Origin of the sequence: Colwellia psychrerythraea 34H (genome assembly GCF_000012325.1) — a bacterium.
Lineage (GTDB): Bacteria > Pseudomonadota > Gammaproteobacteria > Enterobacterales > Alteromonadaceae > Colwellia > Colwellia psychrerythraea_A.
The window spans coordinates 3,171,932-3,402,617 of the sequence record NC_003910.7 but is presented as its reverse complement, the minus strand read 5'-3'; the positions used below and the strand labels follow the sequence as shown (position 1 = coordinate 3,402,617).

193 protein-coding genes, 14 tRNA genes and 1 pseudogene (2 of these 208 cut by a window edge) are annotated in these 230,686 nt (G+C 37.6%); 97 read left to right on the top strand and 111 right to left on the bottom strand.

Features of this window, described 5'->3' with window-relative positions:
- From CPS_RS14640 to CPS_RS14575, 14 genes are all read left to right on the top strand, one after another.
- On the top strand, positions 1–151 hold the 3' portion of the coding sequence (locus CPS_RS14640) for a hypothetical protein (protein WP_011044042.1). The gene continues 131 nt to the left of window position 1, outside the view; 151 of the gene's 282 nt are visible here — the last part of the coding sequence; its start codon lies off the left edge, out of view; its stop codon occupies positions 149–151.
- A 157-nt stretch (positions 152–308) separates the two neighbouring features.
- Positions 309–953 (top strand): UvrY/SirA/GacA family response regulator transcription factor, encoded by a 645-nt coding sequence (uvrY, locus tag CPS_RS14635; RefSeq protein ID WP_011044040.1) that lies wholly within the window; start codon positions 309–311, stop codon positions 951–953.
- A 25-nt stretch (positions 954–978) separates the two neighbouring features.
- A complete protein-coding gene (gene uvrC, locus CPS_RS14630; protein ID WP_011044039.1) occupies positions 979–2,898 on the top strand; it encodes an excinuclease ABC subunit UvrC in 1,920 nt (639 codons plus the stop codon).
- Positions 2,899–3,057: 159 nt separating this feature from the next.
- The gene (gene pgsA / locus CPS_RS14625) at positions 3,058–3,639 is read left to right on the top strand and encodes a CDP-diacylglycerol--glycerol-3-phosphate 3-phosphatidyltransferase (protein WP_011044038.1); all 582 of its coding nucleotides are present in this window, start codon (positions 3,058–3,060) and stop codon (positions 3,637–3,639) included.
- A gap of 251 nt (positions 3,640–3,890) precedes the next feature.
- Positions 3,891–3,966, top strand: a tRNA-Gly gene (locus CPS_RS14620).
- Positions 3,967–4,030: 64 nt separating this feature from the next.
- Positions 4,031–4,104, top strand: a tRNA-Cys gene (locus CPS_RS14615).
- Between the two features lie 6 nt (positions 4,105–4,110).
- Positions 4,111–4,195 (top strand) — tRNA-Leu (locus CPS_RS14610).
- Between the two features lie 43 nt (positions 4,196–4,238).
- Positions 4,239–4,314 (top strand) — tRNA-Gly (locus tag CPS_RS14605).
- Positions 4,315–4,383: 69 nt separating this feature from the next.
- Positions 4,384–4,459: transfer RNA gene (locus CPS_RS14600), tRNA-Gly, on the top strand.
- A 73-nt stretch (positions 4,460–4,532) separates the two neighbouring features.
- A tRNA-Leu gene (locus CPS_RS14595) sits at positions 4,533–4,617 on the top strand.
- A gap of 39 nt (positions 4,618–4,656) precedes the next feature.
- A tRNA-Gly gene (locus CPS_RS14590) sits at positions 4,657–4,732 on the top strand.
- A gap of 133 nt (positions 4,733–4,865) precedes the next feature.
- Positions 4,866–4,950: transfer RNA gene (locus CPS_RS14585), tRNA-Leu, on the top strand.
- Positions 4,951–5,308: 358 nt separating this feature from the next.
- The gene (locus CPS_RS14580) at positions 5,309–6,583 is read left to right on the top strand and encodes an ABC transporter substrate-binding protein (protein ID WP_011044037.1); all 1,275 of its coding nucleotides are present in this window, start codon (positions 5,309–5,311) and stop codon (positions 6,581–6,583) included.
- 5 nt (positions 6,584–6,588) lie between these two features.
- Complete coding sequence (locus tag CPS_RS14575; RefSeq protein ID WP_011044036.1) at positions 6,589–8,385, top strand: sensor histidine kinase; 1,797 nt, start codon at positions 6,589–6,591, stop codon at positions 8,383–8,385.
- A 147-nt stretch (positions 8,386–8,532) separates the two neighbouring features.
- Here CPS_RS14575 and CPS_RS24155 read toward each other — a convergent pair whose 3' ends face one another.
- The 11 genes from CPS_RS24155 to CPS_RS14520 form a co-directional block, all read right to left on the bottom strand.
- A complete protein-coding gene (locus tag CPS_RS24155; RefSeq protein WP_238383549.1) occupies positions 8,533–12,144 on the bottom strand; it encodes an EAL domain-containing protein in 3,612 nt (1,203 codons plus the stop codon).
- Between the two features lie 410 nt (positions 12,145–12,554).
- Complete coding sequence (locus tag CPS_RS14565; RefSeq protein WP_011044034.1) at positions 12,555–13,952, bottom strand: FAD-dependent monooxygenase; 1,398 nt, start codon at positions 13,950–13,952, stop codon at positions 12,555–12,557.
- Positions 13,953–14,216: 264 nt separating this feature from the next.
- Positions 14,217–15,311 (bottom strand): acyltransferase family protein, encoded by a 1,095-nt coding sequence (locus tag CPS_RS14560; RefSeq protein WP_011044032.1) that lies wholly within the window; start codon positions 15,309–15,311, stop codon positions 14,217–14,219.
- Positions 15,312–15,362: 51 nt separating this feature from the next.
- Positions 15,363–16,307 carry a glycosyltransferase family 2 protein gene (locus CPS_RS14555; protein ID WP_011044031.1) on the bottom strand — a complete coding sequence of 315 codons (945 nt, stop codon included), beginning with the start codon at positions 16,305–16,307 and terminating at the stop codon, positions 15,363–15,365.
- Positions 16,267–17,412, bottom strand: coding sequence for a polysaccharide pyruvyl transferase family protein (locus tag CPS_RS14550; protein ID WP_011044030.1), 1,146 nt, complete (start codon positions 17,410–17,412; stop codon positions 16,267–16,269). The genes CPS_RS14555 and CPS_RS14550 overlap by 41 nt, the downstream gene beginning before the upstream one ends.
- The gene (locus tag CPS_RS14545; protein ID WP_011044029.1) at positions 17,405–18,673 is read right to left on the bottom strand and encodes an O-antigen ligase family protein; all 1,269 of its coding nucleotides are present in this window, start codon (positions 18,671–18,673) and stop codon (positions 17,405–17,407) included. The genes CPS_RS14550 and CPS_RS14545 overlap by 8 nt, the downstream gene beginning before the upstream one ends.
- Positions 18,674–18,937: 264 nt before the next feature.
- Positions 18,938–20,350 carry a GumC family protein gene (locus CPS_RS14540; RefSeq protein ID WP_011044027.1) on the bottom strand — a complete coding sequence of 471 codons (1,413 nt, stop codon included), beginning with the start codon at positions 20,348–20,350 and terminating at the stop codon, positions 18,938–18,940.
- A 7-nt stretch (positions 20,351–20,357) separates the two neighbouring features.
- Positions 20,358–21,635 (bottom strand): polysaccharide biosynthesis/export family protein, encoded by a 1,278-nt coding sequence (locus CPS_RS14535; protein ID WP_011044026.1) that lies wholly within the window; start codon positions 21,633–21,635, stop codon positions 20,358–20,360.
- A gap of 301 nt (positions 21,636–21,936) precedes the next feature.
- A complete protein-coding gene (locus CPS_RS14530; RefSeq protein WP_011044025.1) occupies positions 21,937–22,617 on the bottom strand; it encodes a sugar transferase in 681 nt (226 codons plus the stop codon).
- Positions 22,617–23,720, bottom strand: a complete 1,104-nt coding sequence (locus CPS_RS14525) for a WecB/TagA/CpsF family glycosyltransferase (RefSeq protein ID WP_049757890.1) — start codon at positions 23,718–23,720, stop codon at positions 22,617–22,619. Before CPS_RS14525 ends, CPS_RS14530 begins: the two co-directional genes overlap by 1 nt.
- A 371-nt stretch (positions 23,721–24,091) precedes the next feature.
- The gene (locus CPS_RS14520; RefSeq protein ID WP_011044023.1) at positions 24,092–24,823 is read right to left on the bottom strand and encodes a putative nucleotide-diphospho-sugar transferase; all 732 of its coding nucleotides are present in this window, start codon (positions 24,821–24,823) and stop codon (positions 24,092–24,094) included.
- Positions 24,824–25,224: 401 nt separating this feature from the next.
- Here CPS_RS14520 and CPS_RS14515 point away from each other — a divergent pair, with 401 nt between their 5' ends.
- The 8 genes from CPS_RS14515 to CPS_RS14480 all read left to right on the top strand — a co-directional run bounded on the left by CPS_RS14515 (position 25,225) and on the right by CPS_RS14480 (position 36,297).
- Entirely contained in the window at positions 25,225–26,691 is a 1,467-nt protein-coding gene (locus tag CPS_RS14515; protein WP_011044022.1) for a sigma-54-dependent transcriptional regulator, read from the top strand.
- A gap of 173 nt (positions 26,692–26,864) precedes the next feature.
- Positions 26,865–28,130, top strand: coding sequence for an oligosaccharide flippase family protein (locus CPS_RS14510; protein WP_011044021.1), 1,266 nt, complete (start codon positions 26,865–26,867; stop codon positions 28,128–28,130).
- A 13-nt stretch (positions 28,131–28,143) separates the two neighbouring features.
- Positions 28,144–29,157 carry a glycosyltransferase family 2 protein gene (locus CPS_RS14505; RefSeq protein ID WP_011044020.1) on the top strand — a complete coding sequence of 338 codons (1,014 nt, stop codon included), beginning with the start codon at positions 28,144–28,146 and terminating at the stop codon, positions 29,155–29,157.
- A 92-nt stretch (positions 29,158–29,249) separates the two neighbouring features.
- Positions 29,250–29,660 (top strand): hypothetical protein, encoded by a 411-nt coding sequence (locus tag CPS_RS14500; protein ID WP_011044019.1) that lies wholly within the window; start codon positions 29,250–29,252, stop codon positions 29,658–29,660.
- Between the two features lie 195 nt (positions 29,661–29,855).
- Positions 29,856–31,142, top strand: a complete 1,287-nt coding sequence (locus tag CPS_RS14495; protein ID WP_011044018.1) for an HD domain-containing phosphohydrolase — start codon at positions 29,856–29,858, stop codon at positions 31,140–31,142.
- 264 nt (positions 31,143–31,406) lie between these two features.
- Positions 31,407–33,077: a glutamine--tRNA ligase gene (gene glnS / locus CPS_RS14490; protein ID WP_011044017.1), complete on the top strand. Its 1,671-nt coding sequence runs from the start codon at positions 31,407–31,409 to the stop codon at positions 33,075–33,077.
- 165 nt (positions 33,078–33,242) lie between these two features.
- Positions 33,243–35,387: a transporter substrate-binding domain-containing protein gene (locus CPS_RS14485; RefSeq protein WP_011044016.1), complete on the top strand. Its 2,145-nt coding sequence runs from the start codon at positions 33,243–33,245 to the stop codon at positions 35,385–35,387.
- A 79-nt stretch (positions 35,388–35,466) separates the two neighbouring features.
- On the top strand, positions 35,467–36,297 hold the full coding sequence (locus CPS_RS14480; protein WP_011044015.1) for a hypothetical protein: 831 nt from the start codon (positions 35,467–35,469) through the stop codon (positions 36,295–36,297).
- Positions 36,298–36,391: 94 nt separating this feature from the next.
- Here CPS_RS14480 and ilvN read toward each other — a convergent pair whose 3' ends face one another.
- Positions 36,392–36,889: an acetolactate synthase small subunit gene (gene ilvN, locus CPS_RS14475; protein ID WP_011044014.1), complete on the bottom strand. Its 498-nt coding sequence runs from the start codon at positions 36,887–36,889 to the stop codon at positions 36,392–36,394.
- The gene (locus tag CPS_RS14470) at positions 36,889–38,616 is read right to left on the bottom strand and encodes an acetolactate synthase 3 large subunit (RefSeq protein ID WP_011044013.1); all 1,728 of its coding nucleotides are present in this window, start codon (positions 38,614–38,616) and stop codon (positions 36,889–36,891) included. The genes ilvN and CPS_RS14470 overlap by 1 nt, the downstream gene beginning before the upstream one ends.
- A 521-nt stretch (positions 38,617–39,137) precedes the next feature.
- Here CPS_RS14470 and CPS_RS14465 point away from each other — a divergent pair.
- Positions 39,138–39,716: a DUF4136 domain-containing protein gene (locus CPS_RS14465; RefSeq protein ID WP_011044011.1), complete on the top strand. Its 579-nt coding sequence runs from the start codon at positions 39,138–39,140 to the stop codon at positions 39,714–39,716.
- A 307-nt stretch (positions 39,717–40,023) separates the two neighbouring features.
- Here CPS_RS14465 and yfbR read toward each other — a convergent pair whose 3' ends face one another.
- The 3 genes from yfbR to CPS_RS14450 form a co-directional block, all read right to left on the bottom strand.
- Complete coding sequence (yfbR, locus tag CPS_RS14460; protein ID WP_011044010.1) at positions 40,024–40,617, bottom strand: 5'-deoxynucleotidase; 594 nt, start codon at positions 40,615–40,617, stop codon at positions 40,024–40,026.
- A gap of 22 nt (positions 40,618–40,639) precedes the next feature.
- Entirely contained in the window at positions 40,640–41,875 is a 1,236-nt protein-coding gene (locus CPS_RS14455; protein WP_011044009.1) for a pyridoxal phosphate-dependent aminotransferase, read from the bottom strand.
- 412 nt (positions 41,876–42,287) lie between these two features.
- Positions 42,288–43,997 carry a proline--tRNA ligase gene (locus CPS_RS14450; RefSeq protein WP_011044007.1) on the bottom strand — a complete coding sequence of 570 codons (1,710 nt, stop codon included), beginning with the start codon at positions 43,995–43,997 and terminating at the stop codon, positions 42,288–42,290.
- A gap of 657 nt (positions 43,998–44,654) precedes the next feature.
- Between CPS_RS14450 and CPS_RS14445 the strand changes: the two genes are divergently transcribed.
- Complete coding sequence (locus CPS_RS14445; RefSeq protein WP_011044006.1) at positions 44,655–45,137, top strand: GNAT family N-acetyltransferase; 483 nt, start codon at positions 44,655–44,657, stop codon at positions 45,135–45,137.
- An 85-nt stretch (positions 45,138–45,222) separates the two neighbouring features.
- Here CPS_RS14445 and CPS_RS14440 read toward each other — a convergent pair whose 3' ends face one another.
- The gene (locus CPS_RS14440) at positions 45,223–45,693 is read right to left on the bottom strand and encodes an RNA-binding S4 domain-containing protein (RefSeq protein ID WP_011044005.1); all 471 of its coding nucleotides are present in this window, start codon (positions 45,691–45,693) and stop codon (positions 45,223–45,225) included.
- A gap of 25 nt (positions 45,694–45,718) precedes the next feature.
- Positions 45,719–46,138 carry a hypothetical protein gene (locus CPS_RS14435; protein WP_011044004.1) on the bottom strand — a complete coding sequence of 140 codons (420 nt, stop codon included), beginning with the start codon at positions 46,136–46,138 and terminating at the stop codon, positions 45,719–45,721.
- Positions 46,139–46,269: 131 nt separating this feature from the next.
- On the opposite strand from CPS_RS14435, the gene CPS_RS14430 reads away from it, so the two are divergent.
- The 11 genes from CPS_RS14430 (at position 46,270) to CPS_RS14380 (ending at position 54,839) form a co-directional block, all read left to right on the top strand.
- Complete coding sequence (locus CPS_RS14430; RefSeq protein WP_187148275.1) at positions 46,270–48,468, top strand: carbohydrate-binding family V/XII; 2,199 nt, start codon at positions 46,270–46,272, stop codon at positions 48,466–48,468.
- 113 nt (positions 48,469–48,581) lie between these two features.
- Entirely contained in the window at positions 48,582–49,274 is a 693-nt protein-coding gene (locus CPS_RS14425; protein ID WP_011044002.1) for a DUF3313 family protein, read from the top strand.
- Positions 49,275–49,294: 20 nt separating this feature from the next.
- Positions 49,295–50,629, top strand: a complete 1,335-nt coding sequence (locus CPS_RS14420) for a BamA/TamA family outer membrane protein (RefSeq protein WP_011044001.1) — start codon at positions 49,295–49,297, stop codon at positions 50,627–50,629.
- A 164-nt stretch (positions 50,630–50,793) separates the two neighbouring features.
- Positions 50,794–50,869: transfer RNA gene (locus CPS_RS14415), tRNA-Val, on the top strand.
- A 104-nt stretch (positions 50,870–50,973) separates the two neighbouring features.
- Positions 50,974–51,049 (top strand) — tRNA-Val (locus CPS_RS14410).
- 108 nt (positions 51,050–51,157) lie between these two features.
- A tRNA-Val gene (locus tag CPS_RS14405) sits at positions 51,158–51,233 on the top strand.
- Between the two features lie 107 nt (positions 51,234–51,340).
- Positions 51,341–51,416, top strand: a tRNA-Val gene (locus tag CPS_RS14400).
- Positions 51,417–51,523: 107 nt separating this feature from the next.
- Positions 51,524–51,599: transfer RNA gene (locus tag CPS_RS14395), tRNA-Val, on the top strand.
- Between the two features lie 31 nt (positions 51,600–51,630).
- Positions 51,631–51,706: transfer RNA gene (locus CPS_RS14390), tRNA-Val, on the top strand.
- Positions 51,707–52,025: 319 nt separating this feature from the next.
- On the top strand, positions 52,026–53,438 hold the full coding sequence (gene gltX / locus CPS_RS14385) for a glutamate--tRNA ligase (RefSeq protein WP_011043999.1): 1,413 nt from the start codon (positions 52,026–52,028) through the stop codon (positions 53,436–53,438).
- 54 nt (positions 53,439–53,492) lie between these two features.
- Positions 53,493–54,839: a DEAD/DEAH box helicase gene (locus tag CPS_RS14380; RefSeq protein ID WP_011043998.1), complete on the top strand. Its 1,347-nt coding sequence runs from the start codon at positions 53,493–53,495 to the stop codon at positions 54,837–54,839.
- Positions 54,840–55,110: 271 nt separating this feature from the next.
- Here CPS_RS14380 and CPS_RS14375 read toward each other — a convergent pair whose 3' ends face one another.
- Positions 55,111–55,893, bottom strand: coding sequence for a winged helix-turn-helix domain-containing protein (locus CPS_RS14375; protein ID WP_238383548.1), 783 nt, complete (start codon positions 55,891–55,893; stop codon positions 55,111–55,113).
- Between the two features lie 667 nt (positions 55,894–56,560).
- Here CPS_RS14375 and CPS_RS14370 point away from each other — a divergent pair.
- The 4 genes from CPS_RS14370 to CPS_RS22945 all read left to right on the top strand — a co-directional run bounded on the left by CPS_RS14370 (position 56,561) and on the right by CPS_RS22945 (position 59,871).
- Positions 56,561–58,192, top strand: coding sequence for a hypothetical protein (locus tag CPS_RS14370; RefSeq protein ID WP_041737059.1), 1,632 nt, complete (start codon positions 56,561–56,563; stop codon positions 58,190–58,192).
- A 91-nt stretch (positions 58,193–58,283) separates the two neighbouring features.
- Positions 58,284–58,643, top strand: coding sequence for a hypothetical protein (locus CPS_RS14365; protein ID WP_011043994.1), 360 nt, complete (start codon positions 58,284–58,286; stop codon positions 58,641–58,643).
- A gap of 10 nt (positions 58,644–58,653) precedes the next feature.
- On the top strand, positions 58,654–59,358 hold the full coding sequence (locus tag CPS_RS14360) for a C39 family peptidase (protein WP_232769136.1): 705 nt from the start codon (positions 58,654–58,656) through the stop codon (positions 59,356–59,358).
- A gap of 66 nt (positions 59,359–59,424) precedes the next feature.
- The gene (locus tag CPS_RS22945; RefSeq protein ID WP_138140298.1) at positions 59,425–59,871 is read left to right on the top strand and encodes a hypothetical protein; all 447 of its coding nucleotides are present in this window, start codon (positions 59,425–59,427) and stop codon (positions 59,869–59,871) included.
- 642 nt (positions 59,872–60,513) lie between these two features.
- Here CPS_RS22945 and CPS_RS14350 read toward each other — a convergent pair.
- Complete coding sequence (locus CPS_RS14350) at positions 60,514–61,803, bottom strand: transporter (protein ID WP_011043990.1); 1,290 nt, start codon at positions 61,801–61,803, stop codon at positions 60,514–60,516.
- Positions 61,804–62,233: 430 nt separating this feature from the next.
- Between CPS_RS14350 and CPS_RS14345 the strand changes: the two genes are divergently transcribed.
- Positions 62,234–63,901, top strand: a complete 1,668-nt coding sequence (locus tag CPS_RS14345; protein ID WP_011043989.1) for an FMN-binding glutamate synthase family protein — start codon at positions 62,234–62,236, stop codon at positions 63,899–63,901.
- A 165-nt stretch (positions 63,902–64,066) separates the two neighbouring features.
- Here the strand turns inward: CPS_RS14345 and CPS_RS14340 are convergent, their stop codons facing one another.
- The 3 genes from CPS_RS14340 to CPS_RS14330 form a co-directional block, all read right to left on the bottom strand.
- A complete protein-coding gene (locus tag CPS_RS14340) occupies positions 64,067–64,954 on the bottom strand; it encodes a 23S rRNA (adenine(2030)-N(6))-methyltransferase RlmJ (RefSeq protein ID WP_011043988.1) in 888 nt (295 codons plus the stop codon).
- Between the two features lie 90 nt (positions 64,955–65,044).
- The gene (locus CPS_RS14335) at positions 65,045–66,637 is read right to left on the bottom strand and encodes an ABC-F family ATPase (protein WP_011043987.1); all 1,593 of its coding nucleotides are present in this window, start codon (positions 66,635–66,637) and stop codon (positions 65,045–65,047) included.
- A gap of 182 nt (positions 66,638–66,819) precedes the next feature.
- A complete protein-coding gene (locus tag CPS_RS14330) occupies positions 66,820–69,123 on the bottom strand; it encodes a YgiQ family radical SAM protein (protein WP_041737056.1) in 2,304 nt (767 codons plus the stop codon).
- 270 nt (positions 69,124–69,393) lie between these two features.
- On the opposite strand from CPS_RS14330, the gene CPS_RS14325 reads away from it, so the two are divergent.
- Positions 69,394–71,295, top strand: a complete 1,902-nt coding sequence (locus CPS_RS14325; RefSeq protein WP_011043985.1) for a DUF885 domain-containing protein — start codon at positions 69,394–69,396, stop codon at positions 71,293–71,295.
- A gap of 139 nt (positions 71,296–71,434) precedes the next feature.
- On the opposite strand, the gene CPS_RS14320 is transcribed toward CPS_RS14325, so the two are convergent.
- From CPS_RS14320 to purM, 4 genes are all read right to left on the bottom strand, one after another.
- On the bottom strand, positions 71,435–71,926 hold the full coding sequence (locus CPS_RS14320; protein ID WP_011043984.1) for a hypothetical protein: 492 nt from the start codon (positions 71,924–71,926) through the stop codon (positions 71,435–71,437).
- Between the two features lie 903 nt (positions 71,927–72,829).
- Entirely contained in the window at positions 72,830–73,588 is a 759-nt protein-coding gene (locus CPS_RS14315) for a DUF3108 domain-containing protein (RefSeq protein WP_011043981.1), read from the bottom strand.
- A 212-nt stretch (positions 73,589–73,800) separates the two neighbouring features.
- Entirely contained in the window at positions 73,801–74,442 is a 642-nt protein-coding gene (gene purN, locus CPS_RS14310; RefSeq protein WP_011043980.1) for a phosphoribosylglycinamide formyltransferase, read from the bottom strand.
- A gap of 118 nt (positions 74,443–74,560) precedes the next feature.
- Positions 74,561–75,601 carry a phosphoribosylformylglycinamidine cyclo-ligase gene (gene purM, locus CPS_RS14305; RefSeq protein WP_011043979.1) on the bottom strand — a complete coding sequence of 347 codons (1,041 nt, stop codon included), beginning with the start codon at positions 75,599–75,601 and terminating at the stop codon, positions 74,561–74,563.
- A gap of 237 nt (positions 75,602–75,838) precedes the next feature.
- Here purM and CPS_RS14300 point away from each other — a divergent pair, with 237 nt between their 5' ends.
- Positions 75,839–77,245, top strand: coding sequence for a DUF2066 domain-containing protein (locus tag CPS_RS14300; protein WP_238383547.1), 1,407 nt, complete (start codon positions 75,839–75,841; stop codon positions 77,243–77,245).
- Positions 77,242–77,949: a DnaA regulatory inactivator Hda gene (hda, locus tag CPS_RS14295; protein ID WP_011043977.1), complete on the top strand. Its 708-nt coding sequence runs from the start codon at positions 77,242–77,244 to the stop codon at positions 77,947–77,949. The genes CPS_RS14300 and hda overlap by 4 nt, the downstream gene beginning before the upstream one ends.
- 109 nt (positions 77,950–78,058) lie before the next feature.
- Here hda and CPS_RS14290 read toward each other — a convergent pair whose 3' ends face one another.
- The 5 genes from CPS_RS14290 to CPS_RS14270 form a co-directional block, all read right to left on the bottom strand.
- Positions 78,059–80,002 carry a hypothetical protein gene (locus tag CPS_RS14290; RefSeq protein WP_011043976.1) on the bottom strand — a complete coding sequence of 648 codons (1,944 nt, stop codon included), beginning with the start codon at positions 80,000–80,002 and terminating at the stop codon, positions 78,059–78,061.
- Positions 80,003–80,307: 305 nt separating this feature from the next.
- A complete protein-coding gene (locus CPS_RS14285) occupies positions 80,308–80,703 on the bottom strand; it encodes a DUF2069 domain-containing protein (protein ID WP_011043975.1) in 396 nt (131 codons plus the stop codon).
- 44 nt (positions 80,704–80,747) lie between these two features.
- Positions 80,748–81,104, bottom strand: a complete 357-nt coding sequence (gene arsC / locus CPS_RS14280) for an arsenate reductase (glutaredoxin) (protein ID WP_011043974.1) — start codon at positions 81,102–81,104, stop codon at positions 80,748–80,750.
- Positions 81,105–81,183: 79 nt separating this feature from the next.
- On the bottom strand, positions 81,184–82,653 hold the full coding sequence (locus tag CPS_RS14275; RefSeq protein ID WP_232769138.1) for a beta-barrel assembly-enhancing protease: 1,470 nt from the start codon (positions 82,651–82,653) through the stop codon (positions 81,184–81,186).
- Between the two features lie 50 nt (positions 82,654–82,703).
- A complete protein-coding gene (locus CPS_RS14270; protein WP_011043972.1) occupies positions 82,704–83,312 on the bottom strand; it encodes a hypothetical protein in 609 nt (202 codons plus the stop codon).
- A 306-nt stretch (positions 83,313–83,618) separates the two neighbouring features.
- On the opposite strand from CPS_RS14270, the gene CPS_RS14265 reads away from it, so the two are divergent.
- Together CPS_RS14265 and CPS_RS14260 are read left to right on the top strand one after the other, a co-directional pair.
- Positions 83,619–83,858: a sulfurtransferase TusA family protein gene (locus tag CPS_RS14265; RefSeq protein ID WP_011043971.1), complete on the top strand. Its 240-nt coding sequence runs from the start codon at positions 83,619–83,621 to the stop codon at positions 83,856–83,858.
- A gap of 13 nt (positions 83,859–83,871) precedes the next feature.
- On the top strand, positions 83,872–84,945 hold the full coding sequence (locus tag CPS_RS14260; protein ID WP_011043970.1) for an AI-2E family transporter: 1,074 nt from the start codon (positions 83,872–83,874) through the stop codon (positions 84,943–84,945).
- A gap of 184 nt (positions 84,946–85,129) precedes the next feature.
- Here CPS_RS14260 and bcp read toward each other — a convergent pair whose 3' ends face one another.
- Positions 85,130–85,606 (bottom strand): thioredoxin-dependent thiol peroxidase, encoded by a 477-nt coding sequence (gene bcp / locus CPS_RS14255; RefSeq protein WP_011043969.1) that lies wholly within the window; start codon positions 85,604–85,606, stop codon positions 85,130–85,132.
- A gap of 192 nt (positions 85,607–85,798) precedes the next feature.
- Positions 85,799–86,329, bottom strand: a complete 531-nt coding sequence (locus CPS_RS14250) for a glycine cleavage system protein R (RefSeq protein ID WP_011043968.1) — start codon at positions 86,327–86,329, stop codon at positions 85,799–85,801.
- Between the two features lie 227 nt (positions 86,330–86,556).
- On the opposite strand from CPS_RS14250, the gene bamC reads away from it, so the two are divergent.
- Positions 86,557–87,726: an outer membrane protein assembly factor BamC gene (gene bamC, locus CPS_RS14245; protein WP_011043965.1), complete on the top strand. Its 1,170-nt coding sequence runs from the start codon at positions 86,557–86,559 to the stop codon at positions 87,724–87,726.
- 385 nt (positions 87,727–88,111) lie between these two features.
- Here bamC and CPS_RS14235 read toward each other — a convergent pair whose 3' ends face one another.
- The 5 genes from CPS_RS14235 to CPS_RS14215 all read right to left on the bottom strand — a co-directional run bounded on the left by CPS_RS14235 (position 88,112) and on the right by CPS_RS14215 (position 94,474).
- The gene (locus tag CPS_RS14235) at positions 88,112–88,834 is read right to left on the bottom strand and encodes a M15 family metallopeptidase (RefSeq protein WP_011043963.1); all 723 of its coding nucleotides are present in this window, start codon (positions 88,832–88,834) and stop codon (positions 88,112–88,114) included.
- A gap of 20 nt (positions 88,835–88,854) precedes the next feature.
- A complete protein-coding gene (gene dapE, locus CPS_RS14230; protein ID WP_041737865.1) occupies positions 88,855–90,045 on the bottom strand; it encodes a succinyl-diaminopimelate desuccinylase in 1,191 nt (396 codons plus the stop codon).
- A 65-nt stretch (positions 90,046–90,110) separates the two neighbouring features.
- A complete protein-coding gene (locus CPS_RS14225; RefSeq protein ID WP_011043961.1) occupies positions 90,111–90,461 on the bottom strand; it encodes an arsenate reductase in 351 nt (116 codons plus the stop codon).
- A gap of 571 nt (positions 90,462–91,032) precedes the next feature.
- Positions 91,033–93,153, bottom strand: coding sequence for a phosphate acetyltransferase (gene pta / locus CPS_RS14220; RefSeq protein ID WP_011043960.1), 2,121 nt, complete (start codon positions 93,151–93,153; stop codon positions 91,033–91,035).
- A gap of 82 nt (positions 93,154–93,235) precedes the next feature.
- Positions 93,236–94,474, bottom strand: coding sequence for an acetate/propionate family kinase (locus tag CPS_RS14215; RefSeq protein ID WP_011043959.1), 1,239 nt, complete (start codon positions 94,472–94,474; stop codon positions 93,236–93,238).
- A 207-nt stretch (positions 94,475–94,681) separates the two neighbouring features.
- Between CPS_RS14215 and yfbV the strand changes: the two genes are divergently transcribed.
- Positions 94,682–95,182 carry a terminus macrodomain insulation protein YfbV gene (gene yfbV / locus CPS_RS14210; RefSeq protein WP_041737053.1) on the top strand — a complete coding sequence of 167 codons (501 nt, stop codon included), beginning with the start codon at positions 94,682–94,684 and terminating at the stop codon, positions 95,180–95,182.
- Positions 95,183–95,206: 24 nt separating this feature from the next.
- Here the strand turns inward: yfbV and rlmA are convergent, their stop codons facing one another.
- Positions 95,207–96,040, bottom strand: coding sequence for a 23S rRNA (guanine(745)-N(1))-methyltransferase (gene rlmA, locus CPS_RS14205; RefSeq protein ID WP_011043957.1), 834 nt, complete (start codon positions 96,038–96,040; stop codon positions 95,207–95,209).
- A 12-nt stretch (positions 96,041–96,052) separates the two neighbouring features.
- Complete coding sequence (gene xthA, locus CPS_RS14200; protein WP_011043956.1) at positions 96,053–96,859, bottom strand: exodeoxyribonuclease III; 807 nt, start codon at positions 96,857–96,859, stop codon at positions 96,053–96,055.
- Between the two features lie 332 nt (positions 96,860–97,191).
- Here xthA and CPS_RS14195 point away from each other — a divergent pair, with 332 nt between their 5' ends.
- The 3 genes from CPS_RS14195 (at position 97,192) to CPS_RS14185 (ending at position 100,403) form a co-directional block, all read left to right on the top strand.
- On the top strand, positions 97,192–97,908 hold the full coding sequence (locus CPS_RS14195; RefSeq protein ID WP_011043955.1) for a response regulator: 717 nt from the start codon (positions 97,192–97,194) through the stop codon (positions 97,906–97,908).
- Positions 97,909–98,299: 391 nt separating this feature from the next.
- Positions 98,300–99,586, top strand: a complete 1,287-nt coding sequence (locus CPS_RS14190; RefSeq protein WP_011043953.1) for an ATP-binding protein — start codon at positions 98,300–98,302, stop codon at positions 99,584–99,586.
- 142 nt (positions 99,587–99,728) lie between these two features.
- Positions 99,729–100,403: a VC2046/SO_2500 family protein gene (locus CPS_RS14185; RefSeq protein WP_238383546.1), complete on the top strand. Its 675-nt coding sequence runs from the start codon at positions 99,729–99,731 to the stop codon at positions 100,401–100,403.
- A gap of 19 nt (positions 100,404–100,422) precedes the next feature.
- Here the strand turns inward: CPS_RS14185 and CPS_RS14180 are convergent, their stop codons facing one another.
- Positions 100,423–100,914 (bottom strand): YchJ family protein, encoded by a 492-nt coding sequence (locus CPS_RS14180; protein ID WP_011043951.1) that lies wholly within the window; start codon positions 100,912–100,914, stop codon positions 100,423–100,425.
- A 228-nt stretch (positions 100,915–101,142) separates the two neighbouring features.
- On the opposite strand from CPS_RS14180, the gene CPS_RS14175 reads away from it, so the two are divergent.
- Complete coding sequence (locus CPS_RS14175) at positions 101,143–103,602, top strand: S9 family peptidase (RefSeq protein WP_011043950.1); 2,460 nt, start codon at positions 101,143–101,145, stop codon at positions 103,600–103,602.
- 128 nt (positions 103,603–103,730) lie between these two features.
- On the opposite strand, the gene CPS_RS14170 is transcribed toward CPS_RS14175, so the two are convergent.
- The 9 genes from CPS_RS14170 to CPS_RS14135 form a co-directional block, all read right to left on the bottom strand.
- Entirely contained in the window at positions 103,731–104,444 is a 714-nt protein-coding gene (locus CPS_RS14170) for a DUF3379 family protein (RefSeq protein WP_011043949.1), read from the bottom strand.
- Positions 104,437–104,952: a sigma-70 family RNA polymerase sigma factor gene (locus CPS_RS14165; RefSeq protein WP_011043948.1), complete on the bottom strand. Its 516-nt coding sequence runs from the start codon at positions 104,950–104,952 to the stop codon at positions 104,437–104,439. The genes CPS_RS14170 and CPS_RS14165 overlap by 8 nt, the downstream gene beginning before the upstream one ends.
- 138 nt (positions 104,953–105,090) lie before the next feature.
- Entirely contained in the window at positions 105,091–106,806 is a 1,716-nt protein-coding gene (locus CPS_RS14160) for a BatD family protein (RefSeq protein ID WP_238383545.1), read from the bottom strand.
- A gap of 97 nt (positions 106,807–106,903) precedes the next feature.
- On the bottom strand, positions 106,904–108,976 hold the full coding sequence (locus tag CPS_RS22940) for a VWA domain-containing protein (RefSeq protein ID WP_011043946.1): 2,073 nt from the start codon (positions 108,974–108,976) through the stop codon (positions 106,904–106,906).
- A 1-nt stretch (position 108,977) separates the two neighbouring features.
- Complete coding sequence (locus CPS_RS24150) at positions 108,978–109,334, bottom strand: hypothetical protein (protein WP_238383544.1); 357 nt, start codon at positions 109,332–109,334, stop codon at positions 108,978–108,980.
- Between the two features lie 40 nt (positions 109,335–109,374).
- Complete coding sequence (locus CPS_RS24145; RefSeq protein WP_238383543.1) at positions 109,375–110,034, bottom strand: VWA domain-containing protein; 660 nt, start codon at positions 110,032–110,034, stop codon at positions 109,375–109,377.
- Complete coding sequence (locus CPS_RS22935) at positions 110,031–110,633, bottom strand: DUF4381 domain-containing protein (protein ID WP_011043945.1); 603 nt, start codon at positions 110,631–110,633, stop codon at positions 110,031–110,033. Before CPS_RS22935 ends, CPS_RS24145 begins: the two co-directional genes overlap by 4 nt.
- Complete coding sequence (locus CPS_RS14140; RefSeq protein WP_011043944.1) at positions 110,633–111,688, bottom strand: DUF58 domain-containing protein; 1,056 nt, start codon at positions 111,686–111,688, stop codon at positions 110,633–110,635. The genes CPS_RS22935 and CPS_RS14140 overlap by 1 nt, the downstream gene beginning before the upstream one ends.
- 44 nt (positions 111,689–111,732) lie before the next feature.
- The gene (locus tag CPS_RS14135; protein WP_011043943.1) at positions 111,733–112,734 is read right to left on the bottom strand and encodes an AAA family ATPase; all 1,002 of its coding nucleotides are present in this window, start codon (positions 112,732–112,734) and stop codon (positions 111,733–111,735) included.
- Between the two features lie 656 nt (positions 112,735–113,390).
- Here CPS_RS14135 and fadI point away from each other — a divergent pair.
- Both fadI and fadJ read left to right on the top strand, forming a co-directional pair.
- On the top strand, positions 113,391–114,698 hold the full coding sequence (gene fadI, locus CPS_RS14130) for an acetyl-CoA C-acyltransferase FadI (protein ID WP_011043941.1): 1,308 nt from the start codon (positions 113,391–113,393) through the stop codon (positions 114,696–114,698).
- Entirely contained in the window at positions 114,698–117,061 is a 2,364-nt protein-coding gene (gene fadJ, locus CPS_RS14125; protein ID WP_081428736.1) for a fatty acid oxidation complex subunit alpha FadJ, read from the top strand. Before fadI ends, fadJ begins: the two co-directional genes overlap by 1 nt.
- Positions 117,062–117,208: 147 nt before the next feature.
- Here the strand turns inward: fadJ and CPS_RS14120 are convergent, their stop codons facing one another.
- Positions 117,209–120,019, bottom strand: a complete 2,811-nt coding sequence (locus CPS_RS14120) for an insulinase family protein (RefSeq protein WP_011043939.1) — start codon at positions 120,017–120,019, stop codon at positions 117,209–117,211.
- A gap of 273 nt (positions 120,020–120,292) precedes the next feature.
- Between CPS_RS14120 and sixA the strand changes: the two genes are divergently transcribed.
- Positions 120,293–120,793, top strand: a complete 501-nt coding sequence (gene sixA / locus CPS_RS14115; protein WP_011043938.1) for a phosphohistidine phosphatase SixA — start codon at positions 120,293–120,295, stop codon at positions 120,791–120,793.
- Between the two features lie 10 nt (positions 120,794–120,803).
- Here the strand turns inward: sixA and smrB are convergent, their stop codons facing one another.
- Complete coding sequence (gene smrB, locus CPS_RS14110; RefSeq protein ID WP_232769142.1) at positions 120,804–121,481, bottom strand: endonuclease SmrB; 678 nt, start codon at positions 121,479–121,481, stop codon at positions 120,804–120,806.
- Positions 121,482–121,647: 166 nt separating this feature from the next.
- Here smrB and prmB point away from each other — a divergent pair, with 166 nt between their 5' ends.
- From prmB to CPS_RS14090, 4 genes are all read left to right on the top strand, one after another.
- The gene (gene prmB, locus CPS_RS14105) at positions 121,648–122,592 is read left to right on the top strand and encodes a 50S ribosomal protein L3 N(5)-glutamine methyltransferase (protein ID WP_011043935.1); all 945 of its coding nucleotides are present in this window, start codon (positions 121,648–121,650) and stop codon (positions 122,590–122,592) included.
- 140 nt (positions 122,593–122,732) lie between these two features.
- A complete protein-coding gene (gene aroC, locus CPS_RS14100) occupies positions 122,733–123,854 on the top strand; it encodes a chorismate synthase (RefSeq protein WP_011043934.1) in 1,122 nt (373 codons plus the stop codon).
- Positions 123,855–123,947: 93 nt separating this feature from the next.
- A complete protein-coding gene (locus tag CPS_RS14095) occupies positions 123,948–125,102 on the top strand; it encodes an MFS transporter (protein WP_011043933.1) in 1,155 nt (384 codons plus the stop codon).
- 78 nt (positions 125,103–125,180) lie between these two features.
- Entirely contained in the window at positions 125,181–125,582 is a 402-nt protein-coding gene (locus tag CPS_RS14090) for a rhodanese-like domain-containing protein (protein ID WP_011043932.1), read from the top strand.
- Between the two features lie 138 nt (positions 125,583–125,720).
- Here the strand turns inward: CPS_RS14090 and CPS_RS14085 are convergent, their stop codons facing one another.
- The 34 genes and pseudogenes from CPS_RS14085 to CPS_RS13905 all read right to left on the bottom strand — a co-directional run bounded on the left by CPS_RS14085 (position 125,721) and on the right by CPS_RS13905 (position 150,003).
- The gene (locus CPS_RS14085; protein ID WP_011043931.1) at positions 125,721–126,089 is read right to left on the bottom strand and encodes a VOC family protein; all 369 of its coding nucleotides are present in this window, start codon (positions 126,087–126,089) and stop codon (positions 125,721–125,723) included.
- A 98-nt stretch (positions 126,090–126,187) separates the two neighbouring features.
- The gene (locus CPS_RS14080; RefSeq protein ID WP_011043930.1) at positions 126,188–126,733 is read right to left on the bottom strand and encodes a manganese efflux pump MntP; all 546 of its coding nucleotides are present in this window, start codon (positions 126,731–126,733) and stop codon (positions 126,188–126,190) included.
- A gap of 190 nt (positions 126,734–126,923) precedes the next feature.
- Complete coding sequence (locus CPS_RS14075) at positions 126,924–127,130, bottom strand: hypothetical protein (protein ID WP_011043929.1); 207 nt, start codon at positions 127,128–127,130, stop codon at positions 126,924–126,926.
- A 246-nt stretch (positions 127,131–127,376) separates the two neighbouring features.
- Positions 127,377–127,808, bottom strand: a complete 432-nt coding sequence (locus CPS_RS14070; RefSeq protein ID WP_238383542.1) for a hypothetical protein — start codon at positions 127,806–127,808, stop codon at positions 127,377–127,379.
- 134 nt (positions 127,809–127,942) lie between these two features.
- Positions 127,943–128,725 carry a PhzF family phenazine biosynthesis protein gene (locus CPS_RS14065; RefSeq protein ID WP_011043927.1) on the bottom strand — a complete coding sequence of 261 codons (783 nt, stop codon included), beginning with the start codon at positions 128,723–128,725 and terminating at the stop codon, positions 127,943–127,945.
- Positions 128,726–128,841: 116 nt separating this feature from the next.
- Entirely contained in the window at positions 128,842–129,498 is a 657-nt protein-coding gene (locus CPS_RS14060) for a LysE family translocator (RefSeq protein WP_011043926.1), read from the bottom strand.
- 84 nt (positions 129,499–129,582) lie between these two features.
- Positions 129,583–130,488 carry a hypothetical protein gene (locus CPS_RS14055; RefSeq protein ID WP_011043924.1) on the bottom strand — a complete coding sequence of 302 codons (906 nt, stop codon included), beginning with the start codon at positions 130,486–130,488 and terminating at the stop codon, positions 129,583–129,585.
- A 124-nt stretch (positions 130,489–130,612) separates the two neighbouring features.
- Positions 130,613–131,011 (bottom strand): carboxymuconolactone decarboxylase family protein, encoded by a 399-nt coding sequence (locus CPS_RS14050; RefSeq protein ID WP_011043923.1) that lies wholly within the window; start codon positions 131,009–131,011, stop codon positions 130,613–130,615.
- Positions 131,012–131,095: 84 nt separating this feature from the next.
- Entirely contained in the window at positions 131,096–131,449 is a 354-nt protein-coding gene (locus CPS_RS14045; protein ID WP_011043922.1) for a MerR family transcriptional regulator, read from the bottom strand.
- A gap of 22 nt (positions 131,450–131,471) precedes the next feature.
- A complete protein-coding gene (locus tag CPS_RS14040) occupies positions 131,472–131,867 on the bottom strand; it encodes an OsmC family protein (RefSeq protein ID WP_011043921.1) in 396 nt (131 codons plus the stop codon).
- Positions 131,868–132,533: 666 nt separating this feature from the next.
- Positions 132,534–132,929: an ACT domain-containing protein gene (locus tag CPS_RS14035; RefSeq protein ID WP_011043919.1), complete on the bottom strand. Its 396-nt coding sequence runs from the start codon at positions 132,927–132,929 to the stop codon at positions 132,534–132,536.
- Between the two features lie 119 nt (positions 132,930–133,048).
- A complete protein-coding gene (locus CPS_RS14030) occupies positions 133,049–133,468 on the bottom strand; it encodes a hypothetical protein (protein WP_011043918.1) in 420 nt (139 codons plus the stop codon).
- A gap of 121 nt (positions 133,469–133,589) precedes the next feature.
- Entirely contained in the window at positions 133,590–134,438 is an 849-nt protein-coding gene (gene folD / locus CPS_RS14025) for a bifunctional methylenetetrahydrofolate dehydrogenase/methenyltetrahydrofolate cyclohydrolase FolD (RefSeq protein ID WP_011043917.1), read from the bottom strand.
- 140 nt (positions 134,439–134,578) lie between these two features.
- Positions 134,579–135,178: a nucleotidyltransferase family protein gene (locus CPS_RS14020; RefSeq protein WP_011043916.1), complete on the bottom strand. Its 600-nt coding sequence runs from the start codon at positions 135,176–135,178 to the stop codon at positions 134,579–134,581.
- Between the two features lie 124 nt (positions 135,179–135,302).
- Entirely contained in the window at positions 135,303–135,881 is a 579-nt protein-coding gene (locus tag CPS_RS14015) for a uracil-DNA glycosylase family protein (RefSeq protein WP_011043915.1), read from the bottom strand.
- Between the two features lie 133 nt (positions 135,882–136,014).
- A complete protein-coding gene (locus CPS_RS14010; RefSeq protein ID WP_011043914.1) occupies positions 136,015–136,689 on the bottom strand; it encodes a haloacid dehalogenase type II in 675 nt (224 codons plus the stop codon).
- 106 nt (positions 136,690–136,795) lie between these two features.
- Positions 136,796–137,218 carry a GNAT family N-acetyltransferase gene (locus CPS_RS14005; protein WP_011043913.1) on the bottom strand — a complete coding sequence of 141 codons (423 nt, stop codon included), beginning with the start codon at positions 137,216–137,218 and terminating at the stop codon, positions 136,796–136,798.
- 73 nt (positions 137,219–137,291) lie between these two features.
- Positions 137,292–137,627: a Rap1a/Tai family immunity protein gene (locus CPS_RS14000; protein ID WP_011043912.1), complete on the bottom strand. Its 336-nt coding sequence runs from the start codon at positions 137,625–137,627 to the stop codon at positions 137,292–137,294.
- Between the two features lie 450 nt (positions 137,628–138,077).
- Positions 138,078–138,377 (bottom strand): hypothetical protein, encoded by a 300-nt coding sequence (locus CPS_RS13990; RefSeq protein ID WP_011043910.1) that lies wholly within the window; start codon positions 138,375–138,377, stop codon positions 138,078–138,080.
- Between the two features lie 111 nt (positions 138,378–138,488).
- Complete coding sequence (locus CPS_RS13985) at positions 138,489–138,860, bottom strand: energy transducer TonB (protein ID WP_011043909.1); 372 nt, start codon at positions 138,858–138,860, stop codon at positions 138,489–138,491.
- Positions 138,861–139,650: 790 nt separating this feature from the next.
- Entirely contained in the window at positions 139,651–139,887 is a 237-nt protein-coding gene (locus tag CPS_RS13975) for a hypothetical protein (RefSeq protein WP_041737048.1), read from the bottom strand.
- Between the two features lie 47 nt (positions 139,888–139,934).
- Positions 139,935–141,127, bottom strand: a protein-coding gene (locus CPS_RS23445; RefSeq protein ID WP_076611770.1) for an IS3-like element ISCps9 family transposase whose coding sequence is annotated in 2 segments (ribosomal slippage) — positions 139,935–140,819 and positions 140,822–141,127 — 1,191 coding nt in all. Because the reading frame shifts where the segments join, the coding sequence is not laid out codon by codon here.
- A 78-nt stretch (positions 141,128–141,205) separates the two neighbouring features.
- Positions 141,206–141,556: a hypothetical protein gene (locus CPS_RS13960; RefSeq protein ID WP_138140294.1), complete on the bottom strand. Its 351-nt coding sequence runs from the start codon at positions 141,554–141,556 to the stop codon at positions 141,206–141,208.
- A 43-nt stretch (positions 141,557–141,599) separates the two neighbouring features.
- Positions 141,600–141,833, bottom strand: coding sequence for a hypothetical protein (locus tag CPS_RS13955; RefSeq protein WP_041737046.1), 234 nt, complete (start codon positions 141,831–141,833; stop codon positions 141,600–141,602).
- A 204-nt stretch (positions 141,834–142,037) separates the two neighbouring features.
- Positions 142,038–142,316: a hypothetical protein gene (locus CPS_RS13950; protein ID WP_011043904.1), complete on the bottom strand. Its 279-nt coding sequence runs from the start codon at positions 142,314–142,316 to the stop codon at positions 142,038–142,040.
- An 82-nt stretch (positions 142,317–142,398) separates the two neighbouring features.
- Positions 142,399–142,797: a hypothetical protein gene (locus tag CPS_RS13945; protein WP_138140293.1), complete on the bottom strand. Its 399-nt coding sequence runs from the start codon at positions 142,795–142,797 to the stop codon at positions 142,399–142,401.
- Between the two features lie 274 nt (positions 142,798–143,071).
- A complete protein-coding gene (locus CPS_RS13940; RefSeq protein WP_011043902.1) occupies positions 143,072–143,863 on the bottom strand; it encodes a PhzF family phenazine biosynthesis protein in 792 nt (263 codons plus the stop codon).
- Between the two features lie 127 nt (positions 143,864–143,990).
- Positions 143,991–144,734, bottom strand: a complete 744-nt coding sequence (locus CPS_RS13935; RefSeq protein WP_011043901.1) for a metallophosphoesterase family protein — start codon at positions 144,732–144,734, stop codon at positions 143,991–143,993.
- A 123-nt stretch (positions 144,735–144,857) separates the two neighbouring features.
- Positions 144,858–145,364 carry a GNAT family N-acetyltransferase gene (locus tag CPS_RS13930; protein WP_011043900.1) on the bottom strand — a complete coding sequence of 169 codons (507 nt, stop codon included), beginning with the start codon at positions 145,362–145,364 and terminating at the stop codon, positions 144,858–144,860.
- A gap of 121 nt (positions 145,365–145,485) precedes the next feature.
- A complete protein-coding gene (locus CPS_RS13925; RefSeq protein ID WP_041737044.1) occupies positions 145,486–145,944 on the bottom strand; it encodes a nuclear transport factor 2 family protein in 459 nt (152 codons plus the stop codon).
- A 218-nt stretch (positions 145,945–146,162) separates the two neighbouring features.
- A pseudogene (locus CPS_RS23440) lies at positions 146,163–146,458 on the bottom strand (NADP-dependent oxidoreductase); the annotation flags it as partial.
- Positions 146,459–146,602: 144 nt separating this feature from the next.
- On the bottom strand, positions 146,603–147,760 hold the full coding sequence (locus tag CPS_RS13915; protein ID WP_011043898.1) for an iron-containing alcohol dehydrogenase: 1,158 nt from the start codon (positions 147,758–147,760) through the stop codon (positions 146,603–146,605).
- 90 nt (positions 147,761–147,850) lie between these two features.
- Positions 147,851–148,975, bottom strand: coding sequence for an alkene reductase (locus CPS_RS13910; RefSeq protein WP_011043897.1), 1,125 nt, complete (start codon positions 148,973–148,975; stop codon positions 147,851–147,853).
- 194 nt (positions 148,976–149,169) lie between these two features.
- Positions 149,170–150,003, bottom strand: a complete 834-nt coding sequence (locus CPS_RS13905; RefSeq protein ID WP_011043895.1) for a CmcJ/NvfI family oxidoreductase — start codon at positions 150,001–150,003, stop codon at positions 149,170–149,172.
- Between the two features lie 107 nt (positions 150,004–150,110).
- On the opposite strand from CPS_RS13905, the gene CPS_RS13900 reads away from it, so the two are divergent.
- Complete coding sequence (locus CPS_RS13900; protein WP_011043894.1) at positions 150,111–151,010, top strand: LysR family transcriptional regulator; 900 nt, start codon at positions 150,111–150,113, stop codon at positions 151,008–151,010.
- A gap of 233 nt (positions 151,011–151,243) precedes the next feature.
- Here CPS_RS13900 and CPS_RS13895 read toward each other — a convergent pair whose 3' ends face one another.
- Entirely contained in the window at positions 151,244–152,092 is an 849-nt protein-coding gene (locus CPS_RS13895) for a 4'-phosphopantetheinyl transferase family protein (RefSeq protein WP_011043893.1), read from the bottom strand.
- A 341-nt stretch (positions 152,093–152,433) separates the two neighbouring features.
- Here CPS_RS13895 and CPS_RS24325 point away from each other — a divergent pair, with 341 nt between their 5' ends.
- From CPS_RS24325 to CPS_RS13860, 7 genes are all read left to right on the top strand, one after another.
- Positions 152,434–153,282 (top strand): transcriptional regulator, encoded by an 849-nt coding sequence (locus CPS_RS24325; RefSeq protein ID WP_041737040.1) that lies wholly within the window; start codon positions 152,434–152,436, stop codon positions 153,280–153,282.
- A gap of 63 nt (positions 153,283–153,345) precedes the next feature.
- Entirely contained in the window at positions 153,346–161,661 is an 8,316-nt protein-coding gene (locus CPS_RS13885; RefSeq protein ID WP_011043891.1) for a type I polyketide synthase, read from the top strand.
- The gene (locus tag CPS_RS13880) at positions 161,661–164,363 is read left to right on the top strand and encodes a PfaB family protein (protein ID WP_011043890.1); all 2,703 of its coding nucleotides are present in this window, start codon (positions 161,661–161,663) and stop codon (positions 164,361–164,363) included. Before CPS_RS13885 ends, CPS_RS13880 begins: the two co-directional genes overlap by 1 nt.
- Before the next feature lie 291 nt (positions 164,364–164,654).
- Positions 164,655–170,705: a beta-ketoacyl synthase N-terminal-like domain-containing protein gene (locus CPS_RS13875; protein WP_011043889.1), complete on the top strand. Its 6,051-nt coding sequence runs from the start codon at positions 164,655–164,657 to the stop codon at positions 170,703–170,705.
- 190 nt (positions 170,706–170,895) lie between these two features.
- Positions 170,896–171,183 carry a GIY-YIG nuclease family protein gene (locus CPS_RS13870; protein ID WP_011043888.1) on the top strand — a complete coding sequence of 96 codons (288 nt, stop codon included), beginning with the start codon at positions 170,896–170,898 and terminating at the stop codon, positions 171,181–171,183.
- A 438-nt stretch (positions 171,184–171,621) separates the two neighbouring features.
- The gene (locus tag CPS_RS13865) at positions 171,622–173,220 is read left to right on the top strand and encodes a PfaD family polyunsaturated fatty acid/polyketide biosynthesis protein (protein ID WP_011043886.1); all 1,599 of its coding nucleotides are present in this window, start codon (positions 171,622–171,624) and stop codon (positions 173,218–173,220) included.
- Positions 173,221–173,245: 25 nt separating this feature from the next.
- Complete coding sequence (locus tag CPS_RS13860; protein ID WP_011043885.1) at positions 173,246–173,557, top strand: hypothetical protein; 312 nt, start codon at positions 173,246–173,248, stop codon at positions 173,555–173,557.
- Positions 173,558–173,617: 60 nt separating this feature from the next.
- Here the strand turns inward: CPS_RS13860 and CPS_RS13855 are convergent, their stop codons facing one another.
- From CPS_RS13855 to CPS_RS13830, 6 genes are all read right to left on the bottom strand, one after another.
- Positions 173,618–174,157, bottom strand: coding sequence for a DinB family protein (locus tag CPS_RS13855; protein WP_011043884.1), 540 nt, complete (start codon positions 174,155–174,157; stop codon positions 173,618–173,620).
- A 64-nt stretch (positions 174,158–174,221) separates the two neighbouring features.
- Positions 174,222–174,860, bottom strand: coding sequence for a thiopurine S-methyltransferase (gene tmpT / locus CPS_RS13850; RefSeq protein ID WP_011043883.1), 639 nt, complete (start codon positions 174,858–174,860; stop codon positions 174,222–174,224).
- A 449-nt stretch (positions 174,861–175,309) separates the two neighbouring features.
- Entirely contained in the window at positions 175,310–175,786 is a 477-nt protein-coding gene (locus CPS_RS13845) for a nuclear transport factor 2 family protein (protein WP_011043882.1), read from the bottom strand.
- A 314-nt stretch (positions 175,787–176,100) separates the two neighbouring features.
- The gene (locus tag CPS_RS13840) at positions 176,101–176,520 is read right to left on the bottom strand and encodes a PaaI family thioesterase (protein ID WP_011043881.1); all 420 of its coding nucleotides are present in this window, start codon (positions 176,518–176,520) and stop codon (positions 176,101–176,103) included.
- A 107-nt stretch (positions 176,521–176,627) separates the two neighbouring features.
- Positions 176,628–176,831, bottom strand: coding sequence for a CPXCG motif-containing cysteine-rich protein (locus CPS_RS13835; RefSeq protein WP_011043880.1), 204 nt, complete (start codon positions 176,829–176,831; stop codon positions 176,628–176,630).
- Positions 176,832–176,913: 82 nt separating this feature from the next.
- Positions 176,914–177,237 carry a hypothetical protein gene (locus CPS_RS13830; protein WP_011043879.1) on the bottom strand — a complete coding sequence of 108 codons (324 nt, stop codon included), beginning with the start codon at positions 177,235–177,237 and terminating at the stop codon, positions 176,914–176,916.
- Positions 177,238–177,470: 233 nt separating this feature from the next.
- Between CPS_RS13830 and CPS_RS13825 the strand changes: the two genes are divergently transcribed.
- Entirely contained in the window at positions 177,471–179,129 is a 1,659-nt protein-coding gene (locus CPS_RS13825) for a M28 family metallopeptidase (protein WP_011043878.1), read from the top strand.
- Positions 179,130–179,269: 140 nt separating this feature from the next.
- Here CPS_RS13825 and ybaK read toward each other — a convergent pair whose 3' ends face one another.
- On the bottom strand, positions 179,270–179,737 hold the full coding sequence (gene ybaK, locus CPS_RS13820) for a Cys-tRNA(Pro) deacylase (RefSeq protein ID WP_011043877.1): 468 nt from the start codon (positions 179,735–179,737) through the stop codon (positions 179,270–179,272).
- A gap of 262 nt (positions 179,738–179,999) precedes the next feature.
- Between ybaK and CPS_RS13815 the strand changes: the two genes are divergently transcribed.
- Complete coding sequence (locus CPS_RS13815) at positions 180,000–182,546, top strand: EAL domain-containing protein (RefSeq protein WP_187148274.1); 2,547 nt, start codon at positions 180,000–180,002, stop codon at positions 182,544–182,546.
- Between the two features lie 165 nt (positions 182,547–182,711).
- Here the strand turns inward: CPS_RS13815 and CPS_RS13810 are convergent, their stop codons facing one another.
- Both CPS_RS13810 and CPS_RS13805 read right to left on the bottom strand, forming a co-directional pair.
- Positions 182,712–182,894 carry a hypothetical protein gene (locus tag CPS_RS13810; RefSeq protein WP_011043875.1) on the bottom strand — a complete coding sequence of 61 codons (183 nt, stop codon included), beginning with the start codon at positions 182,892–182,894 and terminating at the stop codon, positions 182,712–182,714.
- A gap of 379 nt (positions 182,895–183,273) precedes the next feature.
- Complete coding sequence (locus CPS_RS13805; protein ID WP_011043874.1) at positions 183,274–183,867, bottom strand: LysE family translocator; 594 nt, start codon at positions 183,865–183,867, stop codon at positions 183,274–183,276.
- A 102-nt stretch (positions 183,868–183,969) separates the two neighbouring features.
- On the opposite strand from CPS_RS13805, the gene CPS_RS13800 reads away from it, so the two are divergent.
- The 6 genes from CPS_RS13800 to CPS_RS13775 all read left to right on the top strand — a co-directional run bounded on the left by CPS_RS13800 (position 183,970) and on the right by CPS_RS13775 (position 191,855).
- Complete coding sequence (locus CPS_RS13800) at positions 183,970–184,839, top strand: LysR family transcriptional regulator (RefSeq protein WP_011043873.1); 870 nt, start codon at positions 183,970–183,972, stop codon at positions 184,837–184,839.
- Between the two features lie 403 nt (positions 184,840–185,242).
- Positions 185,243–187,327, top strand: coding sequence for an amidohydrolase family protein (locus CPS_RS13795; RefSeq protein WP_011043872.1), 2,085 nt, complete (start codon positions 185,243–185,245; stop codon positions 187,325–187,327).
- A gap of 447 nt (positions 187,328–187,774) precedes the next feature.
- Positions 187,775–188,701 (top strand): ABC transporter ATP-binding protein, encoded by a 927-nt coding sequence (locus CPS_RS13790; RefSeq protein ID WP_011043871.1) that lies wholly within the window; start codon positions 187,775–187,777, stop codon positions 188,699–188,701.
- Positions 188,698–189,459 (top strand): ABC transporter permease, encoded by a 762-nt coding sequence (locus tag CPS_RS13785; RefSeq protein ID WP_011043870.1) that lies wholly within the window; start codon positions 188,698–188,700, stop codon positions 189,457–189,459. The genes CPS_RS13790 and CPS_RS13785 overlap by 4 nt, the downstream gene beginning before the upstream one ends.
- A 325-nt stretch (positions 189,460–189,784) precedes the next feature.
- Positions 189,785–190,561 carry a hypothetical protein gene (locus tag CPS_RS13780; RefSeq protein WP_138140291.1) on the top strand — a complete coding sequence of 259 codons (777 nt, stop codon included), beginning with the start codon at positions 189,785–189,787 and terminating at the stop codon, positions 190,559–190,561.
- Between the two features lie 604 nt (positions 190,562–191,165).
- The gene (locus tag CPS_RS13775) at positions 191,166–191,855 is read left to right on the top strand and encodes a hypothetical protein (RefSeq protein WP_011043867.1); all 690 of its coding nucleotides are present in this window, start codon (positions 191,166–191,168) and stop codon (positions 191,853–191,855) included.
- A 376-nt stretch (positions 191,856–192,231) separates the two neighbouring features.
- Here the strand turns inward: CPS_RS13775 and CPS_RS13770 are convergent, their stop codons facing one another.
- From CPS_RS13770 to CPS_RS13755, 4 genes are all read right to left on the bottom strand, one after another.
- Positions 192,232–192,747: a PqiC family protein gene (locus CPS_RS13770; protein WP_187148273.1), complete on the bottom strand. Its 516-nt coding sequence runs from the start codon at positions 192,745–192,747 to the stop codon at positions 192,232–192,234.
- 107 nt (positions 192,748–192,854) lie between these two features.
- Positions 192,855–194,597 (bottom strand): intermembrane transport protein PqiB, encoded by a 1,743-nt coding sequence (gene pqiB / locus CPS_RS13765; RefSeq protein WP_011043864.1) that lies wholly within the window; start codon positions 194,595–194,597, stop codon positions 192,855–192,857.
- Positions 194,587–195,804: a paraquat-inducible protein A gene (locus tag CPS_RS13760; RefSeq protein ID WP_011043863.1), complete on the bottom strand. Its 1,218-nt coding sequence runs from the start codon at positions 195,802–195,804 to the stop codon at positions 194,587–194,589. Before CPS_RS13760 ends, pqiB begins: the two co-directional genes overlap by 11 nt.
- A gap of 69 nt (positions 195,805–195,873) precedes the next feature.
- Positions 195,874–196,827 carry an AraC family transcriptional regulator gene (locus CPS_RS13755; RefSeq protein WP_011043862.1) on the bottom strand — a complete coding sequence of 318 codons (954 nt, stop codon included), beginning with the start codon at positions 196,825–196,827 and terminating at the stop codon, positions 195,874–195,876.
- 68 nt (positions 196,828–196,895) lie between these two features.
- Here CPS_RS13755 and CPS_RS13750 point away from each other — a divergent pair, with 68 nt between their 5' ends.
- The 6 genes from CPS_RS13750 to CPS_RS13725 all read left to right on the top strand — a co-directional run bounded on the left by CPS_RS13750 (position 196,896) and on the right by CPS_RS13725 (position 200,600).
- Positions 196,896–197,507 carry a cytochrome P460 family protein gene (locus CPS_RS13750; RefSeq protein WP_011043861.1) on the top strand — a complete coding sequence of 204 codons (612 nt, stop codon included), beginning with the start codon at positions 196,896–196,898 and terminating at the stop codon, positions 197,505–197,507.
- Between the two features lie 374 nt (positions 197,508–197,881).
- Positions 197,882–198,439 (top strand): hypothetical protein, encoded by a 558-nt coding sequence (locus CPS_RS13745; protein WP_011043859.1) that lies wholly within the window; start codon positions 197,882–197,884, stop codon positions 198,437–198,439.
- Between the two features lie 31 nt (positions 198,440–198,470).
- Positions 198,471–199,019, top strand: a complete 549-nt coding sequence (locus tag CPS_RS13740; protein ID WP_238383540.1) for a cytochrome b — start codon at positions 198,471–198,473, stop codon at positions 199,017–199,019.
- A 53-nt stretch (positions 199,020–199,072) separates the two neighbouring features.
- Positions 199,073–199,525, top strand: coding sequence for a peptide-methionine (R)-S-oxide reductase MsrB (msrB, locus tag CPS_RS13735; protein WP_011043857.1), 453 nt, complete (start codon positions 199,073–199,075; stop codon positions 199,523–199,525).
- Complete coding sequence (msrA, locus tag CPS_RS13730) at positions 199,522–200,022, top strand: peptide-methionine (S)-S-oxide reductase MsrA (RefSeq protein WP_011043856.1); 501 nt, start codon at positions 199,522–199,524, stop codon at positions 200,020–200,022. The genes msrB and msrA overlap by 4 nt, the downstream gene beginning before the upstream one ends.
- A 35-nt stretch (positions 200,023–200,057) precedes the next feature.
- A complete protein-coding gene (locus tag CPS_RS13725; protein ID WP_011043855.1) occupies positions 200,058–200,600 on the top strand; it encodes a peptide-methionine (S)-S-oxide reductase in 543 nt (180 codons plus the stop codon).
- A gap of 421 nt (positions 200,601–201,021) precedes the next feature.
- Here the strand turns inward: CPS_RS13725 and CPS_RS22930 are convergent, their stop codons facing one another.
- Both CPS_RS22930 and CPS_RS13715 read right to left on the bottom strand, forming a co-directional pair.
- Complete coding sequence (locus CPS_RS22930; protein WP_011043853.1) at positions 201,022–202,407, bottom strand: HAMP domain-containing sensor histidine kinase; 1,386 nt, start codon at positions 202,405–202,407, stop codon at positions 201,022–201,024.
- Positions 202,400–203,113 (bottom strand): response regulator transcription factor, encoded by a 714-nt coding sequence (locus CPS_RS13715; RefSeq protein WP_011043852.1) that lies wholly within the window; start codon positions 203,111–203,113, stop codon positions 202,400–202,402. The genes CPS_RS22930 and CPS_RS13715 overlap by 8 nt, the downstream gene beginning before the upstream one ends.
- 134 nt (positions 203,114–203,247) lie before the next feature.
- Between CPS_RS13715 and CPS_RS13710 the strand changes: the two genes are divergently transcribed.
- Positions 203,248–204,510, top strand: coding sequence for a hypothetical protein (locus tag CPS_RS13710; RefSeq protein ID WP_011043851.1), 1,263 nt, complete (start codon positions 203,248–203,250; stop codon positions 204,508–204,510).
- Positions 204,511–205,564: 1,054 nt separating this feature from the next.
- Here CPS_RS13710 and CPS_RS13700 read toward each other — a convergent pair.
- Both CPS_RS13700 and CPS_RS23750 read right to left on the bottom strand, forming a co-directional pair.
- On the bottom strand, positions 205,565–206,809 hold the full coding sequence (locus CPS_RS13700) for an IS110-like element ISCps4 family transposase (RefSeq protein ID WP_011043846.1): 1,245 nt from the start codon (positions 206,807–206,809) through the stop codon (positions 205,565–205,567).
- Positions 206,810–207,486: 677 nt separating this feature from the next.
- Positions 207,487–207,660, bottom strand: coding sequence for a hypothetical protein (locus CPS_RS23750; protein WP_011043845.1), 174 nt, complete (start codon positions 207,658–207,660; stop codon positions 207,487–207,489).
- A 506-nt stretch (positions 207,661–208,166) separates the two neighbouring features.
- On the opposite strand from CPS_RS23750, the gene CPS_RS13695 reads away from it, so the two are divergent.
- The 10 genes from CPS_RS13695 to CPS_RS13650 all read left to right on the top strand — a co-directional run bounded on the left by CPS_RS13695 (position 208,167) and on the right by CPS_RS13650 (position 218,705).
- A complete protein-coding gene (locus CPS_RS13695) occupies positions 208,167–208,754 on the top strand; it encodes a VOC family protein (RefSeq protein ID WP_041737030.1) in 588 nt (195 codons plus the stop codon).
- A 112-nt stretch (positions 208,755–208,866) separates the two neighbouring features.
- The gene (locus tag CPS_RS22925) at positions 208,867–210,090 is read left to right on the top strand and encodes a HupE/UreJ family protein (RefSeq protein ID WP_011043843.1); all 1,224 of its coding nucleotides are present in this window, start codon (positions 208,867–208,869) and stop codon (positions 210,088–210,090) included.
- 613 nt (positions 210,091–210,703) lie between these two features.
- The gene (locus CPS_RS13685; RefSeq protein ID WP_011043841.1) at positions 210,704–211,234 is read left to right on the top strand and encodes a transcriptional initiation protein Tat; all 531 of its coding nucleotides are present in this window, start codon (positions 210,704–210,706) and stop codon (positions 211,232–211,234) included.
- A gap of 56 nt (positions 211,235–211,290) precedes the next feature.
- The gene (locus CPS_RS13680) at positions 211,291–212,877 is read left to right on the top strand and encodes a GMC family oxidoreductase (RefSeq protein ID WP_011043840.1); all 1,587 of its coding nucleotides are present in this window, start codon (positions 211,291–211,293) and stop codon (positions 212,875–212,877) included.
- 101 nt (positions 212,878–212,978) lie between these two features.
- A complete protein-coding gene (locus tag CPS_RS13675) occupies positions 212,979–213,965 on the top strand; it encodes a thiamine pyrophosphate-dependent dehydrogenase E1 component subunit alpha (RefSeq protein WP_011043839.1) in 987 nt (328 codons plus the stop codon).
- Between the two features lie 26 nt (positions 213,966–213,991).
- Positions 213,992–215,008, top strand: a complete 1,017-nt coding sequence (locus CPS_RS13670) for an alpha-ketoacid dehydrogenase subunit beta (protein WP_011043838.1) — start codon at positions 213,992–213,994, stop codon at positions 215,006–215,008.
- A complete protein-coding gene (locus tag CPS_RS13665) occupies positions 215,009–215,242 on the top strand; it encodes a biotin/lipoyl-containing protein (protein ID WP_041737028.1) in 234 nt (77 codons plus the stop codon). It abuts the gene before it with no gap.
- Complete coding sequence (locus CPS_RS13660; protein ID WP_041737026.1) at positions 215,243–215,938, top strand: 2-oxo acid dehydrogenase subunit E2; 696 nt, start codon at positions 215,243–215,245, stop codon at positions 215,936–215,938. It abuts the gene before it with no gap.
- On the top strand, positions 215,931–216,656 hold the full coding sequence (locus CPS_RS13655; protein ID WP_101154976.1) for a lipoyl protein ligase domain-containing protein: 726 nt from the start codon (positions 215,931–215,933) through the stop codon (positions 216,654–216,656). The genes CPS_RS13660 and CPS_RS13655 overlap by 8 nt, the downstream gene beginning before the upstream one ends.
- A 72-nt stretch (positions 216,657–216,728) precedes the next feature.
- Positions 216,729–218,705: a sigma-54-dependent Fis family transcriptional regulator gene (locus tag CPS_RS13650; RefSeq protein WP_011043836.1), complete on the top strand. Its 1,977-nt coding sequence runs from the start codon at positions 216,729–216,731 to the stop codon at positions 218,703–218,705.
- Positions 218,706–218,914: 209 nt separating this feature from the next.
- Here the strand turns inward: CPS_RS13650 and CPS_RS13645 are convergent, their stop codons facing one another.
- Complete coding sequence (locus CPS_RS13645) at positions 218,915–219,472, bottom strand: YbhB/YbcL family Raf kinase inhibitor-like protein (protein WP_011043835.1); 558 nt, start codon at positions 219,470–219,472, stop codon at positions 218,915–218,917.
- Positions 219,473–219,654: 182 nt separating this feature from the next.
- Complete coding sequence (locus CPS_RS13640; protein ID WP_011043834.1) at positions 219,655–220,854, bottom strand: porin; 1,200 nt, start codon at positions 220,852–220,854, stop codon at positions 219,655–219,657.
- 743 nt (positions 220,855–221,597) lie between these two features.
- On the opposite strand from CPS_RS13640, the gene tatA reads away from it, so the two are divergent.
- Genes tatA through CPS_RS13620 form a run of 4 tightly spaced genes read left to right on the top strand, consistent with a single transcriptional unit; the run spans position 221,598 to position 224,483 of the window.
- Positions 221,598–221,837, top strand: coding sequence for a twin-arginine translocase TatA/TatE family subunit (tatA, locus tag CPS_RS13635; RefSeq protein ID WP_011043833.1), 240 nt, complete (start codon positions 221,598–221,600; stop codon positions 221,835–221,837).
- Between the two features lie 3 nt (positions 221,838–221,840).
- The gene (gene tatB / locus CPS_RS13630) at positions 221,841–222,149 is read left to right on the top strand and encodes a Sec-independent protein translocase protein TatB (RefSeq protein WP_011043832.1); all 309 of its coding nucleotides are present in this window, start codon (positions 221,841–221,843) and stop codon (positions 222,147–222,149) included.
- Complete coding sequence (tatC, locus tag CPS_RS13625) at positions 222,149–222,907, top strand: twin-arginine translocase subunit TatC (RefSeq protein ID WP_011043831.1); 759 nt, start codon at positions 222,149–222,151, stop codon at positions 222,905–222,907. Before tatB ends, tatC begins: the two co-directional genes overlap by 1 nt.
- Entirely contained in the window at positions 222,900–224,483 is a 1,584-nt protein-coding gene (locus CPS_RS13620; RefSeq protein ID WP_011043830.1) for a methyl-accepting chemotaxis protein, read from the top strand. Before tatC ends, CPS_RS13620 begins: the two co-directional genes overlap by 8 nt.
- Here CPS_RS13620 and CPS_RS13615 read toward each other — a convergent pair.
- The 3 genes from CPS_RS13615 to CPS_RS13605 all read right to left on the bottom strand — a co-directional run bounded on the left by CPS_RS13615 (position 224,473) and on the right by CPS_RS13605 (position 227,821).
- Entirely contained in the window at positions 224,473–224,685 is a 213-nt protein-coding gene (locus tag CPS_RS13615; protein ID WP_011043829.1) for a DUF2913 family protein, read from the bottom strand. The two genes, CPS_RS13620 and CPS_RS13615, sit on opposite strands and share 11 nt — an antisense overlap.
- A gap of 453 nt (positions 224,686–225,138) precedes the next feature.
- Positions 225,139–226,671, bottom strand: coding sequence for a phospholipase D family protein (locus tag CPS_RS13610; protein ID WP_011043827.1), 1,533 nt, complete (start codon positions 226,669–226,671; stop codon positions 225,139–225,141).
- A gap of 388 nt (positions 226,672–227,059) precedes the next feature.
- On the bottom strand, positions 227,060–227,821 hold the full coding sequence (locus CPS_RS13605) for a nuclear transport factor 2 family protein (RefSeq protein ID WP_011043826.1): 762 nt from the start codon (positions 227,819–227,821) through the stop codon (positions 227,060–227,062).
- A gap of 333 nt (positions 227,822–228,154) precedes the next feature.
- On the opposite strand from CPS_RS13605, the gene CPS_RS13600 reads away from it, so the two are divergent.
- On the top strand, positions 228,155–228,925 hold the full coding sequence (locus tag CPS_RS13600; protein ID WP_011043824.1) for a hypothetical protein: 771 nt from the start codon (positions 228,155–228,157) through the stop codon (positions 228,923–228,925).
- A 217-nt stretch (positions 228,926–229,142) separates the two neighbouring features.
- Positions 229,143–229,577, top strand: coding sequence for a hypothetical protein (locus CPS_RS13595; RefSeq protein WP_041737024.1), 435 nt, complete (start codon positions 229,143–229,145; stop codon positions 229,575–229,577).
- A 220-nt stretch (positions 229,578–229,797) separates the two neighbouring features.
- On the opposite strand, the gene CPS_RS13590 is transcribed toward CPS_RS13595, so the two are convergent.
- Positions 229,798–230,686, bottom strand: the 3' portion of a protein-coding gene (locus tag CPS_RS13590; RefSeq protein WP_011043821.1) for a LysR family transcriptional regulator. The gene runs 50 nt beyond the window's last position; only the last 889 of its 939 coding nucleotides appear in the window; its start codon lies beyond the right edge, outside the window; the stop codon is at positions 229,798–229,800.

Genomic DNA, 230,686 nt, shown 5'->3' with positions numbered 1-230,686 from the left:
GGAAGCAAAAAACTGTTATCAACTTATTAGTGAACAAACAAACTGGTCTGATAGTGTTATATTAAGTAATGCAGTTCGACTAACGTATGCTGCTTATAAAAATGGTCAAATAGGTTTATTAAATAATTGGCTGAAAAATAATAAGCTCTAATTGTTATTAATACCAAGAACTCACATGTACTTGTGCTTTTACATAACAGCAGACTAATAAACGCTTAATAGCATTAGTTTTCTATAATAATCAATTGAATAGTCAGTGGTTTAGCTATACCCTTGCTGTTTTTCATTTCTAATTAAGGTTGCCTTGCGTGATAAATGTTTTATTGGTTGATGATCACCACCTTGTACGTGTCGGTATTAATAAAATTTTAACGAGCGTTAAAGGGTTGAAGGTCGTCGGCGAATGTGAAACAGGTGAAGAAGCCATTAAATTCTGCCGAAACAGTGAACCTGATGTTTTACTCATGGATATGGATATGCCAGGTATGGGTGGACTTGAGGCAACCAAGAAAATTTTACGTTTTGCACCTGATGTTAAAATTATTGTTTTAACTGCGCATACCGAAGACCCTTTTCCAAGTAAAGTGATGCAAATGGGGGCCGCTGGCTATTTAACTAAAGATGCTGGTCCTGATGAAATGGTTAATGCTATTCGTGCTGTTCACAGTGGTCAACGTTACCTCCCTTCTGATATCGCCCAAAAAATGGCATTGAACCAGTTCAAATCGGTTGAAGATAATCCTTTTAATACATTATCCGATCGAGAATTACAGATTATGATCATGATCACGCGTGGTGATAAAGTACCCGCTATATCTGAGCATTTAAATTTGAGTACTAAAACAATTAATAGTTATCGTTATCGCATGTTTGAAAAACTTGATGTTAGTAATGATGTAGAGCTAACGCATTTAGCGATCCGATATGGTATGTTAAAAACAGAAAAGCTGTAGATATCTATAAAAAAGATTAGCCTCAATGCTGCACAATACTACTGATAATGTAGAAAATAACCAAACCATTAAAGCCTCAACTTTCGATAGTGAGGCTTTTTTGCGTGTAGTTACTGAGCAGGCCGGTGTTTATCGAATGTATGACAGTAAGCAAGTAGTCATCTATGTAGGTAAAGCAAAGCAGTTAAAAAAACGTCTTGCGAGTTATTTTCGAAAAGATGTAGGGTCAGTTAAAACACAAGTTTTAGTGAAACAAATTGCCGCCATTGAAGTAACCGTTACCCATACGGAAGGTGAGGCGCTGATCCTTGAAAATAACTACATCAAAAAGTATCAACCAAAATACAATATTTTATTACGTGATGATAAGTCATATCCTTATTTACTCATTACTGCACATAAGCATCCCAAATTGGGTTTACACCGTGGCGGTAAAAAAGTAAAAGGTGAGTATTTTGGCCCATTTCCTACGGTTGGTGCCGTTTGGGAAAGTTTGCGATTAATGCAAAAAATATTTCCTATTAGACAATGTGAAGATAGCTACTATCGCGCTCGGTCAAGACCCTGTTTACAACATCAACTAGGTCGTTGCTCAGCGCCTTGTGTTGATAAAATATCGGTTGATGATTATAAGGAACAAGTCAATTTAGCTAAGTTGTTTTTGCAAGGAAAAAGCTCGGCGGTGATAGAGCAGTTAGTTGCAAGAATGGAGTTAGCGAGCAATGAACTACATTTTGAACTTGCGGCAAAATATCGTGATCAAATAGTGACATTACGTAAAGTCCAGCAGCAGCAACATGTAAGTGGTCATGTGGCAGAGCTTGATGTTGTCGGATTATATCGAGACAAAACCCAAGTCTGTATCCATCTACTCTTTATTAGGCAACATAAAATTTTAGGCAGTAAAAGTTACTTCCCTACGGTGCCGAGTGAAAGTAGCGACAGTGAAATATTACAAGCTTTTATTGCTCAGCACTACTTAAGCAATGAAATGTTAAGTCATGGCAAAGTACAGAGTAGTATTCCAAAAGAGATTGTCATTAAAGAGTCAATTGAACAGGTAGTAGAATTAGCAAGACTGTTGAGTGAACAAGCAGAGTATGACGTTAAGATATCCACTAATACCCGTAGTGAGCGAGCCCAGTATTTAAAACTCGCCGGAACTAACGCACATACAGCCTTAGTTACCCGAAATAGTCACAAAGAATCAATGCAAGCTCGCTTTGTTGCGTTAAACGAAGTATTTGAGCTTGAAAATGGCATTCAACGTATTGAGTGTTTTGATATAAGCCATACCATGGGACAACAAACCGTAGCCTCTAATGTTGTCTTTAACCAAGAGGGTCCACTAAAAACAGATTATCGCCGTTATAATGTTTTCGGTATCACACCAGGGGATGATTATGCCGCCATGGCATTTGCGTTAAATAAACGGTATGGAAAATTAAAAGCGAATCCAATCAAACCGGAAGAACATGGTGCTTTAGAAAAGTTACCTGATATTGTTTTTATAGATGGTGGTAAAGGACAGCTTGCTAAAGCCGAAGAGTTTTTTAGCCAGCTTGCACTAACAAGAACACCCTTGTTAGTGGGGGTTGCTAAAGGAGAGTCACGTAAACCAGGCCTAGAAACGTTAATTTTAGCGGGTAGCCATCAGTTGATCTCTTTACCTGCTACCTCCCCAGCATTGCACTTAGTACAACATATTCGAGATGAGTCACACCGTTTTGCCATAACAGGGCATAGAGCGAAAAGACAAAAGGTCAGTAAAAAGTCTCGCTTAGAGTCAATTGAAGGAATAGGTGCAAAAAAACGTCAAAGCCTATTAACGTTTTTAGGTGGTTTGCAAGAAGTCATGCAAGCCGATATTACCGCCTTAGCCAAAGTTCCCGGTATAAGCCATGTTTTAGCTGAAAAAATTCATAATGCTCTTCATGATAAATAAGCGTTTAGTGTTACGATTTACACTCTCTGCTGAAAAATAGAAAAGACTTTCCTATACAAGACTTTATTCAAAGCTTTTACTTAAACTTGTCTTATTCTGCCGTAGCACTGCTATAACAACTTGTGTAAACTAAAGAAAAATACTTGAAGTGAAAAGTAAATGTGGACAATACCTAATCAAATAACCTTATTTCGGATCGTCTTGATCCCTATTTTCTTGATAATTTTCTATTTACCCCTTTCGTGGAGTAATTTTGGTGCATTTGCAGTTTTCTGGTTAGCGGCTGTTAGTGACATCTTAGATGGTTACCTTGCTAGAAAACTCAATCAGTCATCAGCTTTTGGCGCGTTTATAGACCCAGTAGCCGATAAACTCATGGTTGTTGTTGCGCTGGTAATGATTGCACAAGACTATAGTTCTTGGTTGGTCTCCATTGCCGCTATCATCATGATAGCGCGAGAAGTGTTTATCAGTGCTTTACGTGAATTTATGTCTTCTATAGGAAAGCGTGACATTATTGCGGTTTCTAATATGGGGAAATATAAAACCGCTGCACAAATGCTCGGTATTATGGGACTGATTTGGCAGCCTAGTTATGATATTCCATTAATTCTGTTTTACTTGCCACATGAAGTGATTAATTATCTTTCTTATGCCTTTTATTCTATTGCGACGGTCTTAACCGTGACTACTTGGGTTAGTTATTTCAAAGCGGCATGGCCAGAGCTGAAAGGGCAGTAAAATTTTATAAAAGCTTTGTTTAATTTTAAACGGTCCAATAAATGGACCGTTTAGTTAAAAATAACGCAAACGACTCGCTTTTTAAGCAGTTAGAATAAAAATTTGATTTAATAGTTGACTGGAAAATATTTAGATGTAGAATGCGTTTTCGTTGACAGGGAGTCAGCAAGTAAAACGAAATGAGCCAAGATGATGTTACATTATCTAGCAAAACGGTTTACTAAAGTTTGTAATTATTAAGTTTAAATTTAGCGGCTGTAGCTCAGCTGGTAGAGCATCACGTTGCCAACGTGAATGTCACGAGTTCGAGTCTCGTTAGCCGCTCCAATTTAAGTGTAAATAAATACAAACTTATGATATTGATATCATTGAAAAACATCGTTAACAAAATGGCGGGTTGGCAGAGTGGTTATGCAGCGGATTGCAAATCCGTGTACACCAGTTCGATTCTGGTATCCGCCTCCATTTTGTGCCCGGGTGGTGGAATTGGTAGACACAAGGGATTTAAAATCCCTCGCCGAAAAGCGTGCCGGTTCAAGTCCGGCTCCGGGTACCATTCCTTAACGATGATGGGAAGTAAAAAGTAAAGCTCTCATGAAGCGGCTGTAGCTCAGCTGGTAGAGCATCACGTTGCCAACGTGAATGTCACGAGTTCGAGTCTCGTTAGCCGCTCCAATTTTAGTTAGTTAAACTAAAAGAAGTTTTACCTATAAAAGTAGTAAGTGAAGATTAATATTCTACGAAGCGGCTGTAGCTCAGCTGGTAGAGCATCACGTTGCCAACGTGAATGTCACGAGTTCGAGTCTCGTTAGCCGCTCCAAGATTTCACTAAAAGAATAAGTAGGTTACCAATACCTACTATAAAAAACTCCCTTTATCTTTTAGATAATTATGCCCGGGTGGTGGAATTGGTAGACACAAGGGATTTAAAATCCCTCGCCGAAAAGCGTGCCGGTTCAAGTCCGGCTCCGGGTACCATATTTAGATGTAAAATAGTAGAAGTAAAGCTCTCATGAAGCGGCTGTAGCTCAGCTGGTAGAGCATCACGTTGCCAACGTGAATGTCACGAGTTCGAGTCTCGTTAGCCGCTCCAAATTTTTATAAATTTATGACAAGTAGTCAATCATTTTTATCAATAAAAATGATAACTAAATTTATGAAGAGTAGGTACCAACCTACTATAAAAATACTCCCTTATCTTTTGGTGTAAGCCGGAAAGATATAATGCCCGGGTGGTGGAATTGGTAGACACAAGGGATTTAAAATCCCTCGCCGAAAAGCGTGCCGGTTCAAGTCCGGCTCCGGGTACCATCTTAAATATATAATCAGTTCTAAGTTATTCAAAAAAATAAACAATATTGAAATGTTTATTTCTAAATCTAGTTATTCTTAAAACAAACATATACCTTCAAACTTTTATATTTTCTAGTTACAGCAATTTCGATTATAAATTTACTTTTAATCACATCATCAAAAACTCTATCGTTTCATCATCTTAAGAAACACACAAATCACATCATGCTATTCTTGAATTTACCTAGATCTTAAAGACTAACTCCAAGCCTCGTTTATAAATACATTGAATAAGCTTTATTAGTACCCCGCTAAAATGATAACTTAACTAAAATGAATAAGACAAGTATGTCATTAATTATTAAAAGGATACTTTATGTTGATTATGAAGTTTTTGTTTAGATTTTTCTTGTTCACCTACCTCATCTTTATCACTACTTATACTTCAAATGTTTATGCGCAGAAAAAATATACTATTTACCTTGATGCCGATTTTAGTGGTGCTACAGCATCGAGCTTAGCCATACAACAAGGTATTACTACTGCGTTGGCTGAAGTTGATAATCAAATTCAAGGAATTGAATTTGGCCTTATTTTGAAAGACCACAGAGCGAATTCATTGCGTAGCCGCCGTAATTTAGAAGCATTCTTAGCTGATGAACAAGCATTAATGGTTTTTTCTGGTTTGCATTCGCCTCCTTTGTTAGCAAATAAATCCTTTATTAATGATAATGATATTTTATTATTAGACCCTTGGGCAGCTGCTGGGCCTATAACTCGTAGCGCTTCAGAGAAAAATTGGATATTTCGATTATCTATAGATGATAGTAATGCTGGTAAATTTATAAGTAAAAAAGCGATTGAACAAGGCTTTAGAAAACCTTATCTATTATTAGAGGACACAGGGTGGGGGCGTTCTAATAAAATAACAATGACTCAAGCCCTGAACGAATCATCAGTAAAACCTATAGGCTTGTCTTGGTTTAATTGGGGAGTAGGGATGAATCATGCCAAGGTGTTACTTCGTGATATTAAAGCAAGTGGTGCGGATGTTATCTTTTTTGTTGGTAATTCAGCAGAAGGGGTTACTTTTGTAAATGCTATGATTGAATTACCCCAAAGCACTCGTTTACCTATTAGGAGTCATTGGGGTATAACAGGGGGAAATTTTTCTGAAAAAGTTACCGCAAGTCAGCGTGAAAAAATTGATTTACAATTTATCCAAACAAATTTCTCTTTCATCAATGACAACTTATCAGTAACGGCTAAAAACGTCTTAGCGTTGGCTGTTAAGTCAAACAGCACTATAAAACACCCTACAGATATTAAAGCACAAACAGGTTTTATTCATGCTTATGATCTCACTAAAATTGTCATTGCTGCCATTAAGCAAGTTAAATTAACGGGTGATAGAAACCAAGACAAAAGCTTGATTCATCATGCATTGGAGCATTTAGTGCAGCCAGTAACTGGTTTGCTAAAAACATATAAAGGACCGTTTACTCCTTATAGTAAGTCACAGTTTAATGCCCATGAAGCGTTGACTATTGAGGACTATGCAATGGGAAAATATAGCCCTAAAGATGAGATTGTTTTACTTAACTCGTTAGAGAATAACCATCAAAGTAATATTATTGAAAGTATTGAGTGAAATAAATGATTAAAACTACAGTCTCTTTTGCTTTAGCAAGATTTGTTTTTATTAGTTGTGTCGGCTTAGCTGTAATTATCACCAGCTTAGTGAGTACTCATGTGGTTGATCTTGTTAATAGTGAATATGAGAAAATTGCCAAAGGAGAGATCACTGCATTAAATAGTAGTTACCGTGTGTTCCTTAACCATCACTTGATCTTACTGAAAGAGCAATCTCAAGAGTCACTTTTTGTTCAAGGTATAATGCAGCCTAAAAGAAACATAGGGAAAATAAAAGACTATATGGCAGGCTTAACATTATTAGGTCTAAAGTATGATGAAACCTTGCTCGACTTTGAAGGCTCTACATTACATTCCACTTCCGCTACTGATACTAACTACCAAGAATTTCCATGGGTAAAAGCCATACTTAATGAAGAGCAGTTTAGCTCTATACAAATTCTAGCTGTAGAGGGCCGATATTTTTGGTGTGTAGCATTCCCTGTAATATATAACAAACATGTTGAAGGCGTTTTATTAGCCAATATACCTTTAGAAACTATCCTTGCAGCTCAAATAGATGTTGAAGTTCTTGATGGTTTAATGATTGAGGTGGTGAAGGGGACTAAAACGATTGCTAAGTTTGGTAAACAGGCCGTGGGCACCAAGCAAACAATACAATGGCATGATGCAGGGGTTAGCTTTAATTATACCGTTGATGAAGCTTATAGGAATGATGCTCTGTATGATTTAGTTATTCAAATGGGGAGTTATATTATTCTTGCAATAGTGCTAACGACATTATTAGCCTACTTGTATGGCTATCGCTATTTTGTCAAACCTATTCTCGCTCTTTCTCAGTTAACCTCTAGCCTTGATAAAGGTCATGAGCCTGATGCTTTACAAGGCGACTTAAGGTTTATGGAGTTTGCTGATTTGTTTAATCAGTTTAACCTTATGAGTGAAAAAGTAGCCCGACGTGAACGCGCGTTAAAGGAAAGTTATGAAAAATTATCGAATACTAATGATGAATTAAAACAGAGTGAATCACAATTAGTACAATCTGAAAAAATGGCCAGTATCGGTGTGTTAGCTGCAGGAGTTGCACATGAAATAAATAACCCTATTGGTTTTATTCGGAGTAACTTAGAAGTACTCGAAGATTACTTTTCTGATGTTGAAAAATATTATTATGAATTTAACAGCACTCTTGCCAGTGAAGAGGATAAGGAAAACCATAAAAAACTAGCAAAAAAATATGAGCTAGAGTTCCTTTTCAAGGATACACCGCCGTTAATTAAAAGTAGTATCGCAGGCGTAGACCGAGTCAGCGAAATAGTCAAAAACTTAAAAACGTTTGCTCGTATTGACCAAGTAGAAAAAGCCCTTGTTGATATCAATGAAGGATTAAATGCTACTTTAAATATGGTTCATAATGAACTTAAATATAGCTGTAAAGTGCATATCGATTTACAACCATTGCCGAAAGTTCATGCATTTCCAGGCAAGTTAAATCAAGTGTTTATGAATCTATTGATTAATGCTGGTCAATCAATCACTGATAAAGGAGACATCTTTGTCAGAACATTTGTTGAAGAAGACAATATTATTATTGAAATAGAGGACACGGGTAGTGGTATTGACTCAGAGAATATAACGCAAATATTTACCCCTTTTTATACTAGTAAACCCATCGGAGAAGGGACCGGATTAGGCTTGTCTATTAGCCACCAGATAATCGAACAACATAATGGCAAAATAAGGGTTAAATCAGTACTAGGCAAGGGAAGTTGTTTTTCAGTTTCCATACCTATTAGTTGAACCAATGATCTCGGAGTTTGAATTTGTGGCAAAGTTAACTGAAATAAATTGAACGTTCAGATCAGGAAAATTTGATCGTATGTTATGGCCATTATTGAACCAGCATAGGGCTAAAATCGATAGATTTCATATAGTTCTACTATTACTTCAGTTTTGCCAATTAACATCTGGCTTCCAGTCACTAATCCACGTAGGAATTTCACTGGCAGGCATTGGCCTAGCAATGCCATAACCTTGTGCTAATTCACATCCTAGCTGCAATAGTGCTGTGCCATGTTCAATCGTTTCAACGCCTTCTGCAATCACGTCCCGTTTGAATGATTTAGCTAACGCTATTACGCCTTCAACAATGGCCAGATCATCCGAGTCATGCAACATGTCTCTTACAAAACTTTGGTCTATCTTAATTAAGTTTGCTGGTAATCGTCTTAGGTAAGTCAGGGACGAATAGCCCGTGCCAAAATCATCTAGGGCAAAATTTACGCCTAGCGCCATACAGGCATTCATTATTGTTGAAACATTGTATACATCTTCTAAGGCACTTGTTTCCAGTACCTCTAACTCTAAATAGTGTGGTTCAACATCGGGGTGGGCTGCTAGTAGTATCATTAACCTGTCCGTAAAGTCAGGCTGCTGCAACTGTAACGCTGCAATATTTACGCTAATACTTACTGGGAAGTTAAGTCCTAATTTTTGCCATTGGCTTATTTGTGTCAGTGCGGTATCAATAACCCATTCACCCATCTCAATACTCATGGGGTTATTTTCAATGACAGGTAAGAACTCGATTGGGTTTAATAGCCCTCGTTTCGGATGTTGCCAGCGAATAAGCGCCTCAACTCCCGTCACTATACCCTTCCTCATATTAACTTTAGGTTGATAATGAAGAACAAATTGATGATTATCTAACGCGCTTCGAATTGCCTCTAAGCTTTCCCGTTGTACTTTCACTGCGTCATCTTGGGCCGTATCAAATAAGTGATAACGATTCTTACCTGATTCTTTAGCCACATACATGGCTTGGTCGGCATGCCGCATGAGTAAGTCGGCACCCACATTATCTTGCGGATAGAGTGTGACGCCAATGCTGGCTGATATATTCAATACAATGTTATCAAAAATAACCGGCTCTGATGCAGCGAGTAATAACCGTTCTAATACGGGTTCACAATCTTCAACTGTGGTTAAATCAGCTAACACAGCAACAAATTCATCACCGCCAATACGTGCTAAACTATCATTTTCCCGTAATGCTTCTTTCATGCGCACAGAGAGGGCAATCAGTAGTTCATCACCTATATCATGCCCATGAGTATCATTGACGTGTTTAAACCCATCTAAATCTAAGAATACGACAGCGAGGGACTGTTTGTGACGGCTACACTGCAACATGGCTTGAGACAATCTGTCTGCCAGCAATACGCGATTAGGCAAATTAGTGAGTATGTCGAAATGGGCTATGTGCTCCAGTTGATTCTGATGTTCTTTCATCAGGGTTATGTCGTTACCTAAGGAAACATAATGGGTCGCAATACCGTGTACATCACGTACGGCACTGATAGTTTGCATTACGGCATACACTTCACCATTTTTACGTCTGTTCCAAACTTCGCCAGACCAATAGCCTTCATTCTGTAGGGCTTGCCACATATCCGCATAGAACTCAGGTGTTTGTCGTCCTGACTGGAGAATACGTGGATTTTTACCAATAGCCTCTTCACGACTAAAACCGGTTATATTAGTAAAGGCGTCATTAATATCGATAATAGTGGCTTTATCATCGGTGATAATAATGCCTTCACCTGCATGGCTAAAAACACTAGCTGCTAGTTTTATTTTTTCTTCTGCTAGTTTACGGTTGGTTATATCACTATGTGTACCGCTCATACGAAGTGGCTTGCCATTACTATGACGTTGCATCACATTAGCTTGGTCATGCACCCATCTATAACCACCCTCTTTAGTTAACATGCGATATTCAAGGCTATGGGATTTTGATCGACCTTCAAGTACGTCATTAATTGATTGCCATGCTTTCTCTCTATCTTCCTGATGTACGAAATCTGCCCATTGATTAGTGCTGTGTTTTAATTCTTTATGGGTATATCCCAGCATAGTTGCCCAACGCTCATTTCTATCTACTCTACCTGTGACTATATTCCAATCCCAAAAACCTAGATCGGCCCCCGCTAAGACTAGTTGCATTTGCTCATCGCTTGCCTTTAAGGCTAAGTTGGCTTGGATTTTCTCAATGGCGATACTTGCTAAACTGGCTGCTTGCTCAATTAATGTCATATTGGCTTCTGTTGGCTTATTTACCTCAAGGTGATAAATAGCAAAAGTGCCGAGAATCTTCCCTTGAGTGGAACGTATGGGTTCAGACCAGCACGCCCCCAACCCCGCCTTACTTGCTAGCTCTTTATAGGGAGTCCAATAAGGATGATTTTGAATGTCTTCAACGATGACACGTTTGTTGGTAAATGCGGCAGTACCACAAGAGCCAACCCCTACACCAATCTCAATGCCATTAATCGCGGAGTTATAGAAATCAGGAAGGCTCGGTGCTGCGCCACTCAATAGATGCTTACCCTCATCATCTAACAACAAAATACTACATAGCATGTCTGAATTCTCTTGCTCAACACCGCGTACAATAGCTTCCAAAATTACAGGTAATAAGTCGCCACTTGTAAGGAGTTCTAATACATGAGAACGCGATTTTTCACGTAGTTCAGCTAGTTTCCGAACGGTAATATCTTGATGTGTTCCACAAAGTCGAACAGGTTCGTGGGTATTTTCGTCGTACTCAATAACAGAGCCAGAGCCTTGAATCCATACCCATCGCCCATCAGCATGCTTCATTCTGAATTCAACAACATAATTTTTTCCAGACAGAATATGAGTTTGGACAGTCTTTTTCATAAATTGGTCGTCATTGGGATGAATAAGTCCATCCCAATCACTAATGTGATTGGTGATATCTTGACGAGATAGACCAAGTATTGATAACCATTCATCATTAACAACATGCTCTCCAGTTTGATAACACCAATCCCAATAACCCAGCTTCGCTCCATTAATTACATTTAGAAGCTGTTTCTGAGAGGAATTAACGTTTTCATTGCTCAATTTTAGTACGTCTATATTTTTGATTCGTTTATTGTTAAAGCGAAGGGATAAACCACCGATGATGATGCCCAATATAAGAAGCAGGGTGATTAATAATACTTGTGTAAATTTAAATGTTTGTAAATCTTCTGCTCTTACCTTCTGTAAGGCGCTCTCAACATTATCAGTAGAAAGATTAAATTTTAAAAAGGCGAGGTCAAATTGTTGTTCGATACCAGAACCGACACCCGATGTTGACTGTGATGCCCATCGCTTTTTTGCTATTTGGCGAAAGTGATGAATACCATCTATTGTTTCTTCAATTTGGCTACGTAAATCAGGGTCATTTAAAGCGAGGAAGGTGCCTTCCTCATTAGTGCCACCGTCAAGCATTGCTTGAGCATACCATTCGGATTGGTCAAGGTTGGCCCAGATAGTTTCGATATCAACCGTTTGGTCACCACTCATCATCTCTTCAAACCACAAATGTGCTGTGGTCGCTTCAAGTTTAATTTCCATAGTGGCATCAACTAAAGGCGTGTAACGTTCTGCTATATCGCGTCCGATGAGGAATGAATAATAAACGATTGCCATGGTGAATAGTGTTACGGATATAGAAATAAAGAGAATTTTACGAGAGTTAGTATTCATCAGGTACATCCATACTTAATACGGTGAATTAACTGTTCTTATGCGGTTAAAATCCTTTTATTTTAATTACTTGCTTACATCTATTTTTATTAAGTATCGAGCGATAAACAATCATATATGCAAGGTTATTAATATAGCAAAAACTCAGGTATTATCATCCTAATTAAAGTTAATACTTGAATTGATAATCATCAAGGATAGTAAATAAATATTAAACGTCGCCTAACGGATCAGAATATTTTGCCTGAAGCAGACGTACAGTGATGACTGCTTTATACGCAGAATAGCCCTTTTAAAGGCTGACTTAGGTATTTTAAATCATCTTCTCTGTGGAAGTAGTCGTGTAAAAAACGACTTTACTGTCTACTTAGAAAAAGCAGACAGTATACTGTTAGTTGGCTTGGGTAGTCTTATGCATCTTTTTTCTGTAGACATCGTCCTCTAGGTTCATCGCCTTCATGAAGCACAATATCTGAATGCAAGAACTGTGCGGCCTCTGCTGAATCTTTCACTTTGGAAGCACTGCGTGCTAGCATTTCTGATTCAAACTCAGTTAACACACTTTCCCTTATTCCCGTTTCCCTCCATCTAGAAAAGGGTCTACATCCTTTTGATATCCCTCGAGCCAACGCAAGCGCATCCAGCAGAGCTTGATTCGCTCCTTGCCCTTTGAATGGACTCATAGGGTGAGCAGCATCTCCGATCAGTGTCACTTGATCTCCTTTCTCCAAGAATTCTGACTTGAGCAAGGCTCGGTCGTATACCGGATAACCAGAAATTTGAGCTTCAAGAGTCGCCGCTAAAATTTGAGGTATGGGATCGTGCCACTGACATCTGTGACATGCTTCTTTTTTGAGTGCTTGAACGCCTAAGGCACTCAATGCCTTAGCCTCTTCTTCTGGCATTGGGAAGCTAAGCTGCCACATTACCGAGTCTGATGAATAAGGCATGATGTAGATGCGCTCATGGCCATTGGCTGTTTGGAATACCGTAGCCGAGTCGAGCAAAGGACTCTCAAGCCCATCGAGAGCTGCCAGAGGGCAAATACCCAAGATCACGAGGCAACCTAAGTACAGTAAAGGGGAAGCATCCTCACCAATCAATAACTTTCGAACCGAACTGCGAATACCATCCGCTCCCACCACAATATCTGCCTTGGCGTTTTTTATTTTTCCGGCTACTTGAAAGCTCAGATCAACAAATTGATCTGTGCATTCATTAGTTTTTTCTTTAAAACTAACTAACTGGTGGCCCCACTGTACAGCATCATGTCCACCGAGTTGTTCAAGCAGAGCTAAGCGCAAAGACTGTCGTGCAATATGAATATTAGTGCGCTTGGGTGACTTTTTCGTATCTAACTGCAGCCATTTTCGGATACCCCATTCACCGATCACTTTTCCTTTTGTGGTATGAACAACATGTCTTGTTGAGATCAATCCTTTTTCTAATGATAAAATACCCAATCCTTCGATTGCTTTACTCGCTTGTTGTAACGTCAGTCCATAACCCTGAGAACGGGCATCAAAACCGCTATCGCGTTCATAAAGTGTAAAGGGGATGCCGCGGTGTAAACAAGCTACAGCCAAAGCTACTCCTCCGATACCACCACCAATAATTGCGACGTGTGGGTAATGTTCTGTATCCGCTATAGGGTGGTTGGCAGACTGAAGCAAGCCCGTTCCGCAACATTTTAAGCAATCGTAAAGGTGGCCCTTCGGCCTAACGGGGGCTGTGCCTTCGTTATTAGTTTTTTCAAACAGCTCTAACTCTCTTTGGTAGCGGAGTCGAACCTTTTTTCGTAATCTCATGCTTCTTTGGCCGCGTCCCTGACATTCCTGACATGTAGCCCAGTTAACCTGTTCATCTTTCAACTTTTTCACTACCTTTTATTTCGTCAGATTTAGACTTACGTTTTATAAGAGACATCTTAGCCGATACCGTTGGTGCTAACCTAATAGTAATACTTTTGTGGCTTGGATTGGTATTCAAGTAGCAGGGCTTTAATTACAAATACTATTAAGCGTTACTGGAAGTGGCTATGCGGATTAACACTTCAGTAAAAGCTAACTACGTCATGCCTGTTTAGCTAACTTGTTATATGCAATTATAAGTTTACTAGGAATTGATTGTATTTTAATAATTATTTCATAAAGTGTACTCATAAATAGTGTTTTCCAGACATTTGACAAGCGCATTTCTATAACTCGATGCATAAAGTATGAAACTGATAAAACAATTGATATTGTTACTATATAAATAAAAATTTTATTCTCTTCTGTAGCATATTTTGAAATGAACATATAACCAAAGTGGGCATGAATTAAATATACCGGATATGTTAATGCACCAAATATTTTTGAAAGTGGAAGTTTTAATGATTGAGCCTTTTTTGTATTCAGAAAAATAAAAAAAACAAAGAAACAGAAAATAATTAACCCTACAATATATTCTGAAAATATTACGCCCATGAACTCTGATTTTAATAATGCTTGGTCTATTGAATACAACAAACCTAAAATAAAAGAAATAATTATTGATAAGATAATCTCCAGCGATTTATTTATTTGTAATATTGCAAATAAAGCCCCAGCAGAAAAATAGTAGAAATACCCACCAAGATACGGAAGGTCATCATAACCTGTGATAAATGCTCCAAGCATTGCAATAGGCCATAGTATGAATAATAGATCTAAATGTTTTTTCAAACCAATAATAAGTAAAAAGAAAACCAAAGCATAAAACTTTATTTCATATACCAATGTCCAGTACACACCGTCAACATGTTCAATATTTAAGTAATTTTGTAGCAGTGTAAAATTAACAATTATTTGACTCGGAGTTACTGTCATAATATCGCCCCCCCAATGGAATGAAAAGATTGATGTAAAAATCACCGCAAACCAATATGAAGGATAAAGACGAATTGCTCTAGAAACGGCAAACTGGGCAGGTGTTCTATTTTTAGCCGAGTTAAAAATAACAAAGCCACTAATCATAAAAAATAATTCAACCCCAAGGTATCCATATTTTGTGAATTCAATTAGTGAATCAACATGCTTTAAGGTGTCAATCTTTCCATTAGCTATGCCATTAAAAGTATAGTGAAATAAAATGACTATTATAGCTGCAAAAAAACGGCCATAATCTAACAGCTCTAATCTTCTCATCTGAATACTCCCTAATTGTAGATTCATAAATCAATTGGTATTAGCTAATATTTATATTTGTTTGTAATCAATGATATTTGCTAACCATTGACTCGTTTGTTGTATCCATGAAAGTCCATAAAGGCCAATCAAATGCTTAGGCTTTAATTTACAACGAGGATCTGATAACAATTTTCTCGCTTGAGAAAAATGACCATTGCCAATATTAAGTTTTGCAAGGTGGCATAAATGTGTCGCGCTATATTTAAGCATATACTTAGCGCTCTTTCTTTTGGTATCCTTTCTCGCTTCTTTAGTTATACGAACGCTAAAACCACACTCCGTTGATGGAATATTTATTCTACTTGCTTGGTTTTGTGCATCTTTATGATAAAGAGAATGAATATTCGGTGAATAGGCAATTGAGGTATTTAAAGCAACGCGACAAAATAAATCTTGATCCTCTCCAATTGGCTCATTAAGTGGAAAGCCCCCAATTGACTGAAATAATGAACGTTCAATTACCATAGAAGACATGGTAAAAGGTAAATCGCCTTGGGAAGCGATATCAAAATAGTTATCCAATATCACGCCTTCTGGGTTTATATTTTCTAGCTTAATTTTTGCATCACAATAGTTGTTTTCAGGTTCCACTATTTGATAGCGGGTACCAAAAAACTGCGCTTGTGGAAACTTAACAATTAAGCGTGCAACTTCATCTAAAAATAACGGCAGCCATTCGTCGTCGGCATCTAAAAAGGCCACATATTCATGACTCGCTAAGGCAACACCATTATTTCGAGCCGCCGATACCCCTTGATTTTCCTGATGAACCAGTTTTACATTTTTGATGTTAGCTTTTTCGACTAGGGCAGGGCCTTCATCTGTCGAGCCATCGTCAATCACAATTATTTCTGCTGCAGGATATTTCTGCCATTCAACACTTTGTAACGTTCTTAAAATATGCTCTGCTTTATTAAACAGTGGAATAATTACGGTAAAATTTAAATTGTTCATTTTGAGTACTCCAGTTAGATAAAGAATTTTTTAAAGCGTTGTTTATAGATAAAGTAGGTTGCTGAAATGTAGTTGAAACACCTAGCGCTATTTGCGAAACGATTTTTTCAATGTTTAGGTTAAACAAATCTATTTTATAGTCTTCTGGCATGCCAACTTCGTCACACCAACCTTTACATTTACTGTGATAATTAATAGATAGAACGGGGGTGTTAGCTAAGTAACCGAGAATAGAACCGTGCAAGCGCATACTTACAATCGCTTTGTAGCCTGAAAGTTTGTTAAGTAACGCAATAGGGTTGGGATCATATTTTTTTATAGACACCGGAATGTATTTATCTAATAAACGGGTAATAATGTTGTTATTGATTTTCCAATCACCTAATACGTTATGCCCGTTAAACTCAATCAAGGTAATAGGCTCACCGGTTCTAGCATAAATTTTGGTAATTAATTGAACAAATTGTTCTACTCTTTTTTCTTCTTCTAACTCATCTGTATTGCCCATGGCATCAATAGCAACTGAACATAAGGTTAAGGCAATACCTTGGCGTTCTCTATTTGATGGTTTGTATTGTTTTGAACATAATAACAATGGCGCTAAATCAAATGTTTTATGTACGTTTGCATGAGGCGCAATATTTCGTGCTATTGCTAAACTCGCGTTATCTCTAACACCCACATAACCACATTCATTTAAAAATTTTGCGCAAGACTTTTCAGCCATAACAGAATTAAATGGACCGATACCGATACCGACCGCTAAGCTTTTTTTCTGGTTAGCTAAAGACATTAACTGTCTTTTAAGATTGATGTCGCTTTCGCTGTGCAAAACTGAACCGCCTCCAAAAATGATACGCTTACTTTGAATGGCCGTTTTATAATGCAGTAACCTATTTTGACCTGGGAATTGTTGAGTAAACTTTAGAGGAAGCTGATTATCACTTTGGGTTTCTCTGGCGTAATCACCATATAAACCTACTTTAGTGTTATTACATCCCAGAATATTTTTAGCTGCCCAAGCCGTGGCGTACATTAGAGCGTCATCACCGCTATTTTGCATACCGTAATAGCCGACTAAATAAGCATCATATTTCTTAAACATATTTTTCTCCTGATTTTAATGGGTTAAGTGCAATACCAATCCATAAAAGTGCTGGCCAGTAAATAAAACTTAAAATCTCTAGGTTTTCGAAAAAGGAGTAACAAATAAACACCACAAGCATTAACGCTGCGGTATAACAAGTTTGGCTTTTCAGGCTGTTCCAAAACAAATAAATACAGGTGAAAGCTAGAGGAATTGCTAGCGCTAGTAGCCCTACGATACCTTTTACAAATAACAAACCATACCAAGTGTGATGCGAGCCAATAGGCATTCCTTCAACAATCTTAGGACCTCTTTCGACAATACCGTGGCCCCAAATTGGAGCTTCTGACTCCCAGCGTTGTAACGCTAATACTTCTAAAGTTTTACGTACACGTGTTGATTCAGGGCGCGAGGCTTTGATATCTGCATAGCTATTGCTTAACCAGCTAAATAAAGGTTCGCCTAATAAGGTAATAGCAGGGATCACTAAACCAATAAGGACTAACAGCATTGGATTTTTAAAATGTTTGTGTAAGAAACATAACGGGGTTAAGGCGATATAAATAACCCAGCCAGCACGTGATTGAGACAACAAAGACATGACAAAGCTGCCTAACAAACCAGTATTTCTCCAAAAATAATCTTTTTCTTGGCATGTAAAAATTAAAAATATACAGGCCATAAAACCTGCAGCTGGCGCCCAAGGAGTAAAAAATCTCCACCGTCCAGCACCTGTTTCAGGGTTTAATCCGAATAAACTCACGGTAAAAAAGGTTTCACCAGGTCCACCAATAACTTTTAAAGGTGAAACAAATAAGTCGCCATGAACACCAGCCATATAAAGAGCCATAGTGACAAGCGCAAAAATTAAGGAATGAAATGAAACTATGCATACGGCTCTAACGATTAATTGCGGTTTTATATCAACAAAGGCACCAATAAATAAAAATAGTGGCATAAGAGCCCAACCTTTTGCCCAGCCAATTGATGATTTAATTGTTTTCGCCAAACCTAAATCCCAATTAGAATGTCCAATCAGTAAGGCTAATAACATAAATAGACCACCAATTACCCATAACCAAACGATGGCAGGGATAGCTGAGAACTTGTCTTTACCATTGACATACCAGCGTAATAAAACCACTGTAAATATCATCCAACCTAATACTGAACCCGTAATATAAAGACCACCAAAAGCGAAGAATGGGTAGGTTAACGTTAACCCAAACCAGATCAGCTTTTCTTCGGTAGAATTAGGGTTTAATTGGTTTGTTGTCATAAGAGCATTAGTCCAATGGTGAGTAATACAAAGGCTGTTTTAAAAGTATTATGCTATTGCAGCTTACTTTGTTTATTGCCTAAAACCGTGTTGTTACTCTTGGTATTGCTAAAGGTGTGCCAAACTTATTTAAGTTTTTTATGTTGTTGATAATAAGGGGGTATTGGTGTTTCATGATGAAGAAGGGAAGTGCTTGTGAATTGCAAAATAAAAAGGCTATTATCATTTTGCAATTCATTAGTTATTGTCGTTGATGTTAAAAAGTTAACTATTACTTGAAGTTGTTTCCTCTTTTTTAAGTATTATTTGAATTAACTTATTACGTTGAGATAAAATAATTAATCCTAAGGTGATAAATATAAATCCAGTTATTGCACCTATAAAAGCAATAATGTTTTTAGGGCTGCTTTGTTTCATTGGATATGAGGGGGTTGTTAACATTTGCAGCACGGGATAAGAGGCAAAAACATCTGACTTACTCGCTTCAAGTCGTGCTGCTGCAGAGGTGAAAATTGCTTCAGCCATGTTGAACTCTCTTTGTAAGCGCTCTAACTCCACAATTTCTCGAGAATAAATTTTTAATTGGTCCCCCAAGTGCAGGGCTGAACGGCCTAAATCTTCGAGCATCGACTCTTGGCCCTTTTGCTTTGCATAAGCGTCAATTAAATCAGCAAATAACTCAGATCGTTTCGGGTTTAAATCTAAATTCAATGAATTAAATATTTCATTAGAATTTACCCCGTACATTTGGCTACTTCGCTCGTTAATCGAGATACGGGTAAAGTTTAATCTCTTTTGTTGCGCTTTAACTTTAGGATGATTCACTCCCCACCTTGAACTGTACTCTGTAAGTTGGGTTATGCTTTCCTTTAACTCGGTAATGTAAGCACGAAATTCAACATCAGATTGCAGGGCGAAAGCTTGCCCAGCTAACTTGGGTGATACGCCTAACTCGTCACTTAACTGATATATATACTCTTGCAATTGTTTTGTTTCGGCTTTGACATAGAGGTGTTTTTCTCTAACCCCAGAAAGGGTTCTCACTAATTGGTCCATTTGGTCTGTTGAAACGACAATTGAACGCTGTTGAAAATCAACAATGGCATTACGTGTTATGTTCATTCGTTCTCGGTATCGGTCAAGCACTTGTTCAATACTTTGATCTCGACGTAATACTTCATCGGCTCTTAAGTTATTTAGTTCATCTTGGAGAGACTCATATAAGGCAAGCGTCTTTGCTTGCGCTAATTCTTGACCATTAGCACTCATCTCAAGTGAAATAATTGACGTTTGTTCAGTCAGTTTAATTCTTGGTTCACCAAGATCCTCAAGCGAAAGGTGCAGTTTTTTTGCCGCACGAGCTCTTACGCCTCTGCTTGATAACATTTCTTTATAATTAACACGAGGGTTAAAACCACCACCAGAAAAGGGTGTATTAGTTTGTGAGACAACTTGACCAACATTATCCAACGATACACTGTTACTACTACCAGTACCTGGTAATACCATCTCCATATCACTGGTAAATGAAGGGGCTTTATTTAAATAAATTATTACAAGCAGGGCAACCATGAAATAAGAAACTAAAGCTGTTACCAAATAGGGCCGTTTCAATACCGCATATGTTTGTGCTCTAAATAATCCAAATTTTGTCAATGGAACAATAGGATACTTCATAACTCACCTATAATAATTTGAATGGAATAATAAGATCAGTAAGGGTTTTGGCGATATCTCGATAATTAGTAATATCTGAGTCGTAGCAAGCAACCGCATCGTTCGGCATCAGATAAGGGTTAATTCGCGCTTTATTCGGCATAGTCATCAACTGTTCAACTGAACGTTCAATGACTTGAGTTTCACCCGTTATCGGATTTTTACTTGAAAGCACAACTCTGCGTGGTGCATTAGTCCATTCTTTACCACCAACACAGTTAGCTGAAACAGCTGCCTGAAGTAAGCGTGTGCCATAAGGCAGGCTTGTTGAAAATCGGCCAATGCCGGCACTAGAATTATCACCTGCAGAATCAATTAGGTTAGACATAAACACGCGAAAACCTTTAGGGGTAATTTGGCTTGGTCTAACTAAATGAGCTTGAAAACAACCTGTACTAGGTACTATGACTCGGTCACCGGCGACTAAAGGATAATCATTGACCAGGTTCCCACTTAACATTCCAGTCATATCTATTTGTACCTGCCAGCCTTTACGGATCAAAATGATTTGGTCCAATTTGGCATCGGGTCTAATACCTGATGCTGCTCTTATGGCTTCAGATAACAAACGCGTGGTTGAATAATCACCATAGGCCTCTAAATGTTCTGCATTTTGAATGCCGATGGGCTTTTTATTGATTAATACTGTACCGGGTTGGAAAACGGCACCAGCAACGGCAACTTCAATTGATGACCAATTTAAAACATATATCGTTACGCTTGCACTATCAGGCTGAAATATTTCTGCTCTAATAAGGGCAAGCTCAATTTTTGTTTCCAATTTATTGGTTGTCGCTCCGCCTGCCTCAACAACACCAATAATTGGTAATTTGACATAACCTGCATTATCAACAATGTAACGACCATTAAAGCCTTCACCATCTTCTATAATCACTTCGACTAAATCACCAGGACTCAACAGTAAACCTTGTGCCAGAATGGGATCGTTCTTGGCAGTAGCTTTCATGTTTGATGAGCTTAAATTTAATGGTTTATCAGTTCTATAATTTAATGCCGCTCCCATGTTTTGAAACTGACTACAACTTAAGCCATCGGCAAAGACACTATTGGGGGCTTCTTCATGTATAAAATCATCGCCATTGTCAGTAGGATTACCATAAAATCGAAGTTCAGATTTATCCATATTTTCAGAAGAATGCCTAGCACAACCTTGTGTAACTATTGCCGCTATTAAGGCAACAAGTACTGGTATCATTTTATAATTGTTAAATGCGTGATACAGCATAATATTCTCCATGACGATGTTAGCGATATAAATAGTAATTGCACTTAACGTACCAAGTGTCTATTTGAGGTTTAACTGTTGTATTTAAAGGGATTATTGTTTTTTTATCTGAGTGAGGTATGGGGTGGTTTTGCAATGTGCAATAGCTATTCTCACTTTTGCAAAATGCTATTTGCAAGGAAATAACCAAAAAGAACTAGGAATACAAACTAAAAAGTGAATTGATAATGAGTGTTATCAATTCACTTTAACTGTTAATACGTAAAGTCTAATGATGTCTATACGCGAGAGGTTGTTAATATTAATAAGCACCTTTTGCACTTAATACTGCAGGAATGGTGAGCGCTATTATTTTACAATCCATTAAAAAACTCTGCTGTTTAATATACGTTTTGTCTAACTGTAACTGCTCTTCAAAATTAGTATCTGCGCGGCCAGATACTTGCCATAACCCCGTTAGACCAGGTTTGGTAAACAATCTTGTTTGATCGTTATTATCATACTCATAAGTTTCAATAGATAATGCAGGTCTAGGTCCAACCAAACACATATCCCCTCTAACAATATTAAATAACTGTGGGATCTCATCTATCGAATATTTTCTGATAAATTGGCCAATCTTGGTAATTCTAGGGTCATTAATATACTTTTTACACACCCCTTCACGAGAGCTTTGTGTTGGATCCGGCTCTTTATAATTAGGATCTGTTTTTAAATACATAGAACGGAATTTATACATTTTGAAATGCCGACCATTTTCACCCACTCTTGTTTGAGAGAATAAAGCACTACCTGAACTTTCAACTTTGATCAAAATGAGCGCTAATAAAAGTAATGGGCTTATCAATAGTAACGTAATCAATGCAACCGTTTGTTGCAAGATAACTGGGATCCCTTTATGTTTATAATTTTTATCAATGGTTTTATGAGTACCAGTAAATACAGCGTTATTTTTAACGTGTTGTAAAATTTGAATAGCCATTATTTTTCTCCTGTATTTACTAAACCAAGAATGAAGGTTCTATATAAAAAAAGTGGATTACCAATAACATATCGATTAAATTTATTGCGAGGTTCTTGTAATAAACGCCAAACCCATTCCATACCTATTTCTCTTAACCACATTGGTGAACGTGAAATATTGCCAGAATAAAAATCAAATAATCCACCTACAGCTAATGCGGTTTTACAGTGTAATTTGTCTCTGTGTTCGAGTAACCATTGCTCCTGTACTGGTGAGCCCATAGCCACTAATAATATGTCGCAACCACTATTGTTTATTGATTCGATAATTTGTTCAGCATTGTTATCTTCGTTATAACCATGCTTGGTACCTGCAATATTAAGACCAGGGTACTGCTTGCATAATGCATTTGCGGCTTGCTCAGCAATTCCGGGTTTAGCCCCAAAAAAATATAAAGATTGATTACTTTCAACACAGCTTTCACAAAGGTGAGGTAACATGTCTGTGCCATTATTATTACCATTAAGAAGAAAACCCGCCTTTTTCGCAGCTAATCTCATACCTGAGCCATCTGCAAATAAAGCATTTGCATTTGATAGTTGTTTAAAAAAAGTAGGATCGCTTATCGATAAGTTAATTGAATGTACATTGACGAAAAAACCTATTTGAGTTTTATCTGCTGGTGTTTGTGTTATCCAGTCAACAGCTTCTGCCATAGATGTGTTTTTAACGTTTAAGCCAAATAAAGATAAGTACTTAGCTTTTTTAAACTTCTTTATTGCTTGACCATAAAAAATAACAGACATAAAACTTTTAATAATAAGCGCTAAATAATCAGCTGCATTGCCATTAAGCTGCTGTTCAAGTAGTTGCTCTTTGCTCATGATTGCTAAACCCGTTCTGAGGTGTAAATCATACAAACTAAAAAGGCCTGCTCTACATTTAATTTGGTTAATCACGCAAAACTGTAGATCGGGTGGCAATCTGTGATTTAGAGGGATACCACAAAAAGAAATTCTTCCTGAGTAAATATCAAACAAAACGGCGGTTTTGACCCAAATACCACAACTAAAGTTATGCAATATAACCGGTCTGCTTAGAGCATCTGTTCTATGTTGCATTGAAAACAAGCTTCTTTTAGTGCACAGAGCCAATGTTATATTGATCAGAAAACAAGGCAGAAGGATTAAAATAAGCATCAGTGCAATAGGGCGATCCATAAAAGTACCGCGATATTGATGATTAATGGAATCGTAATGCTTAAGAGATTGAGTCATTGTTCGAAGTGAGAATTTAGTATTTATCATTTCAGTTAACCTAATCATTGGGGGTTAACTGATACATTGCTTAAGCTATGCCAATCTGTGAGATTAATTTATCTTACTGTAAATAATGAAGTTTTTTGTTTTGTTGCCTTTTTTGTTGGAAGGGAGGGGGATAATATATTGCAAAATAGAAATTAGATTATCATTTTGCAATATATTTATAATTTTTAGAGGCAGGCGAGTTTTGGGTAGATAGATAATATTACATTTGTTTCCCGTGACAGAATATCTTCATCAAGTTCCTTACTCAAAATCCCTCTGTTTTTATTACCGAAAGCTGATAAGCGTGCAGATAGAAAAAAAACAACTTTATGAAAGAAATTATTAAGAAAGCCCGTTCTCATGGGCCCACAATTGCGGTGACGTATATAATCGGTTAACTGATAATCGAATGTGTTGTTCCACTTTTGTTCAAGCTCTACTATAAAAGGGACTTCTTTACTGAATTCAATAACATGGCCATTCTCCCCCCAACCGACATCGTTTTCACTTTGTACTTTATCAAACTGAGCATCAATAACCTGCGTGAGCCATTCTATGGTTTTTACATTGTTTCTCGCTAAAAGCACTCCTGAATTGAATCTATTCGAATATCCTTTTGCCATATACAGGTATTTACCTGTTTGAAATACATCGGTTAAATCAGGACAGTTTTCATTAACCATGGTATCGGCATCCAAAAACAATACATTTTCATAGCCGGACAATAAAGCCGCTCGCATTAATGTTAATTTAAGCCAGCAACACTCTACCCCTAGAGCAGAAACAAAAGGACGTGTTACGGCTTGGTGAACATAACCGTATTTTTGTGCATAGCGTCGATGAGATTTAAGCTCCCGTTGGTACATCCATTGATAACCGTTTAAAGCAATACTCAGTATTAATGTTTTATGTTGCATATATTCACCCTTGCAATTAATCAATTATTTTTCTCTTATTAACAATTAATAAGCAATATTTGCTCCATCTATTTCATTAAAGTAATTATTCTGCATAGCTTTTAGCTATACGATTGAATTTCAATATGTTTTGCTATTATTGATAATTAACGGTTATATTTATTTATCAATAATTTATTAATGATAAATATCAACTATTATTTATCTGTAGAAACAAATAAAGCCCGATTGTAATTACAACAACTATTTAATAAACTTGTTGATATTTATTGTTTTATTTGTGTTTTATTTGTGATTTATGAAGTGAAAGTTATCCATTTGACCGCAGTTATTCAACAGGCTGTTGAGTGTTTACTAAATACAATTTAGATGATCAATACTCGCAATTTTAAGGATTGGAAATGCAGAACTTAAATAAATCTAGAATTTTATTTGTAGATGATGAACCAGAAATTCTGCGTTCTCTCGAACGTATAACAAAAAAATTGGATGCCGTTATTTTAACTGCTTCTAGTGGACAAGACGCACTTGATCTTATTAATGAGTGTCCTGTAGATGTCATCGTGTCTGATTTTAATATGCCAAATATGGATGGTAATCAATTACTGGAACAGGTTGCTAAAATTTCACCAGAAACAGTTCGTATGGTACTGACAGGCCATGGTGATATGGAAATGATCGTCAATTTGATTAACAATGGCCATATCTGGGGCTTTCTTCAAAAGCCTTGGGATAACTTCGATCTTATAATTAAGTTACAACAAGCCTTGCAATTACAACAGGTTTTGGCCGAACGAACGTTAATGCGAAGAACAATTGATCAATACCAAAAATATCATAAATCTAGTTTTGAAGGTTTCATCGGTGATTCAGTGGCTATGCAATTTGTATATTCATGTATCGAACAAAGCGCACCTAGTAACGCTTCTGTCTTTATTACAGGACCAAGTGGTGCAGGTAAAGAAGTTGCGGCACAAGCTATTCATCACTTAAGCAAAAAGAAAAATGGGCCCTTTATTGCGCTTAATTGTGCGGCTATTCCGTCAGAATTAATGGAGTCGGAAATTTTTGGTCATATTAAAGGCGCATTCTCAGGGGCTGTTTCTAACCGAGATGGAGCGGCCTCTCTGGCAAATGGTGGTAGTCTTTTTCTTGATGAAATAGGTGAAATGGATATTAGTTTACAAGCAAAACTATTACGGTTTATTCAAACCGGTTGTTTTCAAAAAGTTGGTAGTGGAAAAGAAGAGAAAGTAGATATTCGTTTTATTAGTGCGACCAATAGAGAGCCACAAATTGCCATTGCCGAACATAAATTACGTGAAGATCTCTTTTATCGGTTAAATGTTATTTCAATAGATTTGCCGGCGTTAAATGAACGAGATAATGATATTCTTAAATTAGCTGAACATTTTTTAAGACACTTTAGTGACATTGAGGGTAAGGTATTTGCTGGATTCTCTTCTGGTGCAGAGGCATTAATAAAGTCTTATTCATGGCCGGGTAATGTTCGCCAGTTACAAAATATTATTCATAGTTCAACCGTTATGTCTGAAGGACCACTAATTTCTGAAAAGATTATTGCTCAACAACTGGGTAGACAAAACAAACAAGCAGAGCCAACGTCTAATACTAATAAACAAAGCGACATCCCTTCAATAAATCAGCAAAATCAAAATACGAGTGTTCATCAGGGGAATCATTCGACCTCATCAATTATTACCTTGGCTGAAGTTGAAAAACAAGCCATTGAAAAGGCCATAGACTCGTGCCAAGACAATATTGTAAAAGCTGCGAGTGAATTGGGCGTAAGTCCATCAACACTCTATCGAAAAATCCAGCAATGGCAAACATCGCCAGCAGAATAATTGTATTCCTAATATGCAAATAAGCACCATAATGATTTTCATCATGCAAATAATTATGGTGGTTCTATTTAATATTTAATAAAACCATTATTAATCAATCAATTAAATAAATCACATAGTGGAATGAATCTTGAAACTACCTTGTTAATTAACAATGGTTCAGGAATATTCTAATGTGGTTGCTTCATTTTTTTAGAATACAATTAAATTCAGTTATTGAGCTGTTATCAAATACTATTTGGTTACTCAGTGCAGAGTTTGTAGCAAAAATCTCCCGAATATTCACCATTATTGTACTGGCTGCTCAATTATCACCAATGTCATACGGTACTGCCATGTTAGCCTTAGCATTTCATGATGTTTTTGGATTGTTGTTACGTGCAGGGGTGGGCAGCCAAATTATCAACTGCAAGCCACATCAATTAGAAAATTTTGCCAAAAATGGCATAGTGATCCAGTGGGGTATTTGCTTAACCATAGCGATAGGTCAATTCAGCTCAGCAAACTACCTTTCATCACTTTATGATAATGATGATATTACTGTTTTATTGCAAACGATGGCTATCATTTACCTTCTTTATCCGTGGGTAAGCATTAAAATATTCTTATTGCAGCGTGAAAATAAAATGCGTTGGTTCAGTATTAGAAATGGCCTTTGTGTCATTATTGAAAACTGTACAATCGCAATTGCCGCTTTATTAGGGGCCGATATCTTATCAGTAGCTTTGGGTAAAGTTGCTTTTTCGATCTTTTGGTTATTGCTATTTTCTTTCTCACCTGTCAAATCATATGGTATTGGTTGTAAACCCTTTATCATTCATCAGATGCTTCAAACATCAGGTAAACTGTTTAATACTGAATTTCTACGTGGTATTCGACTTCATGCTGATACCTTTATTGCCGGTAGGTTATTAACACCTGAACTCTTTGGATTTTATACCTTTGCGAAGAACGCAGGTGTTGGTTTAAGTCAGTCAATTAGCCAAGTCTATATTGGAGCCTTATTCCCGTACTTGTGTAAATTAGAACGAAAAGGTCAGTTATTAGAACAACAAAAAAAAGTATTTGTTATCTCTTTAGGCATTGGTTTTCTGTTTGTTATTCAAGCGCTATTAGCACCCATTTATGTCCCTATTCTATTTGATGAAAAGTGGTCTTCAGCGATACCTATTATTACCATCTTATGTTTAGTCGCACTTCCTAATTTAATAATCGATATTGTCTGTTGCATGCAGCGTGTAACCGAGCAATACCACAGGGAAACATTTACTCGATTAGTCTGTCTTTTCATCAGTCTAGCAACGCTTTTTATCTTTACTCCCAATGAGCCTATGGAGTTCGCTTTGGTGATCTTTTTTAGTAGTTTATTTTGTTTAATTCCAATTTATTTAATTAATGTAATAAAGCCCTTTAGTAACAATTTACGTACTGTAATTTGATAGGAGAAAACACATGGAAGCTAAATCAATTCCGGTAGTATCGGTCGTTATTCCAATGTATAACGTAGAAAAATATATAGAGCAAAGTATTAATAGTGTCCTTAATCAGAGTTACCATCATTTTGAACTTATTTTGGTTGATGATGGCTGTGTTGATAATACCTTGGACATAGTTAATACCTTTACTGATCCACGTATTAAGATTGTACGACAAGTTAACCGAGGTTTGTCGGGTGCTCGAAATACAGGTATAGAGTCCGCCAGAGGAATATATATTGCTTTATTGGATGCAGATGATTATTGGGCAACTGATAAATTAGCTAAGCACATACAACATTTAAGTATGAATCCAAAAGTAGGTGTTAGCTATTGCCCTTCATTATTCATTGATGAGGAAGGTGCTCTTTTAGGTGTTGGCCAATTCCCTAAACTTAAGAATATCACTAAACAGCATATCTTTTGTCGAAACCCAGTAGGCAATGGTTCTTCACCTGTCATTAGAAGAGCAGTATTGTCAGAAATTGGCCGTTTCGGTATTAATAAAGATAAATACCGAAAAATGTATTTTGATGAAAGCTTAAGACAATCAGAAGATATTGAACTTTGGACACGTATAGCGTTAAACACAAAATGGCAGTTTGAAGGCGTTAGCACACCGTTAACTTATTACCGTGTTAACGATTCAGGTCTGTCTGCCGATGTAGATAAACAATTTGCAAGTTGGCAACACGCTGTCATGTTAAACCAAGCATCTCATTCAACTTTCTTCAAACAATTTTACAGCTTGGCAAAAGCTTATCAGTTAAGGTATTTAGCAAGAAGAGCCATACAATCAAAGAGTAAGGTCACTGCATTTAAACTTATTCATCAAGCAATATACTGTAACTATAGAATTATTCTGCAGGAGCCTAGTCGTACTTTCATGACTTTGTGTTGCGCTTGGTTAAAGTTTTTACCAAGTAAGCTATACAGTCGTATAGAGAAATTTGCCATGTTGAATTTTGGTAACAGCTCAGTTAAGCAGTAATATGAACTAAATAGTGACTATCTTTATGATTTTTATCAGTAAATGTTGTAAATAATATCATTAACTAATCCAATTTTACATTGAGAGATATTATGAATCGTATTAAAAAATTGGATAAAACCTCAACAGTTAATCAACTATTAAACGGTATGGAAAAGTCTGTTGCTGATAGCTTTACTGCTGAACAGCGTAAAGCATTGCAAACAAGCATTAGCACTCAAGACTGGCACCAACACAATGTAGATTTTAGGCCTACGTTAGCACTGCCATTTTTACCCTGGAGCTTTTATCTTGTGTTTCTTGTTGGTATTAATAGGAGGGGACTTGTACCGATAGAACGTTTTATTGCTTTTACTATGTTTTTATTTGTTATATTTATAATTGGCTTAACGGTTACTGGTTGTGCTTTGGTGCTTATTTACTTACTAAAATCATGGTTAGGTATTGATTTATTTCCAAATGAATCTCTTGGTATTTGGGATAAATTCAAAGGCTATTTTTAACACTCTATAGTTAAATAAGGGAATATTTATAAATTATTTGTTTTACCAACAATTACTATACTCCCCACAGAGGTCCTTGAATTTTAATGATAACAGTTATATATACGTTAATACTCAGCTATAATTAGCCAAATTAATTGTGCAATTAATTTTATGTGATAACTTAATTGATGGTCGGTAACCAAGGAACAATAAATGGAAAAACCTTCATTACTAATACTTGATGATGAAAAGGAAGTGCTAAACGCGTTAAACCGTGTTTTACGTAAACATTTTCAATTGTATTTATTTTCAGACGCCAATGAAGCCATTGGCTTTTATCAAGATAATCCTAATATTCCGCTAGTGCTTACGGATATGAGAATGCCCATCATGGACGGGGCTACATTCTTAGGGAAAATCATTGAAATTAATTCCCACTGTAAACGATTTTTGTTAACAGGGCATGCCGATATTAATTCAACTGTGATAGCCGTTAACGAAGGGAAAATATCCCACTACTTTTCAAAACCATGGGATAATGAAGAACTAGTAACTAAGCTCAAAAGTGCTTATGAACTGTATCTTAATGAAAGAAAAACCAAACATTTATTAAAAGTTAATTTGGCTAAAAATGCTGAGCTCTCACTGATTAATAGTTCCCTTGAATTAGAAACCAATAAAAACCAACAAAAATTACAACTTATCTCTACCCGAGAAGCGAATAGCTTCGGTCGACTTAAAAAGACATTTTCGACCTTTATTGATATATATGCTGAAACCATTTGTTTGCATAATCAAGATGTATCTCGGCACAATTTTCGCGTTGCAGCCCATGCTAGGTTAATTGCAGAAATGCATTCTTGCGATAAACTCACCACTTTTCAGATTTATATCGCCGGCTTACTGTATGAAACAGGAAAGTTATCTTTAGAACAAACGTTACTTAACAAACCTATAGATACTTTGACGCAACAGGAAAAGAATCTATACAGTGCTTTTTATCAAAAAAGCTACGAGCTGCTCAATAGAGTTGATGAACTTTCCTTCGTCGCCGAAATAATAAAAAACATTCCTGCAAACTATAACGGCACTACTGCGCCAGAACACCTAACAGCGGATGAGATCCCGTTAGGCTCAAGAATTATTGCCATCGTATCAATGTATGATAATTTAGTTAATGGACGTCAGTCACAAGTTAAAACACCGACAGTAGAAGCCAAGCATCGTATTAAAGAATTAGCTAAGACAATGTTTGACCCAAGTTTAGTTAATCACTATTTAACCATACTAGAAGAACGTCCGAGTTCAAGTGAAGGTAAAGTAGACTACCTACTCAATTGTAGTGATTTACAAGAGGGCATGATGTTAACAAGAGATATTGTTAACGCTGATAAAAACCCAATGCTAACGAAAGGAACCACTATAGAGCAGCATCATATTGATAGACTCCTTGAAATTGAAAAGAGCCAAGGAGAATTCTTTCTTGTTTATGCTCGTTGATAATCCAAGGTGCAGTGATGATAAGCTCTTTCGTAAGAGCATTTGAACACGAAATATACGCAATAAGCGTGATAACCGAATAACCACAATAATGCGATAAGAGTATTAAGAAATATACTCTTATCTAACGCTATTCTCCCCCGTAAACACTTGCTATAATGTTCGGTATCTTTGTGCGTAAAACGTACTTTATACCAAGCTTTATACTAACCGACTCCATAAGTTGAATCGATTGTATTAAGTTATTTTCAGAGGTTTATTTTCATGTCGGATACCGAAAACCGCCCAACAAACTTTATTCGTAATATCATTGATGCCGATCTAGATAGTGGTAAACACACAGGTGTGCAAACACGTTTCCCACCAGAGCCAAATGGCTTTTTACATATTGGCCATGCAAAAGCTATTTGCTTAAATTTTGGCATAGCCCAAGACTATAATGGTTTATGTAATTTACGGTTTGATGATACCAACCCTGAAAAAGAAGATATTGATTACGTTCATGCTATTCAAAAAGATGTAAAGTGGTTAGGTTTTGAGTGGGCAGGGGAAATTCACTATTCTTCTAACTACTTTGACCAATTACATGGTTTTGCGGTAGAACTTATTGAAAAAGGTTTAGCGTATGTTTGTTTCTTAAACGCAGAAGAAACACGTGAGTATCGTGGTACTTTGAATAAACCAGGTAAAAACAGTCCTTATCGTGATACTTCAGTTGAAGAAAATTTAGCCTTATTTGCCAAGATGAAAAATGGCGAATTTGAAGAAGGCATTTGTGCCTTGCGCGCTAAAATTGATATGACTTCGAGCTTTATGTGCTTGCGCGACCCTATTATTTATCGTGTACGTTTTGCCCATCATCATCAAACAGGTGATAAGTGGTGCATTTATCCAATGTATGATTTTACCCATTGTTTATCTGATGCATTAGAAGGGATCACCCATTCTATTTGTACGTTAGAGTTTCAAGATAACCGACGTTTATACGATTGGGTCATTGAACAGGTTTCAGTACCAAGCACGCCACATCAGTATGAGTTTTCTCGCTTAAACCTTGAATACACACTGATGAGTAAGCGTAAGTTAAATACGTTAGTAGAAGAAAAATTAGTTGATAGCTGGGACGACCCGCGCATGCCAACAATTGCAGCATTTCGTCGTCGTGGTTATACTCCCGCGTCAATGCGAGAGTTTGCTAAGCGAATTGGTGTAACTAAAATGGAAAACACTATTGAAATGAGTGTTTTAGAAGCATGTATTCGTGAAGATTTAAATGATAATGCCCCGCGTGCCATGGCTGTTTTAGATCCTATTAAATTAGTGATTGAAAATTACCCTGAAGATAAGAATGAAGATCTTATTGTTAAAAATCACCCAAGTGATGACGAGCAAGGGACACGTATCGTGCCATTTTCTAAAGAGCTTTACATTGAAGCTGAAGATTTTAGAGAAGAAGCCAACAAAAAATATAAACGTTTGGTCATCGACAAAGCAGTACGTTTACGTGGTGCTTATGTGGTAACGGCAACACGCTGCGATAAAGATGAACAAGGTAACGTTACCACTGTTTATTGTACTTACAATGAAGATACGCTAGGTAAAAATCCAACCGATGGGACTAAACCTAAAGGTGTAATTCATTGGGTTGATGCCAATAAATCACTTGATGCGATAGTACGTTTATATGACCGATTATTTACCGTGCCTAACCCTGCAGCAGCAGACGATTTTAATTCTGTTATTAACCCTCAGTCTTTAGTCACTATTACGGGTGCTAAAGTTGAGCCGTCACTAGCAGAGGCGAAACCTGAATTTGCTTATCAATTTGAGCGTCAAGGTTACTTTTGCCTAGATAATGACATTAAAGAGCCCGGTGCATTAGTCTTTAATCGCACGGTTGGCCTGCGTGATACTTGGGCAAAAATCAGTCAGTAAGTTAAATACAAAAATAGCAAAAGATGCCGTTAATTCCTTAACATTATTTTCAGCTTCTTCTTAATAAAGTCAGTGGTAGGTTATTTAAACTTACCACTGGCTTTTTTTTTGTTAAACCTGTTAGTCTTAGGGATAGCTTCTCCATAATTCTTTCGGGCATATTTAATGAATAAACAGTTAGTTGCAATAACTCTAGCAAGTTTTTTTACGCTATTTATCTTAACTGGCTGTCAAGAGGCGCCAACAGTAGAAGAAAATCCTAAAACTGACATTAGCCAAAATGGGAAACAAAACGATCTCAAGCCTAAAACTCAAAAAGCAGTAAAAATTGTAAAACAGAGAACAACCGCTAGAACTTGGTCTGAGATAAAAGCATCAGGGCAGATCAACGCAGTAAAGCTTGATTGGAAGTTAGAATCTGCACTACCACGAGCAGGTTCCACAGGGGCATATCACACTACTTTATTACAGAGCTTTGCGGATAGCCGAGGTTTAAAAGTTAAGTGGCATAGGGTGAGCAACTTAGCTGACATGTTTAAGAAATTATCAGCGTTTGAGGTTGATATTATTCCGCGACATCTAACCATCACCACAAATCGTCTTGATAAATATAGTTTCACCTATCCACTTTTACGTGACAAAGAAGTGGTCATCGCTAAATCGGGCAAACAAGATTTTGATGAGGATGATGACAATAATATCTCTCTTCCTATTGGCTCAGCTTATATTGATAGTGTTAGTAAGCAATATCCTCACTGGCAAGTTAACATTATTGAAGATCATGTCAGCTCTCAGGAAGTGGCTGATAGTGTCGTAGCTGGTCTAACTAAATACACTGTCATCGATGGTTTTGCTTTAGAAACATTAAAACAATATCGCGATGATATTCAAAGTGTTTTCACTTTACCTAAAGCGATTAATCTTGCTTGGGCCGTTAATTTAAATAATGACACTTTTTTACATGAGTTAAATGAATTCATATCGGTTCATCATGTTATGCAAATGATAGAGCCAGAGCGCACTATCGATTTTAAACAGTTAAGAAAAGATAAACTCCCTTTACGTGTGATCACACGTAATAGTCCTGAAACCTATTTTTTATGGCGCGGCGAGTTACTCGGTTTTGAATATGAATTGATGCGAAAATTTGCTGATATCCATAAGGTGAAATTGGTTATTGTTGTGGCGGATAGTTACGAAGAAATGCTAGAGCTATTAGCTGAAGGGAAGGGAGATATTATTGCCGCAGGACTGTCTCGTACTAAAGCACGGACAAAACAAATAACTAAAGCTAAGTTAGCGACAAGTATTCGTTATAACCGGGTAAAAGAGCAACTGGTTGCTCATCAAGATAGTGCACAAATAAATGAAGCAACGGATCTTAAAGGTCGCACCATAACTATCAGAAAAAGCAGTAGCTTTTGGGCTACAGCTCAAAGGTTAGCGACAGATTTTGGCGCCAATATTGTTTTAGCAAATGAAGATATTGCCACCGAAATATTAATCGCTCAGGTCGCAGATAAAGAAATAGATTTAACCATCGCTGATAGTAACTTAATCGCCATTGAGAGCAGTTTTCGCTCACAAATCATTACCCCGCTAACCTTTAAAGAAGATGTACCTTACTCTTATCTGGTCAGACAAAATAACCCGCAATTATTAGCCTATTTAAATGAATTTGTTAGAAAGTACTATCGTGGTACTTTTTATAATGTAGTTAAAAATAAGTATTTTTATAATGAAAGACTGCAAAAAAGTCATAACAAGTACCGTTTGGTGTCCGGCTCAATTTTATCGCCCTATGACGATATTGTTCGCTTACATGTACAAGAGTATAACTTTGATTGGCGACTTATTGTCTCGCAAATGTATCAAGAAAGTCGGTTTGACCCGCTGGCAAGTAATTCCACTGGTGCCTTTGGTTTAATGCAAATGTTACCGCGCACAGCAGCAGAGCTGGGAGTAAAGGATTTAAAAGACCCTGAGCAAGCTATTGCATCTGGCGTGCAATATTTAGATTGGACCCGCGATCGATTCTCTAAGGACTTGCCAGTACAAGAGCAAATATTTTTCTCTCTTGCCTCTTATAATGCGGGTTATGGCCATGTAAAAGATGCGCAACGTTTAGCAAGACAGTTAGGGCTAAGAAGTGATCGATGGTTTAACAATGTTGAAAAAGCCATGTTATTACTTCAGCGTAGACAATATTATAACAAAGCACGCTTTGGTTATGTTCGAGGGAGAGAGCCAGTAAATTACGTACGCGATATTCATCAGCGCTATTTAAGTTATATTCGCATTACTGATTAATAGACTGATTAATGGGTTAATTATTCTATTTTTTAAAAGAGGGCATAACCATTTCTTTATTATTAATAGTGCATAAATTATGAAGCCAATAATGGTCATTGTTTTAATGCTATTTAGTTTTATAGTCATGTCTGTAGAAGCTGAAGATATTGAACCAGTACATTATGCTTACGCTAATTACTTAGGTAGTGGTATCTATCAAACCACAGGTCAAAATGCTAGTTTGATCAGCATGCCGTTTTCCTATGAACTAGGGCATGAGGGAAAAACAACTTATGGCTTACGCTTGCCTGTTTCAGTGGGTTTTTTTGACTTTGAACTAGGTGATTTACCAAACCTTGATTTACCTGATAGCGTTGGCACAGTAACTTTTACGCCGGGCATTGCGTTTAACTATCAATACAGTAAAGATTGGTTTATTGAGAGTTATATTGATCTAGGTTATGGCCGAAACTTAACAACGAACAAAGGCGTTAGCATTCACTCTTCGGGCGTTTCTGCGCTTTATCATTTCGATATAAAAAACTATGACGCAATTTGGGCGAATAGATTATATTACGCTCGTTATGATGGTAACGGTTATGATGCTAAAGACTCCTATGCTGCTATTCAGCTTGGCATAGATATGGGGTTACCCTTACAATATCAAGTATTTGGTTACCCATTTCAGCCGAGATTTTTTGCCACCGCCTTTTGGTATTTTAGTGAAGTTGATTTTTTAACACCACGAACTCGAAGCTTTGACGAAGAAGATAACGTCACGTTAACTAACAGTGTAGAGTTTGGTTTTACCTTGAAATTTGCTAAAACGATTGGTTATTCATGGGCAGGAATTGAACGGTTAGGATTAAGTTATCGTTATAGTAAAAATTTTAGTGCTTTTCGTTTACTGTTTAGCTTTCCAATTTAGTTAATCTATTCAATTTTATTACTTTACGAACACATCAGTTTAGTAAAAAAACAAAAAAAAGAGGCTAAAAGCCTCTTTTTTCGTGTGTTTTTAGTTAAATCCGTAAAGCTTGATCGCCACGTGCCATACCAACACAACCTGAACGAGCCGACTCAATAATTTCAGTCTCGTTTTGTAAGGCATTAATAAAGGCATTAAGTTTTTCCGCATCACCGGTAAGTTGAACAGTATAAACTTGCTTGCCAATATCTATAATATTACCGCGAAATATATCCGTTATCCGTGTTACCTCAGTACGTGACTTATCATTCATAGCCGCCACTTTTACTAAGAGTAATTCACGTTCAATGTGTTTTCTATCGGTAATATCAGTGATTTTAATCACATCAATCAGCTTATTTACTTGTTTAACAATTTGCTCTAATACTTTGTCATCACCCTTAGTCGCAATGGTCATTCGAGATAAGCTATTATCATCAGTTGGCGCAACGGTTAAACTTTCAATATTAAAAGCACGTTGAGAGAATAAGCCAACAATACGTGATAGTGAACCAGGTTCATTCTCCATCAAAATCGCTAAAATTCTACGCATTATGATTTAACCCCTTTTTTTAACCACATTTCATCAATTGCACCCGTACGTATTTGCATTGGGTAAACATGTTCTTTCTCATCCACCATGACATCGACAAACACTAAACGATCTTTGATAGTAAAAGCTTGTGTTAATTTTTCTTCTAATTCATCTAAGGTGTCAATCTGAATACCAACATGACCATAAGCTTCGGCGATTTTAACAAAATCAGGAAGGGATTCCATGTAGGAAGATGAATGACGACCACCATAAACCATATCCTGCCATTGGCGTACCATACCTAGTGAGCGATTGTTAAGAGTGACAATAACGACGGGTAGATTATATTGTGAACAGGTAGAAAGCTCTTGGATGTTCATTTGAATTGAACCATCACCAGTAATACAAACAACATGTTTGTCTGGATAGGCTAACTTTACGCCCATTGCTGCTGGTAATCCAAAGCCCATAGTGCCTGCACCACCGGAGTTAATCCATCGGCGTGGTTTAGCAAAAGGGTAGTATTGTGCTGCAAACATCTGGTGTTGACCAACATCTGAGCAAACGTATGCATCACCCTCTGTTATTTTATATAACGCCTCAACAACTCGCTGAGGTTTTATCATTTCATTTTCATCTTGCTCATAGCTAATGCTTTTTACATTGCGCCATAAGTTTATTTGTTGCCACCATTGGCTCAATGCCGCTTCATCTGGTGAGAAGTTAATATCAGTTAATTCATCTAATAACTGCTGCATAACCACATCGACTAAACCAACAATAGGGATATGAGCATTAATCGTTTTTGAGATTGAGGTTGGGTCAATGTCAACATGAACGATAGTGGCGTTAGGGCAAAATTTCTCGACATTATTAGTAACCCTGTCATCAAAACGTGCACCAAGTGCTAAAATAACATCAGCATTCGCCATGCTCTTATTCGCTTCTAAACTACCATGCATACCCAACATACCAATAAACTGTTTGTGGGTTCCTGAAATACCACCCAGCCCCATTAATGTATTAGTAATGGGCGCTTTTAATGTCTCAACTAACTTAGTGAGTAATTCAGATGCATCAGCTAAAACAATACCACCACCCGAATACACTACCAGTCTTTTGGCATTAGAAATCGTTTGTGCCGCTTTTTTGATTTGTTTCGGGTGCCCCTTAATATTAGGGTTATAAGAGCGTATTTTAATATCTGTTTCGATAGTAAATGGCCCTTTATTTTGAGGAATCAAAATATCTTTTGGCAGTTCGACAACAACGGGACCCGGTCTACCCGTGCTTGCTATATAAAAAGCTTTCGATATGGCATCTGGGATGTCTGCCAAGCTTCTACAGCTAAAGCTATGCTTAATGATAGGACGCGTACAACCGACGATATCAGTTTCCTGAAATGCATCGTTACCGATAAGTGAAGTAGCAACTTGACCTGCAAGCACTACCATAGGAATTGAGTCCATATAAGCAGTCGCAATACCCGTAACGCAGTTAGTTGCTCCTGGGCCTGACGTTGCTAATACAACACCAACTTCACCCGTTGCTCTCGTATAACCATCGGCCATATGAGTGGCTGCTTGTTCATGACGAACTAATATATGTTCAATTTCATCTTGTTGAAATATAGCGTCATAGATATCTAAAACGGACCCACCGGGGTAGCCGAAAATGTATTTAACTTTCAGTGCCGATAGTGATTTAACTACCATTTCTGCACCAGTAAAAAGTTCTGTTGTCATACCATCACCTTGATTTTTAGACCTGTTTTAATGTAAATAATGTGTTGTTCTTAAATTGAGTAAATTAATGTTGAGCAAATAAAAAACCCTCGGTCTTAAAAAGAGCGAGGGTTTTTTGATATTCTGCTTAATCGTTTTTGCTAAGCACAAGCTATCCCCGCTAATGGTGAAAGTACCACTACGACTATGAGGACGACATTGAGGATAGTTGTTTTAAAAATCATACAATCTTACAAAAACTTAAATATTTTAATTAGTACTATTTTTAAAGACTTTCACTACTTGTGTCAACCAATAAATACAAAACAGCAAATAAAGTGCTATTTAAAGTTTAAGTTGCATATTGACGGCTTGTTTTTATGTTTGATAGCTATGCTGTTGTTTACAATTTGTTAGAATTGAAAACAATTTAAATCACTGTTTTGTCTGTATTAGTAACGTATTATGATTTATATTAACTGTAATATTATATCGTAGGCCTATAGATTTATAACTTTGGTCTTACAAAAAATGGAACAGATATGAACCCAATCAAATTATTAGTAATTACCAGCTTAATTGTTTTTACCGCAGGTTGTGCGACAAATTCAGCTAAAGTTAATTTTGATAAGAACACTGAAATTGAAACTATTAACTATAAAACCTTTGCTTGGTTAACTAATGCTAAGATCATGGCGGCACCTGTTGATATTAACCCTGTTATGAAAGAAAGAGTTGATAAGAGTATCGAAGACGCTTTTATTGCTAAAGGTTACCGATTAGTTGATAACGCTGAAAATGCTGATTTTGCTATTTCTTATACAGTAGGTAGTCGTGATAAAATTAAAGTAAATAGCTATCCAGCAACATATAACAGCGGATTTGGTTGGGGACGCGGTTATTATGGCGGCCGTGGCTACTACGGTACTATGTCAATGGGTACAGAAACGAGTGTTAGACAATATACTGAGGGTAAGTTAGCTATTGATGTTTATGATGTTAAAAATCATCAACCAGCTTGGCATGGTTGGGCTACTAAACGTTTATCTTCAGAAGATAAAGAAACACCATCAGCAACATTGAATGAAATTGTTATCAAAGTAGTGAACCAGTTTAAATAATTCATAAAGTTATACTATGATGTACAAAAAAACGGCTTAGCCGTTTTTTTTTGCATAAAATAACGTTATATACACTGTATTGTGAGTTCACCAGACACTTAGCTCTTAACGTTAATGATAGTGATAAGTTAGTGTATTAAGTGTTGAAGCTGGCGACTCTCTTAAAAGGGGATCTTAGTACTAACCTAGATGTATAAAATCCAGAAGAAGCAATAGTCGATATTGGGGAATAAAGCGTTGTGAGGAAGTGTATCGATTCAATATAATGAAATAGGCCAATTTATCTTAAGGAAATTGACCGTGAACATTATTCTTTTGATAACTTATCTACAGTGGCCAAACAAGCAGCCATAAAGGTATCAATAAAGTATTCTACTTCAGGCATGTTTTCTTTTAATTCAGATATTTTTATCGCTAATCGTTGCTCAACATGATCAAACTCTGGATTCTTATGATTAATCTCATCTAGGGCTTTAATATAAGCGACAATGATATCAGCAGCTTTAACAATCGTTTTGTATTCTTCTGAGACGTTATCTTGTACGATAATATCGCTAAATAGTTCTTGAAGTTCATCAGGAAGTGAGGCTAAACATTCTTGCTCTGCTAATAATTCAATCTTTTTAAATTCTCTAGCTATCTCTTTATTTGCATACTTTGTTGGATTAACAATATCGCCGTATCGGGTTTCACTGGCTTCATGATACATGGCAATAGTTGATATTTTATCGGCATTGATGTTGCCATTAAATTTTTTATTTTTAATGACAGCCAGTAAATGAGCAACAATGGCAACCTGATGTGAGTGTTCCGCAATATTTTCTGGTTTAACACAAAACATTAATGACCATCGTTTAATTAATGGCATGCGAAACATCCAGGCTAGAAATGAACTTTGCATAATGTGTCCTCGCTATTAATGATTATGCTGATTTACTCGGCTGAACTTGTTTATAGCTAGCAAAAAAGCTTTTTAACTTTTCAAGAGCAGGAATTAACTCATCAACATGAGGTAAAAAGACTAAACGAAAATAATTATGCTCTTTAACATTAAAAGCTCGACCATGAACTAATAGTATCTTTTCTTGTTTTAGTAAGTCTAAAACCATGCGTTCATCGTTGGTGATATTGAATTTTTTATTATCTACTTTAACAAATAGATATAAAGCACCCATGGCAGGGTTACATGATAAACCATCAATATCATTAATCATTTTGTAAGCAACATTACGTTGCTTAATTAAACGGCCGTCATCACGAATTAATTCATTAATACTTTGGTAACCACCTAATGCAGTTTGTATGGCGTGTTGGCTCGGTACATTGGCGCACATTCGCATAGATGAGAGTAATTTTATGCCTTTAATATAGTCTTCAGCATGTAATTTTGGACCAGAAATGACCATCCAACCCGCTCTAAAGCCAGCAATACGATAATTTTTTGATAAACCACCCAGTGTAATGATAAACACATCTGTCGCTAATGCAGCAGTTGGGACATGTTTAGCTTCATCATAAAGAATTTTATCGTAGATCTCATCGCTATAAATTATTAGACCATGTTTCCTTGCTAGGGCAATTATAGCGTGTAAAACCTCTTCTGAATAAACCGCACCAGTTGGATTATTAGGGTTGATCAATACAATGGCTTTGGTTTTTTTTGTAATTTTACTTTCCATATCTTCTAGATCTGGAAACCAATGATTCTGCTCATCACATCGATAATGCACAGGTTTACCGCCTGAAAGTGATACTGCTGCAGTCCATAATGGATAATCGGGTGCAGGGATCAATACTTCGTCGCCATTATCAAGTAATGCTTGCATTGCCATCACAATCAGTTCACTGACGCCATTACCAATAAAGATATCATCGACCATGACATCTTTAATACCTTGCTGCTGAAAATATTGCATGACAGCAACTCTGGCAGAGTAAATTCCTTGAGATTCGGAATAACCCTGTGAGTTAGGTAAGTTATGGATAACATCTTTTAAAATATCATCAGGGGCTTCAAAGCCAAAAGGGGCGGGGTTACCAATATTTAACTTAAGAATTTTATGACCTTCATCTTCAAGGCGTTTCGCCTCGACGGCTACTTGTCCTCTAATATCGTAACAAACATTATGTAATTTAGATGACTTGGTAATAGCTTTCATGAGTTAGTAACTTCTTAAGTAAAATGGAAAAAAGAGAACATCTCATTGTTGCTAATAATGTACTGTTTTGAAAGTCTTATTTTGGTTTTATTTATGATAATTTATCTTATTTTATAGATAAAAGGCATATTGTAACAACGCATTTACTTTTATTAATAGTGCAGCGACCAAAGACCTGACAAGAATGAAAGGTTTTTCACTCAATAGTGTCTATTTATAGCTAAAACTAGCCAATATTATACTCAATAAACTGGGAGGATGAAGTAACGAGGAATGTTCTTTGTTTGCCATTAATGGTATTGCTGCGGAAGGTAAGAATATAGTGCGATTAAAATCAGTATAGTTTGAACAACAAAAAAGGGGCAACAGCCCCTTTTACTTTACTTAGTCAATAATATAAATAATTGCATTGTTAATTAAATAAAGACATAACTTCATCAATAGCAATAAGTGACTTTTCACCAGTAATACGGTTTTTAAGCTCAATCTGCTGAGCATCTAAATTACGCTCACCAATGATAAGCAATAATGGCGTTCCCATTAATTCATGATCAGCAAACATAACACCAGGGCGTTCTTTTCTGTCATCAAATAATACTTCAATACCCGCTTGATTTAACGATTCATATAATGCTTCGGCTGTTTCTTTTACGCGTGCTGATTTTGCCATATTCATTGGCACAATCGCCACTTGAAATGGTGCAATAGCTTTAGGCCATTTGATACCGTATTTATCGTGATTTTGTTCTATAGCAGCAGCAACAATACGAGAAACACCAATACCGTAGCAACCCATAGTCAATGTTTGGTTTTTACCACCTTCATTGAGAACTGCACAGTTCATTGCTTCTGCATATTTACGGCCTAACTGGAAAATATGACCTACTTCAATACCACGTTTTATTTCAATGTTACCTTGACCGCATGGGCTTGGATCACCAGCAACGACGTTACGGATATCATGTACGCTGATTTCGTTACAATCACGTTGCCAGTTTACACCAGTTAAATGTGCGTCATCTTCATTGGCACCACAAACAAAATCACTTAAGTGAGCAGCACTGCGATCAACAATTACTTCAATGTTTAAGCCAACAGGACCAATAGAGCCGGCATTACAATTAGCAGCGGCTAAAATTTGCTCTTCGCTAGCAAATGTAATTGGTGTCGCTACTTGTGGTAAATGTTCTGCTTTAATTTCATTAAGCTGATGATCACCACGAAGCACAAGGGCAACAACTGTTTCAGCTTCACCTTCTACCGTTGCTCCAACAACTAAGAGTGTCTTTACTGTTGTTTTCAAATCAACAGATAAACACTGTACTAAGTCATCCATGCTTTTAACATTTGGTGTAGCTACTTTAGTTAACGTTTGCGTTGGCTCTGCACGTTCACCTGCTGGCGCTAATGCTTCAGCTTTTTCAATGTTTGCTGCAAAATCACTTGCATCACTAAAAGCGATATCATCTTCACCTGAGTCAGCAAGTACATGGAATTCATGTGACTTCTCACCACCAATTGAACCTGTGTCGGCTAGAACCGGACGGAAATTTAATTCTAAACGTTCAAAGATACGGCAATAAGCATCAAACATAATTTGATACGTTTTTTCTAAACATTCATCTTCTAAATGAAAAGAGTAAGCATCTTTCATTAAAAATTCACGGCCACGCATCACGCCAAAGCGAGGTCGTATTTCGTCGCGAAATTTTGATTGAATTTGAAAAACATTTAACGGTAGTTGTTTATAGCTACTAAGTTCATTAGCTACTAATTTTGTGACAACTTCTTCATGCGTTGGACCTAAAACAAAAGGACGTTTATGACGGTCATTTATGCGTAATAACTCTGGACCATAGTCATCTAACCGACCTGACTCTTGCCAAAGGTCAGCAGGTTGCACCATAGGCATCAATATCTCATTACCACCAGCGCGTTGCATTTCTTCACGAACAATTTGTTCTACTTTTTTCAAAACACGCAAACCAGTTGGAAGCCATGTATATAACCCAGAGGCTAGATTACGAACAAGTCCTGCTCGTAACATCAACTGATGACTGATCACTTCTGCGTTAGCAGGGGTTTCTTTAAGAGTAGACAGTAAATATTGACTGGTACGCATCGTAAAAATTTCCGTAAAATAGGGATAAGTATAATTGGCGACATTCTATCAGGGGGCTAGCTTATGAAAAAGTAATATATGTAATATTTATGACTTAGTTACATCAAAGTTATTAATGTGACGGTTTATGGACTTTTTTAGTCGTTTATTTACAAAAGCTAGGACAAATAAAGGAGAATAAAACTAACGATGAAAGCCTTTTAGAATGGTAATCGTTTGAAAGGTACTTATTCACCTCACTGAGAGAACAAAATTTTTGATTTTTATTTAATGAAAGCTTTATATACTCACCAATCAATATGCTGGTTTCAGAGTGCTTGAGCTATTTTAATTCAAGGCGCTGTGATGAAATAATGGTTATTCAGGAGAATATGCTCCTGCATTCTCTAATAACACCATCCATGTAGCGCCATTATAAATCACAGCAACGATGAAGTGATGTTGCGCAAGCGCTTCTTTGATGGGTTTTAAATGACTTTATACTGCGTCAAATAATCAAAGCATAGAATGATTATGTTTAAATCATTCTTCTTGCCTAAAGTCATTTTAATTCCCTCTGAAAACATGCACTGTGAATGGTAACGAGTATATTGACACAATATCATATTCATATTATGCGTATAGTTCGTCCATTAAAAAATTAACAAAGGAAGTAGTGTGAAAATAACTCTAATTCAAGCAGATTACCATAACGAGCAACACGGTAAAGATTTAGTGATGCTATTAAATGCCTATGCTCTTGACCCTATGGGTGGCGGCGAAGCGCTAACAGAGCATACGCAGCAAAATTTAGTGGCGACTTTAGCAAAACGAAGTGATTTTTTAACATTACTTTGTTATGTCGACGGTAAACCCGCGGGAATACTTAATTGCGTTGAAGGGTTTTCTACGTTTAAGTGCAAACCGTTACTTAATATCCATGATTGCGGTGTATTAAAAGAATACCGAGGTTTGGGGTTAAGTCAAAAATTGTTTTGTGAAGTAGAAAAAATATCGCGTAAACGTGGTTACTGTAAATTAACTCTTGAAGTATTAGAGGGTAATACAGTCGCGCAAAATGCTTACAGAAAGTTAGGCTTTACTGGTTATGAGTTAGATGAAAAAACAGGTAAGGCGTTGTTTTGGGAAAAAGTACTGTAAATATGTTTTAAACGTTAATGATTGTTAAAATGGCTTTCATTAACGTTTATTTATCAATGATTAAAAGAACTTATATCGTTAATAATTAAAATGAAATAGGTTTTCTTTTTCTTGGTACTTTAACTATTTCAATATCTTGTGGCTGAGCAATAAAATCACTTTTAGCTTGTTTTTTATTAGGCCTAGCTTTTTTCTGAGGTGTTTTAGCCTTTGAAACATAATTGCTCTGTTCGTTAGTTGTTTTAGTTGGACTTTTAGTCGTAACTTCACTAACCGCTGGAGTGATGCTTTCTTCTAGACTTTCAGGGATAACTTCTGCCTCAGTGAGCTCTTCATTGATAAGTAACTGAACTACTTCACCATTAAACTCAATCACATCTTCATGATAAACTTTTTTACGCTTTTGGTATTCCACTTCACCATTTAGTAAAACATAGCCTTCACTGATAACGACTTTTGCTTCACCGCCACCACTGACTAAATTTGCTATTTTTAATAACTTACATAATTCTACCGGTTGATGGTTTAATTCAATAACTAAGTAACTTTCTGACATATATTTCTCGATAATAAACTGAGATTTATTCTTGTGTTAATTGAGATAAAAGTTCAGTTATTTCAGTTTTTAATTCTTCGCTTTCAATGGATTGAGCAACGTCGTTAGCTTTATTAGCAAAAATTAGTGCTTGTTCTTTCTCTTCAAATTCAACTTGGCGTAGCGCCATTGCTAAATATGCGGATGCAGTAAAAACTGGTAATGCTAATTTTTCAGCCGTTGCTAAGGCTACTTCATAAATATCCATAGCTTGCTCACCATCTTCGGTAAAGTCAGCAAGTGCTTCCCATTGTAGAGGGTGATCTTTTGGTGAGTCTTGGTTTGTTGCACAAAGCACTTGTAATTTTTTACAACTGGCTAGCCTTAACTCATCATTATCGGTGTTTGAAGCGTTAGCAATTTCTTGGCAAATAGCAAGAATGTCAGTATATAAAGGGGCTTTCATAGATATTCCTAGTGTATATAAGTAGTTACCGGCTTAATTTTAATGTAATTATATTTACAGCGGCATTATTTCAGGCGATATTAACATACTGACAATTTTTTTACATTAACCCGCACACAATACAGGATTGTATGATGAAACTTAGCCTTAATGTACCCATACTAAGAGTTATTAGTAGATGCTTCATAGCATGCTTTTTACTCCTTTTTTCTTTAACTAGCTTTGCTGAAGATTGGCCACAAGAGCTATCTGGTGATCGTGGTACTATAGTCGTTTATCAACCTCAGCCTGAAAAGCTTAAGGGTAATATTCTGACTGGGCGGGCGGCAATGTCACTTGAATTAAAAGACAACCCCAATCCCATTTTTGGCGTATTTTGGTTTTCGGCCAAAATAGCGACAGATCGCAGTGAAAATACAGTCACTATTAACCAATTAAAAGTGACTAAAGTAGGCTGGCCTGATTCAACAGAATCAGATGAAAAGCAGTTTAGTCAATTTGTTGATGCACAATTAGCCAACTCTTCATTTACCGCTTCGTTATCTAAATTGACCGCCAGTTTAACCAGTGCAGAGCAAATAAAAGAAAGCCTCGCCACGATTAAAAATGACCCACCAATAATACAGTTTACAAGTATTTTGTCAGTATTGCTTAGCTACGATGGTGATCCTGTTTTTAGAGATATTGATAACAGTGACTATCAGCGGGCATTAAATACACCACTGGCGGTAATAAAGAAAAAAAACCAAGCAAAGTTTTACTTAACCAGTGGGCATCTATGGTACCAAGCATCAACAGCGTTAGGACCTTGGTCAATATTAGCTAATCCTCCTGCTGATCTTAAAGCGTTAATTCCAAAAGAAGAAGAACAAAGCGACACACCACAAGTCATTTCAGCGCCTAATATTGTAACGGCAACTAAGCCGACTGAACTGGTTGTTTCTGATGGTAAAGCGAATTGGACGAGTTTAGTGGGTGGTAAATTACTCTATGTTGAAAATACCGAAACACCTTGGTTACGTGAACTTGCCAGTGGTGATATGTATTTGCTGTTATCAGGTCGTTGGTTTAGCAGTAAAAGTGAACAAGGTCCTTGGGTTTTTGTTCGTGGTGATAAGTTACCGCAAAGTTTCAAAGAAATCCCACCTGAATCTGCTATTGGTGGCATAAGAACATCCATTGCAGGGACTGATGAGGCTGAACAAGCGGTATTAGATGCACAAATTCCTCAAACCGCTGCAATTAAACGTAGTGAAGCTAAGCTGACGGTAAATTACGACGGCGAACCTATTTTCGAGAAAATAGCTAATACCCAAGTTGAATATGCAACTAATACTTCAGCGCAAGTACTTAAAATCTCGGGTAAATATTATGCAGTTGATAATGGTGTTTGGTTTGTTGCCTCAAAGGCTAAAGGGCCTTGGCAAGTTGCCGATGATATTCCTCAAGAAGCGATAGCTCAAATTCCGCCTAGCTCACCTATGTATAACACCACTTATGTCACCGTTTATGACTCTACACCTGACGTTGTGTATGTCGGTTACACCCCAGGTTATATGTGGTCATATCCATATTATGGTGTGCCTATTTATGGTACTGGTTGGTATTACCCACCTTATTATGTTGGCGGTTGGTATTACCCTAGACCACCAACGTGGGGATTACATGTAGGTTATAACCCATGGACTGGCTGGAATGTTGGCGTAAGTTGGGGCAGCCCATTCTTTAGAGTTGGCGTGGTATGGGGCGGTGGTTATCACCACCATCCAAGACCCTGTTGTGGTCGATATTATGGCGGTGGTTATCGAGGAAATACCAACATAAACATTAATGGCAATGTGAATATTGGCAACTCGGTGAGTATTGCAAATCGTGATCATGCAAAGAAAAGAATTGCCGCCAATCCAACGAATAGGACTGGAGGAAGAATCGCACAGGGTCATCGAACTAATAATCTATACAATCAAGGTGTCAATAAAAAGCGTAATGCAATCAAACAACCATCGACAGGAAAAATAAACAGAGCAAAAGTCTCTCCGAAGCGAGCGAATAATGTTTATGCCGATAAACGTGGTGGTGTTGTGCGTCACGAAAATGGTCAGTGGCAAAATCGTAGTAATAAAAACTGGAAGACGGTGCCAAAACAGGGAACACTGAACTCTCCCTCTTTTCCAAATCAACAACAGCGTAACCAGCAAATAAATAGGCAAAAACCTAATAACCGTTCATTTGATCACAAAACGATGAATCGTGATTTACATGGCCGACAAATGGGTAATATGTCGCGAGGTGGTCATCAGCCAATGGGCAACGCTCGACGAGGTAGATAGCTTATTTATTTGGATAATTAATAATAACAGCATAAATAAACAGGAAGCCTTAGTTAATACAAATCTATTATTAATCTAGTATTAACTAAGTAATTAAAATATAAGGAATAAAAATGACTAAACAACAAGGTCTTAAATTGAGCTTTATCGCTTTAGCCGCATCATTGGTTATTGGTTGTAATTCTACCAACCCAACCAATGCACCTCAAGTCTCGCCAGAAGGCATGGAGTTGAAAAAATCAACACGCTCAACGGTTGCTTATAAAAAGGAAGGTGTTGATTTTTCAGAGTATGACAAAGTACAAATACTCCCTAGTGCAGTTGCTTTTAAAAAGAACTGGAAGCGCGATTACAATAGAGATCAGGTCTCATTATCGACACGGATAAATGATGCTGATGTAATACGTATGAAAGCTGAAATGGCTGAATTATTTGATGAAGTCTTTAAAGAGGAGTTTGGTAAAGATGCTAACTTTTCTCTCGTTGATAAAGTAAGTTCTAAAACCTTAGTTGTAAGACCTGCCATTATCAATTTAGATGTTTCAGCCCCCGATATGAGATCAGCGATAAACGTAAAAACCTATGCCGATGATGCAGGACAAGCGACCTTATTTATTGAGCTTTATGACGGTGTCAGTGGCGAAATATTAGCCCGTGCTGTTAACACTGCGGTCGCAGGAGATAATAGTTATCATCAGTGGGCAAATCGTGTATCTAATCGTGCAGATGCGAAGCGTATGATCAGAAAATGGGCCAAAGCATTGAGAATTAAATTTGATGAAGCTCATATGCCAAAAACTAATTAGATGATGGATCTAGTGTCTAAATGAAAAACAGTGTTACACCTCTAAATTCACACAGTTTACTTTTTCTTATTTTAGTTAGTACGCAGTGGCTGTTTTTTAATACTGCTGTGCACGCTAAGCCACCGAGTAAGGTTAAGTACTCAGTGCAGCGACTAGAAAATACTAAAATGCGTGAAAGTTTAGTATTACCCTATGCTTTTAGTACTGATGACTTAGGTTTAGTTGTCGGTGTAGGAGCTATGGCTTCTGGCCTATATCAAAAACAAATGACTATGGGAGGAACCGTTTATGGCGGTGAGGAGACTAAAGGTTTAGGGGCAGGGCTTTGGAACTATCGCGTTTTTGACAGTAAACGCTTTTTTTTTAGCGCTATTGGTATGATGGGGAACTTTCCACTATTACGTGCATACTCACCTTTGCCAGAGAAATATACATCAGCGCCTAGGGCAGGGTCTAATGACTCAAGTTTTGACGACTTTATTCAAGCCAGCGGCTCAAGTAATTGGTGGGAGGTGAGTTTAGAGTATGTTCTGCCTTGGGGAGATGCTAAAGAGCAAAGTATGGCTCGTTATCAATTAGCGGGCGGGTTATTAAAAGATGAAACCGAACCAGCTGATTGGAACCCGCTAATCACCGGTACTAGTATCATTATTGCTAGGCAATTCAATCGTTATCAGCAATATATAAATGAAGAGGGTGAGCTTTCTGGTGCAGTTCATGCGCTTGAATTAGGTATGTTTTACGACAATACGGACTTTCCAGCTAACCCTAGCAGAGGGAGCTCACAATATATCGCTTATAGTTATAATCCTGAATGGTTAGAATCAAAAGAGCGCTGGGACTTTGTTGAGGTGGAAGTGAGTAAATATTTTTCTTTAGGGAAAAGTTCATTTGCGAAACAAAATATTATCGCGCTCAACGCTTGGTTGGGTTACTCACCAAGTTGGGAGGTTATTTATGATGAAGCTGGAAATAACCAGGTCATTAATCATGCTCCTTTTCTTGAGGGGGCAACATTAGGGGGGATGTATCGCTTGCGAGGGTTTAGGCAAAACCGCTTCCATGATAAAGCGGTTGTTTATGCTACAGCCGAGTATCGTATGACCTTAGATTATAATCCCACAGAAAATGTACGATGGTTACGATTTCTAAATCTTGATTGGTTTCAAACGGTTTTGTATGTTGAAGGAGGAAGAGTTTCACCTACTTTTCATCGAGATACTTTATTATCTGACTGGAAATCAGACGTTGGTGTCTCATTAAGAGCCCTAACCGCAGGTATTGTAGTGCGATTAGACTTCACTCGTTCAAAGGAAGGAACAAGTACTTGGTTGATGATAGGTCATCCATTTTAGTTTTATGAACTTAAGTACGTTAAAAGTAATTTTTAATGTGTATTAATGCAGCGTTATGGCTGAAAATAAATCAAGCGCATGATTTTTTGAAAAAAAAATTAGAAACTTATAGCTTTTCTGTTGACAGCTTTTGCGAACTGCCTATAATACGCCCCCGAAGAGACGGACGATTAGCTCAGTTGGGAGAGCACCGCCCTTACAAGGCGGGGGTCACTGGTTCAAGCCCAGTATCGTCCACCACTTTGTTTTTACAAAGTATATTGTGACTTTATACGCAGAATAGGTTCAAGCCAATTCTTGCAACTAATGTCCACCATTCTTTCCATAAAGAATTAAAACTAAATGGACGATTAGCTCAGTTGGGAGAGCACCGCCCTTACAAGGCGGGGGTCACTGGTTCAAGCCCAGTATCGTCCACCACTTTATGTTTTTATAAAGTGTATTGTGACTTTATACGCAGAGTAGGTTCAAGCCTGTTCTTGCAAATATTGTCCACCATTCTTTTCCATAAAGAATTAAAACTAAAATGGACGATTAGCTCAGTTGGGAGAGCACCGCCCTTACAAGGCGGGGGTCACTGGTTCAAGCCCAGTATCGTCCACCACTTTATGTTTTATAAAGTGTATTGTGATTTTATACGCAGACTAGGTTCAAGCCTGTTCTTGCAAATATTGTCCACCATTCTTTTCCATAAAGAATTAAAACTAAAATGGACGATTAGCTCAGTTGGGAGAGCACCGCCCTTACAAGGCGGGGGTCACTGGTTCAAGCCCAGTATCGTCCACCACTTTATTTTTTTATAAAGTGTATTGTGATTTTATACGCAGACTAGGTTCAAGCCTGTTCTTGCAAATAATGTCCACCATTCTTTTCCATAAAGAATTAAAACTAAATGGACGATTAGCTCAGTTGGGAGAGCACCGCCCTTACAAGGCGGGGGTCACTGGTTCAAGCCCAGTATCGTCCACCATTCTTTATCCATAAAGAATTAAAACTAAAATGGACGATTAGCTCAGTTGGGAGAGCACCGCCCTTACAAGGCGGGGGTCACTGGTTCAAGCCCAGTATCGTCCACCATTCTTTATTCTTATTTTCTTTTAGTATTACCTCAATATTATTCAGTTAAAAAATTTGTTTATCTTCATATTCCCGTACATATATTTTTCTACACCCATTAATTATTATTTGTAGCTATTTAGCCTGCATCTCCACCTCAAAAAATCAATAATTATTGGTCATTCCTCTACCCATTAATGCCCATTGCAAAGATAAACTATTTAATTACATCAAAGTGATGAATTAACTTAAGTGCGGTGTTAAAATGCGGGCAATTTTTCGATTTATACTCCTGATGTCGCCAAATAGGCGCTGTTAGTGACACCCTTTAGAGATTCTTATGACTTTAACAACACGTTTTGCCCCAAGCCCAACAGGATACCTACATGTTGGCGGTGCTCGTACTGCTTTGTATAGCTGGTTATACGCCAAGAAAAATGGCGGTGATTTTATTCTTCGCATAGAAGATACCGACCTAGAGCGTTCAACCCAAGCGTCAGTTGATGCCATTATGGATGGAATGAACTGGTTAAACCTTGAGTGGACACATGGTCCATACTTTCAAACTGAACGTTTTGACCGTTATAACGAAGCAATAGAACAATTAATTGCCTCAGGTAATGCTTATCGTTGTTATAGCACCAGCGAAGAAGTAGATGCGATGCGTGAAGAAGCTAAAGCAAAAGGCGAAATAGAAAAATACAATGGCTTATGGCGTGATCGTACCGATCACCCAGCAGACAAACCGTTTGTAATTCGTTTTAAAAATCCGCTTGAAGGCGACGTTATCATTAAAGATATGGTTAAAGGTGATATTGCTATTAGCAATGGGCAATTAGATGATTTGATCATTGCTCGCTCTGACGGCACACCAACTTATAACTTAACCGTTGTTGTTGATGACTGGGATATGAAAGTTTCTCATGTTGTTCGTGGAGATGATCATGTTAGTAATACCCCTAAACAAATCAACATTCTTAGAGCATTAGGTGCAGATGTACCTCAGTACGCACATATCCCAATGATTTTAGGTGATGATGGTAAGCGTTTATCTAAACGCCATGGCGCCGTTGGTGTTATGCAGTATCGAGATGATGGTTTTTTACCTGAAGCACTTCTAAACTATTTAGTACGTTTAGGTTGGTCACATGGCGATCAAGAAATTTTTTCTCGTGAAGAAATGATTGAATTATTTGATTTAAAGGATTGTAATCGTGCTCCGTCTGGTTTTAATACCGATAAATTAATTTGGGTAAATCAGCATTATATGAAAACGATGGATCCAGCTTACGTAGCTGAGCATCTTGCATGGCATATGGCTGATCAAGGCATTAATACCGAGAATGGTCCTGCTTTAGCTGATGTTGTTAGAATTCAGGCTGATCGTGTAAAAACCCTTAAAGAAATGGCTGATATTTCTCGTTATTTCTATGAAGATTTCACTGAACTTGATGCAAAAGCGGTTAAAAAACATTTACGTCCAGTTGTTAAAGAGCCAATGATATTAGTTAAAGAAAAGCTAGCAGCATTAACTGATTGGTCACCAGAGCCTATTCACGCAGCAATTAACGATACAGCAGTAGAATTAGAGCTGGGTATGGGTAAAGTTGGTATGCCATTACGTGTTGCGGCAACAGGTGGCGGTAACTCACCATCACTTGATATTACCTTAGCTTTGTTAGACCAAAGCAAAGTAATAGAAAGAATTGAACAAGCTTTAGTTGTCGTTGAAGCAAGAATTGCAGCTGGTTAATGACATCTTTAATGATTAGTTTAACCACTTTAAATACGTTTAGGAGAATGCCGAGTGCAATTTAGTGATTTTGGTTTAGACAGTGCTTTAATGAGTACCATTGAGCATATGGGTTTTAACGAACCAACACAAATTCAGCAACAGGCGATTCCTGCGGCAATGGCGGGGCATGATTTAATTGCTTCGTCTAAAACAGGTTCAGGTAAAACGTTAGCGTTTATTATTCCTGCTTTACAGCGATTAAGTAAAAATCGTGCTCTGTCAAAGCGTGATCCACGTGTGGTAATTTTAACGCCAACACGTGAATTAGCTAAACAAGTTTTTAGTCAACTGCGTTTGTTTACGGCGAATACTCAATATAAAGCGGTATTAATTTTAGGTGGTGAAAACTTTAACGACCAAGTAAAAGTTTTGCAGAAAGAGCCTGAGTTTATTGTTGCAACACCTGGACGCTTAGCAGATCATTTAACGCAAGGTCACTTCCATTTAAATGGTTTAGAGCTACTGATTTTAGATGAAGCTGATCGCATGCTTGATTTAGGTTTTAGTAAAGAGCTAACTCAAATAAATAAGGCTGCCGATCATCGTAAACGTCAAACGTTACTGTTTTCAGCAACCTTAGATCACGCGCAAGTGAATGAGTTTGCCACTGAATTGCTTACTAAGCCTAAACGAATTGCTATTAATGCTGGGCATAGTGAGCACGTAGATATTGCTAAACGCTTTTACCTTGCCGATAATCTCACGCAAAAAGAAGCACTATTACAGCACTTCTTAGTCACTGAGAAATCACAACAAATCATTATATTTACTGCAACACGAAGTGATACTGATCGTTTAGCTAAACTACTTACTGAGCAAAATCTTAATGCTGTTGCTTTAAGTGGTGAGTTAAACCAAGGTCAACGTAATCAAATTATGGAAAGCTTTTCTAAAGGCCAACATAAAATATTGGTAACGACAGATTTAGCCTCACGTGGCCTTGATTTAATCAATGTATCGCATGTAATCAATTTTGATATGCCAAAGCATACGGAAGAGTTTGTTCACCGTATTGGCCGTACCGGTCGTGCAGGAACGAAAGGTGATGCTATTTCATTAGTCGGACCAAATGATTGGCTAAGTCTTAAAAACGTAGAAGCTTTTCTACAACAAAAAATCAGCTTTACTAAAGTTGAAGGTATTAAAGTTAAGTTTAAAGGCTTAAAACCGAAAAAAGAAAAAGCAGTAAAAGCTAAAGTTAGTGTTGCTAAAGATAAAAAAGCTGTGTCGAACAAACCAAGAAAAGTTATTAAGAAAACTTTCCTTGATATAGAGGATGCTGGCGCAATGAAAATTATTAAACGCAAGAAGTTAACACCAGATCAAATTGAAGATGCGACTAAAAAAGAGCAGGATTAACACTCTTTGCTAATACACTGTTCGCTAATATATCTCAGACTATATGCAGATTTACTTTTCTGAGTTTGTGAGCCATTTCATTTGTAGACTCAGCGATTAAATGAGATTACTCCCTTATTTAATCGCTGTAATATAGCCATGAAAAGGCTCAAATTCTTTTAAGCACGATGCTTTTAGTCCTATCATAAAATGACAACATCAACCTATCATAAGTAACTCTCTCAACTCAGCCACTAGACACACTAGAATTGCGTTTTTGTAAGTAAAATACCTAGATATGTAATTTATAACCAACACCTTTAATCGTTATGATCCAATGTGGATTATCTGGGTCAAGTTCAACTTTCTTTCTTAATAAATGCATGTATTGATAAAGATCAGATTTATTTGCACGACCTCTATTCGGCCATAAATGAGTGATCAACTTTTCGGTCGTACATACACGTTCAGGCTCTTCAGCTAACAATTTAAAAAGTTTAAATTCCTTGGTAGTAAGCTCTAAGTTTTTTCCTTTTAAATAAACATTTTGACAATCTTTATCTATTTTAAAAAGACCTAATAATTCAAGTTCTACATCGGGATTAAGTAACTTAGCGGTCCCATTAAGTTGTTTGGATGAAAAAGAGTTAATTGTGCCTAATATTGTACGTCGGTCATCTCCTAATCTACGGTTATAATTTCTTCTTTCATCAAAGACATGGGTGAAATTGATAATGTATTTATTAATATAATCGTCGAGTTTTTCAATAAAGGTTTCGTCTTTATAATAATTGAGCCAAGGTAGTAGTCGATGAAGTGGCATTCTATTTCTGTTATGTATGGCACAAATAGGAATGGAATATTGATGATGGATATTGTTTAACGATTCTAAGTGGTCTTCAATTAAAGAGGGTGTCAGTTCACGTAAGTCTATAATAATTAAATTAAACTTAGGATGGTCACCGTTAGTATATAGAGGTTTAGAGTGAGGTATGCATTTGAGGGTGAAGTGATTAGCAACACAATATCCCGTTAATAAGCCAATGATAAAGCTATCATTGGAAATTATGAGCATACTATTGTCATGCTGAAAACATTGCATATTTAAGTCCTTTTTCTCATTTTAAATGACGTAAATAATCTAATAATTTAACTTACTCCGGAAACAAGATTTAACGGCTGCAGAGAAGGCCTACAGGAAAAGTTAATCTGTTGTTAAAAAATTATTTTTAATCATATGTTTAAAAAACAAGCAATATTTACGCCTAAAATAATTTCTATTATTAATACAATCGCTTAATTGATTCACTCTTTAGCACAGATGGCGCATTAAAAATAAGTGTAAAAAATACTGACAGATAATCTAACCTCATACACAATCATCCCTAATTATTTTTATCGTAAAAATTTCAACAATCCCCTACGGTTAATTACTTTTTATTTAATAAAATCATTTCAAAAATCAAGATGTTTAGATTCTTTTTTAAGTGTTTTTTGATGTGTCTTTAATGGAATTTTAAGTTAGCCGTGAACTATTATTCACAGTGAATACAAAGCCGGTGCATTCAGATATATGTTAATCAGATATGGATTAACGCTTTTTATATAGGCATACACGCTTTATATGGACGTTTAAGGTGTCACTATTTTTCTTGTAACGTTAGATTTCTCTTTCTTAATAGCGTTTTAGATGTTTCAAGTAGATTAATAGTTACTAAATAATTCTTAGTGGAGTGTAAAATATGAAACTTTTTAACAAAAACATACTAGCAGTAAGTATTGCCCTAATACTTAGTTCTGCAGCCAATTTAGCATTGGCAAATGAAGCGGACAATGGTTCCTCCGCAGCAAATGATAACTCGACTGTAACTACCGACAACTCAGCTAATAACAACTCAGATAACAGTGTTGCTGATAACGACGACAACAGTACTGCAGACAACGATGACAACAGCAACAATTCCGATAATACCAACAACTCCGATAATTCGGATGATTCGGATAACTCGGATAACAGCACTAATAGTGATGATGTAGATGTTGCTATTTCAGATAACGCTAATGATAATTCGGATAACTCGGATAACTCGGATGATTCGGATAACTCGGATAACTCGGATGCTTCGGATAACTCGGATAACAGCACTAATAGTGATGATGTAGATGTTGCTATTTCAGATAATGCTAATGATAATTCGGATAACTCGGATAACTCGGATGATTCGGATAACTCGAATAACTCGGATAACTCGGATAACTCGGATGATTCGGATAACTCGGATAACAGCACTAATAGTGATGATGTAGATGTTGCTATTTCAGATAATGCTAATGATAATTCGGATAACTCGGATAACTCGGATGATTCGGATAACTCGAATAACTCGGATAACTCGGATAACTCGGATGCTTCGAATAACTCGGATAACAGCACTAATAGTGATGATGTAGATGTTGCTATTTCAGATAATGCTAATGATAATTCGGATAACTCGGATAACTCGGATGATTCGGATAACTCGAATAACTCGGATAACAGCACTAATAGTGATGATGTAGATGTTGCTATTTCAGATAATGCTAATGATAATTCGGATAACTCGGATAACTCGAATAATTCGGATAACAGCGACAATACTGATAATTCTGATAACAGCAATGATCTTGATCTAGCCATTTCAGATAATGGTAATGACAATTCAAATAATTCAGATAACTCGGATAATTCTGATAACAGCAATAATTCGGACAACTCTGATAACAGCAATGATCTTGACTTAGCCATTTCAGATAATGGTAATGACAATTCAAATAATTCAGATAACTCGGATAACTCGGATAACAGCAATAATTCAGACAATAGTAATAATTCGGATAACTCTGATAAGAGCATGGCTAATGCAAATGCCATGGGGTCTGCAGCTGCCAACAATGGTGGAGTAGCTACCGTTGATAACTCAGATAATAGTGATAACTCAGACAACAGTGACAATAGTTATGCTGATGCGAGTGATCAAGCCGCTTCAGCGAATAATGGCAGTACCGCCACGGTTGATAACAGCGACAATAGCGATAACAGCGACAATAGCGACAACAGTAGTGCTTGGGCTGATGGATGGGGAACATCTTCAGCAAATAACGGCGGCACAGCGACTACAACATACAGTGTTAATGAATCTTCATTAACAGGTACAGTTGCTGATAATAACGTGTCATATAACTTTGGTGGTGCTTCTACAATGTCACAAAGCAACAATATGACCGATGCCTTTAATGGTACCGCTGGTATTAACCAAAATGTACAAAATCTTGGAAATAATGCTTTAACTCAACAACAGGTATCATTTCAAGGGAATGTTGATGTAAACCAATAATAGGTAGGTACACCGACACGTTAAGGTTTATGTAAAATGACGTTAAAAGTTGCTGGCATTATGTCAGCAACTTCCTATAAGGATAAGGGCTATGAAAAAGCTATATCAAAGTACTCGTCTATTAATGTTACTTATCTTATTAATTATAATGAGCAACAAAACCTTTGCCGAAGATGTTATAGACATTACGATAATTGATGTTGCGCCTGTATTGCTTGAAGAATTAGATCAAATCCGAGGCCTTGGTGGAGTCGTCGATGTTACTAGCAATGCGAACTTAGGAGCCGAGCTTACCAATAATGGTGTTAACAACAGTGTTACTGGATATAACATCATAGATCAAGGCTCGTTTAATGATGCAAGTGGAGTATTTTCGATTATTCAAAATACGGGGAATAATGTCATCATTCAAGACTCGACTATAATTACTATTACAATAACTCCTGAGTAAAGGTTTCATTATGAGTAGAATGTTTACGGTATTTTTCCCGCTAATAGCAATAATGCTAATGCAAATAATGTCTGCACATGCAGGCACTGTTAATTTAGGCGGGGGGTTTAGTGGAGGCGAATTTTCAGTAAATGTTTCAAGCATCAAAGAGCGGCGTTTCAAAACTATCTATAAACAACAATACGACTTTAGTTGTGGTTCTGCCACTTTGGCAAGTTTGTTGTCTTTTCATTATGACGATGTTGTTGATGAGTTTAAAGTCTTTAAAGATATGTATAGCCATGGTAATCAAAATAAAATACAGAAAGAAGGCTTCTCGTTGTTTGATATGAAACTCTATTTATCACGTCGAGGTTATAGATCTAATGGTTTTAAAATAAGTTTAAATCAGCTTGCAAAAGCTGAAATCCCGGCAATAACTATTATTAATAATAAAGGTTATATGCACTTTGTTATTATCAAAGGCAGTGATGAAAAGGAAGTATTAGTTGGTGATCCTGCCATCGGTATTAAAGTCTATAGCAGAGCAGAATTTGAAAAAATGTGGAACAAGCAAATTCTTTTTGTTATTCAAGACAAAAAGGACATTGCCTCTAATCATTACCAAACGCAGGAAGAGTGGAAGTTACGAGTGAAGGCTAATTTAGGCTTAGCCGTGGATCATTCTAGTTTAGCACTATTTAATGTACTGCAACCTTCAGCAATTGATTTCTGATTTAACATTTAGGATATTTAGATGAATATAAACTCGGTCATGCTTTTAAAGAACCTATGTATAGTTATGGCATTTATAATCATGACTGGGTCATGTTTAGTGTCTGCTGCAAGCATAGAATATGTAGCTTTTAAGGCACCTCTAGATAAAGAAAAATGGCTTAAGGTATCGGACAAAAAGTTAGCTTTTTCACGAGGAGGATTTATATTATCTAATGGTGTCATTGTTGATATCAGTTTTGAAAAGCGTATATTTAGAAATGGTCAAGAGACCTCTAGCTCATATTTTCAAACTGCAAATAATCAGAACTTAGTTAAGAACGGAAAACTAAATATCCCTGGATTATCTAATACCTTATTTAAGTCAGTAGTACAAAATGATCTAGACAACCAATTACTTCAAACGATCAACAACATCAACATTGATATAAAAAACTTAGATAATATTAACTTAACGCCAAGTGATAGCCAATTTTATAATTTACACTCATTGCCTGTAACCATTAACCATTAACCACAAGGTTAACCCACTGATAATATGACGTTTCTATATGCCCGTCACCAATCAAGATACAGGTTTCAGAGTGCTTGATAAATTTCAATTCAAGGCGCTGTGATGAAATAATGGTTATTCAGGAGAATTGCTCCTGCATTCTCTAATAAGCTACATCCATGTAGCGTCATTATAAATCACAGCAACGATGAAGTGATGTTGCTCAAGCGCTTCTTCGATGGGTTTAAAATGACTTTATTCGGCGTTAAATAAACAAGGCATAGAGTGAATTGCTTAAATTATTTGTCTTGCCTAAAGTCATTTTAATTCCCCCTGAAATCCTGCACTTTGAATGGTAACGGGTATAATCCTTCCACTTGAAAGTGTTAGATTGATAATCTCTGAGCGACTCATAATCAATACACATTTTTGATAAATGATTATTCCTTTAAAACTTAAAAAGAAATTCTATGCATTGTATGGGCTGAGTATTATTTGCTCTACTCCCCGAAGTACGGGTAGAAATGTTTGAAGTAGCTTTAGACTAAGTTAACATTGAATAATTATGTTTATTATTGGTCTACTTTTCTTGAGGTGTAGTTGATTCCAACTGAATTCTAAACGAAATGGCTATAAACAAAGTGTTGCTTTAAATATATCGAATTAAAACACCATTGGAAGCCTGAAGTTAAGTCTGATATCTGGAGCATCATCAGTAACGCCAATATTCAATGATAAATTAATGTTTGTTTGTTTTGTATAGTTGAATGAATAGCCAATAATCAGTTGGCCAATATCAAGCGCACTACCGTTAATTTTAAAGTTATCAATTTTGGATTTTAATACATGTTTATGTGAGTAACTTAAGCTCATAGAAGTACGTTCATTTAATGACAGACCTAAGCCAAAGCTAAACCCTATGCTATCACCGGGATTAACTTCCCCTACCTCTTCATCGGTTTTTAAGTTATTGCCGTAGCTTATATTACCAAAAAGCACACCAGGGTCCGTCGCGTAGATTGCAGTTAAACTAGGTTGAACACTGTAGTATCCAGAGCCTGTTGGTAACTCTGTAGGGAAAACAGTTCCTGGTGTTGATTCTACATACTCAACATCGAATGGACTTGTACCTGTTGGGATTGTGGCAACAAGGTTAAAAACATAAATTGCTCCGCCATCTGCGCCAGAGTTAAGCTGATAACGTGTAGACAATTCAATATCACCCATATCACTACCACTTGCTGTAAATATGTCATCCTCACTAACTCCTATGCTTATTGGGCGAGAGCGCTGACTGTCATTTCGGCCAATGTAAGAAAGTTTCATGTCGACCTCCCATCGATCAGTCACACCATATCGAGCACCGAGACTACCAACAACGGTATGACGCTTTATTTCTCTAAGGTCGATCACACCAACCACGAGTGCAGGTAGAAAAGAATAAGCATCTAGAAATACACGGTTAGTATCTGTGTATGAATAACCTAACCTTGGCTCTATTATTAAAGTACCTGATTTTGTAAGTACGCCGCTATTATTAGTACTTAATTTAGGTATAGCTGAGACATCAATGCGGGTAGCTTTTTTAGGTGGCGCTTTACCTACCGGCTTATTAATGACAGGCGAAACTTTACGTTTTTTGTTATTCGTAACTTGATTGCTAGCTTGTTGGGCGTTTTTGTTTTTGGGAGAATTCTTATTCTGTTGATTGATTTTTGAACTTTGCTTTTTAATTGAACGTTTTAATTTTTCAATCTCCTTTCCCTGCTGAATTAGTATTTTATATTGTCGCTCTAACTCAAGTAGGTGTTTTTTATTAGCAGACTCTTGCGATTCAGTTATTTGCTGTGAATAACTGTAATGGCTTGTAGACATCGACAATGCAAACATAAGCACAAATAGTTTATATCGTTTTGCAGGAGGTAAGATTATGTGACTATTAGTTTTTTTCATAAATTTCTCTTATATGAAAACATTCAAAGTAGTTAAGTCAATCATTGAAAGTTTACAAATATATTTGTTAACTGAAAATCATGCTTTAGACCTAGATGGTAGTTAATATAAGCTTATATGTTAAAGCTTGAAATGCAAATTTAGGGAGTAACAAATAAGAGGAAAACAAGTAGGGAAATTGATTTTTTATCGGTCATACCAATAGAATTATTACTTACCTATTGAAACTCACACAGGGCTAGCGACTTTGTTTTAAGCAAAGTAAGTAATGAGTAAACCAATTGACAGTCTTTATAAAAACTTTCGTATTCAAAGAAGAGTGAATAATGGTAAGTTATTAGTACCAAACTATTTAATCTTTCTTTTGGATTAATAAGTTTGATTAATGCGTTTGACAAATATAATAATTATAATTCTATGAGGATGTTTCATGACCATCATGCAAAAAGCTCTATGGTTCATTGCCAGTGTTGGTAATTTTTCAGCAGGGTACTTCTACATGCACAGCGAAAGTGCTTTTAGTTTAATTTTATTAATCTCAACGTTACTTTATAGCATTATTGGACTGTATGATGTCTTTCATAGTCGCCATAGTCTGAATCGCCTTTATCCTGTAGTCGCTTATCTACGTTATTTCCTTGAATCTTACCGAGTTGAAATACAACAATATTTTATAGCAAACGATACCGAAGAGCGTCCATTTAACCGTGAGCAACGTACTTTAGTGTATCAACGTGCTAAAAATGTCCGTGATACTATCGCTTTTGGTACCCAGCGTAATCTTGTTGAAGATAATTATCTAAGTTTATGGCATTCATTAGCGCCTACTCATATAAAAGAGGCTGCCAAGCGAGTAATTATTGGTGGTGATAGTTGCCAGCAGCCATACTTAGCATCCTATTTAAATATTTCAGCGATGAGTTTTGGCTCGTTAAGTTCCAATGCCATTGAAGCACTAAATTTAGGCGCTAAAAAAGCAGGTTGTTATCATAATACTGGTGAGGGGGCTGCGAGCCCTTATCATTTAAAACATGGCGGCGATATTGTGTGGCAGCTAGGTACCGGCCTTTTTGGCTGTCGTGATGAACAGGGACGATTTAACCCTGCTACCTTTGAGAAAACAGCTAAGCTGCCACAAATAAAAATGATTGAAATAAAATTAAGTCAAGGCGCAAAGCCAGGTCATGGTGGTGTGCTGCCTAAAGCGAAAATTACCGACGAAATCGCCCACATCAGACATATTTCAAAGGATAAAGACTGTATCTCGCCGGCAGTTAACCCAGAATGTACTTCCCCAAAGGATTTGTTAGCTTTTATCGAGCAATTACGCAGCTTAAGTGGCGGTAAGCCTATTGGCTTTAAATTATGTATTGGTAACCCCGCCGAGTTTTTAAGTATTTGCAAAGCAATGTTAGAAACAGGTATTACACCTGATTTTATCACTGTTGATGGAGCCGAAGGGGGGACAGGTGCTGCACCAGTTGAATTTACTAATCGCTTAGGGCTAATTTGTCTAGAAGGCATAAGCATAGTAAACAATGCATTGGTTGGTGTTGGACTCAGAGATAAAATAAAAATAATTGCTTCGGGTAAAACGGCATCAAGCTTTGATTTACTCGCAAAAATTGCTGCCGGCGCCGATGTAGTTAATGCGGCTAGAACTATGATGATGGCCATTGGCTGTATACAATCAAGACATTGTAATACTAACCTTTGTCCTACAGGTGTAGCGACTCAAGATCCCGCAAGAGCAAAAGCAATTGACATCGAGTCAAAAAGTGATCGAGTGAAAAACTTCCATGATAATACGGTAGCAAGTTTCTTTGAATTGGTGGGGAGTATGGGCTTGGACGATCCAGCTAAGCTCATTCCGCAAATGATTAAAAGGCGTTCACCTTATGGCGTTCAAATGTCGATGGGCAGTATTGTAGCGCCATTACCGGCAATGGCTTTAGTTGACCCTTTACAGAACAAGTTAGACCTTGATGAGTCTTGGCAACATTGGTGGCAAGCAAGTAGTGCAGAGCAATTTTATGTCGATGACATTTTTATACTGAAATCGCCAGAGTTTCATCAAGTAAAAACAAATCGAGCTTAGTTATGCTCTTTTGCTTTAAAATAGAGTCTTTTAAGTCATATGACTTAGAAGACTCTAGCAATATTTAAGATTGGTTTACGTCCAGACAATTATTTAGTCTGAGCTTATATATATCACTCATCTATATCACTCATCTATATCACTCATCTATATCACTCATCTATATCATTCAGCGATCAACTGGTTAAGTGTGTAACTTGTGTCGTCACTGCCTAATTTAGTCTTCATATAAGGTAATATTTCTTCAAGCTGCGAAGTTAATTGCCATGGAGGATTAACAATAAACAATCCAGTACCTGTCATACCGTATTCATCAGTATCACTTTCTAGACAAAACTCTACTTGTAATACATTTTTGACCGAGCTTTTAGTGAAAGTATAGCTCATCTGCTCAACTAACTCGCGCTTAACAACGGGATACCAAAGAATGTATGTGCCTGTTGAAAACTTTTCATAGGCCTTAATAATAGTTTTTACCGCTTTGTGATAGTCTTCTTTCAATTCATAAGGAGGATCGATAAGTACCACACCACGACGACTTGGTGGTGGTATTAAACCAAGCACACCTTGATAGCCATCAGATTGTTTAACAAATACTTTACGCCAGCGCTGGCAAAAATTTTCCAAGTGTTGAATATCAGTCGGGTGTAATTCAAATAAATGACTACTGTCTTGTCGACGAACAAAAGCTTTTGCTATGCCAGGGGAGCCAGGGTAAACGTCAAGGTCGTTACTTGTGTCAGTACTTATGTCTGCACTTGGATCAGTATTACGGTCAGAAGCAAGGTTGAGACTCTTGATCAGTGATAAATAAGGTTCTAGTGACTCAGGCGCATCTTCATCGTTAATAATCTTGGCAATACCGTCTTTATACTCACCCGTTTTTTGGGCATATTCGTCGGCTAGCTGATACATACCAGCCCCCGAGTGGCTATCTATGTAACAAAAGCCTTTTTCTTTACGAGTCATATAATCTAAAACAAGTGATAAAACACTATGCTTTAGTACATCGGCAAAATTGCCAGCATGAAAAGCGTGACGATAACTAAGCAAGGTAATTCCTTAAGAGGGAGTTATGTTAAACAGTGGGAACACGGCTATCAAAAGGTATATTGATAGCCGATAAATATTTTGAACGTAAACTTAAACTTGGCTTGCTAAGTACTCATCGTAAGTGCCAGCAAAATCGATATAACCGTCTTTGGTTATTTCAATAATACGGGTAGCGATGGTTGAAACAAACTCTCTGTCGTGACTAACGAATAAAAGCGTCCCTTCGTATTGCTCTAACGCCATATTCAATGATTCAATCGATTCCATATCCATGTGGTTGGTTGGCTCATCAAGCAGCAATATATTAGGATTGTGCATCATTAGCTTACCAAACAGCATACGACCTTTTTCACCACCAGATAAGACTTTAATTGACTTTTTAATATCATCGGCAGAGAAAAGCAAACGACCTAAATAACCACGAACAGCTTGCTCGTCATCAGTTGGTTGACGCCATTGGCTCATCCAGTCAAATAAGGTCATGTCATTTTCAAATTCAAACTCATGATCCTGTGCATAATAACCGATATTGACATTTTCAGACCAAGTAAACTCACCTGAATCTTGCTGGTAAGCTACTTCGTTCATTAACGTACGTAAAAGCGTGGTTTTACCAATGCCATTTTCACCGATAATAGCGATACGTTCACCGACTTCAATTAATGCTGAAATGTCTTTAAGTACAGAGTTACGATCAAAGCTTTTATTCAATTTTTCAATAACTAAAGCATTACGGAATAATTTCTTCTCTTGCTCAAAACGAATAAACGGATTACTACGACTAGATGGTTTGACTTCATCTAATTGAATTTTATCAATTCGCTTGGCGCGAGAAGTCGCTTGTTTTGCTTTTGATGCGTTAGCAGAGAAACGGGCAACGAAGGCTTGAAGTTCACCAATTTGTGCCTTTTTCTTAGCGTTATCTGACAATAAACGGGCTCTTGCTTGTGTAGCAGCCAACATGTATTCGTCATAGTTACCAGGAAAAACACACAGTTCGCCATAATCTAAATCGGCCATATGAGTACAAACACTGTTTAAAAAATGTCTATCATGGGAAATTATGATCATGGTTGAATTACGTTCATTTAACGTTTCTTCTAACCATTGGATAGTGTGAATATCTAAGTTGTTGGTTGGCTCATCAAGTAACAAAATATCAGGATTTGAAAAGAGTGCCTGAGCTAGTAATATACGTAACTTAAAGCCAGGAGCGATTTCGCTCATTAACCCGTAATGTTGCTCAACAGGAATACCTACACCGATTAACAATTCACCAGCACGACTTTCAGCACTGTAACCATCCATTTCAGCGTATTCAGACTCTAAATCACCCACTTTCATACCATCAGCTTCGCTCATTTCAGGCAAAGCATAAATACGGTCACGTTCTTCTTTTACTGCCCATAACTCGGTATGGCCCATGATCACAGTATCAATAACACTGTTTTCTTCAAAAGCGAACTGGTCTTGGCGTAATTTACCCAAACGTTCACCCGTATCAAGATTAACGTTACCAGACGTTTGCTCTAAATCACCACCTAAAATCTTCATGAAGGTAGATTTGCCACAACCATTTGCGCCGATTAGACCATAACGGTTACCGCCACCAAATTTTTGTGAGATATTTTCAAACAATGGCTTAGCGCCAAACTGCTGGGTTATATTATTTGCTGCTAGCATGATGTGTTCCGTCGAATGTTGATGTTTACTGAATCAAATAAAACAGTAAATTTACCGATAAAATATTGCGCGCGATTATACACGACAAGACAATAATAGTTAATAAAATTTCTAAGTAAGGCGTAGTGTAAATAAATCAAATAAACGAGCTAAATAGGTTAGCTCGTTTACTGTATTAAATATTATTTACTCTTTTTTCTATCACTAAATTGGTTATCAGAAAAGCGGGTTAGACCTTTTTTGTGCATTGGCGTTTTCTTCTTTTTTCCATTGCCTTGTTCTGACTTAGGCTTATTTTGACCAGGGCTGGTTTTAAAACCTTGTGAATTATTTTTACCCTGTCTATCTTTGTTTGCTAATTGTTGCTCGCCACGTGTTTCTCTTGGCACAAGACAATTTGGTGCAGAACCAATAAGTTTCGTTAAGCCCATTTTAGTTAAGGCTTGTCGAATCTGTGCCCAGTTAGCTGGATCGTGGTAACGCAATATAGCTTTGTGTAAGCGGCGTTGGATGGTGCCTTTAGGTACGTTAATTTTTCCATCTTCTTTAGCTAAGTTTTTAGTGGTTACATTACGTAACGAATTTAGCTCGGTATGGTACAAGGTTGTGGCATTAGCTAAAGGTGAAGGGTAAAAATTTTGCACCTGATCTAACTTGAAATTGTTCTCTTTTAGCCAAAGTGCGAGATTAACCATATCTTTATCTGTCGTGCCAGGGTGGGCAGAAATAAAGTAAGGGATCAAGTACTGTTTTTTACCCGCAAGTTTCGAGTAATGATCAAACATTTCTTTAAATTTATCATAGCTACCCATGCCAGGTTTCATCATATTATCAAGCGGGCCTTGCTCGGTATGTTCTGGGGCTATCTTTAAATAACCACCAACATGATGAGTTGCTAATTCTTGCACATATTCAGGATGTTCAATGGCTAAATCGTAACGAACACCTGAAGCGATTAGTACTTTCTTAATGCCTTTTACTTTACGTGCTTTACGGTATAACTCTATTGTTGGCGTATGATCGGTATCTAAGTGACCACAAATGGTTGGCCAAACACATGAAGGTTTTCGACAAGTCGCTTCTGCTTTTTCACTTTTACAATTGAGCTGATACATATTGGCGGTTGGGCCACCAAGATCTGAGATTACGCCAGTAAAACCAGGGACTTTTTCTCTAATATCTTCGATTTCATTGATAATAGACTCATGAGAACGACTTTGAATAATGCGTCCTTCATGTTCGGTAATTGAACAGAAAGTACAACCACCAAAACAACCACGCATGATATTAATCGATGTTTTGATCATATCATAAGCGGGGATTTTCGCTTTACCATAGCTAGGGTGGGGTACGCGTTTATATTCAAGACCAAATACACCATCCATTTCTTCAGTTGATAAAGGTTTAGCGGGTGGGTTTAGCCATATAAGGCGAGTACCATGGCTTTGAACCAATGGTTTTGCCGAGGTAGGGTTAACTTCTTGATGAAAAATTCGGGATGCATGAGCATAAAGAACTTTGTTTTCTTTTACCTGTTCGAAAGTAGGTAAATTAATGTAAGTTGTTTCCCAAGGTTTAGCTTTTTTATCCCACGTTTTATTACGGTAATCAGCCATTTCGATAGGCTGTGCCGTTTTCGTTATATCATTATCAGAGATAGCGGCTGCTGTTTGCGCCTCATTATCACTACATGATTCAGGGGTGATTTCTTCATAAGGGCTATAAATAGGATCAATTTTACCTGGTCTGTCTATATCACGCGAATCAATGCCTTGCCAACCAGGGAGTGCCTGATTGGTTAAAAATGCACTGCCTCTAACATCGGTAATAGTCTTAACATCTTCACCACGGGCAATGCGATGAGCAATTTCAACTAACGGGCGTTCGGCATTACCAAAAACTAATAAATCTGCTTTTGAGTCAAATAAAACAGAGCGGCGTACTTTGTCCGACCAATAATCATAATGGGCAATTCTACGCAAACTTGCTTCTATACCGCCAATAATTACAGGAACGCCTTTAAAGGCTTCTTTACAACGTTGAGTGTACGCTGTTACCGCACGATCAGGACGTTTACCACCCTCATCATTTGGGGTATAGGCATCATCATGACGCATTCTACGCTCGGCGGTATATCGGTTAATCATTGAGTCCATGTTACCCGCAGTAACACCAAAAAATAAATTAGGCTTTCCTAATTCCATAAAGGCATCTTTTGAATCCCATGCGGGCTGTGCGATTATGCCGACTCTAAAACCTTGTGCTTCTAGCATACGACCGATAATAGCCATACCAAAACTTGGGTGATCAACATATGCATCACCAGTTACAATAATAATGTCGCAGCTATCCCAGCCGAGTATGTCCATTTCTTTGCGAGACATAGGTAAGAAAGGTGCTGTGCCGTAGCACTCAGCCCAGTATTTTGGATAATCAAACAATCCCTGTTGAGTCTTCGAAATTATTTGTTTTTTTACTGAAGTCATATCACCATTCCCATTGGGGTTAACCGAATCTAAATCGCTGCGCCGCAAATAGCGGGCGCGGGATTATATCAGATATTTCATGCTATCCCCAACTATATCTGTTCGTTTTTTGAACAATGTTAGAGTCTATTATTTATTAATCAAGATTGTATACTGTTTACAATCTTGATTTCATTTGTTCTAATCGCTGTGAAATAAAATTCGGTGTAAAGCTGAAAAATAATTAAAATAATAATAAACCATAGTGCTAATCGCATTTCTGAGGAAAATATGAATAAGAATTTAAAAAGCAGCTTATTGGCTAGTGCGGTTATTGCTGCATTAGGCTTGAGCGCATGCAATGAGAATAATACTGTTGTGGCGGAAACTAAAACAAGTACGGCTTCTGAAACTTCGGAACCTAAACAAGTGATCAGCTCAAAGCAACAATTGGCTTCGTTATATCTGCAAGCTAAACAGAGTCTTTTTAAGCAACGAGCTTTGTCAGCAACCATGTATGGTCTATCTCAAAAAGATATAGGACAAGTCATCAGTAGTGATATGGAGTTCTATAGCCCTGAAAATGAAAAGCAATTAAGAGCAGAGTTATTATCCATATCAAATACTATTGCTGGTATCAAGCTAGATGATGCCGATATAACAACAAAGAATAACCAACAAGTTATGGCAGGGCTTACGCGCTATTTTGCTGGAGAGCCCAATTTTAATATTGGTTATATTGATACATGGATGGGGCTTTCTCCTTTTATTGTTAATCAAATTAATGGTCCATTAATTGATATCCCAAGGGTGATGCAAAATGATCAGCCAATTACTACAGAAAAAGAAGCATTAGATTATATCGTGCGTTTAGGGCAGTTTGATAAACTTGCAGCAACTATTATTGAAAAGCAAACGGCAGATGCAGCCCAAAACTGGTTACCTTCAAAAGTAACCTTACAAGGTGCTATTAAATATTTGAAAGGCTTTACCAGTGGATCTGCAGAACAACATCCATTCGTGAATGTTTTTCGTGAGAAAATTGAAAAGGTTGACTCACTTACTACAGAGCAAAAGCAGTCTTTAATCACTCAAGTTATTGCTAAGGTAAGTCAAGTGGTATATCCCGCTTACCAATCAGTAGAAAAAGCCAGTGAACAGTTATTGAGCGAAGCGCGTTCTGAGTCAGGTATATGGGCGCAGCCAAAGGGTAGTGTTTATTATCAAGATGCTATTAAGCAGTTAGGGGATAGTGAATTATCGCCGACTCAAATTCATCAAATTGGTTTGGATGAAGTGGCGCGCATTAGCGGCGTTATGAATGAAATATTACTAGCTCAGGGTTATACAAAAGGCACTGTCGGTGAGCGCATGGTGGCGTTAAATGAAGAGCCACGCTTTTTATATGAAGACTCAATAGCAGGACGTGAAGAATTACTCAGTGATATTAATGGTTATATTACTGAGGTAACAGCAAAAATGGCACCAGTATTTAGAACTACGCCAAGTTATCAAGTAGAAGTGAAATCTTTCCCTGTTGAAGTGCAAGATGGTGCTCCAGGTGGTCAATATACATCACCCGCTGTAGATGGTAGCAAACCAGGTATTTATTGGATTAATTTGAGAGATATGAAAGCTAATCCGAAATTTGGATTAAAAACGCTAACATATCATGAGGCAAATCCAGGTCATCACTGGCAAATTGCGTTGAATTTAGACCAAGCAGAGCTGCCTTTTTTACGTAGAATTGCACCTTATAACGCATACACTGAGGGCTGGGCTCTTTATTCAGAACAAGTCGCGTATGAACTCGGCATGTATGAAAATGACCCTTTCGGAGATTTAGGTCGTCTACAAGCTGAATTATTTAGAGCAGTACGCTTGGTTGTTGATACTGGATTGCATGATAAACGTTGGACGCGAGAACAAGCGATTAGTTATATGTCAGAGCAAACAGGTACTGCTGAATCGGATGTGGTTGCAGAGATTGAGCGCTACATGGCATGGCCGGGTCAAGCGCTAGGTTATAAGCTTGGTATGTTAAAAATATTAAGTTTAAGAGAACAAGCTAAAGCCCGCTTAGGTGATAAATTTGATTTAGCAGAATTTCATGATGTAGTACTTTTAAATGGCGCAGTGCCAATGGCTGTATTATCACGTAATGTAAATCATTGGTTGGATAATAAAGTATAAAAACACTTTATAAAGCCATGTCGTAAAAGACTGTCAAAAAGGTAAGTTATCCAGCTATGTTTACCTGGCAGTTATAAAAATTAAAAACCGTATTGTTAATAACAATACGGCTTTTTTATTTTAGGTGGATTATACCGTTTTAGTGAATTTTTTGACTATTTAAGACGGTTTCATTTTTTCTATTATTCTTAAGTAGTACGCAGTGCGTTTCACCTGAACGAGCACAACTATCAAGAGCAGCCATTTCGTCAACGTCAAATGAAGCGTTTGAAAGAATAACTGCTGAGCAATTCCCACGACACAATACATTCTTTATTTGCTCTATATCTAAATGAGCTGATTTTGAATCCAGTAAATTATTCACTTTATTCTTACCCTTAAAACTAACACAAAGCACTTTTGAAATATCAACACCATGGGTATGAGCTAACTGCTCAATTGAAGATTCTTCTGGGTTGATAAAAAGTACCCATTTTTTTTCTTGATTATGTTGCTGACAAATATTTACATAATGCGACGACAATTCTTGATGGTTTTCAACATTAGCTAGCTTTAGCCAAGCTTGCTCTGCAAGTGGAGTACTGATGGCATTATTGATACTTGCATTGATGGTTGTATTGGTCGTGAACATAGTTTTGCCTCGTGCTAAGTCGTGTTATGTAACTATACTGTATAAACGTACAGTATAGTGTATTTGATGACTATTCAAGCATTATTTGCTATTTATTGAACAAAATAATACCAGCCGTATTAAAGCAGTAATGCCATTTGTATTAATTAAGGTTACAGAATTCAATGAAAATAAATTTTCAAGAATAAGGCGCTTAATTGAGCAATAGCTGGCTATTAGGATCGAAAGCAACGAGGTTATTGGATATTTATACCCGTCACCAACAAGATGCAGGTTTCAGAGTGCTTGAGCAATTTCAATTCAAGGCGCTGTGGTGAAATAATAGTTATTCAGGAGAATATGCTCCTGCATTCTCTAATAAGCTACATCCATGTAGCGCCATTATAAATCACAGCAACGATGAAGTAATGTTGTTCAAGTGTTTCTTCGATGGGTTTAAAATGACTTTATTCGGCGTTAAATAACTTAAGCATAGAGTGACTATGCTTAAATTATTTGTCTTGCCTAAAGTTATTTTAATTTCCACTGAAATCCTGCACTTTGAATGGTAACGGGTATAGGTCATTTAAAAATGATCACTTACTTAGTGCAATTGGTATAACAGTTAATAAAGGTTAAATAGGTACTGGTCAACTCGGTATATACCGGTAATCATTCAAGAAGCATGTTGCAGAATTTATGAGTCACCTCAGCGAGGAATGACATAAGAAAGGTATTATCAGCTATGAGTAATTATTAATTTTACTAAAGCATCAAGCACTCATTATCCAGAGTTCAGCTTATTTAATTTGATGGTTTATTTTCTTTAGGAAAGCGTATTTAGGAGATAGTGTTTGAAAAATATTTGGGAACATCACCAATAAACATTGTTAATTTATTGGTGAGTAAAGAACAAAGCTTAGATTATTTAAGCTCAAGTGTTGATAATTGTGCTTCAAATTGTTCAGAGCCACCTTTAACTTGGTAGAGCTTTACTAACAAGTAACCTAACTCGGGTGCAAACCAAGCGTAGGTGATCCGTTTTTTCTCAACAATTTCACGTTTTAATCGAATAGTTTTGACTAGGCCATAGGGGAGAATTAGTTCTTCTTTACCATCATATAGATATTGATAATCTTTAACAGATCCCTTTGTACTAATGACGGGATATACAAACCGCTTTTGTTCGGGGTTGTTAATTAAATCAATGCGATTTTGTAGATGATAACTCAGTTTATCAAGCAGGCCGTCAGTAAAATCGAGAGATATTTTTTTATCTTTTTTCAGATCTGTTGCTGTTTTCCCTGCTAAATCATACTGCCATTGATAGTACTTATCACGTCCTGTTCCCTCACGCTGATAGTCATAACTTAAAGGGATCACTTGGTTTTCTTTGATATCAACAATAGATGTTTCGCTACGTGTATCAGAAAATATTAACCAACTTATATCAGTTTCATAATGATATTTAACTGTACCATCATCAAGATAACTTAACTCCCTGATAGCTTTTCCTACAGGATCTGATTTACGTAATAGCGTATAAGTTGCACGAAAAGCAGGGATAGTTTCAGCGAATGAGTTTTGTTGTTGCTTGGCTTTTGGTAAGGGTGACGTTTCAATATCAGTAGCGGAAGCTAGTAAAGGCAGAGTAAATAAAAGTAAGGAGAAAATTTTTCGCATAATAAACAAATAGACCAGAAGCAATGAGTATACATTTATACTAACAGCTTCTGTCTGGGGGAGAGCAAAAACTTGGTAACTATTTGTTGTACTATTTGTTGTACTATTTGTTGTACTATTTGTTGTACTATTTGATGAGTTACTTCATTTAGCGAGTAGTACTAAAATAACCCTATTTAACTAGCAGTATTCAAGAGGTTAAGCTAATTAGGTTAATCAGCAGCATAACCTGAAATAGGTAGAATATTACCATCTAATACTGCATGTTCGTCTTGCATATTAAGTCTTTTCTCAGCAAACCACTTTACGACTAGTGGATAGATACGATGTTCTTGCTCATGAACTCTAGCAGCTAAATCGTCACTGGTATCGCCTTCAAATACCGGCACTTTGGCTTGAAGAATTACTGGGCCACCATCAAGTTCTTCAGTAACAAAGTGAACACTAACACCATGTACATCATCACCGGCATCAATAGCGCGTTGATGTGTATTTAAGCCCTGATATTTAGGTAAAAGAGAAGGGTGAATGTTTAACAGTTTACCTTGGAAGTGCTGGACAAAGCTTGGTGTAAGGATTCGCATAAAGCCAGCTAATACGATTAAGTCAGCATCAAAGCAATCAATTTCCTTGATAAGTGCTTGATCGTAATCTTCACGGCTAGCAAAATCTTTATGAGAAAGCGCTACAGCGGTAATGTCAGAATTTTTAGCACGGGTTAGGCCATAAGCATCGGCTTTATTGGATATTACGCCAACTATTTCTGCAGGATAATTACTATCAGTACAGGCATCAATAATGGCTTGTAAATTAGTGCCACCGCCAGAGATCAATACTACAATTTTGCTCGACATATATTTTCCTACTTTACTTAATAAAAGGTTTATAAAAGATTGATAAAGTCGTGATAAATTAAAGGGGCTAGTAAATAGCCCCTTTAATATATATTTGTATGCTTTGTACGTTAGCTACTTAAGCAAAAACTACTTGCTCTTCACCGTCAGCTTTATCAGCGATTTCGCCAAGGTGCCAAGCATTTTCGCCATGTGCAGTTAGCACTTCAATACTTTGTGCTACTTTATCAGCAGGAACTACAATAACCATACCAACACCACAGTTGAACGTACGGTACATCTCATGTTCAGTAATGTTGCCATTTTCTTGTAACCAATTAAAGATGCTCGGCCATTGCCAGCTATCACCTTTAATAACAGCTTGTGCTGTTTCAGGTAATACACGTGGAATATTTTCCCAGAAACCACCACCAGTGATATGAGAAAGTGCATGAACATCTACATTTTTAAGTAACTCAAGTACAGATTTAACGTAAATCTTTGTTGGTTCAAGTAAATGGTCAGCAATTTTCTTGCCTTCAAGTAATTCATTAGTATCAGTGTTGTTTACTTCTAATACTTTACGAATTAAAGAGAAACCATTTGAATGAGGACCTGAAGCACCAAGCGCAATCAATTGATCGCCTGCAGCAACATTAGTACCGTCAATTAAACGAGACTTTTCAGCTACACCAACACAAAAACCAGCAATATCATAATCACCTTTGTGGTACATACCTGGCATTTCAGCAGTTTCACCGCCAACAAGAGCACAACCAGATTGAATACAACCTTCAGCAATACCTTCAACAACTGATGATGCGACAGCAACATCAAGTTTGGCAGTAGCATAATAATCAAGGAAGAATAATGGCTCAGCACCTTGAACAATAAGGTCATTAACACACATTGCCACTAAATCGATACCAACAGTATCGTGTTTAGCTAAATCGATTGCTAAACGTAATTTAGTACCTACACCATCGGTACCAGCAACTAGTACAGGTTCTTTATAACCTGTAGGTAATTGACATACCGAACCAAAACCACCTAAACCACCCATAACTTCTGGGCGTGTTGTGCGTTTTACCGCACCTTTAATGTTTTCAACTAGCGCATTACCAGCATCAATATCAACACCAGCATCTTTATAGCTTAACGACTGTTTTTGTTCGCTCACGGGAAACCTCAGAAATTACCGACAGTATTTTAAGGGCCGTATTCTACCAGTGCAAAGGCTCATACTCAAGACGATAAACAGTATCTTCGCCTTGTTTTCTTTTATTGGGGTATTTCCAAAGAATTTATTGAGATTTGCGGGTATTAATTGCTGGCAATGTGGTAAGATATTACATATAAAATCATAGAGTTTTTAAAATTTTCAGTCGATATGTTTAGATTTCCTTTTGTAATAATTATGCTGGTATTCTCGTTGCTTAGCCCTAGTCTAGCAGCCCTTGAAGTCAATGATCTGTACCAAGCCAATGTCGTCGTCGACTCACAAGCTCGTGAGCAACGTCAACAAGCAATAAAAAAAGCACTGCAAGGTGTGTTTTTAAAAGTCGGTGGTAAAAAAGGTGTGTTAACACATGATGTGTTGAAAAAAGCACAAAGAAAAGCCAGTAGTTACGTTAGTCAATATCACTACCAACGAAAAGATGAAGAGCTGAGTTTGGTCGTTAGCTTTAATGAAGACAAAGTAAATCAATTGTTTAAAGACGCGAATCTTCCGTTATGGGGCAGCTTACGCCCACAAGTACTGTTGTGGTTAATTGATGAGCAAGGCACAAGCCGAAGTATAGTAGCTTCTGATGAAGATACTATTATCCCTTCAAGTATCAATGACTTTTCAATACAACGTGGTTTACCTATTGTTATGCCTTTAATGGACTTAACCGATAACGAACAAGTGGTGTTAAGTGATTTTTGGGGGTATTTTCCTGAGCAAATCCTACAAGCTTCGCAGCGTTATTTTGCAGATACTATTGTGGTCATGAGAGTATCAGATTCAAGCTTAGTTATTGATAGCGAAAAAAATGAAACAGCTATTACGGAAAGTGATGCTGCGTGTGGCTTGTTATGTGAACAGCAAGAACTTGCTCTCCCTAAAGTATTAGATTGGCGTGTTTTCACTCAAGGTGTTCTTTATACCCAACAATATCAGGGTATTGATAAAGTCAGTTTAATTGAACAAGGCTTATCCGACATTACCGAGTTAATTTATCAATCTTATGCATTATCTACCACAGCGGAAAATGACTTTGTTATTGAAGTTAAAAATGTCACATCATTGAAAAGTGACATGCAATTATTTGATTTTTTAAAAGATTTGTCTGCAGTTAAAGCCGTCACTTTAATTAATGCTCAAGGTGATGAACGTCAATTCAAGTTAGATCTCATTGGTTCAAAAGCATCATTTTTAGCCTCATTGAAGCTAAACAATAAGTTAACGCAACAACTTGACAGTCAACTCGATGGCTTTTCTCATATTCAACAATTTAATACTCAGCTATTCAATGGCCAAGATCAAGCAGGCATAGACCTCAATAACGAGGCTAATGATCAAGTACAGGTTACTGTTTTAGGCACTGTTGATACGAATAAAGATGAACTTAAAAACCCACAAACGAATGTAAAAAATAAAGAAGGTCTCCTAGATAGCAATATCCCAGAGACTATCCCTACGGGAGAGGATAACAGTAATTTAAATACTGACTCTGCCGATGAACTTACCAAGAATGATCAATTGCAAATATTAACTGAAGCAAAACCACCACTGACGATTGTACCCAAAATTCCCGTTTTTTATTGGGAGCAAAGATGAAGCAAGTTGCTCAATTAACGTTGATGGTACAATTACCTGATGATGAAACGTTTGATAGTTTTAAAAGTGACATTAATCAGGGGGTAGTAACTCAATTAAAGTCCTATATAGAATCACAACAATCGACGCCCCACAGTTTTTACCTGTTTGGCTTATCGAGTGTTGGTAAATCACACCTAATGCATGCAAGCAGCACTTATGCTGCGCAGATTGGAAAATCTTCTGTATGTTTATCTTGTGCTGAGTTAAAACAATTACCCGTAGAAGTTTTAGATGGCTTAGAGCAAATTGATTTAATCTGTTTAGATGATATTCATTTGATTGCAGGCGATACACGCTGGCAACAAGCCATTTTTGATTTATTTAACAGAGTGCTTGAACAAAATAATTACTTATTAATTTCAGGTGATGAGAGTGCCCAACAGTTAGGTATAAGCCTACCTGATTTAGTGTCGAGACTTACTTGGGGATTAACTGAGCAAGTTAAGCCTGTTGATGATGAAGAAAAAGTTATTGCCCTCCAATACCGAGCCACGCAACGCGGTTTGTTTTTGTCTGATGAAGTAGTCAAATTTTTACTTAATCGCTTGAGCCGAGATATGGGCAGTTTAATTAACTCACTTGATGTCCTAGACAAAGCTTCTATACAAGAACAAAGAAAAATTACCATTCCTTTTATCAAAGAAGTGCTAACGCTTCAATAGTTTGTTGATAAGTAGGATTGAACAGAATTTACATAAAAAAACGCGATGATTTAATCGCGTTTTTTTATGTTGGTAAAGTAACTGTATTGACTCAGAGATTATGTGGTCATTAGTGCAGAGGTAAAGGTTTTTGATAATACCGATTAAAATTATTTTCTTGTTCAGGTGTAATGTTTGCTGACGATGGCTGTGCAAATTCTGTAAAAATTGAGACGCTGTTTCGTTGTCCCATCATTTTTCTAACATTTGCTCCTATTGGGCTAATAGTTAAATTATCAAACCAATTACTTCCTTCAACCATTTCTATAGGAGTAGGTACTAAGTTTATTGCCGCTTGGCTATCAAACTCGGGTAATACACGACTAGCACTAAAAAGTACTCTATCTGTTAACTTATCGTCACCAATGCGGCCACGTTGTCCCCAAGTGACAATATAATCAGCTGCGGAAATACTTTCACCTATTGGCTGATTGGTAATGGCAACATCACGTATTACTGCAAAGCGGCTTTGCATCATTAACTCTTCAAACAACATGGCATAATCTTCACGTAAACTCGAGTAAGCATAAAAGTCTGAGGCACCTTCTGGACTAAAAAAAACTTCAATATCTGTTGGTAAGTAGTTTTTTTGTGTCTGGTTGGCGGTCTCGCCAGTAAAACTAACTTGCGCTAAATCACGCATTTCTTGGCTTTTTAGTGGATAGGTAATAGCAAGTTCATCTGATTCAAACGTCGTACTGACAGCTGCATCGAGCACACGTTGATTGCTGCTATGTACATACCATTCGTTACTTGGGAAAAAGTCATTGGCATGAGCAAGTTCATGGTACATTAATGATGTTAAGCGATATAGAGCATCTGTAGCTGTTCGAGTGACCCGTGCAGATTTACTATAACTTTTACTTGCAGAGGCATTATCTTTTACGTACCGCCAAGGCATAGTGAACTGTAGGTCTTTACCAAAGTCAGCCCGATAATCGGGTGCTTCATTTATCGTATCGCGCTCTTGTGGAGTTAACCAAAAATTTTCTGCATCTAAATATATGGCACCTGTCGCCGCCCAATAAAATGAAGGGCGCACATCATAAGAAATAACAATTGCTGTCGTCGCTCTAAGCAAATTTTTGATATCGTTGTTGGTATCATTATTACTCAGAAAGTCTTTAAATCTATCACCCATCCAATGGTGGGATACCACAACACGATCCATAATACTCTCTATTGAAGGTGTCATTGATGAACTTTTTACTTCCTCTGCAATTAGAGGTGTTTGGGACAAAGTACATGAACTGGTTAAGGTATTAGAGTAAATACAAGTAACAAGATCATCAACATAAGGGCTATTGCTGTTATAAGCGAAAACCGATGCTTTACGCTCTGAAAAGTAAGCATTACTGCCTATTTCCGCAGCTGGCTCTACGAGTATCGCTACCTGATCACGATAAATGGTATTACTGTCAGAATCTGTGGCGGATGCCTCGAAGGTAATAATGGTATCGACATCAACTTGGGGAGCATCAAAAAAAAGTGCTAACTCACCACCACTATCAGCGGTTAGGGTGACACTAGGACCTTCTATTTGTTGCCATGTTAACGTGTTGATATCAATCGTTTCAGAAAGTTGGCTACGAAGTGACACCTTATTACCTGCTAAAGCTTCATGAGATAGACGTGTGGTTAACTTATGATTGTTATCATTAACCGTTATATTCTTCTTTAATATTTGCTCGATGCCATCATTGAGAACAAAACTGACACTAAAACTGTAATCGCCTGCTAGCATAGGCGTAAAAGAAATAACTTTACTCGTTTTTGCTAAAATTACTACCGGCTCGCCAGCCGTTTGTTGCCATTTTATTTGACTAACGACATCAAAAGGGAAGTGAAGAAGGAGATCTATGCTTTGATTTACATTTTGCACCTTATCAAGCTGTACTATGCTATCAAGGGGATAATTCGTCACATTACCATCAGATTTACTATCACAAGCAGTCAGTACTACTGTGAGAAATAGGGGTAATAACAACGAGGCTCTTACAAAATCACAACGCATTCATTTATTCCTTCTTTTAATAATACCAAATCAACTAAGTTTGTTCTCGCTCAGAGCTTGTCAGCGGTTTGAGAACAAATAGAATTTTTTTATGTATAGTCATTCTATCTTAAGAAAATTATGTGCAGTTATCAGATTGCTGACAAACTCCCAAAGGGCGAATTTAAAAGGCTTACATGCCGCGTTATTGATTTTGATAAGGGAAAAACCATTATCTTCAATCAATGCCTTACCTCTAAGACTTTTAAGTCTCGCTGAGTGAGAAGAAACTTACTTGAATTGGTATTACTCGGTATTAGAATTATTTATTTACTTTCTTTCTTTTTCCGAATGCTCAGACCAAGTTCTTGACCACGAAATTTGGCGTAATAAGTCGCGCCAAAAAACATAGCACTAGCAAATATCAACTCTAACATTGCCCAAACTCTATCTGCTGGCAATACCCAAAGGGTCGTTAAACTATGCAAAAAATAGATTAAAACAATAAAGTTTGACCAAGCATAGGTGAAAGGGTTTCCTTGTAACAATCCCTTTAATGGAAATAATAACGGCAAGGTAAACATTACCAGTGACGTTGTCGTACTTAAACTCTCGCTTGGACTTAGTACTATTAACCATAACGGCATAAATACTAATAAAGAAAAATAACCTGCTAAGGCTATTTTTTTATAATTACTCGTTGAAAATCTTTGTTTGTTCATTTGGCTGCTTATCTACATTAAGGATTAAATGGTAATTTAGTAACTTACTGTTTAAAAAAAGTTAAAACATTTTCAGGAGGACGTCCAATAATTGCTTTATTGCCATCAGTAACGATAGGGCGTTCAATAAGTTTCGCCGTATTTGCCATGGCGTTAATCAACTCTTCTTCATTAGCACCTTTTAAATTATTTTCAGAAAATTCGGCTTCTTTTACCCGCATCATTTCAATGGCTGTACAATTAAGCTGCGCTAATAGCTGCTTAATCTGGGCGTGATCAATTGGTGTTTTTAAGTACTCAACAATAGTGATTTCCTGATTTGTTTTTTGTGCTTGTTCTTCAAGTAATGCAAGTGTTTGGCGACTCTTAGAACATCTTGAGTTGTGATAAATAGTAAACATGGTTTTCCTTTCATAATTAATTGCTAGTTAAACGGTAATGTAAATGCTAACAAGCTGACAGGTTAATACAGTCAACTTGTTATAAACGTTTTAAACGATTTTCTTGTTCTTGTAACTGTAATATCCGGGCCTTCACTCTTTTTTGCATTAAAGGTTGCTCATCAAGAAATGCATAACTGGTCTGCAATTCATCAACGGCTTTTGGATATGCGCCGAGTAAAGCATACACTTCTGCTTTACTCATGTGCATTAAACCTGTTTTCTCTTGAGTTCTATACAAGGTAGTTAATATATCATAAGCGATAAAGTTACCTGGGTTGACTAATAAAAAGTCCTGTAATATTTGCGCTGCAAGATCATATTCTTTCACGCTGAGTAGGGCGTTAGCATAGTTTAAACTGACTACCTGATTGTTAGGCATGAATAAGTTTAATCGTTCAAGCATCTTTATTGCTTTGTTAGCCTGATTATTTGCTATGTAGACATCCGTTAAGGCATCAACATAAAATAAATTATCCTTATCATTTTTTTCTAACATCTCTAATAACTGCAAAGCTTCACTAGTTTGTTTGTTTTCAAAATATGATAGTGCTAAACCATATTGTGCAGCAGCTTTGATAGCGTAGCGTTTTTTCTCCAACTGTAGTTTAAAGAAACTAATATTGGATTTTGCCTCGCCTTGATATCTAGACTTTAATCTTGCTTTGGTTAATTCAAAACCTAAACTAGGTGGTAAAGGTCTTGCTGGGTAGTTTAATGCACGCTGGCGAGCATCAGCTATACGCGATTCAGGTAATGGATGAGTAAGCAACATTGCCGGTGGTTTGCTGGCATAGCGGTACTTAGTTGACATTTTACTAAAAAAGCTTGCAGCACCTTGAGGGTCATAATTGCTGCTCGCTAGTAAAGCAATACCTACTCGGTCTGCTTCTTTTTCATTACCACGAGTGTAGTTAATGCTGGCTTGTTGCGTTACGGCCATACTTGCGCTTAGTGCGGCGATGCCAACGGTAGGGTTAACCAAGGTAATCAGTACACTAGACAGCATAGCAGCCATGGTTAAACCTTGAGTTTGGCTTTGTGATTCAAGACGTCGGGCTAAATGGCGCTGAGTAACGTGAGAAATTTCATGAGCAATAACAGAAGCTAATTCACTTTCTGTATCAGCTGTTGTTATTAAACCACTATGGATGCCTACATGACCGCCAAAAAAAGCAAAAGCGTTTAATTCGTTATTATTGATAAGAAAAAACTCAAACGCATAATTCACCCCTTGAGCATTTTTCACTAGGCTATTACCTAAGTGATTTATATATTCAATTAAAACTGGGTCTTGAATTAGCGGTTGTGAAGCGCGTAATTGCCGCATCATTGCTTTACCGATTTGCAGCTCTTTATCGGTAGATAATACGCTGTAGCCAGAAATTCCTATATCGGGTAACTTATTTTTATTGTTATGATTATCAATAGCACTTGCATTAAAGCTAGTAGCGGCTGCGATGCCTAATGTAAATAACAAGGCAGTAAACATGGGTTTTAGGTTAAGCAATATTACATCCTAGGGTCATAATGGAAATATACGAGAGTAACAGAGAGCACTTAAGTGTCTTGGGTAAGGATATTACCATTTCTTTTGGCTATTTCTTGGTAAAACTCCGCTATACTATAGCCTTTGACCACAATAATCTGAAAAGATTCGCTTAAAGTTGTGATTAATTCTTTCACTTTGTAATGCGCATATTTTAACAGTGCAATATCTGCTTCATCCCCACTTTGGAAACTGTAAATAGCAAAAGCAACTAAGCTATTAAGACGAAAGAGCATCTGTGTCTTTTCAGGTAACCAATTATTAAAAGGGCAGTTGCCTTTGTCAATCATACTATGAGTAACGACTTCGCCATCAATAGCAGGATAACAATGTAGTTCATAGCCCATGTCATTAAATTCATGGCGTAAGGTAATTTGTGGTTTATTCTTCACCTGAATACTACCATCTGCTTTTTTACTCGCGCCTAACAAAGCTAAATTCCATGAATTTTGGTTTAATATTTGTTTATACGCACTATCAAATCCATGAGTAAGTATGCCATCTACTTCACCTAACGAAGAAGAAAACATATGATATATAGAGGATACTTCTCCCCAATTAATTTGCTTTTTATAAGCATTAATCTCTTTTAAGCTAGCGTTGGTACTTAATGAGCTCATTTAATTAATATTCCTGACAATAAGTAGGTTTTCATAGGGCTTATCTTTATATCCGTACTCCATAAGAATGCAACTTTATGGAGATTATGCAATTTAATTTCAAAGCGCAGTGATGACATAATAGTTATTTGAGATAATATGCTCAAGCACTTCTATGATAGGTTTAAACGTAATTTCAATTCCTACTGAAATCCTACACTTTGATTGGTAACGGCTATAGAGGTACGTTATGATAACTTTAATTTATACAATGGATTAATTGTCGCAAATTAGTGAATTAAACTAAAGCGCTGTTTTAAGTTTTCTATGATTTATAAATATGATGGTAGAGGAGAGAAATGTCCTGTGCCTTTGGTTAAATTACGTTTATTACTAAAAAAAATGCAAGATGATGACCAATGTATTATCACTATTGATGATACTGGCTCTATTAATGATATTCCTAAATTGTTAGATAAGCAGGGATATTTTTATCAAAAACAAACTACTGAGATGGGTATTGTCGAGATAAGTATTAGTCGAACAAGTCATACAAGCAAAAATTAAAGAATGGGTAGTTATGTTTAAGTTATTTAGTGATTGGTATACACGTAAGTTTTCAGATCCTCACGCGGTCACGTTGGTTGTTATTTTAGTCTGTATAGCATTATTTATTGCTTTATTTAGCAATTTATTGATGCCGGTATTTGTTGCAATAGCATTAGCTTTTTTGTTAGACCTTCCAGTTAACAAACTAATGCAAAGCTCAATGTCGCGTTCTAGTGCTACGGTAGTAGTTGTTGTTACTTTTCTAAGTTTCTCCTTATTAGCTGTATTAGGTTTAATGCCTATTATTTGGAAGCAAAGCAGTAATTTATTGCAAGAAGTTCCTCATATGATCAGTCAAGGACAAGGTTACTTATTGACCTTGCCAGAGAAATACCCTGATTTTGTCCACGTCTCGCAAATTGAAAGTTTCATTGTCATGGTTAATGATAATTTACTTGAATGGGGGCAGGTTGCACTTAGAGCGTCTTTGAACTCAATTTCCGATATTGTCGCCTTAATGGTTTATTTGATCCTTGTACCGTTAATGGTGTTCTTCTTTTTAAAAGATAAAACAGAGTTAATGAGCAGTATTGCCCACTTCTTGCCTAAAGAACGCCGCATGGCAATTAAAGTGAGCCAAGAAATGAACCAACAAATTTTAAATTATATTCGCGGAAAAGTGATTGAAATAATTATTGTTGGGGCATCTACTACTATTGCTTTTATCTTTCTTGATTTGCAATATGCCTTACTATTGGGGGTTTTAGTCGGCTTATCAGTACTTGTTCCTTATGTAGGTGCAACCGTTGTCACCTTACCTGTGCTCTTAGTTGCTCTTTTTCAGTTCGGTATCAGTAGTGAGTTTGGTTACGTTATGCTTGCTTATGGTTTAATTCAGGCGATTGATGGTAATGTTATTGTGCCTTTGCTGTTCTCTGAAGCTGTTAATTTACACCCCGTGGTCATTATTATCGCGGTGATATTTTTTGGTGGTTTATGGGGATTTTGGGGCATATTTTTTGCAATCCCTTTGGCAACATTAGTCAAAGCTGTCATTAATGCTTGGCCGTCTATTCCGGGACCTGCCGTGACGAGTGAAAGCTAAAAGTAGTGATACATGCTATCAAAAGGCTATAAGGGCGTTAGCTAGATGCCTGTACCATACGACTTTAAAGTAAAATAACGTAAGTACTTTACTCACTTGTACATTAAAAAAGCCCTAAGCTAATTTTATTTAGCTTAGGGCTTTTTATTTATAACGTTAATTAGCGCTATAACATTTCAATACGTTACTTCTTTAACTCGTTTAAAACGGCTAAGACCACATCATGATGCTCTTTAGTTTTAAACTTATTAAAAACATGGCTGATTTTTCCATCAAGTCCAATTAAAAAACTCAAACGGTGAATACCGTCATATTCTTTCCCCATGAACTTTTTCAAACCCCAAACTCCAAATTGATCAGCTACTTGATGATCAACATCAGATAACAATGAGAAATTTAGTTCATCACGTTGGCAGAATTTAATTAAACGTTTTACTTCGTCAGGACTAATACCAAAAGCAACGGTATTTAATTCAGTAAGCTCAGCTTTGATATCACGCAAACCTTGGGCTTGAACGGTACAACCCGGAGTCATTGCTTTAGGATAAAAGTAGATTAATACTTGCTGTTTACCAATATAATCAGTTAACGAGACTGGCTCATCATTTTCATTGTTTAGTGTAAATAGTGGTGCGGTATCACCAACGTTTAGAGTATTCATAATAAAGTCACTTCTATTTGTTTTTAAATTGTTTTCTATGGACTGTTGATCTTTCGATATTACTTTACAGCAGTTTGTTTGATAAGTTAGCAATGCAGAGTTCATTAAGTGGCTACATGAATGTGCAATAACACAATTTATCTTTCAAACAAAAGCTGCTTTACATTTCAATCCTGAATAATCAAGAGTCTATCACTGTAATAAATTGGCATTAGCTTTGATGATAAAACCTTGTACATCGGTTTGCTGACAAAGCTCTAGAAAATCATATTCCAGTTCATCAATACTAATTTTTTCCGTTAAAGCAAACAATATGTTCGCACTCATATGATTGGTTTTTGGATCTATTTTCGACTTTAACGAAGAAATGTCTATTTTACGAGTGGCAAAAAAAGCGGTCATTGCTTTTAGAATACCGGGTTGGTCTATGCCAGAGTACTCAGCTCGGTAATGTTTTACTAAGTCAAATGTTCTGTGACCAGACGTGCGCTTCATCATAGTGATTAAATCTAAACTATGGGCAAGTTGAGGAATCTTCATCTCAATCTTATTAATCGCCCTGGTATCACCTGTAAGCAACATAATGAAAGTAAATTCAGAGCCAAAAATGGCCATTCGGCTATCTAATATATTACATTCGCATTCACTTGCTAATTTAGTTAATTCACTAACACAACCTGTTCTGTCAGATCCCATCGCTGTTAGTACTAAATATTGTGGCATTTATTACGCCTAAGTTGTCTAGAAAGGCGCATTGTAACTTATCATGATAAAAGTTGGAATCATCTTACATTTTTGTGGTCATATACCTTGTGTTTGTAAAATCAGGCAAGTACCATGGGGCGCAATATTAGCCCTGTCTTATATCGATTTTATTTTAGAGATTTTAAGTATTTTTTAGTGAGCTTAGCAGGTTTTGAATATCAATAACCTAAGCCACAGGAGTTTTAATGAGTTGTAGAGCATTTTATTTATCACTGTTAGCCTTGTCGATCACAGCTTGTGGTTCTGTTAATAACAAGCAAGCAGATGGTGGTTTTGATTATCAGCACAAGCTTGAAGCTAACGATCTCGTGATTCCTGCTAATTTGAGTAAACCAAAGCAAGCGAATGATTTTTTTGTTACCAATAAAATAAATCACCAAGGTCCTGTTGGTGAAGACATGGATATTAGAGCACCTTCATTGGTGATGCCTGTTGCTGCATCTTCACGTGTTGTTGAAGAGTCTGGTATCGCTATTATTTGGTTTGATAAAGTTTTAGAAGATAAAGATTTATTGGCGTTTATTGAAAAGGTTGTCATAGAAAAATTAGCAGAAGATCAAATTACCTATGACTACATTGAAGAAGACACTGAAGTAACCTTAAGCAAGGTTACTGAAGGAGCAACTAGTTTAAAAGAAACTAGCATTAAGAGAGAAGGTATTAAAACGGCCATTATTGAGTCCGATTGGTATCACAACGAAGTTGATGTTGGTTGGATCTTCACAGATATTCAGTTTTCAAAAAGCGTACGTTTTCGTTTTCAATTGTTAGCTAAGTCTCATGGTCGCAGTGTTTCATTACGCGTTTCATTAGTCGACTTTTTACAAACAGATGAAAAGGGCGGCAGTAAAACAATGGATCCAATTGATAAGCAAAGAGCTGAAAAAGCTATGCTTAATGAGCTCATTGCTGCGGTTGATTATAACTATCGTCTTCAACAACGTGCGGATCGCTTAACTCGTGCGAATCAAAAATTAGTGACCATAGGTAAAAACATTGAAGCGGAACAAGCGTATATTGTTGAGATGGGCTTAGAAGACCTATGGGGTAATATGCCATTGTTCTTTGAAAAACATGGCTTTACGATTACCGATTTAAATGAAGATAAAAAGATTTATTATGTAGAGTTTGTTAAACCTGAGTCGAGTGTTTGGGATAGCATCTGGGGTGATGATGTACCCGTCATTGATGTTAGTGATGCTCAGTACCAATTTGTGTTAGGAGCTATAGATGAGCTTAACCAGAAAACCTCGGTAACTATCTATAATTCTGATGGTGAGCCATTGACCTTAGAAGCGCTTGAGCGAATTTTCCCAGTGGTAGAGAAGGGACTATCGTTTAGAGATGTATTCTAATCTTGGCTTTCGCGAAGTAATTATGAAGTAGTTACTTCGTTACTAAACAGGCATAAAAAAAGACATAAAAAAACTCCACTAGTTGGAGTTTTTTTATGTCTGAAATCTGACTTCAGTTTTTAAGAACGAGCATTACGTTAGTTCTTTTTTTTAGCGACCGGCTCCATTTTATGCGAACTTTTATTCGTTCTTGGTAGTGTTTCTTCTCGGTCGTTTAAACTATTTTTACGCATTTTTTGCTTTGAGCTTTTTTGAAATGTACTCAAATTCCCTATGATAATAACGACTGTTATTACGATTATAAAAATAGCTAACCAATTGTCCATTGGAGTGCCTCTTGGTAAGTTTGTGAAGTTAATTCGCTAAAATTAGTATTCTAGGATAATTATTTAGGCAGTATAACATTGGTTGGTGCTGCACAAACATTGTTAATATAACGCTTTGCTATGTCATCTAAGTTTTCAATAATGACATTCTTGCCTAAGATACTGCTGTTACTTAATGTTAGTGTTAATAATTCAATATCAAAAGCTTGCTGGTACTGCTGAGCTAACGGCAGATATGATATATGCCAAGGCTCTTCGGCAACACCACCTTGGAAGCTCTCATAAGGGAAATAAAAGCCAAACTGGTGCGCGTGGTGAGCAAGCCAAACAGATAGCTTTGCTAGTGGCCCTTGTTCACTGTATTCCCATGGTTCAAGTTGAAGTTGATAATCTTTAGCTAATAAATTTGGCGCATAAACATCAATATCACAACCCCAATGATGACGGCTCGCACCGGGGAGCGCGGAATAAAGTAAAATATTATGAATTAATTCAAGTGGAGATAAGTGCTCTGGAGAAACAACTTCTCCAGCTCTATTTTTAATCGATGTTTTCCCAGAAAATTTGTTATTCCATAGCATAAGTTGTCGTTCGAAAGATCTAAAACCACTAGCAATCGTTAACTCAATAGCGTCAGCTTTAGCCGCATTCACCATATCATCAAAGGCGTCTTTCATCTCTTGATGAATGGCAACTCGTTCACTTACATAGTAGAGATGCTCTTCATTTTTCCCCAACAATTGAGTTGGATTTATACTCTTAATGTGATTGATAGTTCGCATTGCTAAATGAAACCTTATAACTAACTAATGGTTTTATGCGTACATAAAACATTAACCAAACAATGATAATAAATATCAACGAGCTTTTCTAAATCATCACATGAAACAGATTCATTTACTTGGTGGATAGTTGCGTTACATGGTCCAAGTTCAATGACTTGTGCCCCCGTTGGCGCAATGAATCGACCATCGGAGGTACCACCTGAAGTGGATAACTGAGTTTCTGTACCGGTAACTGAAAGTATTGCTTGGCTTACGGCGTTCAAAAATCCATGTTCTGATTCAACATGTTCTGTGATAAATGGCTTACCATTAAAAGTCCACTTTATATCATAATCAAGTTGATGTTTATCAAGAATAGACTCTACTTGTTCAACAATAATTTGATCAGTTAATTCAGTGCTATAACGTAAGTTAAATAAGGCGTTGATATGCCCAGGAACAACATTTGTTGCACCAGTACCCGCATTAATATTAGACAGTTGAAAACTGGTCGCCGGGAAATAATCATTACCATTATCCCACTGTACCTGACTTAATTCTGTTAATGCTGGCATAGCTAAGTGAATCGGATTTCTCACATGATCAGGGTAAGCAACATGACCTTGTTTACCTTTAATATCTACTTCAGCAGAAATAGAACCACGTCGGCCATTTTTCACGATATCGCCGACGGCGTGAGTACTTGAAGGTTCACCGACTATGCAGTAAGTGATTTTTTCATTACGCGCCTCTAACGTATCAATCACTTTAGTGGTGCCATTGATGAAGGGGCCTTCTTCATCACTTGTGATTAAATAAGTGATTGAACCGTGATGATCTGGGTGGTCTTGAACAAAGCGTTCTGTCGCCACTATCATTGCCGCGAGACTACCTTTCATGTCTGCTGCGCCACGGCCATATAACATACCATCAATAATCGTTGGCTCAAATGGCGGGGTATTCCATAATTCAAGGTTGCCTGCTGGTACTACATCGGTGTGGCCAGCAAAACAAAAAACTAAGTCATCTTCTTTCGTAGCATTAGTGCTGTCACGACGAGACCAAAGGTTTGTGGTATCGGCAAAAATCATGCTTTCATTAGTAAACCCAAGTTGTGCCAATCGTTGTGCCATCAATTTTTGACAGCCAGCATCTTCTGGGGTAACTGAGGCTCTAGACATTAAGTCTATTGCCAGCTTAATAACTTCACTTTGATTTTTTTGTTCAATTTTACTCACAAGGACTACCTTTACTTAGTTTTTGATGATGTGGCTTATTTTATGTAAATATATATTTATTTGTCTGCGAAAAGTGTTTGGTACTGATCAACTTTAAAGCCGAGGTTGAGTTCACCATTTAATGGTAACAGAGGTCTTTTAAGTAAGGTGGGTTGCTCAAGTACCGCAGCAAACATTATTTCATCTGTTAAGTTATTCTTTATCTCATCAGGTAGATTACGAAATGTTGTACTACGTTTGTTTAATAATAATGACCAATCACTTTGGCTGACAAACTCTGTTAGTAGTTCGGCTGTTAGCGGTTGCTTTTTAAAGTCATAAAGTTGATGAGCTATATCGTTTGCTTCAAGCCATTTAGTGGCTTTTTTCACGGTATCGCAATTTTTTATGCCGTATAAAGTGATCATAGTATTCCTGTTTGAATGTTATTTATTATTTGAATGATAACGAGTATAAGTTTGATTTTATATTACCAGATAATGATTAACCATAGTGCTTCAATCGCTGTATTTATAAATTCATCTTTAACAAAAGGTAGACTGTTCAACTATAGCACTAGTTGCTTGTTGTAATGTTTAATTTGTCGAGATTACCTGACATTCTGCTAAGGGCTGCGTCTTAACAAATGCATGGTTCTAGGGGAAAGCTGTTTAAAGTGGCTATTTACGAAGGTTTTACTAAGATATTTAATATAAACCCTGCTAGTTATCTTTGAAATTTATATCCACAGAAGCTGTGTGTATGGTTGTGGATAAGTCTCCGTGTACGTCTTTATCGATTGATTTTAAAGTAAAAAATAAGCAGTACGTTTTTTGTCTAACAAGCGTTTAAATACTAATGAATAGGATAAGTGATTAAAATATGACGTTGGATCTGTTTATCTATAAAAATAAAGATTTAATACGGTTAAACCTCTTGAAAGTAAGTTTAACCGTGGCTTCATAAAAAATAGCGAGTATATATCAACCGTATCTGTTGCTACATGGTCGCTTGTATCGCCGTTAAGGCAATAGTATAAACAATGTCATCGACTAGGGCGCCGCGTGATAAATCATTAACAGGTTTATTCATTCCTTGTAACATGGGTCCAATGCTCACTAAGTCAGCTGAACGCTGTACTGCTTTGTAAGTAGTATTACCAGTATTTAAATCAGGGAATATGAATACTGTCGCTTTACCTGCGACTGGGCTATTTGGCGCTTTTTTCTTAGCAACATTCTCCATAATGGCCGCATCATATTGCAGTGGTCCATCAATAATGAGATCAGGTCGCTTAGCTTTAGCAATTTCAGTGGCCTTAGCAACTTTCTCAACGTCAGCACCATGACCCGATCTGCCGGTACTGTAGCTGATCATGGCAACTCTTGGTTCAATATCAAATGCTCTAGCTGAGTCAGCAGATTGAATGGCTATATCAGCCAACTGTTCTGCATTAGGCTCAGGGTTAATAGCACAGTCACCATAAACAAGTACTTGATCAGGTAGTAACATAAAGAAAACTGATGAAACTAATGAGCTGTCAGGTGCAGTTTTGATTAACTGCAAAGCGGGTCTTATGGTGTTTGCTGTCGTATTTACTGCGCCAGAAACTAGGCCATCAACTTGGCCAAGTTGTAACATCATAGTCGCTAAAACAACATTATCTTTTAAATTTTCTAGGGCAATAACATCCGTTAGGCCTTTATTTTTACGTAGCTCGACCATAGGTCCAACGTAATTATCTCTAATGGAGTCGGGATCTGTTATTAATAAGTTATCTGGTAAGTTAATACCTTGATGTTCAGCAATCTGAAGTATTTCTTCTTTGTTACCTATTAGTTGGCAGCGAGCAATGTTTCGTTCGCAGCAAATTGCAGCCGCTTTAATGGTACGTATATCTGTTCCTTCAGGTAAAACGATTAATTTATTTGCTTGGCGAGCTAGCTCGGTTAATTTATGTCTAAAAGCAGGCGGTGATAATAAGTTATAACTATTGTTTTTCGAGGTCAGGCTTTCAAGCCAACTACTACTTAAATTATCGGCTACATGTTGCTTTACTTTATCTTGGCGTTGGATATCGTCTTTAGGTATTTCAGGATTAAAGCCCATGATATGACGTGATGTTTGCCAAGTATCCCAAGGTACAGATAAGACAGGTAAACCCGCATCAAGTGCTTGTTTACATAGCTCCCAAACTTGCTCGGATGGTTCAAAGCCATTGGTTAAAATCAACCCACCTAATTTAGTACCATTTAACGCGGATAAACAGGCAGCAATAATAATATCGGTGCGATCACCTGGCGTAACAATGAGTCGACCAGGAACCAAGTAACTCACTAGGTTTGATACGGTTCGGGCGCAAAATGCGACACTGCGAAAACGACGATGTTCCATATCGCCATTATTAATTACTTTAGCTTCAAGGTAGTTACTGATATCACAAACACGTGGAGCGATGAGATCAATTTCCCATTGAACCGTGCCAAGTAAATCAAAGTGTCTGCCTTTAAAAATTGATAAATCTAACCAATGGTTTAGATTAAAATCATTTTCAATTTCTTCTTCTTTGGGTAATAAACCAAATTCTTCTTGGTCAGGGCAATTGAGCTTGTTGATAACACAACCAATGAGGTGTCGGTTCTTTATACCACCATAGGTCTCGGCACTGACTTCAAGTCTATCTTCAAATTCTTCGGCGCTGTCATTTCCCGGGCTAGCAACTAAGACAATATTTGCCCCAAGTGCTTGAGCTACATCACGGTTAATGCGACCAGCATAAGGTTGTCTTGGTGTAGGGACTAGACCTTCAATAATGATGACGTCGTGATCTTCTTTAAACGCATTGAAATTCGCAACGATTTCTTCTAAAACAACATCGTGAAGTCCATCGCCCATTTTCCCCTCTACATAACTAAGCGAAACGCTAGTGCTATTTTGAGACAGGCTAATGGCATCAATTGTTTTGTTTTTTTTAGCTAAGCTGTTCCTCGAAGGTTGGCTAATGGGTTTGAAGTGTCCTACTTTAATTCCTTTTTGCTGACAGGCATGTAATAAACCTAACGATACGCTGGTTAAGCCGACACCTGAGCCAACAGGGATTAACATAATTCTATGTGGCATAAATTAAATCCTACTTATATTGAGATACCCGTTCTACTTCCAGATGAATAATGCATGTTGAAGTGAACGAGTATGTAGTCATCTACTTGACTAAATTTGTTAGTAATTGGGCTGATTGTTCGGCAATTACCCATTCTTCGTTTGTTGCAATAACCCAACAAGCTCTTGAATCTTTAGTGGCAATATTACCTGAAGCACCAAAGCGTGTTGCTTTATTTTTTTCTTCATCTAAAGAAAAGTTTAATAACGCAAGTTGCTTAACTATTTCAGTACGCACCCAGTTTGAATTTTCACCAATGCCACCGGTAAATATAAGGCCATCTAATTGCGTTAAGCTGGCGCTATAAGAGGCAATAGTTTTGGCTATACGATAACAAAAAATTGTCAGGGCTAATGTTGCTTGAGCATGATTATCTTCTAACATGGCATTTTCTAAGGTACGGCCGTCGTTGCTTAGGCCAGAAACGCCTAATAAACCACTTTCTTTATTGACTAATTTATCAACATCACCAATTGAGTAACCTAAATTTTCGACTAGATGAAAGATAATTCCGGTATCGAGATCGCCACAACGAGTACCCATAATGACACCTTCGCCAGGTGTCATACCCATACTAGTATCAACACTTTCACCATTTTTAATAACAGTTACACTACAACCATTACCTAAGTGAGCGCTGATTAAGTTACATTGTTCAAGCGGCTTGTTTAACTGCTCTGCAGCTTGCTTCGCCACAAAATAATGGCTGGTGCCATGGAAACCATAACGTCTTATGCCATGCGCTTTGTACAATGAATAGGGAAGGCCGTAAATGTAAGCCTTTTCAGGCATACTTTGATGAAAAGCGGTATCAAAGACTGCGACTTGTGGCAAATTTTCAAAGGCTTGTTGGCATGCTTTTATACCAATTAGATTTGCGGGGTTATGCAATGGTGCAAGTTTTGCCAATTGGCTAATAGCTTGTTCTACATCCTCAGTAATGAGCGTAGGTTGTGAGTATTGTTCACCACCATGGACAACTCGGTGACCGATAGCTGTGATATCTTTGACTAGTCCAAGTTGTTGTAGTTGCTCTACCAATACAGAGAGAGCTGTTTGATGATTAAATGGCTCGGGTAACTTATAGGTCTGTTTTTCTCCGTTAAGTTTGACGATGATTTTAGCATCAGGGGTGTGTAGGCATTCGGCTAAGCCTGATAATAGTGTTTCACCGCTTAATGGTTTTATCAAAGAAAACTTAACAGAAGAGCTGCCACAGTTAATTACTAAAATAGCACCAGTACTAGCGGGCTCTTTGCGTTGAGGTTTTTGTTGAGTCATGTTTATTGTCTTTTAAAAAAATGAAAAGTTATCGAATAATTATAGCAATAATAATATTGTCGGCATTATAGCGATGGAGTTAGTTAGAAATCTTGATGCAATACAATAAAAACGGTTTAATTTAACTTTTAATAATTGTTATTCGTAATAAAAGCTTAGTTACATTTCTAACTGTTGCTTATAAGGACTAGCTGCTATAGTAATGGTATGAATATCTCCGTAGTACAACTCATTAAATTGGGTCAAAAATATTTATCTCTCTGGCCTGACAAACCAGAATTAACTCAATATTTTGAAGATTATCGAGGCGTGCAAAGCGCGCGCTTTGTTTGTCGGTATTTTCCTGCGTTAGCTATGTTTACTGTTATTATGCAGCTCTATATCGCTTCAGGATATCCCCTTGGCCAGGGATCAATAAGTAATGCATTAAATGCACTACCTCAAGCACTTGTTTATGGTTTGTTTTTATTAAGCCTACCTGTGCAGGCATTAGTTTTTTCAGGTGTTAAAGCAGATAAGTTATTACCACCATCATTAGCTTCTTGGTATCATAGTGGTTTAGAAAAGGTAAAACAGCAAGTTGCTGAGCAAAATCAGCGCAGCAATGGCGATAACAACGATACCGCTATTGCTAATTTAGCAAAATATAAACCACGGTATATCGATCTTGCTCAACTTTTACATTTAACTTTCGCGACCACAAAGTAGTTAATCAAACTACTATTCCACAATCTAATGCTTCTTTTGATACAAACGTAAAACAAAGTCTGCTTGGCAGCTGAAGTGCTTTTGTTGTGTCAATTGAGCAATTAATTCATCATTGGCTTTAAAGGCAAAAGGTGTCATTGCTAATAAGTTCAGTACGTCGTCACTATTAGAGAAGTTCATCGGGTAATTTAATCGTTGCTCTTCAACTAACGTTAATTTTTCAATGATTTTCTTAGTCGTATCATGTTTATTTGCTTGACGGTATATCAGCGATTTAAGCTCAAATAAATGATTGTCGGCAGGGGTAACTGTTAAAAAGTACCCTTCATTTTTCAAAATCCGAGTAAACTCATTTTCTAAAATTGGCGCATAAACACTATAAATCCAACCAAATTTCTCATTAGCGTAAGGTAAATCAGAGAGGGTAGCTACGCTAAAAAAGCACTCTTGATAACGTTTTGCTGCAATCTTTATTGTTTCTTTAGCAATATCTACACCGTAGACACTGTTATGCTCAGTTTTATGCTGATTGGTATAAAAACCCTCACCGCAGCCAGCATCAAAAATGTCTGCATTTTTATCACTGTATTTTTGATATAACGCGAGCATACTGTCTAACAAAGGCTGATAATAACCTTTGTCTAGAAACGCTCGTCTAGCTTGTACCATTGCTTTGTTATCACCAGGTTCTTTTGAGTGCTTAAATTGAACGGGTAATAAATTAACATAGCCTTGTTTTGCTTGATCAAAACTATGATTGTTTTCACAACGATAGCTCTTTTCATTGAGCAATAAAGCTTGTTGGCACAAAGGACAACGGTATTGAGCTATTTCTTTAGTAGAGATGTCAGTATGCATTGACAGTAAACCTTATGAAAATGTTGACCAAATTGGCGCATGATCTGAAGGCTTTTCAATAGCGCGTAATTCATAATCTATATCGGCTTCAATACATTGCTCAGCCATATTTTTGGTCGCTAGTACCACATCAATACGAAGACCGCGGTTGTCATCAAAGCCACGCGAGCGATAATCAAACCAAGAGTAACGCTCGGTAGTGTCGGGATGTAATTGACGGAAGGTGTCAACAAAACCCCAATCCATTAACCTTGTTAACCATTCTCTTTCTTCAGGTTGGAAAGAACATTTACCGCTTTTTAACCAGCGTTTACTGTTTACGTCACCAATACCAATATCTAAGTCTTGCGGAGAAATATTAATGTCACCCATTACAACCACATTTTCGTCATTGACGTGATTGTCATTAAGGTAGGTCATTAAATCTTTATAGAATTTTCTCTTATAAGGATATTTAGTCTCATGACTAATATTCTCGCCTTGAGGAAAATAGCCATTTAATACGGTTACTTTCTCACCTTTATCATTAGTTGTTGTGACCATAATCATTCTACGTTGGGCTTCATCATCGTCTGTAGGAAATCCCCGTTGTACTGACTCAGCTTCTTTTTTGCATAACATGGCAACGCCATAATGGGCTTTTTGGCCATGAAAATATACGTGATAACCCATGGCTTCAACAGCTTCTAATGGGAAAGCTTCATCATGAACTTTGATTTCTTGTAAACCAATGATATCGGGCTGATGTTTATCGATAATCGCTTGTAATTGGTGAAGACGAGCACGAAGGCCGTTAATATTAAAAGAGATGATTTTCATAGTATTCCTAAAGGCTTTTAGCAAACAATATCGTAATGTATTGTTTGGTCATTCCATTTCGCATAAAGAAGTGAGTACTTTCTTATACAAACGGGTATAAATTAAGACAATGATCTTGCGTGTTTATCTAGCTTCTCGCAAGTTTTATTTTTCACATCCTGTTATAAAATGTAATTTATTCGTAACAACTGGTAGAGCCTATTGTTTAACCGTAATAACTTGTTTAAGCTAACCCTAAATAAGCAACACGATATAGAAAACTGTTAATACAGTTGTCAGAACAGTTATTTATCAATTTACATTAAGAACGCGTAATAAATAAGGAAATGAACATGCCAGATAGTAACTCAAGCGTAAAAAAAATATTATTGGTTGAAGATGACCGTCAACTGTCCGATTTAGTCACTGACTTTCTAACCAGTGAAGGTTTCCACGTTAAACAAGAATTTCGTGGTGATACAGTAGCTAAACGAGTAAAGCTTTTCTCTCCTGACCTTATTATTTTAGATGTCATGTTACCCGGTAAAGATGGTTTTGGTGTTTGCCGTGATTTACGCCCAGAATTTAATGGACCCGTGTTAATGCTGACAGCAAAAAGTACTGACTTTGATCAGGTACTTGGCTTAGAAATTGGTGCAGATGATTATGTTATCAAACCCGTTGAACCTCGCGTATTGCTAGCAAGAGTAAACGCATTGTTACGCCGCGGAGATTTACCTAACCAAAGTGAAGAGAAAGGTGAAATTACTTGTGGTGGTTTATACATCAATAAAGCATCACGTAAAGTGACTTTACAAGATGAAAATGTCGACTTAACTAGTCAAGAATTTGATTTGTTATGGTTACTTGCGGGTAAAGCCGGAGAAGTGCAAAACCGTGATTATATATACAAGGCAGTAATTGGCCGTGAATATGATGGTTTAGACAGAAGTGTGGATGTACGTATTTCTCGTTTACGTAAAAAATTACATGACAGTACAGATACACCCTTTAGAATCAAAACTATTTGGGGCCAAGGTTATTTATTTGTTCCAGATGCATGGAGCTAGCCCTCTAAATTAATGTCACTGTGATGTTATAGTCATTAAAATATCAAGGCTTTGTTTACCTACTCGTAGTAACAAAGCCTTTTTCTTAAGCTTATACCCAAGCTACCTGAAGATGCAGGTTTCAGCTGGAATTAGAAATGCCTTTAGATAAGGCATTGATTGAAGAGAAGGGTTGGCCCCTTGTCGAAATCAATAACGCAGCATAAAGTTTTTCTAAACCAGCCCTGTGGGGACGTCCAAGCAAACCATGCTCTTCGTTGCCTCCTTTTTTAAGGGAGTAACCCTTAATAAAATGAGGCGCCTTGATCATGAATAGCTTAGTCGTCCTGAAACACGCATCTTCAAGTGGTTTGGGTATATTGTTATTACAATCTCTTGATAAGGTACGTCGATGAAATTAGGTCGTTCGTTTTTCAATCTCTATTTCTTTATTATCTCCACATTCATCATTTTTTCTTGGGCACTTGATGAAGTATGGAATTCTTATCTTGAGCAAGACATTGAGTCTTATACGGGTTATAAAACCCTGATGATGGCCACAGGCGATTATGTACAAAAACATCCTAAAGAAGAATGGGAAGAGATAATCGCTGGCGCAGCAAAACGATGGGAGTTGCCTTTAAAGTTAGTCTCCTTAGCTGAAGTGGAAGCCATTGATCACACCGATCACAATGCGTTATCACACTCAAATGCCCATATTTATTATTTTGACGATCAAGTGATGATTCATTATTTACTAAAAGATAGTGATTCAGTCATTACGTTAGGCCCTGCAAAAATGCCAACAAGGCCGCGAGTAAAAGCAACTTACCGTGTAATGATTTTGGCAACCTTTGGTATCGTTATTTTTATTTGGTTATGGCCTATGTCTCGTGATTTAGAACAGCTCAAAAGGGCAACCAGAGATTTTGGTCAAGGGCAATTTGATAGTACGGCACCCGCAGCAAAGTCGACTATGATAGCGCCTATGATTTCCTCATTTAACATGATGGCGGCAAGAATAAAGCGGCTTATTGAAGCACATAAAGAATTAACTAATGCGGTTTCGCATGAGTTAAGAACACCATTAGCACGAACAAAATTTGCCTTGCAGATGCTCGATACAATCAAAGACGATGAAAAGCGTGCTAAATATCAGAAGCAAATTAGTAATGATGTTTGTGAACTGGAAGAGCTTATCAATGAGATGCTTATTTATGCTGCTTTTGATAATGACAAACCAGCGCTTAATTTTACTAGCACTAATTTAAATGATTTAGTTAAGTTTCAAATAGCCAGTCATGATCAATTTGTAAACTCGATTGAGTTTATTAATAATATGCCTGACAGTTATGTTTGTTGTGACGGGCACTTTATGGACAGAGCGGTGAATAACTTTATCAGTAACGCCATTAAATACGGCAATGATAAAGTGAGAGTGACTCTTTCTATCGAAAACGGACAATGCATAATTTGTGTAGAAGATAATGGCGATGGCGTGTCTGATGAGTTCAAACAAGTTATTTTTGATGCCTTCTCACGCGGGGACCAATCAAGAAACCGTGAAACAGGTGGTTTTGGCCTAGGGTTAGCGATTGTGGCCCGTATTATGGAGTGGCATCAAGGTCATGCCTCTATCGGCGATAGTGAGCTTGGTGGGGCAGCATTTACACTGACTTGGCCCATTAAGATGAGTTAGTTTAACTTATTAAGATAGAGTAATTATTGATTAAATAATTACTCTATAATTTATTTTAAATTTATTGCCTTATTGGCTAAATATTTTTTACATTCAGCCGATAACTTAATTATCAAAGCACCGATAAATAAGTAGATAGGCATTGGCAGTAGAGCTTTCACAGCAGTTTTCAACAAATAACATCTCACAAAGTAATGACGTGATAAAGAACTGTGCTGGGCATTTAGCCACTGACTTTTCATCAACTAACGTTTTACTTCATGAGTTGCAACTTGGTGAACAACTAAATGAAAGTGTTGAACAAACCCGTCGTGCTGATTTTAGTTTGATGTTGGCTATGTTAGCTGAAGATGTACGTGAACAAAGCCAATTTTTGTTACCGAAAACCAAAGAGGTAACACCTGCTGATTTGTCGACTGTTGCTTTGAGAAAACAGTTTAACCTACCCGACGAAGCCGCATTGGCATTAACCACGCTGGATGATGTTAACCAATTCAATCAAGCGCATACTATTGTAGGTAATGACCTAGCTAATATACATTTAACTAACGCTATGATGCCTAAACCCTTGGCATTTCGTGATGATAAAAAACATATTGAAAGCCAAGTCTTAGAAAATACGAGTTTATTTACTCAACTCAAGCATAAGCAAGCAGCAGAGTTAAGCCGAGCACACAATAACCAGTTACAAGAAGAACAATTAAATTCAGCAACAATTGAAACAGATAAACCACTTAGTCAGTCATTAAACTTTAATGCCAAGGCCTGGTTAGATGGCATTCAACAATCTTTAGTTAAAGCGCCATTGCTTAACTAAATAAGCGTTATATAAACGTTTAAATACCTATTTGCTTAGCGCAGCAATGTTTAAATTTTTTATTTCTTTTTGTTGACCATGCCGTTGGATAATTGTTGCATGGACAAACTTCATTACGTTTAACCGTCACAATTTCATTGTGTACGGTGATATCGCCATCAATATAGCGCCACTGACCTTGTTCAATAGTGAAGTTTGACTTTTCACGTAATTCACACAAGGTTTGATCAACCACGTAATAGGCTGAAAATTCTACGGTAGTCTCATCGCTTTCATGTATTTTCAATGCCAACCAAATACATTCATCCGCCCACGTTTGAATTTCAGTGACAGACTGCTTCAACCGCTGGGAGGCAGCATAAGTGTCAAAAACATATTGACCATTTTTTGTTGCATAGGCACTAAAGCGCGAGCGCATTAATTGTTCAGGGGTGCTGGGGTGTTTTTGTTGTGTAATATAAAGTTGGCAACAAGCATTAAATGGCAACGACGAACCGCAAGGGCAAAGCATAACAATATGTCCAATGATGATAGTATGTGTAAACCATTATATTTTAACGCAGATAAAGCGCTATTGGTCGTTTTCTTTTACCCTTTGTTGATTTTTTCGATTAGGATATCGGGTTAATTACATGCTCAATAGTTGCCAGTATTAGTGATTAATACCAATCTCATTGGTATAACTTAGCGTCTCCTCATTCATTTTTTAACAACAGAACTCAACAAAAGAATTTATTTTATGAAATTACAATTTATTGGCGCAGCACTTAGCTTTTCATTAGCCGCTTGTAGTAATACTCAACTTAATGAGCATTTAAATACCAGTGCGCCAGAGAAAATTCAAGGCGCTGTTGCAACCAATGCACAAGCAACGGATATCATCACTTTAGAGCAGATAATGGCAGATCCAGATTGGTTCGGTCGCGCGCCAGAGTCTTGGTATTGGGGAGATGATAGTAGCAGCATTTATTATCAGCAGAAGCAACTAGGTAATCCTCTACGTGATTTGTATGCAGTAAACCTGTTAAATAATAACGAAGCTTCACCAGTCAATTTATCAAGTAAGCATACTGTTTCCTATCAAAACGGAGTGCTGAATAAAACGCGCACTCATAAAGTCTACACTTTTAATGGGGATGTTTTTGTAAAAACGCTGGTCAGTAATACGATAAAACAGCTTACCTTTACCTCAAATGCTGAACGTAATGCACTCTTTTTGAATAATGGAGAGATAGCTTACCAAGTAGGTAATGTTTTTTATGCCCATAATCTACAAACAGGTCAAATTAAAGAGCTGGCCAGTTTAAAAATGTCAGCAAAACCTGCTAGAACTATTTCACCTAAAAGTTACTTAGCAGTAGAGCAGCATAAGTTAATTAACTACATTGCTTTGCAACAACGCAACAATGCGTTAAAGCAAACACAAAAAGAACGTCTAGCTATTGAAAACACAGCAGTTAATGACAGTAAGTTTTATTTTGGTAAAGACAATAGAGTAGCACATGCAAGTTTATCTCCATCAGGCGATAAACTATTGGTGAGTATTACATCAGCAAAATCAAGTCGTGATAAAACAGATATTATGCCTAATTACATTACTAAAGATGGTGTGATTGCTGCTGAAAAAGTCCGTGCTCGCGTTGCGAACAATCGACAATATCAAGAGCAATTGTTCCTGCTTGATTTAGTAACAGGCAAACAACAAGCGTTAAGTTATGACAGCTTACCAGGCTTTGATGATGATGTTTTAGCTAGCGTAAAGTCTGAAAACTTTGCTCGTAAAGGTAAGACATACAAATCAGAAAAAAAAACACGTAATATTCATGTACTTCAAATGAATAACCCTATTAAGTGGAGTAGCGACGGTCAACACCTAGCCTTAATGTTAGAAGCTTGGGATAACAAAACCCGCTGGTTAACTACGGTTGATTTTACAAAAAATGAATTAGTTACCCAACATAAACTACATGATGATGCCTGGATTAACTGGAGCTTTAATGAGTTTGGTTGGTTAAACGCTAGCAATAAAGCCAGCCTTTACTATTTATCTGAAGAGTCAGGTTATTCTCACTTATATTATAAAGGCCTGAATTCAAAAGCAGTTAAGTTAACGTCTGGTAAGTTTGAAGTAAGCAGTGTTACACCAATGCTTGATAGTCAACGATTTATCTTTAAAGCAAATAAAAAACACCCAGGTATTTATGAAATATACCAAGTTGATTTAGCTAAAAAATTAACTGCGTTGACTAATTTAGGGGGTAAAAATAATTACACCTTGAGTCCTGATGAATCAAAACTGTTAATTGAACATTCTACGGTAACAATGCCGCCAGAGCTTTATGTACAAAGTTTAAAAGCGGGTGATGCAGCACAACGAATTACTCACACAGTTTCTGAGCAGTTTCTAGCGATGCCTTGGTCTGCTCCATCTGTTATTGCTATTGCGTCAAGCAAACAAAAAGAGCCGATTTACTCAAAAGTATATTTTCCTAAGAACTTTGATAAGACCTCAGAAAAAAATCGTGCGGTAATGTTTACTCATGGTGCCGGTTACCTACAAAACTCTCATTTAGGTTGGTCAGGTTACTTCCGTGAATTTATGTTCCACTCTATGTTGGTACAACAAGGTTACGTTGTTATTGATATGGATTACCGAGCATCTGCTGGTTACGGACGAGAGTGGCGTACTGCTATTTACCGTCACATGGGTAAACCTGAAGTAGAAGATATGCGTGACGGTGTTAACTGGCTAATTGAAAATGCTAATGTAGATGCAAAACGTGTTGGTACTTATGGTGGTTCTTACGGCGGGTTCTTAACGTTAATGTCAATGTTCACTGACCCTGACTTATTCGCTTCTGGCTCAGCTATTCGTTTAGTCTCTGATTGGGCATATTACAACCATGGTTATACTTCGAATATTTTAAATACACCTGAAGATGATGCTATCGCTTATGAACGTAGTTCGCCTATTTATTTTGCAGAAGGACTGAATAAACCATTATTAATCAATGCGCCTATGGTCGACGACAATGTGTTTTTCGAAGATACTGTTCGTCTAGTGCAACGTTTAATTGAACTTGAAAAGCAAGATTTTGAAACGGCTATTTACCCAGTAGAACCACATGGTTTTGTACAACCTAGCTCTTGGTTAAATGAATACCGTCGTATTTATAAATTATTTGAGAACACCTTATAATTTGAAGTAGGTTTTAATGCGCTAAAATAAAAAAGCCCTGATAGTACTATCAGGGCTTTTTTTATGTGTTAGTGAAGTGTTCACTTTGCTATATTGCGATTAGGTGATGAACCTTGAGGGTAATATAGTTATATAGACCAAGACACGGTATCACTGATACTTTGTTGCCACTGTCCTAAAGACTCATTCTTATCTCCGACAACAATGATATTACTGCGATTAAATTCAAGAGAACTACCAAAAAGAGCTTTATCATTAAAAGAATCAGTAAAGTTTAATTGTTCATTTTTTGGAACAATAAAAACAGTAACAGGACTAGTTTTACCTTGGTAAACTAAATGCAAACTCTTCATACCGTCAAATCGGCAGTAATCAGCCCACAACAGTTTCCCTAAAGATTGGCTAAAGTTACCATCAAAAGCCGCCATCTTCTGGTTTAATGACGCTAACGTTACTTGACTGCTGGCGTTGTTGGCAATATTTCCTTGCTCATGATAAACATGGGCTAACGCATAATCACCTAGGTTGTGATAAGCACTCGAAAACTGCATAAAATTAAGTACTAAGCCGCCCACGATGGCAACAGATGCTGCTAATGCGAGATGCACGCGAGTTTTACGCTTTTGCACTTGGTGAGTTGCTAAGGTCTGTCGCAAAATCAATTTATCGACTAAATCATCAGGTACAGGAATTTGTAATGCCTGTTTAATTTTTTCATCTAACTGACAAATCTCTTGAGCAAATTGTTTTTTGCTTGGATCTTGTTCCTGAGCCAATATAGCATCAGCATCCTGATTGTTGGGATCGGCATATATAGCGCGTCTAAACTGCAAATCATCCATTGTACATACCTCGTTTTACTGGCTCTGCTTCTAAAGCTTCTTTAAGCTGGTTTCTTGCTCTAAATAAACGTGTCATTACTGTATTTTTATTTAGATCTAACATAGCGGCAATATCTTCTCCGCTAAAACCACCTAATACTTGTAAAATTAACGGTTCAGAATATTCAGGCGGCAATTGTGAAATTTTTTCCCTTAACCAGTGATTTTCAAGCTCTTGCTCTGTAGTCACTGATTTAGTATCGGTTATGCTTGCCTCTTCATATTCACTCATGTCAAAACGTTTTCTCTCAAAACGTCTGGCATTCTCTCGTCGTAAAATAGTGATTAACCATGACTTGGCCGCTTTTTCATCTTTAAGCGAATCAAGGGCACGCCAAGCTCGTAAAAAGGTTTCTTGCACCAAATCTTCAGCCACTTGTTTTTCGTGGCATAGCCAATAGGCATAGCGATATAAATCACCGTGTAGCGCCTTTACTAGCGCCTCATATCTAACTTGTTTTGTCATCATATGTTTATAGACCCTAGTAGGGTGAAGATTATTTCAAAGAGTAGTGATTATTTAGTAAATATTTATCAAATAAGTTATCAAGCTACTTGATGAACAATCAACCAAGTAACTTAATAGAGTATAGGCAAGACTTAATCTTTATGGATTGAGTGGTAATAAATGATGATTATTTACTTTATCACTTTGTTGCTTATGAACAGTTTGAATAGCGTTTAGCAATGCCAAACCTTGCCAGGAGGGGGCTCCATTGATCGCGCTTTTTCCATAAAGGTGTTGCTGTAGATCATTAAGAGCAGTGGCAAAGCTTTGGTCTTGAACAATTGCTTGAGCTTGAGCAATATTATTTATTTCTAACCCTGATTTATTAACCGGTAATAATTGTCTTAACCAAGGCAATATTAAATTTAATGCTTGCTCAGCGTTGTTTTTCTTACAGGCAGCTAAAAGTGCAAGGTATTGATTGCCCGAATTAACAACATTTTTTGTATTATCAGATGGATGGTTGGTTTTTTGCTGATTTTTTTGCTTCAAATAAAAGAAATGAACCAACCAGGCCAAACTTGTTAATAACCATAAGCTAAGAAACAACCATTGTAGACGTTTGTCTTGAACAAGTACCTCAGTAACAACAGCAGGGGACTGGGCTGTTAAGTTTTCAGAACTATTAGCAGAATTACTAACCGAGCTAGCAATTTTATTGGTTGCATCATTGAAGTTATTTGCAATAACTCCTTCTCCAGCTTCAACTGTGATCGTTTTTGAGGGCAGTGTCGCCACTTCGATTTTATTGGTAACGGTGTTAAACCACGTAATACTCATTTCAGGTAATACAAAGTTTCCGGCAGTACTTGGCACTAGGGCAAAGTTTTGAACTTTTTGGCTGACCAATCGATCATTTCTTAGGTTGGCATTTAACTCAGCTTGGTCAGGATAAATTTTTAAACCACGACTACTTTGCATTTCAAGTTTGGGTAACTGTGATTTTGAAAGGCCCGCAGCTGTCAGCGTCACAGTGCGCGTAATTGGCTCGCCAACGGTAAATTGATCATTTCCCGTTGGCCACTCTTGATGCAGAGTAAGTATGTCGGTAGGTAACCATTGTGCATTGCTTGGATAGTTCGCTGGTATAGGTAAAACAACAATATTTTGTGCATCACCTAAAATACTGACTGGTTTAGTTTGGGCAAAACTTAGAAAACTCGAACGTCGTTTCGAGGGTTGGAGTATTTCACCGGAAAATAGCGGAGCTTTTAAAGTAAATTCGCCACTTTGTTCTGGAGTTATGGCATAAGTTTGCTCTATTACGCGGTAACGCTTGCCGTTGATAATGTTATCTGATTGTTTGTCTTGGCCTATCTTTTCTATGGTAGCGCCCGTTAAGCTTGGCTCAGTTAAATTGCCACTTTTAAGGTCAACGGCAAAGTGTAGCTTAATTGATAAAGTTAATAGTTGCTGAACGTAAACTTCATTACTGGATAACTCACTAGTAACAAAAATATCAGTTTGCGTGTTGCTGCCTGTATCCTTGGCTGCGATAACCGTCATTTTAACCGGCTCACTTTGCTGGTTTTCAATAGTAAGAGCAGGAATAATGAACTGCCCCGCGCTGCGGGCAATTAAAACTATTTGCCACTTGGTAACTCGGCTAGTTTTAAAGTTGATCATACTCGTTTGTGAACTAACCGATGTTTGACCGACAATAAAATCACGCAGTAATGGAGTGGTGTCTAATGCATTACGGTTTACATCGTCATCAGCAGTGACCGTTAAAAGAATCGACTCATTAATCATCGCAGGATTTTTATCAACAACTGCTGTAACTTTTGATAAAGCGAAGGCGTTATTGCTGAACAAGAATGTAGCCATAATCAAGATAAATAGCATAAGGCTTTGCAGGAAATAAAACGGCCCCGTTAACTGTTACCTTATTTGAAAATTGTACCACTTTTGATTACTCCCTGAGATGACCCTTCACTTCGGCGCTTTTGATATTCGAGACGCATTTATTTCGTAATAATAAATAAGGGTCGTCTGTTACCTTATTTAATAGTTGTTGATGTTTTTGCTCAGTTTCTTGTTTTTTGCTATCACTGGCTTGTTGAGCTAAAGATTTCTCATCACTTGGATCTTGCTCATCATCAGAATCTTCGGCTTGCTTAGCTTGATCTTCTTTTTGCTGTTCATTTTTCGCTTGTTGCTGAGCATCTTGATCCTGCTTGTCCTGTTTATCGTCTTGTTCTTGTTGCTGCTGGTCACTCTGTTCTTGGTCACCTTGGGACTGATCTTGAGGTTCTTTTTGACCGTCCTTACTTTGTTGACTCTCTTGATTCTCTTTTTTATCTTGTTCATCCCCCTCCGATTGATCTTGAGAGTCCTGACCTTTCTGATCACCTTGAGACTGTTGTTCTTGCTGTTCTTGTTGTTTTTTAAGTTCTTCTAGTTTTGCTAAATTGTCTTTGGCATCATTTAACTCAGGATCTTTTTCAAGTGCTTTTTTATAAGCATCAATCGCCTCATCAACTTTTTGTAGCTGTGCGAGCGAATTACCTTGGTTATAAAGCGATTGAGCATTATCACTTTGTTTGAAAGCTTGTAATGCTTGTTCATAATCCCCCGCTTTATAGTGAGCACTGCCTTGCCATTGGCTGACTTTGAACTGCTTAGCAGCTTGCTGATAGTTCTCTTGTTGGTAATGCTGTTGTGCTTGTTGGTCTGAGGTTTTCCACAAGTCTTGCCAAAGTTGACTAGCGCTATTAACGTTAGGCTCACTCGTAGATGCATCACTAGATTTTACTGTTTCAGAATCTGAAGCGGCAAAGCTGACAGGGCTGATAGATGAAAGACTGAACAATAAAGTCAGTGGCATAAGCCAAGTTATTGCCAATATGCTGCTACCACGGCGAAAATAAGTTAACAGTAATGGCAATATGATGATGAGTAACCAAGGTCCTTGCTCTTGATACTGATCTCCTTGCATTGCTTGTTTATTTTGTTGTTCGCTTTGCTGACCATTTTTATTATTTGATGACTGTGAATTAATCTTATCGTCTAGATTTGAATTTAAATGAGCGGTCAGCGCTTTTATATCGGTGTCGTCATTGGTCATGGTGTGATAGACGCCTCTGCTGCGCTTAGATATTGCCGCCAATCTACTTTCAGGTAACTTAGGAATGACGATAGCACCTTTGTTATCTTTGAGTAATTTTCCACTACTTAGCTTTATTGGTGCGCCGGTTTTACTACCTACACCTAAGATATTCACTTTATGGTCGTTGTCGTTAGCCCAATCATAAATATCTGACATTTCTTCCTTATCAATATCATCAGTAAACCAATAAATATCGCCACTCACATGACCGGCATTTTTTAATGTTTTATCCGCTAGAGTCAGTGCAGCCAATGCATTAGCGCCATAAACCGGCATAATATCAGGTGATAGTGAAGGTAAAAGTAACTCTATGTTTTTAATATCTTGTGTCAAAGGACTAATAATAAAAGCATCACCGGCATAGGCAATTAGACCAACATCACCCTCGTTGATCTTTTTAAGTAAATCGATGGCTTTATAACGAGCACGGGTTAACCTATTGGGTTTCACATCCGTTGCGTACATGGAGTAAGACATATCCATAACAAGCACAGCGCCACGTTCTAGTTGATAAACCGGTTGTGGTAACTTTTGCCATGCAGGTCCAGCTAGAGCTAAAATAATAGAACTACCCATAATAAAAGGTTTTAACCAAAAACGTGGTTGTGACGAAGAGGTTTGTGCCCCTTTGTTTTGCGAATTTTCCAATAAAGCATTGGCTAAGTGAGCAGGTAAAAAATGTTGCCAAGGTGATTGGTAATAACGAATTTTCTTTAAAATAAACAGTATTAAAAACAAAGCAATAAAGGCTAATAACCACCAAGGTCGAATAAAGTGGAAGTTATTGACTAACCCTTCGAAGCTAAGGCCTTCGAAAGAGAAGTCGTTAGCGAATTGAGTTAAATCAGTGAATAAGTTGGTTTGTTGTGCCGACATGTTATTTACCACCCATAGCGCTGACACCATCTTTATTCGTGCTGGTATTGTTTTTTGTAGTAGCGTTTTTAGTGGGCAATAAAAAGCTGAAATGTAAGCTGAGTAAGTATACAAAACAAAGTAGGGCAGCCAATGCTAGTGGCCAATAAAACAAGGCACTCAGTGGTCGCATTTGTTGTTGTTCTTGTTTAATCGGTTCTAGTTTATCTAACAAACCATAAATCTCACTCATGCTTTGGCTGTCTCGGGCACGAAAATATTGGCCACCCGTTTGCTTCGCGATATTTGCTAAACTTTGCTCGTCTAAATCGCTCGATGGATTAATACGCTGTGTTCCCCACATTGATTTTTGCAGCATAACATCGGCGCCAATACCTACGGTGTAGATAGTAATATCTTTAGCAACGGCTAACTCTAATGCCTGCTCTGGGGGTTATTTTTCCTGCAGTATTTTGACCATCGGTCAACAATAATAAAACTTTGTTAGACTCTTGTTTTGCATCAAAACGCTTTACTGCAAGTGCGATAGCATCGCCAATGGCGGTTTTTTTGCCGACAAGATTGAGCTCACTCTCATCTAACATTTGCTTTACTGTTTTTCTATCAAAGGTCATCGGCGTTTGCATGTAAGCATCATCGGCAAATAAGATTAAACCGAGACGGTCACTGACACGACGCGCGATAAAATCACCAAGGACAACCTTAAGCATCTGTAAACGGTTTACATTGCGACCGTTAAGACTCATGTCTTCTATTTCCATACTGCCGGAAAGATCAACAGCAATCATCATTTCACGACCTTCACTGGGGATATCAATTGCTTCACCAAGCCATTGAGGACGACTAACAGCGAGAATCAATAAAACCCAACAAGTCGTTAAAATAATCAAAGGTGCTTTACGCTTTTGCTGATCGCTCATCGCAGTGCTTGATACATTAATAAGCTCCGGCATGATAAGTGCGCTTTGTTGGTTCGTACTTTTTTTAGCCGGTAAAAAATAAATAATCAGCGGCAGAGGTAATAGGGCAAATAACCAGGGCCAAGCAAAACTTATCATTTGCTTAACTCCTTTTCTTTTTCGATGGGCATAGGCGTATTAAAAGTTGATGTTTCATCATTAGGTAGAGCCTCATCAATAACGAGAGGCTGTGTAATAGGAAGCGCATAGTTTAACCACAATTTGGTCGCTTGATGGCAATCACGGTCAATATCAGCTGTTGCTGTTTTCTGTGCTTGGTATTGCGCTTCAAATGCAGTATTAATTAATTTAGTAAAGCTAGCTTGATGCTTTTCAGGTAATTGATTCATTAAAAAATCCTGAAAACCCTGGCCATATAACTTAGCTAATTGTTGACGATTAATGTACTGCATCGCAGCCCATTTCAATAAGGTAATACATTCTTTAGCACTGAGCGTTGGATTGTTTTCTAGTACCGTTAAGGCCTGTTTTTTACTGGCATTTAACTGTATGCGTTGTTTGCGTTTTTTATAAAGCCAAAACGTACCAATAACAAGTAATGCCAGTAAAATCCACCAGCCCGGGGCAATTGGGAAATTACTCACTTGCTCAGGTACATGAATATCATGCAATTGTAATTGAGCCGATTGACCTTGAGGTAGTTGACCAGGAAGAGTAGGCGAGTTTGCTATTGCCATTATAACGATGCCCCATATTTTAATTGCTGCTCGAGGCTTTCCCCTGCACTAAAGTGAATAACTCGGGCGCCTGTTGATTGCAGCAACAACTGCATTTTTTCATGTTGCGCAAGGGCTTGTTGTTGGTATTGCTCTGCGGTGTTGTTATCACCTAATGTTAATTGCTGTCGATTGATACCATCAGTAAATGTTACTGCTAATTTTAGTGAGCTCTCGGGCAGTGCTTGTTCAAGGGGATCACTAATTAAACAAAGTACTAACTCACAATGTTTACTAATCTGGCTTAGGTGCCTTATAGCATGCGGACAGCTTTTTTCATCTCGTAGCGCATGACCGTCGGTGATCAAATAAACAAGTGAGCCGGGTTTAGCAAGGTGTCTTAATCGAGCACAGTGTTGTTCAAAATAATGATTTTTATGTTGTGTTGTGGTTTCTTGTTGTTTATCTAGCGCAGAATCGTTTTCTTCGAGCTGTGTTTGCTTTTTTTGATTATTTAGGGTGGTTAACGCATGCAAGTAATGCAATACACCGGCTTTTCGACTGCGCGGTTTTAATTCAATATGCTGTTCATCACAAAACACTAAACCACCCAAACGATCACCACGGATTTTGGCGTGCCAAGCAATAAGTGCCGCTAAATGAGCGCCTTGGACAGATTTAAAAAGAAGTTTGCTGCCAAAATTCATATTTTGGCTCAAATCAGTGGCAACCAGTACCGGCCTTTCTATTTCTTCTCGAAAAAGTTTAGTGTGGGTTTTTCCGGTACGGGCAGTTACTCGCCAGTCAATGGCGCGAACATCATCACCTGTTTGGTAATGCCGCACTTCGTCAAACTCCATGCCACGGCCTTTACTGCGTGATAGATAATTACCAGCTTGCTTACCTTGAATATTCTTTTTACCAGCCAAGTCAATCAAACGACTCTTATTTTGGTATTGCAATAGTTCCTGCATAGATAAATCAATGCCATTACTATATAAGCTTGCAAGTAAGGATTGGGTTGCATCCTTATTTAAGGACTTTGCAGACGATTTTTTTTGACGATTAAACCACATAAAGTAACTCTATTTGCTCATCCGATTTCATAATTTATTCGACACTAAGCAACAGCAACTTGAGTTAAAATATAATCAAGCACTTGATTTGCAGTGATACCTTCGGCTTCGGCTTGATAGCTTAGTAAAATTCTATGTCTAAGGGCATTATGAAAAACGGCTTGAATATCTTCAGGGCTAACAAAATCTCGATTATGAAGCCAAGCGCGAGCTCTAGCACATCTATCTAAAGCAATAGTGGCACGTGGACTAGCGCCAAAAGCAAGCCAAGTACTTAATTTATCGTCATACTTTTCAGGTTGACGCGTGGCGATAATTAAATCAACTATATAGTTTTCTAATGAAGGGGCCATATGTATATTTAGCACTTGCTCACGCGCTGAAAAAATTTCACTTTGGCTTAATGTTCGTAAACTATTTTCTTTGGTAGATGTTTCTTTTTCGCTTGAGTCATTCCCATGATTAGCATTTGATCTTAACGCTTCACCACGGTTTAGTTTCAGTATTGCTAACTCACTTTCGGCATCAGGGTAACCAATTTCAATGTGCATTAAGAAGCGATCTAATTGTGCTTCAGGTAACGGGTAAGTACCTTCTTGCTCAATAGGGTTCTGCGTTGCCATGACTAAAAATAACTCAGGTAAGTCATACGTTTTACGACCAACGGTTATTTGTCCCTCTGCCATCGCTTCTAATAAAGCCGACTGTACTTTAGCTGGCGCTCGATTGATTTCATCAGCAAGCACTAAATTTTGGAATAAAGGACCGGGTTGAAAAACAAAGGTGCCATCTTCTGGACGATAAATATCGGTACCGGTTAAATCAGCGGGTAATAAATCTGGGGTAAACTGAATACGATGAAAATCAGCCTCTAGTCCCTGTGCTAATGCGTTAACGGCACGTGTTTTTGCTAGACCAGGCGGACCTTCAACAATTAAGTGACCATTAGCCAATAGGGCAATAAGCAAATTCTCAACTAACGCTTCTTGACCAATTATTTGTGAAGATAAATGTTGTTTTAAGGTAGAAAAATGTTCAATTGCCATACGGATAAATTCTTTTAATATTGGTCGTTATAAAGTGAAACTTAGTGATAACTGGGCTTGGCACTCATTCATAAGAGAGCTTCAGCTGTTTACTGTTAAACTAAGGAAAAAGTTAATATAAATTAAGCTAGTATTTTATACTCGAGCCACTTGAAGATGCGCGTTTCAGGACGCTTGAGCAAATCATGATCAAGGCGCCTCTTTTTATTAAGGGTTATTCAGGAGAATATGCTCCTGCATTCTCAAATAAGCTACATCCATGTAGCGTCCTTAAAAAAGGAAGCAACGAAGAACATGGCTTGATCAAACGTCCCCACAGGGCTGTTTTAGAACAGCTTTATACTACGTTATTGATTTCGACAAGGGAACAACCATTCTCTTCAATCAATGCCTTGCCTAAAGGCTTTTCTAATTCCAGCTGAAACCTGCATCTTCATGCGGCTTGAGTATATATAAGGTTTTTATGTAATAAAACAAGTGAATGGTAACAAAATTTTAACAGTAATTTACAACTATAAAATGTATAAAGTTGTCGTTAATCTTTTTTGAACGCAGGTAATGATTGAATTTTTTCTAGAGTTAGTTAGAATCAAGTTAGTTAAAGAGGTCAGACCTCTTGAGTTTAAATTATAAATACAGAGTGTGTGGAGTAATAAATGACAATAAAAAGACTAACAACTTCGACGGGTGAGCGCATAGCAATTGTTGCTGGCTTGCGTACTCCGTTTGCTAAACAGGCAACGGCTTTTCATGGTGTACCAGCAGTTGATTTGGGCAAAATCGTTGTTAATGAATTATTACAAAAACACGATGTTGACCCAGGGATCATTGATCAACTTGTTTTTGGTCAAGTAGTTCAAATGCCGGAAGCGCCAAACATTGCTCGTGAAATCGTCTTGGGTACCGGTATGAATACTCGTACTGATGCTTACAGTGTCTCGCGCGCCTGTGCTACTAGTTTTCAATCAACGGTTAACGTTGCTGAATCTATTATGGCTGGGCACGTTGATGTTGGTATTGCTGGCGGTGCTGATTCATCATCAGTGGCACCTATAGGTGTTTCTAAAAAGCTTGCACGCACGTTAGTTGATTTAACCAAAGCAAGATCACTAGGGCAGAGACTTTCACTACTTAGTCGTCTTGGTTTGAAAGATTTATTACCCGTTTCTCCAGCTGTCGCTGAATACTCTACCGGTATTTCTATGGGACAAACGGCAGAGCAAATGGCGAAAACTTATCAAATTTCTCGTCAAGATCAAGATGCATTAGCCCACAGATCGCACACTTTAGCGACCAAGAGTTGGCAAGAAGGTAAATTAGCAGGTGAGGTCATGACAGTTCATGCGGAACCTTATAAAAGCTTTATCGATAGAGATAATTGTTTTCGAGAAAATTCTGTTTTAGAAAGTTATGCTAAATTAAAACCAGTTTTTGATCGCAAGCATGGCACAGTTACCGCTGCTACAAGTACGCCGTTGACCGATGGTGGTGCAGCTATCCTACTAATGCGTGAAGGACGAGCGAAAGAGCTAGGTTATAAACCATTAGGCTATATTCGTAGTTTTGGTTTTGCTGCCATCGATGTTTGGCAAGACATGCTCATGGGTCCAAGTTATGCCACACCTATTGCATTACAACGTGCGGGCATGAATTTAGCTGATTTAGATTTGATTGAAATGCATGAAGCATTTGCAGCCCAAGCATTAGCGAACATGAAAATGTTCGGTAGTACTAAGTTTGCTCAAGAGCAACTTGGCAGAGATAAAGCTATTGGTGACATTGATATGGATAAATTTAATGTTATGGGTGGCTCGCTCGCCTATGGACACCCTTTTGCTGCTACGGGTGCAAGACTTATCACACAAACCCTTAATGAATTAAACCGTCGTGGTGGTGGTGTTGGTTTAACAACAGCTTGTGCTGCAGGTGGTTTAGGCGCGGCAATGATTGTGGAGACAGACTAATGACTCAAGAAATAAAATCAAATGATAGTGAAGGCACTATTAAAGATAATGCTGAAGAAAGTAATGAAGTGAATAATGAAGTAAATAGCACTGCTGAAAATAGTATTACCAAGGCTTATGGTAACGATGCTGCTGAAGCAAAAGTCACTGACGAAAAAGTAAGTGAGCATAATGACCCAGTAGAGCCAACAGGCAGTGCTTTTACTATAGTTCGCCATGATAATGGTATCGCTCATTTAGTGATTGATGTTATTGGTGAAAATGTAAATACTCTTAAAGCAGAGTTTACTGAGCAAGTTAATGCGGTATTGGCTGAAATTAAAGTTGATAAAGCAATTACCGGCATAGTGCTGTGTAGTGGTAAAAAAGGCTCTTTTGTAGCCGGTGCTGACATTAATATGCTCGATGCTTGTCAAAGCCGCGATGAAGTTGTTGCTTTATCTCGACAAGGACAACGAATATTTTCTTTGCTAGAGCAATTACCTATTCCTATTGTTGCGGCTATCGATGGTGCATGTTTAGGTGGCGGTTTAGAGCTTGCTATGGCATGTCATGCTCGAGTTTGTAGTGATAATAGTAAAACTGCTTTGGGTTTACCTGAGGTGCAATTAGGCTTATTGCCAGGTAGTGGCGGTACTCAGCGTTTACCTCAGTTAGTCGGTTTACAAAAAGCCTTAGACATGATGCTTACGGGCAAGCAATTACGCGCTAAACAAGCATTAAAATCAGGTTTAGTTGATGATGTTGTGCCAAGCAGTGTGTTGCTTACGGTTGCTGAAGATTTAGCAATATCTTTGCGTCAACGTGGCAAAAAGACAGTTAAGCGTAAACAAGGCTTGATGGATAAGTTGTTAGAAAATAATGCTGTTGGTCGAAAAGTTGTTTATCAACAAGCGCAAAAAACTGTGCTAGCAAAAACCCAAGGTAATTATCCAGCGCCAGCTAAAATTATTGATTGCATTCGCACTGGTATCGAATCTTCACCTGAAAAGGGCTATAGAGTAGAAGCTGAGCATTTTGCCGATCTGGTGATGAGTGATGAATCTGCGCAACTACGTCAGTTATTCTTTGCGACAACAGCAATGAAGAAAGAGCAGGGCGTTGCTGATGTTATGCCAGAAAAAATGACTAAAGCGGGTGTTTTAGGTGGCGGTTTAATGGGTGGCGGTATTGCCTTTGTCACTGCAACTAAAGCGAATATGCCTGTACGTGTTAAGGATATTAGCCACAAAGGTATTGGCCAAGCATTAAAATACAGCTATCAAATACTGAATAAAAAAGTTAAGCGTCGTTTTTTACTTAACAGCGAAATGCAAAAACAGTTAGCTATGATAACCGGTAGTGTGGAATATACGGGTTTTAAAGCCCTTGATATTGTTGTTGAAGCAGTATTTGAAGATTTAACATTGAAACAAAACATGGTGGCTGAGGTTGAAGCGCAAGGGCATGATAAAACTATTTTTGCCAGCAATACCTCTAGTTTACCAATAGGGAAGATTGCTACTAACGCAAAACGACCTGAAAATGTAATTGGGCTACATTATTTTTCGCCGGTTGATAAAATGCCGTTAGTGGAAATAATTCCTCACGATAAAACCTCTGATCAAACTATTTCAAATACAGTGGCTTTTGCTAAAAAACAGGGTAAAACTCCTATTGTTGTTAAAGACAAAGCAGGTTTTTATGTCAATCGTATTTTAGCACCTTATATGAATGAAGCCGCTATTCTGCTTCTTGCTGGTGAGCCCATTGATAAAATAGACAAAGCACTGGTAAAATTTGGTTTTCCTGTAGGACCGATGCAACTGCTTGATGAAGTGGGAGTTGACGTTGGCGCTAAAATTGGACCCATCTTGCAGGCAGATCTTGGTGAGCGTTTTGCAGCACCAGCGGCGTTTGATAAATTACTCGCAGATGGTCGTTTAGGTAAAAAAGTAAAGAAGGGTTTTTATCAGTACGAAAAGCCAACTTTTACTAAGAATTTACAAAATACTTTCAAAGGTATTAAATCAGGCCACAAACAAGTAGATGAGACTATCTATAGCTTACTAAATATTAAGCCTATGGGAAGTCTATCAGCAGTAGAAATTAGTAAACGTTGTACTTACATGATGCTAAATGAAGCGGCACGCTGTGTTGATGAAGGTATAGTGAGAAATGCTAGAGATGGTGATATTGGTGCGATCTTCGGTATTGGATTTCCACCCTTTTTAGGTGGACCGCTACGTTATATTGATAAAATTGGTGCTAAGTCAGTGGTTGCTCAATTAAGTCAATGGGCTGAGCAGCATGGCGAGCGTTATACTCCATGTGAAGCCTTGATTACTATGGCAGAAAATGATGCAGTTTATTACCCAAAATAAGATTGTGGAGTAATAAAACAAGTAAAGGGCTGTTGAGACTTTTCGAACATAACTGTTCTAATATGCTCAACAGCCTTTTTTGCATCAACGAGACTAGTTAAATTCTCTGTCAGTTATTAAGTCAGTCAATTAATCTGCTTACTAACTTTAGTACTTGAGAGGACTGGCTTTAATAAAAGCGTCAATATCTGTAATTATCTCACCATTGGGTTTTTGTGTTTGTTCTAGCAAATCACTTTGTGAATACAGGATAAAGCGATCAGGCTTACAAGCATTAACTACACTATTTTTCACGAAGGTTTTAACTTGCGCTAATGTTAAGGTTAAAACCGCTTCCAGTAAGTTTTCTTTCTGTTTAAATTCTTCATCTTTATTACAAATAGCAGCCCAAAAGCGCTGGCTTCTAATACGTAAGTTATGATCTTTTTCTTGTAATTGACTCGCCAAACCTTGCAATAAATGTTGCCATTTCTCGGCAGAAATATTATCGAGTTCAAAAATACTGCTGCTGATAAATTCATCCATAGCGTGTGCTAATGTATAAGCATCACAGTGGGGCGATTGAATATAAAACGCGATGCCAGGGTAGCTATTAATTGGCACATAACCGACTCCTACTAAGTAGCCATATTGCTTTTCTGTACGCATTTTCTGAAAAAATAAGGGCGATAATATATGGCTAGTGATCATTGCGAGTGCCACCGCGTTATCATCTTTGTGTTCAAATGCTGTATAGATGACACACGCGTGATCATGTTCAGGTAAGCTAATGGGTAATAACAATGTTTCTTTGGTTGAAATATCGGTTACTGGACACTGTATGGCATATTTTTCATTAACATTACCGTGAAAACCTTGTTCAATAACCTCGCATAATTGTTGGGCATGCTCAATCAACCAATTGCCATGAATGAGAACTTCTAATGTTACTTTTTGGAATAGTTGCTGACTAAAGTGCTGATATTGACTAAAGCTCACCTCACTAAGTGCTTGCGCTAACGCTTTACTGGTAGGGTTATTAGGTTGCATTACTGAGCTTAGGCTAGCGAATAACTGTGAAATTGATTTACTTTTACCACTGTTTTGCCAATGTTGAACCAGCTGTTGTTTAAATAAAGCAAAGTGTGCTTCAGTGACATTGTGGTTTTTTAATCGTATTAATAGTTTACTTAACAACAGATGTTGGTTTTCACTATAACCTGATAGTTGCATGGTTACGCCGCCTTGATGGGCATATAAGTGATAATGTATGCCTGCTAATTCTGCTTCGTAATTTTCTTCAATAACGGTATCTGTATATAAATCAGTAAATAGACGGGTCATGGCAATATTAGCGACACTTGCAACAACAAAAGGGGCATCAATACCTATATATAAGTAACCCTTAGGGACTTTAAACGTGTGATCTTGTTTATACCAAACGACCAACCCATTTTTATTAATAATTTTTTCAGGAAGTTCGGGTGCTTCCTGCGTATTTACTAGATGCTTTTTACTAGGGTAAACGGTTGGCTCTTCGACAATATAAGGGTTAGGTGCAGGTAAGTACAAACCTTTGATGTGCGCTTTATCGCTTAGAGCAATATTACGCCAATGAATCAATTGTTGTTCAGAAATAGGGGCCATATGGTAAGGCACTTGGTACCAAAAACTATTCTTGGAAAAATTATTTTTCTGACTAACATGCATGAGTCGCATATTATCGACCTGTAAAAAACTAAGTAGTTTTTTGATGTTCTCAGTCGACATACCTGACATAACATAGTCACCAAAAATATAATCTTCTTCTGGGTAATACTGCATGTTGATGACTAATTGACTGACACTGTCGAGTGGTCGCATTTTTTCATGGTAAATAAACGCTAGGTTACTAATTTTTTGTTTTTCTTGATAATAGTATTCAGCGATTTCTGTGTTATTTAGCAGAGCAATATAAGTTAATATTATATCGACAACGTCATTGAGGTGCTCTTCACCTAATTCAGTTAATGCGATGCTAATATTGAAGTCTTTAAAGTTAGAGCCATTAATACCTGAACCAGCGGTTAGCGCTAAGGCCCATTGATGCTTTTTAAGTAAAGATAAAGCACTACCTTCACCTTCATGACCTAACAAATAAGCAAGAATAGATTCAGGTTTATCTAGGTAATATTGATCAATGCTGTCCATGGCAAAACTGATAATAAGCTGATGATCATTTTTAACAGGGCAAACATCTATTTTAATTTTTTGATGTTCAGGTAAATATAAGGGGTGCTTAATCTCAGGCAGCGGCGATTCAGCTGACTTTATCGGACTAAAACGCTGCTCAGCGATGCTTTTAAGTTCGGCTAATTTTTGCGGCCCTTCAAGTGCTAACGTCATGTACTCTGCACGGTAATACTGTTGAAAAAAGGCTTGTAACTCTTGGCTTATATTTTGTCCGTCTCGATCCCCTAAGGTATCTAGATTCCCAACAGAGAACTGCGAAAATGGGTGTTTAGGGTTAATTGTGTCTTTGTGAACATCGTATAAACGTCTGATATCATCTTTTAACTTTAAGGTGAATTCAGCATCAATATTCTCACGCTCTTTTACGACAAAGTGATCAGCCAGAAGAGGTTCAATAAAAAACTCACTAAAGCGCTCTAGTGCAGCTGAAAAGTGCGTGGCGGCAATATCAAAGAAAAAACATGTATGCTCTGTGCCAGTCCAAGCATTATGGTTGCCGCCGTGTTGATTAATAAATTTTTGATACTCGCTACCATCAGGGAAGTTTTTTGTCCCTAAAAATAACATGTGCTCTAAAAAGTGCGCTAAACCCTGCCTGTCATTTGGATCATTAAAGTGACCGACATTAACGGCTAAAGCCGCTGCCGATTTAGCGGTTTCATCATTATGAATAAGCAGTACGCGTAAACCATTGGTAAGAGTAATTGCTTGATATTGTTTTGAATCATTGGGGCTTTGTTTCAACACTAAGGCTCCTAAGAACACTTTAAACGACAAAGCGTATGACGAGAATATGGATAGTTTCTGAATTCAACAGGGAGATAAAAAAATTCCTTAATTACTTAAAGGAATAAAAAAAGCCTATTTATTCTTAACTGTTGTTATTAATGCGCGTTCAATTCTATTACTATAGCCGCAAAAATAACTTAGACTCAATACTTTAGCCGATAAAATTCATAAATAAGCTAAAAGTTGAACTATACCGTTATTGTAACCTACAAGTAGTCGTCGAGAGAATTAATGCAAGTTTATATAATGCGCCACGGTGAAGCTCAAAACTTTGTTGAGCAGGGCAGTCGTGATGACAGCCAAAGAGCGTTAACCGCACAAGGTAAAATCGAAGCGAAAATGATGGCGACATGGTTGCAAAAAATGAAGATAAGCCCTATGCAAGTCTTTGTCAGCCCTTATATTCGAGCGCAACAAACTTGTGCTATAGCGACTGCTTTGATGCAAGCCGCTATTACAACGTTAGATTTTATTACCCCCGCTGGCGACGCCAAACAGGTACATGACTTTATTGATGGTTGGTGTAGTGAGCAATTAGAAGCAACAACTGAGCAAGAACATAGCTTGCTCATAATTTCTCACATGCCTCTAGTTAGCTACTTAGTCGCAGAATTAACACAATCGAGTAACGCCCCAATCTTTGCTACTGCAGGTATTGCGCACATTGATTATGATACGGAGAAAATGCAAGGTGTCTTGCAACGTCTCGTTTCACCTATCGAACTCTGTTAATACTTAGCTGTTAATTCCGATTATATTTATCTTTTAATTCGATTAACGCTAAGATAGCACCGTTTCCGCCCCATTCTAATGGTGCTTGATGAAAGGCCATCACATCAGGGTGTTGCACCAACCAATGGGGCACTTTATTTTTTAAAATATGTGATCCTATACCATGAACAACGCATATACATTGAGCGTGTTCCTTTTGGCAGGCAAAGAGTAACGCAGCTAATTCTTTTTTAGCTTGATGTTGATCTAGGCCGTGCAAATCAAGGATAAGGTCGGGGCGATAATGGCCGCGGCGAAGGTTTTTGACTTCAAAACTGTCAACACCCTCTCGAACATATTTCATTGGACCTTGTTTATTTAAATTAGGTTCAAATTCATCAGAAAAATGAAATTGCGCGATGGCCTTATTTGCCTTGTTATACTCTTGGTCATTTTTTTGGGAAGTGTTAGACTTATGGCCACTTTTAATTAAGCGAACTGTGTCGATAACTAAAGGCTTAACTTGACCGATAGCATCGGCAAAAAGTTGCTTTTCATCAGGCAAAACTTCTTTAATTGACTCATTAGTTTTTTGTAATGATTCATCAGCTTTTTTTTGCTGACTCTTACTTTGCGCGCTGGCTGCAATATTCGCGCGAACTTTGGCTTTTATTGAAGAAAGTTCGGATTTTAGGGCTTTGTTTTTCATTGACGCAGTGTAAAACATTTTAGTGTTAATACATATTAATTATTATCGTTAAGTACCAAACCTAAATACCAAGATAAAACAGTAGAGTTAAGCTAAGAAGTTAAGTTAACAACTTAAACTATAAAGCAAACCTGAAAATATAGAGATACCTTTTGAGGAAGAGAATGTGAGCAATACCAACATTGAAAACATAACCACGCAATTACATACTATTGCTGATTATTGTCGTTATGGGGCCAGTATATTTAATCAAGCAGAACTTTTTTATGGTCATGGAAATGACAATGCGTTAAATGAGGCACTTACCTTGGTGATGTTTGCTTTATCCTTGCCCGAGGAAATGAGTGAAGACGTAATGACTTGTCGCTTAGTTGATTACGAGAAGCAAAATATTCTAGCACTTTTTGAGCAACGCATTGAAACGCAGCAACCTGTTGCCTATATCACCAACCTTGCTTATTTTGCGCAATTACCATTTTATGTGGATGAGCGTGTTTTAGTGCCTCGTTCTCCTATTGGTGAATTAATTGAAAAACACTTTGACCCTTATTTTAGTGAACAAAACCCACCGCAAAGAATTTTAGATTTGTGTACTGGCAGTGGTTGTATTGCCATTGCTTGCGCCAGTTACTTTCCTGATGCTGAAGTCGATGCGGTCGATTTATCACTCGATGCATTAAATGTTGCAGAAATTAATATTGAAAACCATGGTTTAAGTGAACAAGTTATTCCAATTCAATCTGATGTTTTTTCTGGGGTTACTGCACAAAAATATGATTTAATTGTCACTAATCCGCCTTATGTTGATCAAGAAGACATTGATAGTTTACCTGCAGAATTTACCCATGAACCCGAAATGGGTTTAGGCTGTGGTGAAGACGGTTTAGATATTGTTAGAATTATCTTGGCAGAGAGTGCGCTGTACCTCAATGATGATGGCGTACTCATTTGCGAAGTGGGTAACTCACAATATCATGTTGAAGCTCTCTACCCAGAGGTCGATTTTACTTGGTTGACCTTTGAACGCGGTGGTCATGGTGTCTTTATGCTAAATAAAACGCAGTTAGAGCAACATGCAGAAACTTTTTTAGCTGCACTTAAAACAGCATAAACGTATAAAATAAAAGTAAGCTAAGTAATAACATCTATCTAAGCTGATAGTGAAAAATTAGTTAGTATTAAAAATAGCGGATACAAAAAATAAAGTGTATTCGTAGCTTTAAAAATTAAATTAATAGGCGGTAATGTTCAATGTCAGGTAATACCTTCGGAAAATTATTCACAGTCACCTCATTTGGTGAAAGTCATGGATTAGGATTAGGCGCCATTATCGATGGTTGTCCACCAGGGCTTGAGTTAACTGAAGCTGACTTACAAATTGATTTAGACAGACGTCGCCCTGGCACCTCTCGATATACTACTGCTCGCAGAGAAGCGGATGAAGTAAAAATTCTTTCAGGTGTATTCGAAGGTAAAACCACAGGCACGCCTATTGGTTTAATGATTGAAAATACCGACCAACGTTCAAAAGATTATGGCAACATTGCTGACAGTTTCCGTCCGGGTCACGCAGATTACACTTACTGGCAAAAATACGGACTACGTGACTATCGAGGTGGTGGACGTTCTTCTGCACGTGAAACAGCGATGCGTGTTGCTGCCGGCGCAATAGCAAAAAAATACCTCGCTGAAAAATTTGGCATGACCATTCAAGCCTGTGTTACTCAAATTGGCGATATTGTTGCCAGTGGTCCAAAGGGTGCTCCGTTTGATGTTAATACCGTTGATTGGTCGAGCGTAGAAGACAACCCATTCTTCTTCCCTGATGAAACTAAAATTGAACAACTTGGTGAGTACCTTCGTGACATCATTAAAGAAAAAGACTCTATTGGCGCGAAAGTGACTGTTGTAGCCACTAATGTACCTGTTGGCTTAGGCGAGCCTATCTTTGACCGTTTAGATGCTGATATTGCTCATGGTTTGATGAGTATCAATGCCGTAAAAGGTGTTGAGGTCGGTGATGGTTTTGCCGTAGTAAATCAAAAAGGCTCAGAGCACAGAGATGAACTTACCCCTGAAGGTTTTTCAACAAACCACTCAGGTGGTGTTTTAGGTGGTATTTCATCAGGTCAGCAAATTATTGCGCATTTGGCTCTTAAACCAACTTCAAGTATTGGTGTAAGTGGTAAAACGGTTAATTTAACGGGCGAAGCGACGGACATCATCACCAAAGGTCGTCATGACCCTTGTGTCGGTATTCGCGCTGTACCTATTGCTGAAGCAATGTTAGCGTTGACCTTAATGGATCACTTCCTTCGTCATCGTGGGCAAAATGCTGATGTTCAATGTAATACACCTGACATTGAAGCATAAACAATAACAATCTTTAGTTTAGTGAGTAGGCTTCAGTTTACTCACTAAACCCCTGCATTAGTTCCTTTTCTTTTCATCGTAAGGCTCATACGCTTGATTCCTTTCAACATGATGTTTGTTCGATTATCTTCGAGTTACTTTTTTTATTTTGCTCTGCTGGGTTTAATCTCACCTTACTTGGCTATTTTCCTTGATGGTCAAGGTTTTAACTCTCGCCAAGTCGGTGAAATTCTTGCCATTATGACTGCAACAAAAATTGTTGCGCCAAGCTTATGGGCAACATTTGCAGATAAATCAGCACGACCTCTATTTATTATACGACTCGGTGCTTTGTTAGCACTGGTTAGTTTTAGCTTACTCTATTGGTTCAGTCAGTATTGGCCAATTACCTTTTGTCTGGCGCTTTTTACCTTGTTTTGGACCGCAATTCTACCGCAACTGGAAGTGCACACGTTAAATTCAACTAAACACAGCAGTAAAATCTATGCACGTATTCGTTTATGGGGAAGTTTGGGTTTTATTGTCTTAGCAGTAGTGGCAGGTGAGGCAATAAGTCGTTTAGGTTATCAAGTATTTACCAGCTTAGGTGTTATTATTTTGGCCGGTCTATTTATCAGCACTTTGTTACTAACGCCTAAAAAAGGGGTAAAGTTAAATAAAGGCAAAGCCAATGCTCCTGAGCCTATTGTTAATAAACTCATTGATGGTCGTTTTATAAGCTTCTTTATCGCGGGTTTATTATTACAAATTAGCTTTGCGCCTTATTATGGTTTTTTTGCACTGTTTTTACGTGATTTTGACTACTCTGGTGTGGCCGTTGGCTTATTCATTGCTCTGGGCGCTGTAGCTGAAATTGTTGCTTTTATCTATATGGGGTCATTGTTTAAACGCTTCTCTTTGAATTCATTATTAGTTTTTAGTTTAGCTATTACCGCCTTGCGTTGGTTTTTGATGCCAGTGGTTGCCGACTCAGGACTCTGGCTTGCAATAAATCAATTAAGTCACGCTGCTAGTTTTGCCATTTACCATAGTGCGAGTATGAAGTTTATTTCTTCGCACTTTACTAAGAGTCAACAAAGTAGAGGGCAGGGTGTCTATTTAGGTGGTGTATATGGTGTTGGTGGTGCTGTTGGCGCTTATATCACAGGATTACTTTGGCTAGGCGGAGAAGGGGCGAGTAACGCTTTTATCATGGCTGGCACTAGTGCTTTACTTGGCGCAATCATTATGATTTTTAGTAAAAAATAATGGCGAGATTCTTTTAGCTAAACCAAATTGCAGTATAATATCTAACATTGATAGATTATAAATAAGGAAGACTTACACATGAAACATATTTTAGTTAAAAAAATTGCAACTACAATCGTCTTTGTTTTGGCCGTAACCACTACATGGCAGGTTTCTGCTAAAGATATAAGTCAGACCGAATTGCAACAGATTATGAAAAATGACAAACAGGTTATCTTACTCGATGTCAGAACAGAGGAAGAATTCGAAGAGGGTCACATCCCTAATGCGGTGAATATTCCACATAAAGAGCTCGAAGCTCGATTAGCTGAATTGACCGGTGCTAAGAACACACAAGTCGTTATCTATTGTCGTTCAGGTAGAAGAGCCGAAGTTGCTAGAGAAGTATTGGTAAAAAATGGTTTCAATGAGTTAGACCATTTGTCAGGTGACTTTAATGAATGGAGCAGTAACAATCTGCCTATCATTAAAGTGAAGTAAACACTGATAATTACTTGAAGCGAATAAAAAACCACAGTCTTTATTAACTGATTTTAATAAAAGCTTTGGTTTTTTCGTATTCATTAAGCTTTAAAGTTTTTTTCGAAAATTAAGGGCTAGCGTTAAACCGTGCAATAGCTAAGCAATATAGGCTTTTACCGGTGACCAAACAGCCAGCTCATTACCACTAGGCTCAGTAAAATGAAACCGACGTCCACCAGGGAAAGAGAAAATAGCTTGGCTAATAATACCTCCCGCACTTTTAACGCGTTGTTCGGTAGCCTCTAAATCGTCACTGAGTAAAACCAATAAGCAAGCGCCATTAAGGGTACTTGAAACGAGTTCAGACAAAAAGAAACCGCCTTCGATACCTGAATTGCTAAAGGCAGTATATTCTTCACCATAATCAATAAATGACCAAGCAAAGGCTCGTTCAAAAAAAGCTTTGGTTGCTGGAATATCCTTCGCGGGCAACTCTACATAATTAATTACTTCACGGGGTGTCATAAATAAACGCTCCTATTTCAATTGGTATTACTATAGCTCAGTGTTTTTTTGGATTATGGTAGCGCTAGATTCAAAGATATTTTCTATATTTGCCCATATTATGACGTAATGATAATTTTTATTGCCATTACTATCAAAGTGATACCGCCGACAAATTCAGCCTTATTCTCCAACCATGTTCCACCTTTAGTACCTACTAAAACGCCTAACCAACTAAAAATAAAGGTAACTGAAGCAATAATCAAACAAGCGATTAACGGGTTTACAGGTAAAAGCGTTAGGCTAAACCCCGCTGCCATAGCATCAATACTGGTGGCAATGGCTAGAATTAATAACACACGATGAGTAATCTTACTGATATCCTCTTCAATTCCTTCAGAAAATGAATCAAAAATCATTTTGACGCCAATGAGGAAGAGCAACAAAAAAGCAATCCACGGCGTATAAGACTCAGCCCAACTTAATACCCCTTTGCCACCAAGGTAACCAATGATAGGCATTATGCCTTGAAACAAGCCAAAATATAGCGCAACAATGATGCCTAGTGGCGCAACTTTACTCTGTTGTTTGGTTGCCCCTAAACCAATAGAAACGGCAAAGGCATCCATACTTAATGCAATAGCAAGAATAATGACTTCTATCATGTGAAAAATGTCCTAAATTATAAAAGCAGTAATTAATTTATTGATGGGCGGATCGTTGCTAGTCAACTAAACACTTATTAAAAAATATCATATCGAAAGAATTTATAAGTCATTTGTCATGAGTAAAGTGGCTTTATCAGTAGCATTGAGCAGCTAGTTTTCAACTAACTGTTGCCTTTTAACTCTTATCTTATTTATACCAAATACTTACCACAATTGTTGATGGTTGAAAGGACCCACCACTTTGAGATTGGGTGATATTCTCAATTTTAATATTTGGTTGTGTTGCAAGCCAAAGATTAATATCACCCTCTAAACCGTGATCTGTTGCGGTATCTGATTTGGGTAAAAAGCCTACTTTTGGTCGTAAAATTTTAGTAAATATTTTAACTTCCATAATATTCTCATCTTTCTAATAGCGTAGAGTAATAAGTTAATAAGTGACTAAACAATATAGTCAATCCCCCTACAAAAAGGTTATGACAAAAAATAAGATATGTCATTAAAAAGTTACCTGTAGGAAATATTGCTAATTAAAGGCCTGTTAACAGACTCAATAGAGTGACTATAATTTTAGTTGAAAACGAATGGCCAAGTTGATCTATCGGGGGCAATTGCCTTATTACTGCTAACTTGTTAACCATTAATCCAATGAGTTTAGTAAGATCTTTATTTCTTCTCTCACTGAGTCAATAGAGCCTACAATGTTATCTACGGTTTGCTGGCTAGTAGCAATCGTTTCCCAATTAACGGACCAAACATCCTTTAATGCAGTAGTTTTTGTTTTAACTTCATCATCGGTAAGGACACTCAAATCATCGATTAACCCGACAACAACCCATCCTTTTCTAGGATTTCCTTCCTTTAGGTCATCATCATAATAGGCTGAATAAACCAACTGTTCTAAAGACGATAGATTTATCAACATCTCAAAACTTGCGGTTCTAATATTATTATTATTTTCAGACACTTCCATACGCCACACATTGTATGAAAAACCCATTAGCGTAAACAATAGGCTAAAGATTACCGTTCTCTGATATAAATTAATTCGGTTATCAATTTGATTTTCCATAGTTGACCTCACAGTTAACGCGTTAATAACAAGCAATAAAATAGTTGATTCAAATAAGTAATGAATGAACAAAACCCAACGGTGTTTTGTCTTTCTTTATGAGTTGTATGCTTTGCCTAATACCTGTAGCAAGTCTAAATATTTATTTCACCAGACATATAATCTACCGCATTTCCTGTCAAAACAACGCGATCACCTTTCAATTCGCAATGCACGATCCCACTTCGCTTCGAAATTTGGCGACCTGTTAACAATGATAGCCCCAATTTGGAATTCCAATAGGGTGCTAACTCACAATGAGCAGAGCCGGTGATAGGATCTTCATCTACGCCAAGTTTAGGAAAAAAGCATCGACTGACAAAATCGACATCGGTTCCAACAGCGGTAACAACCACACCTCTGAGATCAAGTTTCAACCACTTAGATAAATCAGGGTCAAGATTCTTAACGGCTTCTTCACTATCTAAAATAATTATATAGTCGAAAGAGGCGATAACTTGTTTAGGTATAACGTCGCCTAAACCTGCTAATAAATTAATGGGGGCATCAATAACTGCAGGGTGAGAGGCCGGAAAGTCCATACTAAAACCTGAATCATTTTTTGTGACAACCAATTCACCGCTTTTAGTTTGAAATTCTACCTTTGGTGATTTAAAACCTAAGTGCTCATAAAGTACGTGAGCAGTGGCTAAAGTGGCATGGCCGCACAGATCGACTTCACCTCTTGGTGTAAACCAACGAAGCTGAATTCCTGCTGCAGATGATACAAAAAAAGCGGTTTCAGATAGATTGTTTTCTTCTGCTATTTTTTGAAGAACTTCATCATCTAACCATTCGTTTAATGGACATACTGCCGCAGGATTTCCTTCAAACACGTGTGATGCGAAAGCATCAACTTGATATATTTTTATTTTCATGAAACTCCAAGATGTGATTTGTTAAAAACCTAACGGTGACTTAATAGCTAAATATAGTGGCTGATACTGTTGAGATAAGCCGAGCATACTTTATTCATTTGATACCTTCTAACTTTCTACTGTTTCACTAACGCTGATTTTACAATAGCCAAACCAATAAGGCCTAATAATGCACCCGTAACCTTATCAATGTAATAGGCGGCTTTGGTAAATCTTGATCGTATAGTTCGTGTTGAAAGCAGATAAATAATGGCTAAGTCCCATAAAAATACAACCACGGTCATCCAAATACCTAATCCCAACTTAAAAGCAAAACCTACGTCAGGAGTGAGAACAACGGTAAATAGGCTGAGGTAAAATAATAAATTCTTTGGATTTAATATTCCAGACATAAATCCAGTAATGAACTCCTTTAAAAACGTTGATTTATTGGAAGTATCGTTAGTCGATTCAGACAACGCAAAGTTGTTGTATGAGCTTTTACTAGCACGTAAAGCTTGCACCGCTAGATAAATTAGAAACAGCCCTCCAATAATTTTTAGTACCACCATTATCGTTACTGAGGCGGCTAAAATCGAACCGACACCAATCAAACACAACCCAATATATAATGCGTTAGCAGATGATATACCCAGCGCAACACCAATAGCATTTTTACCTTCGTTTCTGATTGCGCTTTTTACAACGAGCACGAAATCTGGTCCAGGACTTAACAACGCAAGAAAATGCGCTATAGCAACCGTTACGAAAATACCAAATAAACTAATATCCATATAAAACACCTTTATTAATCGTAGAAATGAGCGCTAAGTTTGAATAATAAACAACGCCGTTATTATTGGAGTAAATATTGTTGGCTAAATTTTTCTTGATAACCAAAGCATAATATTTAATAAAAATTGTTCGTTTTGTTCAGCACCTTCAGCAATCACGCCCATCTTCATTTTTTCTTTGCCACTAACTTGCGCAGTAAACATGGCCGCTTCACCGAAAACGACAATTCTGCCTTTATCAAACTCCAAGGTAGCACCTTGATTCCAACCCTGAACTGAAATTTCAGGGGTATCATCAGAAAACTCCCATGACTTTGTTGGCATATATGAAATGGCAGAATGACCAAAAACCAGTAAAGGTTTAGCGTTTGGCGGAGATAAAAAAGCTTGCCCTGTAAATGCTTTTACCGATGTAATCTCTTCTTTTAGACCGGTCCCTTTTAAAATTGGATGAGCGAGTAAAGTACCGTTATCCTTTTCAAATAACTGTGCTTTGTTAGTTACCTCTTCGACATAACCATTATTAAATTGAAAGCCAAAAACAGCTGCCATATCCTCTGCTGCCTTAGGGAATGGCATATGGTCTGCAATTAGAAAGAGTGAGCCGCCATTTTTTACCCATTGATAAACAGCCTCAATTTCCTCTCTGGAAAATGCAGAGTAATTAGGTAAGTCCCAATCATTTACATTTTTTACGCTTAATGCATTAGATATTATTAAGATATCAGCATGGGCTAATGATTTTTTGGTGAAGCTCTCTTTGTGTTTTTTAACTAAATAGCCATCACTTTGCAATATATCAACAAAGGGTCGATACCTGCCATCCATGGTATGAAAGTTATGATGCGCTTCATCTAAGAGTACTATGGGGGCTTGTGCGGCTGAAAAAGTCTTTATGGTGTTTTTAGCTTTAAAACTGGTATCACCGAGTTGCTGCGCATGAATAGATAATGACATAAATATCATAAAGCTAGATATTAATTTAACCATAAGAGTATCCTTATTCTGAAAGTAAAATTGACCATAGATGAATACATGTACCTTGATTGATAACGGGTGTAAATAGTTGATTACTATTGTTTAGACGAAACATAATCAACTATTTAAATTCTGTTTAATCGCTTTTTATTGTGTCAATTATGCCTCTTTCCGTAAAGACTTCTTTTGCTACCAACATGCCATTTAAAGCTGCTGGGAAACCAGCGTAAACTGACATTTGTATAATAACTTCAATTATCTGTTCTGGTTTGCAGCCTACATTCAAAGCACCGTTAATGTGTACATTCAGTTGAGGCTGGCAATGTCCTAAAGTAGTTAAGGCGGCAACTGTTGCTAACTCTCTACTTTGTAAATCAAGCCCTGGCCTTTGGTAAATATCACCAAAAGGAAATTCTATCGTATATTTTGCTAAATCTGGTGAAATTGATGCCAAACTATCAATGACTTTTTGACCTGCTTCTCCATCAATTTCTCTTAACTTATCAAGACCTGATATATATCGTTGATTATTCATTAATACTCCGATTCTAATCTTTGCGTAAATTCAAAGAACTAGAATCTACTACTTAGAGCTAACTCTAAGTCAAGTAGTTAACGTTTACGTGACGATTTTACTGTAATGCTGTATTTTCGTTTTCAACATTTGAAGGTGAGACTGTTCTTCTGCTATTTTCTCTTCTAGCATCAGCGCATGCTCTTCTAGAACTTGCATTCTCAACCCTGAGGTTGAAATACCAATAGCTCGTAAATCTGCATACTTTAAGATTTGCTTTAGAGGCATTCCAGTCTCTTTTAATCGCTTGATGAACTCAACCCACACCACATCTTTTTGAGTAAAATAGCGATGACCACTTGAGTTCCGTTCAATTTGCTTTAACAAACCTATTTTTTCGTAATATCGAAGCGTATGAGCCGATATATTAGTGACTATTGAAAATTTTTTAATGTTCATGATTTTGCTAAATGTAAATTTATTAATTAATGATTTCAACTGAATAAGTAATATCAATGGTTGGTTGTAGCATTAAACAGACATGACAATACTTATTAATGGCTTCTTCGATTGCTGCTTTAACTTGAGATTCTGTAACCTTAGCTTCAATCGAAAAATGTAAATTTACCGATTTATATAATCTAGGTTCATTCTCTGTCAGTTGATAGGTTACACAGTTATTTAGCGCTTTAAGTTCAATATCATTATCTTTGAAGTAAAGGGTGACATCGGTCGCACTGCAGGAGCCTAATGCGGATAATAATATTTCCGTTGGGCAAGGGGCTGATTTACTGTCAGCATCAATGAAAACCTCGAATCCATCTTCTGTAATAACCTTGAAGCGACAATCTCCTTGCCAATTAACATTAATAGTCATAATTATCCTTTTAAATCGCGCTACATGATCCAAACTCATAGTCGCGGGTCATGATGGATTACTCGTTATATTTACTTACTCTTAGCGAGTAAGTGTGTAGTAAGGGTAGGGGTTAACTCTGTAATTAAACTAATAACATTGTCACTGGCGTGATTTAGTAAAACCCAACCATCTGTGCCCATCAGCTCAATTGAGGTTATATCAATTTTACCAGTGTCTTGGTTTTCATTACACCAACAACCGGAAACACGGAAAATACCTAAGCTTGTATCAATACCAAACGGATTAATTTATTGGCCAACTTAGAGCTTCAGTAGCGAGCTTATAACAAACAAAATAACGTAAACATAGTTATTCTATATTTCATTTATTTTGAGATGTTATCAGTTTGCTAATGAGCTCCCGACGGGCGAGTTGAAAAGGCTTACATGCGGCGTTATTGATTTTGACAAGGGAATAACCATTCTCTTCAATCAATGCCTTGCCTCTAAGCCTTTTAATTCTCGCTAAGTGATCAATAAATTAGTCCGATTGGTATAATACGACTGATAGTAAATTTTTTCACAAAACCTCAGATAAATATAATGCTGTTAACTCACTGATAATACTTGGCTAAAATAGTAAAAAATGAACTAAGCCAAGTTGGAATTCTGTCTGTTTTTCGTGTTAGCTACAAAATTCATTTAAGACTTTCATTGCTAACTCAGCCTTGTCTGTTTGAACAAAGATATGGTCGTGATAATAAGCGGCTATTACATTCGCGCTTATATTATTAGCGGCTAACTTACCTGAAACTGCTGCAGTGAGACCAACCGCATCAAGACTTGAATGTATGGTTAAGGTAATACCTCTAAATACGGACTCAAATGGAAGTTGGTTAGCAAGTGCCATCTCTTTCGATATGACTATCGTTAATCCTTCTGATTCACGAAAAGACGCTAATGGCGATAAGGCATTGAAATCAAGATAATCACCTTGAACTGAGCAAAACACATATTCACCTGCCATCAAGTTAGGTGACATCGAGGCCAACAGCGTATCTAAATTGATTTCACCAGTCATGTAAATATCCTTTGTTGTTATGCCCTTATATTGGGCTAAATATTGCCGAGCAAAATTTGAGGGACGAATACAGATATCTGTATTTTATCCATTTTTTAGATTACTCGATCACACCTTGCTTATAAACTTGCCCATTGCTGTTTCAAGCCAATGAGGTGAATAAGACCAAAACCTAAACAAATCAATGAACTCCACACCCAAAATTCAGGAGAACGGCCCATAGGTGAACTAATGAAAAAGAAACCAGCAATACCGCGAACGAAATAAATTAGAGTAATCAGAATCAGGGCTAAACGGATTAATGGTAAGCGAAAAGTAATACCTGCTGCAGAAAATGCATAAAGCGACCAGAGAGAGAGAACAAGCACAATACCACTGGTGATTAAGGTAGGTTGAATACTACCTCGCTCAGCAAGAACAGCCATTTTCTCTCCGGCACCGAAGAAACGATACCAAGGAGCACCAAAATAAATGCAACCAATATGGATAATGGCGACTATCGCATTTAAGGTACCTGCAATAACTAAAAATCCATTCATATTCTGATAGAACCTCCGTGTTATCTAACGCTTATTTAAGCGGAAAAAAATAGCTGGTTATTCGTCAATGATGAAAGTTAAGCAACTATCTTTGTCTATTTCAATAATTTTTTAGTCTGCATTATTGTGCTAATTTTAACTCACATGCTTCAACAGTCTGATAGATCAACGTATTTATTGTCATTGGCCCTACACCTCCAGGTACAGGAGTATATGCCTTAACACGACTCATAAGGGGCTGTAACTCAATGTCTCCGATACCACCTTCATGATACCCAGCATCTATCACTACGGCATCATCTTTAATCCAATCAGCTTTGATGAATTCAGGCTTACCGACAGCGCCTACAACGATATCAGCAGTCTTGATGATTTTATCAAGACCAACTGTTTTTGAATGACAAATAGTAACCGTGCAGTTTTTATTAAGCAGCATCATTGCCATTGGTTTGCCAAGAATAGGGCTTCTACCAACGACAACAGCATGTTTACCTTCTAGTTGAATATCATATGCCTCTAAAATTCGAATTATTCCTTTTGGCGTAGCGCTGCCATAAGAGGTTTCATTCATTGCCATACGACCAAAACCCCAACAAGTTACCCCGTCAACATCTTTAGATAAATCTATGGAATCAAAGCACTGTCTTTCATTAATTTGTGGAGGCACAGGGTGCTGTAAAAGAATGCCATGAATATTTGGATTGGCATTTAGTTTTGCAATTTCAGCTAATAGCTCTTCTGTCGTTGTTTCTTCAGACATTTCAACTTTCAACGAGTCCATACCAACTCGGGTACAAGCATTCGACTTCATTTTTACATAGGTTGCCGAAGAAGGATCATTTCCCACTAGAATTGTGGCTAAGATAGGAACGGCACCATTACTCAATTCCTTAAGGCGTGCAACTCTTGAGCGCAAATCTTCTTCAGACTTTTTAGTAACGCTTTTCCCATCTAGAATCAATGCTGACATATATACAATCCTTAACTACTACGTTATTTGTTTAAAAACTAACACCCAAATAATGGGCAAAATTCAGGTAACTAGAATAAGCGACACAGAAGAAAAAGCCAAATATATTTTATCCTTATTTAACAGTTTGTTATGAAAAATTACCAGTTTTCTACTGATAGTTTAGGCCACTGTTCTTTCCATTTTATCGCTTTGCCTTCGTAAATGGTTTGGTTTACCAAAATTTTATTTGGTCTCACCCTAAGAGAAAACATATCTTGGAATCCAAAAGGAGCTATAAACTCTAATTGGCCTTTGTTCATCCGCATCGCCATACACGCACCAATAACAGGCCAAGTAGATATTGATTCTTGAACACTATGATATCGAGCTTTCGGTATACCAAAACGCTCTTCATACCATAAATGTACTCTAGCAATATTTTTGACATCGAATGGAATATTCATCTCAGAGAGAGATTCAGTTAACGCTTGAATATAGCTATTTTCTGACTGCCAACTTAAATCATTCTCGTCCCAATATAAGACATCAATATCCTTTATAAATGTATTGAAATCATAGCCATGAATTACATTCCATACATTTTGAAATATAATGCCAGCACCTACCCATGCGTTGGGAAGGTGATTGATTTTCTCTAATATCTGGGGCATTCCATCAATTGTCATTACAAATTCAGACAATAAAGCTATCTGTTCATCGAGAGACAGATGTTGACCATTTAATAATTTTTTTTTCATATAAAGGTAAGTCTATTTTAAGTTGAAGACACCTCATTAAGAGGCTAATAATTGGTAGCTAAAATGTTAAATGACGAAACTAAAGCAACTGTTCTGTCTGGTTTAAAGTAAGTCTTATTAGATACTATTTTAATGATTCTCGAATGCGACTTCGAAGCACTGGCAGTAATTCTATCTCAAACCATGGATTCTTCTTAAGCCAAATGTTATTCCTAGGGCTAGGGTGAGGAAGAGGAATGATATTTGGCCAATAGGTTTCCCACGATTTGACCAAATCAGTGACCGAAGCGTTCTTTAAGCCCATATGATATTTTTGTGCATAACTGCCAAGCACAATAGTGACCTCTATTTGCTTGAGGTGGGCGAGTATTTTCTCTCTCCAAGCTGGCGCGCACTCTTTTCGCGGCGCAAGATCGCCTGTTTTTCCGGATCCAGGAAAGCAAAAACCCATAGGTAAAATAGCAACCTTTTCTGGATCATAAAACTCTTCTCGTGATAACCCCAGCCACTCACGTAAACGTTTACCGCTTGCATCGTCAAAAGGCACACCTGATGTATGAACCTTCAGACCAGGAGCTTGACCAGCAATCAATATCTTTGCCTTCGGGTGAACCTGTAGAACAGGTCGTACTCCATGTTCTAGTTGAGAAGCACAAATGGTGCAGCGTCTTACTTCGTTAAGTAGAGTGGAAAAATCTGACATTTGTATCTCAATGCCTCATTAAGAAGCTAAATGTTAAGGCTAAATTATAGCTGAGTTGACAAGTCTACTGTCTTTAAAGACTTATTGATAACTAAGGGGGTGGTTTCGTGTTAAGTGCTTCTAGTGTTGTAATTTAATCATCTTTTTCGATAATTAGTTTTACGATATCTTCCATTGTTGTCGCATATATATCAGGTTGGCGGTACAGCGGATGATAAACAGCACCTGAACGATTAATGTAAGCCGCTCTCATTTCTACAGACAAAGCGCCATGAGTGTCCCAATCATGAGTAGCGACAAGCCTCAAAGACTCCAGTGGTTGATTTAATCGTTTAGCCGCAAATTTATAGACAGTAGGATCAGGCTTAAAGCTACCTGTTTCCTCGACTGAAATAATATCGTCAAAGTATTCCTTTAAACCTGCATTGGTAATTTGAGTCGATATTAAATTAAGAGATGAATTTGAAAAAGCGACAGTGCGAAAACCGGCAGACTTTAACTGAGCTAGCGCTGGCTTAATATCATTGTGAGGGGGCAGGTTAGCAAAACCAGCAAGAATATCATCACGCGCTGCCTTAGACAGCTTTATACTCATGCGAGCGGCAATCGATTCAAGCATAGTACCCGCTAAAGTAGCAAAATCAGTCTTTACGCTTGTCATGATACAAACGGTAGATGAGTGCAAAAGCATAGAAAACCATGTTGCCATCACGCTTTCATCACCAAAAGTAGCTTTGAATTTGGGTTTTAATGCACTGAGATTAAGTACCGTCTCATTTATATCAAACAATATTATAGTTCGTTTCATTACAACCTCATCATTTTTTCATAGAAAAAAGTATTTAATATAATGCTTATCTTGATATTTTAATAGGGAACCAAGCTCCTATCAAAGGAATAAACATTACGTCGAGTTACGTTGAATTTTTCTGGTATAAAATAACTTCCATTTTGTAATAGGGTACGTCTGCTTTATAGAAACGCTCACTAGATGCTTGCATACCAAAGCGCTCATAAAAGGGTATAGCTGATTCTCTCGCATCACACCAAAATATTTCTATGCAGTTATTTCTTAACGTTTGAATAATATGTTCCAACATTTTGGAGCCAATTCCTTGATTTTGATATCGGGTATCGGTAGCAAATTTACGTAAACGAGCACTGTTTGAAGTTAAATAAATAGAAGCGACACAAATAAGTAATCCGTCAATAAACACACCAAAATGTGATGCGTCTAAATCTCCCTTTACATGGCAATATTCAGGCGGTTCATTTGGCCATAATACACTCTGACGAAGTGGTATAGTTTGTTTCCAAGAAATAGCTCTAATTTCCATTTACTTTTAACCTCATTAATTAATACAACGCCTCAGCATCAAACAGCTGTAAATTATCCGTTTGAATATCTTATTAGCTTTTTGGTGTAAACGTGCATGAGTATTTTGGAATAAGTGCTTCAACAATTAAATCACTACCAGAGGCATTAAGTTTTTCAGGATTATTAGCGAGGTAATTTATTACGATATCTAATAAGGGGGTTAACTCATTTGGTGGAACATCTACACATAAGTTATTTTGTTTATTTGAATCAATAACTCCAACTACATACCCTACAAATTGCAGATGGGCATTTTCGCTAACTGGAGCAACAGACATTGATTTCAATAAATTACCATCAATATAACTGGCACTCGCCGAAGAAATAAAAAGGCTGAATGAAATAATAGTAAGAAAGATATTTCGCATTAAAAGTTCCTGTAATCGATTGAATAGGGTAAGCAAAGGTTAGATTTATAGGCTAAATATGATTAACTAAATTGTTGAGGAATAAAAAAGCCAATTGCTCTCTGTCATATCAACTAGCTTATAATGACTTATTTTTACGTAGTGTTATTTGTTTAATAAGTTGAACAATACAACCCAATAAAAAGTACCCTACAAATTGGCCAGAAAGAAAAAGTATCATTTTTGGCGCAAAATAAGTTTCTTCACTAAAAAAACGTAGAGTGAATATAGCAGGAGAAACTAATACTTTATATCCTGGTAATGATATTGGGACCATGTAGTAATTAAATAAAAAAGCACATAATCCAATTGCCATTCCGGCAAATCCCCATATGGAGGAAAGTTTAAAATTTAACACTACTCTATCGACTCATCATAATGCCCAAATAAAAGGGGGATATTTGTTAACTGTTATACGTAAATATATTGCACAACTAATCCAATCACAACAAATACAAAACCGAATAGTTGAATTATTAAGTCAACTTTACGACAATTTTTTTCAGGTTTTTTAGCAAAAGAAAGTTTTTGGGTAAAAAATTTTGAGGGGAGAAAACGGATACTTGAATAACCCATACAACAAAAACCAATGGCTAATAAAAAATTAGATGGCATTGATTGATAAATACCTGAAATGAAATTAGATATTGCGATTGAAAAGAAGAATAAACTCGGCCAATGAATTTCTTTTTTAATGACTACTTGAGACATTTGATAATCCTTTACAGATAAACCTCTCATCAAAAGGCTAGCAATAGTAAGCTAAAATGTTAAACGAAGCGAAACCAAGGGTTGCGCATTATGTTGATTAGTGATGATATTTTAATATATATCAAATACAACTTTCGTTGTAACTATTACCGGGGCCTTAATTAAATTGGTTTCAGTATTTATATATGTTGTTCGTTTTAACAACTTAAGTGCAATTTTATTCCATGCGTCACTAGGAGTAGAATTGACAACCTTTAGATTAAAAACCTTACCGTTTGAATCAATAAGGTAGTTTATAAATACTGTGCCATTTTCACTTGGTAGTTTACCGGAAGATGCTTTAAAGGAAATTCCACCATCTTTTGCTATCCAATATTTAGATAGCTCAGGTTCCTTTATTTCAATGGCTGGTTGTATAAGGTATTGGGATTGGCAACCAATTAATACAGAACTAAAAAATAACGATAATGCTAAATGTTTCATATAACTTCCTTGTAAAATATAACGCCACCTTAAGTGACAGATAATCGATGGCTAAAATGTTGAGGACCAAAAAAAGTTAACTGTTTTGTATCCTTATTTATTAGCTTTCAAGTGTACATTAGGCACATCATCAATCTTCTTTATCAAATAAATGCCAAGGAATAAAAACGCAGATAATAATAATCATAAATATCGCACCTTCCTTGAATCTAGATAAACTAAATTGATCGAGGTTATCACTTATTAAAAGGTGAGTACCAATCAATAAACCTAAAGCAATTAAGAAAGCTCTAAATTTAATATCTCGTTTTAAGTAACTCAGACAATTCCACAAACCTAAACTTTCCTTGTACACATGAACTCCAAATAGCAGACCAAGTAATTGTTGGCTAAAATTTTAAGTATCATTGAAGCCGAACGCTGCTTTACAGCAAGCCATGAATTTGAGTCGTTTATATAAAACTGATTTAGCGAAAATATAAACAGTCGTTATAAAACCTAGGGGGAGTTAAGCGAAGTGCACTAAATCCATTTAGGCAAAAACAGTGTAACCAAAAATACAAAATATTTTATGTTTCTAAAATACCACAAAAGGAAACAGAAACAAGGACCACACTATAAATAAAATGTCGAAGCGATAAAGGCTAATCATTTGAATAGATGGCCTGCATTAATGGCTACTTTAAGCGGAAAAATAGTTGGCTAAAAGGTTATCGCAATGAAAACATACATCTATGTTATTACGTTTGAAATTCTTGTTAGCTCAGTTACCAGTAACACTTTCTATTTTTTATCTCTTATTTTCTGGAGAGGCCGAATATAACCATCCAAAAAACTTCTTAAATGGATAGAGCACTAAAGCAAAAATAATAAAGCTTATTAACCCAGGAACAATATCAAATGAACTAATAAAGAAACTATAATTTATTTCATAGCCACTCATAGTGGATCCAGTCAAAATACTAGCAAATACAGCTGACATATCACCAGCAAAACTAGAACGGGCTTCCTTAATATTTAATTGCATAAAACCTGATCTTTGATCTTCCCCCGATAAAGTGGACACCATCCACTTTAATTCACCGCCAATTCAAACTCAGCAGGTGTTTTATATCCTAAACTTGAATGCAATCGTTGTCTATTGTAAAAATAGTTCATGTAACCTTTTAATTTTGAATGTAATTTATCAGTAGTCGCGAAGACATTCCCTCTGATTAAATCAGCTTTTAATGAATGAAAAAATGATTCAACTTCAGCATTATCAGTACAACAACCTGGACGGTTCATACTCGCCGTAATGTTATGTTTAACTAAGAACTGCTGCACTACATGTGCTCGATATTCAGCGCCTCTGTCAGTATGAAATAACAAGGGTTGTGTCGGTTTACGCTTCTTTATTGCTAGCTGCAGCGCTTTCAGTGTCAGCGCTGTTGATTTGTTCTGACCAAAAGCCCAACCAATGATACGACGTGAAAATAAATCTAATACAACGGCTAAGTAATACCAGCGCGATCCTACTTTCAGGTACGTAATATCTCCCGACCATTGCTGATTGATAGCATCAGGCTTACTTATGTTTTTACGATTGTTTTTGATCGCTTTATAAAAGAACTTCACCTTAGCTGGCCTGCTATAAGTCTTGAGCGCTCTAGCGCGTAAGCCATTTTCTCGCATCAACCGTGCAACACGCTTCTCACTCGTTGTAATACCTTCACGCTTTAATGCATGAAATACGCGTGGGCTGCCGTAGGTTTGATGATTGTTATTAAAGACTTGTTTGATATTTAAAAGTAAATCCGCATCATTAATAGCACGCATTGAACGTGGACGTCGTCGCCATGCATAAAAGCCACTACGAGAGACATCAAGCCATGAGCAAAGGTATTTAACACCTAAGGCTTCTTTGTGTTTTTCGATGAATCCAAATCGCTCTGATGGACTTCCGCCAGATACCGTTGCCACTTTTTTAGTAAATCATTTTCCATTTTTAAACGGTCGTTTTCTTTTTGCAGCTGTTTAATTTTATTTAGTTCTTTCTTTGTGGGGATTTTACTCATGAGTTCACTATTGCTCTGATAGTGTTGGTTTTTTTTAAACTTCCCTTCTCGGTATTCTTTACGCCAACGGCTTAGCATTAACGGGTGAATATCCAACGCTTGAGCAACATCCTTAGATAACATGTCGTTTCGTAAGCTTAGCTCGACAGCTTTAATTTTGAAATTAACAGGGTAAAACCACGTCTTTTTAGGTTGGGTATATCTAGGCATTTTAGCCTCCTCAATGTTATGAGGAGGTGTCCACTAAAACGGGGGAACTTCACTTCCCCCGTTAAAACGCTTGTTATACTACCTTGCGATTATTTTATGTAAAAAAATCATTAACAAGGCAGCAAGTATTGTTGCAATAATGTCACTTAAATCAAAAAACATTGAAGTCCAGTATTGCTCTATTTCATAAGTTAATGCCCCCGCGGTAACTATTAAAACAGACTTATTCAATTTTTTAATGTTTGGTAGGACCATTGGAATAACAGATAAGATTCCAAATAAATATAAAAAACTTGGAGCAGAACCTAGAAATGTATCCAAAAGGTTATTAATACCAAAAAGATCAGTTCGCATTTGCTGCACTATAATTGCCAGAATTGTACATATAATAAAGCTAGCAATATAGAATTTATTCCCTCTGAACGACATACCTACTCCTTGGTAAATTAATGCCTTGTTATATAAATTTGACTCACAATTCATCTAAAGGATCATATGATTTTTTCTCTTTGCGAACACATTCTTTTTGAGATTTTCCTACCATATCAGAACACTTAACCGCTTCTTTAACGTCTGCCTTAGTTGTTTTATCTTCTAAGGTTTTAAGTGTTGCGGCCATAACATATACGGCTGCATCGGTAGCGCTGCACTTGCTGGTGTTGTGAGGGGTATTAGCATTTGGGTTTTGGTGTTTTTGTGAATCCATACAGCTTGAGCTGACGGGAGTAACACACCCACTTAAATTTGCGAGTATAAAAACATAGATAAGCCATCGAAACATATATATTCATCCTGAATGTTGAGTTTGAATAATGTCCAGTTAATGTTCGATTAATAGGCATAAATCAGTTAGCTAAAGTGTGGAAGAACTTAACAGCCAACGGGTTTACTTCTTATTTATTAGCTTTAATTAGTCACTCTTATTGCAGTCGAAAACGCCACTGTCTACTGTAAAATACGTTGCGCCACCAACAATAAGGGCAGCAATAGGATTTAAAGTAGCAAAACCTGTAACTCCCAATGTTAATAATGATGTATTTACTGGATCAATTTTACTGCATTCATTCGAATTGTTTTGTGAATAATTAGTTTCGGGTACTTTAGCATTGCTTTGGAATGAAGAGCTTGAACTACAACCACTGATTAGAGATAGACATACTGTTAACAGATATTTATTTTTATTACACATGAATTTATTCCTTTAAATTGCCAGGCTAATTATTAGCTCATGTAGATAGAAAAACTTTAACTCCTTGTTATATTAACATTAATTAGTGGCTAACAAAATTGCCATAGAGTTTACTTCTGACAGGTCGTTTAACCAAATAAATAGCGCCATTATCCCTCATTTCTTTAATTTTGGTAAAGGGAATATATTCGGGTAGTAGCATAAAATAATCATCATTACTTAAATCACCATACTGAATGCTATTTACCACAGAATATTGCCATTGATAGAAAAAACTTCCATAAACTATGGCTACGTTATCATCACTAACACGTACAACCTTAGCTAATTTATATTTGTTTTTTCGTTCTAATTTATCACTGAGTAATCTGAAGTCTAAGAAATAAATATCATTCACTTTGGGGGTTAAAATCAGGACCGATGTTTCTGTTTGCTCAGCGGTATGCTGCTCATATCTTTCGTATCCAAAATATATAATCACAAGCAAGCAGCTCAATAACACGAGTTTATTTAAAGATATTGATAACTTGGGTATTATTTGTTGTAGCTTGAAGGCATGTGGCACTTTAATTATTCCTTTTAAAGTTAAATGTGTTTAATTGAACTACTGAAGTTGACTTAAACTCCAATGCTTAAGTGCAATATAATGCCCAAATAACAGGCTAAATAATAGTTGGCTAATATTGGGTAGCGAAGCGAAACGTAGCCAACTGTTACGTGTCCTTGTTGACCTTCTTGTCATAAAGTAAGAACGACTAAACTTCAATGGTACCTTTTAAATACTGCACAGCTTTACCTAAAAGATAAACCTTATTATCTGCAACATTGCATATTATTTTACCGCCGCGTTTAGACGCCTGATATGCAATTAGTTTAGATTTATTCAGCTTTTCTGCCCAATAAGGAGCTAAACCCGTATGGATAGAGCCTGTAACAGGGTCTTCATCACCTCCATTCGCTGGCCAGAAATAACGAGAAACAAAATCATAATCGTTTGATTTAGAGGTGACAACAACATCATGTGGAGCGAGTTGCTTTAATAACTCATTATCTGGAACGACTGAAGTCACATCAATCTCTTTCTCATAAACAACAAAGTATGCTTGGTTATTTAATAAAACTTCCATCGGCTTGATTGAAAGGCCATTTAATAATGCTACTGGTATATCGCTAATACTTTCAGGTGGTCTACTTGGGAACTCCATTTGAATATAACCACTATCCATTTTCGTAACAGATAAATCACCTACCGCTTCAGCGTAAAAATTAATATTTAGTAGATTATCGTTTTTAGCAAAAATGACGAATGAAGATGCTAATGTGGCATGGCCACAAAAATCAATTTCAGTGATAGGAGAAAACCAACGAATTTCATAATTGTGAATATCAATTTTTTTAACATAAGCGGTTTCTGAAAGATTATTCTCAATAGCAATAGACTGCATAAGTTCATCAGATAGCCAGTCGGTTGTAATAATTACTGCTGCTGAATTTCCTTTAAACGCAACATCTGTGAATGCGTCAATAATGTTGATTTCTAATTCCATTTGAGAATTTGCTCCTTAGGGATGTTTGATTTTTAACGCTTACATAAGTGTAAAGTTATAGTTGGCTAACATAGGTTAACGGAGTGAACAAAAAGCCTACTGTATTTTGTCCTTCTTGCAATTATTATTATATTCGCCGTCCAGTTGTTAAAAAATGAACCCAATCCATTCTATTTCGTTTTTCACATTCTGCAACAGCGAGCTTTACATCATAAGGTACTCTTATATGTTTAATATTCCAGTTATCTTCAGTTTTCTCTACTATGGAATATGATGCCATCGAACTGAAATTTTCCATTGAATGAACAATTGGCTCATCATCTGTGTATGCCTGCAAACCTACGCTGCCAGGGTTTATGATTGTTTGCCCTGTAGTTAAAGAAACAGTTCTAGGAGTATGTGTATGACCACAACATATAAGTGTAGAGTTTTGACCGTTTAGAAGTTTTATTATTTCGCTATCAGAACGTAAACGAGCATAGCCAAGCTCAACATTTTCGAGTAGATAGGTTAAGTCATCGTCAGGTGTGCCGTGGCATAAATATACATCAGCGTTTAATTGAGCATCAAACGGCAATGATTTCATCCAAGTAATTGGCTCATCGCCAAGATCGTCAATGATAAATTTCATTGTCGGATTTGAAGCAAGTTCTGCTGCTGTCGCCTCAAATATCTGGCGATCTTGATTCCCACAGATGGTAACTATTTCATATTGCATTAATAGTTCATAAGTCGCTTTAGGTGCAATAGGACCATAAAGAATGTCACCTAGATTTACCATCAAATCAACGGAATGTTTTTTTGCGTCAGCAATCACTGCCTCTAATGCAAATACATTACTGTGAATATCAGATAATACTGCAAACTTCATGTAAACCTCTTAGAATATAACGCCCAGTTATGGGGAAATTTATTGCCCACCAAAGTGGTACAAGATCAGAACAAAAACAGCCAACTTTAATTTTTACGTTTAATGTTCTTGTTAGATCTCGTTTTATAAAGACACTTGATATATGTCTACTTCGAAACCACGAAATACAGAAGATTTAATAAATTGAAAGCCTGTTCTGTTTATCACTTTAACAGAGCTAATATTCGTTGGCTCTATTAGTGCGTGCACCACTTTAAGGTTTAAGGCATTTTTAGCAAAATCTAATACACCAAATGTAGACTCAACAGCATAACCTTTACCCTGTTGGTCCCTAGCAAGACGATAATTTATATGTATAACATCATCAGTATCTACTTTATGTTTATTAAGACCGCACACTCCAACAAACTCATCAGTAATAGAGTTAAAAATTGCCCAATGGCCATAACCATTTAAGTCATATTGATTTTTGCAGTTCGCTATATAATCATAGATTTGTTGTTCGGTGTGAACACCTACCGTTGAGTATTGCATTACGACAGGATCAGCTAATACTTTTGATAGGTTATCAACATCCTCATTCGTAATTTGACGAACACATAATCTTTCAGTTTCAATAATAATCAACACAAACTCCTAGAGATATAACGTCACCTTAAGCGGCGAAAAATAGTTGGCTAAAATGTTTGAGGGAGAAACACCGCCAACTGTATTTTTTCCGTTTGAAGTTCTTGTTAGTTTACTTTAACTACTATTTTTTCTTTGCTATAAATGTTTTATTGATTATGCGCCATTCATTCTCGCGCTTGTACATTACAAGGTAGTCAATGTAATGTGTTTTTGGCGTATCAAAGCCAAGCTTCACCATCGCCATTTTGTCATCAACTATATCAACTGACAGAATATTCGCTGTCCATGTATCTTTAGTCGCTTTTTTGAAATAACCAGAGAACTCTTTTAACGGAACAGTCCTAATGATTTCTTTTCCAGTTTCTTTGTTAACACTAATCATTTTTACATGACCAAACTCCAAATCAAAGGCTTTTGAAAGAAGCTTTTGATCCCCGTTTGCAGCCCCATTAAAATAATTATAAGCCGTTTCTACAACTGCTTGGTATTCTTTACCTGTTACGGATTCGGCATGACCAGTAGCGGATAAGAAAAAAGTAAAAACTGCAACAGTCATTGAAAGTAGTTTTATTTTATTCATTGTATTTATATCCATCGAATAATTTTAGAGTTTCATTGCTAAAGTACAATGATATTAAGGAACTATTTGACACACAAATAGTGAACAAGTAAACCATTAGAATTGTTACAATTTATGAATATAGAACTATCATTTAAGTTTACGCTGTTCGAAAACTAACGCTTCACTAAGAGGCAAATAATAGTTGGTTAAAATAAGCGACGAAGGGGCAAATAGCCAACGGTAATATCTTGCCAGTTACCAAAAGCGACAACCCAATCACCTTTGTTATTATCGCTATGGCTTGACTCTTCTACTCGACAAACACTACTGCCGACCATGACTTCATCTAAAGCAACAGGGTCTGCATAAGATTTAGCATCATTCATTCATTCGCCCGCGCATATAAGGGGTCGAGTGAAAGAAAAACAGTGCGAAGCAATACTTCACCGGCTTTAGGTGTTGGTTTTTCGCTATTTACCAGCGTAAAGTTTTCAGCTATTGGCGCGCCAAAAGGTCTAGATGCCAAAACCATTTAGTGATTTATATCAGTTGTTTGAATCATGTTCATTCATATTAAGAAAGAGCTAATGTAAAGAGATAGTGTTGAGAGCTATTAAAAAAGTCTGCGTGTGAACCTTTTAAAGTAATGCACACGCCACTTATGTCTGTCTTTTAATTACAATGCTTGAGATAAAATCTCACGGCTTATTGCTAAGGTAATATCGTCATTTTCGCCCAATGCCGTCATACCATGTTGCTCTAATCGTTCAATCAGCAAGTCGATATCTTTGCTACCAAGATCCACGTGGGATAAACGTGTTGGTACTTGCATTGTTTCGAAGAACTCTTCAGTTAAACGGATCGCTTGGTCAATACGTGCGTTGTCTTCACCATCAGTTATCTGCCAAACGCGCGCTGCATATTGTAGTAACTTTTCACGTTTTTGCTCTTTACGAACTTTCATTACCGCAGGCAATACAATGGATAGAGTGCGTGCATGGTCGATACCAAAAGCACCGGTAAGTTCATGACCTATCATATGCGTTGACCAATCTTGTGGTACACCCGCGCCGATAAGACCATTTAACGCCATCGTTGCCGACCACATAATATTGGCTCGAACTTCTAAGTTTTTTTTAGTCTCAGGTAACAACGCTTTAGGCCCTTCTTCAATCAAGGTTTGCATTAAACCTTCACTGAAACGATCTTGCACTTTGCCATTTACACTGTAAGTTAAATACTGTTCAATGGTATGAATAAAGGCATCAACAACGCCATTACTGATTTGACGATCTGATAATGACAAGGTCACGTTAGGGTCTAACACCGCAAATAATGGACAAAGCAAAGGACTCTTGAAAGGTAGTTTATTACCATCACGTGTTACCACTGCGTTGCCATTACTTTCAGAGCCTGTTGCAGGCAAGGTTAATATCGCGCCAATAGGTAATGCTTTTGTGACGGCTTGCTGTTTAGCAAGAATATCCCAAGCATCGTCACCTTCATAAAGTGCAGCTGCGGCAATAAATTTAGCGCCATCTACAACTGAGCCGCCACCAACAGCAAGTAAATAATCAATGTTTTCTGTTTTAATTATTTCTTGCGCTTTCATCAAAGTGTCATAGGTTGGATTTGGTTCGATACCTGAAAATTCAAACCAAGTATGTTCTGTAAGTGCATCACTCACTTGTTGATAGACGCCATTACCTTTAATTGAACCACCGCCATAAACCAATAATACTCGAGCGTCTAAAGGGATTTCTTTGGAAATAGCGGCAATTTGCCCTTCACCAAAATGAATACGGGTTGGGTTTTTAAAACTGAAATTTAACATTGTTATATCCTAAAATTTTTCAAAAAAGTAATTTATAAATACGTTGGTCTAAGCAGAAAATAATTCATGCCCCGCTTTTATAAAAACGGCTTATAAAGCGTACACAGGGTAATCGGTATAACCTTTATCAGTGCCGCCATACATGCTTGTTGGGTCAACGTCGTTTAACGACCATTCGTTCTTAATACGCTCTGGTAAGTCAGGGTTAGCTATAAATGGGCGACCGAAGCCAAAAATATCACCATTGCCTTCAGTTAAGATTCTTAATGCTTTTTCTGGCGTATATTTACCGGCATACATCACTAAACCGTCAAAGGTGTTTCTTACGGCTTTGTAGAAGTCTTCAGGTAAATCAGGCGCATTATCCCAATCCGCTTCAGCAAGTGATAAATAAGCGATACCAATATCATTTAGCGCTTTAATGGCTGCGATATAGGTTGCATGCGGATCGCTTTCTACTAAACCTAAATAAACCCGCACTTCATCAGTACTTTCAAATAATGGCGCGAACCTTACGCCTACTTTGTCAGCCCCCATAACGTCAGCAACGGCTTGCGTTATTTCCTTTAAAAATCGTAAGCGATTCTCTAAGCTACCACCGTATTTATCAGTTCTATCGTTGGTATGTTCAGAAATAAATTGATTCACCAGATAACCATTAGCGCAATGTAATTCAACGCCATCAAAGCCGGCTTCTTTAGCATTTACCGCAGCTTGTTTGTACATTTGTACCAGCTCCTCAACTTCAATAGTTGATAGTGCCCGAGGCTCACTTGGATCAGCTAATGCGCCTTGCTCTGGTGCAGTTTCGATAAAAACTTTAACCGCATCAGCTTTCAATGCTGATGGGCCAACAGGTGCTGCTTGGTTTGGTTGTAATGATGTATGAGAAACACGACCAACATGCCATAATTGACAAAAAATAATGCTACCCGCATCGTGTACTGCTTGTGTTACCTGTTTCCATCCTTGAACTTGCTCGGCACTATGAATACCGGGTGTCCACGCATAACCTTGCCCTCTTGGTTCAATTTGAGTGCCTTCAGTGACCATAAAGCCAGCGCCAGCACGTTGCGAATAGTAATTAGCCATCAACTGGTTAGGAATATTTCCCGGTTGAGAGCTTCTAGAACGTGTTAATGGCGGAAAAACAATACGATTCTTAAGGGTATAAGGGCCAAGCTCTGTTGCTGTAAATAAAGGTGAAAATGTCATGCGTTACTACTCCAAAATAAAGTTAATATAATCGTAGCGGTGACTAATAAATGAGTTCCAATGCTGTCACCGCTTTTTCAGCATTACTAGCACCACTAAGTGCCTGATTTATAATGTTCTTGTGCTGTTTGTTACGTACGTGGCTAAAGTTTGGTATTTCCACATAGGCTATTTTTAATATGATTTCAGTTGATTTATTTGTTGAATAACAAAATAGTTCTCAACTCAATACTGACGCGACTTTGCACGTTTTCAGCCACCGAAGGCAGTAAGAAAGCACTATGCGGAGTTCTATTAACTGCATTGCTTTTGTCGCTATCAAATACTTTAAAATTAAGTTGTTCTTTCGATGTCATTCGAGAGAAATAAAACCAACGATTGTTTGGGTTATAACTAAAACCTTCAATTTCCCCAACACGATCAGGATATGCAACCTGAAGCAAATGTGATTGCTCTGAAGTAACACTGCGCATATCCGCAAATGCAAGTGGGCTGTCTAACACCACATCAACTAGCGGTATCCAAGTATTAATAAATTGATAGCGATGATAATCACTCGCCTTTAAGCCCTGTTTTTCAAGTTCAATATGTAAACGATGTTGTGCAGAGCTAGCGACATAATCGTTGTGTACCGTATGAATAGGAGAGCGTTTTTCAGCGCGATGAAGCTTGTCTTCAACCGAACGAATTGTATGGTCGAATACCACGCCTTTGCTGGCATTGGTTAAGCTCATAAGATGTTTGATGATTTGCGGATAAAGTTCAGTGCTAACCATAGCGTCATCAAAATAATCAGCCATATGATATTTATTGGCAACTAAACCAAAACCATCTTCTTTCAGTGTCGCAGTTTTCGCTAATAAACGAGCATCCGTAATTTCAACCACGCGTTTATCCACTTGTTCGGTAAGAGTGTCGGCACTTTTTTTGCTTGTTGATAAATCAAACGTCGCTTGAATATTTGGCTTGATATAATTGATTTCAGCTGCAATGGTCGGCTGATTTTGATTTACGGCATTCAATAACATAATAAGGTCCAATTAAGCTCAATAAATAACGAATTAACTTGATGGGATGTATGCTAATCTTCCTTTCATACAAATGAAAACAATATAAACTTGTTGGAGATACAAAAATGAGTGGTATCAATCGACTAGACATTAAACAATTGCGCGTATTACAGCTATTACTTCAGGAAAGAAATTTGTCAAAAGTTGCTCATATTATGGGCTTAACTCAACAAGCGATTAGTGAGCAACTGAAAAAAATTAGACATAGCTTTGATGATGAAATGTTTATACGCACCAGTAATGGCGTAATTCCAACGCAAGTTGCAGAAAGGATGGAACATCGGGTAAATCAGATATTGGCGGATATCGACAACTTAATTACCGGCGAAAAATTCAACCCTGCTGAGCTTTCAGGAATATTACAAATAAGTTCATCAGACTATGCGCTAGTCACCATTCTTCCAATGTTATTAACGCAAGTGAATGCGTTAGCACCAAACCTAAAAGTGATCATCAGGGATTTTGAGTCGGATAATTTAAACCAACTGATGGTGACGGGTGAACTTGATCTTGTGTTTACTTTTCCTGAATTTATTCCTGACAACTACCCGAACAAGCGTTTATTTGAAGACCATCATGTATGCGTAACAGGGAGTAATTCAATTTATCGCGGGAAAAAATATAGCTTGTTAGAACTAGCACAGCTGCCACAAATTGTTATCTCGCCTTCAAGACCGAATTTAAAAGGCTCACATGACTCTTGGTTTGCTAAACAAGGAATGAAAAGACATATACTGATGTCCGTGCCTAGCTTCTCTGCTGCATCAACCATTATTGAAGCGACCAACACCATTGCATTTTTACCATCGAGACTATTACCTGATCCTAAGTTAGTTGCGATAGAAATTGAACAAAACCCACCAAAATTTGACGTTATTGTTGCCTGGCATCAACGCTCAAATAATAATCCGTTACACCTGTGGTTATTGGGCTTACTGGATAATATTTTCTGCTCTGCTGAATAATTAGATAAACAGAAATTTTAGACTCTGTACTATTAGTTTGACTCATTAAAAGGATTTTTATAAAACGAAATAAACTCATTTATTCTCTTAAATAAAAAACGCGAGTTAGTTGCCTAAATCGCGTTTTATCTAAACCTTAAATAGCTATTGTGCTGGTGAAAATTCGGCACGCTTGGTTGTCTTGATTTATTTTCCCCACGCACAACAAAATAACTAAGGTAATGAAAGTAGTTTTAGATTTCCTGATAACCAAGTAGGGGCAGGGTATTAAAGAAACGTAATTGGTAGTCAGTTTTTTGATTGTCGCTGGTTGCTCTTAACGATACAGCGATGCGGTGTTCTTGTTTTTCATCTATGGCAGCCGTTGGGTAAACTAACCAGCTACGCCAAATTTGTGGTTCATCTACTCTATGCTCAGCAAAGCTTAGGTTAATGTCCTGCTTGATAGTAAATAAACCGTTATGATTATGTTCGGTATCGTTAATTTTAAAACTAAAATCAGCGAGTGGTATCGCTAAACCTAAACCCCAAGCTTTAATATAAGACTCTTTTAATGTCCAATAATCAAAAAACCGATTGCGTTGTTGTGCTTCTGGCAGCGCAAAAAGTTCATCTATTTCTTTAGAAGAAAAATAACGTTCAGCAATCGCTAATACATTATTGTTGCGGCCGGTATTTTCAACATCACAACCGATATCATCCTCAAGCGTTACCGCGCAAATTATAAGATTTTTTGTATGGCTGATGTTAAAGCGCAGCGGCAGTGGGCAATTAATAACTTCAGGTTTATCTTTATTACCTTTTTCAAACTGCCAATCTTGCGGTGCTACATCAGCATAATAAGATAATAAATCGCGTATGAAAGCGCGAGTAATCAAGGCATCGTGTCTATCTTTAGCAAACTTATATCGTTGCTGTTTGGCTGTTTCTGTACTCGTTAATAATGTTGAGTAGGTTGCTAATAACTCATCATTGCCGAGTAACTCTTCCGGTTTGGTTACCCATATATGAATTTCATTGGCAGCAAGGTCGAGCTTTTCTTTTGTTCGAGTGGAGAGTTCAGATTGAGAAAAAGAAGTCATAAAAGTATCGGTGGCTTGTGTTGTTGATTTATTGCGTGGTTCATCTGGTGAGGCAATATTTTATCATAAACAGTGCAGGGGGTAATTCGTTTTTATGAGTTTTTTTAAGTTGTTTGATTTAGCGCAAACCCGCTGTCTGTCATTAGTGATAGCAATTAATACTAATTCTTTCGTAATAGAACAGATTGGTGGTTGACTGGTCGAACAGTTCAACTCATACCTTAGTCTATAAATTAGAAAAGCTTGTATCGGGTGATTGTATTGGATTTGAAACGTGTGTATATTAGCCGCGTTAAGTAATTTACGAATAATTATTGATGGTAAATATTAGACGGATGATAATGAGCAAGCAACCAAAAACGGCATCTACTCAACACGCTAACGCAACTACCACGCCAGAGATGAGAGCATTCATCCATGAATCTGACTTACCCACGGCCGTGCTTGCACGTCTATTAAAGGTGTCAGAATCTACCATCCGTAAATGGCGTAAACGAGCCTCTCTCGCTGATGCGTCTCACGTACCAAAGCAATTAAACACTACCTTAAGTGAAGCACAAGAGTATGTTGTGGTTGAGCTTCGAACACGCTTATTACTTTCTCTTGATGAATTGTTGGTTGTCTGTAAATCATTTATTAATGCCAGTGTATCGCGAGCAGGCTTACAGCGATGTTTAAAGCGTCACGGTGTTTCTCGCCTTGCAGACATGGAAAATAATGGTGAGAGCAACAATGCAGACGATACCAGCGCTGTAGAACCAACAACAGTGCAAGTATTGTTAGAAGATACCCAAGAGCACCAGCAACTTATTTCAGATCTCTCTCCTAAAGCAATGCGTGAAGTGTTAAATCGCGCTAACGATTTAAGTGAAGATGAAGTCGTACATGTCAAAGTGACTCAAATACCTTATTTTTCAGAAAATGCTAAAGAACAACACAGTAAACGCCATTTATTAATCGCTAATGACCCTACGTCAGGTTGGGTATACGTCGATATATACGATGGCAATGAAAGTGAAGCCGCTAGCCGTTACATGAGCTACGTACTCACCAAAGCCCCTTTTCATATCCGCCGAATTTTAGCGGGAAATTATAATGAATTTTTAAGTCGTTTTCGTTTATTAAATGAAAGTCCTGATGAGGCAACAACATCGTTCTCATCAAAAAACTTTCACGGCACTGATACTTAAACAGATCAGATACCAAAACGGATAACGAAAATGCAAGCAAATAACAACTTTAGAGAAACCACAATGGCTAAAAAGCAAAGCACATCTAATAACCCTGTAACGAATGAAGCAGACGAAAAAGCGTTTAATTCTCGTCTTCAAGAATGTCCTATTGCCATTGTTGGCATGGCGTCTATCTTTGCTGATGCAAAGAACTTAGAAAACTACTGGGACAACATTTTTGAATCAGTCGATGCAATTAAAGATGTACCCAGTGATCGTTGGGCAAAGGATGATTATTACTCGAGCGATCCAAAAGAGGCTGATAAAACCTATTGTAAACGTGGTGGTTTCTTACCAGAAATAGACTTCGACCCAATGGAATTTGGTTTGCCACCAAACATTTTAGAGTTAACTGATATCGCTCAGTTATTGTCTTTAGTAGTTGCACGTGAAGTATTAAACGATGCAGGTATTGGTGATGGGTCTGGTTACGATCGTGACAAAGTTGGTATTACGTTAGGTGTAGGTGGTGGACAGAAACAAATTTCGCCATTAACGTCTCGCTTGCAAGGCCCAGTATTAGAGAAAGTATTAAAAGCGTCAGGTGTTGAAGAAGCTGATCGCGCCATGATCATTGAAAAGTTCAAAAAGGCCTATATCGGTTGGGAAGAAAACTCATTCCCAGGCATGTTAGGCAATGTTATTTCTGGTCGTATTGCTAACCGTTTTGATTTTGGTGGTACTAACTGTGTTGTTGATGCGGCTTGTGCAGGTTCTTTAGCGGCGATTAAGCTAGCTATCTCAGACTTACTTGAGCACAGATCTGAAGTAATGATCTCTGGTGGTGTTTGTTGTGACAATTCACCATTTATGTATATGTCATTTTCAAAAACTCCTGCTTTTACAACAGGTGAAGACATCCGCCCATTTGATAATGATTCAAAAGGTATGATGATTGGTGAAGGCATCGGTATGATGGCTTTCAAGCGTTTGGAAGATGCTGAACGTGATGGTGATAAAGTTTACGCCGTACTTAAAGGTATTGGTACTTCAAGCGATGGTCGCTTTAAGTCGATTTACGCACCACGCCCAGATGGTCAAGCTAAAGCGTTAAAACGTGCTTATGAAGATGCAGGGTTTGATCCAAAAAGCTGTGGCATGATTGAAGCGCATGGTACGGGCACGAAAGCGGGTGACGCAGCAGAATTTGGCGGCTTAGTTAAACACTTCTCACAAGATAATGATCAAAAACAACATATCGCCTTAGGCTCTGTTAAGTCTCAAATTGGTCACGCTAAAGCGGCCGCTGGCGCAGCAGGTATGATAAAAGCGGTATTAGCGCTTCATCATAAAGTGCTACCAGCAACACTACATATCGACCAACCTAATACCTCGTTAGACATTGAAAACAGTCCAATGTATTTAAACAGCGAAACACGTCCTTGGATGGCACGTGAAGATGGTTTACCACGCCGCGCAGGTATCAGTTCGTTTGGTTTTGGTGGTACTAACTACCACATGGTATTAGAAGAATACTCGCCAAAAGCACAAGGCCAGTATCGCTTAAATGCAGTGCCACAAACACTGTTAGTTACAGCGGCTAACGAAAAAGCATTAGTGAGTTCATTAACAGATTGGAAAAATAAATTAAGTGTAAAAGCAGATGATCAACCATACGCTTTTAACGCCTTAGTTGTTGAAAACACGTTAACAACACCAGCGGTTGCTCTAGCCCGCTGTGGTTTTGTTGCAAAAAATGCTGATGAAGCAATCAAAATGATTGAAGGTGCTTTGACGCAATTCCAAGCCAAATCAGGTGGTGACATTCCTTGTGAAGAGTGGTCAGTACCAACGGGTATTTATTACCGTAAGTCTGGCTTGTCAGTGAGCGGAAAGGTTGTCGCTCTCTTTTCAGGTCAAGGCTCACAATACGTTAATATGGGCCGCGAGCTTGCTTGTAACTTCCCAAGCGTAATGCAAGCTGCTGCAGATATGGACAGTGAGTTTACACAAGCAGGTTTAGGTCAATTAACCCCGACAACGTATCCAATTCCTGTATTTAATGATGATGCACGTAAAGCACAAGATGAAGCTTTACGTTTAACTCAACACGCACAACCTGCAATTGGTACCTTAAGTGTTGGTCTATATAAAGCGTTTACTAATGCTGGTTTCAAAGCCGACTTTACTGCGGGACATAGCTTTGGTGAATTAACCGCGCTTTGGGCTGCAGGCGTAGTAAGTGATAGTGACTATATGATGTTAGCACGTAGTCGTGGTCAAGCAATGGCAGCACCTACAGGTGAGGCTGCGATAGGATTTGATGCGGGCACTATGATTGCCGTTGTTGGAAGTCCAACTGATATTGCTAATGATATTAAAGACATCAAAGATATCTCTATTGCAAACTACAACTCTAATAACCAAGTAGTTGTTGCGGGTGTAAGCACTCAAATAGCAATCGCTATCGATGAGTTAAAAGGCAAAGGTTATAAAGTTGTACCATTACCCGTTTCTGCCGCGTTCCATACGCCACTTGTGGGCCACGCTCAAAAACCATTTAGCGATGCTATTGATAATGCTAAATTTAATAAGCCGCTTGTACCTGTTTATTCAAATGGCACAGCCAAAGCGCATTCAAATAAAGCGGCTGATATTAAAAAGTCACTGAAAAATCATATTTTAGAATCAGTACACTTTAACGAAGAAATTGACAACATTTACGCTGATGGCGGACGAGTATTTGTTGAATTTGGCCCTAAAAATGTATTAACCAAACTTGTTGAAAATATCTTAAAAGATAAAGAAGACGTTGTAGCTATAGCGGTTAATGCTAATCCAAAGAAATCGGCCGATATGCAAATGCGTCAAGCGGCAGTGCAAATGGCGGTACTTGGTTTAGAGTTAACAGAAATTGACCCGTATTCAGCGGTTAAACGTCCATTATCTGCACCTAAAATGTCACCACTAGCGATGAAGCTAACTGGCGCATCTTATGTGAGTCCTAAAACTAAAAAGGCATTTGATGATGCACTAAATGACGGTTGGACAATTAAACAAGCAACGTCAGTTCCTGTTGCTGTGCCTGAGCCACAAGTGGTTGAAAAAATTGTTGAGAAGATCGTTGAAGTAGAGCGCATTGTAGAAGTTGAGAGAATTGTTTACCTGACTGCAGACGGGAAAGTCTTCGATGGTAGTGTCGCAGATGGAACTGTTGCTAATGGTCAAGCAGCTAACAGTGTTGCAGTAAACGTAAACACTGCGGATATAGCAAATAGTATTGAACGTAGCGTTAGTCAGTTTGTTGATCACCAACAACAGTTATTAAACGTACATGAGCAATATATGCAAGGTCCAAAAGACTATGCAAAAACGTTTGATACGGTCCTATCTAACCAAGAAGCAGGCGAGTTACCTGAAAGCCTAGACCGTACGTTAGGTATGTATCATGACTTCCAATCAGAAACATTGCGTGTTCATGAGCAATATTTGAATAACCAAACTGATAATATGGCAACGATGTTGTCTGCTTCTGAAAGTAATACAGAGGTGAGTTCTAACATAGTTAAAACATCACCAATCGCGACTCAAGCACCTGTTATTAAAAGTGTAGTGACACAAGCGCCTGTTGTTAAACCAACAATTTCAGTGGCACCTGCAACACAAACGTTACCTGCCGCCGTATCTCCTCCAGTAGTATCTGCTCCAGTAGTAAATGCGCCCGCACAATCAGTAGCAACAGCCGTTGCGATGGCGCCGGTAGCTGAAGTTTCTATTGCTGTTCCTGTTCAGGAATCATCACTTGACCTTGAACGCATTCAAACAGTGATGATGGAAGTAGTTGCTGAGAAGACCGGTTATCCAACAGAAATGTTAGAACTTGAAATGGATATGGAAGCTGATTTAGGTATTGATTCAATCAAGCGAGTTGAGATTTTAGGCTCAGTACAAGAAATTATTGCTGATTTACCAGAGCTTAACCCTGAAGACTTAGCTGAATTACGTACCTTAGGCGAAATCGTTGACTACATGAAGTCGAAAGCACAAGCTGCGGCTCCTAGTGCGTCAGCGAATGACAGTGCACCAGCACTACATTTAGTCGATAGCTCAGTTGTGCCAAGCATCGATTTACAACACATCCAGAATGTGATGATGGAAGTGGTTGCTGAGAAGACCGGTTACCCAACCGAAATGCTTGAGCTTGAAATGGACATGGAAGCTGACTTAGGTATTGATTCAATAAAACGTGTTGAAATCTTAGGTTCAGTACAAGAAATCATTAACGATTTACCAGAGCTTAACCCTGAAGATTTAGCTGAACTGCGCACCTTAGGTGAAATCGTTAACTACATGCAATCTAAAGTATCAGCGGCTCCTGTAGCGAGTGCCCCAGTTAATACGACTGTAAGCAGCACGCCTGCAATCGATTTAATTCACATCCAAAATGTGATGATGGAAGTGGTTGCAGAAAAAACTGGCTACCCAACTGAAATGCTTGAGCTTGAAATGGACATGGAAGCTGACTTGGGAATTGACTCAATCAAACGTGTTGAAATACTGGGTGCTGTTCAGGAAACTATCCCTGATTTACCAGAGCTTAACCCAGAAGATTTAGCTGAGTTACGTACATTAGGTGAAATCGTAAGTTACATGCAAAGTAAAGTATCAGTAGCGCCTGCAGCAGTTGCAGCAATTGTGCCAAATGCGACAGCTAATGCAAGTGCTCCTGCAATTGACTTAGATTACATTCAGAGCGTTATGATGACAGTAGTAGCGGAGAAAACTGGCTACCCGACTGAAATGCTTGAACTTGAAATGGACATGGAAGCTGATCTTGGTATCGACTCAATCAAACGTGTTGAAATACTTGGTGCTGTTCAGGAAACTATCCCTGACTTACCAGAGCTTAACCCAGAAGATTTAGCTGAGTTACGTACCTTAGGCGAAATCGTAAGTTACATGCAAAGTAAAGTATCTGTAGCGCCAATAGCAGTTGTTGATAATGCTCAAGCTGCGTCAGCCATTGTGCCAACTAAGGTAAGCAGCGCTCCTGCAATAGATTTAGATTACATTCAATCCGTAATGATGACAGTAGTGGCGGAGAAAACTGGCTACCCAACTGAAATGCTTGAGTTAGCCATGGATATGGAAGCAGACTTAGGTATTGACTCAATCAAACGCGTTGAAATTTTAGGTGCTGTTCAGGAAACCATCCCTGACTTACCAGAGCTTAACCCAGAAGATTTAGCTGAGTTACGTACCTTAGGTGAAATCGTAAGTTATATGCAATCTAAGGTAACACCCGTTGCAGATGTTACTGCTGAAACAAGTACGCTAGCGAATGAAAGCGCTCCAGCAATTGACTTAGATTACATCCAATCTGTAATGATGACAGTAGTGGCAGAGAAAACTGGCTACCCAACTGAAATGCTTGAGCTTGCCATGGATATGGAAGCAGACTTAGGTATCGACTCAATCAAACGTGTTGAAATTCTCGGTGCTGTTCAGGAAACTATTCCTGACTTACCAGAGCTTAATCCAGAAGATTTAGCTGAGTTACGTACCTTAGGTGAAATCGTAAGTTACATGCAAAGTAAAGTATCGCCAACGGATCCGACTGACCCTAAAGGAACAGGTGTTAAAACCACTGTCCCTGCTGCTGTTCTTGCAAATGGTAGGTCAGTAGAAACAGCGGTTAACTTTCAAGGCGCACCTAGTGCAACTGTTGAACTAACAGCATTATCTTCAGTGAACAAAATTGTTCAAGATGTTACTGGTGAAGGCAAACAATCAGGCGCTAACGCGTTAGTTGTTGATGATGGCAGTGGCGCAGCCGTGGCGTTAAGTGCTCAACTGATCAAAGCAGGTTGGCAAGTTACGGCATTAAAACCTAATTGGGTGGTCAGCCATTCGAAAAAAGCGTTTGCTACAGCAGTAAATGTTGTTGAAATTGGTACTCATGATAAAACACTTGATGAAGCTCAAGTAAAAGACATCATTGAGAAAACAGCACAATTAGACGCAGTTATTTACTTACAAGCAGCAAATACTGTTGATGCTATCGAATACCCAGAAGCGGCAAAACAAGGCTTAATGTTAGCCTTCGTATTAGCTAAGTTGTCGAATGTAAAGTTAGCGACTAATGCACGTGCTTCTTTTGTTGTGGTAACTCGCCAAGGTGGCGCTTTAGGCTTTTCTAATGGTGATGCTGATAGTGGTACGCAACAAGTTAAAGCCAATGTGAAAGCCGACTTAGTGCAAGCAGGTTTAGCGGGCTTAGTTAAAACCATCAACCATGAATGGAACGCTGGCGAAGGCAGTGTTTTCTGTCGAATTATCGATTTATCAAGTAAATTAGCAGCAGATAAAGCAGCAACTATCATCAATGATGAGTTACTTGATATTGACGGCAGTATTGTTGAAGTAGCACATGATACCGATAACCTGAGTAATAACATTGGCTCACGTCTAACGCTATCTGGTGTGGTTACCGATAGTTATGCACTAACACCAATTGCTAAAGGGTCAAACACAGCAATTAACAGTGACTCGGTATTTTTGGTAAGCGGTGGCGCAAAGGGGGTTACAGCACATTGCGTTATCGAAATTGCCAAACAGTACCAAGCTAAGTTTATTTTATTAGGTCGTTCATCCTTTGATGACAACGAGCCAAGCTGGGCACAAGGCATTAGTGATGAAGTTGCTTTGAAAAAAGCAGCGATGCAAGCATTGATTGCAAGCGGCGAAAAACCAACACCAGTTAAAGTGACTCAGTTTGTACGTCCGGTATTAGCTAATCGTGAAATTGCGCAAACCTTAGCGGCAATTAAAGCGGCAGGCGGGCAAGCACATTACGCTGCTGCCGACGTGACGAATAGTGTAAGTGTTAGCGCTGCGGTTCAGCCTTTACTAAAAACCTTAGGTCAAGGTTCCTTACAAGTTACGGGCATCATTCATGGTGCGGGTGTCTTAGCGGACAAGTTTATTGAGCAAAAAACGCTTGAAGAATTTAACGCGGTATACACAACGAAAATAGATGGTTTATTGTCTTTATTAGCAGCAACCAATGCCGAAAATATTAAACACTTAGTGTTATTTTCATCAGCGGCTGGTTTTTATGGTAACCCAGGGCAATCTGATTACTCCATCGCTAATGATATTTTAAATAAAACGGCTTACCGTTTTAAAGCATTAAATCCAAGTGCTCAAGTACTAAGCTTCAACTGGGGACCTTGGGATGGTGGCATGGTAACACCAGAGCTTAAACGTATGTTTAACGACCGTGGTGTTTATATTATTCCACTTGATGCAGGCGCTAAATTATTGGTAAGTGAACTCGCTGCAGATACTAACCGTTGTGCACAAATCCTTGTTGGTAATGATTTGTCGAAGGATACAGCTAAGGATGCATCTGTAAAAAAGCCACAAGTTAGTCGCTTAACTAGCCGTGTTAATAAAACACTTTTAGCGACTAACAATACCTTTTTAGCTGACCACACCATTGGTGATGACAAAGTATTACCAACCGTGTGCGCCATAGCATGGATGAGTGAAGCCGCAATGGTTGCTTACCCAGCATTTCATTATCAAGGACTAGCAAACTATAAGTTGTTTAAAGGCATCATCTTTGATGGCAGTGAAGCAACAGAATATTCAATCGATATGATTGCTCAAGTTGAGGGTGAAAGCTTAGTAGTAGACACTAAAATTTCAAGTACTAATGAGCAGGGTAAACCAGTATTTCATTATGGCGCTCAGCTGACATTAGTCGCTAAAGCGGAAAGAAAAGAAGCGCCAACGGTTGAACTTATATTACCTGAAGCTTTACCAGAATTACTTCCGGAAACAGTACTTTCGAGCACTGAAGAAGCAGGCGCTTTATATACTAATGGTACTTTATTCCACGGTGAAAGCCTGCAAGGAATTAAGGCAATACTTGCGTGTAATGAGCAAGGTCTATTATTGAAATGCCAAGTACCAGCAGTGGCAAGTCTTAAGCAAGGCGAGTTCCCGATTAGCCCGTTGAATAGTGCAAGCGAACACTCGAACATTTTTGCCAATGATATCGCTTATCAAGCCATGTTAGTTTGGGCTAAAAAGCAATTAGGTTTAGGTAGCTTACCGTCAAGTACGCAAAGTTGGACGGTATACCGTGACGTCAGTCTTGGTGAAAACTTCTACCTTAAATTAACGGTAGTGAAAAGCTCAGGCAAAGGAAAGCAACGTGGTTCTTTAGTGGCTGACATTGAAATGATTGATGAAAACAATCGATTACTCAGTGAGATAAAATCTGCCAAAGTGACGGCTAGTGCTAACTTAAATGACTTATTCCTACCTAAAAAGGCACCGAAAACTACACCGAAAGCTAAGCAAAGTGAAAGTGAGGCAAGTGCGTAATGGTTAACAATCATTATAAAACGGCCATTATTGGTTTAGATGCTCAGTTTGAAAATGAACAGAGCGTTCAAACCGATATTGATCGGGTTGAACGTGCGCTATACCTCGGCAAACTTTCAGGGAATATCTCAGGTAAGAGCCTAGATCAAGCTGAAATATCAGACAAGGAAAATACAACACTCAAGCTAAGCTGTTCAGCAACGGTTGAGCGTATGGCACTTGCTAATCAAGTCAGTAGCGCTGATATCAAAGTTGTTGTGCTAATGCACGACAGTGAAAATATAGTCATTGATATTGAAAATGTTATTGTTGTTACTTCGTTAGCTAGCGCACTACAACAAATAGATACGTTGATTGAGCAAAATTTCTTGGTAGCCTTGCTTGGTATTAATTTACTTAGTTTAAGCGATAAGCAAAATGGCAGTGATGTTTGCCAAGAGCTGGCGACCATCTCATATGATCAAAACTTTAGCGCTTATCAAGCGTGTCGCGGTATTGCTGCATTATTATTTGCACCTGCAACGTTTGCACAAACTCATCACTGTTATGTCTATTCGCGGATAAAAGGTTTTGCCACGGGGAGCGATATAACTAGTGTTACTGCTGCAGCGTTAGATAAAGCGCAAGTCAATGCAACAGATATTGGTTTGCTTGAAGTTTCTGCGTTATCAAATAAAGATGCTTCGCTTGCTGAAACAAAAGGTTTATTGAGCCATTATTTAATAGATGGTGCCAATAAAGCAGTAATGAGTGAAGATGCCAATGAAGCATTAAATACGGCTATCTCTTGTGCACGTAGTGTTACCGGAGAAGGGGCTGGCTTTTCTGAAGTGTTAGGTTTGTTACGTACCGTTATTGCACTGCAACAACGTTATATTCCTGCCATTACTGATTGGCAACAACCACAAGCCAGTGAACTTGAAAAATGGCAAAGCTCAAGCTGTTACTTTCCAACAGAGGCTCGTCCATGGTATCCACAGCCTAATGGTAATGCCCACTTTGGCGCGTACAGTTGTTTAACCGTTTCAGACAATAATCATGATTATTGTCATATTATCCTGCAAGAAGAGCAGGTTGGTCTTATTGATGGTAAACATGCTGCAAGCGATATTCGCAGTAATGGTTTTATTGCCTGTAGTGATTTACAGCTAGTATTAATTGGCGCAGAGGATTTACCTAATTTATTAACTCAGTTAATTGATCTTGAAGATGAGCTTGAAGCTACTTTTAAAGGTAACCTTGAAGAGAAGGCTGAACAGAGTAGAACATCACTTAAAGATATTGCTTTAACGCGTTTTGAACAGTCTAAAGGCAATAGCAGTCGTTATACGATTGCCTTATTGTCTGAATCGATAGAAGAACTAAGCAAAGAAATAAAACTCGCTAAAGCCGGTGTTCCTGCAGCATTTTCTGATGTTAATTCTGATAAGAATAATCAGCAAGAATGGCGAACGCCAAAAGGCAGCTATTTTAGTGCTAGCCCTGTTAATAATAGTGAATCAGCGACTAATAATGTTTCATTTTTATATCCGGGCATTGGTGCAACGTATGTCGGTTTAGGACGTGATTTATTCCACCTTTTTCCTGAAATACACCAAGATGTTGCTAACTTAGCCGACGATATTGGCGCAAGTTTAAAAGATAAATTATTAAATCCCCGGTCCATAATTCGTCCTGATTTTAAAGCATTAAAACAGCTTGATTTAAACCTCCGTGGTAAGTTGGCTGATATTGCAGAAGCAGGCGTTGGTTTTGCGTGTGTATTCACTAAAGTATTTGAAAACGTCTTTAAGGTAAAGGCAGACTTTGCTACAGGTTACAGCATGGGTGAAGTCAGTATGTACGCTGCATTGGGTGCATGGCAACAACCAGGATTGATGAGCGCACGTTTAGCTAATTCAGATACCTTCAATCAACGTTTATGTGGTGACTTGCTAACTTTACGTGAGCATTGGGGGCTTCCTAGTTCGACAAGTAGTCCTACTAATAGCCCTAGCAATGACCAAGCTGAAAGTCTAGATGAGTTGATTTGGGAAACCTACACCATTAAAGCAACGTTAGATGAAGTTATCGCTGCCAGTGAAGATGAAGAACGTGTTTATTGCACCATAGTTAATACGCCAGACAGTTTATTATTAGGTGGTTATCCAGCCGATTGTCTACGCGTTATTAAAAAACTTGGTGTACGTGCTATGCCACTTAACATGGCAAATGCAATTCACAGTGCACCAGCAAAAATTGAATATGACGACATGGTTGAACTTTATACCATGGACGTTACTGCGCGCTTAAAAACTAAAATGTATTCAAGCTCTTGTTACTTACCCGTACCACAAATGAGCAAAGCGATTGCTCACAGTGTTGCTAAGTGTTTATGCGACCGAGTAGATTTCCCCCGTTTAATTAACACCATGCACGATAAAGGTGCGCGGGTATTTATTGAAATGGGACCAGGGCGCTCGTTGTGCAGCTGGGTAGATAAAATTTTAGATTTTGACGATAGCAGTAAAAATGGCCTCTCTAATAAAGAACCTAATCAAGTTGCTCATAAAGCACGAGTATCAGTGCCAGTGAATGCAAAGGGCACAAGTGACGAGTTAACGTATGTGAGAGCCGTTGCAAAATTGGTTAGTCACGGGGTGAAACTAGATCTTCACCGCTTATTTAATGGCTCAATTATTGTGAAAAAGCCACAAGCTTAAAAGAAAAATATAAGAGATAGTGGATATAGGACAATGTGCTCCATGCATTGTCTAATAAGTGGCATCCGTGCCACGTCTGACAAGAAATCTTGGATATGACGCTAGTTTGCAGGGTACATCTCTTGCAGTCGTCATCCCCGAAGTGTCTAGTCGGGGAACCATTGCACTTAGCTCTACGGCTATTGCCTAATTAATGGCGTAGCAGAGAAAAACAAACTGGATACCCGACAAAAAATCTCGGGTATGACGTATAAAACGCTTAAAAGTTTTATAAAACTTTTCGAGGAAAGTATGGAAAATATTGCCGTAGTAGGTATTGCTAATTTATTCCCAGGATCTTCTGCACCAGAAGAATTTTGGCAGCAATTGCTGAAGAAACAGGATTGTCGCAGTAAAGCAACCAAAGAACAAATGGGTGTTGACCCTGAAAAATACACCGGAAAAAAAGGCGACACAGATAAATTTTACTGTGTGCACGGTGGTTATATTCGAGATTTCAATTTTGATGCAACATCATTTATTCAGAACACTGCTGGTTTAACCGCACCGCTGAGTGAAGAGTACCTAAATCAACTAGATGATCTAAATAAGTGGGCTTTGTATGTTACCCAACAAGCATTAACCGACGCAGGTTATTGGGGCAGTGATAAGCTTGAGCAATGTGGCGTTATTTTAGGAAACTTATCGTTTCCAACCAAGTCGTCTAATCACTTATTTATGCCGTTGTATCACCAAGTTGTCGATAACGCATTAAAAGCCGGTATCGATAAAGATTTTCAGTTAAGTCATTTTTCTGATACTGATATTTCGACCAATAATATTCATGCAGATAATGCGCTGGTTGCGGGTTACCCTGCGGCGCTTTTAGCGAAAGCTGCGGGTCTTGGTGGTACACACTTTGCGCTTGACGCAGCCTGTGCATCAAGCTGTTATTCGGTAAAATTGGCTTGCGATTACTTGCATACTGGTAAAGCTGACATGATGCTAGCAGGTGCGGTATCAGGCTCTGATCCTATGTTTGTTAATATGGGGTTCTCAATCTTTCAAGCCTACCCAGCTAACAATATTCATGCCCCGTTTGATAAAAACTCTCAAGGCTTATTTGCCGGTGAAGGTGCAGGCATGATGGTATTAAAACGCCATAGTGATGCGGTACGTGACGGTGATAAAATTCATGCGATTATCAAAGGTGGTGCTTTATCAAATGACGGTAAAGGTGAATTTGTTCTTAGCCCAAATACTAAAGGGCAAGTGCTTGTTTATGAACGTGCCTATGAAGATGCAGCGGTTGACCCACGTGATGTAGATTACATTGAATGTCATGCTACTGGCACACCAAAAGGCGATAACGTAGAACTTGGCTCTATGGATACCTTCTTCAGCCGTTTCCCAAGAGAAAATGGCAATAAGCCTTTGCTTGGCTCAGTCAAATCTAACTTAGGTCACTTACTTACCGCGGCAGGTATGCCGGGTATGACTAAAGCGATTTGGGCACTTAATGAAGCAAAAATCCCCGCAACCATTAACTTAAACGAGCCATTAAGCTCTAAAAAAGGTTATTTAGGCGGCGCACAAATGCCAACAGATACTATCGATTGGCCAGTTCCTGCTAACAGTGCAAACAAGCCAAGAACCGCTGGTGTCAGTGTATTTGGTTTTGGTGGCTCTAATGCTCATTTAGTTTTACAACAACCCACACAGCAACTTGAGCCTATTACGGTAAAAGCCAAACCACGTGAGCCGCTCGCCATTATTGGTATGGATGCTCATTTTGGTGGTGCTGAAGATCTTGCTAGTTTTAAAACACTTATCGAAACTAATGATAATACTTTCAGAGAATTACCGACGAATCGTTGGAAAGGCATTGATAACGATACTGATGTGATGAATGCCTTGCAGCTTAGTAAAGCACCTCAGGGCGGCTATGTTGAAAACTTTGATATTGATTTTTTACGTTTCAAAGTGCCACCTAACGAGCAAGACTGTTTAATTCCCCAGCAACTGATGATGATGAAAGTTGCTGATAATGCAGCGAAAGATGCAGGACTTAAAGAAGGTAGCAACGTTGCGGTACTTGTAGCTATGGGTATCGAACTCGAGCTGCATCAATACCGAGGTCGCGTTAACTTAAGCACACAAATTGAAGAAAGTTTATTACAGCAAGGCGTTACGCTTAACTCAGAGCAACGTGAAACATTAACCAATATCGCTAAAAATGGCGTTGCTCACGCGGCGCAGCTTAATCAATATACCTCGTTTATTGGTAATATTATGGCGTCACGTATTTCAGCATTATGGGATTTTACCGGTCCTGCGATAACGCTTTCTGCGGAAGAAAACTCAGTTTATCGTTGCGTAGAATTGGCTGAGAACTTATTCCAAACATCAGACATTGATGCCGTGATTATAGCCTCGGTTGATTTAGCTGGCTCAGTAGAAAATATTACCTTAAGACAACACTTCGGTCCGGTAGAAAAGGGGCAGGTAGAAACAGGCTCAGTCTCAACAAATTCTGCAACCTCAGCAAATGTCCTTGAACAAAATACATGGCGAGTAGGTGAAGGGGCAGGTGCGTTTGTCGTTAAACCCCTGTCTAAAGTCATCCAAGTTGCAGAGCAAAGTATTTACGCCACCATAGACGGTATTAGTTTTGCCAATGGTAAAGATGCTGCGGCCATCACTAAGGCCGCAAGCGCTTCACTGAACATTGCAGGGCTTAACAGCGCAGATATTACGAGTGTTGAAGCACATGCCAGTGGTTTTAGTGCTGAAAATATAGCAGAAGCTCAAGCACTACCAGCATTGTATGCAGGCAAAGTGATTAGCAGTGTTAAAAGCAATATTGGTCATACGTTTAATGCCAGTGGTGTTGCCAGTATTATTAAAACAGCACTCTTGTTAGATGATAAAGTGTTGAATGAAGAGCGCTTAACCTCTCATGTCGCGTCTCATATAGCCGTGAATGGCTTAGGTAAAGATGAAAGCTGTGCGCACCTTATTTTGTCATCGAGCAAGCTAGCCCATCAAGCAGCGCCTCCTCCAACAGGCAAACAACGTCCTAAACTAATTAAAAATATTAGTTTAGGTGGCAAGGCCATTTTTGCAGACATCATTGCTAACGTTAAAGCACCGGCAATGACGGCGATTAAGCAAGCTTTTACTAAGCAACCTTTACGTCAGGTTAAACAGGCGGTTAATGTCATGAACATTAAACCTAAGCTAACTGAAGCAAAAGTAGCTGAAGTTAAGTTATCCCAAGCTGCTCAGCCAACTAATTTATCTAGTCAAGCTCACACACGATCAACGGTCGTTACCGGAGTAAAAGTGAAGAAAGTTACTAATACTGCTATTGCAAATAACCAAAGCAAGAGGCAAGTACCTGCAGATGTTAAACATCAAGCAAGTAAAGAAATTTTCCAAGAATCAGCTACACATCAAGCCTTTTTAAATACTCGCCAAATGGCAGGTCAGCAGATTTCGAAATTGATTGAAATGCAAGCTAATGTCAGTGCAGGGTTGCCGACTTATGTTTCAACAACAAGCGCAGCTGAGCCGGTAAATGAACGTCAGCATGCACCTGAGCTTTCGGTTGTTTCTTCAAATGTACAAGCGGAAAACCAGCAGTGGGCAAATGAATCTGGTTTTAAAATCAAAGGCCCAGCAGGATACAGCTACCCACCATTACAACTTGAAGAGCGCTTTAATAAACCCGAAGAAATTATTTGGGATACTGCCGATTTAGTTGAATTTGCTGAAGGTGATATCGCGAAAGTTTTTGGTGATGAGTTTAAAATCATCGACAGTTATTCACGTCGTGTACGTTTACCGACCACAGATTATTTATTAGTTTCACGTGTTACCGAGCTTGAAGCTACGGTAAATGAATATAAAAAATCATACATGTGCACTGAGTATGATATTCCCGTTGATGCGCCGTTCCTTATCGATGGTCAAATTCCTTGGTCAGTATCGGTTGAATCAGGACAATGTGATTTATTATTAATTTCTTATATTGGTATTGATTTTCAAGCCAAAGGCGAACGTGTTTATCGTTTACTTGATTGTGAATTAACCTTCTTAGAAGAAATGGCCTTTGGTGGTGAAACACTGCGTTATGAAATTCATATCGACTCATATGCACGAAACGGCGAGCAATTATTATTCTTCTTTCACTACGATTGTTATGTTGGTGATAAAAAAGTATTAATCATGCGTAATGGTTGTGCTGGTTTCTTCACTGATGAAGAACTTGCTGATGGCAAAGGCGTTATCTTAAATGATAAAGATAAAGCAGAATTAGCTAATGCCGTTAAAAGTGATTTTGCACCATTAATAACTAATATTGATGCAGCGAAACAAGCCAAACAGCATTTCGATTACGTTGACATGATGAAATTGGTTGATGGTGATGTTGCAGGTTGTTTTGGTGAAGAATATAACCAACAAGGTCGTAATCCGTCATTAAAGTTCTCGTCTAAGAAATTCTTAATGATAGAGCGCATTACTAAGATTGATGCAAAAGGCGGTCATTGGGGCTTAGGCTTACTAGAAGGTCAAAAAGACTTAGACCCACAGCATTGGTATTTCCCATGTCACTTTAAAGGTGACCAAGTGATGGCCGGCTCATTAATGAGTGAAGGTTGTGGTCAAATGGCGATGTTCTTAATGCTTAAATTAGGCATGCACGCTAATGTAAATAACGCACGCTTTCAGCCTATGCCAGGTGAGTCGCAAACCGTACGTTGTCGTGGCCAAGTACTTCCGCAGCACAATACGTTAACGTATCGCATGGAAGTAACCGCAATGGGCATGACTCCTTACCCATTCTTAAAAGCGAATATCGAAATTATTCTTGATGGTAAAGCGGTTGTTGATTTTAAAAACTTATCAGTGATGATCACTGAACAAGATGATAACTCGCCATATCCGGTAACTTTACCTGACAATGTTCAGCTTCAACAAAGCAAGGTGCAACCAGTAACAAATGCCGAAGTTAAAAGTGCAGACACCAATCTTGAACTAGATGAACGTGGTGTAGCGCCATTTAAACACCCTGAACGTGCTTTAATGAAAGTTGTGTCTGATTTGATCGCGCCAAAAGAGAAGGGCGTAACACCAATTCAACATTTTGAAGCGCCAATGGTAGCTGGTCAAAACCGCGTACCTAACCAAGCACCGTTTACACCTTGGCATATGTTTGAATTTGCTACCGGTAATATCTCTAAATGTTTTGGTCCTGATTTTGACGTGTATAAAGGTCGTATTCCTCCACGTACACCCTGTGGTGATTTACAAGTCGTAACACAAGTTGTCGAAGTGCAAGGTGAGCGTTTAGATCTTAAAAAGACTTCTAGCTGTATCGCAGAATACTATGTGCCGAGTGATGCATGGTATTTCACTAAAAACAGCGTTAATAACTGGATGCCTTATTCATTAATCATGGAAATTGCCTTACAACCGAATGGCTTTATTTCAGGTTACATGGGCACCACACTTAAATACCCAGAAAAAGATTTATTCTTCCGCAACCTTGATGGCAGCGGTGACTTAATCAAACAGGTAGATTTACGTGATAAAACCATTGTTAATAAATCGGTATTATTAAGCACTACCATGGCTGGCGGTATGATAGTACAAAGCTTCACTTTTGAGCTGTATGTGAAAAATGAAAGTGCTGCTGCTCAGTCATTAGAAAGTCATGACTTGTTCTACAAAGGTACGGCCGTTTTTGGTTACTTTGGTGCAGATGCGTTAACGAACCAATTAGGTATTGATAACGGTAAAGTAACGCACCCTTGGTTTGTTGATAACAATACTCCTAAATCAGACATTAAGGTGATCGATCTTAGTAATTCTAATCTGCCTTTATACCAAGCGCCATCGAACAAACCGCATTACAAATTAGCGGGTGGTCAAATGAACTTTATTGATACCGTTTCAATCGTTGAAGGCGGCGGTAAAGCGAGTATTGCTTATGTACACGGCGAACGAACTATTGATGCAACAGACTGGTTCTTCCGTTATCACTTCCACCAAGATCCGGTAATGCCTGGCTCATTGGGTGTTGAAGCGGTTATCGAATTAATGCAAACCTACGCATTAGAAAATGATTTAGGTAAGCAATTTACTAACCCAAGATTTATTGCACCGGCAACCCTAGTTAAATGGAAATATCGTGGTCAAATTACGCCATTAAACAAACAGATGTCTCTTGATGTGCATATTACAGACATCATTAAAGAAGACGGTGAAGTGAGATTAGTCGGCGATGCTAACTTATCGAAAGATGGCTTACGTATATACGAAGTAAAAGATATTGTCCTGTCGCTTGTTGAAGCATAACAATAAACAATGGATACAGGACAATATGCTCCATGCATTGTCTAATAAGTGGCATCGATGCCAAGTCCAAGAAGTAACCTCGGGTATGACGTTAATGAGGCATTTGCCTCTCAGACGTCATCCTCGAAGTATCTAATCGAGGATCCATTGATCTTAATATTTAAAGCATACAATTATCAGGGACGATAATATGAAACAGCCAGCGGTATATATACTAGCGAATAAGAAGAACGGAACTTTATATATTGGTGTTACCAGTGATTTAGTTAAGCGTATCTGGCAGCATAAAAATCATGTTGTTAGTGGGTTTACCGAAGAGTATGAAGTGCATCAGTTGGTATACTTTGAACAGCTAGATGATATGGAAAATGCCATTACTCGCGAAAAAGTAATAAAGAAATGGAATAGGGCTTGGAAAATCAGGCTAATAGAGCAGAACAATCCTAAGTGGCTAGATTTGTATAATGATATTGTGTAGCACTTGCCTCTCAACTGTCATTCCCGCGTTGTTTTGGCGGGAATCCATAGCTTTAAGTATAAGCAGTAAAGATAATAAGAAATAGTGATGTGGATACCCGACAAGTAACTTCGGGTATGACGAGTATTGTGGTATTAGTACTTGCCTCTCAACCGTCATTCCCGCCTTGTTTTGGCGGGAATCCATAGCTTTAAGTATAAGCAGTAAAGATAATAAGAAATAGTGATTTGGATACCCGATAAGTAACCTCGGATATGACGAATGGAATAATGAGTGCCATGGTATTTAAGTACTTGCCTCTCTACCGTCATTCCCGCGTTGTTTTGGCGGGAATCCATAGCTTTAAGTATAAGCAGCAAAGATAATAAGAAATAGTGATGTGGATACCCGATAAGTAACTTCGGGTATGACATTAATAAAGAATAAATAGGAACAAAGATGTCAAATTTAAGTTATAGCAATGCCAATCCAATTGATTGGGCATGGAAAGTTGATAGCAGCGCTGTTAAAGCCAATGATGTAGAAATAAAGTCAGCGTTAATGGATTTAACAAAGCCGGTTTATGTCGCAAAATCTGCTAATAGTTTTGGTGTAGTAAACGCTACTGCAGCTACCGGTGATACGGATGTTGTCGCTTTTGCTCAAAAGCTAACTCCGCAAGATTTAGGTGATGATGCTTATAAAAAGCAGCATGGCGTTAAATACGCTTATCATGGCGGCGCTATGGCTAATGGCATTGCCTCAGTTGAGCTCGTTGTCGCTTTAGGCAAAGCCGGTTTTTTATGTTCATTCGGCGCTGCTGGATTAGTACCAGATGCTGTTGAAGATGCGATTAAACGTATCCAAGCAGAATTACCTAATGGTCCTTATGCGGTAAATTTAATACATGCACCAGCGGAAGAAGCATTAGAGCGTGGCGCTGTTGAACGCTTTTTAAAGCTTGGCGTTAAAACAGTAGAAGCTTCAGCTTATTTAGGGTTAACCGAACATATCGTTTGGTATCGTTTAGCGGGTTTATCTAAAAATAGCGATGGCAGCGTAAAGATCGGCAATAAAGTTATTGCAAAGGTATCGCGAACTGAAGTTGGTCGTCGCTTTATGGAGCCTGCGCCACAAAAACTAATTGATAAGCTACTGGCTCAAGGTAAAGTCACCCAAGAGCAAGCTGAGCTTTCAAAGCTTGTACCTATGGCTGATGATATAACCGCTGAAGCAGACTCTGGTGGCCATACCGATAATCGACCTTTCTTAACCTTATTGCCGACGATTATAGCGCTTCGTGATGAAGTTCAAGCACAGTACAACTTCTCTCCAGCGCTACGTGTTGGTGCTGGTGGTGGTATTGGTACCCCTGAAGCTGCATTAGCTGCCTTTAATATGGGCTCAGCTTATATTGTTTTAGGCTCGGTAAACCAAGCATGTGTTGAAGCTGGCGCTTCTGAATACACTCGTAAGTTACTGGCTCAGGTTGAAATGGCCGATGTTACTATGGCACCAGCGGCAGATATGTTTGAAATGGGCGTGAAGTTGCAAGTTGTTAAGCGTGGTTCAATGTTCGCTATGCGCGCGAAGAAACTTTACGAGCTGTACATTAACTATGACTCAATTGAAGCTATTCCAGCCGACGAACGTCTTAAGATTGAAAAGCAGATATTTCGCTCTAATCTTGATGATGTTTGGGCAGGTACTGAAGCCTTTTTCACTGAACGTGATCCTGAAATGTTGGCGCGAGCACAATCTAGCCCTAAACGTAAAATGGCGCTAATTTTCCGTTGGTATTTAGGATTAAGCTCTCGCTGGTCAAATACCGGCGAGAAAGGCCGTGAAATGGATTATCAAATTTGGGCAGGCCCAAGTCTTGGCGCATTTAACAGCTGGGTAAAAGGCACTTACTTAGAAGATTATACTCGCCGTGGCGCCGTAGACGTTGCTTTGCATATGTTAAAAGGTGCAGCCTACTTACAACGAGTTAATCAGCTAAAACTACAAGGTGTTAGCTTAAGCACTGAACTGGCTGGCTATCGTAGCGAAGATTAGTCTTTACAGGTTTAGAGGAAATTAGATGTCAACATGTACTGAATTTGCAGTTTTTGAGGTTGAAGAAGCGAACTTAGCGCGCGTGATCGCGTTAAGTGAGTCACTATTTATTGAAATAAATGCTGAGCAAGAAAATATTATTGCTCACGAAATATTAGTGAAAACCGATAACGCAGAGGAAATATGTTGGCATCTTACTTGGGCAAATGTTGAAGCCGTAGAGGCAAGTTCAACTAAATGGTCAACCTACCCAAGTGCAGCAGGAATAGAGTCTTTAGTCGGTAAAAAACTCTATTATGGGCACTTTGTCGCAGTTGTTGCATCGACAAGAAAATAACCGCTAAGGCTGTCTTTTTGGCTGCAGCTTGTTATTCAACAATCGCGTGCTATTCATAAGTTAACGACTGCCTTCTGCAACAATCACAGGTAAATCCATACAACCATAATTAATACCAGCCTGACTCAATACACAGGTTAATTGTCCTCGATGATGAGTTTGATGATTAAAAATATGCTGAGTAACATCTGCAACCGCTTTGGTTATAGCGACACCTTCAGTGGTGGTATAAGTAATAAATCTATCACAATCCTCTTCAGTTAAATTATCGCAATAGCGAATAAGTAACGCATCAACTTGTGTTCTTAATAAGGCAATATCGAGTAAGTTAGTGTGATAAAGGTCTTGTGGTGAACCAGGCTTTGGAAATGCTGATAAATCTAATGGCGACAGATTCGCTATATTATTTGAAGCTAAACGGCCCATTAAAATCAAATCACCAAACAAAATATGATTCCAATAGCTGATAATATTGGGGAAAAAGGAGTGAGTGTCTTTTTCTAAGGTTTCACTTGGTAGCGTCAGACAATGTGCCATTAATTGGCTATTTATCCGCTGATTATATAGCGACATCATTTTAAAATTTTTTGATAAACTCAATTCAATTTCCTCAAGTTAGTTACTTTATTCCTTATTATATTACTCACAAAGGGCATAAAATTAATTAGATGGCCGACAGTAGCCAAATAGTTTCACTCGCTTCACATTTACCCTTTAAACCACCAGGTACGTCTATTTTTTTGAGAAGACTCAAGCTGTATTTATCCGAGTAATACTGCTTAATATCATCTGGACTAATCGAAAAAGGGGGACCTTCCATTACTGTTTGATCATATTCAAAAGTGAGTAGCAGTTGTGGCGCAATACGGGTAATTTCAAGTAAATGTGCTCTATATTTCTTACGCATCTGATCTGGTAAGGCAACCAATGCAGCTCTGTCATAAATGGCATCAACGCCACCTAATATTTCAGAAGATAGCTCAAAAATATCACCTACAAATATATCGATATTTTCTGCACTATAGCAGTCTAAATTTCCTAATGTTGAAATCCTTGGCTCTACGCCAAGTTCACTGAATAACTGTTCTACGGCAGGTTTATTTAGTTCAGCTCCAGCAACACGATAACCTTTAGAGAGTAACCAGGCAATATCAAGCGTTTTACCGCATAAGGGTAAAAATAGTCGGTCACCTTCAGCTAAAGAAAGGGTATTGATATATTCAGCTAATAACGGGTTAACGGCACGTTGATGAAACCCTATTTCATTGCTTTCCCATAGTTGATGCCAAAAATTTGAATCCATTTCTATACCTCTTAGTTCTTTGAGTCATTGACTAATCCCATGCACTCTTACCGTGGCTTTAATCAAAAAACAACTTATGTTGTTAGCTATCAAAGGTGAGCGCACTTGGTAGAGGATGACGAGCAGTTAAATTTGAACGCTCTTTGTTTAAACAATAACATTAATTTATCGCAAATTGCCACAAAGAAGAAATGAGTAATACCAATTAAGTGATGTGATTTTAAGAAGTTTATTGTCAGAGCGGAGTGATAACAATCTTAACAGTTGAGCATAACTTATCCGACTTAGAGAACATCACCAAAGTTACCGAACGTTAACAAGTTAATTTCAATTATGACTGTTTTTATGGGGTTTGTAATGGAGAGATTGCCTGCCTAGTTTGCGCTCTCCATCACTATTTATTTCTTGAAGTAATTATTTGTATTTTGCTCTTTATCAAAAAAATAGGATTATTCAACTATGGCGGTTTGACTTGTACCTGAACCACCCGTTATCGGTGACCAATGTGACGATCGTACCTTCCATTTCCCCGCTTCTTTAGTATATATCTGACTAACTCGGGTCCTATAATTACTGACCGCAGGACTTCCTTTTGGCGTCATAGAACCCTCGGAATAATAGTGCGCTATTGCAACTTCATCAGGTACTAAAATAGTCACATCAATATGTTTAACATCGATATTGAAAGAGTCATATTCTTCTAATCGACCGTCTGCTTTAACATGTTGAATGAGTCCGCCACTAGACCAGAACTCCATAGCACCTTCTTTAGAATAAGTGCCTTCAGGTACCTTAAGATTTTTTTTAACATAAGCATTATCGTTTACGATAGTATTTTTGACTTCTTGCTCGGTCGCAATCGCTGTCTGGGCATAGGTAATAGCGAGAACTAACAATCCAAAGAGTGTTATGAATCGTTTTTTCATTATTGTTTCTCCTAGGGGGTGAATTGTAGAATTAACATTATGATAACTGAGAACTTCAGCGTATTTTCAAAGACAAATCCACCAAAGCTCGTGATGAAGTATAGGTGAACATAAATCAATTGCTTGGAATCTTGGCTACTCTTGCAGTCGAGTAACTAAAGTCTAATAGATAAATAATGGCGTGTTTTTTTGTTTGAGGACAAGCGTAATGGTTAGTTATGCCTTTTTGAGCTGTACTTAAGTTTTCAATACGTGAAGGTTGGGGCTAACGCTATCTATCAAAGCGCTAGCATTTAAGTGAATTAGCATCGCTCTTAGTCATTATTAATTTTTGTCGGAGGTATGGAGTACGTGCCAATAACATGGGCTACCGGCTCTGCTTCACCATCGGAATACAACTCAACCTCGCCAACTACAAGAATTCTTCCGACTTTTATCAAGGTACACTTGCCGATAATATCCATTTGCGGTGAAGGTTTACGAAGAAAGTTAATCGTTAAACTGGTAGTGACGGCGAGTGGCACAAGCCCAATTTCGCCTAAGATTGCCACGTACAGAGCAACATCAGCCGTGGTCATCATTACGGGACCAGAGACAGTGCCACCGGGGCGCAATTCATCTTGTCCAACCCTGTGTCTAACGATTGCTCCTCGATTCCCAACTTCATCAATCGAACATTTTGTTTGAGGAAATTCAGAGTGTAGGAACTCGGTTAGTTCTTCTTTAGAAATCATGATTCGCCTTTGATAACGTTGGTTAACTGTTTAGTGAATTGGAACTTGCTTAAGGGTTACAAGTGTCGCTTTATCTATTAACTAGGTTTCTATTAACTAGGCAATGATTAAAATGCTTCATCTTCGCTATAAACATTCACGGTAAGCTCACCATCAATACTTTCAGAAATAATGAAATTTATCGGTTTACAACATACTTGGCAATCTTCAATGTACTGTTGGTCCAATTCGGATGCATCAATGAGCACCTTGATTGATTCACCGCAGTATGGACAACCGATAGTTTTTTCAGATAATTGATTTAATTCCATCGAAAAATTCCTTATTTAATTTAAAGATATCGTTAGCAATGATTGCGGCATAATATTTCTAAAACCTATTTCATTTATTAAATTAGTTCAGAAAGTTTTCTTCCATCATATCGAGTATTTGCACAATATTAACGTTTTTTAATTCATACTCAGTTGACGAATGAACCACACCTGCTTTGTCACCAAGGGCAATGTCGACTCGATCAGGCTTGCTATCATGAAGCACCAAGACAATTTTCTTATTGATAGCGATACAATCTATTGTTATTGCATCTGCGTTCATGCCTTGCTTACGTAATGTTTTATCCATAATACCCATGAGGGTATCAACATTTTTATTACGGTCATAAAATATATCATTGGCTTTGGCGACTATTTCAGAGAGTTCTTTTAAGGATTCTTTCATTATATTCTTATAGGTAAAGTATTTGATTGGTAACGGGTATCAGTTATTTTATTACTGTAAACCAGCGCGCATTTAAAATCTATCAGCATGTGAGGGGATTATTTACTCTTGTGGAAACTGACCATGACAGTTTGTGTTTCTTGTCTTGCGTTGATTTACATCTCGATACTGGTTAGTTGTTTTGAGACCCTTTATACTTCGACCATCTTTTTCACAGAATAAGTATAATAATTATGATAAAAAAAATTGGATTATCGCTTTTATCGGCCGCAGTGCTGGTAGGTTGTGTTGCAACAACGTCTGATGACTCTTCGAAAGTTAACTCCTCACAAGGGAATAGCGCCCAAGATATTAGTGCTAGCTATGACAGCATTAATACAGCGCAATTAATTGAACACGTAAAAGTATTATCTTCTGATAAATTTGGTGGTCGTGCGCCATCAAGCGAAGGTGAAAGACTAACTCTTGAATATTTAACTGAGCAGTTTACTGCTATTGGCTTTAAGCCAGGTAATGGTGACAGCTTTTTACAAGAAGTACCGTTAGTATCCATTGAAGCGTCAAGCGATATGACATTGTCTATTGGTGGTAAAAACTACCAGCACGGCACTGATATGGTAATGGGCAGTGCTCGAATCAGTGAATTAGAGCAGCTTAAAAATTCTGAGCTTGTTTTTGTTGGTTACGGTGTTAATGCGCCAGAATACAATTGGAACGATTATAAAGATCTTGATGTTAAGGGTAAAACGGTTGTTATTTTAGTTAATGATCCAGGTTTTGCTACACAAGACCCTGAAGTTTTCAATGGTAATGCCATGACCTATTATGGTCGTTGGACTTACAAATATGAAGAAGCGAGCCGTCAAGGTGCTGAAGGGGCAATTATCATTCATGAAACTGCACCGGCTTCATATGGCTGGTCGGTAGTTAAAAACTCTTGGACTGGTCCACAATTTAGTTTTCAACGTGATGATTTAAATAAAGATCGCGTTGCAGTGGAAGGTTGGGTTAACAGCACTGTTGCAGCTGAGTTATTTGCAAAAGCAGGTCTAGATTTTGATAAAATGAAAGAACGCGCCGCACAAGGCAGTTTTAATATTGATATGGGTAATTTAGATGCCTCTATTACGGTTAAAAATACTATAAAAAAATCAATTTCATATAATTTTATTGCAACTTTACCTGGTCAAAAACAAGCGGGCGAGCATATTTTATACTCAGCGCATTGGGATCACTTAGGTACAGATTTAACCAAAACAGGCGACCAAATTTATAATGGTGCCCGTGATAATGCGACAGGTACGGCAGCTTTGATTGAAGTAGCAGAAGCTTTTTCAAAATTACCGAATCGACCTGACCGTTCAGTAACATTCTTAGCGGTAACGGCAGAAGAGCAGGGCTTACTTGGTTCAAAGTTTTATGCAGCAAATCCAGTAATTCCAGCAGCTAAAACCGTTGCTAACATTAACATGGATGCACTAAATGCTAATGGTAAGAGTAAAGATGTCGCGGTATATGGTTTAGGACAATCTGAACTTGATAACTTTTTAACGAAAGCGGCTTTAAAACAAAACCGTATAATTTCAGGTGATCCTAGACCAGCAGCGGGAATTTACTATCGCTCTGATCATTTCGCTTTTGCTAACGTTGGTATTCCTGCCTTATATGCAAAAGGTGGTTCTATCCCGGCTGACCAAGCAACGGCAGAGTTAAGAGCCAAGTTAGATCCAATTCTTAGCAAGTGTTATCACGGTCTTTGTGATGAATATACGCAAGATTGGGATTTAACGGGCGCTGTTGAAGATATGCAATTGTTCTTTGAAATTGGCGTTGAGTTATCTGAATCAGATATTTGGCCACAATGGAGCAAAACGTCTGAGTTTAAACGATAATAATAGCGTTAAAAATCGTGTTTAGATGCGGCTTGAATTAGAAATATAGAGACTTTTCATAAGCATTAGTTCTCAGTAAATTAAGCGATAGTGCTGTAAAGTACTATCGCTTTTTTGTGTCTGTTTTACACTTTTCTAGCTTACTGACAGAGCTCAGTTAATTTGGCTTGAGTCAGTTGTTTTAAATCTTGTGGGCTTAACTCTATCTCCAAACCTCTTTTACCAGCACTAACAAACACCGTAGTAAATTGGACTGATGATGAATCAATAAAAGTATTCAAGCGCTTCTTTTGTCCCAGCGGACTAACACCACCGAGTACATAACCCGTAGAACGTTCAACATCGGTTTTTAATGCCATAGTGGCTTTTTTACCACCATGTGCTTTAGCTATTAACTTCATACTCAACATCGCCGACACAGGTATTATGGCAACGACCAGTGCTTTGTTATCAATACTCACCACTAAAGTTTTAAAAACTCTTTCACTTGAGATGCCAAGCTTTTGTGCTGCTTCATCTCCGTAGGATCCACTTGCTGCATCATGTGAATATTCATGAACGTGATAACTAATTTTACTCTTCTTGGCGGCATTAATTCCGGGTGTCATATCATCTTCCTAGGTCACTATGAGACGTGGGTATTATGGGTCATTTTGAGATAAAGCATATTCACATTTAATATATTCCATTCGCAAGATAAATATGTCTTTAATTTTGATAAAAATCAATGCGCTAGATCATCTTTTTGCTACGATTATTTTAGTACAGTGATCCTATAAAGCTCAGAATATACAATTGGCTTAACGTTTAGCAGCAATAGCTGATTCAGCTTCGCGACTGATGAACTTAGATTTTATAGGAAGGGATATTTTGTTACATACTAAAACACCAGAGCTTAACTTAATAGTTAAAGATATTATGCAATCTAGTATCTTAACGTGTTCGCCTGAGACAAAGATTAATGTTGCTGCTAGTCGTATGAGAGCACGTAATATCAGCTCAATTATCATTAAAAGTAACCTTACGCTTGGTATATGGACTGAATCAGATTGCCGTAAAATTGATTTTAGCGATCAAGAACAATTTAATGTAAGCATTAGCGAGTTAATGAACTCACCTGTGCTAACTATTAAGCAAGATATTCAGGTTAATGAGTTAGCGATTAAGTTTAGACATTACGGCGTTAGACACTTTATTGTCGTTGATGCTGATAACCTCCCTGTGGGTATCGTCAGCCAAACGGATGTCATTAAAAACCAGGGGATAGAGCATTATTTACAAGCAAAACTTGTAGCAAGCAGCTATAAAAAAAACCAACAATTACTGCAACATGATTGCCGCTTAGACAATGTAGCTGAGCAAATGAAAAAGTATGAGTGCTCATCTACACTCATTTTCAACAGTGAATTAGGGCAATACGGCATTGTCACCGAACGCGATTTACTGAGCCTGCTTGCACGGGGTGAATGTACTAAAAAGACCGCTTGGCATCATGCACATTACCCATTAAAAACTATCAATGCTGACCATTCCTTATATTCAGCTTACCAGCAATTAATCAGTCACAATATTCGTCACTTGGCGGTGTCTGATGATAATGGTGCCATCATTGGTACTTTATCAATGGACAACATTATGTCTGATATTGAATTGGCTTATGTTGAAGAGTTACATCAAATAGTTCAACAAAGAGATATCGCCCTTAGAGAATCAAAAAAACACTTGTTGGTGGCTGAGAAAATTATAGAAGCCTCTTTAGATGGCATTATGATCACCGATGAACAGGGGACAATAATCTCAGTTAATCCGGCATTTACTCGCGTGACAGGCTATAAAGAAGCGGAAGTGTTAGGGCTGAATTCAAAGATATTGAGCTCAGGTAGACATACTAGTGACTTTTATCAACAGCTGTGGTTGTGTATTTTAGAACAGGGTGTGTGGCAGGGAGAAATTTGGAATAAACGCAAGAATTCTGAAATTTATCCTCAATGGTTAACTATTATCGAGATTAGTGAAGGTGTTGACAACAATAAAGTATTTGCCGCTATTTTTAGCGATATTAGTGAAAGAAAACTTGCTGAGAAGCGCATTGAAAATTTAGCTTTTTATGATGAACTTACTCAATTACCTAATCGTAGGCTCTTTTTTGATCGTGTTGATATGGCGTTAGCAATAGCACATCGAAAAAATAATAAAATGGCTCTATTTTTCATTGATTTAGATTATTTCAAAGAAGTTAATGACAATTACGGTCATCGGATTGGCGATTTGTTATTACGAAGTTTCGCTAAGCGTTTGACTGAAAGTTCAAAAGAAGGGGATACAGTTGCTCGTATTGGCGGCGATGAATTTACCTTATTGCTAACAGATATGCGTGAAGTCGACCATATTTGTAAAGCCTGTAATCGAATCGTTGAAAAACTGCGTCAGCCTTATCATATAGAGGGTCATGCACTTAATATAACAACCTCTATTGGTATCGCCGTTTATCCTGAAGATGGGACAAACGAAGAAGAGCTGATGAAAAATGCTGATATCGCTATGTATCGTGCTAAAGATATTGGTCGTAATTCATTTCAATTATTTACACCGGCGATGAATGCTCATTCACAAGAACGGTCGTTAATACAAAGTCACTTACGTTTAGCATTAGTTCACAATGAATTGGAACTGAATTATCAAGCTCAAATCCATGGTGTTACCGGTAAAGTCATGGGCGTAGAGGCTTTATTACGCTGGTATAATCCTATTCTTGGGCAAGTATCACCTGCACAGTTTATTCCTATGGCTGAAGAACTTGGTTTTATTGCTGAAATTGACCATTGGGTTTTAGAACATGCCTGTAAACAACGAAAATTGTGGTTAGATCAGGGGCTTGATTGTGGTCGAATAGCGGTAAATATTTCAGCATTACATTTTCATCAAGGTAACCTTGTCGCTTCAGTTGAATCGGTGCTAGCTCAAAGTCAATTGCCGGCAGAGTTATTAGAGGTTGAAATAACTGAAGGCTGCTTCATTAAGCAAATGGATAAAGCGACTAGTATATTAAAACAACTTAAAAAGATGGGCGTTAAAGTTGCCTTAGATGACTTTGGTACCGGCTTTTCATCATTAAGCTACTTAACAAGTTTACCTATTGATACTCTTAAAATTGATGCGAGTTTTATTGCTAAATTACCGCATAATTTTAGAGAGAGCCAAATAACATCGGCAATTATCACCTTAGCGCAAAACCTTAATTTAGATATTGTGGCTGAAGGCGTTGAAACTGAGGCACAAAAGATTTTCTTGATCGAGCGAGGTTGCGAAATTATGCAAGGATATTTTTATAATAAACCTGTATGTGCGAAAAATTTACCTAGGGTAATTCAATCTTCGCAGTGTGGGAAAATAGTAAAACCTCAATCATCAGAATAGTCATTGTAGTGGGGGCAAGAGCAAAGATAATCGAGAATGCTAAGTTATCAGTTTAAGTGAAATATCACGTTGAATTTTAAATTCAACTGTAGACTATCCAACTTAATTAATATCAGTAGATTTGCTTAGATTCTCTTATGGATTATCCTGACGATACTCGTTTGGCTAGATGTCTGTTGCAGGTGTTATTTTCACATATTCATAACTAAATGCTCTGACTTTTTTACCTGAATTTGCAACAAACTCTACTGTTGTTGAACGAGGTAATATCAATATTGCGTCGAACTCCTCACCAGCTAAAAAAGTATCATGGCCACATACCAAGTCTTGGGTTAATTTAATCCGCATTTCTAATCTTCGCTATCGTAAGTTGAATAATTGCACTGATTGTAACATTTTTTTTACGTGAAAAGTTAGTGCAAAAAACGTTCTAACCGAGTTAAATATGAATTATCGAAAATAATATCTTATCTAGCTAGTAAATAATCATGGTGTTTAATTTTTTAATATACGAGGATGAACTGAACAACCAGTTAAATTTGAATGCGTGTTAATAGTTGTACTTACACTGACGTTAACTTTTAGCTGAAAGTGATCCCTTTGTTAATACCACTGACCTAAAGCTTATTACCACGAAAGAGTAATAAAATACCCTACTCAAAATAGGGCTAACTCGTTTCAACTTTCACCACAAAGTGGTCATATATCACTTGTCTGTGTATTGAGTTTAATTAAATTGTGAATAGAGTAAAAAACATGCGGTCACAATCAATAACCCGCCCATTAATTGATTAAAAAGATTTAGCCTTAATTGATTACTCAACAGTATTGTGACTTTATCTCCTAATACAGACCAGGAAAAAAGTGATAGATAACAGACTAAAAAATAGATAAGTAAAAAAGTTAAAAACACCTGGTTATTCTCAGGCACTGAAAATAAAGAAACACCCGACACACTTGCAATCCATGCTTTGGGATTTAACCATTGTAAAAGGAAACCTTGCATAAAAGTGGGTAGGTTTTGTTCATTAATATCTAGTTTAGGCTTTGAAGATGCGATTAAATATCCCATATAGACAATAAATAATGAACCAGAAATGGCTAAGTATTTAAGCAATAATGGATACAAGTCAATAACTTTATAAAAACCTAATCCAATAAATAATAACAGTGATGTGAAGCCAATCGTTCCACCTGAAACGAATGAAAACGTTTTACGTACTCCGTAATTTGCTCCTGAAGATAAAATCACCATATTCACAGGCCCAGGAGATATTGACATAGCCAATGAGAATGAAAACATTGCGAACAATAACGACATAATTTTACCTCTAGTTTTTTGTAAACTATATATCCATTCTATTAATAAGATAAGGTGCTAGAATTAAACTTCACTGTTCTAAATACTTTAATAAAGATACACATGATAGATGAATTACGAGCAATGGCTATTTTTGCTGAGACGATTAAACAAGGTTCGTTTCGAGCGGCTGCAAAAGAGTTAAAACTTTCACCTTCAGTTGTTAGCTATCAAGTGACTCAATTGGAAAAATCTGTTGGTACGGCGTTAATTTATAGATCGACCAGAAAACTGTCATTAACCTCTGAAGGTGGAGTACTGTATCAGTATGCTTTGAATATGATCCAAGCTGCACAGCAAGGGTTAAATCAAGTAGCTATAGAAAAACAAGAGTTAAGAGGAACTTTAACCCTCACCTTACCTTCAGCTTTAATCAAATCAGAAATAAGCAAAAAAATATCTCAATTTAGTAAGTTACATCCTTTTTTGAATTTTAAATTATTTTATACCGATGACAGACAAGATCTTATACACCAAGGCATTGATTTAGCTTTTAGGGCGGGGTCAATGGATGACAGTAATCTTAAATCAAAACGGGTTGGTGAAATTAATAGAAAATTAGTTTGTTCTTACGATTACTGGAAAGAAAATATCCCCCCCATTTCTCCTCAGGACTTAACGACATGGAATTGGATCAAATTAGATATGCTTCCAAATCACAGAACGTTAGTAAATTCTGCTGGTGAAAAATGTGACATTGATTTTGAAAGCAATATCAGTGTAAATAATGTTGAAGCTATGACTCAGCTCTGTATCAATGGCGCAGGTATAGCAACGCCTCCTGATTATTTAATCGAAAAAGAAATTGAAAATAATGCCTTGGTGGAATTGCTACCAAATTGGCAAGTTGAGTCGATTCCCCTATATGCAGTTTGGCCAAGTAATGTATTTCAAAATAGTAGTGTTAAACGTTTATTAGAATTTTTAATCTGACAAAAACATTCGGATTGAATACGATAGTTCTCAAGCACACTAACGATCGCTTAGCTATGCACCTTGCTCTTGCCCCATAAAAATGGACACTAACTAAGAATGTTTCCTTTAGCTTCTGAGTCCGAAGGGTTTTTATACTATGGCACGTTAGCTTTTATTAATTTTAAAATATTATGTGGTTTATCGTAATTTCCTGACAGCATTTTCCGAAAAATCTCAATTAATTTTTCTAAATTTAGCTAGCGCCTAAAAACCATTGAACAAGAAATATCACTTTCTTTGAAAATCCACAAAGAAGTTTTACATTACAGCAAGTTGTTAGCTTCATACTACTCAGTTGCATAGATCATTTATAGTGTCTATTCTTCGTGTTCTCAAAGCTAAAATAATAAAAGGCATCGCCATGCAAATTCAAAAACCGATGAAAGCTATCCAATCAATTATTAGTGTCGTCGTGCTGATGACCACTTTAGGATGTTCTCAACAGTATGAGGCAGTAAATACAGTACAAGTTGCACTACCTAATCAAGAAAAATTTAGATTAATATTAGGTGGTACCGATGTAGGTGGAATGTTAGTTAATCGCAATGCTGAAAACATTATTATTGACTATTCATATAGTAATAATGGTCGTGGTTCTAGTAGCAAAGAAGTTCTGAAGTTGTCAGATACAGGTTTACCCATTGATTGGCGCATTACAGGAAAAACGGTTTTTGGTAATGAAGTTGATGAACAGTTTAGCTTGCAAGACAATATGGCGTATTGGCAGAGTACAGCTGAAAAAGGCAGTGCAAAATTTAATAACAGCGCTATATACATTGCGCAAAATGCGAGTCCGTATGCGCTTTACATATACGCTACAGCCTTGCTAGAAAAGCCAAATCATTCATTATCTGCATTACCTTCTGGCGAACTTACAATCACCCAAGTCGACAAGGTTGACCTTAAAGATATTAGCGGTGTGTTGGTCAATGCGACTATTTATGCAATCAATGGCATTGAACTGGATCCTAGCTATATAGCACTTGATGAGAACCAGCATATGATTGGTTATTTGTCGCCACGTGCTGTTGTGATTCGTGAAGGATTAGAACAACAAAGTAAGATCTTAAGCGATTTAGCGGCTAGCTTGAACGCAAGTCGATTTGAAAAAATAGCGAAGAAAACGACGCACCTATATGAGAAACCCGTGCGTATTAACAATGTCAGAATATTTGACCCAGTTAACATGCAACTTACTGATTCTCAATCAGTGCTGATTGAGAAAGACAAAATTACAGCTATCGAGCCATTGGTTGATATTCCTAAAGAAGGAGAAATTCTGATTGATGGTAATGGCGGTACATTAATCCCAGGATTATATGAAATGCATGGCCACATGAGCGATAACGACGCCCTACTTAATGTGATGGCAGGAGTGACTTCTGTTCGAGATATGGGTAATGAGATTGAAATACTAGATCCTTTAATCGAAAAAATTGAAAGTAATCAAATCATCGGTCCACGCATTACTAAAAGTGGCTTTATTGAAGGAAAAAGCGAATTTTCAGCTGCCACTGGAGAAATTGCTTCAACTGAACAAGAAGCCGTTGATCTTGTGAATACGTATGGTGAAAAAGGTGGTTATTTCCAAATCAAGATATACAGTTCTATTAATGGTGAGTGGGTGCCAGCCATGGCGAAAGCAGCAAAGAAACACGGCATGCGAGTAACAGGACATATTCCCGCATTCTCAACAGTTGATGAAATGATTGCCGCAGGGTATGACGAAATCACCCACATAAACCAAGGTATGCTCAGCTGGGTACTAGATCGAGATGAAGATACTCGAACACTTTATCGCATTACGGGAATGAAACGTTTTGTCGACTTGGATCTCAATAGCGAAAAAGTACAGAATACCTTAAACACCATGGTCGAAAAAAATATAGCGGTTGATCCCACCATTGTCATTCATGAATTTGGCTTAACGGCCAGAAATGGTAAAACTCGCATTGGCACAAAAGATTATATCGACAATATGCCTGTCGGAGTTCAAAGACAAGCGAAAGTCGGTTTATTAAATGTTGCTGATCAAGAAGAGGATAAGGCTTACCAGTTGGCTTTTGATAAAGTTATTGAGACACTCGCATTAATGCATAAAAAGGGAATTTTCCTCGTTCCAGGTACCGATCTAGGTGGCGCTTTTGAGCTGCACAGAGAGTTAGAACTATTCAAAAAAATTGGTATGTCTAACGTTGAAGTATTGCGCAGAGCTTCTTATGACATGGCTAATTATTTAGGCTATGGTGATCAACTTGGCAGTATTGAAGTCGGAAAACTGGCTGACTTTTTCTTAGTGCCTGGCGACCCAACAGCAGACCTTCGCGCTATCAAGACTGTGTCAATGGTTTCAAAAGGTGGTGTGATTTATTTCCCAAGTGAAGTTTACCCTGAGTTTGGAATCAAGCCATTCACGACAATACCCACGATCGTTGAGAGCAATTAATTTTTAAGATATTAACCAAATGTTTAAGTGCCCCTTTAAGGTGCGCTTATCAACATCTAATACTCTTTATTCGCTCTAGGGTGTCCTTTTCTACGTCGCTAACAATGGCTTTTATTAGCGATTAACGGAGTATTTTGTCGCTGTTAGCTTTCGAAGTTAGCCCCCCAGATTTATGATGACAGACCGCTATATTGCGTATAGCGGAAGCTAGCAACTCGTTAATCCTAACGCCCGCTTCAAGCTAAATTCTGAAGTAAGTTTTGTGTAAAGAGACTTATTAATTTACGTAGCGTCGCATAATAATTCGATGCTAGAAGTTTTTACACAGCCTGTGGCATTAATGAATATAGAGTATAAAAATTTAGCCGTTAATTTAGTGATTTTTCTAGCCATCAATAGGGCATGTCGTATACCTTAGTATTATTAAAATATTGATGGAAAATAATCTTGCAGCCCATTATTCAAATCACAGACGTTAATAAAGTTTATGCTAGTGGCTTTCAAGCACTTAATAATATTAACTTATTAATAAAACCCGCTGAAATCTTTGCCTTATTAGGGCCAAATGGTGCAGGTAAAACGACACTCATTAGTACTATTTGCGGCATTGTTGATGCTACCTCTGGGAAAATTACTGTTGATGGTAAAGATATTGTCTCAGGTTACCGACATACGCGTGAACTTATTGGTTTAGTGCCGCAAGAGTTAACCACCGATGCTTTTGAAACAGTATGGGCGACGGTTTCATTTAGTCGTGGATTATTTGGTAAAAAATCGAATCCTGCTTTTATTGAGAAAACACTTAAATCATTGTCCCTTTGGGATAAAAAAGACAATCGCATGATGGAGTTATCTGGTGGTATGAAACGCAGAGTGATGATTGCTAAAGCACTCTCTCATGAACCTTCTATTTTATTTTTAGATGAGCCTACTGCTGGCGTTGATGTAGAGTTGCGCAAAGACATGTGGCAATTGGTACGACAATTACGAAACGATGGTGTGACTATTATTTTAACCACACATTATATTGAAGAAGCGGAAGAAATAGCAGACCGTATTGGTGTCATTAAAAATGGTCAACTTATATTGGTTGAAGATAAAACAGCTTTAATGAATCAACTAGGTAAAAAGCAATTGATTCTCGATTTAAAAGAGCCATTAACTGAAATACCTGCAAATATGGCTGATTTTAATTTACAGATTAAAAATGATGGACAGCAATTAATTTATAGTTATGACACCACTGAAGAGCACACTGGGATTTCTGCTTTACTTCAGCAGTTGTCCGCAGCAAGTATTGGGTTTAAAGATATCAAAACAGATCAAAGCTCGTTGGAAGATATATTTGTCTCGTTAGTAAGGGAATCAACATGAATCGTTACGCTGTTTCGGCCATTTATAAATTTGAAATGGCGCGTACAAAACGCACTATTTTTCAAAGTATTATCTCTCCAGTGATTTCAACATCACTTTATTTTATTGTTTTTGGCTCTGCGATTGGTTCTCGTATTACTGAAATAGATGGTGTTAGTTACGGTGCTTTTATTGTACCGGGCTTAATTATGTTATCGCTATTAACACAAAGTATTTCTAATGCGTCATTTGGTATATATTTTCCTAAGTTCACTGGCACTATTTACGAATTACTTTCTGCTCCAATATCTTCTTTTGAAGTATTGCTAGGTTATGTGGGCGCTGCAGCGACTAAATCGATTTTGTTAGCGTTAATTATTTTAGCAACAGCGCATTTGTTTGTCCCCCTTGAAATAGCACATCCATTTTGGATGTTATTCTTTTTAGTGATGACTGCGATAACTTTTAGTTTATTTGGTTTTATTATTGGCATTTGGGCAGACAACTTTGAAAAGCTACAAGTGATACCACTTATTGTCATCACCCCACTTGTTTTCTTAGGAGGTACCTTTTACTCCGTCAGTATGTTACCGCCATTTTGGCAAACGGTAACGCAATTTAACCCCGTATTTTATTTAATTAGTGGCTTTCGATGGAGTTTTTATGAAGTGGCTGACGTAAGTTTAATAACAAGCTTATGTGTGATGAGCGGCTTTTTAGCTTTTTGTTTATTAGCCGTTGCCTGGATATTTAAAAGTGGTTATCAGATAAAGCAATAATAGAGATAATATGATTAAGCAGAATGCAGTTAAAGGTTAATTTGCAAGAGTGTTTATTAATAAGTATTCAACAAATTTCGATTGTTCAATGGCAACAGTTACTACAATAGAGTCGTTAGCATCAATGATTACCTTATGATTTCTTAACGCTATTAGTGGCGGTTTACCCATTTTGCAATGGGGCACATGCGCCTTAGAATTTTCAAGCCTAATTTTTGCCGTTCCCTGCGGTATATAGTCCTTAACTATACCATTACACGTTTTATCAAAATCTCTATAGGCAGGCCAAACTATTTCCGTTGACAGTAATTTTTTATTTGCTAAAGTGAAATTACCTGAAAATCAATTGTTACCCGTAATCATGCAAAGAGTTCTATTTGTTGTATTAGCCTTGGTTCAGTTTTTGGTGGTCCATATTAGCGCAGCTGAAATCCCATCATTCAAAATCAATTCAGCCAGTTCAGGTGAAAAAACAAAGTCTGTCATCCTGATGAAAGAGATCATTGCAAACTTATACGGACGAGCAAATTACCAGATAGAATTTTTACACACAAACAGACAGCGTGAGTCTGTTTTGTTGCAACAAGGTAAAATAGATGCTGTGCTCGCAAGGTATCGCGATATAGGAGATGCAGACCCAAACCTGATCAGATTAGAGCCAGAATTAATCAAGGCTTACGCATTTATTGTTTGTCATAAAATCGCATCTTGTCAGTCTTATCGACATACAACTATTGGTTACCTCCATCATTTTCAATATGCGAAAGCTTTTTGTATAGAACAAAAACTGAATTGTAGAGAATTTAACTCAAAGACAGGCCTTTATAGGGCGATGGCAGAAGGTTTCATTGACGTCATGGTATCCTATAACGTCAATATTGAAATACTAAGAAAAATTAAGTTTGATACTCACATCTATGTAAAGAAACTAAAAGAATTATCCTTCAATAGTTATCACTATTTGCATATAAAAAATAAAAGTTACCTTAAAGAATTAAGTCATGCCTTAACAAAATTGCATCAAGAAGGGGTCATCGAAAAAACATTTGAACGATTTCAAAATGAAAGTTTAGCCAATAAAAACATCACCATATTACCTTAATCTTCTTTCTACAGATGAGATGGGTAGTCATTACCCATTGATAAAAAAGTTTTTTTTTTCGTTAGACGGCCACTTAAAAATTATTTTCTAAAGTCCGCTTTTCCCCATAAGCTACAAAAAAGATGAGGTAAATTTAGCTTATTGTTTATAACCGTAATGTGGCAAAAGTGACGGTTTAATCAAATTCCTCAAAAGGCGTAGTTTTTTAGCACCAATAAATATTGTTGCTATTGACTATATTGTCCATGTGCTTACCTATTTAACGTGCCCTCATATTTGGTTCTCCTAAACCCAGCAATACCTAATAAGAAAGGGTGGTGTGGGAGGTAGCCAGAGAGGCATTGTTCACTATTACCAACCAAGCAGATAAGCACTACACGAAAAAACGCCCCAATATCCTATACTAACAATATGAATTGATTAGTTTTGTATATTAATGCGTGAGTTGTTAGTCCAGTTATAGAGCTAATTTGATCACGAAAGCATGCCATTATGGTAGTTAAACATTTGAAATTTACGCACATGAATTAAAGACTAGTTAACAGTTAAAATATCCATTGCAGTACTGTCTAGATAATGTACGGATATGCTTTAAGGATAAATCATGAGACCAGATGAAGAATATGTTCTTGCGACCCTAGCGTCTAAATTCGGTGGTAAATATATCGATGGCGAAGATCCGCCAGACGGTTATTTACTACTAAATGACCGGAGAATTGCCGTAGAAGTTACCAAACTGGTTGAGCACATAAATGAAAATGGAAAACGACGTTCAAGGTTGGCAGATGATGTGCCAATCTCAAATATCGTCGAACAGTTAAATGAAGAAATAGGCAACCTAATTCCTAAAAACCGATGGATTCATCTTGTTATTCCCAGCCCAATTAAGGGGATCAATGAATTTAAAAAAGAACTGACCCGAATAATTCTCAACATGATTGCGACCAAGACACATGACTCAGTGATAGACATTTTAGGTTATGTGGTATCAATCAATTTATATAAGTGTCAATACCCGCCAAAGAAAAAAGTGGTTCAGTCAATTGCCACTAAATTTGCTTCGACAAACATTCAGGAAAACACCCAATTCCTTTTAGAAAACCGGATCAGCATCAAGAATCAAAAATGCAATGCCAATGGTGATGTAGATGAATATTGGCTGGCACTCTTTAATACTTATTGCATGGCCGACGTTGATTCATATCGGGGAGCCTATGATTCTCTAAAATTAGTGCATAATTTTAGTAAAATCTACCTAATTGATGGATATCGACGTGTTTATAAATTGTACTGATGTCAAACTGCATTCAAAAATGGATTGAGAAATAGTAGTGATAGTATGAATCCAAATAATGATGAATATCGTGGGGATGACGATGATTGATGTAATGTAAGTTATCATTTGATGGTTGAAGCAAAGCCTTGATAAGAGCTTGCTTCTTTACGTTCGCTTTCGTATTTAAATAGCCCATTCTGAGCTCGTTTTTTCATTCATAAAATGGTGGATTTGTGGCAAAAGTGACGGTCAAAGAAAACCCTTCAAACGTCATAGCTTTTTAGCACCAATAAATCTTGGTGCTAATGTTCCCTTGCTGCGCCTAGCGGAAGAAGACCGCAACAAAATCAAACGTTAGCTTTTCGATCATATAGCAGACATCAATTTATTAGTTCTATCTCACTATGTCATAGTTCTCCAATATAACTGACGCTGACATCATCGACACCAATCTTCGCATTTGGGCAACTGCGTGAGTGTAGCCATCTTCATTTAATAATAATTCGAAGGAAAAATGCTGCTGTATTATGTTTTGGACCTTATTATTCTCTGTCCAAAATACACCAGATAATACTACCTTTGAAGCTGTGCTGGGGTGAAAATAATCTATTCTCACAATTAACTTATCAGTACTTTTTTTGTTCGACTTTAATTCATCAGTAACAAATTGAATACTGTTATTATTTAAGTTTAAGTCATTAATTAACGCTTTGGTAAAACCAGCTTGTAGCGGCTCTGCCCACACATCAAAACGAGCATAATGTAATTGATGTACATTTAGCTGCATTACTAATTGTGGTTGGTCTAGATAAGCCGGAAGTTCTAGCACTTCTACAACAACTGTTTTGTTAATATTTACCGAATTTTTAGCTAAGTGTTGGCTATTAAGTAAATAGTAATTTGTTTCCAAGGGAATTTCTGAATTTGAGCTACAACTACTTAGAAAAACAACCAATGTTGATAAAGCTAGTATTGAAAAATTCCTGATAAAAAGGGGGGATCGTGTTTTCATTGAGTTCATTCTGCCTTCTTATTAGGGGTATATTTTTTAGGTTCAATCGCATCAACTTTACCTGATTCAAATATTAAGCCGTTAGGTTGGTGTTTTAATTGATTAAGAAGTGGCTGTAATTCGTTCATGACCTTAGTTAATGCCGATAATGTTTGACGAAGATCTTCATACCCTTTAGAACCAGCAGAGAGATCTTTACTTAATTTTGTATAGCTTTGCAGGGTCGTTTTCAATTCCTGAGTCAATTGCTGCTGATTCACACCATCAAGTACGCCTGATAAATTATCACTAACACTTTGAAATGATTTTGCTGTTTGGGTGAATTCAGTAATAAGTTCGTTAGTATTACCAGAAATTTTCTCTAATGGTAGAGCATTAAGATTATCGATGAACTGGCTTGCCTTCGCGGTAATTTGTGAAAACTCATCATCAACACTAGGGATGATCGTATATTCACCATATTGGCTATTTTCAAAATCAGTTCTTTGTGTATTTTCCTCCTCATTATTCAAATCAGAATAGTGCTGAAAATCAATAAACAAACTACCTGTCAGTAAACTACCCGTTTTTAAACTCGCTCTTAAACCGTCTTTAATCCATAACTGATGCTGCTGTTTCATAAGGCTTACACCCATTTCATTATCGGGTAAGCCAACTCTTCCGGGTTGTAAACTTATTAAAATTGGTATTTTTATGTCTTCATCAAAAATTTGAGGTCTATCGCTATTTCTTTGTGCTAGTAGGTTAATAGATTTAACATGCCCTATTAATACTCCTCGATATTCAACAGGGGCGCCAACACTCAAACCGCGAATGGTATTACTGACCAAAACAATGTATTCAACAGAGTATTTATAACGTTCATCGTCAGCCTCCTTATAATTTGCATAGATATCAAAGTACGATCGTTCGGTAATTTCTTCGCCATTTTCCATGCCTTTGGGTACATCAAAAGTAACCCCATTAGTTAGCATGGTTTCTATGTTACCGGTTTGTATTGATAAACCATCGGCCGTTAAATCCATCCGTAAACCACTAACATCCCAAAACTTAGTGTTGGTGGTGACTAATTGATGATACGGCGCTTTAATAAAAGCATTGTAATAAACTACACGTTCTTCAAAGTTAAAGTGAATGTGCTCAAACTGACCAACCGTTAAGCCTTTATATATGATTGGGTCACCTTTTGAGTAAGCAAACTGGTCGTTACTGTTTAACGTTAAATGTAAACCAGGTGCTCCGGGAGGAGTTACTGGTGGATCTTTTAGCGCAATAAACTCTGATGTTAACTCATCTACTTCTTCTTCATGAATAGAAGAGGGATAAAATTCAATATACACGCCTGATATCAAAGTACTTAAACCAGAAATTCCGGTATGTGATATTTCTGGTGATACTAGCCAAAAATCACTATTTTTATTAAGTAACTTTTCTGCGTTTTTTGTCATTCTTGCCGTTACAATAACGCCATCAGCATTTTCGTTAAGTACGATATTAGATACTTCACCAATGTCGACATTATAGGATTTTATTTTAGTCTTACCTATCTCCATACCTTCAGCAGAATCGAACGCGATGGTGATTACTGGACCTTCATTACTCAACTGATAATAAATCATCCAAGCGCCAATTAACAAAGCAACAAAGGGTACAAACCAAATCATAGATACCGACTTTAATTGTTCAATATTTGCTGGGCTTACATCAGTCTCTTTATTAGATATATCGGTATATTCGTTATTGGTCATTACACTCTTCACTATATAAATTGTTTTTTGTTTGCCAAATGAATTGCGGTTCAAAACTCATCGCCGCCAGCATGGTCGTGATCACTACACCAGAAAAAGCTAATGCTGCCCCACCTGGATAAATACTCATAGTATTGCCTAGTTGAATAAGTGTAACCAGAATGATCACCACATAAACATCAACCATAGACCATCGTCCGACAAACTCAGCTAACCGATAAAGTTTCACGCGCTCTTTAGAAAAACGACTATGTTGGTGTTGAACACTATAATTTAACCATACCAAAACCAACATTTTTGCCATAGGTACTGCAACACTAGCGACAAAAATAACAGCAGCAATTGGATAGGAACCCATTTCCCATAATAAAATAACGCCTCCTAAGATAGTACTCGGTTCATCTTGTCCTAAAAATCGAGTATTCATAATAGGTAAAATATTAGCCGGAATATAAAAGACGATAGACGTTATCAGTAAGGCCCAGGTTTTTTGAACACTTATTCTCTTTTTTAAAGCTAGGCTCAAATGATTGCGTGGCGTTACGTCTTTAAGTTTTGTAGGTTTTATCTGTTTTTTTTGTGTCGCTTGATTTGATTTACAATAATTCAACAATTGATTCAATTGATGTTTATCCATATGCAACACTGCAGCTGTCATTGCTAAGGAAAACAATATGTAAGCATAAAATGATGGACCAAGACTAATGTCAGCCAATGAAATGATTTTAATTAAACTCACTAAAACGCCAACAACAAATATCTCTACCATACTCCAAGGTAATAATTTATAGGTGAGTTTTAAAAGATACTGACCAGCTCGAGGGTAAATTCCTTTTCGTAATGCAATGGTTAGGTAAATCAATGAAAACAATATGAGTGCCGGTATTACAAATATTGTCAGTACTTCAAGTACAGCTAAAACGTGATAATTATTGTTGTTCAAAATAGTTAAACTTGCCAGAATATCAATTTTTCGTTCAATTCCATTGGACTGAAATGCTAAAAATTCAAAAGGTAATGATAATAATAAGAAAAATATGGCAGATATAGAATACGCCAGTATTCTATCAAGGGCATTATGATGTTTTGAGGATAATAAAAAACCACAGCGTGGACAAAGCGCTTTTTGTCGTTCGATCAATAGTGAAATATCGACGGATAAAGCACATTCATGACATTCTACAATGCTACTAGATTGGTCGTCCAAACGGTACTCACTAGTTATATACGAATTTAAACTATACGAAATAAGATTTTAGATAGATAGTATTAGTTATTATATTAGTTTCTCTAATTTTTTACGGAATTGACTAGGTGTATCTCCATAGTGATCTTTGAAGGCATGTGAGAGTGTGCGAGCGTCAGAAAATCCTATGACATCAGCAATTCCTTCAAGTGATAAATTGGAATGTTTTAATAATTGATAAGCTTTGGCCATACGCCAACGGCTTATATAAACCATTGGAGAAACACCGATGGCAGCTTTGAATTTACGCTGTAAGGTCGCACGAGACATACCAACCACATCACTAATAATATCTAGTGTCCATTGTCTTTCAGGGTGCTGATGGATGAGCTGTAATATTTTATTCAAACGAGGCTCTTTAAGTGCTGATAAGAAACCCGTTAGGTGCTCATTTTTCTCAATAAAGCTGTTCAGTAACTGAATAAATAACACTTCAGTTAAACGGTCGATAATACTATTCTTCTTATTATTTGTTCTGATTATTTCTGCATCAATTAATTTTACTGTCATCCAAATATTATCATTCGATTGAATATTGGAAAGTTGAATTATGGAGGGTAAGGCGCTGAGAATAGGGTGTTCAATAGCTTCATCGTATTCAACTATTCCACACATAATCTTATTGGTGATTTCACCTTGTTGAAAAAGTGGCATACCTAAAGCGCAGGCATCCCCCGCTTGTTCACAAGGCACCCGTTCGCTTTCAATTTCATCTGCTATCCAATGCATATCTCCGCCTGGGATCATGACGATATCCATTGGATTTACATTAATATTGCTGGATCCTGCCCCAACATAAAAATCGCCTTCCAAGGCAATATGAAATCTTGGCATTTCAATCGATGATAATGACATACCCCACGGAGCAGCAAGACTCGAATGAAAGAATATACTGCCACGAAAACGAAGCGTATCGATGACATCATCAAGTACATTAAATTCTGATGTTGGACATTTGAGTTGATGAGCGACGTTTTTGAGCATTTCAGATACCAAGGGTTAATAGTAATGGCTGCTATAGTTGTTTTTTACGAATTAAAGCAGAGTATATTATGAAAGCGAATAAAGTATTAATAGCAATATCGTTCCTGTTTGTGCAAGTCATTTTTTCAGGATTCACTTATGCAAATGAAGCGTTTGTAATGAAAAACGGTGAACTTGAACGTCCAACGGGCTATCGAGAATGGATCTACGTTGGCACACCCGTGACACCCAACGACATGAATAACGGGAAAGCGGCATTTCCTGAACTTCATAATGTTTATATTGACCCTATGAGCTGGAAACATTGGAAAAACAAGGGTGAATTTCGTGATGGTACTATCATCATTAAAGAGCTAGTTTCTGTTGGTTCCAAGTCTGCTGTTAGCGGTAATGGCTATTTTATGGGCGACTTTATCGGTCTTGAAGCGACAATTAAAAGTAAAAAACATTTTAAAGATGAACCAGGAAACTGGGCATATTTTAGTTTTTCAAGTGCGGATCATAAAACGTTGTCAAAAACAGCAAAAGCATTCCCTTCAAAGTCCTGTAATTCATGTCACGCTGGTGCTGCGGCAGATGACTTTGTTTTTACTCAATATTACCCGGTATTAAGTCAGGGTAAAGGCATGAAAATGAAAGCGGGTGGTGGCCATTTTGACAGTCTTAAACCTGTTAAATAAGAAAATTATAAGTTAGCTCGCCGTTTTATCATTTGATTTCCTATTAAAGTCGAATGATAAAACGACTCATTTTTATAGCTTTATAAGTAATACCAATTTGATTAAATTTCTTCCCTAGTCAGAACTACATTGGTGAGCTTAGAACAAACAAAATTTGTTAAACATAGTAATTCTATATTTCACTAATTTTGTGATGTTATCAGTTTACCAATGAGTTCCCAAAGGGCGAGTTTAAAAGGTCTAGATGCTACGTTATTGATTTTGAGAAGGGAATGACCATTCTCTGCAATCAATGCCTTGCCTCTAAGCCTTTTAATTCTAGCTGACAGGGAAAGAACTTAATCAATTTGGTATAATCTTTACCGGAGAAAAATATGCTTAAATTTTCAACCAACACCTTAAATCGATTAAAAATTGCTGTCGTCATACTATTCCTACTGCCTTTTCATACTATGGCCGAAACAGCCGCAACATCATCAGGAAAAGCAGTCGATAATGAATATGCAGCTAAAGTATGGCAATACATGGTTAACAACAAGCTGGTAGGTGATGGGCGTATACGAAGCTACCCTTTTGTAGGAAACCGACCACATGGCAGTATCCAAGAAGTTATCTCAACTAACGCTGAAATAGATGGTCAAAAAGGAAAATTGATCGTTAAGCACAACTATGGCGCTAAAGAAGAACTTACACCGCATAAAGTTTATAGCGATGATCAAGCCGATAATTATGTAGCGCTTACGATTATGTTTCAGCGTGAAAACGGCTACGACTCATCTAACAGTAATTGGTTTTGGGCTGAGTATTATCCTGATGGTAGTATCATTAACTATCAAGGCGTAGATTTATCCGGCCGTTCAGAGATGTGCTTAGGCTGTCATACTCCGCTTGGAGGTGAAGATAGGGAAGTGTTAAACGGCGCTTCAAAATAACAGTATTGGTGAACAATGCAGGGTACAACGAGTGATTATTAGAATATTACATTGGAGCATTGTGGTTAGTGTTATGATGGCATATTCAACAGCTTATTATCGTTATTGGTATACCACGCAAACTGAAGTTGCTAATTGGACTCTACTCGTTATTCATATCAATGTTGGTTTATTGATATTTATACTCAGTATTGTCATGTTCACATTGTATTATCGTTTATCTACAAGCAAAGATAGTGCTGCACCGGTAATAACAACTACGACGAAAACAACGCCCGCTAGAATAATGCATTATGCTTTGTATTTTATGCTGATTTCTCTGCCAATCAGTGCTTATCTTGGCACTGGCTTCGATATTCCGGTATTAGGAGCTTTTAATTTACCTGGCTTTTTCAGATTTGAATATATTGAACAGACAGTGCTACAAAAATTCGATATGTTAATGATTACTCTTATTGAACCTTTTGCTAATTATCATCGAGATATCGCTTCAGATATCTTACTTCCACTTTTGCTAATTGGTCATATAGGCGCGGCAATTATTCATTATAAGCTCAAAAAAATTCGCCCTTGCTGTTAGTGAATTTAATGAATAATTGTTATTTTTACCCATTCTGACTATGAGATAAAGTTATGACAAAATATCATAAATCTACCCATGTAATTTCCGCTCTAACCAAAGAACAATATCGAGTGACACAAGAAAGTGGCACAGAACGAGCTGGTAGTGGTGAACATCTTAATAATACTTCACCTGGTATTTATGTAGATATCGTTTCAGGAGAGCCACTTTTTGCTTCATCAGATAAATATGAATCTGGCTGTGGCTGGCCAAGCTTTACCAAACCAATAACGTCAAAAAACATACAAGAACTAAGTGATAGCAGCCACGCCATGGTTCGTACAGAAGTCCGTTCAAGCCATGGTGATAGTCATTTAGGGCATGTATTTAAAGATGGACCCACAAGTAAAGGCGGGTTACGTTACTGTATTAATTCAGCATCACTTCGTTTTATCCATCGTGATGAGATGGTCAGCAACGGCTATGGTGATTACATTGACCAAGTAGAGGATTTATCAATATGACAATTGAACGTACAATTTTGGCTGGCGGTTGCTTCTGGGGAATGCAAGATCTTATACGTAAACTTCCTGGAGTCACGTCAACCCGAGTGGGTTATACCGGTGGTGACGTTATCAATGCTACTTATCGTAATCATGGTAATCACGCAGAAGGCATAGAGATATCATTCAATACTGATGTGGTCAGTTTCCGAAGTATCCTTGAATTGTTTTTTCAGATCCATGATCCAACAACAAAAAATCAACAAGGGAACGACCTAGGGGCTTCATATCGTTCAGCGATTTATTACTGTTCAACTGAGCAAAATACTATAGCGATGCAAACAATCATCGATGTTGATGCATCAGGCTTATGGCCTGGGCCTGTAGTTACGGAGTTAGTTCCTGTAGGAGACTTTTGGGAAGCCGAAATAGAACATCAAGATTATCTACAAAATACACCGAATGGTTATACTTGTCATTTCCCCAGAAGTGATTGGGTCTTACCTTCAGTTAAGTAAGTCAGTAAAGTGAATCACTAAAGGATCCTTCAATTATGGATAACATTATGCATAGTGAGGAGTTCAGCAAGATTGGTTTCGGCGGTGGTTGTCATTGGTGTACCGAAGGCATTTTCGAATCACTTATCGGTATTAAAGCGGTGAATCAAGGATGGATCGCTTCTATCGGCTGTGATGCTGAACTCTCTGAAGCAGTTGAAGTCTATTTCGATGAATCTATTATTTCTTTGCAGACGTTGATCGAAATTCATTTACATACTCATGCATCTACAGCCAATCACTCGATGCGACAAAAATATCGATCAGCTATATATACTTATAACGATGCGCAAAACCAAGACGCTAAAAGAGTTTTAGACTCCCTACAATGTGATTTTGATAAAAAAATCATCACACAGGTACTGCCATTTGATGCGTTTAAAAAGAATAAGGATGAATTGACCAATTACTTATACAGCTCACCCGATAAACCTTTTTGTAAAACTTACATTCATCCAAAATTAAGGATTCTGTTAACGCGTTTCAAGCATCAGGTTAATGAGAGGAAGCTAGCTTTATGTATACCGAATAATGACTAGTCAATCAATTGACCACAAAATTTTAAATCGTTTTTTTAGCACTAATATTTATTAGTGCTAATGTTTCCTTGGTGCGCTAAGCGGAAGCTATGAGTGAGTTAACTGATACTTCGGCTACTAGCCAATTGCGGACATTAAGCCTTTGCAAATTCAGGAGCATATTTAGGGCAATATTAGCCAAAATTTTCTGCTCACTTGTGGGGCTGGTTTAAGCTCATTGCTGCCAGTGGGTTCCATCTCAGAACGCTAGCTCAAGCCACAAAGTGGTCGTTTTTTGTTGTTCAAAATCACCCAATCTAATGTTCACTACGATTCGAAAGCTGAGATGAATAATAATTGTATTTTAATCTTGCCTTAAATAACATTTTTGAGCTTCCTAATCTAGGTTTATTACCAACCAAAATTTTTGGGCATAATGAGATTAAATAACCCTAGTTTTCTTTATATTTCTCGACGGAAGGTGGTTTTCATGTGAACGAGGTAAGCTTATTTTGAATAGAGCGCCACCAGAGGTTGAATTAGACACATTTATTTCTCCAGCTAGCTGATTCACAGCACCTTTGGTTATGGCTAACCCCATGCCCAATCCACCTGTTTTCCTCGTTCGACTATTATCTAAGCGAGCATATGGGATAAATATTATATCGTAGTCTTTTTCTGCTATGCCTTTACCATCATCTGCGATGATGATTTCTATTTTATTTACAGCAATACTTACACTAATCGTTACCTTACTTTTGGCGTGAGCAACTGCATTTTTTATCATGTTGTCAATAATTAATCGTAAGTGTGCAGCTTTGCAATTAATAGTGATTATCTCTGTAAAATTCACAGTAACGGGTATCAGTGGATTAAGTATTAATTGCGATATTCGATGCGTTATAAAATTATTCAAATTGATGTATTCACAGTCATTTTCTTCCGTTTGAATATTCAATTTAGAAAACTGAATAATCTGCGAGCATAGCTCATCAATATCATCGATATACTGATCAATATTATCAACTAAGGAGGTTTGCTCTGCGGTCAAATTTTTGTTTCTGAGAATTCCTGTCGCTAATTGTATACGACTTAGCGGCGTTCTAAGTTCATGCGGTACAGCTTGCGCGAATACTTGGCTTTCATTCACTTTATTAGATAGCGCATCAGCCATTTTATTGAAGCTTTTGGCTAGTATTGTCAATGGCTCTGCAAGGGAGTTACTTGCTCTTACTTTTAAATTACCACTACCAAGTTGGAAGCTTATCTGGTTTAAGTGATTTATTTCTTTTTGTAGTTTTCTTATCGGGAGATACAACACTAAACCAATGACTACCACAATAACAAAAAGCAGGATGAAAATGGAATACTCTTCAATGTCAAATGGCTCATTTGTCATTTCATAACCTAAAAGTTCAGGTTCTTGCTGTTTGTCTTTAATAATAAATTTATCGGATGTATTGGCTACCGAATGAATAGACAATAATTCTCCATTTTGTATTTCATATACATCAACATTTTTATGATTATTTAAGTAAATACAGCTATTACACACAAGACTTAACGCTTGTGTGCCTAACCATTCAATATCAAAAGGATAATGTGAGCTATCAAGGTTGCTATAAAAAACACTGGCCTCACTGTTTTCTGTTTTTCTTTGTACTTCTAAGATATCCTTAAAAAATACCGTATCAGTTGCAAAGTCTTCGGTAGCATCATGAGCATTCCACTCATCTAAAACAGCAAAAGTGAGGAATACGCTGGTAAAAATGGCTAAAAACAATGAGCCATATAAGCGAGTAAAAAAAGGCGTAAATAAGTTATTCATTGACGAGTAAGTACCCTTTATTTCGAATTGTTTTAATCAGTTTATAGGGAGATTTTTCGTCATTAAGTTTTTTTCTAAGTGCTGATATACGCATATCTATCGAGCGGTTAGTTACATCAAAATCAATACCTCGTAATGAGTGAATACACTCTTCTCGTGAAACCGTTTGTCCTGATTTATCAGCGAGCAGTACTAACATATCAAATTCAGAGTTAGTTAAATCAACTAGGGCGTTGTTTAACGTTACCGATAAAGTATCTCGGTTAATTAACAACTTATTAGGTAATTCTTGTGTTACTTTTTCATTGTTAACCTTAGCACGACGTAATAAAGCCTCTATTCTGGCTGACATAATATGAGGTTTTGCCGGTTTTCTTAAATAATCATCCGCGCCAAGTTTTAATAAACTCACTTCGCTCAGATCATCTTCCATGGCGGTTAATACAATTATTGGCCCATTATAAAATTCGCGTGCTTGTTTACATAATTCAAAGCCATCAACGCCAGGTAACATTAAATCAAGCAAAATAAGGTCTGGCGATAACTTTTTTATCATCGCTATAGCTAAACTTCCATCAGCAATAATAGTGGTTTCATAACCTGTGCTTTGTAAATATATTTCAGTCAGTCGAGCAATTTCTTTGTCATCTTCAATAATTAATATATGCATTTTTTCATTGAGTACGGTTGTAGGTAATAAGAACATTGTACTGATTTTAGTTGATATATCGAGGTTTCTTACAAACGCTTACATAGCGCTTTATGGCTTACATACGCTTACCCATCAAGTCGATCTAATCTCGTATGATTATTGGTAGGCATTTACCAAAAGGATCGCTTATGAAAATTATCAGCTTAAACAGTATTGTATTATTAACCACTATTTCACTTTTAGGGGGTTGTAATTCAGACTCCAAAACAGTCACACCAACACCTGTTGCTACACCTGCGCCAACTACGCCGGCCCCTACGACTCCAACAACGGATCTTTCAGCCGAAACGTTGGCACTGGGTATTAGCGATGTTCCTAAAACGTTAATAAACACCTATAGCAAGGCCCTTAAATTTAATCGTTATACCAAGATTGATAGCCCAGATGGTAATGCCATTCATATTGTTGCACAAGATGCAGTTACCGATAACCAAATCGTTCGCTCTCGTAATATATTGCAACATTACCTAACCGATTACCCCGGTTCTGAATATGGAGTAGACAAAAGTGCAGTAGCCAATAAAATAGCCGAAAACGCTGGTGTTTTGTTATTACTCAATGGGGTTGATGACGGAACAAATGCAGGTGCTGAATTAGATGGTCAACCATTATATTATGGAGAAATGCAAGTAGAAGGCGGTAGCTGGTACATTAATCAAAATTACGATCATCGTGATGCTTCGTTTGAGGAAATTTTACATTTTGTTCATGATTACGGCATTGGTGTGGATCAAAACACGGTCTTTAACGGTGTATTACCAAATTATCAAGCAGAGATTCGTGCAGCACAAGTAACCGCTTTATCTGGCAAACTTTGGGCATGGACAGCAGATCAGGCTAGCTGGATAACAGAATTAACCGCTGAAAATAGCTTGTCACAAGAATATTTGGCTTCAGTTATCGATAGTTATTATGGTCTTTGGGGAGCATATAAAGAGAGTCCATATGGTATGTGGGGCATGTACATTGCTAAAACCCGTAATGATTTAGCTGCTAAAGATCCACAAGGTGCTGCCATCATGGATAATAAATTTTTCCATCCATACCTAACCTATAACGCGCGTATTGATGAAAGCTTTGTTGGCGATTTTAGCTTAAGTTATAACGCTAGCCTATCTTACACTCATCATGCTCAATATTTGAAAGATGTCACACTCACGGGCAGTAATAGCAGTAATGTCATTGTTAACCAACTTGATAATAACATTACTGGAAACTCAGCGGTAAACACGGTGATATTTTCAGGTCCTTCATCAGAGTATCAAATTAGCACTGAGAATGGTCAAGTGACTGTTCACGACATGCAAGATAATCGTGACGGTCTTAATACGCTCATCTCCATTGAAATGCTAAAGTTCTCCGATATGACAATGGATGCACCTAACGCTTAATAACATCACTTAATACAGGTCGCTTATTTCAATAATTTAGTTGAAATAAGCGCTTTAGTAGTAAAATAAAGGAATAGTAGATGAATATTAGCCATGATATTGGTACACAAACCCTTGCTACAATTAATCAGAAAGACAAAACACAAGAAATAAAGTCAGCTCACAAGGTGGAATACATAAAAATATTGATAAACTAAATGACGTAAGCATTTCTCTGGAAGGAAAATTAAATCAAGCAATAGACACGGCTTCTGACGAAATTGACGATATCTTGTTACGCCATACAAGCTCAGAGAAAAAACAACAACTTGACGGAATTTATAAAAAATTAGACAGCTTATTTTTAAAAGATATATTAACCAAAAAGGAAAAAGACTCTGCCGAAGTATTATTTGAAAAGGTGCATGTTATTCTTCAAAGTAGCCTTGATAAATTAACAACATGAGAAAGTAAAACGGTTAATAAGCTTGTCAATAAAATGGATTCTTTGACAGAGCTGTTAAATAAAAATAACGCCAGCGCTCCGATAATGGTTGGCTAACCCACCACTAAAGTTGATATAACCTCGTCTGACTCTATAAACATTAAAAAACAAGGGAGTAAAAAAGCGCTTACTGTTGCAGAAATCAATGCATTGTCAGCAACTGAGCTTAATAAGTTAGCAGTAAACCAATTACAAAAAGCTGAATGTTCGACAATTAAATCGGTTAAATGCATATCAATTGAATCAATTGGAGCCAGGACAGCTTAAACAACTAACGGCGAATAATGTAGAAAAGCTTAATCAATCTCATGCTAAGAAACGTGCTTCCATTTAACTTCGGTTTGTCTAAGTCAATATTATATATATTCACGCATCAATGTATTGTTTTAATGTGAAACAGAAATATTGATGCTCCTCTCTCTTTTGCTCTAGGCATTTTTGAAGTCATACATGAATGACCGCTGTGGTGGCTTTGCTCTCATTCAACCTGAGCGACTAATTGACAGAAGTCATCATCAAAAGGCTCATGATTTTATCTATGGGGAACGTCCGCTCTACGCCCTGAGACCTTTAACAAGCTTTTTCTTTAAAAAGTAATGGGGAATTCCTATCGCTCAATGCTTTTAAATACTTGGCTTCATTGTATGGCTCTTTAGTTTTCCAACAACGATATATGATCCGTATCCACTTAAATGCTAGCGAACGCACAGCTGCCTGGTGGGTATTACCTTTTTCCCTTTGCTGCTGATAATAAATTTCCGCCCAATAAGATTGCCTTATGCTTTTAGTAGCCCATTCTATAAATGATTGGCGAGTAAATTTAGAACACTGATATCGCCAATGAATCCAGCTCTTTTGACCACTACGCACTGTTACGGGTGCTATCACTGCATACATTTGAATTTCCGATGCGCTATTGAATCGACTACGGTTTTCCCCAATAGCCACTAATAGCCTAGGTGCTAAACACGGGCCAGTACCTGGTAATGATTTATAAAGTTCTGCATCCGGCAAAGCATTAAACAACTCACTAATTTCTCTATCAAAGACCTTAATAACCTTCACAGCAACAAGCAGTTGATTAGCTAATGCAACTGCAAGCAGTTGGTGCGACTCGATAACTGCGTTATCGAGAGTGAGCGGCTCTGCTTCACTAATAGATTGAATTCGCTTAACGCTATATGCCGCAGTACGTCCAGGGTATGAGCCAAAAAACTTTTTCAAGGTATCAGCCCTAGCTCTTTTAAGTTTTTGTAGGTTGGGCCAACGTGTAATGAAATCACAAAATATCCCCGATCCTCGGTGTGAAAACCAATCAAGTAAGTGAGGGTAATATTCTTTAAGTGTAATGATTAATCGGTTGCTGAACCGCCTTTTATCATCAACTAACTTACGACGCTGTTCGACTAGATACGTCAACTTCCTAACCGATTCACTGTCCATTTTTAATGCTTTAATTTTATTGGGATATCTCAGCATTAAATCTAAAGCAAGCTCTGCGTCCGTTGGGTCGTCTTTTGCACCGCTGGGTGAAAAAGCTTTACGGTATTGAGCTAACATTGAAGTGTTAACGGGGTGAATAGTGATAAAATCAAATTTTTGAAGTGCGTAAACGATAGGCCCTTTGGATAGTTCAATAGCAACAGCTATTTGTCCTTTGTATTGCTTATGAAGGCTGGTTATCCATTCATTGATCGACTTAGGTGAGTGCTTAATTACTTCAAACTTTCGTGCACTTGAATTAGCCACTTGAACACATACATCGTGTTTATCATTTGCCCAATCAATACCGATATAAACTGAAAACTTAGTCATAACTACCTCCAATTGTTATTGTCAGCATGTATGCCAAAGCTTTTCGAAAGCGATATAGATAGCGTTTATGGGCAAGCCCTGAGTATTCGTTTTTAAGCTAAGGCGTACCTAAGACATCGAAAGTAAAGCGGTAACCATCGAAATGATATCGTATCAATATTCGTATGAAATAGGCACATGGTCTGAACACCCTAATTATAGTTTTATTCAGACTGAAAGGACTATATCGTATCTAAGTGAACATAAACGTGCCTAATTCCGAAGACTAATTTAGGTCATCAATGTGGAACTAGTTGACCGTTCCAACTACTCGATTGGACTTAAATATCCATTTATCCTGACCTAAAGATACTAATGGAGCACCATTGGAACCCTTAATAAAAAATAAAGAGAAAAGGGCCCCAAATCAAATTCACACTTCATAGCTAATTCCGATAATTTCATATCTCGTTGCAAGTCTCTTTATAGAGATTAATTAGATACTAAAACTGATGTTTTATTACTGAGTTTATGTTCCCTTGGCGCACATTGAAGACATTAGCCTTCTTTTATAATTCAGATTAAATCGAGTATTACTTCTATGGTACTTTCGCCCCGAAGCGAAGTAGAAAAGTAAAATAACACAATGAAGGAATATAAATTAAGTCCAAACGCCTCTAATTAGTTGGCCAAATCAACTAGTGCTTTATCGCTTTTAACAACAACAGCTCCAGTTGCAAACATTGCGGTAGCCATAACCAAAGCGTCAACGCCATTATATAAGCAATATTAACATCATAAAAAAAGCCGATTAAACTCAGCACATAAATAACCATTCTGTTACCGTTCAGTAAATCAAAATGCTTTTTCATAATCATCACCTTGTTCTAACCTGTAAAAGTTAATTCCTATTACTATGTTGCAAGCATTTATTACGCCATTTCATATCATTAAATAAACAATTCATATTTACAGTAAGACTACAGCGAAACTAAATAAACGTCTCAACGAAGTGAAGTGATGTTTATATTATTTATCAATATGTCGCCATCTCTTTAAAAATAAAAGACTTACTTATAGTCGCTTTCCGTTTAACTGATGGCTCAGATACTGCATCTTGCCGTTTTGAATCAGCATACCCGTTGACGTGTTGTGGAGTAAAAAAACATAGATAGAAAAAATAATAATGAAAATACTTTATTTGCATGCATGGTGAGACACCTGTAACACATTTACTAACAGTAGCCCGTTAAATATATAGGCTTCGTGAGGAAGGCTATATGGGGCTGAGGCTGGCATAGAAAGTGCAATTGTCTATATGCACTTAAAAACTTAAGTGCTTAACATGTACATTTCGTATGCAATGGAGAACATAATAATGAATAAAACAAAAATTCTACTCGCTCTACTATTAACCTTTACATTTCAACTCGCTCAAGCTGGCAATGGTATGCCTGGCATGCGCGGAACACAACATTTAGGTTTTACGGTACCAAATGTTAAAGAAGCAACGGCTTTCTTTGCAGACGTTATAGGCTGTGAATCTTTTTATTCGATAGGCCCTTTTGGACCATTCGACAACAACTGGATGACTGATAACTTAAATGTAAACAAAAAAGCAGTTATTAACACTGCGCATCTAATGCGTTGTGGAAATGGTCCTGCGTTAGAAATTTTTGAATACACGTCACCAGATCAAAGAAAAACACTGCCTCGTAATAGTGATATTGGTGGTCATCACCTTGCTTTTTATGTTGATGATATGACCGCAGCTGTAAAATTCCTTGAAGCTAAAGGTATTGAAGTGCTAGGTAAACCTCATACATTTACCGATACAGGAATGGCTGGTTTGACATGGGTTTATTTCATGGCTCCTTGGGGCATGCAACTAGAAATTGTTAGCTATCCATTAGGTCAGGGATATGAGAAAGAAATGGGAAGCAGAATGTGGGATCCGCGCTACTAATAGAAACATAGGAATAGCGCTACCCTTTGTTCGGTAATGCTATTAACCCAAAGGGATAAGCATAGCACTACCTCAAACTAGGTAGTGCTATTAATTAAAAGAGATAAAACCTGTGAAAAAAATACTTGCTCTCATACTAATAATTTACAGTTCGTCTGTGTTCTCTCATTTCTCACACTTTGAGCCAAGAATCATACATTTATACCAAGATAATCAAGACACAATCATTCTCATGAGAATGCCACTGCCACTTATTCTTTTAGATGAAAATTGGAAAGGAATTGATAGCAAGCAAAATATCCCTTATACAAATAAAGTTAACAACTCAGGTTATTTGATTGACCCAGAGAAGATCACAAAAAATTTAGATGACTTTAAAAAAAGTATTACACCGGGTTATACAATTAAAAAAAATGGTGTTGTACAAAATTATCACATTGAATCAATCAACATATTTAATAGTGATGATCGCAAACCATTTAGCAGTTTAAAAACCGCTGAAGAAAATTTTACTAGTGATGTAACAATAAGACCCAGCGCCACAAAACTATTCGATGCGGGCATTGATATTAAATTACGCATATCTAATACCTCAGTAATAAACGATGATATCTCGATAAGTAGCATACTTGGAGATAAGTTTAATGCAATTAATAAACTTGCAAACATTATCAATCTCCATAGAGACATTGCTAATGAATCTGTAACGACAACCTTAGGTATTCTTGATTATTCATCAACTCATCTGCCTAGCATGACACAACAATTAATTAACGGCTTTAGCGATGGATTTATTCATATTTTAATAGGGTTAGATCATGTTTTATTTGTGTTACTTCTTTTTTACAGTGCAGCTAGTTTTTTAAAGCTTTTATCACTTGCAACTGCCTTTACTTTTGGCCATTCATTCAGTTTATTCTTTGGTGACAACATAGCCATAGCATCGCCAATATTCATACCAGGTATAGAACTATTAATTGCACTCACCATTGCTTTCACAGCAATAGCATTATTGTTGAAAAAAGCGCAGCATCTAGGAACCACTCCCCTTTTAGTTATTGGTGTTATTCATGGTTTTGGTTTTTCATTTGTATTCAACGAACTTGAAAAGGAAGGCGCTCAAACAAGCATAACTAATCTACTATCTTTCAATTTTGGTATTGAAGCTGGGCAATTATTTATCTATGCACTGGCCTTCACGATGACAATACTTATTAAAAAACAGACAGTACTCGTTAAAAAATTACCTTACTATGTATCTGTATGTGCACTGGTAATATCAGCTTATTGGGTCGTTACGCGTTCAATGCCCTTATTTGACTACATAGTAATCTGATTTATAGAAATAAGGCGAGTGGGATTCAATATTTATTTGAATTAATGGTCGTTCTATCCCATTCCTCTTTAAAGACTAAAGTAGTGATTACTCTCGGGGGATAAGTAAATATTTATTAACGATTACATACTATGGTGAACATTTAAACTAAACCTAATAGCTTAATGAGTAAACTTATACAATGTAAGAGGCCAATAGGCTGATGTTATTCTAAGAGGTTATTCCAGATTTAGCCCTCATATTTAATCTACTTTATTATCTACAACAACCATCTCTCATACCCCCCTGTTAAGTTAATGACTTGATGACATAGATAACTATATTTCACTTAAAAAAACAGATTAAATCATGGTAAAGCAGGCTGAAAAAATAGCGTATTGGCTCGCCGACTATCACCTTTACCGCTGAATTTTTTTCTCACCCAATTTTTATAGTATAACTTTGAAAACATTATTCTTCGTGTATTCATTGGCTTGAGACACTCGTCTCAAGCTTAAAGTCAAATCAATGGAAATATCTAAAGAAATCACATAAGTCACTGTAAATATGATTAATTTAATGCTTGGCATATCTATTGCTTTAGTACTCATATCTTTAAACAGAGGGTGCAACAATGAAAGATAATAAAAGCTCTATCTCACGTCGTAAATTTTTAGGCAGCGTCGGCTGCGGTGTCGCTGGAACCGTCGTAGCAACGACTATGATTGGATGCGCAAAGGCTTCAGAAAGTGAAGCCAGCTCGATTAGCATGCCTGACTCAGGTCATATCAGCCAAACGATGTTAAAACTGGCGAAAGACATCTACCCCCACGAAATGCTTGAGAACAAATACTATCAAAAGATTGTAGATGATCTTGCTAAGCAAGAAAAAAAGTTGATCGGTGAAGGCATCGCAATGCTTGACCAATTAAGTATTGAGAAACTCGGACAACCTTTCCTGAACGTAGGTTATGAACCAGATCGCATCAGAGTTTTACGTTCTATCGAAGACAATCCATTTTTTATAAAAGTTAGAACAGCACTAATGTTCGGCATTTATGACAACAAAGATCTGTTTCATCTATTTGGCTATCAAGGTTCGTCGTGGGAAAAGGGTGGATACATTGACCGAGGGTTAAACGAACTTGATTGGCTTAACGATTAACCAGATTAACTTAACCATTAATAAAAATGGTATCAAATAAACTTGGGGAAAAAATTATGACAAATATAGCAAAATTCGATCTAGACGATGATGATCTAGTAGTTATTATTGGTTCGGGCGCTGGTGGTGGCACTGTCGCTAATGAGCTCGCGCAAAAAGGTGTTCGCTCGGTAGTATTAGAAGCGGGTAAACGCTTCACACTTGAAGACTTAAAAAACAGTGAATGGGAAATGTTCATGAAGCTGTCGTGGTTGGATAAACGGATTTCAGCCGGTGGTTGGCATCATGCTAAAAACCATTCAGGCTTACCCGCTTGGATTGTAAAAGGTGTTGGCGGTTCATCGATTCATTGGGCTGGCGTATCGCTGCGTTTCAAGCCGCATGAATTTAAAATGAAATCTACCAATGGCGTCATAGAGGGAGCTAACGTTGCTGACTGGCCAATTTCATATGATGATATTGCACCTTATTACGAAAAAGCCGAAGATAAAATGGGAGTTACTGGCACTAAAGCAACGGGAACCCCAGATTTGCCTGAAAACAGCCACACAAAATTGCACAGAGTTGCAGCAGAACGTACAGGAATGACCTTTTCCAATGCGCCCATGGCGATAAACTCAGTAGCTAGAGACGGACGTCCGGCGTGTCAACAAATTGGTTTTTGTATGCAAGGATGTCGAATTGGTGCTAAGTGGTCAACGATGTATACAGAGATCCCAAAGGCTGAAGCGACGGGCTTATGTGAAATTAGACCCAATTCAATGGTGCTAAAAATAGAGCATGATGAAGATGGTCGAGCAAGTGGGGTACATTATGTCGATGAAAATGGTAATAAAAAACTCCAAAAAGCACGGATTGTTTGTGTCGCTGGGAATTCAATAGAATCACCACGTCTTCTACTCAATTCAGCCTCTAAAAAATTCCCAGATGGCTTAGCAAATTCGTCAGGGCAGGTTGGTCGTAATTACATGGGACACGTAACTGGAGGCGTTTACGGTGTATTTCCAAAACCAGTCAATATGCATCGTGGTACGTCTGTCCCCAGTTTAATAACAAGTGAACAACGTAATGATCCAGATCGTGGTTTTGTTGCGGGTTATTCATTAGAAGTTTTATCTCTAGGCTTAGGTTTTTTATCGGCCTTTTTAAAACCCGGTACTAGTGGCTGGGGTAGAGAGGTATCTGAAGCATTAGAGAATTACCAAAATATGGCAGGTGTCTGGATTTGTGGTGAAGATCTACCCGTAGAGACTAATCGCATCACTTTACACCCTACTGAAAAAGATCAAAATGGACTACCCGTCCCCGTTATAACAAAAACAGATCATAACAATGATTTAGTGATGCGTAATCACGCCTACGCCCAAACGGCTAAGCTATACAAATCAGTCGGTGCAACTAAATTACATAACCTGCCTGCTTATCCAAATAGCCACAATATGGGCACAAACCGTATGAGTGAAAAAGCTAGTGACGGCGTGGTAAACAAATGGGGGCAGTCACATGATGTCCCTAATTTATTTATTTCAGACGGAAGTCAATTTGTAACAAGCGCTGCTGTTAATCCTACCCTAACTATTGTTGCTTTGGCTATTCGACAGGCCGAACATATCGCAAAGTTAGTCAAAACGAATGCACTATAGTTAAAATTTTTCGTGGTGTTTTTGCACCGTAATTTATGTATTTTCCCATGCATTTAGGTTTAAAAGACAAGAACACCACATTTTTATTTTAGGAGAAAAAAATGTTACCCACAGAATCACAGCGTATCTGGATGTATCGCAATATGTTGATTAGCCGTTATATGGAAGAACGTATTGAAAGTATTTATATGGAGGGGAAGAAGCCTGTTTTTAATATGGCCAATGGTCCTATTCCCGGAGAGATGCACCTTTCAAATGGTCAAGAGCCATGTGCCGTTGGCGTATGCGCTCATTTAAAGGCTGAAGATGTCGTTACCGCAACCCATCGACCTCATCATATTGCAGTCGCCAAAGGAGTTGATCTTAATAAGATGATGGCCGAAATATTTGGTAAAAAAACAGGATTAAGTGGTGGGCGAGGTGGTCATATGCACTTATTTGATAACGATGTTAATTTCGCTTGTTCGGGCATTATCGCACAAGGTATGGGACCAGCAGTTGGCGCAGCTTTATCTCGAAAATTACAAAAAAAATCGGGCATCGCTATTTCTTATATTGGTGAAGGTGCGGCAAATCAGGGCGCTTTTCATGAAACGCTTAATTTAGCTTCAGTGTGGAAATTACCTGTTATTTTTATTATCGAAGACAATGATTGGGGCATATCAGTTGCGAAATCAACGTCGACGGCAGTTGAAAAAAATAGTATTCGTGCTGCCTCATATGACATGCCAGGTATTCATATTGAAGATAATTGCCCCGACAAAATATTCAGTGCCACTAAAGAAGCGATTGAGCGAGCACGACGTGGTGAAGGTCCAAGCTTAATTGAAATAAAAACATCCCGTTTGGCAGGACATTTCATGGGCGATGCTGAAGATTATCGTCCAAAGGGCGAGAAAGACAAACTCGTCAAAGAAGATCCTATTCCTACTTATCGTCAAAAGTTAATTGATGCAAAAGTTATCACGCTAGATGATGATTTAGTACTTGTTGAAGAAACACAACAAATAGTTGAACAAGCTATTACCTTCGCCCGTGACAGTGAATATCCACAACCAGAAGAAGCCATGCTGCATGTGTTCGCTTAATAATAATTATCTACAGGAGACTTAATATGTCTGCAACTAAAAAACTAACTATTGCGCGTGCTATGGCAGAATCGCTAGCTCAAGAAATGCGCGCGGATCCCAAAGTCTTCATCATGGGCGAAGATATTGCGCAACTTGGTGGAGTATTTGGAAATACTCGAGGCTTGTATGATGAATTTGGTGGGGAACGGGTTCGTGATACACCGATTTCAGAAACCGCCTTTATCGGTGCTGGAGTCGGCGCTGCAATGGATGGCATGCGCCCAGTAGTTGAATTAATGTTTGTTGATTTTTTTGGTGTTTGCTTTGATGCCATATACAACATGATGGCAAAAAACATCTATTTCTCAGGCGGTAATTCACACGTCCCAATGGTGATAATGGCTTCCACTGGTGCAGGTTATAGTGATGGTGGGCAACACTCCCAGTGTCTTTATGGTACTTTTGCCCATTTACCCGGTATGAAGGTTGTTGCACCCAGTAATGCTTATGATGCAAAAGGCTTAATGACAGCTGCGATTCGTGACAACAGTCCTGTTATTTATTTGTTCCACAAAGGATTACAAGGTATGGGTTGGCTAGGAAATGAGCCCGCGGCAATTAATCAGGTGCCTGAAGAGAACTATGAATTAGAAATTGGTAAAGCAAGAACGGTCGTTGAAGGCGCAGATATCAGCATTGTGAGTCTTGGGATCGGGGTGCATCATGCATTAAAAGCAGCACAAGAACTAGAGAAACAAAATATCAGTATCGAAGTTGTCGATCTTTGTTCATTGGTGCCGTTAGACCGAGAACATATTATCGCATCCGTTAAAAAGACGGGACGACTATTGGTTGTTGATGAGGATTATCATAGTTTTGGTGTTAGTGGAGAAATTATAGCTTCAGTGACTGAACATGATCATAAGATGCTTAAAACACCACCATGTCGTATCACTTTCCCAGACATTCCGATCCCGTTTAGTAGACCAATGGAACAATGGGCGCTGCCGTCCACCGAAAAAATAATTAATGTATGTTTAAACATGATGGAGAGTAAATAAATGACTCAGTCAATAATAGTGCCTATGGATTTATGGGAAGAAGATGAAGAAGCTGTTATTACCGCTTGGCTTGTAGATAACGACAGTGAAGTGTCTACAGGACAGTTAGTGGCAGAAGTGATGGTCGAGAAGATTCAGTACGAAATCAATTCAACCTGTGACGGTATAATATCCATTATCAGTGAAGAAGACGATGTCGTGAATAAAGGAAGCGTAATAGCAGAGGTATCTTAAATGGAACAATCTATCAATGATTCAACCTACACTGTGCCATTGCGTGGTGTTAGGGGAGCAATCGCAAAAAAAATGCAGCAAAGCTTACAGACTAGCGCGCAGCTTACTTTACATGCAGAAGCCAATATTTCGCCTTTACTGCATTTAAAACGACAATTATCGGAACAAGGAGAAAATGTATCAATACAAGATTTGTTGCATTATGTGGTGATTGAAACACTTATAAAACATATGGATCTGAACGCTAAAGTTGAAGATAACAACATTGTTTATTATCGTGATATCAATTTGTCTTTTGCGCTAAGTTTGGATCAAAATATCTTGGTGACACCAACTATTTTTTCAGCTCAAAATTTAACCGTAAGTGAATTACAACAAGCTCGACATAACGCCACTAAAAAAGCCAAACAAAATGAACTTAAACCAAATGATTATATGGGAGGAACGATTACAGTCACGAATTTAGGATTAACCAGAGTTAAACACTTTACGCCCATTTTAAACGCCCCTCAAATCGCTATCTTAGGCTTAGGTGCGACCAGCGAATGTGTAAAACCTAATGCTAAAGGTGAGTTTGAAGCGGTTAAAATGATGGGACTCTCATTAACGATAGATCATCGAGCAATAGATGGTTCGCCGGCCGCTAATTTTTTATCGGATATCTGTACTCATATAGAGGAGATTATCCTTGCCTAATCCGATGGCGTTAATGTCGATATCTGCAACTCAAGCGCTAGAGTGGGAAAAACAGGCTTTAGCTAAAGTGCTTATCGATCAAACGCCTCGTTTTCTTATTTGGGAGCCAGTAGAAAATGTAATGGTGCTCCCAGCATCAAATAAGTGGCTAGCCACACCACAATTAACTACTCATATGGCAAAACTTGGTTGGCAAATAGAACAACGAAAAACCGGTGGTTCACCGGTTCCTCAAGCGCCAGGCGTGTTTAATCTAAGCATGGTCTACCCATGGCCTAATGAAGTAGAATTTTCAACGACGAAAAGCTATCAATTATTGATCGATATTTTGGAACTATGGTTATCCAATTATGGGGTCAGTGCTGAAACAGGTGAGGTCAAGGGCGCTTATTGTAATGGCGCTTTTAATTTATCTATAAATAATAAAAAATTTATTGGAACTGCGCAGAAAATGCGCAGAACGAGTGCTGTTAATAGTAATAGAAAAGTTGGTGTTTTAGCCCATGCCTTTATTCTAATCAACCCCAAAATTACCAACTTAGTCGATGCCGTAAATCAATGTTACCGGCAATCTGGTCATTCTGAGGTTTTTAGTCGAGAGGCTATGACATCACTAACAGAGCACAACGGAGATGCTAACGTGAATTATAACAAGCTGGCAAACGACCTTCATCAGTCTGCACAATCTGTGATTGATAATTACCTGGCTATTATATGAACTGTTATAGGTATATAGTAAGGATAAGCTAAATAACAAAGACAAGGATGCGTAATATATTAAGGAAATAAAATGAGAACTTCCATCATTGATGAACATCTATCTAATGTTTATAGATCAATTGAGAGTAATGAGTTAGATTCAGAAAAAAACTTAGTCACTAGTTCATGGAAACGCTGTATTCAAACCTTTAAGCTTGACCCTTTGGGCCGACATGGTTCACGCGTTCTTACCCAGTCTGAATTGCAAAATCATACCTCCCCTATGGAAGAATTTATCATTACGGCAAGAGAGGGGATGGAAAATTTATACTCACAAGTAGAAGCATTAGATTATGTTGTTTTACTTTGTGATAAAAACGCTGTTACGGTTGATTTTATTGGTAATAATCGCTTAACCAAAGACTTAAGAAACGCAGGGTTATATTTGGGTGCTGACTGGAATGAACGTCATGCTGGAACCTGCGCAGTCGGTACAATTATCAACGAGCTTGTTCCGCTAACAATTCACCAACAAGATCATTTTGACATCGTAAATACAACGTTAACTTGCTCTGCCTCACCTATTTTAGATCATAATGGTCAGCTATTGGCTGTACTTGATGTCTCAGCGCTTTCTTCACCAAAAGAAAAAACGAGTCAACACTTGTTGCTTAAATTGGTACAGATGCATGCTGGACTTATTGAGGCCGCTAATTTTTTAAATTATTATAGCAATTCCACAATTTTAAAATTCGATATAAACATTAGTGCTCTGAATACTTATTGTCCAAATTTAATTGCTTTGGATAGTAACAATGTAGTGATTGCGGCGAATCAAAATGCTCGAACAATTATTGCGAGAGAACTTGGAATTAATGACATCAGATCACAGTTACTCACTGGATTTGATATCACTTCGTTATTTCAATTAGGAGCAGGTCTTAACAACTCTTCTGCACAGATTATTATCAAATCGAAAAACACGGGCATTGCATTTTATTGCAATTTCCAACCACCACGCATTAAAATCAGAAATACGGTGTTAAACCAAACTAGCTCAATTAAGCAAGACAACACAAAGCCGATTGCCGCAGAAATTGACAAAATTGCGGGATCCGATCCCGTGATGCAGAAAGTAAAATTGCTGCTCAATAAATTTTCTCCAACTGATATTAATATGTTGATCCAAGGTGAAACAGGGACTGGCAAAGAAGTCTTGGCTAATGCTATTCATCTGTGTAGTAATCGTCGTAAAGGACCGTTTATAGCTGTTAATTGTGCGGCTCTGCCTGATTCTCTCATTGAAAGTGAGTTGTTTGGTTATAAAGCGGGAAGTTTTACCGGTGCGAGCAGCAAAGGTAAAACGGGACTCATTCTCGCCGCGGATAAAGGAACGTTATTTTTAGACGAAATCGGAGATATGCCCGCTACCCTGCAAACTCGATTATTAAGAGTATTGGCAGAAAAAGTAGTGACACCCGTAGGTTCTGATCAAGCAATTGCTGTAGACTTTCGTCTTATTAGCGCTACTCATCAAGATATCTCACCACAAATTGATTCGGAACAGTCTACCTTCAGAGCCGATTTATATCATCGTCTAAATGGTGCAACAATTAATTTACCCGCATTACGTGATCGTCAAGATCTGCACTATTTAGTATCATGTCTTGTTAGCAGTGAGTCGAAAATTGGTTTATCGAAAGAGGCAATGCAAATACTCGCTGAATATTCTTGGCCAGGTAATATCCGTGAATTAAAAAATGTCATCAGTTACGCCAGTACTCTGTGCGATGATAATACCATCACACCTGAACATTTACCTGAATATGTATTTGATTGTACCCCATTTATTTTCAACGAAAATGAGGGGACACACATACAGCATGCTGAAATTTTGCCTGAACAAGGGCAAAAGATATTAGACACCTTGAGACACAATAATTGGAATGCAACTGAAACGGCGAAACAGTTAGCAATTGGTAGAGCAACACTTTATCGAAAAATGAAAAAGTACAGTATTGTTTCTCCCAATAATTCAGATGTAGATAGTACAGATAATACAATCTAGAACACCTTACGTTTTAACAGAGCTTAACAGCCTGTTATTATTTTTCGTAACCAACAACAGACTAATTAATATCAAGCCTTGTTAAGCGATTGCAGGGCTTACTCCTTTCGATAACATCTTTACCATAAAGCCATTGATACTGTGGAGTATAGAATACGAAGAAAAGCTCAACCGAGAAATAAGCTGTCAGCTTGCCGCTTATTGTTTGGCTAGTCTCGTTTGTACAAAGCTTCTATCGTACTGGACTCTATCGTGTGTGCATTTATCATGTAGCCCGCTAATGCGCCAGAAGCATCTGCTGATAATTCAAGTTTATCGACAGAAAGCGCATATACAGTAAAGCGGTAGTGATGTACGCCATGACCTTTAGGTGGACACGCACCACCGAAACCTCTACTGCCAAAATCATTTTGTATTTGTTTACTACCCGTTGGTGCACTATTGGTTTTCGTATTGCCAGCGTCCGTTGATATTTCCATTACGGTTATTGGGATATTAACAACTTGCCAATGCCACCAACCACTACCTGTGGGGGCATCTGCATCGTAGGCGGTAATAGCATAACTTTTTGTGCCTTTTGGCGCGTTTGACCATTTAAGGTGTGGCGAAAAATCGCCACCGGAACAACCAAACCCATTGTATTCCTGTGCTTTAGGCATAAACTCTCCTTGAGCGATATCCTCGCTGGATAACGTAAGAGAGGCAGAAAATAGGTGAGTTGAGACGATAAGTAATAAAACGGGTAGAAGTTTAAGTTGATGATGCATAATAATCCTTGTGATTTTTGTAATTGTTTTTTGTAATTAATTTATTACCTACTGTTTTTCATTCCAATTACCTGTGTATCAACGTCAAGACAATTTAGCGATACAGCCTTAAAATTAAGCCGTATCGCTATCACAGTATTACTTTTTAACTCTAAATAAACTAACTTAATCTATTGACGAAATTAAAAGAATAAAACCATGCCTGTACTGACAGTATTAGCTTCTGCATCCCCAAACCCAGTTTGAGAGGTAGTATGAGCGGTGTATTCCACCGTCCACAACAAACCTGGTGATACATCTCGAGCATAAAGTAAAGTGAAGCTTTCATTCTTTGCTCCATCAATATCATCATTTTCAGTTATACCATATTGTGCAGACAATTTATTTGCGCCAAATTTGTAGGCAACATTAGCAAGATAACCTGAAGTTTCAACTGCTTCACCTGCAGCATCGAGTGCACCAAGGAACATAACACCATCACCTAGTGCATCCCCTTTGAATCCTGACAAGTTAGCAGTAAAATCACCTAACACTAATTTTCCGCCTAGCTCATAGCCTTTTGCTCTCATCGATTTTCCACCAAGAGCCTCCGACATCTCTGCTTCTTGAGTAACAAATGAAGCCCAAAGTTTACTGCCGCCTTCAATACTATAAGTTACAGAACCTTGAATCTGAGGACTGTCAGTTACATTATAAATTGGAGCATCAAAATTTGCCTGTATAGCTAGAGGTTGAAATAAGCCAATATTACCTTGAAGCCCATTCACAACAGGACTTGAATAAGAAATTTGAGGCTGAAATGACATAAAAGTATAACCAGTAGCTACCGCACCAAATGTCGTATTTAGACCGCCAGCTGTATTTGCTTGAGTACCAACACTAGGAACCGTTATATCTGAAAATGTGGCATCTACTTGAAAGATTGCTGCATCACGACCTATCTTTAATGTACCCATATCTGATGTTACGCTTAAATAGAGATTACGCACATCATTAACGGCTACTGCACCGGCGAAACGTGCTGCTTGACCACCTGAAGTAGCTGGGTTAGATGTACCTGGTGAGAAGCCAAAGTGTGCCTTAATATCAAGGCCACTATCTGTCGTGGTGGTTGCAATAAAGTTAATCCAACCGGGTAAAAAGCCATTCTGTATTGATGCTGTCTCTTGACCGTCTTCGGACCCTGCACATGCTGAAAACGTACTCCATGCCGATGGGTTGGCATCTAGTTTACATTCAGTTTGAGTGTAATACCCTCCGATTATACCATTGATATCCATAGTCCAGTCACCTTCGCTAAAGCTAATAGCTTGTGCAGTGCTTGATAACATAGCTACCGTTAAAGCAGAGTATTTTGTGATGTTAAGTAATTTATTTTTCATGTAAACCCCTAGTAAGTTAATTAGTTTTTAACGCGTTATATTTTTTATTGCGTCATCGGGGATATAGCGTATTTCGTGCCAATTCAAACTGAACAACAATAAAAAAAAACAAGTAAAAATAAAAATTAACTTTAATTTCAGAGGATTACATTACTAATAATGTATTTTTATATACAAATAAAAATACATTTTGGCTAAATTTTTAATGAGTTTATAGTTTAAATAGGTATTAATAACCTGAGAGTGATACACCTGGATCTATGTGAAAAACAGAGGTGAATATGAACTGTATAATTTAACTAATGGGATGAATTTATCGGCTTCTAATTCTAGTCGAATCTCACCTTGAGGGAGCTTGGGTATACACCTGTTGGTTTATCCCCTAGATATTGTCCAAGAAGTTCATCTTGTTTTAAACACCACCAATACTTCAACCCTTTATATCTCTTTATTGCGATGGAACACATGTCTCACTGTTCTACTAATGGATTAATGCTTTGACTATTCTATCGTATATCCTCTGAGGGCAATGAATATACTAGATCACGAGTACAGACTCATGAAGTTGCTGTATTCATAGCTGGTATCGTCGTTAATAACGTTAACGTTAGACCAACAGCCATAACAAAACACTAACCACTTGATAAAACTACACAATCATATTATTTAATAGGATTTTTTGGCAACTGGTGCATTTCTTGCTCTGACCTTATCGTGGGTTTATTTTAAATATAGGATTTTTTATGGGTGGTATCAGTATTTGGCAATTAGTGATGATTGCAGTGATTGTCGTTTTATTATTTGGCACTAAAAAATTAAAAAATTTAGGAGCTGACTTAGGTTCATCTATTAAAGGTTTTAAAAAAGCAATAACCGATGTCGATGACGAAGATAGAACCGAATCAAAAAATGATGTGTTAGCAGACACCTCAAACACTGAAGCAAGAGTTGAAGTCGATGTAAAAGAAAAAGATAAAGCATAACTGATGTTTGATATAGGTTTTTTTGAGCTCTTGTTAGTTTCAATCATTGGCTTAGTTGTTCTAGGACCAGAGCGCCTCCCCGTGGCAGTACGTACTATTCGCGGTTGGATCAGCGACATCAAAAGTTTCAGTAATAGCGTGAAAACGGAATTAACGGGGGAGTTAAATATTAAAGAACTTAATGATAATTTAAAAAAAGTGGAAGGGCTTAATTTACAAAACTTGTCACCGGAAGTTACCGAGTCTTTGAACACGTTAAAAGACGCGGCTGAGTCTGTTTATCATCCTAACAAAAAAGAAAATAATAATTAATGAGTTCTTCAACTAACCAACACCTATTATTCGACCATTTAATTGAATTAAGATCTAGGTTACTTAAAGCTGTCTTGTCTGTTTTAGTATTTTTTTGTTCGATGATCTACTTTGCTAATGATATTTATGCGTATGTTTCCTTGCCTTTATTGGCCGTTATGCCTGAGAGCGGGCAAATGATTGCAACAGGTGTTGCTTCATCATTTTTTGCTCCTTTTAAATTGACTATCGTTTTAGCTATCTTCATCAGTATGCCTTACATATTATTTCAAATATGGTCGTTTATCGCACCGGGCTTATATCGCAATGAAAAAAAATTAATGGGCCCCTTAATGCTTGGGAGTAGCTTTCTTTTTTATGGCGGTATTTCTTTTGCGTATTACGTGGTCTTTCCGATTGTTTTTGCATTTTTTACTTCTGTTGCACCCGAAGGAGTAAATATTGCTACTGACATTAGTAGCTATCTTGATTTTGTTTTAAAGCTGTTTTTTGCTTTTGGCATCGTATTTGAAATCCCTATTGTGATTATCTTATTATGTTGGACAGGTTTTACGACTCCGAAGAGCTTACGAGAAAAAAGACCCTATGTTGCTGTTGGATCTTTTGTTATTGCGATGTTATTAACACCGCCAGATATCATTTCTCAAACCTTATTAGCGATACCTATGCTTTTGCTATTTGAGTTTGGCGTTTTTATTTCCTCAATTTATTATACGAAAAGTGACGATGAACACGCCGAGGAAGAAAATAATGAATAATAAAGTCATTAAACCTATATTTATTGCCACAATAATTGTGGGCATAATTTCACTGATAAGTTTTATTAGCCAGCAAATATTTAATTCAATAATAATTACCACTGCCGCCTCTGGCGCCGCCGTTTTTATAAGTGTGGCTTCTCTTACTCATAAACTAGCCACTTCGACAACGCTGCTTAATCTCTCCTATATAAATGCCAACGAAGAACATAGCAACCTTGCAAATGTTGGTGAGAAAATAGGAAGTAAAGCGAGTGAGCTTGCTATTAACTCCGCCGAGGTCAGCTTTTTTTTAGAGCAACTTAGCAGTGCCATTGTAAAATCAAGTGAAGATGTTGACCGGCTTGCTACGGCTGCTGAGCAAATGTCTGTCAATAGCAAACAAATCAATGATAATGCTGCTATTGCCTCAGAGCAATCAAACCAAGCAATGCTAGCCAGTTCATCAAGCCATCAGCAATTAACGACCAATATAAAAATAGTAAACCAGTTGAGCATGGCAGTAAATAATGCCTCAGTTAAAATACAATTTCTTGAAAAAAAAGCACTAGAAATTCAAAGTATTACTGATGTTATTGATGCTATTTCTTCACAAACAAATTTGCTGGCACTCAATGCTGCCATTGAAGCCGCACGTGCTGGAGAGCATGGTAGAGGTTTTGCTGTTGTTGCTGATGAAGTAAGATCTTTAGCAGCAAAAACGGCAGATGCTACCAGTCAGATTGGCGACATGTTAAAACAAATGGGCGATGAAACCAGTGAAACCACAGCGGTTATGTTAGAAATTGTCCAACAAACGAACAGTGTAGTCACCACAATGACAGACTTGTCATTGTCATTTGAACAGATAGACCAACTGATGTCAGACTCTTCAGGCGCAAGCGATCAAATAAGTCATGCACTTCAAGAGCAAGACCTAGCGGCTGCTGAAATATCAACCTCGGTGGTCAACTTACATGATTTTCTAATAGACAAAAGCAAAGAAACTCAACAAGTTTCAATTCAAGCTTCGAGTTTATCAACCAGTACAGAATCAATATTTGTCCAGCTATCTGTGTTCGACAGTAAAACCCTAATTACGTCAATGTGTAATCAAGCACAACTTGCCGCAGATAAAGTGGGTAAGTTATTTGAAAAGAGTATTATTGATAAAAGCATTACAATGCAGCAGCTATTCGACTTTAATTATCAAACAATTGGCAATACGGAACCAGCAAAATTCTCGACTAGTTTTGACAGCTTTACTGATAGAGTATTACCGAGAATTCAAGATCCTTTATTGCAAGAATTTAACGATATGATCTATGCTGGTGCTGTTGACATCAATGGATATTTCCCCACTCATAACAAGTGTTTTTCTAAACCTTTAACTGGTAACCCTACATTGGATGTAGCCAATAATCGCACTAAACGCATGTTTAATGATGCCACAGGTATTCGTTGTGCTAAAAACATAGATAGCTTTTTATTACAAACTTACAAACGCGATACTGGTGAGATAATGCACGATGTTTCCGCACCAATTTTCATTCAAGGTAAACATTGGGGGGGCTTTAGAATTGGTTTTAAAGCTTAAAGGTGAAAATTAGCAGTAGTGCTATAGATCTTGGATAGCGTTTTTGCTGCTTGGCTTTTTTTAGCCATTTCCCTAAAAAGATATTTTCACTGACAGATCGATAAGTAACTTTGCCGATATGTTGCTCTGAGGTTAGTGCGATCAAACCACCTAAAATCAAATTATAGAGATCGGTTGATTTATTAAATTGTAGTTCTTTCATTGATTTCGGTTTTTCTGGCTATTGATTAATGAGATAAACCTCACTTAAGCGAATATCAAGCCAATGTTCACGTTTAACTAACCAACTGATAAATATATAAATATTAATTTTTTCAAAACGAGTATGCAATCTAGTGAGTACAATTCTTCTCATGTTTATTTTTTAATGGGTAGATTTACTCCTACCTTTACGGAACACGCCTTTGTCTGCCGACCATACGTTTTAACAAACAATGGAATATCAGGTATTGAATTAGATGGTGGTTCGTATGTATTGCAGGTTTATGAAGCGTGATTTTTATACTAGCGGATCAAGAATGGTTTGATAAAACGAGGAGACTAGATGATTACATCGAAGTTAAATAATCACAATTTTAGCAGTTGTCCTCAAGGAATGAACGATAGTTGTCATTCACTCCTTGAGGGCTTTAGCTAGTTAGCTTTATAACTCGCTTCACAAGTATTTCTCTATCGGTAATAATTGTAATAAACTTGATTTGACTCGTTCGCCTAGAACTGTTTCTGGTTCGCTATTCCAGGATTTTTCACCGGAATACCAACGGACTTTTCCTTCATATAGATTCAGACGCCAACTGTTATCTTCGTTCATCGCCTGCTCAATATCGTCAGCAAGCATTTCAGCTACTCGCTTATTGTCAATCACTAGAATGGACTCTGTATTGAGGTAGGTTGAGCGTAAATTGAAGTTAAAAGAGCCGATACTAGTCACTCGCCTGTCATAAACAGCCGATTTTGCATGAAGACCGTAGGCCGCTGTTGGTGCACATTTAGATAAGTCTCTAGTCGACTCTTCACACAGAGTAGTCTCGGGTTTCAATTCGTACAACTGTATACCGTGGTCAAGCATATCTTCACGTCTACCTGCGTAACCCGAATGATTAGTAACTAGGTCATTAGAGGCCATTGAATTGGTCAATGCTTTTATCTGCACTCCATTGTCAGTTAACATCTGTAGTGCTTTTAGTTGGCGATCATCAAAGATTAGATAGGCGGATTCTAATAAGATCTCTTGGTCTGATTGGTTAGCTAACTCGGCCAATAATTTAGCAGTAGCTTTGGGTTCATTAGTATTGTCTACATCGACAGGGACAGGTCGATCAGAAATAAACCGTGCTTGCACCCAAGTCATCTCGTCCATCATATCCTTTAAAAAGCTCTTAGCACTCTTATTTCCTGCTGGCAAAGCGGGGTAGTGTTTGTAATGAGGAGCCGGCACTTTATCTAGTACCGCTAGATCTGATGAGACTTTATCAGCAAGCAAATTAATAGGGTAAGACCAACCACTGTTCCAGTAATTGACAAAGCTAGCTTGGATATCAGTTACCACGGTGCCCATAACGAGTACATCACGGTCACGAAAATTTATTTCATCGGAAAGATCAAAATATTCGTCGCCAATATTACGGCCCCCTACAATAGACAGAACGCCGTCGACGGTGAACGATTTATTGTGCATACGGCGATTTAGACGAGAAAAATCACTGAGTAAATTTAGCCACTTTACTACCCCGCGACGACTGGGAATAGGGTTAAATATTCGGATTTCTATTTGAGGATGAAGATCAAGTGCTGCTAGAAAACTCTCCCGTTCGCTTAGGTTGAAATCATCCAGCATTACGCGTACTTTAACACCGCGATCGGCAGCCGCTATCAAGCGGTTTGCCAAGTAGAGTCCCGAAGCATCTGCGTTCCAAATGTAATACTGTACATCGATACTTTGCTCAGCTGTTTCAATCAGAGCCAACCGCTGAGCCAATGCATCCCAGCCATTGTCCTGCAACAGAATGGCGCTCTCTTCTTGTGTCGACTGCTCAGGCTGAAAAGAGTCAGTTAATGTAGACAATGTGCTCGTTAATTGTGGCGCTAGTGGCTCAACCGGATGCTTGATCTCCTCGGGGAGTGAGGCACAACCAGAGAGAGTGGCGATTAAAATGATGATTACATGAAGACGTTGGAGCGCAGGCATTCTTTACATTTCCTTGTTAACGTTGAAAAACAAATTGTGATTCAATCAACTGATTTTCTTATTTAACTTCATTGTAGCTAGAACGAGCTATAGACTTACCAGTCTACTCTCTAAAACTAAAGCATATGAAGTGCGTATGAAGGATAATAACACTTTGTTATTTAAACAACTATTTCGTTACCTTGGTTCTCAAACTATTTTAATTATTTAAACGATATTTTCTTTGGCTACATTGGCGTCGTCGAGTCAGAATGGCAATGTTAGTGCCTTAGTGCTTAGTGAATAGGGTCTAAAAAATATTTTATTTGGTACTTTGAAGTAGGTAGCTTAATAAAGTTTTACTTCGATTTTGACCTTAATTATGACCTAAGTAATCGTTGTAAACAGATTAAAACTTCCCATTATCATTTTTCCATTCTGTACGAGGTGGGATTGGTTCAATAGTATCCCAATGTTCAACAATTTTTCCCTTTTCGATACGATATAAATCATAGAATGAACAGTGCTTTTCATCCATTAGCCCTTCACTTACACTTAAAACAAAGTTTCCTTCAGCTAAGACTCGATGAATTTTAGAATATGTTATTTTGTATTTTTGCTTCGATGTGGCGCTTAGCGTTGAGCGCAAAGCAGATATACCATCAGCAAGTAATGGACTGTGTTGGATAAAATTATCATCACATACAAAATCTATTAATAGATCCAATTTTCGTTTAATTAAAATCTCATTTGCAAATAAAGAAACTCTGCTCCGATTAAACTCAGTGAGATCATGATCTTCTGTTATTAGATAACCATCCAACATGCTTCTACCGGAAGCATTAACCTTTTGCATGAGTTGCATATTATCCCAATGCTCTACAGCGAAACCATCCTCAAAGCGGAATACTTCAAATGCTACTTTTAAAGTAGAAAAATGATACTCCATATGTGCAAAGACAAAATCTTTATCTTCAAATACTCGGATCATATTTACGCGTGGCCCAGTCTTTGCTATTTGTTTAAATAGCTCTGCTAACCCAATGTTTCCTTCTTTTGTATGCGGATTATGCTGGATGTACTTCTGTTCATTTACCACTAATGCAGCATCTGGATCGCCAGTCTCTATGCCGTTAAGCAGCTTTCTAATTTTGTTTTTATTCGACAGCATTAGTGGACCTCAATAATATGTATATATACTTAATCATAACTAAAAATGGCCATAACTAGACTCTTGATGAGAAATAATGTCAGTTTTGGTATCAAAGTAATCGTTTAATAGCATCACAATTGACTGACCACATTGCAAAGTATTTAATAGCAGCAGTCACCTATACAACCCCACTCTGTATGAATATCAGCACTACAAGTGGCTTTTATCTAATTACTTTACTACTATTTTTAGACGTTGAAATAAAAATAAGAGCACTTCGTACTCCTATCCATATTCCATTAAGTTGTTGGCGGTTGTCATGGATAAACAATCATAAGTAAGGAAGCCACCATGACTAAAAAACTAAAAGCACTATCATTTTACTTTTCGCTGTTCATCTTCCTGATGACCTGTGTATCTGTGTCAGTCAATGCAGAAGAAAAAAAGTTAGAAAAAATAATCACCACTATGTGGGTCTTTTATCCTAAAGCAGGGCAGTCAGCTGATTTTGAAAAAGCGTTTAAAAAACATATCGAATACCGTAAGTCAATGGATGACCCACGTAAATGGTCAGTATATCAGGCCGACATGGGTAAAAAAATGAATGCTTATTTAGTGCGTTCATGTTGTGAATCTTGGTCAGATCTTGATGAGTATCGCCAATGGAATATCAAATCAAAGGCCTCAGAAAACTGGCGTGAAAATGTGAGTCAATATGTTGCCCATTACCAACGAGATCGTTCTGAAGCTGATTTTGAAAATAGTCATTGGCCGGCAGATGTAAAATATAAGTATGTTGGTGTTAATACTTACCACCTCAAATTAGGCCATAGCGCAGCGCGAGAAAAAGACAAAAAAGCCCTTAGTGATGCCGCTAAAAGTGAAAATTGGCCATATAATTGGTTTTGGGATGAGAATATCAACGGAAAAATGGAAATGAATCTGGCTATTCCGTATATGAGTTACGGGGATATGGCACCGCCAGAAATTAAATTTAGTGAAATGTTAGCTAAACATTTAGATAACAAGGGAAAGGCTAAAGAATTACTAACCAGTTGGTCATCGCACTTTAAATCTATTTCTTATAACATTTACGTATTACGTGAAGATTTGTCGATGTAAGTTATTCAGCGACTATCAGCTCTCCAAAAAATGGCAGCATCAGCTTGCCATTTTTTCTTAATTTTAGCGGTTAAGAAGACCGTTTCTTTGTTTCCTATTCTATATCTGTAAATATTCTGTGTATACCATGATTCTGAACGGTCAATCAAAGCCCTTAAGTGGGCTAGTGTCACCTCCGTTAATATCTAATGAATAAATTGCATAAGAGATTAAAATAATGAATAAGATACTATTACCATTAGTATGTGCCGTATTTACAGCCAATGCGGGCGATTTCACAACACAGTTCTATGCCGTATCGTATCACCCTACTAGTAGCGAAAAAATGAATAAAAAACACAAGTTGCTCGGTTTTGAGTACATTAAAGATAACATTGGGTACAGTCTTAGCACATTTGAGAACTCATATAACAAACAATCAGTGATGTATACTCAATCTGTTTATATCGAGAATTATGATCAAGATTATAAGATTTTTTTATTGGCAGGTGTCGCTACAGGTTATCAAGATACCGGAGGTATTTGTATCCTGGAGCTAGGGGATCTCTGTAGTGTTTTTGGAGTAGGTGTAATTTTAACTATTTACGATACACGACCTAGAATTACTTTATTAGGTGAAGCGCTAGTATTCAGCTTAGAGTATAAGTGGTAATAAAATCATTCTTAATAGGTTTGAAATCTATTCAGCACATACGCATCTACTTCGAGGTAGTGCGTGTCAATATCCGTAATGTTATTCACCAATAAATACAGGAAACCTTTAGCCATTTAAAGTGGGGCTATTGATATGACACTATCCCTAAACATGTCACTGTCGTGGCATCACTCATGAAGGTAAACACAAGGAATTGGTTCATCATTGAATAACCGTATTATTCAATGGAGGGAAGTGGCTGCATGTTTTTACAAATATCAATAATGATAGTTCTTAACCAACGGTGAGACTTTACGTGTTCCATACTCCAGTGCCAATTCATGTAAGCTATCATTTGTTTAGTTTTAAAAGGTGGGTTAAACCAAATGTAGTCATTTACATTATGCATAGACTGTAAAACAGTGCCTGGCATGATACAAATTAAATCAGTAGCACTCACAATTTCTAAAATGTTTTCGATACTGGTACTGGTATATTTTATCTCTCGGTTGTAGCTAAAATCTTGCAAGGCTAAACTCAGTGGGTAAACATTGCCTTTTCTTGGGGCTAATACCGCATGTTTTTCTGCCAAGTATTCAGAGAGTAATAAATTAGTTTTATTGTTAAGGTTAGGGTGTCCTTTCCTTGCGATAATAAAGAGCTGGTCGTTGAACAATTCTTGGTGATGACAGCCTATTTCGTCAATAGTTAAATAATCAAGATGCAGGTCGTACTCTTTATCCCTTAATGATTTCTCGGCATCAACTAACATCTCTGTGCTCACGGTAAGTGATATATTCGGAGCTACATGCGCTAAGCGTTGGCTTAGTTTAGTTAAAAAGTCATTGTTACCAACACCTAATATGTTGATATGAAAATTTAGATTGGCTGTTTCTGGTAAAAAATCACCGGTATCAGGCAAGGTTGATGACACATCAGCGAGTATTTTATTGATGATAGGATATATTTCATCCGCTTTAAGTGTCGGCATCATTTTACCCGACTTACGTTCAAATAATGGGTCATTGTAGAGCGACCTTAATCTTTTGAGTGCTTGTGAAACCGCAGGCTGGGTCATCCCCAAATTCTCAGCAGCATGGCTAATGTTTTTTTCATGCATTAACGCC

What these genes read in the sequence shown, in the direction of transcription:
- uvrC (WP_011044039.1), top strand. Translation starts at nt 979, where the DNA reads ATGCTGCACAATACTACTGATAATGTAGAAAATAACCAAACCATTAAA.
- pgsA (WP_011044038.1), top strand. Translation starts at nt 3,058, where the DNA reads ATGTGGACAATACCTAATCAAATAACCTTATTTCGGATCGTCTTGATC.
- CPS_RS14580 (WP_011044037.1), top strand. Translation starts at nt 5,309, where the DNA reads ATGTTGATTATGAAGTTTTTGTTTAGATTTTTCTTGTTCACCTACCTC.
- CPS_RS14575 (WP_011044036.1), top strand. Translation starts at nt 6,589, where the DNA reads ATGATTAAAACTACAGTCTCTTTTGCTTTAGCAAGATTTGTTTTTATT.
- CPS_RS24155 (WP_238383549.1), bottom strand. Translation starts at nt 12,144, where the DNA reads ATGAATACTAACTCTCGTAAAATTCTCTTTATTTCTATATCCGTAACA.
- CPS_RS14565 (WP_011044034.1), bottom strand. Translation starts at nt 13,952, where the DNA reads ATGAGATTACGAAAAAAGGTTCGACTCCGCTACCAAAGAGAGTTAGAG.
- CPS_RS14560 (WP_011044032.1), bottom strand. Translation starts at nt 15,311, where the DNA reads ATGAGAAGATTAGAGCTGTTAGATTATGGCCGTTTTTTTGCAGCTATA.
- CPS_RS14555 (WP_011044031.1), bottom strand. Translation starts at nt 16,307, where the DNA reads ATGAACAATTTAAATTTTACCGTAATTATTCCACTGTTTAATAAAGCA.
- CPS_RS14550 (WP_011044030.1), bottom strand. Translation starts at nt 17,412, where the DNA reads ATGTTTAAGAAATATGATGCTTATTTAGTCGGCTATTACGGTATGCAA.
- CPS_RS14545 (WP_011044029.1), bottom strand. Translation starts at nt 18,673, where the DNA reads ATGACAACAAACCAATTAAACCCTAATTCTACCGAAGAAAAGCTGATC.
- CPS_RS14540 (WP_011044027.1), bottom strand. Translation starts at nt 20,350, where the DNA reads ATGAAGTATCCTATTGTTCCATTGACAAAATTTGGATTATTTAGAGCA.
- CPS_RS14535 (WP_011044026.1), bottom strand. Translation starts at nt 21,635, where the DNA reads ATGCTGTATCACGCATTTAACAATTATAAAATGATACCAGTACTTGTT.
- CPS_RS14530 (WP_011044025.1), bottom strand. Translation starts at nt 22,617, where the DNA reads ATGGCTATTCAAATTTTACAACACGTTAAAAATAACGCTGTATTTACT.
- CPS_RS14525 (WP_049757890.1), bottom strand. Translation starts at nt 23,720, where the DNA reads ATGCAACATAGAACAGATGCTCTAAGCAGACCGGTTATATTGCATAAC.
- CPS_RS14520 (WP_011044023.1), bottom strand. Translation starts at nt 24,823, where the DNA reads ATGCAACATAAAACATTAATACTGAGTATTGCTTTAAACGGTTATCAA.
- CPS_RS14515 (WP_011044022.1), top strand. Translation starts at nt 25,225, where the DNA reads ATGCAGAACTTAAATAAATCTAGAATTTTATTTGTAGATGATGAACCA.
- CPS_RS14510 (WP_011044021.1), top strand. Translation starts at nt 26,865, where the DNA reads ATGTGGTTGCTTCATTTTTTTAGAATACAATTAAATTCAGTTATTGAG.
- CPS_RS14505 (WP_011044020.1), top strand. Translation starts at nt 28,144, where the DNA reads ATGGAAGCTAAATCAATTCCGGTAGTATCGGTCGTTATTCCAATGTAT.
- CPS_RS14500 (WP_011044019.1), top strand. Translation starts at nt 29,250, where the DNA reads ATGAATCGTATTAAAAAATTGGATAAAACCTCAACAGTTAATCAACTA.
- CPS_RS14495 (WP_011044018.1), top strand. Translation starts at nt 29,856, where the DNA reads ATGGAAAAACCTTCATTACTAATACTTGATGATGAAAAGGAAGTGCTA.
- glnS (WP_011044017.1), top strand. Translation starts at nt 31,407, where the DNA reads ATGTCGGATACCGAAAACCGCCCAACAAACTTTATTCGTAATATCATT.
- CPS_RS14485 (WP_011044016.1), top strand. Translation starts at nt 33,243, where the DNA reads ATGAATAAACAGTTAGTTGCAATAACTCTAGCAAGTTTTTTTACGCTA.
- CPS_RS14480 (WP_011044015.1), top strand. Translation starts at nt 35,467, where the DNA reads ATGAAGCCAATAATGGTCATTGTTTTAATGCTATTTAGTTTTATAGTC.
- ilvN (WP_011044014.1), bottom strand. Translation starts at nt 36,889, where the DNA reads ATGCGTAGAATTTTAGCGATTTTGATGGAGAATGAACCTGGTTCACTA.
- CPS_RS14470 (WP_011044013.1), bottom strand. Translation starts at nt 38,616, where the DNA reads ATGACAACAGAACTTTTTACTGGTGCAGAAATGGTAGTTAAATCACTA.
- CPS_RS14465 (WP_011044011.1), top strand. Translation starts at nt 39,138, where the DNA reads ATGAACCCAATCAAATTATTAGTAATTACCAGCTTAATTGTTTTTACC.
- yfbR (WP_011044010.1), bottom strand. Translation starts at nt 40,617, where the DNA reads ATGCAAAGTTCATTTCTAGCCTGGATGTTTCGCATGCCATTAATTAAA.
- CPS_RS14455 (WP_011044009.1), bottom strand. Translation starts at nt 41,875, where the DNA reads ATGAAAGCTATTACCAAGTCATCTAAATTACATAATGTTTGTTACGAT.
- CPS_RS14450 (WP_011044007.1), bottom strand. Translation starts at nt 43,997, where the DNA reads ATGCGTACCAGTCAATATTTACTGTCTACTCTTAAAGAAACCCCTGCT.
- CPS_RS14440 (WP_011044005.1), bottom strand. Translation starts at nt 45,693, where the DNA reads ATGTCAGAAAGTTACTTAGTTATTGAATTAAACCATCAACCGGTAGAA.
- CPS_RS14435 (WP_011044004.1), bottom strand. Translation starts at nt 46,138, where the DNA reads ATGAAAGCCCCTTTATATACTGACATTCTTGCTATTTGCCAAGAAATT.
- CPS_RS14430 (WP_187148275.1), top strand. Translation starts at nt 46,270, where the DNA reads ATGATGAAACTTAGCCTTAATGTACCCATACTAAGAGTTATTAGTAGA.
- CPS_RS14425 (WP_011044002.1), top strand. Translation starts at nt 48,582, where the DNA reads ATGACTAAACAACAAGGTCTTAAATTGAGCTTTATCGCTTTAGCCGCA.
- CPS_RS14420 (WP_011044001.1), top strand. Translation starts at nt 49,295, where the DNA reads ATGAAAAACAGTGTTACACCTCTAAATTCACACAGTTTACTTTTTCTT.
- gltX (WP_011043999.1), top strand. Translation starts at nt 52,026, where the DNA reads ATGACTTTAACAACACGTTTTGCCCCAAGCCCAACAGGATACCTACAT.
- CPS_RS14375 (WP_238383548.1), bottom strand. Translation starts at nt 55,893, where the DNA reads ATGCTCATAATTTCCAATGATAGCTTTATCATTGGCTTATTAACGGGA.
- CPS_RS14370 (WP_041737059.1), top strand. Translation starts at nt 56,561, where the DNA reads ATGAAACTTTTTAACAAAAACATACTAGCAGTAAGTATTGCCCTAATA.
- CPS_RS14365 (WP_011043994.1), top strand. Translation starts at nt 58,284, where the DNA reads ATGAAAAAGCTATATCAAAGTACTCGTCTATTAATGTTACTTATCTTA.
- CPS_RS14360 (WP_232769136.1), top strand. Translation starts at nt 58,654, where the DNA reads ATGAGTAGAATGTTTACGGTATTTTTCCCGCTAATAGCAATAATGCTA.
- CPS_RS22945 (WP_138140298.1), top strand. Translation starts at nt 59,425, where the DNA reads ATGGCATTTATAATCATGACTGGGTCATGTTTAGTGTCTGCTGCAAGC.
- CPS_RS14350 (WP_011043990.1), bottom strand. Translation starts at nt 61,803, where the DNA reads ATGAAAAAAACTAATAGTCACATAATCTTACCTCCTGCAAAACGATAT.
- CPS_RS14345 (WP_011043989.1), top strand. Translation starts at nt 62,234, where the DNA reads ATGACCATCATGCAAAAAGCTCTATGGTTCATTGCCAGTGTTGGTAAT.
- CPS_RS14335 (WP_011043987.1), bottom strand. Translation starts at nt 66,637, where the DNA reads ATGCTAGCAGCAAATAATATAACCCAGCAGTTTGGCGCTAAGCCATTG.
- CPS_RS14330 (WP_041737056.1), bottom strand. Translation starts at nt 69,123, where the DNA reads ATGACTTCAGTAAAAAAACAAATAATTTCGAAGACTCAACAGGGATTG.
- CPS_RS14325 (WP_011043985.1), top strand. Translation starts at nt 69,394, where the DNA reads ATGAATAAGAATTTAAAAAGCAGCTTATTGGCTAGTGCGGTTATTGCT.
- CPS_RS14320 (WP_011043984.1), bottom strand. Translation starts at nt 71,926, where the DNA reads ATGTTCACGACCAATACAACCATCAATGCAAGTATCAATAATGCCATC.
- CPS_RS14315 (WP_011043981.1), bottom strand. Translation starts at nt 73,588, where the DNA reads ATGCGAAAAATTTTCTCCTTACTTTTATTTACTCTGCCTTTACTAGCT.
- purN (WP_011043980.1), bottom strand. Translation starts at nt 74,442, where the DNA reads ATGTCGAGCAAAATTGTAGTATTGATCTCTGGCGGTGGCACTAATTTA.
- CPS_RS14300 (WP_238383547.1), top strand. Translation starts at nt 75,839, where the DNA reads ATGCTGGTATTCTCGTTGCTTAGCCCTAGTCTAGCAGCCCTTGAAGTC.
- hda (WP_011043977.1), top strand. Translation starts at nt 77,242, where the DNA reads ATGAAGCAAGTTGCTCAATTAACGTTGATGGTACAATTACCTGATGAT.
- CPS_RS14290 (WP_011043976.1), bottom strand. Translation starts at nt 80,002, where the DNA reads ATGCGTTGTGATTTTGTAAGAGCCTCGTTGTTATTACCCCTATTTCTC.
- CPS_RS14285 (WP_011043975.1), bottom strand. Translation starts at nt 80,703, where the DNA reads ATGAACAAACAAAGATTTTCAACGAGTAATTATAAAAAAATAGCCTTA.
- arsC (WP_011043974.1), bottom strand. Translation starts at nt 81,104, where the DNA reads ATGTTTACTATTTATCACAACTCAAGATGTTCTAAGAGTCGCCAAACA.
- CPS_RS14270 (WP_011043972.1), bottom strand. Translation starts at nt 83,312, where the DNA reads ATGAGCTCATTAAGTACCAACGCTAGCTTAAAAGAGATTAATGCTTAT.
- CPS_RS14265 (WP_011043971.1), top strand. Translation starts at nt 83,619, where the DNA reads ATGATTTATAAATATGATGGTAGAGGAGAGAAATGTCCTGTGCCTTTG.
- CPS_RS14260 (WP_011043970.1), top strand. Translation starts at nt 83,872, where the DNA reads ATGTTTAAGTTATTTAGTGATTGGTATACACGTAAGTTTTCAGATCCT.
- bcp (WP_011043969.1), bottom strand. Translation starts at nt 85,606, where the DNA reads ATGAATACTCTAAACGTTGGTGATACCGCACCACTATTTACACTAAAC.
- CPS_RS14250 (WP_011043968.1), bottom strand. Translation starts at nt 86,329, where the DNA reads ATGCCACAATATTTAGTACTAACAGCGATGGGATCTGACAGAACAGGT.
- bamC (WP_011043965.1), top strand. Translation starts at nt 86,557, where the DNA reads ATGAGTTGTAGAGCATTTTATTTATCACTGTTAGCCTTGTCGATCACA.
- CPS_RS14235 (WP_011043963.1), bottom strand. Translation starts at nt 88,834, where the DNA reads ATGCGAACTATCAATCACATTAAGAGTATAAATCCAACTCAATTGTTG.
- CPS_RS14225 (WP_011043961.1), bottom strand. Translation starts at nt 90,461, where the DNA reads ATGATCACTTTATACGGCATAAAAAATTGCGATACCGTGAAAAAAGCC.
- pta (WP_011043960.1), bottom strand. Translation starts at nt 93,153, where the DNA reads ATGCCACATAGAATTATGTTAATCCCTGTTGGCTCAGGTGTCGGCTTA.
- CPS_RS14215 (WP_011043959.1), bottom strand. Translation starts at nt 94,474, where the DNA reads ATGACTCAACAAAAACCTCAACGCAAAGAGCCCGCTAGTACTGGTGCT.
- yfbV (WP_041737053.1), top strand. Translation starts at nt 94,682, where the DNA reads ATGAATATCTCCGTAGTACAACTCATTAAATTGGGTCAAAAATATTTA.
- rlmA (WP_011043957.1), bottom strand. Translation starts at nt 96,040, where the DNA reads ATGCATACTGACATCTCTACTAAAGAAATAGCTCAATACCGTTGTCCT.
- xthA (WP_011043956.1), bottom strand. Translation starts at nt 96,859, where the DNA reads ATGAAAATCATCTCTTTTAATATTAACGGCCTTCGTGCTCGTCTTCAC.
- CPS_RS14195 (WP_011043955.1), top strand. Translation starts at nt 97,192, where the DNA reads ATGCCAGATAGTAACTCAAGCGTAAAAAAAATATTATTGGTTGAAGAT.
- CPS_RS14190 (WP_011043953.1), top strand. Translation starts at nt 98,300, where the DNA reads ATGAAATTAGGTCGTTCGTTTTTCAATCTCTATTTCTTTATTATCTCC.
- CPS_RS14180 (WP_011043951.1), bottom strand. Translation starts at nt 100,914, where the DNA reads ATGCTTTGCCCTTGCGGTTCGTCGTTGCCATTTAATGCTTGTTGCCAA.
- CPS_RS14175 (WP_011043950.1), top strand. Translation starts at nt 101,143, where the DNA reads ATGAAATTACAATTTATTGGCGCAGCACTTAGCTTTTCATTAGCCGCT.
- CPS_RS14170 (WP_011043949.1), bottom strand. Translation starts at nt 104,444, where the DNA reads ATGGATGATTTGCAGTTTAGACGCGCTATATATGCCGATCCCAACAAT.
- CPS_RS14165 (WP_011043948.1), bottom strand. Translation starts at nt 104,952, where the DNA reads ATGATGACAAAACAAGTTAGATATGAGGCGCTAGTAAAGGCGCTACAC.
- CPS_RS22940 (WP_011043946.1), bottom strand. Translation starts at nt 108,976, where the DNA reads ATGTCGGCACAACAAACCAACTTATTCACTGATTTAACTCAATTCGCT.
- CPS_RS24150 (WP_238383544.1), bottom strand. Translation starts at nt 109,334, where the DNA reads ATGCTGCAAAAATCAATGTGGGGAACACAGCGTATTAATCCATCGAGC.
- CPS_RS24145 (WP_238383543.1), bottom strand. Translation starts at nt 110,034, where the DNA reads ATGATAAGTTTTGCTTGGCCCTGGTTATTTGCCCTATTACCTCTGCCG.
- CPS_RS22935 (WP_011043945.1), bottom strand. Translation starts at nt 110,633, where the DNA reads ATGGCAATAGCAAACTCGCCTACTCTTCCTGGTCAACTACCTCAAGGT.
- CPS_RS14140 (WP_011043944.1), bottom strand. Translation starts at nt 111,688, where the DNA reads ATGTGGTTTAATCGTCAAAAAAAATCGTCTGCAAAGTCCTTAAATAAG.
- CPS_RS14135 (WP_011043943.1), bottom strand. Translation starts at nt 112,734, where the DNA reads ATGGCAATTGAACATTTTTCTACCTTAAAACAACATTTATCTTCACAA.
- fadI (WP_011043941.1), top strand. Translation starts at nt 113,391, where the DNA reads ATGACAATAAAAAGACTAACAACTTCGACGGGTGAGCGCATAGCAATT.
- fadJ (WP_081428736.1), top strand. Translation starts at nt 114,698, where the DNA reads ATGACTCAAGAAATAAAATCAAATGATAGTGAAGGCACTATTAAAGAT.
- sixA (WP_011043938.1), top strand. Translation starts at nt 120,293, where the DNA reads ATGCAAGTTTATATAATGCGCCACGGTGAAGCTCAAAACTTTGTTGAG.
- smrB (WP_232769142.1), bottom strand. Translation starts at nt 121,481, where the DNA reads ATGAAAAACAAAGCCCTAAAATCCGAACTTTCTTCAATAAAAGCCAAA.
- aroC (WP_011043934.1), top strand. Translation starts at nt 122,733, where the DNA reads ATGTCAGGTAATACCTTCGGAAAATTATTCACAGTCACCTCATTTGGT.
- CPS_RS14090 (WP_011043932.1), top strand. Translation starts at nt 125,181, where the DNA reads ATGAAACATATTTTAGTTAAAAAAATTGCAACTACAATCGTCTTTGTT.
- CPS_RS14085 (WP_011043931.1), bottom strand. Translation starts at nt 126,089, where the DNA reads ATGACACCCCGTGAAGTAATTAATTATGTAGAGTTGCCCGCGAAGGAT.
- CPS_RS14080 (WP_011043930.1), bottom strand. Translation starts at nt 126,733, where the DNA reads ATGATAGAAGTCATTATTCTTGCTATTGCATTAAGTATGGATGCCTTT.
- CPS_RS14075 (WP_011043929.1), bottom strand. Translation starts at nt 127,130, where the DNA reads ATGGAAGTTAAAATATTTACTAAAATTTTACGACCAAAAGTAGGCTTT.
- CPS_RS14070 (WP_238383542.1), bottom strand. Translation starts at nt 127,808, where the DNA reads ATGGAAAATCAAATTGATAACCGAATTAATTTATATCAGAGAACGGTA.
- CPS_RS14065 (WP_011043927.1), bottom strand. Translation starts at nt 128,725, where the DNA reads ATGAAAATAAAAATATATCAAGTTGATGCTTTCGCATCACACGTGTTT.
- CPS_RS14060 (WP_011043926.1), bottom strand. Translation starts at nt 129,498, where the DNA reads ATGGATATTAGTTTATTTGGTATTTTCGTAACGGTTGCTATAGCGCAT.
- CPS_RS14055 (WP_011043924.1), bottom strand. Translation starts at nt 130,488, where the DNA reads ATGGTTAAATTAATATCTAGCTTTATGATATTTATGTCATTATCTATT.
- CPS_RS14050 (WP_011043923.1), bottom strand. Translation starts at nt 131,011, where the DNA reads ATGAATAATCAACGATATATATCAGGTCTTGATAAGTTAAGAGAAATT.
- CPS_RS14045 (WP_011043922.1), bottom strand. Translation starts at nt 131,449, where the DNA reads ATGAACATTAAAAAATTTTCAATAGTCACTAATATATCGGCTCATACG.
- CPS_RS14040 (WP_011043921.1), bottom strand. Translation starts at nt 131,867, where the DNA reads ATGACTATTAATGTTAATTGGCAAGGAGATTGTCGCTTCAAGGTTATT.
- CPS_RS14035 (WP_011043919.1), bottom strand. Translation starts at nt 132,929, where the DNA reads ATGACTGGTGAAATCAATTTAGATACGCTGTTGGCCTCGATGTCACCT.
- CPS_RS14030 (WP_011043918.1), bottom strand. Translation starts at nt 133,468, where the DNA reads ATGAATGGATTTTTAGTTATTGCAGGTACCTTAAATGCGATAGTCGCC.
- folD (WP_011043917.1), bottom strand. Translation starts at nt 134,438, where the DNA reads ATGTCAGCATTGATTCTAGATGGGAAAAGCGTTACTAAAAAGTCTGAA.
- CPS_RS14020 (WP_011043916.1), bottom strand. Translation starts at nt 135,178, where the DNA reads ATGAAAAAAAAATTATTAAATGGTCAACATCTGTCTCTCGATGAACAG.
- CPS_RS14015 (WP_011043915.1), bottom strand. Translation starts at nt 135,881, where the DNA reads ATGTCAGATTTTTCCACTCTACTTAACGAAGTAAGACGCTGCACCATT.
- CPS_RS14010 (WP_011043914.1), bottom strand. Translation starts at nt 136,689, where the DNA reads ATGAAACGAACTATAATATTGTTTGATATAAATGAGACGGTACTTAAT.
- CPS_RS14005 (WP_011043913.1), bottom strand. Translation starts at nt 137,218, where the DNA reads ATGGAAATTAGAGCTATTTCTTGGAAACAAACTATACCACTTCGTCAG.
- CPS_RS14000 (WP_011043912.1), bottom strand. Translation starts at nt 137,627, where the DNA reads ATGCGAAATATCTTTCTTACTATTATTTCATTCAGCCTTTTTATTTCT.
- CPS_RS13990 (WP_011043910.1), bottom strand. Translation starts at nt 138,377, where the DNA reads ATGTCTCAAGTAGTCATTAAAAAAGAAATTCATTGGCCGAGTTTATTC.
- CPS_RS13985 (WP_011043909.1), bottom strand. Translation starts at nt 138,860, where the DNA reads ATGAAACATTTAGCATTATCGTTATTTTTTAGTTCTGTATTAATTGGT.
- CPS_RS13975 (WP_041737048.1), bottom strand. Translation starts at nt 139,887, where the DNA reads ATGCAATTAAATATTAAGGAAGCCCGTTCTAGTTTTGCTGGTGATATG.
- CPS_RS13960 (WP_138140294.1), bottom strand. Translation starts at nt 141,556, where the DNA reads ATGTCGTTCAGAGGGAATAAATTCTATATTGCTAGCTTTATTATATGT.
- CPS_RS13955 (WP_041737046.1), bottom strand. Translation starts at nt 141,833, where the DNA reads ATGGATTCACAAAAACACCAAAACCCAAATGCTAATACCCCTCACAAC.
- CPS_RS13950 (WP_011043904.1), bottom strand. Translation starts at nt 142,316, where the DNA reads ATGTGTAATAAAAATAAATATCTGTTAACAGTATGTCTATCTCTAATC.
- CPS_RS13940 (WP_011043902.1), bottom strand. Translation starts at nt 143,863, where the DNA reads ATGGAATTAGAAATCAACATTATTGACGCATTCACAGATGTTGCGTTT.
- CPS_RS13935 (WP_011043901.1), bottom strand. Translation starts at nt 144,734, where the DNA reads ATGAAGTTTGCAGTATTATCTGATATTCACAGTAATGTATTTGCATTA.
- CPS_RS13925 (WP_041737044.1), bottom strand. Translation starts at nt 145,944, where the DNA reads ATGAATAAAATAAAACTACTTTCAATGACTGTTGCAGTTTTTACTTTT.
- CPS_RS13915 (WP_011043898.1), bottom strand. Translation starts at nt 147,760, where the DNA reads ATGTTAAATTTCAGTTTTAAAAACCCAACCCGTATTCATTTTGGTGAA.
- CPS_RS13910 (WP_011043897.1), bottom strand. Translation starts at nt 148,975, where the DNA reads ATGACATTTTCACCTTTATTTACAGCAACAGAGCTTGGCCCTTATACC.
- CPS_RS13905 (WP_011043895.1), bottom strand. Translation starts at nt 150,003, where the DNA reads ATGTTATTGAATGCCGTAAATCAAAATCAGCCGACCATTGCAGCTGAA.
- CPS_RS13900 (WP_011043894.1), top strand. Translation starts at nt 150,111, where the DNA reads ATGAGTGGTATCAATCGACTAGACATTAAACAATTGCGCGTATTACAG.
- CPS_RS13895 (WP_011043893.1), bottom strand. Translation starts at nt 152,092, where the DNA reads ATGACTTCTTTTTCTCAATCTGAACTCTCCACTCGAACAAAAGAAAAG.
- CPS_RS24325 (WP_041737040.1), top strand. Translation starts at nt 152,434, where the DNA reads ATGAGCAAGCAACCAAAAACGGCATCTACTCAACACGCTAACGCAACT.
- CPS_RS13885 (WP_011043891.1), top strand. Translation starts at nt 153,346, where the DNA reads ATGGCTAAAAAGCAAAGCACATCTAATAACCCTGTAACGAATGAAGCA.
- CPS_RS13880 (WP_011043890.1), top strand. Translation starts at nt 161,661, where the DNA reads ATGGTTAACAATCATTATAAAACGGCCATTATTGGTTTAGATGCTCAG.
- CPS_RS13875 (WP_011043889.1), top strand. Translation starts at nt 164,655, where the DNA reads ATGGAAAATATTGCCGTAGTAGGTATTGCTAATTTATTCCCAGGATCT.
- CPS_RS13870 (WP_011043888.1), top strand. Translation starts at nt 170,896, where the DNA reads ATGAAACAGCCAGCGGTATATATACTAGCGAATAAGAAGAACGGAACT.
- CPS_RS13865 (WP_011043886.1), top strand. Translation starts at nt 171,622, where the DNA reads ATGTCAAATTTAAGTTATAGCAATGCCAATCCAATTGATTGGGCATGG.
- CPS_RS13860 (WP_011043885.1), top strand. Translation starts at nt 173,246, where the DNA reads ATGTCAACATGTACTGAATTTGCAGTTTTTGAGGTTGAAGAAGCGAAC.
- tmpT (WP_011043883.1), bottom strand. Translation starts at nt 174,860, where the DNA reads ATGGATTCAAATTTTTGGCATCAACTATGGGAAAGCAATGAAATAGGG.
- CPS_RS13845 (WP_011043882.1), bottom strand. Translation starts at nt 175,786, where the DNA reads ATGAAAAAACGATTCATAACACTCTTTGGATTGTTAGTTCTCGCTATT.
- CPS_RS13840 (WP_011043881.1), bottom strand. Translation starts at nt 176,520, where the DNA reads ATGATTTCTAAAGAAGAACTAACCGAGTTCCTACACTCTGAATTTCCT.
- CPS_RS13835 (WP_011043880.1), bottom strand. Translation starts at nt 176,831, where the DNA reads ATGGAATTAAATCAATTATCTGAAAAAACTATCGGTTGTCCATACTGC.
- CPS_RS13830 (WP_011043879.1), bottom strand. Translation starts at nt 177,237, where the DNA reads ATGAAAGAATCCTTAAAAGAACTCTCTGAAATAGTCGCCAAAGCCAAT.
- CPS_RS13825 (WP_011043878.1), top strand. Translation starts at nt 177,471, where the DNA reads ATGATAAAAAAAATTGGATTATCGCTTTTATCGGCCGCAGTGCTGGTA.
- ybaK (WP_011043877.1), bottom strand. Translation starts at nt 179,737, where the DNA reads ATGACACCCGGAATTAATGCCGCCAAGAAGAGTAAAATTAGTTATCAC.
- CPS_RS13810 (WP_011043875.1), bottom strand. Translation starts at nt 182,894, where the DNA reads ATGCGGATTAAATTAACCCAAGACTTGGTATGTGGCCATGATACTTTT.
- CPS_RS13805 (WP_011043874.1), bottom strand. Translation starts at nt 183,867, where the DNA reads ATGTCGTTATTGTTCGCAATGTTTTCATTCTCATTGGCTATGTCAATA.
- CPS_RS13800 (WP_011043873.1), top strand. Translation starts at nt 183,970, where the DNA reads ATGATAGATGAATTACGAGCAATGGCTATTTTTGCTGAGACGATTAAA.
- CPS_RS13795 (WP_011043872.1), top strand. Translation starts at nt 185,243, where the DNA reads ATGCAAATTCAAAAACCGATGAAAGCTATCCAATCAATTATTAGTGTC.
- CPS_RS13785 (WP_011043870.1), top strand. Translation starts at nt 188,698, where the DNA reads ATGAATCGTTACGCTGTTTCGGCCATTTATAAATTTGAAATGGCGCGT.
- CPS_RS13775 (WP_011043867.1), top strand. Translation starts at nt 191,166, where the DNA reads ATGAGACCAGATGAAGAATATGTTCTTGCGACCCTAGCGTCTAAATTC.
- pqiB (WP_011043864.1), bottom strand. Translation starts at nt 194,597, where the DNA reads ATGACCAATAACGAATATACCGATATATCTAATAAAGAGACTGATGTA.
- CPS_RS13755 (WP_011043862.1), bottom strand. Translation starts at nt 196,827, where the DNA reads ATGCTCAAAAACGTCGCTCATCAACTCAAATGTCCAACATCAGAATTT.
- CPS_RS13750 (WP_011043861.1), top strand. Translation starts at nt 196,896, where the DNA reads ATGAAAGCGAATAAAGTATTAATAGCAATATCGTTCCTGTTTGTGCAA.
- CPS_RS13745 (WP_011043859.1), top strand. Translation starts at nt 197,882, where the DNA reads ATGCTTAAATTTTCAACCAACACCTTAAATCGATTAAAAATTGCTGTC.
- msrB (WP_011043857.1), top strand. Translation starts at nt 199,073, where the DNA reads ATGACAAAATATCATAAATCTACCCATGTAATTTCCGCTCTAACCAAA.
- msrA (WP_011043856.1), top strand. Translation starts at nt 199,522, where the DNA reads ATGACAATTGAACGTACAATTTTGGCTGGCGGTTGCTTCTGGGGAATG.
- CPS_RS13725 (WP_011043855.1), top strand. Translation starts at nt 200,058, where the DNA reads ATGGATAACATTATGCATAGTGAGGAGTTCAGCAAGATTGGTTTCGGC.
- CPS_RS22930 (WP_011043853.1), bottom strand. Translation starts at nt 202,407, where the DNA reads ATGAATAACTTATTTACGCCTTTTTTTACTCGCTTATATGGCTCATTG.
- CPS_RS13715 (WP_011043852.1), bottom strand. Translation starts at nt 203,113, where the DNA reads ATGTTCTTATTACCTACAACCGTACTCAATGAAAAAATGCATATATTA.
- CPS_RS13710 (WP_011043851.1), top strand. Translation starts at nt 203,248, where the DNA reads ATGAAAATTATCAGCTTAAACAGTATTGTATTATTAACCACTATTTCA.
- CPS_RS13700 (WP_011043846.1), bottom strand. Translation starts at nt 206,809, where the DNA reads ATGACTAAGTTTTCAGTTTATATCGGTATTGATTGGGCAAATGATAAA.
- CPS_RS23750 (WP_011043845.1), bottom strand. Translation starts at nt 207,660, where the DNA reads ATGAAAAAGCATTTTGATTTACTGAACGGTAACAGAATGGTTATTTAT.
- CPS_RS13695 (WP_041737030.1), top strand. Translation starts at nt 208,167, where the DNA reads ATGAATAAAACAAAAATTCTACTCGCTCTACTATTAACCTTTACATTT.
- CPS_RS13685 (WP_011043841.1), top strand. Translation starts at nt 210,704, where the DNA reads ATGAAAGATAATAAAAGCTCTATCTCACGTCGTAAATTTTTAGGCAGC.
- CPS_RS13680 (WP_011043840.1), top strand. Translation starts at nt 211,291, where the DNA reads ATGACAAATATAGCAAAATTCGATCTAGACGATGATGATCTAGTAGTT.
- CPS_RS13675 (WP_011043839.1), top strand. Translation starts at nt 212,979, where the DNA reads ATGTTACCCACAGAATCACAGCGTATCTGGATGTATCGCAATATGTTG.
- CPS_RS13670 (WP_011043838.1), top strand. Translation starts at nt 213,992, where the DNA reads ATGTCTGCAACTAAAAAACTAACTATTGCGCGTGCTATGGCAGAATCG.
- CPS_RS13665 (WP_041737028.1), top strand. Translation starts at nt 215,009, where the DNA reads ATGACTCAGTCAATAATAGTGCCTATGGATTTATGGGAAGAAGATGAA.
- CPS_RS13660 (WP_041737026.1), top strand. Translation starts at nt 215,243, where the DNA reads ATGGAACAATCTATCAATGATTCAACCTACACTGTGCCATTGCGTGGT.
- CPS_RS13650 (WP_011043836.1), top strand. Translation starts at nt 216,729, where the DNA reads ATGAGAACTTCCATCATTGATGAACATCTATCTAATGTTTATAGATCA.
- CPS_RS13645 (WP_011043835.1), bottom strand. Translation starts at nt 219,472, where the DNA reads ATGCATCATCAACTTAAACTTCTACCCGTTTTATTACTTATCGTCTCA.
- CPS_RS13640 (WP_011043834.1), bottom strand. Translation starts at nt 220,854, where the DNA reads ATGAAAAATAAATTACTTAACATCACAAAATACTCTGCTTTAACGGTA.
- tatA (WP_011043833.1), top strand. Translation starts at nt 221,598, where the DNA reads ATGGGTGGTATCAGTATTTGGCAATTAGTGATGATTGCAGTGATTGTC.
- tatB (WP_011043832.1), top strand. Translation starts at nt 221,841, where the DNA reads ATGTTTGATATAGGTTTTTTTGAGCTCTTGTTAGTTTCAATCATTGGC.
- tatC (WP_011043831.1), top strand. Translation starts at nt 222,149, where the DNA reads ATGAGTTCTTCAACTAACCAACACCTATTATTCGACCATTTAATTGAA.
- CPS_RS13620 (WP_011043830.1), top strand. Translation starts at nt 222,900, where the DNA reads ATGAATAATAAAGTCATTAAACCTATATTTATTGCCACAATAATTGTG.
- CPS_RS13615 (WP_011043829.1), bottom strand. Translation starts at nt 224,685, where the DNA reads ATGAAAGAACTACAATTTAATAAATCAACCGATCTCTATAATTTGATT.
- CPS_RS13610 (WP_011043827.1), bottom strand. Translation starts at nt 226,671, where the DNA reads ATGCCTGCGCTCCAACGTCTTCATGTAATCATCATTTTAATCGCCACT.
- CPS_RS13605 (WP_011043826.1), bottom strand. Translation starts at nt 227,821, where the DNA reads ATGCTGTCGAATAAAAACAAAATTAGAAAGCTGCTTAACGGCATAGAG.
- CPS_RS13600 (WP_011043824.1), top strand. Translation starts at nt 228,155, where the DNA reads ATGACTAAAAAACTAAAAGCACTATCATTTTACTTTTCGCTGTTCATC.
- CPS_RS13595 (WP_041737024.1), top strand. Translation starts at nt 229,143, where the DNA reads ATGAATAAGATACTATTACCATTAGTATGTGCCGTATTTACAGCCAAT.